The sequence below is a fragment of the Pseudomonas sp. DNDY-54 genome, from assembly GCF_019880365.1.
GTDB classification, from domain to species: domain Bacteria; phylum Pseudomonadota; class Gammaproteobacteria; order Pseudomonadales; family Pseudomonadaceae; genus Stutzerimonas; species Stutzerimonas stutzeri_P.
The window spans coordinates 227,579-452,020 of sequence record NZ_CP082271.1; the positions used below are offsets into that span (position 1 = coordinate 227,579).

Genomic DNA, 224,442 nt, shown 5'->3' on the forward strand with positions numbered 1-224,442 from the left:
GAGGTTTCCTGCTGGCGCGCGAGCTGACGTAATGCCTCTACCGTTTTTTCGCCGATGCCGCGCGCCGGCACGTTGATCACCCTTTCCAGCGCGGCATCGTTGTCCCGCGCCTGGATCAGGCGCAGGTAGGCCATGGCGTTCTTGATCTCGGCCCGCTCGAAGAAGCGTTGGCCGCCGTAGATCCGGTAAGGAATGCGCTCACGCAGCAGGGCTTCTTCAAGCACACGGGACTGAGCGTTGGAGCGATAGAGAATGGCGATTTCGCTGCGGGTCAGCCCGTCCTTCTTGAGGGCGCTTTCGATGCTTTCGACGACATAGCGCGCTTCGTCGTGTTCGTTGAAGGCCGCGTACAGGCTGATCGGTTCGCCATCGCAGCCCTCGGTCCAGAGCTCCTTGCCCAGCCGGCCCTGATTATTGGCAATCAGCGCATTGGCGGCCTTGAGAATGCAGGCGGTGGAGCGATAGTTCTGTTCCAGGCGAATGGTTTCGGCGTCCTGGAAGTCTTCGCTGAACTGGTGCAGGTTTTCCACCCGCGCGCCGCGCCAGCCGTAGATCGACTGATCGTCATCGCCGACCACCATCAGGCTGTCGCCGCCCTTGGCCAGAAAGCGCAACCAGGCGTACTGGACGGCGTTTGTGTCCTGGAATTCGTCGACGAGGATGTGGCGAAAGCGCCGCTGGTAATGATCGAGCAGGCCCGGGTTGTCGCGCCACAGATCCAGGGCACGCAGCAATAGCTCGGAAAAGTCGATGACCCCGGCGCGTGCACAGGCGTCTTCGTAGGCCTGGTAAATGCTCAGCATGGTCGCCAGGAACAGGTCACCGCTCGCCTGAATGTGCTTCGGCCGCAGACCTTCGTCCTTTTGTCCGTTGATCCACCACTGGGCTTGCCGCGCGGGCCAGCGCTGCTCGTCCAGGCCCAGTTCTCGTATGACGCGCTTGACCAGCCGCTGCTGATCATCGGAGTCGAGAATCTGGAAGTTTTCCGCCAGCTTCGCTTCGCGCCAGTGGGCGCGCAACAGCCGATGTGCCAGCCCGTGGAAGGTGCCAACCCACATGCCTTGCGGGTTGACCTTCATCAGCTGCTCGATGCGATGACGCATCTCGGCCGCGGCCTTGTTGGTAAAGGTCACTGACAGGATCGAGTGCAAGGATGCGCGCTCAACCTGGTGCAGCCACGCGATGCGATGCACCAGCACGCGGGTCTTGCCCGAGCCTGCACCCGCCAGAACCAGTTGGCGGCCTAGTGGCGCGGCCACGGCCTGGCGTTGGGCATCGTTAAGGGAATTCAGGAGAAAGGAGATATCGTCATGCATGCCGCCATTCTATCCGCAAACCGATCCGGCTCGCTCGCGCAACGGACGGGCGCGGCTATACGATCGTCTCGGATATGGCCGCTGTGGGTTGCCGTATGGTTGTGACCTCGGAGGTGGCTGATCCGAAGGCCAGTTCGATGTAAGGCACGCTTGTGTCGGCAATGTTTTGCGCAGCGGTTCTCGTTCGTTGGTCGGAGCGGGCTATTGCAACAGCTAGCGACGTGCCATCATCGAGCGATGCCCCCACCATTAGACGCTATCAGGCACCCTCTTCAAGAACGCACGATGATCGATTCCGCTCAAGCCATTCAATCGGAGGGACTGACCCAGGACGAACAGGCCCTGGTCGATTCCGCTGAGCTGGAACAGCGGAGCGAGCGCACGCGGATCCTTTATCAAGGGTCACGCACTTCCCTGTTGCTGCTGATACTCGCCAGCCTGTTGTTTGTCGGACTGCTCTGGGACGAAGCGCCGTTGCTCGAGTTGTCGCTCTGGTCCGGTTGGACGGTATTGCTGGCGCTACTACGCCTGCATCAGGCGAGGCTGTTCGCCAAGGCGGACGCGGTGGACCAACAGCGCCCGTATTGGCGCCATGCGTTTCTTGTCGGTAGCGTCACCACCGCGATCACGCTGTGCTATGCCATCTTGGAATTGGTGCCCGGCGAATCGCTCGTTCAGCAGACTATTCTCTACGGCGTGGCCGGCTCGGTCATCGTCGCGTGCGGCGTAACCAGCGGCGTTTCGCTCGGTGCTTTTTTCTGCTTCGCCTTACCCAGTCTTCTCCCGGCCGCGTTCATGCTATTGAGCAGCGAGCAGGCGCAGCAGCAGGCATGGGGCGTGCTCGCCGTCATCGTTTTGCTGATGCTCAGCATGGTCGCCTGGCAGACCAACCGTTTACTGGCCGCGAGCCTGCAGCAGCGCGCTCAGAATCAGCAATTGATCGCGCGCCTCCAGCGCATGCGCGGCGAGGCGACCGAGCTGAACGGTGAGCTGGCGCGCGAGATCGAGCAGCGCCGGCAGGCAGAAGCCCAGTTGCAAGAAGCGCTTGAGGGGCTCGAACAACGCGTCGCCGAACGCACCGCCGAGCTCGGCGAGAGTGAAGCGCAGCTGAACCTCGCGCTGGAGGCCAGCGAATTGGGGCTGTGGGATTGGGACCTCGAGCATGACGAGCTCCATCATTCACGATTGGAAGTGGTATTTGGTATCGGTCGTACGGCCCGGCTGCGGTTGGCCGACCCGCAACGACCGAAAATTCACCCAGACGACCTGGCGCATGTCCGCCAAACCATCATCACGCATCTCAAAGGGGAAACCGATCGCTACTCGGTTCAGTATCGTGCGCTGATGGCGGACGGTCGTTGCCTGTGGATGGAGGATCGCGGGCGGGTCATCGAGCGGGCCGACAACGGCCGGGCGTTGCGGATGATCGGCACACGTCGGGATGTCAGTGAAGCGCATCGGCAGGCGGAGCAACAACGTCTGGCCGCCACCGTGTTTGAGGCCGCGGGGGAAGGCATGGCGATCCTGGACGCCAATTTCCGCCTGTTGGCGGTCAATGATGCGTGCTGCGCCCTCTCCGGTTATGCGCGCGACGAGCTCGTCGGCCACAGCGTCGCACGCTTGGCCAGTTCCGAGGACAGCCGTCAGCAGTTCCCGTCGATACGCGAATGCCTGGCGCGCGAAGGGCGCTGGCAGGGCGAGTTGATCGAAACCCGCAAAAACGGCGAGGTCTACCCACAGTGGGCACAGCTGCGGGCCGTGCTAGACGGTCAGGGCAACCTCACGAACGTAGTGGTGTTCGTTTCCGACCTCAGCGTACGGCGGCAGGTGGAAGAGCGCCTGCGCTACCTCACGCACTTCGACGAGCTCACCGGGCTGGCCAATCGCAGCCTGTTGAAAGCCCGCCTGCACAGTGCCTGCGAGCGTACCCGCAACAGCACGCGCGGATTGGCCGTGCTGTACATCGACCTTGACCGTTTCAAGGTGCTGAACCAGAGCCTTGGCCATGAGGCGGCCGACCAGCTCCTACGCGAAGCTGGCCGGCGGATGTCGCATACGTTCTCCGATGCCGACACCATCTCGCGGCTGTCGGGCGATGAATTCGTGGTGGTGCTGGAAGGCTACGGTAGCCTGTCTACACTGGCGAATATCGGTAGCCGTCTGCTGTCGCGCATGAGCAAGCCGATGCTGATTGACGGCCAAGAGCTGGTGGTCAGTGCCTCCATCGGTGTCAGCCTGATGCCGGATAATGCGCGCGAAGCCACCGCCCTGCTGCTGCAGGCGAACATGGCCATGCAGCACGCCAAACACCTGGGCGGCAATACGCTGCAGTTCTTCACGGAACGTCTGCAGGCGTCCAGTCTGGAAAATCTGAAGCTCGAAAACCAGCTACGGCGCGCCATTGACGAGCGGCAGCTGGAAGTCTTTTACCAGCCACGACTGAATGTGGCAGAAGACCGGCTGGACGCGGCCGAGGCGCTGGTGCGCTGGCGGCATCCGCAGCAGGGCCTGATTGCTCCAGGCGACTTCATTCCACTGGCCGAAGAGACCGGGCTGATTATCCCGTTGGGTGAATTCGTTTTGCGTGAAGCGTGCCGGCAAGCCCGCCAGTGGCAGCTGGACGGGCGGGCGGAGATCCGCGTCTCGGTCAATCTGTCGGTGAAGCAGCTGCGTCAGGGCAACTTCGTCAGCCTGGTGCGTCACGTGCTGGACGAGACCGGGCTGCCAGCCGACAAGCTCGAGCTTGAGCTGACCGAGAGCCAACTGCTCGACGACATCGACAACGCAGTCAGCATCAGCCATCAGCTGCGCGCACTCGGGGTGCGGCTGGCCATCGACGATTTCGGCACCGGGTACTCGTCACTCAGCTATTTGAAACGGTTCCCGGTGGATTTCGTCAAGATCGACCGCTCGTTCATCTCGGAACTGGAGCAGGTCGGGGGTGATGCCGCCATCGTCCGCGCGATCATCGCCATGGTCCACAGTCTGGAGCTGAAGGTGGTGGCCGAGGGCGTCGAGACCCAGGCCCAGATGGACTTCCTCAAAGCCCACGGCTGCGACGAGATTCAGGGCTATTTGATCAGCCGACCGGTACCGGCTGATGAGTTCGTGAAGCTACTGGTTTAGCGCGCCGAAGACGAGCCGCCGGGTGGCGCCCCACAGTCTCGTAGGGTGGGCTTCAGTCTTGTAGGGTGGGCTTCAGCCCACCAGCAATGGCACGCGTAGCAGCAAGCGGTGGGCTGAAGCGGAGCGCCGCCTGCGCTTTCCTGGCCATGCGCCTGCCTCTTAGCCTCTCGTAGTGCTTCCGTTCAGCTCGCGCATCACCAATGCGTAACGCAGATCCACCGTTTCCGGGACCGGCATGTAGAGCACGTGGCCATCGCCAGGCGCCACCTCGGTGCGTTCGCCGCGCTTGGTCTCCAGCGCTTCCAGGCGGAAATTCAGATTGCCCTGCGGCGTCATCAATTCCAGCCGGTCACCGACCCCGAAGCGGTTTTTGACGATGACTTCGGCCAGCCCGTTGCGTCGCTCGCCGGTCAGCTCGCCGACGAATTGCTGCCGATCTGACAACGAGAAGCCGCGCTCGTAGTTCTGGTATTCATCGTGCACGTGGCGGCGCAGGAAGCCTTCGGTGTAGCCGCGGTGGGCGAGCGACTCCAGCGTGTCCATCAGCGATTTATCGAAGGGACGACCGGCGACGGCATCGTCAATGGCCTTGCGGTAGACCTGGGCGGTGCGCGCCACGTAGTAGTGAGATTTGGTCCGACCTTCGATTTTCAGCGAGTGAACGCCCATCTGCACCAGCCGCTCGACATGCTGCACGGCGCGCAGGTCCTTGGAATTCATGATGTAGGTGCCGTGCTCATCCTCGAAGGCCTCCATCAGCTCGCCAGGGCGACTGCCGTCTTCGAGCAGAAACATATGATCAGTCGGTGCGCCGGCGCCCAGGGTGGGCTCGATCTGCTGCACCGGGATCGGCTGGTACTGCTGCACGATGTTGCCAAGTTCGTCTTCCTTGCCCTCGTGAGCCTTGTATTCCCAGCGGCAGGCATTGGTGCAGGAGCCCTGGTTAGGGTCGCGCTTGTTGATGTAGCCCGAGAGCAGGCAGCGGCCGGAATAGGCCATGCACAGCGCACCGTGGACGAACACTTCGAGTTCCATGCCTGGCACTTTCTCGCGGATCTCGCCGATCTCTTCCAGCGACAGCTCACGGGAAAGGATCGCCCGTGTCAGGCCCTGCTGTCGCCAGAACTCGACGCTGGCCCAGTTCACTGCGTTGGCCTGCACCGACAGGTGAACGGTCATCGCGGGGAAGTGCTGGCGGACCAGCATGATCAGGCCCGGGTCGGACATGATCAGCGCATCGGGACCCATTGCCACGACTGGCTCCAAATCCTTGATGAACGTCCGCAGTTTCGCGTTGTGCGGAGCGATATTGACCACCACGTAGAACTGCTTGCCCTGGGCGTGGGCTTCGTCGATGCCGAGCTTCAGATTGGCATGATCAAACTCGTTGTTGCGCACCCGCAGGCTGTAGCGAGGCTGGCCCGCGTAGACGGCGTCGGCGCCATAGGCGAAGGCGTAACGCATGGATTTCAGGGTGCCGGCAGGTGACAGCAGTTCGGGGCGAAGGAGGGTCATGACGGGGGTGGCTCGGTCTATCAGAAGTGCGCGAATTCTACTGAGTCGACGGCTGCTTTTCCCCGTGTCAGATCAAGACGGCAGCGAACTCCTGGAGCCTCCTCCAGTCACTCATAGGGTGAGCTTGAGTCGAGCGTATCGAGTTCCGATGCAAGCCAACCCGTTATCAGCCGGAGGCCCATCGTGAGCGAATACCCCGTCGATACCCGAGGCAGCCTGACCGCAACGATCTTTCTCGGGATCGGTTTGATGGCCGCCATCGACGAGATCGTCTTCCATCAGATACTGGCGTGGCACCACTTCTTTGACCGGTCCACACAGCCCATCGCGCTGCTCTCGGACGGCCTGTTGCATGCCGCCGAGTTGCTGATGCTGGCCGCCGGCTTTTACCTGTTCGTGCAGCTGAGCGGACGCCGCGCGGTGTCGCGCTTGCATGCCTGGGCTGGACTGTTCCTCGGCGCGGGCGGCTTTCAGCTGTTCGACGGGATCGTCGATCACAAGATCCTCAGGCTGCACCAGGTGCGCTACGTCGATAATCTCCTCGTCTATGACCTGGCGTGGAATGCCTTCGGCGCGCTGTTGCTGACAATAGGGTTCGTCGTCTGGCGCAAAGCCAGGTCGTCGCACGCCTCGTCGTACGGAGGCCGATAGTCAGTGGCGCACGATACCCATCTACTCACTCTGGTCGGGACCTCTCTGTTCGTCTTGCTGACGCTGGCGCTCTGGTTTGCTTATGTCCTGGGCGTGCGCGCACAACGGCGGCGCCGCAAGCCATGGCAATGCTGGCGGATAGTCAGTTTCAGCCTGGGTTGCGGGCTGTTGGTAGTGGCGTTTTCGCCGTTCATGGTCGAGTGGGGGCATGCAGACTTGCGCGGGCATATGGCGCAACACCTGCTGCTCGGCATGTTCGCGCCCATCGCGCTGATGCTCGGTGCGCCAGGCACGTTGCTGTTGCGCAGTGTGCCGGTGGTGACTGCCCGACGTATCACCGAGTTCGCAGATCGCGTGCCGGTGCGCTGCCTCAGCCATCCGGTCACCGCGCTGCTGTTGAATGTCGGTGCGATGTACGTTCTCTACCTCACCCCGCTATATCAGCTGAGTTTCAGCGAACCTCTTCTGCATATCTGGCTGCATCTGCATTTCGTCCTGGCGGGCTATCTGTTCAGTTGGTCGATTGCCGGACCGGACCCTGCGCCGCATCGACCCGGCATGCGAATGCGGCTGGCCGTGCTGTTCGTGGCAATCGCCGCTCACACCGTGCTTGGCAAGCTTATGTATGCCTACGGCTTCCCGCGCGATGCCGGCCATGACTTGGCGGAAATCGAAGCCGCTGCGCAACTCATGTATTACGGCGGCGATTTCGCTGAGCTGTTGCTGGCGGTGGTGTTTTTTGCTGCTTGGTATCGGCGGCGGAAACTGCCCGAGACGGTTAGCGAAAGCGGACAGCACACCGCCGGCCATGGCTAGAGCCAGGGCCGGCGGTAGGGGAGGAGCCGTAAAGCTGGAACTCAGGCTGCGGCGATCACGTCGCCATGGTTCTCCGGCTCGATCAGCGCACGATGCAGCGCCGCCACGGCAGCGTCGTAGTCGTCTTCGTTGACCACGCACTGCATTTCAACCTGGCGGATCGACTGGTGCACAGCCTGGATGCTAATGCCTGCGCCGGCCAGTGCCGCCACGGTCTTGGCAAGAATGCCCTTGACCTTGAGGTCCGAGCCGATCGCCGAGACGATGGAGACGTTGTGCACCGTGACCTCAGCGGCTGGGTACTTTTCTTCGATCAGCCGGGCGGCCCGGTTGATCAGCTTGCGTGAGCCCGAAGCCGCGTAGTAGGTGATGCTATTGGCGTCGGAGTCCTTGTTCACCACGTACAGGCGCAGTTGCTTGAGCAGCTTGCTGATCTCGATGTCGTAGCCGACATCGCCGAGCATGTCCTGATCGAATACCTCGATGCCGAAGACGTCCTTGCGCCCCGCAATGATCTCGACGCAGGGCCGTTCGCTCTTGTAGTCCTGGCTGATGAGCGTGCCGGCGTGCTCGGGCTCGAAGGCATTTTTGATGCGCAGTTCGATGCCGGCGCGGCGCAGCGTTTTGGCCGCACGCGGATGAATCGCTTCCATGCCCAGATTGGATAGCTGGTCCGCGACGTCATAGTTGGTGCGGCCAATGGTGACCACCTTGTCCGCGCCTACCAGGTTCGGGTCGGCACTGGAAAGATGGAATTCCTTGTGAATGATCGCCTCGCGTGCACCGGTCGCTGCCGCAATCTGGGCGAAGGTGATCTCGCTGTAGCCGCGATCGAAGGTGTTCATCAGCCCTTCGCTGCAATGGGTGTAACCCGTCGCCACCACCAGCTCGCGGGAGAGGTCCACCTCTTCGAAGCTGTGGCGGACCATTTCCTCGAAAGGCAGCGGTGCGTCACGGTGCCAACCGGTCAGGTCGACCATCTTCGCGTTGACACCGCGGTGCTTGAGCGCCAGCACTGAGTTGAACGCGCTGTGCGCTTCGCCAAGGGACGCGAGCATTTCACGAACTTTCATCAAATGTTCGTCAAGCTGAAAATGGCCATAGGCGCAGAGGCGCTGCAGGCTGCTCATGCACTCGCGGGCATCGTCGATCCGCGAGTTGACGAACTGGTTGGCGGCGCGTTGCTCGAACGCGCTGGCGAACAGCTCGGCATTCTTGCCCAACATGCGCTCACGCACCGTTTCCAGCGCTTCGAGCCAGGCGCCTTCGCTGCGCGCATCGGCAAACCGCTGGTAGACACCAGGCTCGCCGGTTTTCTTGTGTTCCAGCAGCAGATTGGTCATGCCGCTGTAAGCCGATACGACAAACACGCGCTGATAGAGCGCGTCGCCCTGGCGCTGACCAATGAAGATGTTGTTCAGTACTTCGTCAAAGCGGCTCATGGATGTGCCGCCGATTTTTTCTACGGTATGCATCGATTCAACGTCCCGTCTTGGGGTGAATTTTCATCCCTGGGCCACCTTTCGGCAGGCCAACAAAGATCAGGCCCGGTATGTGTGCGGGCCTGATTAACCTAATTTCAGAGATATCGTTGTGGCTGGATCTGTAGCGGGGTGAAATCTTCGCGCTCGGCGACGAAGGCCGGACGAGGCGAGAGGCCACAGAACGGAGCCTGCGCGGCGTTATCCACGTGGTTATAGACGTAGAACAGGTTGCTGCGCGCGCTAGGCGTAATGTTGCTGTTGGAGCCGTGCATGGTGTTGCAGTCGAAAAACACCACGCTGCCGGCTGGCCCGGTCGCCGTGTCGATTCCGTAACGGTCGGCCAGCTCCGTGAGGCTGCCATGATCCGGCACGCCGAGTTCCTGCTTGCGCAGGGATTTCTCGTAGTGGTTCTCCGGTGTCTCGCCCACGCAGCGGACGTAATGCCGGTGCGACCCGGGGATCAACATCAGCGGACCGTTGTGTGGCTCGTTGTCGGTGAGCAGGATCGAGCAGCTCAGGGTGCGCATGCGCGGAAGACCGTCTTCGACGTGCCAGGTCTCGAAGTCCGAGTGCCAGTAAAACTCCTTGCCAGTGAAGCCGGGCTTGAAGTTCATTCGTGACTGATGGACATAGATGTCACCGCCGAGGATGAAACTGGCGATGGCAGCAGTGCGGGCGTCGCGGGCGACGCGTGCGAACAGCGCGTTATCGCTGTGAATATCGAACACCGAGCGAATCGCGCCGCTGTCGGGTTCCTTGATGGTTTTGCCGGATTCAGCGACGGCTGGATCCTGGCGCATGCGGTCGAGTTCTTCGCGGAATACCGCGACCTCCTCGGCGCTGAACAGATTGGGGATGACCAGATAACCGTCACGCTCGAAGCGTTCGATCAGGTCCGGTGCGATCGGGGCATTGGCCAGATCGCTGCGGTAGACAACCGGATCCAGACGCTCCTGCCAGCTGGGTTCGTCGTGCTGGCGCGAAGGGTACAGGTCGGCTTGCACGGGGTTCACGTTAGGTTCTCCTTGAATCATGGTCATAGGGCGGGTGCGAGCCGCCCTACGGTCTTGCGAGACGGGCGAGCCCGTCTCGCCGTGTCGCCTCAGATGACGGTTTCTGCCTCCAGCGGGTAGACACCGCTTTCGTCATGCACTTCTTTGCCATTGAGCGGCGGGTTGAAGACGCAGGCCATCTTCATGTCCTCGGTGCCGCCGCGCAGCAAGTGCTCGTCATGCTTGTCGAGGATGTACAGCGTGCCGGCCTCGATCTTGTAGATCTTGCCGTCGGCGATGGTCTCGATTTCACCGTTGCCGCTCATGCAGTACACCGACTCCAGATGGTTCTGGTAGTGGATGTGCGTCTCGGTGTTGGCGTAGATGGTGGTGATGTGAAACGAGAAACCCATCTTGTCGTCCTTGAGCAGCATCCGCGTGCTGTCCCAAGTGTCGGTCTTGATTTTGCGGTTGGACTGCTCACATTCAGCGAGGGTACGTACGATCATGTGTTCAATTCCTCAGGAAGCGGCCTTGTTGGTGTCCTGCTCGGACATCACGGCGGCGAAGGCTTTATCCAAAATGCTCATGGCCTTGTCGATCTGCTCTTCGCTGATGATCAGCGGGCAAAGGCACTTGACCACTTCGCTGTGCGCGCCACTGGTTTCGATGACCAGGCCGTTTTCGAAGGCGTGACGGCAGATCGCAGCGGCGGTGTCGCCGTCTGGGCAGCTGATGCCAATCATCATGCCGCGGCCTTTGACGAACAGCGAATCGGGGCCGTAGCGGCGCACGATCTTGTGCATGCCGTCGGCGATGCGTTTGCCTTTGGCCTGCACGCTCTTGGCGAACTCGTCATTGCTCCAGAAATGCTCGATGGCAGCGGCGGCGGTGACGAACGCATGGTTGTTGCCGCGGAAGGTGCCGTTGTGTTCGCCCGGCTTCCACTGGTCCAGCTCCTTGCGCAGCAGCACCATGGCGAACGGCAGGCCGTAGCCCGAGAGTGACTTGGACAGGGTGATCATGTCCGGCTTGATGCCCATTTCTTCGAAGCTGAAGAAGCTGCCGGTACGGCCGCAACCGGCCTGAATGTCGTCGACGATCAGCAGCATGTCGTGCTTGCGGCAGAGCTTTTCCAGCTTGCGAATCCAGTCGGCGGAGGCCGCGTTCAGGCCGCCTTCGCCCTGCACAACCTCGACGATGACTGCCGCGGGCTTGTCGATGCCACTGGACGGATCGGTGAGCAGCTTGTCCATCATGCCGATGGTGTTCACCTTGTCGCCAAAGTAGTTGGCGTAGGGCATGCGGCTCACATCCGTCAGCGGCACGCCAGCTGCGCCACGGTGGTGCTTGTTACCGGTCGCCGCCAAGGCGCCGATGCTGCAGCCGTGGAAGCCGTTGGTGAAGCTGATGATGTTGTTGCGACCTGTCACCTTGCGCGCCAGTTTCAGCGCGGCTTCGACCGCGTTGGTGCCGGTCGGGCCGGTGAACTGCATGACGTAATCCATGTTGCGCGGCTTGAGGATCAACCGGTCGAACGTCGACAGGAATCGCTCTTTGGCGTCTGAGTACATGTCCAGGCCATGGGTAATGCCGTCTTCGCTGATGTAGTCGAGCAGTGCCTGCTTCAGTACCGGGTGATTGTGCCCGTAGTTGAGCGTGCCGGCACCGGCGAGGAAATCGATGTAGTGCTTGCCTTCGCGGGTAATCAGTTCAGCGCCGCGGGCTTGCTTGAAGACAACCGGAAAAGATCGGCAGTAGCTGCGAACACCGGATTCGTGCTTTTCGAACGTTTGCATGGGGTTTCCTTCAATTCTTTGTCGAGAGTCGGTGGCGTCGAACGGACCCGCTCGGTACAGCTCTTCGTCTTCGTGTTGGCCAGCGAAATGCTTGGCGCGGGAGAACAGCGTGCGAGTGCTGTAGTCGGTCTCCAGCTGAGCGAAGGCTTTCTTGAACAATGCCTGGGAGGCGCCGTTGTCTGGCGAGATTGTCGTTTCGAGGTGGCGGACGCCCTGTTCTCTGGCGACCCGAGTGACCAGGGCCATCAGCATGCGCAGAGCCAGACCCTGGCCGCGCATCGAGGCGTCTACCGCGACTTGCCAGACGAACAACGTGTCGGGGCGAGCGGGCGGACGGTAACCGGAAATGAAACCTACCAACTGGCCATTTGCATCTTCGGCCGCGATGGAGGTGTCAGCGAAATCCGAGCACTGCAGAAGGTTGCAATACACCGAATTGATATCCAGAGGCTGGCAACGGGCTACCAGGTCGTGGAGGGCAGAACCGTCGCCGTCGGTTGGGCGACGGAGCGTTACGGTAGGAATACTCAAAACAAGTCCTTTGGGGTTGTTGATTGAAATCCTTTATTAGAATAAACACATCGAAAATTTAATCTCAACCCGCGATGTCCCGCTTCCGCATGGATTGTTCGCCGATATCGCAGAAGTTCGCCGAATATCGGGAGATTTGAACTTTTCCTTGAGCGCGCGAAATTACGCCGAGTTGCGTATCAGTCTGGCGCGCTGATGTTTTCTACATTCAGGCGAATATCTAGCGGCTAGCACCGGGGCGCCTCGCCTGCCATTGCGAGTGCGGCGCTCGCCGCGGCCAGGGTGTGCCGAACCCAGTAAAGACGGGCTTTCTGGCGAGGTTCCGCGTGGTGCCGGACGCAGTGAGTGTGCGGCCGGAAATGGCGTGGATTAAGCAGCGGAAGTTGGGTTTGAATTGAAGCCAATTATGGTCGCGTAACTACCGGGCCCAAGCGGACATATAGGAACCGGAACGCCGGCATATGCGCCGGCGAGATTGACGACTTCGTCCCATTCAATGAAATTTTTGTGGCGAGTCGATATTGGGTGGCCGCGGAAAGTTATCCCGCTAGTTGTCGAGTTGCTGCTGAGTTAGTTGTGGCAAAGAGCGGCGAGCCGCTCTGTTTCGCAGGCTGAGGCGCCTTCAGGGCGCGACGGGCTCGCGCCTCATCGCCACCAGCGACGGCCTTGATGTTCGATCAGCTGGCGGGCCTGTTCCGGGCCATCGGTGCCGGCCGGATAGGGCCGCGGTTTACGGTAATGGCTGTGCCAACCACGCAGAATCGGATCGACCCAGTTCCAAGCGGCCTCGACCTCGTCGCGGCGCATGAACAGCGTCGAGTCGCCTTCGATGACGTCCAGCAGCAAGCGCTCGTAAGCTTCCCAGCGACGGGTGCTGCTGAAGGCGTGCGCGAGGTTCAGATCGAGTTCAACGGGCTCGAGCTGCATACCCTTGCCTGGCGCCTTGGCCATCAGCTGCAGACTGATGCTTTCCTCCGGCTGCAGGCTGATCACGAGGCGGTTCACTTCGCCCTTGGTGAAGAGCATGTGCGGCACTTGCTTGAACGTGATGATGATCTCAGAGCGTTTGCGCGCCATGCGTTTGCCGGTGCGCAGGTAGAAGGGCACGCCGGCCCAGCGCCAGTTGTCGATCTCAGCCTTTACCGCGACGAAGGTTTCGGTGTCGCTGTCGTTGTCGACGTCGTGTTCGAAGTAATAGGCCTGCACGTCCTGGCCGCCGATGTGGCCGGCGACATATTGTCCGCGTACGGTCTTGTCCTGGACGTCATTGCCAGTGATGGGCTTGAGCGCTTCGAGAATTTTGACCTTCTCGCCGCGTATGGATTTGGCATCGAACCGCACCGGCGCTTCCATCGCGACCAGGCAGAGCAGCTGCAGCAGGTGGTTCTGCAGCATGTCGCGCATGGCGCCGGCGTGATCGTAGTAGCTGCCGCGGTTCTCGACGCCGAGGGTTTCGGCCACCGTGATCTGAACGTGATCGATGTGGCCGCTGCGCCAGATAGGCTCGAAGAGCGCATTAGCGAAGCGCAGCGCCATGAGGTTCTGCACGGTTTCTTTGCCCAGATAATGGTCGATCCGGTAGATCCGCGACTCGGGAAACACGGCGCCAATGGCTTCGTTGATCTCGAGCGCCGAGTCCAGCGAATGACCGATGGGCTTTTCCAGCACGATGCGCGCGTTCTCCCCGGCCAGGCCGGCACTTTCGAGGTTGGAGGCGATGGGTTCGAAGAGATTCGGCGCAGTCGCCAGGTAGTGCACGAGCACCCGGCCTTCGATCTGGCCGAGGTGATGGGCAAGACCGACGAACTCGCCACGTTGGGTGGCGTCCATGGCGAAGTAATCGAAGCGCTGAATGAACGTCTTCCAGACATCGGCCTCGAAATCGGCGCGCGCGATTTCGGCACGGCAGTGCCGCTCGGCCAGGGTCAGGTAGGCGTTGCGGTCGATATCCTGTCGGGCGATCGCAAAGATCCGCAGGTCATCGTGCAGCCGTTTTTCCCGGTGCAGGTGATAAAGCGCAGGGATGAGTTTGTGTAGCGCCAGGTCGCCGGTACCGCCAAATACCAGCATGTCGCAAGAAATGGACACAGCGTCACTCCTAAGGTGGGACAGACGTCGATTGACGTGCCGCTTAACCGTCAGCGCTGGCAATACTGCGTTAAAGCGGCGTCAGAATGGTCATTTACAAGCACGTAAACTCCGCTTCTTCGACCGTTTCTGCCTTGTTTTGCCTGCCTCGCTTAGGTTTTAAGCGGTACGTAGGTGGGCGATGCGGCGAGCCTTGTAGTATAACTACAAGCCCACTACAACCAGCCGGCAAGACGGCTGCGAGCGCACCCGCAGCGTTCGACCACGCTTGCCAGGTATTGATCATAGCGAGTCCGACACGTGAACCTGCTGCAACACATCGCTCAATCGAGAAGTTCGCTACGCAAGTCGGAGTTGAAGGTGGCCGACCATGTGCTCCTCGATCCGGCTGCCGTGATGCACAGTTCCATGGCCGATCTGGCCCATGTCGTCGGAGTCAGTGAGCCGACCATCGTGCGCTTCTGTCGCGCTATCGGTTGCCTGGGGTTCCAGGACCTCAAACTGAAACTGGCGCAGAGCCTTGCCGCCGGGGCCAGCTTCGGCCAGTTCGCCATCAGCGAAAACGATTCGGTCACGGACTTCGCGCTGAAGATTTTTGACACCACGCTGCATACGCTGATGGAAGTGCGCGAGCGCCTGGATTCCGATGCGCTTGAGCGTGCGGTCGCAGCCATGGCCAAGGCCGAGCGGGTGGAATTCTACGGTTTTGGTGCATCCGGCGCGGTCGCCACAGACGCCCAACACAAATTCTTCCGGTTGCTGCTCAGTGCAGCGGCGTATTCCGATCCGCACATGCAGGCCATGTCGGCGGTCACGCTCAAACCCACCGACGTTGCCATCTGCATTTCACAATCGGGACGCTCCAAGGACTTGCTGATCACGGCTAACGTGGTGCGGGAATCCGGTGCCACGCTGATCACGCTCTGCCCGAGCCAGACGCCGCTGGCGGAACTGGCCACCATCAATCTGGCCATCGACGTGCAGGAAGACACCGAGATCTACACGCCGCTAACATCGCGCATCGCCCATCTCGTCGTCATCGACGTGCTGGCGATGGGTGTGGCCATGGCGCGCGGGCCGAGCCTGGTCAACCACCTCAAGAGCGTGAAGCGCAGTCTGCGCAGCTTGCGCCTGTCGCCCAAGTCAGTGAAGCCGCACGAAGACTGAACCCGCTCGAAATGGCGCCGTGTCGAGCGTCATCGCACCGTCATCAGCCTGTCCTCATAGCGTCACCCATAGCTTCGATGCTGAGCCTCCCAGTACCTTTCTCTGGAGTTCAGCATGGCCCAGCACCGCGAAACCTACGTCAACCTCGATGCCCGTGCCCGCCGCAAACAGCAGGACGAGCGTCGCATGCATTTCCGACGCGCCATCGAAAGCTACGACGAGCAGCGCCAGTTACACGCGCAGCTGATGGAGTTTCCTGATCTGCTGATGGTCAGCCCACTGCTGGACGGCTTGCCGGCGCGCCATCAAAGCGGGCAGCCAGCGCAATGATCTGTGCGCGCTCTTCACGGATGAAGGCAAAGAACGCCTGCGCGACGGGGCTTAGCCGTTTGCCGCGCGGGTGAACGACGCACCAGCTGCGGTAAAGCGGCAGTTCTTGGACGGGCAGCTCGCGAAGCAGGCCGTGCGCTAACTCAAGGTGCACGGCGTGGCGTGGGATCAGGGCCAGGCCGAGCCCTGCCAGCACGCTTTCACGCAGCGCATCAAGCGATGCGACCTGTACTGTCTGAGCAAAGTGCGCGCGCTTTTGGCGCAGATAGTCCTCGCCTGCCTTTCGCGTGCCTGATCCGGATTCACGGATCAGCAGCGGGTAACGCGTCAGGTCCTGCAGGGTGAGCTCATCCGCTGCGCATAACGGATGATCCACCGGCGCAACCGCGACGATCGGGTTATCGAGGAAGGGCATGAACTCCAGGTCCATATCGGTTGGTACCTGCGACATGATCAGCAGATCGTCACGGCTGATCGACAGGCGCTTGACCGCCTGCGCGTGGTTCACCACCACCAGTTCCAGACTGACCTCCGGGTGCTTGCGTTTGAACGCGGCAAACAGATGCGGCGTGATGTATTTGGCGCTCGACTCGACAGCAAGGTTTAGCTGGCCTTGCAACGAGCCCTGCAGGTCGGACAGCTGCATATCCAGGCTGTCCAGGCGTCCAAAGATGTCCGTGCTGGCGCGCTGCAACGCTTCGGCTGCGGCAGTCAGGTAGAGCTTTTTGCCCAGGTACTCGAACAGTGGTTGGCCGATCAACTCCTCCAGCTGGCGAATCTGCAAACTCACGGCGGGCTGGGTGAGGGCCATTTCTTCGGCTGCTCGGCTGTAGGAGTGGCTTTCACATACCGCGCGGAAGATCTGCAGCTGGCGCAGGGTTATGCGCATCATGCTTTTTCGCATCGTTTCGCCGCCCCTCTGGTTGTTTTACGCGGGCTCAATCGGCCTCTAGAGCTGGCGGGCCGGCTGTTCCAGGATCGGTATAAGTAATTACTTATTCCCAGTCAAACAATTATTCATTTTCAGTAATCATGCGCGCGGGCGTAGGGTTTAAGGGCTTGCACCGGGTGCAGGCAATACACGGCCCCTTACGGCGCCTTCTGCTCATCGACCGAGGGAATGACAGCGTGATCAAGAAGCTGCTGATCGCCAACCGCGGTGAAATTGCCGTCCGCATCGTGCGGGCCTGCGCCGAAATGAATGTGCGTTCGGTGGCGGTGTTCGCCGAGCCCGACCGCCATGCGCTGCACGTCAAACGCGCCGACGAGGCTTACTTCATCGGGGATGACCCACTGGCTGGTTACCTGAACCCGCGCAAGCTGGTGAATCTCGCCGTGGAGACCGGCTGCGATGCGCTGCATCCTGGCTATGGATTCCTTTCTGAAAACGCCGAGCTGGCGGAGATTTGTGCCGAGCGTGGCATCCGTTTCGTTGGTCCTAGCGCCGAGGTGATTCGCCGCATGGGTGACAAGACCGAGGCGCGGCGCAGCATGATCAAGGCCGGCGTGCCGGTCACGCCGGGTACCGAAGGCAATGTGGCGGATGTCGAAGAAGCGCTGGCTGCGGCGGAAGGCATCGGCTATCCGGTGATGCTCAAGGCCACGTCCGGCGGCGGCGGTCGAGGCATCCGTCGCTGCAACTCGCGCGAAGAACTCGCCCAGGCCTATCCGCGGGTGATTTCGGAGGCCACCAAGGCCTTCGGTTCGGCTGATGTATTCCTCGAGAAATGCATCGTCGAGCCCAAGCACATCGAGGCGCAGATCCTCGCCGACTCCTTCGGCAACACCGTGCACCTGTTCGAGCGCGACTGCTCGATCCAGCGCCGTAACCAGAAGCTCATTGAGATCGCGCCCAGCCCGCAGCTCACTCCCGAGCAGCGCGCCTATATCGGCGACCTGGCGGTGCGCGCGGCCAAGGCAGTGGGTTACGAGAACGCCGGCACTGTGGAGTTTCTGCTCGCCGACGGCGAGGTGTACTTCATGGAGATGAACACTCGCGTGCAGGTGGAGCACACCATCACCGAGGAAATCACCGGCATTGACATTGTCCGTGAGCAGATCCGCATCGCCTCCGGCCTGCCGCTCTCGGTCAAGCAGGAAGATATCCAGTACCGCGGCTTCGCCCTGCAGTTCCGCATCAATGCCGAGGAGCCGCGCAACAACTTCCTGCCGTGCTTCGGCAAGATTACCCGCTACTACGCGCCAGGTGGCCCCGGCGTGCGCACCGATACAGCGATCTACACCGGTTACACCATTCCGCCGTACTACGACTCCATGTGCCTGAAGCTGATCGTCTGGGCGCTGACCTGGGAAGAAGCGCTGGCTCGCGGCTCCCGCGCGTTGGACGACATGCGCGTGCAGGGCGTGAAGACCACCGCCACTTACTATCAGCAGATTCTCGCCAATCCGGATTTTCGTAGCGGGCAGTTCAACACCAGCTTCGTCGACAACCATCCGGAACTGCTGAATTACTCGATCAAACGCAAGCCGGGCGAGCTGGCCCTGGCCATCGCTGCCGCCATCGCCGCCCACGCAGGACTGTGAGGAACGAACCATGACTGCTCAGAAGAAAATCACCGTTACCGACACCATCCTGCGTGACGCCCACCAGTCGCTGCTGGCCACCCGCATGCGCACCGAGGACATGCTGCCCATCTGCGACAAGCTCGACCGTGTCGGCTACTGGTCGCTTGAGGTCTGGGGCGGCGCCACCTTCGATGCCTGCGTGCGTTTTCTCAAGGAAGATCCGTGGGAGCGCCTGCGCCAGCTCAAAGCCGCGCTGCCCAACACTCGGCTGCAAATGCTGTTGCGAGGGCAGAACCTGCTGGGTTATCGGCACTACGCCGATGACGTGGTCGAAGCCTTCTGCGCCAAGGCGGCGGACAACGGTATCGATGTGTTCCGCATCTTCGATGCGATGAACGACGTGCGGAACCTGGAAACCGCCATTCGCGCAGTGAAGAAGACCGGCAAGCACGCGCAAGGCACTATCGCCTACACCACCAGCCCGGTGCATACCGTCGAGCTGTTCGTCGAGCAGGGCCGGGTAATGCGCGACATGGGCGTCGATTCCATCGCCATCAAGGACATGGCCGGCCTGCTCACGCCGTTCGCCACCGGTGAGCTGGTCCGTGCACTGAAGGCCGAGATCGAGCTGCCCGTGTTCATCCACTCCCACGACACGGCCGGCGTCGCCAGCATGTGTCAGTTGAAAGCCATCGAAAGCGGTGCCGACCATATCGACACCGCCATTTCCTCCATGGCCTGGGGTACCAGCCACCCTGGCACCGAGTCCATGGTCGCCGCGCTGCGCGGCACGCCCTACGACACCGGCCTCGATCTGGAGCTGCTGCAGGAGATCGGCCTGTACTTCTACGCGGTGCGCAAGAAGTACCACCAGTTCGAGAGCGAGTTCACCGGCGTCGATACCCGTGTGCAGGTTAATCAGGTACCGGGCGGGATGATTTCCAACCTGGCCAACCAGCTCAAGGAGCAGGGCGCGCTCAACCGCATGGATGAGGTGCTGGCCGAGATCCCGCGTGTACGCAAGGACTTGGGCTACCCGCCGCTGGTCACCCCGACCTCGCAAATCGTCGGCACCCAGGCGTTCTTCAACGTGCTCGCCGGCGAACGCTACAAGACCATTACCAATGAAGTGAAGCTTTACCTGCAGGGCGGCTACGGCAAGGCGCCGGGCACCATCGACGCCAAGCTGCAACGCCAGGCAATCGGCGGTGAGGAGATCATCGAGGTGCGCCCGGCCGACCTGATCAAGCCCGAGCTGGACAAGCTGCGGCGGGAGGTCGGTGCGCTGGCTAAGTCCGAAGAAGACGTGCTGACCTACGCCATGTTCCCCGACATCGGCCGCAAATTCCTCGAAGAACGTGAAGCGGGCACGCTGCAGCCGGAGGTACTGCTGCCGATTCCAGATGGCAGTGCCGTAAGTGCCGCCGGTGGCGAGGGCGTGCCGACCGAGTTCGTCATCGATGTGCACGGCGAGACCTACCGCGTCGATATCACCGGTGTCGGCGTAAAGGGCGAAGGCAAGCGGCACTTCTTCCTTTCTATCGATGGCATGCCGGAGGAAGTGGTGTTCGAGCCGTTGAATAACTTCGTCGGCGGCAGTGGCAGTGGCCAGCGCAAACAGGCCAACGGTCCGGGTGACGTGAGCACCAGCATGCCGGGCAATGTGGTCGATGTGCTGGTCAAGGAGGGCGATGTGGTCAAAGCCGGCCAGGCCGTGCTGATCAGCGAAGCGATGAAGATGGAGACCGAGATCCAGGCGCCGATTGCCGGCACAGTCAAGGCGGTTCACGTGGCCAAGGGTGACCGGGTGACTCCCGGTGATCTGCTGATCGAGATCGAGGCCTAACAGATGTCCCTTAGGGAGCCGCGAGGCTCCCCTTTTTTTTCGCGGTCTGCTGATTATCGAGCGATCCGGGAGCAACCGGCCAAGCATCGGATCGCTGATGCTGCTCCGATCAAGCAGCGCGCTTTACAGAAACAACTCAGCGCTTCAGGCGGGTTTGCTTGCGCAGCTCCATTAGATCGCCTTGGGTGCAGGTCAGCGGTTCGGCGCCGGTCAGGTCATAGCAGCGCTGACCGAAGCCCATCGGCCAGTAGATGATGCCGCCGGGTGGCCAGAAGATCGACGCGACGCGGAATCGCGCACGCAGTTTGCCTTGCTGCAGCAGTTCGCCCTGATCATTGTTGAGCTTGTAGGGAATGCCGCCAGCGGCGGTCCAGAAGAACGGACGGGTCTTAACCAGGCCCTGGGAGTATTGCTGCGGTCGCTCATAGGCGGACACCTGGCTGTGTTCCGGCAGCTTGAAATAGGTCGCGGTGGAGCAACCGCTGAGGAAGATAGCGAGTGCCAACAGGCTCGCCGCTCGTTTCAACGTCATATCGATTCGTTCCTTGTGGTGATGCCCAGGGCACAAACCGCGCCCTGTATAGCGGGCGGCACTATACCCCCGCGCATGGATGATGGCGAAACCGTGGCGCTGAACGGCGCAGTCGCAAAACCGAGGTCGAGCGGTTGCCTCAACCACCGCGGGGTCAATGTAGCGCTACTGCTCTGGACCCTCGGCCTTGCTGTGGAGGTGCGTTTGGAGGGGTCAGGCCTGCTGGTCAAAGCGCATGACGGTACTGCAGGAAGCCGGAACGCTCGGCGATGCGCTCGTAAAGTTGCATCCCGGTGTGGTTGCTCTCGTGAGTCAGCCAGTGCACTTTCGAGCTGCCGGCGGCGCGGGCCTCGGCGTAGACGTGTTCGATCAATCGACGTCCGACGCCGGTGCCGCGCAGTTCCGGACTGACGAACAGATCTTGCAGATAACAGCTGTCTTCGACGGTCCAGTTGGAGCGGTGAAAGATCCACTGCACCAGGCCGTGCGCCTTCCCATCCTGCCAAGCCAGTGCGGCGTGGGTGGGTTCGGTGGGGTCGAGGAAGCGTCGCCACGTGTTCGCGCTGATCTCAGCGGGCAGCTCGGTTTGGTAGAAGTTCAGGTAGCCCAGCCACAGCGCCAGCCAGGCGTCGTGGTCATCGGCCGTTACGGGTCGGATTTGAATAGGCGACATGCGGGTTCCGTCTGCTGTTGATTGGGACATTGGAAGGCCTGCGGCAGGGTCTGGGATTGGCTGTGATGATCATCGTTTGCCTGGCGTCTGTAGCCTAGGACGCAAATGGCCGGCGCGGCAATGCACTGGCGTGCTGCGACTTTTCCACCCATGGGACCTGTATGCAGAACCTGTTGAACGAAATCCTGGATGACGTCCGCCCATTACTCGGGCAGGGCAAGGTGGCCGATTACATTCCAGCCCTGGCGGACGTGCCGGCCAATCAGCTGGGCATCGCCGTCTACAGCGCCGACGGCGAGCTCTACCACGCCGGCGATGCGAAAACGCTGTTCTCGATCCAGAGCATTTCCAAGGTGTTCAGCCTGGTCCAAGCGATCCAGCACAGTGGTGAATCGCTCTGGGACCGGCTGGGGCATGAGCCGTCCGGTCAGCCGTTCAACTCGCTGGTGCAGCTGGAGTTTGAGCGCGGCCGGCCACGCAACCCATTTATCAACGCCGGTGCCTTGGTGATTTGCGATATCAACCAGTCGCGCTTCGCGGTGCCGGCTTTGTCGATGCGCGATTTCGTGCGACACCTGTCTGGCAACCCGCTGATTGTCTCCGATTCACGGGTTGCTGAGTCGGAGTACCAGTACCGCGCGCGTAACGCCGCGATGGCTTACCTGATGCAGGCCTTCGGCAATTTTCACAACGATGTCGAGGCGGTGCTGCGCAGCTATTTCCATCACTGTGCCCTGCGCATGAGCTGCGTCGATCTGGCTCGTGCATTTGGTTTTCTCGCCCGCGACGGCGCATGCCTGAATGGTGGCGAGCCGGTGTTAAGCCCGCGGCAGGCCAAGCAGGTCAATGCCATCATGGCCACCAGTGGACTCTACGATGAGGCCGGCAACTTCGCCTATCGCGTTGGCCTGCCGGGCAAGAGCGGGGTGGGTGGCGGCATCGTCGCGGTGGTGCCGGGGCGCTTCACGGTATGCGTCTGGTCGCCCGAGTTGAATCAGGCCGGCAATTCGCTGATCGGTATGGCGGCACTGGAGAAACTGTCTCAGCGCATCGGCTGGTCTATCTTCTGAGCGACATCGGTTCTTGATTCACCCGGCCGGGGACGGGGTTCCCGGTCATTGTCACGGTCTGTCACATCTCTGCGGTGTCCGACCTGAAGCATGCAACGTCGTAGCTAACCAACCAAGAGAGAGATCGCGTTATGAGTCTCGAAGACAAGACGACCGAAACGGCGCAGGAGGCGCTCGACAACCTGATCGCCGGTGTCATGCAGTTTCGTGAGGAGGTTTATCCGCAGCAGCGTGAGCTGTTCAATAAACTGGCCCACGAGCAGACACCACGTGCGATGTTCATCACCTGCGCGGACTCGCGCATCCTGCCTGAGCTGATCACGCAAAGTTCGCCCGGCGACCTGTTCGTCACCCGCAATGTCGGCAATATCGTGCCGCCGTACGGCATCATGAATGGCGGCGTGTCGACTGCTATCGAGTTCGCCGTGATGGCGCTCGGCGTTCACCACATCATCGTGTGCGGCCATTCCGATTGTGGGGCGATGAAGGCGGTGTTGAACCCGGCCAGCCTGGATGGCATGCCAACCGTCAAGACCTGGCTGCGGCATGCCGAGGTGGCTCGTACGGTGGTGGAAGAAAATTGCGGCTGCGCCGACCACAACACCCTGGGCATTCTCACCGAGGAAAACGTGCTGGCCCAACTCGATCACCTGCGCACCCACCCGTCAGTGGCGGCGCGGCTCGCCAGCGGTCAGCTGTTCATTCATGGCTGGGTGTACAACATCGGCACCAGCGAGATCCGCGCGTACGATGCAGCACGCGGTGAGTTCCGCCTGATTGGCGATGGTCCCCTGCCGATGGCGACACCGAAATCGCGCTACGTGTGAGGCGGACCGCCGTCGATGCGGTCACGGCGCCTTGCGGTCGCGGATCAAATAGCAGAGGTCGGGGGTTTTGCTGCAGCCGGCATAGCCCTCGTCGATGACGTCATTGAGTGCATGCTGCAGGCGCTGGACGGCTTCGTCGGGGGTGTCTTTGTGCAGCGCCAGGTACAGATCTTCAGCGCGATATTTGAGTACGGGTTTGAGCTCTTCGGCGCCTTGCGCCTTGGCGTAGTAACGCCAGACCGGATCGGCAGTCGCCCACAGGTCGAGGCGACCACTGAGCAGTTTGCGCAGATTCTCGTCTTCGCTGAGGCTGTCAATCGGGCGTAGGCCTTGGCTCTCGAGGTACTGGCTGACGCCACTGCTTTTTTGCGCGCCGATTTCGAGTCCCTTGGCCTGGCTCAGCGTGTTCACCTCGATTGGCCTGTCCGCGCTGGCAAGCAGGACGCTCTCGTAACGGGCCAGCGGACCCACCCATTTGAATTGCCTTTCGTTGTGTTCAGTGCGCGTCACTGAAAAGAGGCCGTGCCCGGTATCCGTAAGCGTCTGGTTGTAGAGGCGATCCCAGGGCGATCGAAGGGTGAGGCTATAGCCGATACCGGCACGCTTGAAAATTTCCCTTACGGTGTCTGTTGCAATCCCTTGAACCTCGTCGCCGCGGGCGAAGTTCTTATGGTTCGGCCCCATGTTGAACGGTGGGAAATTGTCGGTTTGCAGAATGATTTGATAGTTGGTCGGTAATTCCGCGTGAGCCGCACTGCTTAGGGTGAGCAGCAGGCTGAGCGATAGGATGGCTTTGCAGGAACGGCCCTTGGCATCGGCTCCTTGACGCTGTGTTTTTGTTGTTGGCCATTGAAGGGTAGTTCGCCGGTAGATAGCTCGCCAGCGCTCGGTTGGCTCAGCGTGCCGCGATTCGCGTTTGTTCGCAGGCAGGAATCAGCCGAGATGTTGTCTGTAGCGAGGGGATTGGGCAGTTGACGCAGGCGGGCGAGTGCGCGACCGGGACGGTCAGCGCACTGAGGAATTGTGGGCCGTCTGGCAGTGATTACTTGTGCAGTACGAATTGGCCCGTGAAGCGCACCGCGTCGCGACCGTCGGCTGCCAGAATCCGGCTGTGTAGCGTCAGGCGAGAGCGGCCCCGGCGTCGGTAGATCGCTTCGAACCGGTCCCAGGCACCCTCGTCTGGTGCGGAGCAAATCGCGGTCGCGTCATCCAGCACCGGCAGGGGATAGTCGATCTGTCCCTCCTGAATGACGATGTGTCCGTCTTCGATCCCTGCCTCGCGCAGGCGCAGGTGCAACCAGCCCCATCCCGCCAGCACCGACGCGCAATACAGGCTGCCGCCGAACATGCTGCTCTTGTGGTTGATGTTCGCTTGCAGCGGGACTTTCAGGCGCAGCTCATGGTTTTCCCAATGCTCAACGCGCAGGCCCATGGCCCGAGTGAGTGGGATGTCGTGATGAAGAATGGCTTCCAGATAGCGGCTGTCGCGGCTCATGCCGGGGGGTTCCCAAAACGTTTGCAGATACAGGCAGACGTCAAGCATGACTGCTGAGTCACGAGATTGCCAGTGGTCCACTCGCGCTTTTTTTAAGCAGCCAAAAGGCCAGTCAGCGGCACCGTTAGCGACTCAGCGAGCAGCAGTTTTCTGCTGGTACGCGCAATACCCCGGCCGCGGGCCAACCCGCGGATGGTTGCGGCAGGTATCGGGCCGCTTGGCGTATACCGTGCATAAGCGGGTTTGCCGATCGAGGTACAGGCAGTCGCCGTTGGTCATCCGGGTGAGGGTAAAAAGCCCGTGCTTTTGATTGAAGTGCTCGATGATGCCCGCTTTGCTCAGGCGTTTGGCGATCTGCTTGGCCGGTTCATCACGTTCGAAGGCATCGACGGCCTCCAAGCGAATCAGGTCGTCTATGCGCACTTCGATCGGCAGCGTGCAGCAGGTTGCCCGGCAATCACCGCACAATCCATTGCTATAGCGAGCCCAGGTTTCCAGGCGGTCGGGGTCGGCAGAAGCAATCAGTCGAGTCTTCACGAAGCGGCATCGATAAGGGCGGCGCGCGATCATAACGACCCCGCGTGGAATTTCCAGCGAATCCGACGAGTCGAACGCCGGACAGACGGTCGCGCAGACTCAGCCGAAACCTGCAAACCTGTCTGCATTGCCTTTTTGCCGAGGTGGCCCGGTGCTGCCATGAACCCCTCATTTCCTAATATTCCGCTCACGAGGTCTGTCCATGACGCAAGAATCGAACGCTCCCAACGCCGACGAAGTCGCAGCCTTCCGTAACTCGATCATCAGCAAGCTGACCTACTCGATCGGCAAGGACCCGGAACATGCATCCGATCATGATTGGTTCGAGGCGGTAGCGCTGGCGACCCGTGATCGGATGATCGATCAGTGGATGGACCGGACGCGGGAAGGTTATCGCCAGGGCAAGAAGCGTGTGTATTACCTCTCGCTGGAATTCCTGATTGGCCGTTTGCTGACCGATAGCTTGAGCAACTTGGGCCTGCTCGACGTGGCGCGCGATGCACTTGCGGGCGTCGACGTGGACTTCGAGCGCATCCGCGTGCTGGAGCCCGACGCGGCGTTGGGCAACGGCGGGCTGGGGCGGTTAGCGGCCTGTTTCATGGAGAGTATGGCGACGCTCGGCGTGGCCGCGCATGGTTACGGTATTCGCTACGATCATGGCCTGTTTCGTCAGGCGATCGTCGATGGTTGGCAGCACGAGCAGACCGAAACCTGGCTGAATTTCGGCAATCCCTGGGAATTCGAGCGCCCCGAAGTCAGCTACCTGATCGGCTTTGGCGGCAGCGTGGCGGCGATGCCGGTCGATGGCGGTGGCGGCGATCAGCCCAAGCATTTCTGGCATTGGGCCGAAGGGGTCCGAGCCATCGCCTACGACACGCCAGTCGTCGGCTGGCGGGGCGCCAGCGTCAATACCCTGCGTCTGTGGCGCGCGCGTGCAGAGGCGGACTTCCATCTGGAGCGTTTCAATGCCGGCGACCACATCGGCGCGGTGGCCGAAGAAGCGCGGGCGGAGAGCATTTCGCGGGTGCTGTATCCGGCCGACAGCACCGAAGCGGGGCAGGAGCTGCGCCTGCGACAGGAGTATTTCTTCGTCGCCGCCTCCTTGCAGGACCTGCTGCGCCGGCACATGGAACAGCGCGGCACGCTGATGAACCTGCCCGAGTTCGCCGCGATCCAGCTCAATGACACGCACCCGGCTATTGCGGTGGCGGAGCTGATGCGATTGCTCGTCGACGTGAACGACATTCCGTGGCGCAAGGCTTGGGAGCTGACCGTCGGCACCTTGTCCTACACCAACCATACGCTGCTGCCCGAGGCGCTGGAGACTTGGCCGGTGGGCCTGATGGAGCGGCTGCTGCCGCGCCATATGCAGATCATCTACCTGATCAACGCCCAGCATCTCGATGCGTTGCGCGAACGCGGCATCCACGACCTCGATCTGCTGCGCTCAGTCTCGCTCATCGAGGAAGGGCATGGCCGCCGTGTGCGCATGGGTAACCTGGCGTTCCTGGGCTCGCACTGCGTCAACGGCGTCTCGGCATTGCACACCGGTTTGATGCGCGAGACGGTCTTCACCGATCTGCATTCGCTGTACCCCAAACGCATCAGCAACAAAACCAATGGCATCACCTTCCGGCGCTGGCTGTATCAGTCCAACCCGCAGCTGACCCAACTGCTGGTCGAGCATGTTGGCGAAGAGTTATTGGACTCGCCGGAAACTCTGTTGCGCCAGCTCGAACCGTATGCCGACCAACCCAACTTCCGCGCACGCTTCGCCGCGCAGCGCCTGGGCAACAAGCAATTGCTTGCGCGCATGATTCAGGAGCGTCTGGGCATCAGCGTCGATCCGAATGCGTTGTTCGATGTGCACGTCAAGCGCATCCACGAATACAAGCGTCAGTTGCTGAACCTGCTGCATACCGTCGCGCTGTATCAGGCGATTCGCTCTGATCCGGGCGGCCATTGGGTTCCGCGCGTGAAGATCTTCGCCGGCAAGGCGGCGGCCAGTTATCACACGGCCAAACTGATCATCAAATTGACCAACGACATCGCGCGGACCATTAACGACGACCCGACGGTACGGGGCCTGCTGAAGGTCGTGTTCCTGCCCAACTACAACGTCAGTCTCGCCGAGCGGATCATCCCGGCCGCCGACCTGTCCGAACAGATATCCACCGCAGGGCTCGAGGCGTCGGGAACCAGCAACATGAAGTTCGCCCTCAACGGCGCGCTGACCATTGGCACGCTGGATGGCGCCAACGTCGAAATGTGCGAGCAGATCGGTGCTGAGCACATGTTCATCTTCGGCATGACCGCCCAGGAAGTCGAGGCGCGCAAGCAGGCCAACGAGTACAGCGCCGAGGCCACCATCATTGGGTCTCCGCGGCTTAATGAAGTGCTGATGGCGATCCGCGACGGTGCCTTCTCCGCTGAGGACCCGGCCCGTTACACCGCCTTGATCGATGGGCTGACATGGCACGACACCTTCATGGTCTGTGCCGATTTCGAGGCGTACTGGCAGGCGCAGCTTGAGGTCGAAGCGCGCTGGCGTGATGCTGATAGCTGGTGGCGCTCAGCCGTGTTGAATACGGCCCGCACCGGCTGGTTCTCATCGGATCGCACTATTCGGGAATACGCCGAGGAAATCTGGAAAGTGCTCTGAGTATGGGCGCGCGGCCTGGTTGGCTCCGTTGAGCGGAGCTGGCAGGCCGTTTGAGGATGCTCCCGGTTCGGGGAGGGCGGAGGCACAGCGTTGAAGGCACTTTGCCGCCTCGCTGAACTCCGCGCCCTGTTGGCAGGTCTGAGGGAGGGTTAGATTCCCCCTGGCCTGCTAAACTGCGCGGGTTTTTCCATCCTCCGGAGCCATTCCATGTCACGCGTAACCCTGAGTCGCTACTTGATTGAGCAGACCCGCAGCAACAACACCCCTGCAGATCTGCGCTTCCTTATCGAGGTAGTGGCTCGAGCGTGCAAGGAAATCAGCCACGCGGTATCCAAGGGTGCGCTGGGCGGCGTGCTTGGCAGCGCCCATAGCGAGAACATCCAGGGCGAAGTGCAGAAGAAGCTGGACGTGCTGTCCAACGAGATCCTGCTCGAAGCCAACGAGTGGGGCGGTCACCTGGCCGGCATGGCCTCGGAAGAAATGGACAATGCTTATCAGATCCCCGGCAAGTACCCCAAAGGGGCCTATCTGCTGGTGTTCGATCCGCTGGATGGGTCCAGCAACATTGACGTCAACGTGTCGGTTGGCACTATCTTCTCGGTGCTGCGTTGTCCCGGTGAATGCTTCACACAGAACGACGCGCTGGGTGAAGAGGCGTTCCTTCAGCCAGGCACCAAGCAGGTGGCGGCCGGTTACGCCATCTACGGACCGCAGACCATGCTGATGCTGACGCTGGGCAATGGCGTTATGGGCTTCACGCTGGATCGCGAGCTGGGCAGCTTCGTGCTAACCCACGAGGACATCTGCGTACCGGAAAGCACGGCTGAATTCGCCATCAACATGTCCAATCAGCGCCATTGGGAAGCACCGGTGCAGCGTTACGTTGGCGAGCTGTTGGCTGGCACCGAAGGCCCCTTGAACAAGAATTACAACATGCGCTGGATCGCCTCCATGGTGGCCGATGTGCATCGCATTTTGACCCGTGGCGGCATGTTCATGTACCCACGCGATTCCCGTGAGCCGGGCAAGGCCGGCAAGCTGCGGTTGATGTACGAAGCCAACCCGATGTCATTCATCATCGAGCAGGCCGGCGGCGCCGCCACGACCGGCACTCAGCGTATCCTCGACGTCCAGCCCGAATCGCTGCATCAACGCGTACCGGTCTTCCTGGGCTCCAAGGAAGAAGTCGAGCGCGTCACCGGCTATCACCAGGCCTGACTGATGCAGGCGCCATGGCTGGAACTGCTGAACTGGTGGTTCGGCGAAGGCGCCAGCGCTGCTGAGATCGCCAGGCAAAAGCAAGGGCTTTGGTTTGGCTACCGGGCTGAACAGGACGCTGAGGCGCGTCAGCGCTTCGGTGAACTGACCGACAAGGCGCAGGCAGGCGAGCTGGACGCCTGGGCTCAATCGCCACAGGGTTGGCTGGCCCTGGTACTGCTGCTCGATCAGCTGCCACGAATGATTTATCGAGGCACCGCACAGGCGTTTGCCGGCGATGAGCGAGCACTTCAGCTCGTACGCGACGGCATGGCCCACGGCGGCGATGTGCTCTTGGCGCCGATTCAGCGTGTGTTTATCTATCTGGTGCTCGAGCATGCGGAAAACCTCAGCATGCAAGATCTGGCGGTGCAGCAATTCGAATTGCTGCTCAGCATCGCGAGTGCCGACGAGCAGAAGCTTTTTGGTGAATTTCTGGACTTTGCAGAACGTCATCGGAGCGTGATTGCGCGTTTTGGTCGATTTCCCCACCGCAATAGCGCACTGGGGCGGGACTCTAGCGAGGCCGAGCGGGCTTTTCTCGCCGAACCCGGTTCGCGCTTCTAGTCGCGGCGCGGAACCTCCCAAGCGGCCCGCTTCCTAAGTTATTACTAGCCAGGCGCGGCCAAGCACGGCAGCTGCCGACCTTCAAAGGAACCCATCATGTCGTTGCGCCATTTATTACTGCTCACCACTGTTGTGCTGTTGGCTGCGTGCAGCCCGGTGACGCAGGAGAACTTCGCCAAGCTGCAGGCTGGAATGTCCCGCGCTGAAGTCGAAGAACTGCTCGGGAAACCAGGTGAGTGCGCCGGGGCACTGGGCATGTCGAGTTGCACTTGGGGGCAGAAGAATCGCTTCATCAGCATTCAGTTTGCCGGAGACAAGGTCATGATGTTCTCGGGCCAAGGCCTCAAATAAGGGAGTTCCCATGCGTCTATTCATCGCGTTGTGCTGCACGTTGCTGATCGCTGGATGTGCACGGTCAGGGTCGGATACCGACGCACCGATGACGGTCGGGAATGTCGATCTCGAGCGGTATCAGGGCACCTGGTACGAGCTGGCGCGTTTGCCAATGTTCTTTCAGCGTAACTGCATCCGCTCCGAAGCAAATTACCGCCTGCAGGATGACGGCAACGTCGCGGTGACCAATCGTTGTGAGACCAAGGACGGGGAATGGCAGCAGGCGGAAGGCGAGGCGGTTCCTCAGCAGGCGGGGCAGACCGACAAGCTTTGGGTGCGCTTCGATAACTGGTTCAGCAATCTCTTTCCAGGACTGACCAAGGGCCACTACTGGATTCTCTACCTCGATAATGACTACAGCGTAGCGCTGGTGGGTAGCCCGGATCGGGACTATCTCTGGCTGTTGTCACGCGAACCGGAAGTCAATGCGGCGACGCGTGACAAACTGCTGGATGAAGCGCGTCAGCGCGGTTACGACGTCAGTGGGCTTATCTGGCGCGGTGAATCAGAGCCGAGTTGATCGCCGCCGGCCCGCTCAAGTCTCTCTCTAGTGGGCGGACACGCGTCGGGCACATTGAAAGGTGATGGCTGCGGTTAATCCCAATCCAACCGCGCCAGGAGCCACTCGCCGTCTTCCCGCCACCACTCGAGCTTGACGTGATAATGGCCGACGCGCTGAGGCAGCCAGCGCTCGGCACCTGTTAATGCCACCTGAGCTTCGCTGTAGCCCTTGTCCGGGTACGTGGGGTCAATCCAGCTCTGGGGGTTGAGCGCAATCACCCCAACGTTGCCGTGACGCAGAAACATCAGCGCCGCGGTGCGGCGTACCCACTCCCGATCAAGCTGCTGGTTGGCGCTGAATTCAGGATGAATTCGAGCCATCAGCGCGTCGTTATCCTTCCCTCCGATACTGTCCTGCAGTGACTGCGCGGCGGATTCCAGTGCGGCCTGGGAGTCCTCCCGGCTACAACCGGCCAGCACCAGCGCTGCTATCGCCACCGTTGCGGCTAATTTCCATAGGGGCATGCCGAACCTCTCGAACCTCGTTATGATGCCGGAAACGCCAGGCAAGTCCCCGACCTACCGACCATGGAGTGTGCCATGCAGACCTTGTATCCGGAGATCAAACCCTACGCTCGGCATGAGCTGGCGGTCGAAGCGCCGCACGTGCTTTATGTCGACGAGAGTGGGTCGCCGGAGGGCCTGCCTGTGGTGTTCGTGCATGGCGGGCCTGGCGGAGGTTGCGATGCGCTGAGTCGGCGCTTCTTCGACCCGAACCTTTACCGGATCATCACGTTCGATCAGCGTGGCTGCGGGCGTTCCACGCCCCACGCGAGCCTGGAAAACAACACCACTGCGCACCTGATCGCCGACATGGAGCGAATTCGCGAGTACCTCGGCCTCGATAAGTGGGTCCTGTTCGGCGGGTCCTGGGGCTCTACGTTGTCGCTGGCCTACGCTCAGGCATTTCCCGAGCACGTACATGCATTGATCCTGCGCGGCATCTTTCTCTGTCGACCGAAGGAATTCTCCTGGTTTTACCAAGAAGGTGCCAGCCGACTGTTTCCCGATTACTGGCAGGACTTTCTCTCGCCGATTCCACCGGAGGAGCGCGGCGATCTGATGCAGGCCTACTACAAGCGGCTGACTGGAACCGATCAGATTGCCCAGATGCATGCGGCCAAGGCCTGGTCCTGCTGGGAGGGGCGTACGGCCACGTTGCGGCCGAATACCCAGGTGGTCGATCGCTTCTCCGACACCCATCGCGCACTGGCCATGGCCCGCATCGAGTGCCATTACTTCGTCAATAACGCATTCCTCGAGCCCGATCAGCTGTTGCGTAACATGCACAAGATTGCGCACCTGCCAGGCATCATCGTGCATGGTCGCTATGACGTCATATGCCCGCTGGAGAATGCCTGGGAGCTACACGAGGCATGGACCAACAGTGAATTGCAGATCATCCGCGAAGCAGGACATTCCGCGTCGGAGCCGGGCATTTGTGACGCCCTGGTGCGTGCCGCGGCGGACATCGCGAAGCGTTTGCTCGATCTGCCACCTGAGGAGGCCTGATGAAGGCGCTGATCCAGCGTGTGCGACACGCGCGGGTCGAAGTGGCGGGCGAAGTGGTGGGGAGCATCGACGTTGGGCTGCTGGTGCTCCTCGGGGTGGAGCGTGACGATGACCACGCCCGAGCCGACAAGCTGCTGCACAAGCTTCTGCGTTATCGGGTGTTCAGCGATGAGCAGGGCAAGATGAACCGTTCCGTGAGTGACGTTGGGGGCGGCCTGTTGCTGGTTTCTCAGTTCACCTTGGCGGCTGACACGGGCAGCGGTCTGAGGCCGAGCTTTTCCAGCGCGGCACCGCCGATGCTCGGCGAAGAAATGTACGACTACGTGCTCGCTCAGGCCCACCGACAACACCCCGAGGTTGCCTGTGGTCGTTTCGGAGCCGAGATGCAGGTGCACCTTCAAAACGACGGCCCGGTGACCTTCCTGCTTGAAAGCTGAGGGCGACGCTCGGTTCGATCAGCGCTTCGAGGGCTCAAGCCCGTTTTCATGAAGCCACGTGATGGCGTACTCACGCAGCTGTACGGTCTGGTAATCCAGCCAGGCCTGGCGAACTTCCGGGAAGTCCTCCAGCTTGAAGTCGAACGTTCGCAGCGGCTTGCGGCCCTGCAAAGCGTCACTCAACACTGCATGAGCGTTGGGGTCGTGCTGGGTAAACAGAAACGCCTCACGCATAGCGATTGACTGGGCGAGTTCAAGCGGCTCGATGTGCAGAAAACGGTCTTCCTGAACGTCATACTTGTCGTTCACGCCTGGTGCTGTTTCGCCGGGAAAGAGCGCACGGATTTCACCTGACTCGAGATCGAGGTAATGCTCGCTGGCGTCGCGATTGTCCAGCGCGTACTCCAGGCGGTGTAGATCAATGGTCAACGGTCGCATAGCGGTTACTACTGTTTGGGTTCAGTATGTCTGACCTGCTCGGCGAAGATGCGTGCATTACGTTCATCGGTATCGGTAGCTGGCCGTCTACACGCTGACGCTCAGAACAGGCGCGCCAGCAGCGCGCTGACAGCGGTTTCCACGCGCAGAATACGATCGCCCAGCTGCACCGGCTGCAGGCCGGCTTCAGACAACTTGTCGATTTCGTACGGTATCCATCCGCCTTCCGGTCCGATCGCCAGCGTCACCGGGCCTGTCACGGCGCGTGGGCAGGACGGGTAGTCGCCAGGGTGACCGACCAGGCCTTGGGTGCCGGCAGTCAGTTGGAGCAGGCGATCCTCGACGAAGGGCTTGAAGCGCTTCTCGATGCTTACTTCCGGAAGGACCGTGTCGCGCGCCTGCTCCAGGCCGAGCAGCAGCTGTTCGCGAATGGCGGCAGGCTCCAGAAACGGGGTTTGCCAGAAACTCTTTTCCACGCGGTAGCTGTTGAGCAACACCAGCTGCGGCACGCCCATGCAGGCGACCGTCTGCAACACGCGGCGGAGCATTTTTGGTCTGGGGAGTGCCAGCAGCAGCGTGATCGGCAGTTTGGCCGGGGGAGGCTGCGTCAACGAGATTTCCAGCTCCGCCTCGTGGGCGTCCAGACGCAGAATCCGGCCATGGCCCATGTCGGCGCCGAGGCGGCCGACTCGCAGGCTTTGGCCCGCTTCGGCGCGGTGAACATCCTGGATATGCTGTAGCCGCCGATCACGCACGATTACCCGGTCGGCGGCCACAAAGTCGGCCGCCTCCAGCAGCAGCAGGTTCACGAGCGGGGGGCTGGTGGCTGGTCGCCGGTGTGCGTGTCGCCATCGTCCGCGTCGCCGCGGAACTCTTCCTCGCGCTTCTTGACCATGCTGCCGCAGATCAAGCCTGCTTCGAACAGCAGCCACATGGGGATGGCGAGCAGCGCCTGCGAGAAGACGTCCGGCGGTGTCAGCACCATGCCCACCACAAAGCAGCCAACGACGACGTAAGGGCGGCTTTTGCGTAGCGTGGCGACATCGACGATGCCGACCCAGATCAGCAGAAAGGTCGCCACCGGGATTTCGAAGGCCACACCGAAGGCGAAAAATAGGGTCAGGACAAAATCAAGGTATTGACCAATGTCCGTCATCATCGCCACACCTTCCGGCGTCACGCTGGCGAAAAAACCGAACATGATCGGGAACACGACGAAATAGGCGAAAGCCATGCCGCCGTAGAACAGAAAGATGCTGGAGATAAGCAGCGGCACTGCAACGCGCTTCTCGTGCTTGTACAGACCCGGCGCGATGAAGCTCCATATTTGATGGAGGATGACGGGCATCGACAAGAACAGCGCGACCATCATGGTCAGCTTGAACGGCGTCAGAAAGGGCGAAGCCACACCCGTGGCGATCATGGTCGCCCCTTCCGGTAAGTAAGCCCGGAGCGGTGCGGCAACCAGCGAATAGATCTGCTGGGAAAAATAGAACAACGCGCCGAACAGCAACAGGATTGCGACCACACAACGCAGCAAGCGCTTACGCAGCTCAGTCAGGTGGGCAATGAGCGGCATTTCCTGATCATCAGTGGAGGTATTGCTCATGGTTCGGCAGGTCTGTCCGGACGTGGTGCGGGGGCCGTTTCGGCGGGTTGGGTGGTTTCAGCGGGCGGTGATGCCGTGAGATCAGTCGCGTTCGGCGGTGGGGTGGCAGACTGTGGCGACGGGGTGCTGGATGCGCTTGGTGAGCTGGGCATGATGCTCTGCTTCATCTCACGCTCGAGATCGAGGATGCGTTCGTTGTGCAGCTGCCGGCGTATCTCATCAGCGCCGATCTCGCGCTCGACCTCGGCCTTGATGTTGGCGAAGCTGCGCTTGGCCCGGCCGATCCACAAGCCTGCGGTGCGCACGGCGCCGGGCAAACGCTCGGGGCCGAGTACGAACAGCGCGACCAGGCCGATCAGCAGCAGTTCAGTGAAGCCGATATCGAACATGGCGCCTCAGTTCTTCTTCGTCGGATCTTCGACCTTGCGGGCCTCGGCATCGATGGTGTGATTCTGCTTTTCTTCGACGCTGGGCTTCTCCTCATCGGTACCCATGGACTTGCGGAAGCCCTTGATCGCGTCGCCGAGGTCGGAGCCCAGGCCCTTGAGGCGCTTGGTGCCAAAAAGCATGACCACGATGAGCAGTACGATCAGGAGTTGCCAGACGCTGATTCCACCAAAACCCATGCTGCAGTACTCCGTAGTTGTCTTATCAGGATTGTGGGCGTGCGGCTTTTTCCGCATGCCCTGAGAGACCGAATCGCCGGTCCAGTTCGTCTAGAACCGCCTGTGGATGCTGGTCCAGAGCAGCCAGCATCACCAGGCTGTGAAACCACAAGTCGGCGGTTTCGTAGATTAGGTCACTAGCGTCGCCGCTGGCGGCAGCATCTTTTGCGGCCAGAATGGTTTCCACCGATTCTTCGCCAACCTTCTCGAGAATCTTGTTCAAGCCTTTGTGATACAGGCTGGCCACGTAAGAGCTGTCCGCTGCGGCACCCTTGCGGGACTCCAGCACATCCGCCAGGCGGGCAAAGGTGTCACTCATGTTTGTGCTCCGCGTAAATGGCGTGCGGGTCCTTGAGGACAGGCTCAACGGTTTTCCAGTCACCGTTCTCGTATATCCGGTAGAAGCAGCTCTCGCGACCGGTATGGCACGCGATGCCGCCGATCTGCTCGACCCTCAACACGACGACATCGGCATCACAATCCAGGCGCAGTTCATGGAGCTGCTGTACATGCCCGGACTCTTCCCCCTTGCGCCACAGCTTGCCACGCGAACGTGACCAATAAACGGCACGGTTTTCGGTCGCCGTCAGCGCCAGTGCTTCACGGTTCATCCAGGCCATCATCAAGATGCGGCCGGTCTGATGATCCTGCGCGATAGCCGGCACCAGGCCGTCTTCGTTCCAGTTGATTTGGTCCAGCCAGTCCATCGAATTCTCCGCTCAATGCCCCAAGTGTGCCAGCCTCGCCGACCGCTGGCTATCGGCGTACCACGATGTAAATGCCGGCCGCGAGCATCAGCCCTGATGGCCAACTCGTCACCCATGAATAGCTGTCCATACCTGCAGCCAGCGTTGCACCACCGCCCAGCAACAAGGCACCGACGAGCCGCAGTGGCCAATGATGGCGCTGCTCACGCCAAGGTGGCGGCAGATTGTTCGCGTGGGGGTTGGACATGCGTTCAAGCAGTTCGCGAGTCATGCCGGCGAGGTGCGGCAGTTGCTCGATCTGCGCTTGCGCATTCTTCAGCAACTGCTTCGGGCTCATGCGCTCCCGCATCCACCGCTCTAGGTACGGCTGGCCGGTGGCCCAGAGATCGAGCTCGGGGTAGAGCTCGCGACCCAGGCCTTCGATGTTCAGCAGCGTCTTCTGTAGTAGCACGAGCTGCGGCTGGACTTCCATGTTGAAGCGCCGTGCGACCTGGAACAGTCGAACAAGGAGCTGTCCGAATGAGATGTCCTTCAACGGCTTTTCGAAGATTGGCTCGCAGACGGTACGAATCGCCGCTTCGAACTCGTTGACCTTGGTTTCCGCGGGCACCCAGCCGGAATCGATGTGTAGCTGCGCTACCTTGCGGTAGTCGCGTCTGAAAAACGCCATCAGGTTGCGCGCGAGGTAATCCTGATCTTCAGGCGTGAGGCTGCCCACGATGCCGAAATCTACGGCGATGTACTGCGGGTTCCACGGTTGGTGGGTGCTGACGAAAATATTGCCGGGGTGCATGTCGGCGTGGAAAAAGCTGTCTCGAAACACCTGGGTGAAAAAGATCTCAACACCGCGTTCGGCTAGCTGCTTCATGTCGGTGCGCTGCTCGGCTAAGCGGGTCATGTCGGTGACCGGAACGCCGTAGATGCGCTCCATCACCAACACTTGTGGACGGCAGAGATCCCAGTAGACCTGGGGCACGTACAGCAGCGGCGAACCCTGAAAGTTGCGCTTGAGCTGGCTGGCGTTGGCCGCTTCGCGCAGCAGGTCGAGCTCGTCGTAGATGGTTTTGGCGTAGTCATCGACCACTTCGACGAGGTGCAGGCGGCGGGCTTCGGTCGAAGCGCGTTCGGCGGTTTTGGCGAGCAGGAACAACCACGCAATATCCTGGCTGATGATGGGGCGCAGATTGGGTCGGACGACCTTGACCACCACTTCTTCGCCGCTGCGCAACTTCGCGGCATGAACCTGGGCTACCGAGGCGGAGGCCAGCGGCTTGCTGTCGAAGCGGGCAAACACCTCACCTACCGGTGCGCCCAGCTGCCGTTCGATCAGCGCTTGTGCGACGGCCGAATCGAACGGCGGGACTCGATCCTGCAGCATCGCCAGCTCTTCGGCGATATCCAGCGGCAGCAGATCACGGCGGGTCGAGAGAATCTGACCGAACTTGATGAAGATCGGCCCCAGGCCCTCGAGTGCCAGACGCAAACGCGCCCCCCGCGAGAGCTCGGTCCGCCGGCGAGGCAGCCAGCGCCAAGGCAGCAGACAGCTGGTCGCGCGCAGCCACCAGGGCATTGGCAGGTCGAGGATGATGTCGTCGAGGCGGTAGCGGATCACCACCAGCAGGATGCGAAACAGGCGGCGAGTCGCGGCGAACAGCTTCATTTGGATCGGTCTGGTTTCAGAGATGGGTTGAGCCGCTCGATGCGGGCTTCGAGTCGGTCAAGGTCAAGCTTGAGGCGATCAAGTTCGGCAAAGCGGGTTTCTGCCTCGGCTAGGCCGACCAGGGCTCGGGATTCTTCGTTTAAATAGTCGGCGAGGCTCTGACGCAGGCTTTGGGCACTTTGTCGCGCCCAGGCGGTCTGGCTTCGGATACCGGAGCCAAGCAGTTGCGTAGCGACCGGACCGAGCCAGCGTGAAACCTCATATTCCCAGTCCAGTTCGAGGTCCTGCAGAACCTCAGCGAGGCTCATCAGCACACCACTGTCACCGTCAATCTCGACATCCGGCCCGTGCAGGATTGCCGTCTTGTTGCGGCTGGCGGCCAGCCGCAACAAGCTGGTTGCAGGCGCGCGCAGACGGCAGTCGGGTTCGCTGCCCCACGCTTCGGCGAGGCGCAGACCTTCGCCATCCGCGAGAATGAACAACCGCCAGGTGGGTGCCGTGCAGTCGATCTCGATGATGCGACCGCCGAGCCGAGCCAGCCGCGGCAGGGCCGTCGGATCCAGGCGCAGCGCGCGATTGATCGCTTGCTCGACGCCGGCCAGCAGCGCGGTGCGCAGCATCAGGGTTTGATGCCGCGGTGCAGGGCGACGATGCCGCCCGTCATGTTGTGATAGGTGACGCGCTCAAAACCGGCATCGACCATCATGCCTTTGAGCGTTTCCTGATCCGGGTGCATGCGGATCGACTCGGCCAGGTAGCGGTAGCTCTCCGAATCGTTGGTGATCAGCTTGCCCATCATCGGGAGCAGGCTGAACGAGTAGGCGTCGTACGCCTTGGAAAACAGCTGATTAGTGGGCTTGGAAAATTCCAACACCAGCAGCCGTCCGCCGGGCTTGAGCACGCGCAACATGGAGGCGATAGCGTCTTCCTTGTGCGTCACGTTGCGCAGGCCGAAGGCGATGGTCACCACATCGAAATAGTTGTCGGGGAACGGAAGCTTCTCGGCATCCGCCTGCACGAACTTCACGTTACCGGCCACGCCCTTGTCCAGCAGGCGGTCACGCCCGACCTTTAGCATCGAGGCGTTGATATCGGCTAGCACAACCTCGCCGGTCGGGCCGACGATGCGCGAGAACTGTCTCGCCAGATCGCCCGTACCGCCAGCGATGTCCAGTACGCGATTGCCGTGGCGCACGCCGGACAACTCGATGGTGAAGCGCTTCCAGAGGCGATGCACGCCGCCGGACATCAGGTCGTTCATCAGGTCGTATTTGGCGGCTACAGAATGGAACACCTCGGCCACCTTGTGCGCCTTCTCGCTCTCCGGCACGTTCTTGTAGCCGAAGTGGGTGGTGGGTTCTGCGTCACGCTCTTTGCGGGGATCGGTCATGTCACTGTCACCGGAAGAATGTGCCGGCATTCTAAACCTAAAAGCGTCGTTGAGCGCGACGCCGCGAGCGGCAAGTCAGCGCAGCGAAGGCAACGTCCGCCCGCGTCCGATGGCCGGTTGCAGCTGCTGCACGCTGGTATAGTGCGCCCTTTTTTCGGCCTGCCTTTCAGGAGTCGCCATGGCCCGCATCGTTGTTGAGCGCACCCACACCCTTGGCCGCGAGGTGGCGCGAGAAAAAGCCGAACAAGTGGCTGCGAAACTGTCGCGTGAATACGGTGTGAGTTGTGAATGGCAAGGCGATGTGCTGGCTGTGCGGCGTAGCGGGGCGGAGGGCCGCATCGAGGTGGAAGAGCGCCGCGTTAAAGTCTTGCTGAACCTTGGTTGGCTGCTGTCGGCCATGGGCGGCAATGTCCAGGCGGAGATTGAGCGTGCATTGGACAAGGCGCTGGCTTGAGCCGACTGTCGTTGAGCCCATCGGCCGCCCCGACGAGAGGTCCAGGATGTAGGGTGGATGTCGCTTTTTACATCCACCGTGGCGCTGCTCGGTGAACCTTGGGTCGACCTTGCAGAAGCCTGCCTTCAGAGCATCATCTTCACCGGCGAGATGTCCGGATCACGGGACTTTCCTGCTTTCGCCAGTGTGTCCAGGTAGTCATCCCACAGCTGCTGCTGGTTGCTGGCCAGGTGGTAAAGGTAATCCCAGGTATACAGGCCGCTGTCGTGGCCATCGCTGAACGTGAGTTTCAGTGCGTATTGGCCGGCCGGCTCGATACCCTCCAGTGCGACGTTGATCTTTCCGGTCTGCAGGATCGGATTACCGTGACCTTGCACCTCGGCTGAGGGGGAGTGAACGCGGAGGAATTCGGCGGGTAGCACGTAACGCTGCTCTGGGCCATATTCCAGCTCCAGCGTCTTGGAGAGCTTGTGCAGCTTGATGGCGGTTGGAATGCGCATGCCGGGACTCCGGGCGTGGGCGGCATCAGGAGTGGCGCGCTTGCAACTCCTGACTTGTGGCCTCCCGATTAAAGGATGTAGCGCGACAGGTCTTCGTCTTCGGCCAGCTCACCGAGGTGGCTGTTGACGTAGTCGACGTCGATACGGATCGGTTCGCCATTCTGTTGGCCGGCCAGATCGCCGGCACTGAACGACACCTCCTCCAGCAAGCGCTCCAGCAAGGTGTGAAGACGGCGTGCACCGATGTTCTCGGTCTTCTCGTTCACTTGCCAGGCGATCTGCGCCAGACGCTTGATGCCATCCTCGGCGAATTCGATGCCCAGCCCTTCGGTCTTGAGCAGTTCACGGTACTGCTCAGTGAGCGAGGCGTGCGGTTCGGTGAGGATGCGTTCGAAGTCTTCCGGCGACAGCGCCTTGAGCTCGACCCGGATCGGCAGGCGACCTTGTAGTTCAGGCACCAGATCGCTGGGCTTGGACAGGTGAAACGCGCCCGATGCAATGAACAGGATGTGATCGGTCTTGACCATGCCGAGCTTGGTGTTGACGGTGCTGCCTTCGATCAGCGGCAGCAGGTCGCGCTGCACGCCTTCGCGTGACACATCGGCGCCGCTGGTGTTGCCGCGTTTGGCAACCTTGTCGATCTCATCGATGAAGACGATGCCGTGCTGCTCCACGGCTTCCAGCGCACGGGCTTTCAATTCTTCTTCGTTGACCAACCGGGCCGCTTCCTCGTCGCGGACCAGCTTGAGCGCATCCTTGATCTTCAGCTTGCGGCTCTTCTTCTTGCCCTTGCCCATGTTGGAGAACAGGTTCTGCAGCTGGTTGGTCATCTCCTCCATGCCGGGTGGGGCCATGATTTCCACGCCGCCTGGGTTCTCGGCGACTTCGATATCGATTTCCTTGTCGTCCAGCTGGCCTTCGCGAAGGCGTTTGCGGAACAGTTGGCGGGTGTTTGAATCGGTGCTCTGCACCGGCTCGTCACTGAAACCGGCGGGGCGTGCCTGGGGCAGCAGGGCGTCGAGAATCCGCTCTTCGGCGGCATCCTCGGCACGATGACGCATCTTGTCGACTTCCTGCTCACGCATCATTTTCAGCGCGGCATCGGCCAGGTCGCGGATGATCGACTCCACGTCACGACCGACGTAGCCGACTTCGGTAAATTTCGTCGCTTCGACTTTGATGAAGGGGGCATTGGCCAGCTTGGCTAGGCGGCGGGCGATCTCGGTCTTGCCGACGCCGGTCGGGCCGATCATAAGGATGTTCTTCGGGGTGACTTCCGGGCGCAGCTCGGGGGAGAGCTGCATGCGCCGCCAACGGTTGCGCAGGGCAATGGCGACGGCTCGCTTGGCGTCGTCCTGGCCGATGATGTGGCGGTTGAGTTCGTGGACGATCTCGCGGGGCGTCATGGACATGGTGCGGTACTCCGGGGCTCGAGGACGGTCAGACCGCGCTGTCGAGCTCCTCGATGGTCAAGTTCTGGTTGGTGAAGACGCAGATGGTGCCGGCGATGTTCAGCGCGGTTTCGGTGATGTCCTGCGCGGACATGCTCTCGTCGCCTTTTTGCATCAAGGCCATAGCGGCAGCCTGGGCGAAACCGCCACCCGAGCCCATGGCGATCAGGTCGTTTTCGGGCTGCACGACGTCACCATTGCCGGTAATGATCAGTGACGCGTCTTTATTCGCCACGGCCAACATGGCTTCCAGGCGGCTCAGCGAGCGATCGGTCCGCCAGTCCTTAGCCAGCTCCACGGCGGCACGAACAAGGTGACCCTGATGTTTTTCCAGCTGGCCCTCGAAGCGCTCGAACAGCGTGAAGGCGTCGGCCGTTGCACCGGCAAAGCCGGCCAGTACCTGACCGTGATAAAGACGACGGACTTTCTTCGCGTTGCCTTTCATCACGGTGTTGCCGAGGGACACCTGGCCGTCGCCGCCCATGACGACTTTGCCGTTGCGGCGGACTGAAACGATGGTGGTCAAAGGAATTTCTCCACACTGCGGGGCGATGAATGCCCGAATGCGGTTGATATGGGGGACATCCTCCCGCATTTCAACCGGCGTTCAGGAATCGCTTGGGGAAGCCCGGCGCGACGGCCGGGCGAGATGTGGCTTAGGCCGCGCCGACCCCGGCAGGGGGATCGGGCTCGACCGGGACTTTTTGGTCATCGCTGAAGGCGATGACCTTGCGCAGGCGCACGGGGATCGACTTGGCCGCCGGAACCTTGCTGCGTTTGGCGTGGTGCCAGACCGGGAGGAGCGCATTGCATTCGGGGTAATACCCGGCGCAACAACCTTCCGGAATTCCGTAAGGGGTTACCCGCAGCGGCCCCACCGCACGATGCACACCGTCGTCGGCCACGGTGACGGCTTCGATTTTGTCGCCTTCAGCCAGTCCGAGGCGCGCCATGTCGTTGCAGTTCATCAGGATCACCGCGCGAGTGCCGTGGATACCGCGGAAGCGATCGTTGTAGCCATAGACGGTGGTATTGAACTGATCATTGCTGCGTAGCGTCATCAGTTGCAGGACGTCGCGCTGTTCATGACCGCCTTCCTCCGTGTCCGGATCCTCTGCGAGCATGGGCGGGTTGATGAAATTGGCCTTGCCGGTCTCGGTCGCCCACTCGCGCTTGCTCGCTCCCAACGGCCGATGGAAGCCGCCGGGCTCCATCATCCGTACGTTGAAGTCGTGGAAAATCTCGGGATAGCTCTCGGCAATGGCGTCCCGCACCAAGTCATAGTTGCCGACCCAGGCGTCCCAATCGAGATTCGGATTGTCGACCAGCGTGGCCTTGGCGAGGCGCGCGACGATTGCCGGCTCCGATAACAGATAGTCCCCCGCAGGTTCGGCGACGCCACGCCAGGCGCGGATGCAGCCCGTGCTGTCCTCGGTGGTGTTGCGCTGCTCGCCTGTGGCCTGGCGATCAATCTCAGTGCGACCCAGGCAGGGCAGAACGTAGGACACCTTCCCCGTAATCAGATGATTGCGGTTGAGCTTGGTTGAAATCTGCACGGAGAGCTGCAGGTTGCGCCAGGCCGGCTCCATTTGCAGGGTGTCCGGAATGGCCCGGACGAAGTTGCCGCCCATGGCGATAAAGCCTTTGATCTTGCCGGCGAGAATCCCTTCGCAGGCTTCGATGGTATTTACCCCGTCCTCGGTAGGTGACTCGAAGCCGAACTGACGGCGGAGATTTTCGGCGGGCACCTTTGCCGCTTTCTCGGTAATGCCGACGGTACGCTGGCCCTGCACGTTGGAGTGGCCGCGTACGGGCAGGATGCCGGCGCCTACCTTGCCCATATTGCCGCGTAACAGCAGCAGATTGACCAGCATCTGGATTGCCTCAACGCCGTGGCGGTGTTGGGTCAGGCCCATGCCATAGGCCGCCACAACCCGCTTGCAGCCGGCGTAGGTCACCGCGGCCGCCTCCATTGCGCTGCGGCTTAGCCCCGCGCGGCGCTCCAGCACCGGCCAGCTGTAACCACACATACGCTCCTTGAATGCCTCGAAGCCGTGGGTGTGTTCCTTGATGAATTCGACATCCAGCACGCGGGGACGGCCGGCGGCCGCCGCGGCGTCGTCCATGGCGAACAGCGCCTTGCACATGCCGGCGATGGCCGCTATATCGCCTCCGATCTTCAATTGGTGGTACTGGGTGCTGATGGTGGTTTCGTCCGGCGTCAGCATTTCCCGTGGCGATTGCGGATTGACGAAGCGCTCCAGGCCGCGCTCGCGGATCGGGTTGAAGGTAATGATCGGCGCGCCGCGCTCGCGGGCTTCCTGCAAGTCATGCAGCATGCGCGGGCTGCAGGTGCCGGTGTTCTGGCCGAAGAACAACATGCCGTCCATCTTTTCCAGATCATTCAGCGTGACGGTCGCCACCGGCACGCCGATGCTCTCCGGCAGTGCTACCGACGAGCTCTCATGGCACATGTTGGAGCTGTCCGGCAGGTTGTTGGTGCCATACATGCGCGCCATCAGCGCATACATGTACGCCGTCTCGAGCGAGGCGCGCCCGGACATGTAGAAAACCACGTCGTTGGGGTCTGCCATGGCTTTGAGTTCGCGACCGATCTCCTCGAAGGCCTGCTCCCAGCTGACCTGCTGATACTTGTCACTGGCCGGGTCGTAGCGCAGCGGATGCGTCAGTCGGCCTTGCTGCTCGAGGTCGAAGTCCGTCCAGTTGAGCAACTCGGTAACGGTGTGGCGGTTGAAAAACTCGGGGCCGCAGCGGCGGCTCGTGTTTTCCCACGCGGTGGCCTTGGCGCCGTTCTCGCAGAATGACAACGGTCGTGATGGGTGTGGCTTGGCCCAGGCGCAGCTGACGCAGGCGAATCCGTCGATTGGCTTGTTCTGCTTGAGCAGCAGTGATGCGCCCGAGAGTGGGATTTTTTCACGGATGAGGATGTTGGCGACCGAATAGGCCGAGCCCCAGCCGCCCGAAGGCGCGTCATAGGGCTTGAACGTTGGCTTGCTCACGTCGTACTCCTTTGCGCTGGCCGCGAATGCGCGGCGGCGGGTATCTAGTTACGACGTGGAGCCGGTTTGAACGTTCAACCGTGTGGATGACAGGGGTATCTGCGACTGACGAGCGTTGCCGCCACGCTACTCAAGGGCGAAGTCCAGCTGCCGCCAGGCTTCGTAAACGGCCACGGCGACGGTATTGGAAAGGTTCAGGCTGCGGCTGTCTGGGCGCATCGGCAGGCGTACACGATGTTCGCTGGGCAATGCGTCGCGAATGTCTGGCGGCAGCCCACGACTTTCCGGGCCGAACAGAAACGCATCGCCGCGTCGGTATTGCACCTGGTGGAAGGGCTGCGAGCCTTTGGTGGTGAAAGCGAACAGCCGCGTCGGGCCGATACTCGCCAGGCAGCTCGGCAGGTCCGCGTGGCGTTTGAGAGGGGCATATTCGTGGTAATCCAGACCCGCGCGCCGCAAGCGCTTGTCGTCCAGCTCAAACCCCAGCGGCTCGATCAGATGCAAGCTGCAGCCGGCGTTGGCGCAGAGCCTGATAATGTTGCCGGTATTCGGCGGAATCTCCGGCTGGAAAAGGATCACGTGGAACATGCGCGTCACCGACTCTGAAAACGACCGGCATTCTACTGCGCCAGGCGATCCGCTACGCCGTCATCGTCGGCGCTTTTTTGGCTCGCTGGTGCTGATCGGGTTGCTGGTTGGCGCGATGATCGGGCGCCTCATGGCGCCGGGGCCGGTCGAACTGCTGCGCATCGAGCCGGTGGCTGGCGGCATGCAGCTCTGGTTCGATCGAGAGCCGGAGCTCTACAGTCAAGCGGTGGACGGCGCGGTCGGCATGCTGTTCCAGGCGCAGGGTGGCACCGCCGATGGACGGCTGGACCTGGATGGCACGACGGTCGGGTGGCGCCTGCAAACCACCGAGAGGGGGTTGCTGTTGCACTTCGTGGCGACCCGGCCGCTCACCGCTGAGTGGAGCGGCGATGAGCGGGGTGGCGACTGGCTGCTCAATGTTCGGGTGACGCCGCGCTGATAGATCGCCGACGCGCGCGCGTCGGTCAGCTGTCTTCGCCCTCGTCCTCATCGCCACCATCGCCGCCCATGCCCAGTTCTTTGATCTTGCGCGTCAGCGTATTGCGACCCCAACCCAGCAGCAGGGCCGCATCGCGGCGTCGACCAGCGGTGTGCTTGAGTGCAGTCTCGATCATGATGCGCTCGAAGGCCGGCACGGCTTCGTCCAGCAGGTTCGACTGACCACGCGCCAGCGCCAGATCGGCCCACTGGTGCAGCGCCTGCTCCCAGTTGTTTGCTGGCATGGCGTCGGCGGGTTGGTTGAGCAGTTCCGGTGGCAGGTCGCTGACATGTACCTCGCGCCCGGAGGCCATCACGGTGATCCAGCGGCAGGTGTTTTCCAGCTGGCGTACGTTGCCCGGCCACGGCAGGTTCTGCAGGTATTCCTCGGTCTCGTGCTTGAGCAGCTTGGTCTCGACGGCGAGCTCCTGAGCCGCGCTGGCGAGAAAATGGCGGGCCAATGCAGGGATGTCTGCGCGCCGATCCGACAGGCGAGGGATATGGATGCGGATGACGTTCAGACGGTGAAACAGGTCTTCCCGGAATTTACCGGCCTGCACCAGTGTTTCCAGGTCTTGATGCGTCGCGGCAATGATGCGCACATCGACCTTGACCGGGGTATGCCCACCGACCCGGTAGAACTCGCCATCGGCCAGTACGCGCAGCAGGCGGGTCTGGGTATCGGCCGGCATGTCGCCGATTTCGTCGAGAAACAGCGTGCCGCCATCCGCTTGTTCGAAACGCCCGCGGCGTTGGTTGGCCGCGCCCGTAAACGCCCCTTTTTCGTGACCAAACAGCTCGGATTCCATTAGGTCCTTCGGGATCGCTGCCATGTTCAACGCGATGAACGGTGACGCCGCTCGGGGGCTGTGGCGGTGCAGTGCGTGTGCAACCAGCTCCTTGCCGGTACCGGATTCGCCGTTGATCAGCACCGTGATGTTGGAGTGCGACAGGCGACCAATGGCGCGAAAGACCTCCTGCATGGCCGGCGCTTCGCCAATGATCTCTGGCGTATGGTGCTGGTGGGCCGGCTCCTGCAGGTGTTGCTGTTCCTGCGCGTGCTGGTTGGCGCGCTTGACCAGCGCGACCGCATCGTCGACGTCGAAAGGCTTGGGCAGGTATTCGAACGCGCCGCCCTGATAAGACGCCACCGCGCTGTCCAGGTCCGAGTGCGCGGTCATGATGATCACCGGCAGGCGCGGGTACTGTTCGCGGATCTGTTTCAGCAGGTCCAGGCCGCTGGTGCCCGGCATGCGGATATCGGAAATGATGACATCCGGCTGTTGCCGCGACAGGCGGGAAAGCACACCGTCGGCGCTGTCAAAGCTCTGTGTGGCCATGCCGTCCTGCTGCAGCGCCTTCTCGAGTACCCAGCGGATGGAGCGGTCGTCGTCGACGATCCAGACGTTTTCGCTTTGGCTCATACGGATGGGACTCCTTGTTCCAGCGGCAGGAAGATCGAGAACGCGGTATGGCCAGGATGGCTCTCGCACTCAATCAGTCCTTGGTGCTGACTGATGATGTTCTGGGTAATGGCCAGGCCAAGGCCGGTGCCGTCCGGGCGCCCGCTGACCATTGGATAGAAGAGGGTGTTCTGCAACTCGGCGGGAATGCCCGGTCCGTTGTCGATGATCTCGATACGGGCAACCAGGCGATGCCGGACATGGCCAATGGTGAATTGGCGCAGGGTGCGGGTGCGCAGTGTCAGTCGGCCGAGGCCCAACTCGCACTGGCCGGCCAGCGCCTGCATGGCGTTGCGCATGATGTTGAGCACCGCCTGAATCATTTGCTCGCGATCGAGCAACACCTCGGGAATGCTCGGGTCGTAGTCGCGCACCAAAATGAGGCTGCCCTGGCATTCCGCCTCGATCAGGCTGGCCACATGTTCGAGCACTTCGTGGATGTTGATCATCGACAGCGACGGCAGCTTGTTGGAGCCGAGCATCCGGTCGACCAGGTTTCGCAAGCGATCGGCCTCCTCGATGATCACCTCGGTGTAGTCCTTCAGGTGCTCCTCGGGCAACTCACGCGCCAACAACTGCGCCGCGCCACGGATGCCCCCGAGCGGGTTCTTGATCTCGTGAGCGAGGCCGCGCACCAGCATCTTGGTTGTTTCATGCGCGGACAGTTGCGCCTCTTCCTTAGTGATCCGCAGCAGGCGGTCACGCGGCAGCACCTCGAGCAGCAACATGGTTTCCTGACGGGTCAACATGGGCGTGACGGCGTAATCCACCGTGAGCGTCTGGCCGTTGGTCGACGTCAATGTGGCTTCGCGTTTGGTGAAGGGATGGGCTTGCTCGACGGCCTGCCGTAGGGCCGCGAGGGCTTCGGATGACTCGGTGAACAGCTCGCTGATGAATTGGCCGTGGCTGCGCTGACCGCTCACAGCGAGCAGCATCTCGGCCGCCGGGTTCATGTATTCGAGCCGCAACCGCGAGTCGAGCAGCAGCGTCGCGGTGGTCAGGTTCTCGATCAGCAGGCGCTGTAGGGCTTCGTTGATCATGGCTGTCTGCATCCGATAGGTAAGACGGGAAATGCAAGAAGCAAACCAAGGCGCTCTTTTTCGGCGCGGCGCCGTGTGCACTAGCGCTCCAGAGCAGGGCGCCAGCGGAAACGAGTGAAGCGGATCAGGTCGGTTCGGTGCGTGCACCATTCAGGTGCATAGAATGGTCACAGAAAGGGCACGAAGGGAATATCTTTCTTTTCCTTGGGCTTGTCGGTCAGCGGACACTCGGGGCGAACGCCGTACTCAGCCTTTTGGCAGGGGTTGACCATTCGCCGTTGTGCAAGCGAGGTGCGAAGCAGATGAAACGTGCGAGGCGTACTGCGCTGCAGTGTCCGCCCTTGCTCGTCGATGACCTCAACGATCAGTTGATGAGTGCCGCGATCAATATTGTGCAGCGTGAAAGCAGGTCCGCTGCTGTCGGGCACCCCCGGGCTGCCGTCAAGTTGTAGCCGGTACAGGTGCCCTGGCTGCAATGCGGGCTCGCTGGTGACGGTGACGGACAAGTCACCCGCATTGTTGCGCAGGGTGGCGTCGGCTTCGGGTTGGATGATTTCCACCCGCCGGTAGGTGAAACCGGGCGTGGGTGGTGCTTCTCGTAGAGTGCTCTGCTGCCTGGACGGCGGCGCGGGCATGCTGTTGACCGGCCTCGCATCGACTGGCTCAACCGCCCGGCCGCCGGGGCGATCGGTGAACACCCGATTGCCCTGCGCGTCGGTGTAGGTGTAGATACCGGCGCTCGCGGGCAGTGCGAGCGCGGCCAGGGCAAACAGCGTTAGCGCTTTCATCTGCGCGCCGGACTGGAGGTGTTAACCCGCTGAACGGTGAATTGTTCGGCGCTGCGCTGAACCACCTGTTCGCCGCTGAGCACCTCCACTTCCAGAAGATGCGTGCCGCGGTCCACATTGTTTAGCTGCAGGGACGTGTTGTTGCTGGGGGCCGCCTGCGGGATGCCATCGAGGAGGAAGCGGACCTGATGGCCCTGTTTCAGCGGCGGATCGAGCTGGGCGTTGACAACAAAGGTGCCGTTATTTGCACGCAGCGCCTGTTCATCGGGCACGCCGCCGATGCTCAGGCTCCGGTAAGGCTGTTCGCTGCCTTGACGATCCGTCTCCTGCTCCAGAGGCGGTGGTGGCTCGGGTGTGCGGATGTTGACCGTGTTGGCCGGCGGCAAGTCGACCGTGTCGGCGGCGACGCCTTCGGGAGGCTGATTAGTGAACACCGTATTGCCCTTGTCATCGGTGTACTTATAAATCTCTGCGTGGGCTGACGCCACAACGAGTAGAAGCAGGCTGAACAATGCGATACGCATGAGGACGCTCCGCGGATGGGGTGCTGCAAGCCTTGCACCGCTCAGGCGTGCAGGCAAGTTTCATCAGCGTGAATTGGGAGAGGCAGCAACCTGACTCGACCGATTGGGCGAGCGTCACCGCCATTCCTGCCGAATCCGCCGGTATTCCGTGCCATAAACACAAACCCCGCCGTAAGGGCGGGGTTTGAAGATGCTAACGAGGCCTCCCGAAGGAGGCCCGCGCGAACCGGCTTAGACGCTGTAGTACAGGTCGTATTCCAGCGGATGCACGAAGGTGCGGACCTTGATTTCTTCCTCGCTCTTGAGCTCGAGGTAGGCGTCGATGAAATCGTCGGAGAACACGCCGCCCTTGGTCAGGAACGCGCGGCCCTTGTCGAGTTCTTCCAGGGCTTCCTTCAGGCTGCCGCACACCTGCGGGATCAGCTTGCCTTCTTCCGGCGGCAGGTCGTACAGGTTCTTGTCGGCCGCATCGCCAGGGTGAATCTTGTTCTGGATGCCGTCCAGGCCAGCCATCAGCAGTGCAGCGAAGCACAGGTACGGGTTGGCCGCCGGATCCGGGAAGCGCGCCTCGATACGACGGGCTTTCGGGCTCGAAACGTACGGAATACGGATGGAGGCGGAGCGGTTGCGAGCCGAGTAGGCCAGCATGACCGGTGCTTCGAAGCCGGGAACCAAGCGCTTGTAGGAGTTGGTCGACGGGTTGGTGAAGCCGTTCAACGCCTTGCCGTGCTTGATGATGCCGCCGATGAAGTACAGCGCCGTGTCGGACAGGCCCGCATAGCCTTCGCCCGAGAAGGTGTTTTTGCCATCCTTGGAGATGGACATGTGCACGTGCATACCCGAACCGTTGTCGCCATACAGCGGCTTCGGCATGAAGGTCGCGGTCTTGCCATAGGCATCAGCCACGTTATGCACGCAGTACTTCAGGGTCTGAACTTCGTCGGCCTTGGCGACCAGCGTGTTGAACTTGACGCCGATTTCGTTCTGGCCGGCAGTGGCCACTTCGTGGTGGTGCACTTCGATGACCAGGCCCATTTCTTCCATGGCGTTGCACATGGCAGTACGGATTTCGTGGTCGTGGTCGCACGGCGGAACCGGGAAGTAGCCGCCCTTGACGGCCGGGCGGTGGCCCTTGTTGCCGCCTTCGACGTCCTGGTCGGTCATCCAGGAGCCCTGCTCGGAGTAGATCTTGAACATCGAGCCGGAAATGTCGGACTTGAACTTCACTTCGTCGAAGATGAAGAACTCGGGTTCGGGACCGACGAATACGGTGTCGCCGATGCCGGTCGACTTGAGGAATTCCTCAGCGCGCTTGGCGATCGAGCGGGGGTCGCGGTCGTAGCCCTGCATGGTGCTTGGCTCGACGATGTCGCAGACCAGAATCAGGGTAGGCTCTTCGGTGAACGGGTCCAGCACGGCGGTTTCATCAACCGGCATCAGGATCATGTCGGAGGCTTCGATGCCCTTCCAGCCATGGATGGAGGAACCGTCGAACATCTTCCCATGTTCAAAGAAGTCTTCATCGTGAGCGTCACGAGCCGGGATGGTGACGTGGTGCTGCTTGCCTTTGGTATCAGTGAAGCGCAGATCAATCCACTTCACATCGTAATCTTTGATCAGTTGAAGCGACTTCGACATGGTGTTCTCCAAGTGGTGGAAGCGTGACAGGTTGCTTCCGAATCAGGGTGAAGCCGGGCGGCGATATTCCGCCAAGGCGACCTGCCTCACAAGGGAGCAAATTGCATGCCAGTGCTCTGTATTGGGTCTAGACGCTCAAGCGCGGTGGTCCGCCAGCGGTGCGTTTTGTTTCGCGATACGTTTTGCACATCTACTGCACTTTCTTGGTGCGCACGGCTCGGGCTTTGTTCAATTTGGGTGCAGTCAGGAGGATTTGAGAAAACTGCCTAAAGCTTGATCAATTTCCGATATACTCCGCCCCCCTCTTTTTACGCCTTGCCGGCGCATGCGCTGTTTCCATGAAGCTGATCGTCAAAGTATTCCCTGAAATCACCATTAAAAGCCCGCCGGTGCGCAAAGGCTTTATTCGCCAGCTGGCGAAAAACATTCGCGCCGTGCTGCGCGACCTCGATCCCGACGTACGGGTGGAAGGGGTGTGGGACAACGTCGAGGTGGAAACCGCGCTCAGCGAGCCGAAAGCGCTGCATGAGATGATCGAGCGATTGCGCTGCACGCCGGGCATCGCTCACTGCCTTGAAGTGCATGAATACCCGCTGGCCGACCTGGATGACATCGCCGAGAAGTGCAAAGCACATTTCGCTGACCGGCTCGTCGGCAAGATTTTCGCGGTGCGCTGCAAACGCGCCGGCAAGCATCCATTCAGTTCGATGGACATCGAGCGGCATGTCGGTAGCCGGCTGCGTCAGGAATGCGGTGCCGCTGGCATTTCGCTGAAAGCGCCGGCGATGGAAGTACGGATGGAGATTCGTGACCAGCGACTCTTCATCGTTCACGCCCAGCATGACGGCATCGGTGGTTATCCGCTGGGGGCGTTGGAGCAAACGCTGGTGCTGATGTCCGGCGGTTTCGATTCCACCGTCGCGGCTTATCAGATGATGCGCCGCGGGCTGATGACCCATTTCTGCTTCTTCAACCTGGGCGGCCGAGCGCATGAGTTGGGCGTGATGGAAGTGGCCCACTATTTATGGAAGAAGTACGGCAGCTCCCATCGCGTGCTGTTCATCAGTGTGCCCTTCGAGGAAGTCGTCGGCGAGATTCTTGAAAAGGTCGACAACAGCCAGATGGGTGTCGTGCTCAAGCGTATGATGCTGCGCGCCTCGACCGAGATTGCCGAGCGGCTCCACATCGATGCGCTGGTCACCGGCGAAGCGATTTCTCAGGTGTCGAGCCAAACACTGCCGAACCTGTCGGTGATCGACTCGGCCACCGACATGCTGGTATTGCGTCCGCTGATCGCCAGCCACAAGCAGGACATCATCGACACCGCGTTCGAGATCGGCACCGCCGAGTTCGCCAAGAACATGCCTGAGTACTGCGGCGTGATCTCCAAGAACCCGACCACCAAGGCCAAGCGCTACCGCATCGAGCACGAAGAAAAGCAGTTCGACATGGCGGTGCTCGAACGCGCCATGGCCAATGCCCGCCAGGTTGCGATCGACCGCGTGATTGAAGAGCTCGACCAGGACCTTCACGTCGAAGAAGTTGTCGCGGCCTCTGCCGGCCAGGTAGTTCTCGACATCCGCCATCCTGATGTTGCAGAGGACGAACCCTTGCAGCTCGATGGCATCGAAGTGCAAACGCTGCCGTTCTATGCGATCAACAACCGCTTCAAGGAGCTGGACGTGAATCGCCAGTACCTGCTGTATTGCGATAAAGGTGTCATGAGCCGCCTGCATGCTCATCATTTATTGAGCGAGGGGCATGTCAATGTGCGCGTTTATCGTCCGGCATAAAACGCCCGGGCTGAATGGCGGCAGTATCCGTCACCGCCCTCCCGACCTGCACCGCGGCCTGTAACAGCCGCGACACCTCGCCAATCATCCGCTTTTATCAAACTGAATTTTCGCGTAGGGCCGCTGGACGCATCCGCTCAGTCGCCCGACCCAACTACGAGACCACTACTGTGATCGATAATCTTCGCAACATCGCCATCATTGCTCACGTTGACCATGGCAAAACTACCCTGGTCGACAAGCTCCTGCGTCAGTCCGGCACCCTGGAGCGCGGCGAGCTCAATGACGAGCGCGTGATGGACTCCAACGACCAGGAAAAAGAGCGCGGGATCACCATCCTGGCCAAGAACACCGCCATTCGCTGGAACGAATACCGCATCAACATCGTCGACACTCCCGGTCACGCCGACTTCGGCGGTGAAGTCGAGCGCGTGATGTCGATGGTCGACTCCGTGCTGCTGCTGGTCGACGCCCAAGACGGCCCGATGCCGCAAACCCGCTTCGTGACCAAGAAAGCCTTCGAAGCCGGCCTGCGTCCGATCGTGGTAATCAACAAGGTCGACCGTCCGGGCGCGCGTCCTGACTGGGTCCTGGACCAGATCTTCGACCTGTTCGACAACCTGGGCGCCACCGAAGAGCAGTTGGATTTCCAGGTCGTCTACGCCTCGGCCCTGAACGGCATCGCCGGTCTGGATCACACCGACATGGCCGAAGACATGACCCCGCTATACCAGGCGATCGTCGACCACGTACCGGCCCCGAAAGTCGATATGGACGGTCCGTTCCAGATGCAGATCTCCGCGCTGGACTACAACAGCTTCCTCGGCATCATCGGTGTTGGCCGCATTGCCCGTGGTCGCGTCAAGCCGAACACTCCTGTTACCGCCATCGACATGCATGGCAAGAAGCGTAACGGCCGGATTCTGAAGCTCATGGGTCACCACGGCCTGCACCGTGTCGACGTTGAAGAAGCCACCGCTGGCGACATCGTCTGCATCAGCGGTATGGATGAACTGTTCATCTCCGACACCCTGTGCGACCAGAACCACGTCGAAGCGATGAAGCCGCTGACCGTTGACGAGCCCACCGTTTCCATGACCTTCCAGGTGAACGATTCGCCGTTCTGCGGCAAGGAAGGCAAGTTCGTCACCAGCCGTAACATCAAAGAGCGTCTGGACAAGGAGCTGCTGTACAACGTGGCCCTGCGTGTTGAAGAAGGCGACTCGGCTGACAAGTTCAAGGTCTCCGGCCGCGGCGAGCTGCACCTGTCGGTCCTGATCGAAACCATGCGTCGCGAAGGCTTCGAAATGGCCGTAGGCCGTCCAGAAGTGATCATCCGCGAAGTCAACGGCGCCAAGCATGAGCCGTTCGAAAACGTCACCATCGACATCCCTGAAGAAGCGCAGGGCAAGGTCATGGAAGAGATGGGCCTGCGTAAGGGCGACCTGAGCAACATGGTGCCAGACGGCAAGGGCCGTGTTCGCCTGGAGTACAACATTCCGGCCCGTGGTCTGATCGGTTTCCGTAACCAGTTCCTGACCCTGACCAACGGCGCAGGCATCCTGACCTCGATCTTCGACCGCTACGACGTGATGAAGTCCGGGCACATGTCCGGCCGTCAGAACGGCGTGCTGGTATCGGTCGAGACCGGCAAGGCATTGACCTACTCGCTGGAAACCCTGCAGGCGCGCGGCAAGCTGTTCGTCGAGCACGGCCAGGAAATCTACAACGGTCAGATCGTCGGCCTGAACAGCCGTGACAACGACATGGGCGTGAACCCAACCAAAGGCAAGAAGCTCGACAACATGCGCGCTTCGGGCAAGGACGAAACCATCGCCCTGGTCCCGCCGGTCCGCTTCACCCTGGAGCAGGCACTGGAGTTCATCCAGGACGACGAGCTCTGCGAAGTGACCCCGAAGTCGATCCGTCTTCGCAAGAAGATCCTCGACGAAGGCGAGCGCAACCGCGCTGCGAAGAAAGCCAAGGCTTGATTCCCGCCTAGCTGCAACGAAAAGGCGCCTTCGGGCGCCTTTTTGCTGTCTGTTGTTTCAGCGATACAGGCGTTTCTGGTTCGACCCCGTTCCAGTGAGGGGCAGCGGGAACCGCTTGAATTCGCCACCCCTTTCATGCGCACAAGCGAGGCGACCTGCCCTACCCAGGCCGGACCGTGATGCCATTCTCACGCCGCACCGAGGCGCCGCTTGGCCTCCCGCTACCTTGCTAATCTGCGCCTCTGACCTGAAGGGGCACGGACGCATGACATTTCGCGTAGTACTGACGGGGCGGCCCATCCAAGGCTGTTCTAATGAGCGCATCGAGCAGCGGCTAATGGAGCAGATGAAGCTCTCTGCGGCTCAGGCAAAACAGCTGCTGCCTCCCGCCAAGCGGATGCTGAAGCAGGGGCTGGATCGCGCTGGCGCCGAAGCGCTGCACAAGCGGTTCCAGGCGGCAGGGCTTGAGACGCGCATCGAAGCGAGCGAGCCGATGCCAGCTGCTGATCCACTGCAAGCGCTGCAGACCTTGGCTGGGGCTGGGCTCGAAGCTAAACGGCCGAGCCATCGTTACATGGCGCACGTGCTGCTTGTGACCGCGTGCTGCCTGTTGATCCCCGTACTCTACGCCGGTTTCGTCATCGCCCTTGCCGTGGCGCTGGGCTGGTACCTGAGCCATGTGCATGTGTACCTGGCCGACGGTTTCAGCGTCTGGCTGAAGCTGTGTGCCTATGTGATTCCCGCCGTTAGTGGCGGCATCCTTCTGCTCTTTCTCGCACGGCCGCTGTTTTCGAAGCTTGCACCAGCTGAGCGTGAGCTGGCGCTGGACCTCAGCGCCGAGCCGCGGTTGCAGCAGGTCATCGAGCAGCTCTGCAAAGCGATCGGCGTGCAGGCTCCGGTTGCGGTCCATTTGTCCGCCCAGGTGAATGCCAGTGTGCATTTTGAAGAGGGCTGGCGTGGGCTGCGTTCCGGGCGCAAGGTGCTGACAATCGGTATGCCGCTGGTGGCCGGGTTGACGACTCAACAGTTCGTCGGCGTGCTGGCCCACGAATTTGGACACTTCGCCCAGCGCCTGGGGTTGCGCAGCAGTTTCCTGATCAACCGTGTCAATGCCTGGCTGGAGCTACGCTGCCATGCGAGCGACCCGTGGGATGACCGTCTCGATGAGTGGCTGGAGCGCGACCTGTGGTTTCCCGTACCCCAGGCGCTACAACTCGCGCAATTCGGTATCGACCTGTCGCGTCGGCTGATGGACGTTGGATTCAGGCTGAGCTTTCGCCTGTCGCGCTCGCTGTCGCGGCAGATGGAATTCGATGCCGACCGCTACGAAGCACTGCTTAGCGGCAGTGAGGCGTTCCGCCAGACCGCTCTGCGGCTGCGCACCCTGGCTGAAGCGTGGCAGGCAGTCGATCAGAAGAACGGCAACATCTGGCGTGAGCGGCGGCTGTTGCGCAACATGCCGGAAGCGACTGCATTGATGGTGTCGCGCTTGGACGCGCGCGTGCTGCAAGCGGTGGAACAGGGGCTTGACGCTCAAGTGACCCGCTACTGGGACACGCATCCGGCGGATCTCGACCGCATCGAGCACGCCGAGTCGCTGAAGGCGCCCGGGTTCCTGCGCGATGAGCGTCCGGCGGCTTCGCTATTCGTGCGCTTTGCCGAGCACTGCGAGCGCGTAACGCTTGAGTATTACGCCGACCTTGGCCTGGATGTTCATGGCGCACAGCTGCAAGACAGCCAGACGCTGTTGAACACCAACGCACAGCGCGAAGACGCGCTCGGCCAGCTGCGCGAGTGGAGCGGCCGACAGTGGCGAGCGAAGCCATGGCTAGCACTGCACCTGCCGCTACAGGCCGGTCATGCCGATCTGAGCTGGCAGACGGCGATCGATATGCTGCGTCAGCAGTCTCCTGAAACAACCCGCGCCTGGCAGATGGCCGCCGAGGAAGAGGAGCAGCGCAACGCCCTGGCCTATGGTCTCAGCTGGCACCGCTGGGGCGAAACGACCTGGCTGAACGAGCGTGAGCCGCTCGTTCCCGAGCTGCACGAGCCGTTGTATCGGCAGATCGAGCAGAACGAGACGGCTGCGCGCCAACTACTGGCGCAGACCGCCTCGCTGTATCGGCGCCGGCTTGAATGCACGCTTGCGCGCGGCAATGACACCGCCCGCAAGGCCGGGCGTCTGTTGCTGCAGCTCAGCGCCTTGTACACCGATTATTCGCGTTTGGCCGAGAGCCGTGAATTGGCCAGACGCTTCCAGCTCGACTACCGCCGGCGGGGCGATACTCAGGCCGACCGGCTTCAGCATGATGCGCTGCTGCGTTATCAGGATCTGGCGCTGCGTCTGCTGTCCAAGGCGGACGGTATCGCCCAGCCCTATCTCGATGGTGACACCCTCGGCGGCTATCTGCGCCTGCGTTGTCCGCAACTCAAGGTGACCGCCGGCGAGCCAATGCGCTTTTTCGAGGACAGCGCCGCGCTGCTGGACAGCCTGGCGTATGCGCACGAGCGGGTAGCCGCCGAGGTTGCGCGCGTCTGCCTCGCGATCGAGCGTGGCCAGGGCATTCGCGGGATTCGCCTGCTCTCCGAGACGGCCAGGGCACAAGCCGAGGTGGTTTAAGCAGCGAAGGCAAGCGCCAGCCTGGTCGTCGCGTCTCACAGCTCGGTCGGAAGATTGAACGGATTCTATAAAACCGTCGGGCTTCGTCGCGTTGTTCGGCCGGAGGTTAACGGGTAGTTGTCTGGGGCTCCTGGGCTCGGGATGCCGCCTCCAGGCGCAGCTCCTCCAACAGGGTCCGAGCCGCGAAGTCTGCCGCGTCCGTGAAGGGATTGAGCACTCGGGCAACACCGGCCGCATCCAGTGCTCGGCCGTGCTGGTCATCGCGGACCACGCCTGCAATCTTTCCCTTGAAGCCGGCGTGGCCAAGCGCGTGAAGGAAGGCGCGGTTCGCTTCCCACTGCGGAAAGCTTGTGACCACCCACTCGGCGTGCTCCAAGGGCAGGGATTCGAGGAATGCCGGGTCCTCGCCGTCACCGAAGCGCACCGGCAGACTAGCGCGGCGAAGCGTTCGTATCGCTTCGGGGTCGAAATCGACGCCGAGCACCGGCAGCCTTGCCTCCGACAGTTGCTGTAGCAGTCGCGAGCCGTAACGGCCCAAACCAAAAATAATCACCCGCGGCTGCCCCGGTGGCCGGGCATCCACTTCGACGGCAAGTTCGCGGTAGGGCCGTTTGCGCTCGAACAGGCTCAGCCACGGCGCGAGGCGTTCATACAGCGGCTGGGAGAACAGAATCATGTACGTCGAGAGCATGATGGTCACCAACCCGACCAGCGTTGTCAGCCCCAGCGCCTCCGGCCCGACGTGGCCAAGCGTAATCCCCATGGCGACAAACACAATCGAGAACTCACTGATCTGGGCCACCGTCAACCCGGCGAGGAACCCCGTGCGCTTGCGGTAGCCCATGTAGCCCATGATCGCCATCACGATCAGCGGATTGCCGATGAGGACGAACAGCGCGAGCACGATGGCGGGGACGACTTCGTTACCCAGCGTGGAGAAGTCCAGCTTGCCGCCCAGGTCGATGAAGAAGAACAGCAGCATGAAGTCGCGGATGCCCGTCAGGCGCGCATTCATGGCTTCCCGGTACGCGGTGGAGGCCAGCGAGAAGCCGGCGACAAAAGCCCCCGCTTCCTTGCTGAAGCCGGTGTAGTCGCCGAGCGCGGCGAGCCCGGTGCCCCAGGCGATCGCAAAGATCAGCAACAGCTCCTGCGACCGCGCCATGCGGCTGACCAGTCTCGGCAAGACATGGAGCATGAGCACGTACATCAGTATCGCGGCCCCTGCCAGGCGTAGCGCCAGCGAAACGGTGACCTCTCCCCAACCCGCATCACCAGCGCCGCGCAAGGCGCTCATGGTCATCATCGCTAAAACAACCGCCAGGTCCTGAACGATGAGAAAGCCGACGGCGATACGCCCGTGGAGTGAGTCCAGCTCGTGTTTATCCGAGAGCAGTTTGACGATGATGATGGTGCTGGAAAAGGTCAGCGCTACGGCGATGTAGATCGCTTCCATTGCGGTCTTGCCCATCAGCAAGGTCAGCACGAAGCCAAAGGTAATGGTGAAGGCCAGCTGCCCGAGCCCGGTCGCCAGCGCCACGGGCCCTATATTGCGGATATGCGCCAGATCGAGCTTGAGGCCGACCACGAACAGCAGAACGGCGACACCAATCTCTGCCAGCAGGTGGATCTGGTCCTCAGCGTTCACGGGGCCGAACACCGCAGGGCCGAGCAGAATACCGACCACGATGTAGGAGATCAGCAGCGGCTGACGCAGGCTCACGGCGATCGCCCCGACGACCGCCGAAATCATCAGCAGCAGGGCGAACTCGGCGAAGGGGCCGTGGGCGAGCAACGCTTCCATCTGGTTTCTCCCCGTCGAACGGCGCCGGTGTGAATCGGTGGTGCCGGGTGCAGAGCGTCGGCGCTGCGCCTTGGTTGCGATTGTCTAGCTTAGCCTGTTCGGCAAGGGGGCTCCGCTCAACCCGCGCCTAGTGCGGGCCGTACAATGCAGGCCTTTTGTTAACGCGCCCGTGCGGGCGCGTGGAGCCACAGGCAAGGAGCCGCGCGATGCGTGGGGCGTATTGCCAGCGGCAGCGTGGTTAAGGGCTACCCAAAGTCGGTCACGCCTCGTGGTAACCAGCCTGTCGACGTACGGGCTCGAGGCTGTTCACTCTTCAAGCGCGCCGATGATGTCGCCGAGCAGCCGATGCAATGCATCGCGATGGCCCATCGCGCCGCCGGACGGCTGCTGCGTGCTTGATGTCATTACGACCGTCATTTCGAGCCCAGGCACGACGTAGACCATCTGCCCGCCATAGCCCCAGCCATAGCGCACGTCTTCGCCGGCCAACTGGGTAATGAACCAGCCGTAACCATACCCGTGGCCGGTGTAGCGTGAGCGGGTGCGGGGCGTCCAGGAGGCGTCTATCCAGTCTTGTGACAGCAGCCGCTCGCCTGTGGCAGTAAGCCCACCGCGGCGGTACAACTCGCCGAAAGCCAGCAGCGAGCGCGGTGTCATCGCCATTTCGTTGCCACCGAGATAAATCCCCTGTGGGTCGCGCGTCCAGGCGCTGATGGCGAAGCCGTCGAGGGGTGCCAGCCACTGCCGCGCCAGCTGCAACGTGGATTGGCCGGTGCGCCGGGTGAGGATTGCCGAGAGCAGGTGGCTGGAGCCGGTGGAGTAGATCATCGGCCCGCCCGGTTCGGCCTCGAAGCGCCGCGCCAGTGCGGCGCGCACCCAGTGGCGGCTTGCGACCCAGACGCCGTAGTTGCGGCCGGATGTCGAGCCGAGCCCGGCCTGCATGCTGAGCAGGTGACTGACGGTTACCTGTTGCAGGCGCGGATCGGCTTGGCTGGGCAGATCAGATCTGTTCAGCAACTCGGCGATGGGTTGATCGACGCTCTCGATAAAGCCCTTGTCAATGGCGATACCCACCAGTGCGGAGATCACCGATTTGGACGCGGATTTGATATTGGTCGGCGCGGTCGTGCGGTGGCCGCGGTAACCCCGTTCGGCGATCACCTCGCCCTGCCGGGTGATGATCAGGGTTTGCAGCGGCGCCAGTCGTTCAGCCTGATCGAGCACGGCCGCGAGCTCCGTGTTGGCAGTAGCCAGCGGGCTAACGACAAGCAACAGCGCCACGCGGAATACGTGGCGATAGCTGAGTTTCGGTGCACGCAAAATGTGCTCGGCAGGACTGGGCATGCAGCTTGGACCCTGACCAGGCTCTGCCGTGCAATCCCGTAGCCGGGCGGATGGCTCGCTTATAGGGTCGAACTTACTGGCGAATCCAGGTCTGCGTGCGGCCCAGCGCCTCGATGCCGATGTAGCCGCGCACTTGCAGCGTGTCGCCGCCTTCGAGCAGCGTCGCCTTGGCGCGGTAGGTCTTGCCATTGGCCGGGTCGAGAATGGTGCCGTTGCTCCAGGCCTGCTCGCCGTCGGGCTTGAGATCCCAGAGGATGGTCATGCCGGTGATGGGCTGGTCCTTGCGCTCGCCGTCGCATTCGCTGCAGACCGGGTTCGGCCCGTGGTCCGACTTGAGAATCTCCGCCACCTTGCCGGTTAGCGTGCCATCAGCAGCCTGCTGGATTTCAACGATGGACTTGGGTTTGCCGGTCTCGTCGTCGATGGTCTGCCAGCGGCCGGCAGGCGAGTCGGCGGCGAAGGCCAGAGACGAGAGCGAGAGCGGAAGGGCGAGCAGCAAGGCATTGAACAAGAGGCGCATGGTTTCTCCACGGTTGAAAAGGCAACGCCGACTCTAGCACCGGGGGTTTCGCTGCGGTGGGCCTGGCAGGCTGACCGGTTGGTTCTCGTCGCTTATGTCATTCTCAATTTCCGGTAGCGCTTTCCGGGTTGGGCCGTGGCGACCCCGGCGCATGCAGGCTGAAGGTGCCGCCGCGTGCTTCGTGACGGGCAGGGCTGATGCAAACGTCTCTACGGTCAGTTTCCCCTGTCACGCTTGAACTCGTTGAGTGCCTTGCGGCAACCGACGCCGGCGCCTTCGCCAAGACCTGCCTCCACCCAGGGCAGGATCACCAACGGCGGCGCAACCAATGCGCCGACAACGCTCGCGACCGCGCGGGCGATCAGCTCGTTGGTGACTACTTCCACCTGCGGGTCAGTCAGGGTGCCTTTCAGCTGCACGGGCGAGTTGCCCGAGAGCAGGCTGAAATCCTTGGCGTGGGCTTCAAAGGCCAGGTCCAGTTGCTCGGTAGTCAGGTTGATGGTTCCGCCGCCGGTGACGTTGCTGTCGACGGTGCTGATGAACAGCTGCTCCAGCTTGGCCGTGCCTTGTTCCGAGGCGAAACGCAGGTAGGCGCAGTTCATCTCAACCTGCTCTGAGTCGGACAAGGCCGCGACGGCCGCTTCGCCTGCATCGAGACCGAGAAGCTCCACCGCCAGCATGTCGAGCTTGCCGCCCGACATCGCAAGCTCCAGCTGACCGTTCAGCTCGGCGGCCATTTCACCGAACGACTGGCCGTCGAACCTGATGTCCAGTTGCCCGCCGATCGTACCGGCCGAATCCTGTGCAACCTGTGACAAGTCGGCCTCGCGTAGCACTGGCGAGAGGTCGATGCGCTCGAGAGCGAGCTGCAGCGAGCCGGTGGGCTGCGGTGGCCGCACATCGACTCGCAGCCTGCCATTCGCCTGGCCGCCGCCAATGGCAAGCTGTAGCGGTTCGACCTGTAGAACGCCATTGTCCAGTTCGGCTTTGAAATCGACAGCGTTCAGTGGGATGTCTTTGGCGGTGACCCGTTGTGCCTCGTAGCGAATGATGGCGTCGCGGTTGCGTAGCGCATCGAGGCCGAGTGGCTCATCCGAGAACAGCTGGTCGCCTGCGGGATCGGTGGGGGTGTCCGGTGCTTTCAGATCCTTTGTATTGAGCGTATTCGAGTACAGATTCGCCCAGAGCATGGTTCGGCCGCTGAGGCTTAGACGGACGTCACCGCTCAGGTCGCTTTCGCCCCATCGCGCTCTGATGTCTTGCAGGCGCAGCTGTTCATTTTCCCAACGCAGGCGGCCGCTCAGTTGGTAGGGCGCGAGCGAGGGCAGGTCGAGGCCCAGCAACGGATTCAGGCGCGCCGGGTTGGGGCCTCGAATCGATAGCTGGACGTCCGCGGCGTGCAGCTCAAACGGATTGGTGACCGAGCCTTCAACCTGGAGACGACTCTCGCGCGATGTCAGGGTGCCGTCGACTGGGAAGGGTTGGTCGTCAAACAGCGCGAGCAGCGGACCGCCGCTCAGCTCGACGTGCAGCGGCACGCCATTTCGTTCGGCATCGCCTTGGATGTGCAGACCTGAATCGGTGGATTCGGCTGCGAACTCAACCCAGAGGTCCTGTGCGGGTGCGTTGTAGCGCAGCTGCGTGTCGCTCAAGCGGGCTTCGTGCTCTCCCAGGCGCGCATGCAGTTCGCCATCCAAGATGCCCAGCGTCTCGTAACCCAGCGGGGCGAGTGCCTGGCCGAGGTCCAGCTGATCAACCGTCACGTCGAGGGTCCCGCCCAGCGAAGCCTGTCTCAGGTCGAGGGCGCCGCTGGCCTGTATGGCGCCGTCAGCCTGTGCAACTTGCAACCGCTCGATCGTCAGCTGCTGCTCGGCAAGCCTGGCGTCGAGCACGATATCGTTCAGCGTCACGTCGCCGTAGAAGAGCCGGTCGAGCGTCAGGTCCACGTCGGCATGGTATTCCCGTAGCGGTTCCAGCATCTGCCGGATGCGTCGTGGCAGCGAGGCCTGAGAGTCGTCGGCCACCGCCGACGGTTCGTCTGTCTGCAGCCAGCGCATCACGCCCCAGCGATTGAGGTCGAGCTGGTTACCGTTCAGCTTCACCGTCAGCGCTGGCGTTGCACTGTGTTCGAACACCAGCGAGCCGTTTAGCTGAGTCATCCCGGTCTGCAGGTCGATATCCTGCAGCGCCCAGCGCGGCCCCTCTCGCTCCAGCTGCGCGCTGAAGTTGAATGCCGGTATATCGATCGCAGGCTGCCTGAAGTTTATTAGTTCGGCTGTTTCGGGTGCCGTCAGCTTAAGCTCGCCGCGCAGTGCATCCAGCTGAGGCAACGCCTGCGCCTCGCCGTCGAAACCGGCCCGTATCTCGCCTAGCCGAGCGTCCAGTTTGACGGCGTAAGGCGACTCCGATGACAACGCCGTGGCGGGCCGAGCACCAATCAGCCTTAGCCTCAGCGGTTGGCCTTGAACGCTGCCACGTCCTTCAACCGAGAGCCGGCGCTGGCCGGGCGCCTTTTCGGTGGTGGCGATATCGAGGGTTATATCGGCATCGAGCGCGGCGTCGCGGTAGGTCAGCTGGCCGTCGCTGATGCGAATGCGATCGGGCTGGAGCGGTGATGCGCTGTCGTCGGGGCTGTCCTCGTCGATCAAGGTCGCCCAGTTCGAGCGCCCATCAGCACGTCTGCTGAGATGGACGCGTGGTTGTTCTAACCCGAGCAGTTGCAAGCCAAGGCTGCCGGTTAGCCATGCGCGGGGGTCGAGCTGTACCTGCAGCGCATCGAGTTCCAGCATATGGGCCGTTTCAGCCCATTCAGGGTTGGCGACCTTGACGTCGCTGAGGCGAATACCGAGCGGCCAGGCCCAGTCTACATCGAGGCTGCCGATGTCCACGGCTCGGTCGCCCAGGCGCTGGCTCAGCTGCGCTTCCAGCTGCTGCTGTGCCCACTGGGTCTGAATCATCATCGCCGCGCCTGCCAGCAGCAACAGCATTGCTGCCAGTACGGCCACGGTGATTTTCGCCGCCTTTGCCACCCTCTTCTGCGCCTCCGATTGCGTACACAACGGTCGAATGCGATCGGCTGCACCGAGGCAGCCCTATAAGGGGTCGACCGCGGGCGGGCAGAAAAAGGTCATCACGAGATATCGGGCCTGCGCAGAAAGAGGCCTGAGAACGCGTTCTAGCGGGGGCTGGCGCATCAGAACGTCACGCGGCGGCGGCGGGAGGACGGCATCAGCGGTCCACCCGGCGCGCGGGGTCAGCGCTGAAGATCGGTCAGCATCGCGGTCGCGACCGCTTCTGCGACTTTGATGCCATCGACGCCCGCCGACAGGATGCCGCCGGCATACCCGGCGCCTTCGCCCGCCGGGTACAGGCCTCGGGTATTGATGCTTCGCAGGTTCTCGTTGTCACGCTTGATCCGCACCGGAGACGAGGTACGCGTTTCGATACCGGTGAGGATCGCGTCGGCGCGGTCGAATCCACGAATCTGCTTGCCAAAGGCGGGCAGGGCCTCGCGGATGGCCTCGATCACGTAGTCCGGCAGAGACGGCGCAAGATCGCCCAGACGCACGCCGGGCTTGTAGGAAGGTTCGACCTCGCCGAACGCGCTCGAGGGCTTGCCGCGGATGAAGTCGCCGACCAGTTGGCCGGGTGCACAATAATCGCTGCCGCCCAGTTCAAAGGCACGGGATTCCAGCCGTTCCTGAAGCTCGACGCCGGCCAGCGGGCCGCCGGGGAAGTCCTCGTCCGGGTTAATACCCACCACGATCCCAGCGTTCGCGTTGCGCTCGTTGCGCGAATATTGGCTCATGCCGTTGGTGACCACGCGGTTAGGCTCTGATGTCGCGGCCACCACGGTCCCGCCCGGGCACATGCAGAAGCTGTAGACCGCCCGGCCGTTCTTGGCGTGGTAGACCAGCTTATAGTCCGCCGCGCCCAGCTCCGGATGCCCGGCGTACTTGCCCAGGCGCGCCTGGTCGATCAGCGATTGCGGGTGCTCGATGCGAAAGCCCACGGCGAACGGTTTGGCTTCGATGTAAACGCCGCGCTGGTGCAGCATGCGGAACGTGTCCCGCGAGCTATGGCCGAGGGCCAGGACCACGTAGCGGCTGCGAATTTCCTCGCCATCGGCCATGCGGACACCCTGGATTCGACCGTCTTCGATGATGAAGTCGACCACCCGGCTGTCGAAGCGCACATCACCGCCCAGCGCCTTGATCTCCTCGCGCATGGTCGACACCACGCCGGTCAGACGGAAGGTGCCGATGTGCGGTTTGCTGACAAACATGATCTCTTCCGGCGCCCCGGCGCGGACGAACTCGTGCATCACCTTGCGGCCGTAGAACTTCGGGTCCTTGATCTGGCTGTAGAGCTTGCCGTCGGAGAACAGGCCGGCGCCGCCTTCGCCGAATTGCACGTTGGATTCCGGGCTCAGCACCTTCTTGCGCCACAACGCCCAGGTGTCCTTGGTGCGGCTGCGCACGTCGCGCCCGCGTTCCAGCACGATCGGCCGGAAGCCCATCTGCGCCAGGGTCAGCGCGGCGAACAGGCCGCACGGGCCGAAGCCGATCACCAGCGGCCGCTCGTTTAGCCCCTCGGGCGCCTGGCCAACCGGGTAGTAGCCGGTGTCCGGCGAGACGCGAATATTGCGGTCATCGGCCAGCCGCGCGAGCACCTGCTCTTCGTTCGCCACGCTGGCGTCGATGATGTAGACGAAGGTGATCTCGCTGTTCTTCTTGCGTGCGTCGTAACTGCGCTTGAATACCGTGAGGTCGAGCAGCTCGGGGTCGCTGATCTTCAGGCGCGCGACGACAGCCTGGCGCAGCGCCTCGGCGGGGTGGTCGAGGGGCAGTTGCAGTTCGTTGATGCGAATCATGACAAGTCCTGGCCGGTGGCCCCGGCAGAGGTGATGACAGCCGCTCGATTCGCAGGCCACGAAGGCTGGCGAATCGTGCGGTCTAGAGGAAGGCGCGCAGTGTAGCCGCGCGGCTGACGGCTGTCATTTTGCTCGCTAGCGTCGCGAGCACCGTCAGCCTTGCTGGTCCGAATGTTAACGTCGGTGTCTGCACGTGCAGAGCGCGTCGTCCGTTCGCGGTTACTGGAGTACGACCCGTGAGTTGAGCGGTTGCAATGGGCGGTTGTTCGCGTGACCAACGGCGTCTGTCAGTGCCTTGATCTGTTCGTCCGATGCCACCAACGGTTCCTTCAGTACCAGCCAGCGCACCCCCTCGGTGCAGGGCGGCGTGGTAAGCGAGCCGCTGAATCGATAGTAATCAAGGTTTTCGGGCAGCAGATCCCTGGCGTTCGCCACGGGCGAAATCGGTTGCGTTTGGCCGGTTTTCGGCGGTTTTTCCCATAACTGCGCCAGCACGGGATTGTGATCGCCCGCTTTGAACATCAACGCAATGACCGCAAGATTGCCCTGCTCGTCGGCATGCACGAGGTGACCTTCGAGCGGGTAGGACTGGCCTTCGATGTGGTTTTCGCTGGGCATATGAAAATGAAACTGCAGCAGCGCATAGTCCTTGCCGTCGAGCGTCAGATGGCTGCCCGGCTCGTACACCACCTGAACGGTGTGTCCAAGATTGACGACTTTGCTTGCGCCTGCGGTGTAGCTGAGCGCTAGGGGCTTCAGCTCAGCCTCGACGAAGCCTGTAAGGTCGACTGGCGTCTGGTTTTTGCCGGCACAGGCGCTGAACTCTGGCGTCAGCTTTGCCCAATTTTCCGGCCCCGACTTGCCGGAGTAATCCCAGGGAACCCCTGGCGTAACGGCCCACGCATTCGCGCTCGCAAGCAAAATACCAAGGCCAAATGCAGCTCTTTTCATGACAGCTCTCCAACGTCATCTATGGACATGAGCGAGCCTGGATTAAGCCAGGGCTCGGCTGTCTGACAAGACAAACCTGCCAATTGTTTGGTCGGCGCTCGCTGGATTGACCGCCTGCGTTTTCGGTTGTCTGGCAAAGGCTTCGTTTGACGCTACGCTGTGACAGGGATCACGGTTTGCGTTTTCTGAAGTGGCCGCACGCCCATGGCGGTCAGGAGGCGCCGAGCACAACAACAATAACGGCCGTCCAGCGAGACGACCCTCGACGAAGGCTGGTGCGCTATGAAACTTGCTCCATTTACCCTGAGTGCCTTGCTGATCGGTTTGTCCGGGCTGACGCTGGCGGCGCCGACCAGCGATGAATCGCTTGAGCGCATGCGCTCGATGAAGACCACCGGCCAGTCCCTGGACATGGAAACCGTGCCCCAGGACGGCGAGATTGCCGACGCGATCCGCAAGAATCTGGAGCGCGTGAAGCTGCCGGATGGCTTCAAGATCGAGCTCTATGCGGTGGTGCCCGATGCGCGGCACATGGCCGTTGGTCCTTCCAGCGGCGTGGTGTTCGTCGGGACACGCAAGACCGATTTGTGGGCCGTTACGGACCGCACCAAGAATCGCACCGCCGACGAGGTCAAACGCTTCGCGCCGGCGATCTCATTCACCCAGCCCGGGCCCTGCTTCAGCCCGGACGGCTTTCTTTTCGTCGCCGAGCACAACCGTGTCCTAGTCTTTCCTGCGGCGGAATTCTTCTACGAAGGTCCGGACGTGGCTGCCGACATCGTCGTGCCCACCGGCGAGCTGATCCCGACGGATGAGGAAAGCTACAACCACGGCGCGCGCGTGTGCGCCATCAGCCCGGATAACAAGCTCACCGTATCGCTGGGGCAGCCGCACAACGTGCCGCCAAAAGAAAAGCTCGATCTCTATCGCCAGCACGGGATCGGCGGCATCGTGCGCATGGAGCGAGACGGCAGCAAGCGTGAGGTGTATGCCACCGGCATACGTAATTCAGTCGGCATCACGTACAACCCGACCACCCAGGAACTGTGGTTCACCGACAACCAGGTGGATGGCATGGGCGACGACATCCCACCCGGAGAAATCAATCACGCGCCAAAGGCCGGTATGCAATTCGGCATGCCCTGGTACGGCGGTGGTCAGGTACGCACCAAGGAATACGCCGAGGAAACGCCTCCTGAAGGTCTGACCCTTCCGGTGGTCGAGACCGTGGCGCATGCGGCCGACATGGGCCTGATGTTCTATACCGGCAAGATGTTTCCAGAGACGTACCGCGGTGGTTTGTTCAGCGCGCAACGCGGCAGCTGGAACCGCACCGTACCGGCGGGCGCGCGGGTGATGTTCACACCCTTTGCCGCGGACGGCTCGGCGCCCTCCAGTGACACTGTGCCCTTCGCTGAAGGCTGGCTGGATGAGGAAACCGGCGAATACTTCGGTCGCATCGTTGACGTCGCGCAGTTGAAGGATGGCTCGTTACTGGTGAGCGACGACACCGCCGGTGCGATCTATCGGATCTCCTATGACGGTGCCTCGAACTGACATCGGCTTTTTCTGTGAGGCTGCCTGGGGCCGATACGGGCTTCAGGCAGCGTTGTCCTGGGAGTGTTCGTATGGCTAGACAACGTCGCGGCGGGCTGCTCGTACCCTGGCTGGTGGTGCTCACCTTGTTGTTCGCGACAGAAGTCCGGGCGGCCGATATCAGCGTCGGGAAAACCAAGGCCAAAATGTGCGCGGCGTGCCATGGTCTCGATGGGCTAAGCAAGGTCGCCGACGCACCGAACCTGGCGGGTAATGGGGCGCTGTACCTGAACCGCCAGCTCAAGGCGTTTCGCAGCGGCGAGCGCAAGCACCCGCAGATGTCGCTGATTGCTGCAGGGCTGAGCGATGAAGACATCGCCAATCTGGCTGCCTGGTACTCGGCGATCAAAATCAGCGTCGAACTGCCCCAGTAGCGCGATGGGCGGGCGGTTACACCAAGCACCCGCTTACCCCTTATACTCGCGCGCCATTGAGGCCAGGCGAAGGCCGGCTCTCCCGTTAATGCGACCAGGCGCCGTCGCGGCGTCTGCTCACCCAGAAGGACACTTCATGCTCAATAACGATGTGATGCGCAGCCTGCGCTACATCCTCAACGTCGATGACGCCAAGATCGCCGAGATCACACGGCTGACGGGCTGCGAAATTCCGGATGCTGAGGCAGAGGCCTACCTGAAGAAGGAAGACGAGGAAGGCTACAAGCCCTGCGGGGACCGGATCATGGCGCATTTCCTCGACGGCGTGGTCATCTACAAACGCGGCAAGGACGAGAGCCGTCCAACACCGCCGATTGAGGTCCCCGTCACCAACAACATGGTGCTGAAAAAGCTGCGTGTCGCCTTCGAGCTGAAGGAAGAGGACATGCATGCGATCCTCAAGGCGGCTGATTTCCCGGTATCCAAGCCGGAGCTTAGCGCGCTGTTCCGCAAGGTCGGCCACAGCAACTACCGCGCCTGTGGCGATCAGCTGCTGCGCAACTTTCTCAAGGGATTGGCGCTGCGCGGCAAGTGACCCGGAGCGCCGCGTCCTAACCGTTCGCAGCTCAACGCTGCACTCCCAGGCGGCTCATCGCGATCGCAATTAGATGAATAAAACCCCGCAAACGCGGGGTTATCAGTGGAGTAGGGTGAGCTTCAGCGCACGCAGCATAACGGTGGGCTGAAGCCCACCCTACCGTCACCGTGCGACTCCGCAGGGCCTGTAAACGAAGCCGCCAACACCGCGGGCTTCGTCGTCAATCTGACCCCGTCTGCATTGACCGCATGCTTTCCGTGCGGTATCGAGTGCACGCAATTTGCGAGACGGTGGCTGAAGCCCACCCTACCGGCGTAACGAATGCACGAAACCCCGCCATTGCGGGGTTTCGTCAGCTGAGTCCGCTGTTTTCCAACGGGCTCGTTATCACGGCGAAGGGCTTAGTTCTGCACCATCGCGACGACCTTGTCGCGCAGCTTCGGATCGTTCTGCACGGCTTGGTTGATGGCGTTGTATTCCTCAATGCTGAGATCGTTTTCGACCACCGTGTTCATCATTTTCTCGTTGGCTTGCTGCTGGAGCTGCTGCGCTTCGGACGGATCGCCCGTTTTTTCCAGCTTGGCGGTGAAGTCTTGGCGGATCTCCATGATCTCGCCCAGCGAGTCAGCAAACTTTTCGAGCTTCTTGTCGCTGATTTCCGAGGCCTGCATGGCTGGCGCGGCCCGAGTCGCGGGGGCCTGATTGGCCTGCTGAGCCGACACCTGAGACGCACCGGCGGCCATCAGAAGAGCAGCGAGGCTAGCGGAAACGAGGCGAGCGTTTAGCTGGGTCATGTTCGATATTCCTGCTGTTTGAAAGACGGCAGGAACAGTGCATCACCTGTGCCAGGTTCGGCTGAAAACACTAAGTGACTGATTAATAATGATTTAAACCGTCCGTCCTGTTCGCGTCGACGCTCAGGATGTCGCTCTGTATCGTGCCAGAATGGCACATGTAGCAGTTTGGCAACGAACCTCGACCTTGCGCGGCGCGTTGCTCCTCAAGGTGGTAATACCCCTCGTCGCGATCATGCTCGGCTTCAGTTACCTGATGCTGTGGACGGTCGAGCGCAACAGCGAGCGACGTCTGCAGGAAGAGGTTGAACTGGTGGCACGGGCGGTGCGGTTGCCGCTCAGTGACAGCCTGGAAAAACAGCACGATCGCACGTCGCAGCAGGTGCTGGAGTCGGTGCTGGGGGTTGGCCGCGTCTACGGCGCTTACCTGTACGACGATCAAGGCGAGCTGGTGGCCTTCGCCGGTGCGATCGAGCCCGACCAGGACCAATCCTCGATTCAGCAGCTCACCGCCGACGGCAAGCGTCGCGGCGGCTATCAGCGCATTCGTGGCCGCGAGGTCTATTCGTACTTTCTGCCGCTGGAGCAGAGCGGCGGTCGCATCAACGGCTTGTTGCAGGTGACCCGGCGCTGGAACGACTTCGAACGCGACACCCGTCAACTGCGGATGATCGCCGGCATCTCAGCGGCGGTACTGGCGTTGGCGTCGGTCTGCATCGTGCTGCTTGGGCATTGGTCGGCCATCGGACGCCACCTGCAGGAACTGACGCAAAGCATGGCTCGGGTCGCGGCCGGCGACCGGCAGCATCGAGCCCCGCGCAACGGCCCGCAGGAGATCGCCGTGCTCGGACGTGCCCTGAACCAAATGCTCGACAGCATCGCCGACGCCGAGCAGCGCATGGCCGAACAGAAGGCCCGTGAGGCGGAGTTGGAAGCGCGCCTGCGACGGTCCCAACAGCTCGCGGCGGTCGGCCGGCTTGCCGCAGGCGTTGCCCATGAACTGGGCAGTCCGCTGAGCGTCATCGACGGCAAGGCCCAGCGCGTTCTGCGCAGCGAGACGCTGGAAGACGGCCAGCGCAAGGGCTTGCTGCAGATCCGCAGCCAGGTGCAGCGCCTGAGCGAAATCGTTCGTCAGCTATTAGATTTCGGCCGCGCGGCGGGGCGTCCGGCACGGCGGATGCCGGCGGACGTGCTGGCGCATTCGGCCGCAGCGGCGGTCGCGGATGAACTGGCGTCTTTGGGCGTCGACTTGCGGCTCCAGGCACCACCCGATCCGCTTCATTGCGAGGTCGATCCGCCCCGTTTTGAACAGGCGCTGACCAACCTCCTGCGCAACGCGGGCCAGGCCAGTCCGGGGGGACAGGTGCTGTTGCGCTGGTGGCGCGAACAGGACTGCCTGCTGTTTCAGGTCGAGGACGACGGTCCTGGCGTGGCCGCGGAACACCGGGCGGCGTTGTTCGAGCCCTTTTTCACCACCAAACCGGTGGGCAAGGGCAGCGGCCTTGGCCTAGCCGTGGCGCACGGTGTCGTCGCCGAATGCGGCGGCCGGATCGAACTTGTCGAGAGTGGGCTGGGTGGCGCTGCGTTTCGGATTTCCCTGGCGCTGGCAGACGAGGAGGAAAGTCATGCAAACGGATGACATCAGCGCACAGCGGGTGCTAGTCGTGGAGGATGACGATGGCCTGCGCCAGCTGCTGGTCGAGGAGCTGGAAGATCGAGCGCTCGCGGTGCGATCGGTGGCCAGTGCTGAAGATGCTGTGCCGCTGCTGGACACCTGGGAGCCGGATCTGGTGGTCAGCGACCTGCGTTTGCCGGGCGCTGACGGCATGGTGTTGCTGCGGCGAGTCAAGGCGATGCAGGCAGCGCCCGCGTTTCTCGTGATCACCGCATTCGGCAGCATCCAACAGGCGGTGGCGGCACTGAAGGAGGGTGCGGATGAATTCCTGACCAAGCCGCTGGACCTGGATCATCTTGGCTTGGCCGTGTCACGCGCTCTGGAAACCCGCCACTTGCGTGACGAGGTGCGGCGCTTTCAGCAGCTGCTCAGCGACGATCGCTTCCACGGCATGCTCGGACGCAGCCGGGTCATGCGTGGCCTGTTCGACCAGATCCGTCAGCTCGCCCGGGCCGCCGGGCCGGTATTGGTGATCGGCGAGAGTGGCACCGGCAAGGAGCTGGTAGCGCGGGCCGTGCACGCCGAAAGCGTGCGGGCGCAACGGCCGTTTCTGGCGATCAATTGCGCCGGGCTGCCGGCCGAATTGCTAGAGAGTGAGTTTTTCGGACACGCAGCTGGGGCCTTTACCGGCGCCAGCCGCACCCACAAAGGGCTGTTCCAGCAAGCCGATGGCGGCACGCTGTTTCTCGATGAGATCGGCGAAATGCCGCTGGCCTTGCAGGCCAAGCTGCTGCGCGTGCTGCAGGAAGGCACCATCCGTCCGGTCGGCGGCGAGCGCGAGCTGAGCGTCGATGTACGAATCATTGCCGCGAGCAACCGTCCGTTGGAAACCGCCGCCGGTCGCGAGTCGTTCCGCGAAGACCTGTTCTTCCGCCTGGAGACCTTCATCCTGCAGGTGCCGCCGCTGCGTGATCGCGAGGAAGACCGCGAATTGCTCGCCGCCAACTTCGTCGCGCATTTCGCCGCACGCGATGGCCGGCCGGTGCGCGGGCTGTCACAGGCGGCGCTGGAGCAGCTGCGGCGTTATCCGTTCCCCGGCAACGTGCGCGAACTGCAGAACGCTATGGAACGTGCGGTAACCTTTTGCCATGGCCGCAGCATCGAGCTGGAACACCTGCCGACACGCATCGCCAGCTACCAGGACACTCCCGCTCAAGCCAACGCGAATGACCTGCTCGGGCTGATGATCGACGGCCCGCTGCTGCCGACCCTCGACGAGCTGGAGATGCGTTACATCCATCACGTAATGGAATGCGTCGAAGGCAACAAGCGGCGTGCGGCGGCGCTGCTGGGTATCGGCCGGCGCACGCTCTACCGCCGGCTCGGGGAAAAGGAGCAGGACGTCGACGAGCCTTGAGTCATCCTGAGGAGCAGGAGACGGGCGCTTAACGGAACGATCCATACCGGACGATGGCCCAACGGCCACCCGTTCCTGGAAGACGACATGACATTTTCGATCGTTGCACGATGCCCACGCACCGGCCAGTTCGGAATCGCGGCCGCTACCGCCATGCCTGCGGTCGGCAAGCTGCTGACCCACGCCGCGGCGGGCGTCGGCGCCGTGGCGACTCAGGCGCGGATCAATCCGTATCTCGGCATCGACGGGCTGGCGCTGTTGCGTGAGGGCTGCGAGGCGAATCAGGTCATCGAGCGCCTCAAACTGACTGACCCCTGCATGTCCCAGCGGCAGGTGGCGGTGATCGACAAACAGGGGCGGATCGCGTGCTGGACTGGTGAGCAGTGTCTGCCGTGGTCCGGGTCGCTCAGTGGTGAAGATTTCTGCGTGCAGGGCAACCGGCTGACCGGCCGAGATGTGCTTGAAGCGGTGGCTGGCGCGCTCGATCGCACCCGTACCTTACCGCTGGTGGAGCGCCTGATGGAGGCGCTTGCCGCGGGTGACAGCCTCGGTGGCGACCGCAAAGGCGAGTCGTCGGCCACTGTCTATGTGGTCGACCAGGAGGAATATCCCCTCTGGGACATTCGCGTCGATCACCATAGCGATCCGCTGACCGAGTTGCGCCGGCTGCATGGCGTGTTCGAGCGCGAGGTTCTGCCCGAAATGCTGCGCATGCCGACCCGCGCCAATCCTGCCGGTGCCGCTGAAGAAGACCCCGTCTGACACCGGACGCCATTAGCTCTCGGCAGGGAGCGTGCGACTGGGCATCAGGTCGAGGCGCAGCTCGGAATGGGCGCTATTGCGGACGGCCACCCAGTCCTTCAGCGCGCTGACTGAGCGCGGCGGCGAAATCAGGTAACCCTGGAACAGATCGCAGCCGGCCTGCAGCAACGCCGATTGCTTTTCCAGCGTGTCCACACCCTCGGCATTGACCCGCTTACCCTGTGCCCGGCAGAACGCGACGATTGCCGTCAGGCTCTGTTGCATCTCGGGCCGGGTCAGCCGCTCGACGATGGCCATGTCCAGCTTGATGGTATCGGCCGGGTATTCGAGGAGCTGCTGGATCGAGGTATAGCCGACGCCGAAATCGTCGATGGCCACGCGGAAGCCTGCCATGCGAATGGTGCGTACCACTTCCATGGTTTGGCTGCTCAGCTCTGCCGCATAGGTTTCGGTCAGCTCGATCTCGATGCGGTTGGGGCAGATACCGTAATGCGCGGCGCGTTCGATCAGATAGTTGCACAGGCGGTCGTCGGTCAACTGCGCGGAGGACACGTTGATCGCCAGGATCACACCGGCGCCAAACAGCTCGACCAGTGCTGGATAGCCCGCCAGCGCCTGGTCGATCACCCAGCTGTCGATCTTCGGAAACAACCCGGCGCGCTCGGCGATGGGGATGAACTCACCGGGCGAGACGGTGCCCAGCAACGGCGAATGCCAGCGCAGCAGCACCTCACAGCTGACCACTGCGCCCTCACGGTTGACCGCCGGCATGTACACCAGGCGGAACTGATCATCGCCCTCGAGCGTGCGGAGCTGTTCTTCGATCACGCGGATGCGCTGGTCACGTTGCTCCAGTGCGGCCGAGAACGCGACTGACGCATTCTTGCCCTCGGCTTTCGCCTGGTACATGGCGGTGTCGGCGCGCGTCAAAAGCTGGGTGAAGGAGTCCGCGTCATCGGGGTAGCGCGCGGTGCCAATGCTGACGCTGACCTGATAAAGCCGATCCTCCACGCGGAACCCGCCACGGCACAGGCCAAGCAAGGCATCCGTCAGTTCGCCCAGGCAATCGCTCTCAGGCGCCGCCATCAGCAGAACGGCGAACTCGTCACCAGACAGTCGCGCAAACGCCGTCTCGGTCTCCGGGTGGGCCTCACGGTGCCGATCAAGCGCGCCCTGTGCTCGCAAGGCAAAGATCCGCAGCAACGCGTCGCCTGCGTCATGGCCGTGCTGATCGTTGACCTGCTTGAAGTTGTCCAGGTCGATGAACAACAGCGCCAGCTGCTGGCCGCTCTGCTCGCACGCGTCATGCATCGCCGAGGCGAGCATGCTGAAGTGGGCCCGATTGCTGATGTGGGTCAGGCTGTCGGTCCAGGAAATCTCCTGAATACGTTGCAAGGCTTCGGTGTTGCGCTCGTGGAGCGTCTTCATGTTGAGCGCGAGGCGGCCGATTTCACCGCCATCGGTGGGCGCGTCCAGCGCCTCACGCTTGCACAGCAGCACATCGGTAAGTTGATTGCCCAAATGGCTGATGGGGTCGGTGATGTAGCGGCGGATCAGCAGCATCAGCAGGGCGATGGTCAGCAGGCAGACGAGCGAGCCGCCGATGAGAAAGGCCAGGCTGAGCGTGCGCAGCCGATCGGCAATATATGCGGGAGGCGGGGTCAGCCGGGCGGTCAAGGCGGCGGACAGTTCGACATCAGCGGACAGCTGCAACGGCGCCGGGCTCAGTGTGGGTGCGATCTCCAAGGCCGCGCCGTAATCCGCCTCGAGACGCGTCTTCAACTCGAGGAATTGTTCCGGTCGTACGGCCAGCTGCAAGGTGAAGGCCTCACCGCGCTGACTCGGCAGTGGGCGAGTGGAAGACGCCGGCAGGATGAAATCGGTGTCCACCAGCAGCGGCCCGCCTTCGGCGTTTTCAACGTAGGTCATCTCGCGGGTTTCGTCGATTTGCTTGGCTTCGCGAACGATCCGCTGTTGAGTGGCCGTCATGCTGGCGAACGGCGACAGGCTGCTTTCGAAGTAATACGCCACCTCGTCGTCTGGTTCGACGATGGCGAAGGAAACGAATGAAAGGCGCGTCGTGGACAGCGTGCGGATGCTCTGTTGAATGCGCAAACCGAGGGTGTCGTTGCGGTAAGCGGTGTCCGATTCGCGCAGGAAGAGCGTCAGCGCTTCGCTGTCGAGGATCGAGTAGAGCACGCTCCGATTGAACGCCTCGTAATCCAGATAGGCAGATTTCAACGCTGAAAGACGTTGTTCCAGGCGCGCCTGCTCGAGACCCAGCAGCGAAGCACGTTGGGTCAGATAAGCGGTCGTGGCGGCCAGCAGCTGAACAATCAGGATGACTGGAAAGATCGCCAGCAGTGCACGTTTACCGAGCGTCATGGGCGTTTGTCAGCGCGCTGATGATGCGCCGCCGCGTCTGCGTGGCCTCTAGCGGACGCGGTTGGTAGACCTGACTGTTCTGCAGCACCGCGTCTGGCGGATAGATGGTTGTGTCCTGCCTGATGTCTGCTGGCAGCAGCGCTTGCGCTGCTGCGTTGGTCGTGGCGACGCCCAGATCGGTCGCATTCAAGGCGGCTATTTCCGGATCACTGATGAAATTCAGGAAGCGGTACGCCAGTTCCCGTTGCGCTCCGTTAGCCGGAACGGACAGGCAGTCGACCCAGAGCAACGTGCCCTCTTTGGGCACAACGTAGCGCCACGGCTCGCCGTCCACGCCCTCAACTTCATTGAGCACCTGCTGATCGCCGCTGTATGCCAGGGCCATATCAGCGTTGTCGAGGTAGCGCTGGCTGCGCAGCGAAGTGATGGCATATTCGTAGGTCAACACTGCGGGGGATTGCGCCTTCAGCAATTCGAACGCGGCTTTCAACTCGTCATTGTTAGAGGTATTGATCGAGTGCTGCCGATAGATCAGCGCGCCGGCGAGGATGTCTTCGTGGTCTTCCATCATGATGATGTGCGGCTCGTCGCTGCGGGCCGGTTGCAGCAGGTCGGCCCACGAGGTGGGCGCGGCCGGTAACCGGTCATGCCGGTAGGCGATGCCAAGGGTTCCCCAGAGGTAGGGGACGCCGTGCACACCACAGCTTTCACGCCAGCGCGGCGGAACATGTTCAAGGTTGGGTAGTAATTTCGCGTCTATCGGTTCGAGCAGGCCACGTTCGCCGAAACGGTCCGAGCTGATCAGCTCGGTCAGCGCAACGTCGATCCGATGGTTCGGTTTGGCCAGGATTTCGTCGCGCTTGTCCCCGCTGTCGAAATACACCTGTTGGATTTTCACCCCGGTCTCGGCTTCCCAGCGTTCGATGACGGCTTCGCTGAGGTATTCCTCCCAGTTCAGCAGGTTCAGGGTGTCTGCCGCATGTGTCGCGGTCGAGGGAAACAGCAGGCAGGCCATGGCCAGCAATGCGCCGCTGACACGGCAGGGTGCGAGTGTTTCCTTGTTATTCATCAGGCTATCCATCCACCGCAGCAATGTTCGGTTCGGCCGTGTGCTGAGCGACCGCACATGAGATGCAGCCAGTCGGGCCCCAAGCGAAGCCGAACGCATGACCGATTAGTCAGGTTATCGGCGTCGATTGATGGCACTTTAATGGCGTCAGATGAATGGCGGCAATGATTTTGTGTCGCTCCGGTTGCCGTTCCGATCAGCGGGCGGTCACGGCCTGCTTCGTCGCCTGCAGCCCAGCACGAGGCGGCGTGCGCAACCAGGGCGCAAGCACGCGGGTGGACAGGGGGATGAAGAGGTAGGTCATCAGCGGCGTGAGCGCGAGAGTGCTGATCAGAATGCGCATCACCAGGCTCAGCTCGCTGAGCACGCCACCGAAGATCAGATTGAACAGCAGCGATACCGGAAAGAACGCCAGCCAGATCGCCACGCTCTGCTTCCAGCGCGGAGGAGGTGTGATGTCGTTATGGCCGAACCAGGTGTCGATTCCCCGTGCGCGCTGTTCATGCGGCTGGGCGAACAGATCACTGCCGCGTTGCAGCCAGGCCCGACGCGAGGCCGAATGCTCCCAGGCATCAAGGGTCAGCTCATTGGCGAAGCGGAATACGATCTGAAACTCATCGTCGCCAGGCGGCGGCGCCAGCACGCCGGAGCCGAGGTAGCCGGGAAAGTCCGCAGCCAGCAACTCGCCTTCGTTCAGCCAGGCGAGCAGATCGTGGTAGCGGCCATCGCGTACGCGGCGGGCCACCATCAGGGTGACGGGTTCGGTAGACATCGTGTATCTCCAGCAACAGGCCGGCCTCCCGGGTAGGGCACTCGGCAAACGCAGCGCCGGGGTGGTGGGCTGCGGAAATAGTCAGGCAAGGATCATGCCCTGGTCATCGGACCGCGCCAGACCTCGAGAGGTCGGCGTAGCCAAGACGACGGCGCACTATACGGAGATTTGAAGCAGTTGGAAGGGGCGGCAGTAAGGGGAGGTGGTGTAGGCGGCTGCGGCGCACTGCCGCAGCCGAGACGACTCAGCGATTGGCGAGTCGGTTCTGCTTGTACAGCGGCGAGCGTGGGCCGCTGAGAATGCCATCCGGACGGTTGGCGGTCAGTAAGCGATGGCTGGTGATGCCAGCGACTTCATGGCTGCGGTCGCTCAGGCTGTTGACGATCTGGTTGACGGCCGCGCTGATCAGCATGCCCACCAGGCCGCCGCCGGAGTTGTTCTGATTTTCTGCCGTGCTCGCGAGCGCACGGCCCTCCCAGAGCACATCACCGCTGCGCAGGTCGACCAGTTTGCCGCTCGCTTCAACCGCGACTTCGCTGGTCAGCACCTTGTAGCTGCTGCCGTAGCGGCTGACTTCCATATAAAGCGCAGCGTCGGCACCAAAGATCTCGCGCAGCTTCGCAGGCGGGGCCATGTGCATTTCATCGGCGTTCATCAGGCCGTTCTGCTTGAAGGTTTCATCAACGACGGCCACGGGCAGCACGTAGTAACCGGCTTCGGCCAGTGGGTAGGTGACCTGTGACAGCACGCTGTAGCTGGCCTTGATGTCCGGAGAAGTATTGACCGGCGGCAGCACGACGATCGAGGCCGGGTTGTTTCGCTCGAAGGCGCTGTAGTCATAGGGTGCCTTTTGTGTGGCACAGCCTGTGGTCAACGCGACGGCCGCGAGGACCAGGAATGTTCTGAGGGAAATTAAACGCATCATGACCTCTTACTTCGCTACGTTGCGCATGAGGAAGTCCATATAGGCAGCGGACTCGGGGAACAGGGCTTTTTCGGTTTCGAATTGCTGGCGCACCTGGTCAGCCTTTCCAACGTCGGCGTACAGCATGCCCAGGTGAGCGTGAAAGCCGGGTGGCGGAGAGCGGTCGGCTGCGCGCGCCTTCTGCAGGCTGGCCTCGAGCGCGGCGATCTGCTCCTGCGGGCCGGTTTCATGCTTGAAATGTTCGTACACCTGCGGCTGATAGCCTTCCCAGTGGTACAGCTGAGTCGACTGGTTGTTGGCGCAACCGGTGAGCAGTGCGGCCGACAGTAGCGCGGCAATGGCCGCGCCGCAGTTTGCATTACGTGTCATGGGGCTCTTCCTTGAGTTTATTGGGCGGGACGCCAGGCGCCGCTATCGATGCCTGAAACGAGGTTGTTGACGGCTTCGCGGATGGCCAGGTCAAGCACCTTGCCGTTGAGGGTCGAGTCGTAGCTGGCGGTGCCGCCGAAGCCAATGACTTCGCGGTTCGACAGACTGTATTCACCTGCGCCCTGAGACGAAAACACCACTTCGGATGTGTTCACGTTAACGATGTTCAGGTTGACTTTGGCATAGGCGATCTGGGACTTGCCGCGGCCTAGAATGCCGAATAACTGGTGATCACCCACTTCCTTGCGACCGAACTCGGTCACGTCGCCAGTTACCACGAAGTCTGCGCCACGTAGCTGTGCACGTTTGTTGGAAATGGCGCTTTCCTGCGCAATCTCATTCATGTTGTCGCGATCCAGCACATTGAAGCGGTTGGACTGCTGCAAATGCGTGATCAGGATGGTTTTCGATTGGCCTCCCAACCGATCGACGCCATCGGAAAACAGACCGCGCATGTAGCTGGAGCGGTTATCGAACTTGCCAACGGATATCGGGCTTCGCTGACCTTGATACACACTGGTAGCAGACGTGACTTTGGCCACCTCAAGGGTGCGCGACTGCTCCGTGGCGCAGCCGCCGAACAGCAGGCTGACACCGACCAGACTGGCCATGAGCTTCTTGTTCATCTCGTTTGATTCTCGTGATGGTGTGTTGGGCATTGGCCATGAGGCCTTGTTATCAGGAAGGCTGGGTGTGCATGGGGCGAGCCACGGCGGGACGGGAGGCAAGGCACGGTGTATTGCGAGGGCATAGCATCCATGCGGCTGATCCTTGTCCGGCCGCGTACCCGCTGGGACGCATCGGGTAGCCAGACTACGGCGCGGAGTCTACAAACACGGATGGCACTGTGCCAGTGTCGTGGTTCTCAGTTGGACGCACCATGGTTACCACCGGTCGGGTCCGCGACGGTGCGAAACCGATCGATCAGTTGCGCGACAGACGTTCGCCAAACGCGTCGAGCGCGGCTTCACCGACCACGTCCTCGGCGAGCAGGGGCAGTTGCTGCAGCGGCAGGTCCGGCAGTGCTTGCTGCAGCGTGTCCAGGTGACGTTGTTCCTGGGCATGCCGTTCGGCAAGAAAAGCGCCGGCGTCGGCTGGTGAGCGTTTGTTCACCACCAATCCGGCGACGTCAATGCCGCTGCGTTGCAGCTGTGCCTGCAGTTCGATGGTTTCCAGCACCGGCAGGCGCTCGGCGGCGAGAACGATGACGAAGGCGCAGCGCTGCCGATCCCGGATCAGATCGCGCAGCTGACCGAAGCGTTCGCGGCGTCGGTAGAGCAACTGGCGCACGCGCTGTTGGCGGTCTTCACCGCCCGCCTTTTCCTGGCCGAGCACGCTTTCACCGAGACCGCTGTCGTCCTTGCCGAAATTGCGCAGCACGTCACCGAAGCGCTTGCTCCGTTCCTGGCGCTGCAGCAGGCCTTCGGTCCACGCGGTCATCATTTCGGGCAGGGCCATCAGCCGTGAGGTGTGGCCGGACGGGGCGGTGTCGAAGACCAGCAGGTCGTAGTCGTCCAGACCCTGGATGACGGTGTCCGCGATGCGTTCGAGCAACGCCGCTTCGTGCATCCCGGGTGCGTCGCGCGACAACGCCATGTGCTTGTCGACCTCGCCAGCCAGGTGCGGCGGCATCAGGCGGCGTAGGGCGCTGCCGACCTCGTCGAGGTGTTGGCGAACGGTTTCGTCGGGGTCAAGTTCTAGGCCGTCGAGTCCGGCGGCCAGACGCACGATGTGCGAACCGATCGAGCGATTCCAGAGATGCCCGAGATTGTGTGCTGGATCGGTGGAGATCAGCAGCACACGGCGCCCGGCACGTGCCTGCTGCAATGCCGTGGCGGCGGCGACGGTGGTTTTGCCGACGCCGCCCTTGCCGCCGATGAACAGCACCCGGCGTTGCGCCCCCAGCGTCAGCAACATCCGATGTGATCCAGCGGTGAATGCTCCATGCCCATACGCTGATGCCAGTCGTGGAAGCGCTCGTAGAGGTCCGGCATCAGCTCCAGGGTGTACCAGGCGGCGGGGTTGGGCACGCCCAGTGCTTCGGAGAAGACCAGCAACATGAACAGATCGTCTTCGTCGCGCCGGGCGCGGGCAAAGGTGCGCCGATAGGGCGCGACGTAGAATTCCTTCAGCCCGGCCGAGAGACGTTCGAATAACGGTCGCGGCGTCACGGCAGCGGTTCGTCCGTGGTCAGGTCGGCTGCCGGGTCGCGACCCTTGCGCATGGCAATGATCGCTTCGAGCGTGACCCACAGCGCGGCGATCAGGATGACCACATCCATGCCCAGCAATAGCCAGTTCTCGGCGCGGTAGAACTGGCCCATCTGCACCAGCAGCGCGTAGATCGACATCGCCAGCAGGAACACCAGCGGCACCAGCGTGTACATCGCGGGTCGGCCTTGCTTGATCAGCAATACGGTGATGATCGACAGCGTCAGGCCAGCCAGCAGCTGGTTGGTGGTGCCGAACAGTGGCCAGATGGCCATGCCACCGCTGCCCTCGGAGCCCGCGCCAAAGGCCAGCGCCATGCACACGCCCACGGCGATCAGGGTGCCGACCAGCGTGTTCACTTTCATGCCGGCCAGCTCGCCGGCTTCCTGAATCACGAAGCGCTGCAGGCGCAGGCCGGTGTCCATGGTGGTACCGGCGAAGAGGATGGCCATGACCGCGAGAATGGTCGAGCCCAGATCCGCCGGTAGGCCCAGCCCGTTGGCAAGCAGCGTGCCGCCGCCTTGAACGAAGGCATTCACACCGCCCTGCCCAAAGGCCGTGTAGACCTGTTGCCAGTCGAGCAGAGTGGCGAAACCGGCGGTGCAGCAGATGATCGCCGCCAGCGAAAGCATGCCCTCACCCACGGCACCGAAGTAGCCAACGAAACGGGCGTCGGTTTCCTTGTCGAGCTGTTTGGAGGTAGTGCCGGATGCGACCAGCCCGTGAAAGCCCGAGATGGCGCCGCAGGCGATGGTCACGAACAGCAGCGGCACGATGCTCGGGCTGTCGGCCGGCAGCTCAGCGTTGTACGCCGGGGCAACCAGCTCCGGGGCGCCGAACAGCACCGCCAGATAGAGCAGGCCAAGGCCGACGAACAGTTGCAGGCCGTTGATGTAGTCGCGTGGTTGCAGCAGTACCCAGACCGGCAACAGCGAGGCGATGGCGGCGTAGGCAAAGAGCAGCAGAATCCAGAACGACTTGGCGCTTAGCCCCATTACCGTATCCGGCAGGGCGACCGGGTAGGCATTGCCCAGCAGGATCAAGAGATAGAGCACGATGACGCCGCCCAGCGACGGCCACAGCAGCTTGACGTTGTAGCGGTAGATCAGCTGGCCAATCACCAGCGCCACGGCAATCGCTCCCCACACGGGAATCACCGACGTGGGGGTGGAGACCAGCAGGTTGGAGATAACCGCCGCGAAGGCGCCGTTGACCATCAGCAGCACCAGGAAAATCACGACGAGAAACAGGCTGCGCCCACGCGAGCCGATCAGCCGGCCGCTGAGCATCCCCACCGACTGGCCCTTGTTGCGCGCGCTGGCCCAGAGCGCGCCGAAGTCGTGGATCCCGGCAAAGAAGATGGTCCCCAGCACCACCCACAGAAACGCTGGTACCCAGCCCCAGATCACCGCGATCGCCGGTCCCACGATAGGCGCCGCGCCCGCCACCGAGGTGAAGTGGTGGCCCCAGAGCACGAACTTGTTGGTCGGCACGTAATCGACGCCGTCTCGCATGGTATGGGCGGGGGTGCGGTAGTTGGGGTCGAGGCGGTAGATCTTTTCCGCGATGAACTTCGAGTAGAAGAGATACCCCAGCGACATTGCCGCCAGCCCCACAATCATCAACGCAATCGCACTCATCTGAAAGCTCCTCGCACGCGTGCCCGGTCCAGGCATCACGCAGGCTTGGGCTGTTGCCCGGACTTGACTGATTGAGCTTCGAGCGACTGTGGCGCAAAAGGTTTCGCCGCCCATCAGGGGCGCTGTCAGCGGGCGCGGCGGCCGAGCGCTGGCGTCTGGAACGGCCAGGCTGAGCCGTCCGTTGATAGCGAAACGCGAACCCTGGCCGGCGGTTCAGGTCCGTTGAAAGACGCGCCAGAAATTCTGGAGCTGGTCATGGACCGCCTCACGTCGCTGTCGCCAGTCAGCATCAATGCCGATTTGCAGATGCGCCTCGTCAGTTGCCCGGTCCGCGACACTCTCCTGGCCAATGTCCTATGAACCGGTGACAAGGCGCGCCATTGCAGCATGCCCAACAGCACATTGCTGGGCCGGCCGGTCAATCGGGCGCCGTCCCCGGTGTGGGTATTCATAGCGCTGCGGGTGGCGCGAAGGCGGTCAGTCGATTCGTCGTTCCCACCCCAACCCACTGACCACAACAAGGAGCAGTAATGATGGAACGAAGCGGGTCACGTATTCGCTGGCTCGACGGGCTGGGTTGGGTGCTGATCTACGCGCTGATCTGGGCGCTTTTCGCCGAGGGTGACGGCTGGCCGATCGGCGTACCGAGCATATTGCTCGCCGCAGGGCTATCGCTCTGGTTGGGCTTGAACCCATGGAAGCCCTCATTGCTCGCGTTGCCGGGTTTCGTCTGGTTTTTTCTGGGGCGCATGGCGTTGGGTGCCTGGGACGTAGCGGTGCGTGCGCTCCACCCTCGGCGGCCATTACAGCCGGCATGGCTCGACTATCAATTGCGTAGCGAATCGCCGCGGGTACGGTTGATGCTGTCGGCACTGGTCGGTTTGCTTCCGGGCACCCTGGCGTCACGGGTCGAGGCGGACTGCATGCGCGTGCATGTGCTGGATCAGCGGCAGTCGTGGGAGCCGACCGTCGTCGAGTTGGAAGCACGTCTGGTGCGGCTGATGTGCGCTGAGGGCGGGCGCTGATGGCGCTGTACTCGACGCTCTTGCTGCTGACGATCATCGTCGGCCTGGGCCGCGTGGTGCTCGGGCCGCAGCGTGTGGACCGGCTCTTGGCGATCCAGCTGTTCGGCACGGCCGGCACGGCGCTGCTGCTGGTGCTGGCGCAATGGCAGGAGCAACCGGCGCTGCGCGATGTGGCGTTATTGCTGGGCCTGCTGGCGGCGGTCGCGAGTGCCGCGCTGGTCCAGCTGTTGCGACGGAGCCGCCATGATTGATCAGGTCCTCGCGGTCTTGAGTTGGCTGTTGCTGATCGGCGGGTTGCTGTTTTTCGCCGCCGGCAGCATCGGCCTGCTGCGTTTTCCCGATACGGTCAGTCGTCTACACGCCCTGACCAAGGCTGACACGTTGGGACTTGGGCTGGTGATCGCCGGTCTTTCGATTCGCGCCGAGAGCCTCCTCGAAGTGGGGCAGATGTTGTTGATATGGCTCTTGCTGCTGGCGTCCAGCGCCACCGCCTGCCAACTGCTGGCGCGTCAGGCCGGCGAGGAGGCAGACGATGACTGAGTGGTTGCTCGACGGCGCGCTCGGCCTGTTGGTGCTTGGTCTTGCTTTCGGCGCACTGCACGGGCGGAATCTGTATGCCAGCGTGCTGCTGTTCATTGCCTTTGGGCTGGCGCTGGCGTTGATTTGGGCGCGCCTGGGCGCAACGGATCTGGCGCTGGCCGAGGCGGCCATCGGGGCGGGATTAACCGGGGTGTTGTTGTTCGCGGCACTGGCGCGGCAGCCGGGGCCGGCTGAGCTGCCGGAAATGACCCCGATCCGCCAGCGCCTGGCCGCCGCGGTCGTGGTGCTGCCCTTGTTGATCATGCTGGTGCAGGGGCTTGCTCCGCTGGCTGATCGGGTGTCCACGCTGCCGGCCGAGATCGACCGCGTGCTGCCACAAACCGGCGTCAGCCATCCGGTCACCGCCGTGCTGCTCAATTTGCGCGCGTGGGACACACTGCTTGAACTGGCCGTCCTGCTGCTGGCGCTGCTCGGCGCGCGGCAGCTTGGCCCGCGCCGGCTCGATCTGGCCGAGCCCTGGCCGCTGCTACGTGCCTGGGCGCGAGTATTGGCGCCATTGCTGGTGCTGGCCGCCGGCTACATTCTCTGGCGTGGCGCCAGTGCGCCTGGCGGTGCCTTCCAGGCGGGCGCATTACTGGCGGCGGGGGTGGTGTTGCTGCGCCTGTCCGGGCTGCTGCCGAGGCTGCGCTGGTCCTTCGCGCCGCTGCGGTTGTTGGTGCTGGGTGGTCTCCTGGTGTTTACCGGCGTTGCGGTCTCTACCGCCTGGCTGGGCGAGGGTTGGCTGAACTACCCTGACGGGTCGGCCAAGCTCGTCATCCTGCTGATCGAGGCGGTGGCCACGTTATCCATCGCTGCGAGCCTCAGCCTGTTGGTGATTGGCAAAGGTGAGGAGCCGTCCTCATGAGCAGCGCACTGTTCTGGATGGCCATCGGAGCCGCGCTCTGGCTGCTCGGCCTGCATGGGCTGGTGACCCTTCGCCAGGCGCTGCGGAGGATCATCGCCTTCAACCTGATGGGCAGCGGGGTGTTTTTGGTGCTGATTGCGCTGGCGGCGCGCAGCCAGCCGAGCGATCCCCTGCTGGTCGCCCTGGTGGTCACCGGGCTGGTGGTGGCAGTCAGTGCGACAGCGCTGGCCTTGCGCTTGGCCGGGGTGGTGCAGGGTAATGGGGAGCGGCGCCCATGAACCTGGCCTTGCTGAGTCTCGCGTTGCCACTGCTCGGGGGGCTGCTGCTGGTGCTGCTACAACCGCGGCATAACGGCCTGTGGGTGATCGCCATCAGCCTCGCCAGTCTGCTGGCGGCATCTGCGGCGCTGCACGAGGTGATGCAGCTGGGCCCGCAACTGTTGCATATCGGCGGTTGGGATACTCCGTTGGCCATCCGCTTCCAGCTCACTCCGCTGACCGCGTTGCTGATGGTGTTCACCGCCGGCTTGCATCTGCTGGTAGCGCTTTATGCCGCGCGTAGCCCACATGCCACGGGCAGTGAGGACTACTGGCCGTTGTCCTGCCTGTTGCATGGGGCCCTGGCGGCGTTGTGGCTGTCGGCGGACCTGTTCAACCTCTACGTCACGCTCGAACTGCTCAGCCTGACGGCGGTGGCGCTGGTGGCGCTGGCCGGGCGCAAGGCCTACCGTCCCGCCTTCAACTACCTGATGCTGTCGCTGGCCGGATCGCTCGCCTATCTGTTCGGTGTCGCGCTGTTGTATGGCCGTTACGGTGTGCTCGATGTCCTGCTGCTGGCGGAACTGGCCGAGGCGGACGCCAGCACCCGCCTGGCGCTGCTGTTGATGAGCGTCGGCCTGATGCTCAAGGCCGCATTGTGGCCGCTGCACCTGTGGTTGCCGCCGGCACACTCCGGCGCGCCAACGGCCGTCAGCGCGCTGCTCTCGGCGCTGGTGGTCAAAGGGCCGATCTACATCCTCTGGCTGGTCTGGAGTCAGATCGCCCCGCCCGAACTGGGACGCCAGGCGGGTGTGCTGTTTGCGGCCGCCGGCATTCTCGCGCTGATTTCCGGCGGCTGGTCGGCGCTGCGCGCGCCGCGACTGAAAATGCTCGTGGCGTACTCGACGGTCGCGCAGCTGGGCTATGCGTTGCTGACGTTAGGGCTGCTGCTGCACTGGCAGGAGCCGCGCATGACGGCGGCGCTGTGGCTGTTCATCCTCGCTCACGGTCTGGCCAAGGTGTCGATGTTTCTCGCTGCCGGTGAGCTGCAGCGCGTGCTCGGCACGCGTCGGGTGCGCGCGCTCAAAGGTGCCAGTCAGAACATGCCGGTGGCTATGGCGACCTTTGCCGTGGCCGGCGCCAGCCTGATCGGCTTGCCGCCGAGCGGGGGCTTTCTGGCCAAATGGCTGTTACTTCAGCCGCTGTTCGAGCAGCCGCAGCATTGGCCTTGGGCGTTCGGCGTGCTGCTCGGCACGCTGATGTCCGCTGCCTATGTGTTTCGAGTGGTGGCGCTGGGCTTCGACCGTGCGCGGCCGAACCCGCCCAGTGTCGTGCCCGATCGCCTTGCACAATGGCTGGCCATGCTGCCGGCGCTACTGGTGCTCAGCCTGGCGCTGATCAGCGAGCCCCTGCTGCTCTGGCTTGGCGGGGTCGCACGATGAGCTGGACCAACTGGCTGCCATTGGCAATCGTCCTCAGTTCGTTGGTGCCGGGATTGCTGATATTCACCCTGCGCGAGGATCAGCAGCGGACCCGGGTGGCGCTGAACCTGTGCGGTGTAGGCGTCAAATTGCTCTTGGTGGGCGCGATGATCTACGGCGTCAGCCGTGGCCTCGAGTTTCGCTTCAGCCTGCCGTTCCTCCCCGGCGCGCCGCTGGTGTTGCAAGGCGACGCGCTGTCACTGCTGTTCGTCGCGCTGTCGTCGGTGCTGTGGATGGCGACGACGATCTACGCCATCGGCTATCTGGAGAAGTCGCCGCTGCGTTCGCGCTTCTTCGGCTATTTCAGCCTGTGCGTCAGCGCCACGGTTGGCCTGGCCCTGGCGGGAAATCTGGTCAGTTTCTTGCTGTTCTACGAGATGCTGACCTTGGCGACCTTTCCGCTGGTGGTGCATCGTGGCACGCCTGAAGCGCTGCGCGCCGGGCGGGTCTACCTGGCCTACACCGTGGGCGGCGGTGCGCTGGTGCTGATGGGCGTAGCGCTGCTGCACGGCCTCGCGGGCGGGCAGGATTTCCAGCCCGGTGGCTATCTGCTCGAGGCCGTCGGCGAGCACGATCTGGCACTGCGCGTGGCGTTCGTGCTGCTGGTCGCCGGGCTCGGCGTCAAGGCGGCGTTGATTCCGCTGCACGGCTGGTTGCCGCAGGCAATGGTGGCGCCCGCGCCGGTCAGTGCGCTGCTGCACGCTGTCGCCGTGGTCAAGGCCGGCGCGTTCGGCATCATCCGGGTGGTCTATGACGTGTTCGGCGCCGAGGCGCTAGCCCGGCTGGACATGGCCGGGCCGCTGCTCTGGCTGGCCGCCGCGACAATTCTTTACGGGTCGCTACGGGCGCTGCAGCAACAGGAACTGAAGAAACGCCTGGCCTATTCGACCATCAGTCAGGTGTCCTACGTGACCCTCGGCGTCGCGCTGCTCGGGCCAATTGCAGCGGTGGGCGGTCTGGTGCACCTGGTGCATCAGGGGCTGATGAAGGTGACGCTGTTCTATTGCGCCGGTAATTTCGCCGAAACGCTGGGTATCCATCGCATTCGCGAAATGGATGGGGTGGGCCGACGCATGCCATTGACCATGACCGCCTTCAGCATCGGCGCGCTGGGGATGATCGGCATTCCACCGATCGCCGGCTTCGTCAGCAAATGGGCGCTGGGCATGGGCGCGCTGGAGGTTGGTCAGGACTGGGTATTGCTGGTGCTGATGGGGTCGGCGTTGCTCAACGCGGGCTATTTCCTGCCGCTGTTGTGGCGCGGCTGGTTTGCCGAACCGGCTGATTGGCACGAAGACAACTGGCGCGAGGAGCGCTGGGAGACGCACTGGATGCTGTTGCTGCCGGCGATGTTTACCGCGCTACTGGCGGTGGTGGTGGGCGTGCTCGCCGGCACCGCCCTAAGCCCGCTGGGGTGGGCGCAGCTGATCGTGCGGCGGGAGTTCGAACTATGAGCGCCTGGCTGTGGCTCCTCGTCCCGCTGGCGCCATTACTCGCCGGTTTGGGCTTGCTGACCCTGCGCGATCGCGCGATCGGTTGGCTCTGGCTGGCGTGCGTACCCGCGTTAGCCATGGTCATCTGGCCGATGCCCGCGCTGGACTTGCCTATGTTGTGGGAGGGCGTGCGCTGGGGGGCGGACGATCTATTGAACCGCGCCTGGCTCGGCTTCACGGCGCTGCTCTGGGGCTGCGCGGGAGTCTTTGCCAGCAGCAGTCAACGGGATGACCCGAAACGCATGCGCTTCTGGACGTTCTGGCTGCTGGCGCTCTCAGGCAACCTGTTGCTGATCATCGCCACCGATGCGCTGAGCTTCTATCTCGGCTTCAGTGCCATGAGCCTTTCTGCCTACGGATTGATCGTGCACCAGGGCGGCCCTGGGCCCCGTCGAGCAGGGCGGCTGTACCTGCAACTGGCGATCTGTGGCGAAATGGCGCTGCTGGCGGCGCTGATGCTGCGCAGCCATGCGGCGGACGGTGACTTCTCGTTTGTCGCCTGGCAGACATTGCCGATGGATGGGCTCACCTTGCTGCTGTTGCTGATCGGCCTCGGCTTGAAAGCCGGGTTCTGGCCCTTGCACGTGTGGCTGCCCCTGGCGCACCCGGCCGCGCCGGCACCGGCCAGTGCGGTACTGTCCGGCGCGATGCTCAAGGCGGGTTTTCTCGGTCTCTGGCGTTGCTTGCCTGAACAGGATTCGTTGCTGTCCGGCTGGGCCGACGTGCTGCTCGCCGTCGGCATCTTCGGCGCGATCTACCCAGCGCTGCTGGGGCTATGCGCGGGCAAGGCCAAGGCAGTTCTGGCTTACTCGTCTGTCAGCCAGATGGGCTATCTGTTGATGTTGCTGGCGCTGGCCTGGCACCACCCGCAGCAGCGACAGGCGCTGACCGTCGTGCTGGTGCTCTACGGCGTACATCATGGGTTGGCCAAAGGGGCGCTGTTCCTTGCGGCTGGCCTGATCCACGCCGGGCGTTTGCCGCGCAGCGGTTGGCTGCTGTTGGCGGTGCCTGCGCTGGCGATCATCGGACTGCCGTTGACCAGCGGTGGTGCCGTGAAGACGGCGCTGAAAGACGCCTGGCATGCCGGCGCGTTCGAAGCCTGGCTGCCTTGGTTGACCGTTAGCAGCCTGACCACCGCCTTGTTGCTAACCCGCGCGCTGTGGCTGCTACATCGCGATGCCACGGATGCGCCGAGTAGCCGACCACCCGTGCTGCAGGTATTGCCTTGGGCCTTGCTCAGCAGTTTGTCGCTGCTGTTGCCATGGGCTTGGCCCGCCTTGCGCGCGCCTATGCTGCATGGGCTGTACCCGGGCGGCGTCTGGGCGGCACTCTGGCCGTTGCTGGTAGCGCTCGGCATCGCGGGAGTGGCCATAACGCGGGGGTGGGCAGTGCCCGCGTGGCTCGCCAGCATGCCCGATCCGGTGCTGTGGTCATCACTGAAACTCAAACGGCTGGTGCAGCGGCCGCCGTTGGCCGTGCCGGTGTTCCATCCGGATCGGTCGCGCTGGCGCCGCCGCGAGCGTCGTTGGAATCGCTTCTGGAATAGAGGTGCACTCGCACTAAGTACTGGGCTGCTGGCCGCGTTATTGTGGTTGGGCTGGTTGTGGTAACACTTGTAGTTGCTCGCTCGTGTTAGTTATCAAATCGAGCGCTAGCTAATTAATAGCGTTGCGCGCCAAGACAGATAAACAACGAAAAGAAGTACTAACGAAATAACCAAATGAAAATCGCGGCAATAAAAAGGCGCCAACGGCGCCTTGAGATGAAGCATTAGGCGTCAGGCGGTGCCGAGCCCGGTTCTGTCGCTGCCATCCTCGGCCAACAACTGACCCAACGGCGTGCGGTCGAATCCGTCATCTGCGACGTGATCCGCTTGGGGTGTCAGGTCGAACCCGTCTTCAGCGAGCTGCTCGCCCAACGGCGTAAGATCGAATCCACCTTCGGCAAATTGCTCGCTCAGCGGCGTGCGATCAAAGCCATTTTCCGAAACAGTTCGATCGACTAATACCTCGTTCTGAACGGTCGATGCGCCCTGCGCCTCACCCAGCAGCGGCTGTGGATGGGTTGGCGGCACCGCAAACGCGGTCGAAGTGACGCTGGCCAGAATTAAACTTGCAAGTAGCGTTTTCATGACGGTGTCCTCGGTAGGAGTGGGTACGGAGCCAATGCTACGGGCGAGGACGTATTGCTCAAACGTGAGCGTATCAATAGTGGTAATCGACAATCGTGATGTTAATAACAGCAGTGCTAATTGAGCAGATTATCCAATTGCTTTAATCGATGAGTGCAATAGTTAATTGCCGCGTATTTGATTGGTTATTCCGTTCTGTTTGTTCGTCCAATTGAACGAATGATTGATGGCCCGCATCGAGCGGTCATGCAAACGCACCAGGAGCGTCATCGCCACCAGCGAGCCGAGCAGGGCGCAGAACATATCGGCCTGGGTGTCCCACTGATCGCCCTGCATGCCGAGAAACTCTTCAGCGCCCTGGCCGAGCGCCAGCGCAGCGGCCCACTCGACCAGTTCGTACACCGCGCTGAGCGTCATCGCCATGCACACGCAGACAAACGGCAGCAGATGTTTGCCGTGGACCCGGTCCAGGCGCACCAGTAGTTCACGCGCGGTCAGCGCCGGCACGACGCCTTGAAAGAAGTGCCCGAGGCGGTCATAGGGGTTGCGACTGAGCTCCAGCCAGTCCTGGAGCCAGGACCCCACCGGCACACGCGCGAAGCTGTAGTGCCCTCCGGCGATCAACCCCAGTGCTTGAATGGCTAAAAGCAGATAAAGCAGGGATGAGAGCGGAAACCGTTGATGCGTGCAGACAAGCAGCGGCAACAGAATCGCGGCCGGCAGAATCTCCATCAGCCAGGTGGTGCGGTCATGCGGGTTGAAGGCAGACGCCAGCAGGGCAAGGACAACGAGGCAAACCAGGGTTTTGAGCAACAGCGGTCGGTGCATTCAACGGCCTTTCCTGAATCGGGGTGCATGTGAATGGACCACAAAACCAAGGCGATGACGGCTGTGAACCGACTAAACGCTACGGTTCGAGCGTGCTTGCGATCTTCAGGGCAGCGCTTTATCGGCGTACGTGCGTGTCGCCAGCCCGAGCTGAGAGCGGAAGCTCTCCATGTCGAACATGGTGCAGATTTCGCGAATTTGCCCGTTGAGTGACAGCGTCCAGAATGCCATTGCCGAAATACTCAGCACTTTATCGCTGGGTGGGTAGCCGAGCGCTGCGTTTTCGATCGTGCCGATCAGCGTGCTCCAGGTAACCACCTTGTCGCCTTCAGCGACGCACTCCTCAACCACAACTTCAAGGTCCGGCATAGCGGTGCGGATCTGGGCAACCATCGCCACGAACTCGGCGCTGGCCAAGGGATGGCCAACAAACGAGCTTTTGTAGAGGAAGTCTTTGCTGTGCAGCTGCTCGGCCAAGGCGAGGTGTCCGCGGTTCCAGCTCAGGTCGATGTGGTTACGAACCAGTCGTTTGTTGTCGTCCAGTGACATCTGATGCGTCCATTGCGTGGAGGGAACCGAACTCTAACAGCCGCCACATCCTGTGGGCATCCATCGAGCGAGCCCTTCGTCGGCCCGGTTGCATGACTGTCCAGAGCATTGCTCAGTAGGGCAAACATCGTTCGTGGCGACTGCGATGCGGCGAACTAGTACCTGCTGTGAATGGAGGGACGCGCCTGAGGGCTGGCGCAGCGCCCCGTCTCGCCTGCTAGCGCGCTCGGCGGCCCAATAATGCGAACAGCGCTGCGGCGCCCACCGCCACTGCCGCCGTGGTGGCCACCGGGTGTTGCGAGGCGCGCGTATAGAGGCTGCGTGTCAGTACCATGCCGGGATAGTCGCCGCTGGCCTTGCCGTCACCGGCGCTACCGACATCGCTGGCGTACAGCGCCCCTCGCGGATGACGGTCCGGGCGTCCACTCTTGATCGTGTCGTAGACGAAGGTGCGGTTGATCCAATCGGCCACGCGCGGGGCGTTCTGCGCAAGGCGCGACAGCAACTTGGCATTGCCAATGTAGACGTCGCGCTGCGGATGTTCGGCCGCGTCGAGAATCGCCCGGGCGACAACCTCCGGTGCATAGACAGGCGGCGGGAATACCGGCGCACTGGGCAGGCAGTTCTTGGAGTGGTCCATGAACATCGTGTCCGTGGACGATGGCCGAACCAGCGTCACCGACACGGGTGTACGCGACTTTTGCAGCTCGACACGTAGCACGTCGGTCATGGCCTTGATGGCATGTTTGCTGGCGCTGTAGCTGCTGTGGAAGGGCAGCGCATTAGCCGACTCGACGCTGCCGATGTTGATCAGCGCACCGCCCTTGTCGCGCAGGTGGTTCACGGCGATAGCGGACCCGTAATGGGTGCCCCAGAAATTGGTCTGCATGACCTGCTTGTGGTCCTCGTCACTGACCTCGTCGAAGCGCCCCCAGACCGAGCTGCCGGCATTGTTGATCCAGGTATCGAAGCCGCCAAAACGCGCAATCGTTTCGCTGGCGACTCGCTCAAGTTGAGCACGCTCACCGACGTCCGCCATCACGTGCATCACCCGGTCACCGGCGTTCAGATCGCGCTCGATATCGGCCAGCGCCACATCGTTGCGCGCCACCAGCACGACACGGGCGCCTTTCTCGACAGCGAGTCGGGCGGTTGCCAAGCCGATCCCACTCGAAGCGCCAGTGATGACGATGACTTGTTCATGCAGGGGTTTGAGAGAAATGCGCATCGGATTCTCCTTCGGTTCGCGACAAGTGCAGTGGCTCGGTAGAAGCCACAGGCCCGCTTGCGGTTCCGGAGAGGCGATGGATGGCAGAGATGGCTACAGCGCAGTGCCTGGCGGGCGTTCCTGGCCCATGCGCGCCATCAGCTCGGCATCGTCTTGTGGCAGCTCGAGCGATGGCGTTGCCGGTTCGGCGGGTGCCGTGCCGGCCGGTTTTGCGGGTGGGTAGTGCTGCTGCAGAGGTGGCTGCGGCTGGCCATCAATGCTCCATTCAAGCGTCGCTTCCACGCGCGTGTCAGCGGCGTAGCCAAGACGGTTGCTGACCGGGCACTGCAGGGCGGGGCCGCTGGTCAATTCACCTGACTGACGGCTGCGACTGGTGCCGGCTTGGCCAATGGTGCGCACCTCCATTCGATAACTGAGGTGGTGCGTCTCCGGGCTGCTGAAGCAAAGCCGCAATGCCAGGCGGTCGGAACCTTCGGGCGCCAACTCGAGGCGAGCCGCGACTGGCAGGGCGCCGGATGCGGCCAACCAGCTGGCTAAGGTTACGGCGCTCAGCATGTCCATGCACTCTGCCCCGTTGGCGCAGCGACGCCTGCGCTAGGTGATTATTGCTGGCTGACAGTGGCCAGGTTGCCGCTGCCGGATTGTTGAATGATGGCGGTCATGTTGGCAGCCGCCTGGGTGATGTAGGCCGCGTTGGCATCGCCCGTCTGGGTAATGCGTGCCTCGTTGTACTCGGCCAGTTGACGAATGTCAGCCAGGTTGCTGTCGCCCGTCTGCACCACGCTTGCTTGATTGCCGTCGAACCATTGCACGACGTCAACGCTGTTGTCGTTGCCGGTTGAAGAGCCGCGGAAGCTGTTATTCCGCCCGCTCTGCTCGATCGCCAGCACGTTGTTGTCTCCCGCCTGATTGAACACCGCCTCGCCGAACAGGCTGACCTGATCAATCCGCGCCGAGTTGGCGTTGCCATTCTGCGCCAACTGAATGGTGCTGCCGTCGCCCTGATTGACACTGGCCAGGTTCTCGTCACCGACTTGGTAAACGGCCAGCTGCGTGCCGTGGTAGACGCCATCCTGAGTGAGCGTTACCGAATTGTCGTTGCCGATCTGGTACGCCTCGGCTTGGGCGAATCCCTGCTGAGTGGCGGCGATCGCGTTGCCGTCACCCACGCTGCTGATCGTCAGGTCATTCGCGTACCCGTTCTGCTCGACCTCGGCGCGGTTGCCGGCACCTTGTTGGTAGACGCTTACAGAGCCGAAATGGCTTTCAGACCCTTGATAGACAGACGCCTCGTTGCCGCTGCCGACTTGCACGACGGTGGCCAGGTTCGACTCGACCAATTGGAAAACCGAGGCTGTGTTATCGGTGCCGTTCTGCCTGATCACCGCCTCATTGAGCACGCCGGTTTGCTCGGCGCTAGCAGAGTTGTCCGTTCCGGTCTGGTCGATTTCCACACGGTTGTCGGCATGAAGATCGCTGGCGACGGCCAGCAGAAGCGCAAGGGCGATGAGTGTCGGAGTGCTGCGCATGGCAAATCCTTTTTTATTGAGTTCTATCAGTGTTGAACGATCTGAATGCGCTGGCCGTTTCCGTATTGAATGACGCTGCTGCTCAAACCGCTGCCCAGCTGCTCGATGCTGGCGTTGTTGTTCGCACCGATCTGGGCAATGGCCGCCTGGTTATCGCTACCGATCTGGCTGATGTCAGCACTGTTGCCCTGACCGATCTGGAGGATGCTGGCGAGCTGGTTGTCGCCTTGCTGCAGGATGAAGGCCTGCTGATCGCTGCCCTGCTGAACGATGCTGGCCAGGTGGTTGTCACCGGCCTGGCTAAGGTCGGCCAGGTTGTCATTGCCCTGTTGCAACACCTGTGCGGTCTGCCCGGCAGGCAATTGCAGGGCAACCACCGCGGGGCTGCCAAGGTTGAGCGCGCCGTCGGCCAGGTCCGCGTTGTCCAGCAGATCGGCCGCGTGTAGCGAGGCGGCTGAAACGAGCAGAAGGGCGGCGCACAAGCCGCGACGAAATAGCGCTAGACGTTCCATGCAGGCACCTCGGATTAGTGCTCGGATTCTTGACTGGGGGCGAAGCGGTGAACATCCATCGAACGATGCAAAACAACCGCTGCGTGATGAGTGGGGCGGATTAAGCCTGCCAGGCGCGGGTTACAACTCATCGCGGTCCATGTCGAAGGTGTCCTGAAGCAGGTTCTGCAATTTGCTGCGGTTGACTTCTTCCAGAATAAGCTGCGCCGCCTGGGTCGCAATGGCCTCGATCTCCGCTACGTTGGGCTGCAGAAAGCGCCGATAGACGGTGCGCTGTCCGTACTCCACCCAGACCAGGCTACCCCAGCGCGCCGAAGGCCGTTCCCGTACCACCAGGTCACCTTCGAGTTCGCTGGCGTCCTGCAATTGAAAACTGAGGTAACGGTGAAAGTCATGGCCGAACCGGGTGATGGTGTTGTCGATGATCAGCCCGCTCAATTCCGCCTCGCGTTCGGCCTGCTCCTGCGGCTCCTGCGGCTCCTGCGCCTGCAGCGGGCTGAGCAGCGCGAGCAGGAGCAGGAGCAGGCCGAGCGTCAGGCGTGACACGACTCGGACCAATCCAGCCGGCCACGCAGCAGGAAGGCTGCCTCGGCACGGTTAGAGGCGCCGATCTTGCGCAGCAGATTGTGAATGTGGCTTTTGATGGTGTGCGGGCTCAGGCACAGCTGTTCGGCGATCTCTGCATTGGACAGGCCCTTGCCGGCCAGGCTGAGAATTTCCCGTTCGCGCAGCGTCAGCGACGGTTTGCTGCCGGCCAGCTGGCGCATGCGTCGCCATTGGCTGAGCAGGCGCTCGGTAAGGACTCGGGGCAGCCAGTCGCCGCCATCAAGCAGCACCTGAATGCCATCGAGCAGGTGTTCACGGGTCGCGTGGCTGTAAAACACGCCCCGTATCCCGGGATGCTTGTCGACCAGCTGTTCGGCCTGTTCCGGGGCAATGTTCACCAACGCCACGGGTGTCTGTTCATCGAGCCGATCGAGAAGCGTTGAAAGTTGCTCGGTCTGGCTATTACCGGCGTCCACCAGATACAGATCGGTGGTCTCTCTGTCGGCTTCCTCGAGTCGAGCCAGCGCAACATCGAGCCGGGCCTGTTCGCCCAGAAAGTGTTTGAAAAACAATCCCAGGAGTTCATTGCCGGTAAGCAGGGTGACGGTGGGCTGGTTACGGTCCTGGAGAGTGAAATCCGCTTCGTCCATGTTCAATCCTTGGTCTTGGGTGCCGTTATGCTGCGTAGAAAAGTTACTAAACGACCGGCGCAAAATGATGAAGTTCAGCATCCACGTTGCGATTGAGCGGGCATCTGCGTTGGATTCCAGAGAACCCGACGGGCGGTCAAGTAAACGTCTTTTGGGTTGAATGGACTAAGGTGAGTCAATCACCCATACGATGGAGTCGGCATGACCGGACCTCCGCGCGAACTCACGCTCCGTGCGTTACTTACCGGCTTGCTGCTCGGCGCGCTCTTGACCCCTTCGAATATCTACTCCGGCCTGAAGATCGGTTGGTCGTTCAACATGTCGATCATTGCGTTACTGATCGGTTTTGCCGCGTGGCAGACCTTGGCGCGGTGCTTTCGTTGGCCGGACTGGTCGCTCCACGAAAGTAATATCAACCAGACCACCGCTTCGTCTGCCGCGTCGATCATTTCCAGCGGTCTGGTGGCGCCCATACCCGCCTACACATTGATCACCGGAGAGCAACTCGGGTCGTTGCCGCTGACCGCCTGGGTGTTTTCGGTGAGCTTTCTCGGCATCTGGGTGGCGTGGTACCTGCGGCCATCGCTGATCATCGAGGCCCAATTGCGATTTCCTGAAGGCATGGCGACGCTGGCGACTATGCAGCAGATCTACAGCCATGGCGCCGAAGCGGCTCGGCGTCTGCTGGTATTGGGCTTGGCCGCGCTGCTGGCGGCCACCAGCAAATTGGTGGATAGCCTGCTGTGGGCCCTGCCGCGGTGGACGCCTACCGCGCAGCTGGAGCGGCTGACGTTCAGCCTCGAGCCGTCGCTGTTGCTGGTGGGGTTTGGCGGCATTATTGGTTTGCGGGTGGGCCTGTCGCTGCTCCTGGGCGCCGTGTTGGCGTGGGGGCTGCTGGCACCTTGGCTGGTGGCGGAGGGGCTAGTGAGCATGCCCATCGATGCCAGCGGCCCGCAGTTCGCACTGCTAATCGAGTGGTTGCTCTGGCCCGGCGTGAGCCTGATGGTATGCGCCACGCTGACATCCTTTGGGCTGCGCCTGCTCCGCGGTCGTCGGGAGGACTCGCAGCGACGCCTCACGCTGCAGCGGCCCGCTGCGTTACCCATGCTTGGGCTGGCCTCGTCGGCCGTGTTGGTGGTGCTCATGCAGGTCTCGTTATTCGGTATCCATCCGGTGATGGCCGCCTTGTCGATTCCCCTGGCGTTGCTGCTGGCGATGGTCGCGGCGCGGGTGGTCGGTGCCACCGGTATCCCGCCGATTGGTGCCATCGGCCAGCTGTCGCAACTGAGCTTTGGCGTTATCGCACCCGGTCAGGTGGCGATCAATCTGATGAGCGCTAACACCGCTGGCGGTGCGGCGGGGCAGTGCACTGATCTGCTCAATGACTTCAAAGTCGGCCACGCCATCGGGGCTACGCCGTCACGCCAGGTCGTGGCGCAATGCGCAGGCATTCTGATCGGCAGCGTAGTGGGTGTATTTGTCTACCAGCTGCTGATTCCCGACCCGCAAGCGATGCTGATCACCGCCGAGTGGCCGGCACCGGCTGTGGCGACATGGAAGGCGGTGGCCGAGGCGTTGACGGCAGGGCTGGGCTCGATCAGCCACGACATTCGCTGGGCTATCGGTGTGGGTGCGCTGGCCGGCGTCCTGATGGGCGTGCTCGAAGGCGTGTTACCGGTGTGGCGGTTGCGCTGGCTGCCGAGCTCCGCGGCGTTGGGATTGGCCTTCATTATCCCGGCGTCGATTTCACTGATGATGACCTTTGGCGCGCTACTGGCCTGGCTGTTCGCAGCCCGCTGGGGCGGCTTTGCCGAGCGCTTCGTTATCGTCGCGGCCGCCGGGCTGGTGGCCGGCGAAAGCATGGCTGGGGTGGGTATTTCACTGGCGCAGCTGCTGCGCTAGGGCGGTCGCGCCTGAATTTCCCCGGCCACCTCCTGTCCCAGCTTCAAGTCATGAGCAGGGGGCGGCATGAGCGACGCAGACAGCCAGAACGAGAGCGCCAAAGGGGTCGCCAGCCGAAGCCTGGTCAAAGTGAGCGTCCTGGTGGTGGTCGCTGTACTGGTGATCGTGGCGTGGCTCGCTTTCGATTTCCTTCTCCTGCTGTTTGCCGCCATCCTCTTCGGTGTGCTCATCAACGGCATCAGCGGCTGGATCAGTGAAAAAACGCCGCTGTCACGCAACCTCTCGATGGGCCTGTTCTTCGCCTTGTTCCTGACCATGGTCGGTTTGTTCGGCTGGCTGGTTGCGCCGAGCATTTCAGACCAGATCGATGCACTTTCCGAATCGCTTCCGAAGGCCGTCGAGCGTCTGCGTGAGCGCGCTGACGACTCCGAGTGGGTCAGCCGGCTCATGGCCTATCAGGACAGCCTGAAGGAGGCCGTTTCGCCGGGTGATGGCTTCAGTCTGGTGACATCCGTGCTGTCTTCGATCGGTGGGGCGCTCACCAGCTTCGTCGTGGCGTTTGCCATTGGGGTGTGTCTCGCGCTCAATCCACGCGTTTATGTCGATGGTTTCGTCAAGCTGATCCCGCTTGGCTATCGCGCCCGCGTTCACGATGTGCTGAGCGAGAGCGGTTCGACGCTGCAATCCTGGTTGATCGCCAAACTCATCGAGATGCTGCTGATCGGTGTGCTGACAACGCTGGGGTTGTGGTTGTTGGGCATCGAACTGGCGTTGGTGCTCGGCTTGATCGCCGGCCTGCTGTCCTTCATTCCCAACATCGGCCCGGTCATCGCGGTGATCCCGGCGTTGTTACTGGGCTCGCTTGAGGGAACCCGGACGATGCTCTACGTCGCCGGTCTCTATGCCGTCGTCCAGGCGCTGGAGAGCTACCTGTTCACACCCTGGATGCAGAACCGCATCGTTTCCGTGCCGCCGGCGCTCACGATTTCCATGCAACTGCTGTTCGGACTGCTCGCCGGAACCCTGGGTTTGCTCCTGGCAACACCGCTGGGTGCGGTCGCCATGGTGATGGTGCGCATGTTGTACGTGGAAGACGTGCTGGGTGACCGGCCGGAAGCCGATCAACGGCCTGCCGACGCTGATAGCGATGAGCGGTAGCAGGGCGCAGCCCGCATGCTGTCGGCCCTCGTTGCCGACGTACAAATTTTGTAATGCGATGCATGAAACCCCTTCGACTGGCGGCTGCCCGATTATAGGAACCCTTTGTGATTCGGAGAACGACCATGAAAACGACAAAATTGGCAGCCCTGACCCTGGCCGGTTTGATGTCCACCGGCGTTTTTGCAGCCGGCTCGGCTGACAGCGATCACATGAAAGATAAAGAAGATCACGGTTCGATGAGCGGTACTCACAGCGGTACATCGATGGACGGCACCACAACTGACGATACCAATCGCAATGGCATGACGACCGGCACCGGTACGACTACCGGAACAGGCCAGGAGGCTGGCCCGGGTACCGGCACGGGTACGAGCGTTGGTAACACCACCGGCACCGGCAACAGTGCAACGGGTGCTGGCACCGGTAGTGGTGGTGCAGGCGGCGCTGGCGGCGCGGGTAACTAAGCCGGCCATAGCCAACAAGCCCCGGCCTCTGGCTGGGGCTTTTCAGTTATAGGCATCGCTCCGTCCGGTGTAGGTTGTCGCACTGTTGCGCAGGGCTGCAGCGCTGCCTTTCATGAGTGGGGCCATGAGCATGCGCCTACCGCTTTTAATAGCCAGTCTGGCATTGATGTCTTCGGCATTTGCGACCGGCACGGGACCGACGATGCCGGAAAAGACCCGCGAACATCCGCTCGACAATCGTGAGCCAAGGCAAGAGATCATCGACCGTCAGGGTGATAGCCAACGTCAGCCGCGCCCGCCAACGCTCGAATCACCTCCCGAAATATCACCGATCGAACCGGTCGAGCGCCGCCCTGAGTCAGATCGTCCAGAGGGCCGTGACAGTGGTACGGGAGGTAGCTGATCACGAGTGGGTGGTGGCGATACGTTTGGCGTTATCGGGCGGGTCGGGCAATAAAGGATGGCGATTGCGTGAAGCAACCTCGATAACAAAAACCCCGCCACTGGGCGGGGTCTGCTCGTCATTCCAAGACAGGCTGGGCCTGCCTTGTGCCGCCGTTCTGCTTAGAACAACACGCGGCTGCGGATGGTGCCGTTGACGTGCTGCAATTTCTCCAGAGCCAGATCGGAATATTCCTTGTCGACGTCGATCACGACGTAGCCGACCTTCTCGTTGGTCTGCAGGAACTGACCGCAGATGTTGATGCCGTTGTCGGCGAACACCTTGTTGATCTCGCTCATCACACCGGGAATGTTCTGGTGGATGTGCAGCAGACGGTGCTTGCCCGGGTGCGATGGCAGCGCGACTTCCGGGAAGTTGACCGAGGATACCGAGGTGCCGTTGTCGCTGTACTTGACCAGCTTTTCTGCCACTTCCAGACCGATGTTGGCCTGGGCTTCGGCAGTGGAACCGCCGATGTGCGGGGTCAGGATCACGCGGTCCAGGCCGCGCAGCGGGCTTTCGAACTCTTCGTCGTTGGATTTGGGCTCGACCGGGAACACGTCGATGGCGGCGCCGATCAGGTGCTCGTCCTTGATCGCAGCGGCCAGGTGATCCAGCTCGACCACGGTGCCGCGGGCGGCGTTGATCAGAATGGCGCCCTTCTTCATGGCACGGATTTCCTTTTCACCGATCATCCACTGAGTGGATGGCAGCTCTGGAACGTGCAAGGAGACGATGTCGCACATGCCCAGCAGCTCATACAACGAGCCGATTTGCGTGGCGTTGCCCAGCGGCAGCTTGGCCACTACGTCGTAGAAGTAGACCTGCATGCCCAGGCCCTCGGCGAGTACCGACAGCTGGGTGCCGATAGATCCGTAGCCGATGATGCCCAGCTTCTTGCCGCGGATCTCGAAGGAGTTGGCCGCCGACTTGATCCAGCCGCCGCGATGGCAGGAGGCGTTCTTTTCCGGAATGCCGCGCAGCAGCAGGATGGCTTCGGCCAGCACCAGTTCGGCTACCGAACGGGTGTTGGAGTAGGGGGCGTTGAAGACCGCAATCCCGCGCTCGCGGGCGGCGTTAAGGTCGACCTGGTTGGTGCCGATGCAGAAGCAGCCGACCGCGATCAGTTTCTTCGCCGCTTCGAACACGTCCTCGGTGAGCTGGGTGCGCGAACGAATCCCGATGAAATGAACATCGGCGATCTTCTCTTTCAGCTCCGACTCGGTCAGCGCCGTCTTGAGGTACTCGATGTTGGAGTAACCGGCGGCCTTGAGGGTGTCGACAGCGTTCTGGTGAACGCCTTCGAGAAGAAGAAACTTGATCTTGCTCTTGTCGAGTGAGGTCTGGCTCATCTGCAATAAAACCTTAAGGCCGAAGGGTAGGACGAAGTGTCCAGCGAAGGCTGGCCGACCCGGTATCAGCGGTGTCGGGAGTCTGCCGAGGCACGTTTCAAAGGGGTGCGTATGCTAGCATACGGGCCCCTCGAAACACCCCATCCCTGAGCTGAAGCGTACTCAGGGTGACCATGAATTGAATGAGAGTTCGCATGATGACCGATCCTGCCCTGATCGATGAGCTGAAGACCCTGGTCGAGCCTGGAAAGGTGCTGACCGATGCCGATTCGCTGAACACCTACGGTAAGGATTGGACGAAGCACTACGCGCCGGCACCCACGGCCATCGTCTTTCCGAAGAGCGTTGAGCAAGTGCAGGCCATCGTGCGTTGGGCCAACGAGCGCAAGGTTGCGCTGGTGCCTTCCGGCGGGCGGACCGGGCTCTCGGCGGCTGCGGTGGCGGCCAATGGCGAGGTGGTGGTGTCGTTCGATTACATGAACCAGATCCTGACGTTCGACGAGATGGATCGCACCGTGGTCTGCCAGCCAGGCGTAATCACCGCGCAGCTGCAGCAGTTCGCTGAAGACAAGGGCCTTTACTATCCGGTGGATTTCGCCTCGGCAGGCTCCAGTCAGATCGGCGGCAACATCGGCACCAACGCCGGTGGGATTAAGGTGATTCGCTACGGCATGACCCGCAACTGGGTCGCGGGGCTGAAGGTTGTGACCGGCAAGGGCGACCTGCTCGAGCTGAACAAGGATTTGATCAAGAACGCCACCGGCTATGACCTGCGCCAGTTGTTTATCGGTGCCGAAGGCACGCTGGGCTTCGTGGTCGAGGCCACCATGCGCCTGGAGCGCCAGCCGACCAACCTCACCGCGATGGTGCTGGGCACACCGGACTTCGATTCGATCATGCCGGTGCTGCACGCCTTCCAGGACAAGCTGGACCTGACCGCTTTCGAGTTTTTCTCTGACAAGTGCCTGGACAAGATTCTGGGTCGCGGAGATATCCCCGCTCCGTTCGAGACCCGCACGCCGTTTTATGCGCTGCTCGAATTCGAGGCGACCACCGAAGAACGCGCCGAGCAAGCGCTGGCGACCTTCGAGCATTGCGTCAATGAAGGATGGGTCATCGATGGCGTGATGAGCCAAAGCGACCAGCAGCTGCAGAATCTGTGGAAGTTGCGCGAGTACATCTCCGAGACCATCAGCCATTGGACGCCGTACAAGAACGATATCTCGGTCACCGTCTCCAAGGTGCCTGCGTTTTTGGCCGACATCGACGCCATCGTCACCAGCAACTACCCCGATTTCGAAGTGCTCTGGTACGGCCACATCGGTGACGGCAACCTGCACCTGAACATCCTCAAGCCCGAGGCGTTGTCGAAGGACGAGTTCTTCGACAAGTGCGCCGCGGTCAACAAATGGGTGTTCGAGACGGTCGAAAAATACAACGGTTCGATTTCGGCCGAGCATGGTGTCGGCATGACCAAGCGCGACTACCTGACCTACAGTCGCTCTGAAGCCGAGATCGCCTACATGAAGGCGATCAAGGCGGCATTCGACCCGAATGGCATCATGAATCCGGGCAAGATATTCGCGGTGTGAGTGTAGGGCGGGTGAGAACCCGCCAACGGCAACGGCGGGGTGAACCCGCTCTACAGACGAGACCTTCGATGAATTACAAACACCAATACACCGATGGCACGCCAATTCATTACCCGCTGGGCAAGGTGGTCTGCATTGGCCGCAACTATGCCGAGCATGCCAAGGAACTGAACAACCCGGTGCCCACCGAGCCGCTGCTGTTCATCAAGGCCGGTAGCTGCACGGTGCCGCTGGAAGGCGGCTTCAGCATCCCCAGCGACCGGGGTGCGGTTCACTACGAGGCGGAGATCGCCGTGTTGATTGGCAAGCCGCTGTCGCGCACGCCGAACGAAGAGGAAGTCCGCGATGCCATTTCCGGTTTCGCCCCGGCGCTCGACCTGACGCTGCGCGATGTGCAGGCCAAGCTGAAGGAAAAAGGCCATCCCTGGGAGATCGCCAAGAGCTTCGACGGCGCCTGCGTGCTGGCTCCGTTCGTGCCTGGCGACGCGGTGCAGGATCCGAATGACATCGGCATTCGTCTCACCATCAACGGCGAGGTCCGTCAGAACGGCAACAGCAGCCAGATGCTCAACGCCATCTTGCCGTTGCTGCAGCACATCGCCGGCCATTTCAACCTGCAGCCGGGCGACGTGGTGCTGACAGGAACACCGGCCGGCGTCGGGCCGCTGAATCAGGGCGATGAGCTGGCGCTTGAGCTGGTCGGGCTGTCTCGCTTCGAAAGCCGCGTACTCTGATCCGCCCGGGCCGGGTACGTTTTGGCGTATCCGGCCTGATCGCTGCATATCCACATCATCAAGGTCATGCTGTAATTGCGGCCCCTCCCTGGGTGTGACCTTCATGCCAGACACCGCTGTCCGACCCTCTCGCTTGCGCCTGTTTCTCTACATTCTGCTGTGCCTCACCGTGGCCGCTGCGATGCTGACAGCTTGGCTACTGCATTGGGACGATCAGTTGACGCTGTATTGGCAGGAGCAAACGGTTGACGCCGAACAGCGTGCGGCCAGCATCTGGTTGCCGGACTACGAGCTGGCAATGGAAACCACCCTGGCGGGGCTTGAGGATGATGAAACCTCTGGCCTGACCTGGAATGCCGCTACCGGGACGCTGTTCACCGTCACAGGACAAAATCCGCAGCTTGTGGAGTTTTCGCCCGGCGGCGTTGTGCTGCGGCGCATTACCCTGACGGGTTTCTCCGATCCCGAGGCGGTCGAGGCACTGGATGACGGCCGCTTGGGAATCGTCGACGAGCGCCGCCGGTTGGTCGCGGTGTTCACGCTTGCGCCGGGCGTTGAAACGCTTGATGCCGACGACCTCGCCACCTACGACCTGGGTTTCGATGGGGCGGGCAACAAGGGGTTCGAGGGGCTGGCCTGGAATCCGCGCACCAGCCGCATGCTACTCGCCAAGGAGCGCGATCCGCAGGGCTTGTTCGAACTGCCCTTTCCTGGCGAAGACGGTGCGGCCGGCGTGCTCGAGCCGCTGCCCGCTCAGCCATTGCTGGTCCGCGACATCTCTTCAGTGGCGATCGACCCGCGTACCGGCCACACACTGATGCTGTCTGACGAGTCGCGGCTACTGGTCGAGCTGGACCTGCTGGGTCGACCGCGCAGTTTCATCAGCCTGCTCGGCGGTCTCAACGGTCTGGTGGAGGGCATCGACCAGGCCGAAGGGGTGGCCATGGACGGCGGCGGCAATATTTATGTCGTCGCCGAGCCTAATCGGTTCTACGTATTCAAACGCAAAGGCAGCGACAAGCTGCAAGCCCCAACGGTCAAGTAGACGCGGGAACAGCTTGCCCGTCGTTAAGCTTGCTCCCGTGAACTTGCGTGCGGCTTGCAGCGTCAGCGCTTGAGTGTCTGTACGCCGTCTTTGGTGCCCAGCAGCAGAATGTCGGCCGGGCGTGCGGCGAACAGGCCGTTGGTGACGACGCCGACGATGTTGTTGATCTGCGCTTCGACATCCGGCGCAAAGCCGATCAGGAGGTTGTGCACGTCGAGGATGACGTTGCCGTTGTCGGTCACGACGCCGTCACGGTAGACCGGATCACCGCCCAGCTTGACCAGTTCGCGCGCGACGTGACTGCGCGCCATGGGAATCACTTCGACCGGCAAGGGAAAGGTGCCGAGGCGCTCGACGAGCTTGCTGCCGTCGGCAATGCAGATAAATGTGCGAGCAACTGCCGCGACGATTTTCTCGCGCGTCAGGGCCGCGCCGCCGCCCTTGATCAGCTCCAGGTGGCTGTTGGCTTCATCAGCACCGTCGACGTAGAACTCCAGATCGGACACCGAGTTGAGATCGTAGACCGGGATGCCGTGGCCTTTCAGGCGCTCGGCGGTCGCGTCGGAGCTGGCCACTGCACCGTCAAAGAAGCCTTTGTGCTGAGCCAGCAGGTCGATGAAAAAATTAGCCGTGGAACCGGTGCCGACGCCGACGATGCTGCGGTCGGTGAGCTGCGGCACGATGAGGTCGACAGCGGCTTGGGCGACGGCCTGCTTGAGTTGATCCTGAGTCATGGCGTGAAGGTCCGGACGGTGATGAATAGAGGTGCGGGAGTATAGCGGGGGCTCACCGGTGGGTCTCGCCTGCCGGCGGCGAAACCGCTGCTTCGTGCGCCGATTGCCGGTGGTCGGCGAGTTTTTCGCAGAGTAGACTCGTGGGCCCCGTAATGCCCGCCAAGATAAGCCCACGATGCTCGAACAGTACGTCAAGAAGATCCTCACCTCGCGCGTTTATGACGTCGCGGTTGAAACCCCGTTGCAGCCCGCACGCCAGCTTTCCGAGCGTCTCGGCAACCAGATTCTGCTCAAGCGCGAGGATCTGCAGCCGGTGTTCTCCTTCAAGATTCGTGGCGCCTACAACAAGCTGGCGCAGCTGTCAGCCGAGGAGCTGGCACGTGGCGTGGTGACCGCCTCGGCTGGCAACCATGCACAAGGTCTGGCGCTGGCGGCGCGTGAGCTGGGAATCAAGGCGACGATCGTCATGCCGCGCACCACGCCGGAATTGAAAGTGCAGGGCGTGCGTGCTCGTGGTGGCAAGGTCGTTCTGCATGGCGACGCATTCCCCGAGGCGCTGGCCTACTCGCTGAAGCTCGTCGAGGAAAAGGGTTACGTCTATATCCACCCGTACGACGACCCGCATGTGATTGCCGGGCAGGGCACCGTCGCGATGGAGATTCTCCGGCAGCACCAGGGCCAGCTCGATGCGGTCTTCGTTCCGGTGGGTGGCGGCGGTCTGATCGCCGGCGTGGCGGCGTACATCAAGTACCTGCGGCCGGAAACCAAGGTCATCGGCGTAGAGCCGGACGACTCGAACTGCCTGCAACAGGCGATGGCAGCCGGCGAGCGCGTGGTGCTTTCACAGGTGGGGTTGTTCGCCGATGGTGTGGCGGTGGCGCAGATTGGCCAGCACACCTTCGATATCTGCAAAGACCATGTCGATGAAGTGATCACCGTCAGCACCGATGAAATCTGTGCGGCGATCAAGGACATCTACGACGATACCCGTTCGATCACCGAGCCAGCCGGTGCCTTGGCCGTGGCGGGAATCAAGCGCTACGTCGAGCGTGAGGGTGTGGCCAATCAGGTACTGGTCGGGATCGATTCAGGCGCCAACGTGAATTTTGACCGCTTACGCCATGTGGCCGAGCGCGCCGAACTGGGCGAGAAGCGCGAGGCGATCATCGCCGTGACCATCCCGGAGCAGCCGGGCAGTTTCAAGGCGTTCTGCGAGGCCATCGGCAAGCGCCAGATCACCGAATTCAACTACCGCTACCACCAGGATCGAGTCGCGCACATCTTCGTCGGTGTGCAGACTCATCCGGAAAACGACCCGCGCCTGGCCCTGGTCGAAAGCCTGCGTGCCAAGGGCTTTCCTGTGCTGGATCTGACCGATAACGAACTGGCCAAGCTCCACACCCGGCACATGGTGGGCGGGCACGCCACCGGCGTAAGCGATGAAGTGGTGTTCCGCTTTGAATTCCCTGAGCGTCCCGGCGCGCTGTTCAATTTCCTCAATAACCTGGGCGGGCGCTGGAATATCTCGATGTTCCACTACCGCAATCATGGGGCGGCTGATGGACGCGTGGTGGCCGGCCTGCAAGTGCCCGCCGAGGACCGCCATCTGGTGCCGGCCGCGCTGGACAAGATCGGTTATCGCTACTGGGACGAGACGGACAACCCTGCCTACAAACTGTTTCTCGGCTAACCAGCCGTACCGCGAGGATTGATGGAACATTACCAACTGCTGAATATCGTCCACTCCGTGCTGGCAATTCTGCTCACGCTCGGTCTGATCGCCCACATCGTCATGCTTTGGAAGGCCTGGCGCCGTGCCGATCCGACCGTGCTGCAGCAAAAGCTGCAGCGTACTCGGCTGTTTTCCCTTCCGCTGTTGGCCGTGCTCGCGTTGCTGTTGCCGCTGACGGGTTGGTGGCTGGCCCACCTGGCTGGGTTTCCGCTGGGCCAGCTGTGGCTGCTGGCCAGCTCGGTGCTGTTTCTGGTGCTGGTGCCGCTCGGCCTGCTGCTCGGCGGTCGCCTGCGCGCCTGGCAGGGGCTGGGTGACATGCCGGCACCGGCCAAGCTGCCGCGTTTCGCGCTGGTCTACGCCGGCCTGATCCTGTTGATACTCATCGCGATCATGGGGTTGATGGGAGCCAAGCCCGTCTGATGCACATCCTGCTGGTCGGTGCAGGCGGCTTCATCGGCCGGCATCTGCTGCGGGCACTACAGGGCGCGGGCCATCGGCTGGTCGCCACCTCTCGGTCAGGACATGGCGCCGAGCTCCCCGGCGTATGCTGGCGGCCACTGGATCTGGCCAACCTGACCAGCCATCCCGAACATTTCGACTGGCCGAATGGAGTCGAGCTGGTGATCAACGCCACCGGCGTACTGAGCACCGATCCGCGTCACCTCGCCAATGTGCAGAACCTAGGCGCCCGCGCGCTGTTTGACCTGGCCGCACACAACGGCGCCGGTGTTATTCAGCTGTCCGCCCTCGGTGCGGGCGACCAACAGGATGTGCCGTTTCTCGCTAGCAAGGCGGCAGCCGATGAATACCTCCTTTCGCTGGGAATCCCCGCCGTTGTGTTGCGGCCTTCGTTGGTGGTTGGCGAAGGCGGGGCAAGCAGCGCATGGTTGACCCGTCTGTCTCCCTGGCCGCTGATACCCCTCCTCGATATCCAGGCCCGGGCCCAGCCGCTTCATGTGGATGACCTGGTCGCGGCGGTACTTGGACTGTTGCGCCATTGGCCTACCACGCCATGCATTGTGCCGCTGGTGGGCACCGAAGCCCTGACCCTGCCACAACTACTCGATCGGCTGCGTGCGGCTCAGGGCTGGGCGCCCGCACGCTATGTCCGCATTCCTCATGCGCTCTCGGGGCTGGGCGCGAGGCTGGGCGATCGGCTCGGTTGGCAGGCGCTGAATACGCAAACGTGGGTGCTGGCGCAGCGCGACAACCTGGCGTCACCCGAGGCGATGCACGCGACCTGTGGCTATCGGGCGCCGCCGCTGGCGAGCCGACTGGTCGGCTGGCCACGGCGAGAGCAGAGCGTGTCGTTGGCGTTGCGCCCGTTGCTGCTCGCCGTACTGGTGTTGATCTGGCTAGGCACGGCTGTGGTCTGTCTGGGGCCGGGTTACGACTGGGGCCTGCGAATCATGGCCGAGCTGGGCGTGGGTGGGTGGCGTGCCGATGCCGCGATCATTGCTGGCGCGCTCACGGATGCGCTGCTGGGGGTCGGACTGCTGTCGCAACGCTGGCGCCGCCATGCCTTGCGGGCACAGTTGGTGCTGATGCTTGGCTACATGCTGATCATTACTCTGTGGCTGCCGCATTACTGGTACGACCCCTTCGCCGCGGTTGGCAAGAACCTGGTGCTGATGGTGGCTACGCTGTGGCTGTTGTGGACCGAACCCATGCCGGAGTGTCGACGATGAGCCTGTATTTGTTGATCAAAACGCTGCACATCCTGTCGTCGACGGTGCTCTTCGGGACGGGATTAGGGTCGGCCTATTACAGCTGGCGTGCATGGCGCAGCGGCAAGATCGAAGTCATTGCGGTGACGTTTCGGCATCTGGTCTTCGCCGACTGGGCCTTCACCGCAACCACCGCCATCATTCAGCCGCTTAGCGGGTTGGCGCTGGTTCACCTCGCCGGCTTCGATCTCAGCCAGCCGTGGCTGCTGTGGAGCATCGGGCTCTATGTCGTGGCGGGCGCCTGCTGGTTGCCAGTCGTGTGGCTGCAAATCCGCGTGCACAAGCTGGCCGAGCAGGCACTGCGTGACGGCACGCCTCTGCCTGCAGCGACCGCTCGCTACATGCGTTGGTGGTTTGCGCTGGGCTGGCCAGCCTTTCTCTCGTTTATGGCGATCTTTTACTTGATGGTCAGCAAGGGCGCTTAGGCGTCGGCGCGTACGAATCGGCAACAAGCCTGCGTTAGCGCAGGCTGATGATGCCCCAGCCGCGCTGCTGGGCGATCTCGCGGAGCGTCGGATCAGGATCGACCGCGACGGGGTGGCTCACCCGTTCCAGCAGCGGCAGGTCATTGCGCGAGTCGCTATAGAAGTAGCTGTCGTCCAGGCTCTGGTCGTTTTCCTGTAGCCAACGCTCGATGCGGGTGACCTTGCCTTCCTGGAAGCAGGGCACGTCGGTGAGTCGGCCGGTGTAACGCCCGTCCAGCATCTCGCATTCGGTGGCCAGCAGTGTGTCGACGCCGAGGCGTTTGGCGATTGGCCCGGTAATGAAGCGGTTGGTGGCGGTGATAATCACCACCCGATCGCCGGCTGCATGATGCTGGCGCACCAGCGCTTCGCCCTTGGCCAGTACGATGGGCTCTATGTGGTCGCGCATGAATTCGGCGTGCCATTGCGCTAGCTGCGCCATCTCGCTGCGCCCCAGCAGTTCCTGGCAGAAATTCTGGTAGTCCAGTACGTCCAGCTCGCCGGCGAGATAATCCTGATAGAAGGCGTCATTGCGGGCACGGTAGGCATCGGCGTCGACCAGCCCGCGCTGGCAAAGAAATTCACCCCAGGCATGGTCGCTGTCACCGGCCAGCAGGGTGTTGTCGAGATCGAATAGAGCCAGGCGCACGCGGCATTCCTCACGCGATGAAGGGAGGCGAAGCATAGCGGGATTGTCCCTCGTGTTGCAGCTGCGGCAGTGCGCAGACGCGCCTTGAGCAGGTGGCGTAATGGCTTCTCGGCGCGCTTTCTGCTTTTCGCGTTTTTGTGGAACAATGCCGCGACATGCGTTTGCGAGGTTGTATGCCGTGATCGACTCCGATGGTTTTCGCCCCAATGTCGGCATCATCCTGACCAATGATGTCGGACAGGTGCTTTGGGCCCGGCGAATTAATCAGGACGCCTGGCAATTCCCGCAGGGCGGAATCAATCCGCGCGAGACGCCGGAAGAAGCCCTCTACCGTGAACTCAACGAAGAAGTCGGCTTGGAACAGCAGGATGTGAAAATTCTCGCCTGCACCCGTGGCTGGTTGCGTTATCGTCTGCCGCAGCGTCTGGTCCGTACTCATAGCCAGCCGCTGTGCATCGGCCAGAAACAGAAGTGGTTCCTGCTACGCCTGACGGGGGCAGAGGACCGGGTACGAATGGATCTCACCGGCAAGCCCGAGTTCGATGGTTGGCGCTGGGTCAGTTATTGGTATCCGCTGGGTCAGGTGGTCACCTTCAAGCGCGAGGTCTACCGTCGCGCCTTAAAAGAACTCGCCCCGCGCCTGCTGGCGCGGGATTGACGGGAGAAAGCCCCTGAGCATGCTCGGCACGCTTCGCAAGATTGTCCAGGAAGTCAACTCCGCCAAGGACCTCAAGGCGGCGTTGGGCATCATTGTGCTGAGGGTTCGGGAGGCCATGGCCAGCCAGGTCTGCTCGGTTTACCTGCTCGATCCGGAATCCGGACGCTTTGTGCTGATGGCCACCGAAGGCCTGAACAAGAAGGCTATTGGCAAGGTCAGCATGGCCCCCAACGAGGGCCTGGTCGGTCTGGTGGGTACTCGCGAGGAACCGCTCAACCTCGAACATGCCTCCGAGCACCCCCGTTACCGCTACTTTGCCGAGACCGGAGAAGAACGTTATGCCTCGTTTCTAGGGGCGCCGATCATTCACCATCGGCGGGTAATGGGCGTACTGGTCATCCAGCAGAAAGAGCAGCGTTTGTTCGACGAAGGCGAAGAGGCGTTCCTCGTCACCATGAGCGCGCAGCTCGCTGGGGTCATCGCCCACGCGGAGGCTACCGGTTCGATCCGGGGGCTCGGTCGGCAAGGCAAAGGTATTCAGGAAACCCGTTTCATCGGTATCCCCGGTGCGCCCGGTGCGGCCGTGGGTACGGCTGTCGTCGTGCTGCCACCTGCGGATCTTGACGTGGTGCCGGACAAAACAATCAGCAACATTCCAGCCGAGCTCGAACTGTTCGAGACGGCGCTTGAGGCCGTGCGGGCCGATATGCGCGCACTGTCCGAAAAACTCGCCACGCAGATGCGCAAGGAAGAGCGCGCGCTGTTCGACGTATACCTGATGATGCTCGACGACTCCGCCCTCGGCGGCGAGGTGTCCAAGGTCATCCGCACCGGCCAGTGGGCCCAGGGTGCATTACGGCAGGTAGTGAGTGATCACGTCGGCCGTTTCGAGATGATGGACGACGCCTATCTCCGCGAGCGCGCCTCGGACGTCAAGGACATCGGCCGCCGGCTGCTCGGCTATCTGCAGCAGGCTCGCCAGCAAACGCTGACCTATCCGGACAACACTATTCTGGTCAGCGAGGAGCTGTCCCCGGCCATGCTCGGTGAGGTGCCGGAAGGCAAGCTGATGGGCATGGTCTCCGTGCTCGGTTCGAGCAACTCGCACGTGGCGATCCTGGCGCGAGCGATGGGCATCCCGACGGTGATGGGCGCTGTGGACCTGCCGTATTCCAAGGTTGATGGCATCGAGCTGATCATCGACGGCACGCGTGGCGAGATCATCACCAATCCTGCCAAGGTGCTGCGTGAGCAATACCTGGTCCTGGCCGAGCAGGAGCGTCAGCTTTCCGAAGGGCTAGACATCCTGCGCGAGCTGCCTTGCGAAACCACCGACGGCGTGCGCATTCCGCTTTGGGTCAATACCGGCCTGCTGGCCGATGTGGTGCGGGCGCAGGAGCGTGGCGCCGAGGGTGTCGGCCTGTATCGCACCGAAGTGCCCTTCATGATCAAGGAGCGCTTCCCCAGCGAGAAGGAGCAGATGGCGATTTATCGCGAGCAGCTGCAAGCCTTCCATCCGCTGCCGGTGACCATGCGCAGCCTCGATATTGGCGGCGACAAAAGCCTGCCGTACTTCCCGATCAAGGAAGAAAACCCCTTCCTGGGCTGGCGCGGGATTCGCGTCACCCTCGATCACCCTGAGATCTTCCTTCTACAGACCCGCGCCATGCTGAAGGCCAGTGCCGGTCTTAACAACCTGCGTATCCTGCTGCCGATGATTTCCGGCACGCGGGAACTGGAAGAAGCGCTGCATCTGATTCACCGTGCCTGGGGCGAGGTGCGCGACGAAGGCACCGACGTCGAGATGCCGCCGGTGGGCGTAATGATTGAGGTGCCGGCCGCGGTTTACCTGACTCGCGAGCTGGCGCGTCAGGTGGATTTCATCTCGGTAGGCTCGAACGATCTGACGCAATACCTGTTGGCTGTCGACCGCAATAACCCGCGTGTGGCCGATCTCTATGACTATCTGCATCCGGCGGTGCTTGAGGCACTGCAACGTGTCGTGCGGGAAGCCCATGACGAAGGCAAACCGGTCAGCATCTGCGGCGAGATGGCCGGCGACCCCAGCGCCGCCATTCTCCTCCTGGCGATGGGCTTCGACAGCCTCTCGATGAACGCTACCAACCTGCCAAAGGTAAAGTGGATGCTGCGCCAGATCAGCTCGACCATGGCTCGCGAGCTGCTGACCAAGGTCATGATGATGGACAGCCCACAGGTGATTCATGCCACTGTGCAGCTGACCCTGCGTAACCTGGGATTGGATCGCATGGTCAATCCGTCGGCGGCACTCTAGGCCTTCTGTGACTCCGTTGCCTGACTGAACGCCGGCAGCCTGATATGAATAGTCTCTCCCCCGCCAGTCGGACCGAAGGTGCGCTCAGTGATCTCTGTTGAGCCATCTGCGCGGCGCATCACGACGGTACTGGCCCGGGTCCCGTAATCCTCACTGGCGATAAACACGCTCGATAGCCTTTTTTCCCACTCGCATGGCACGCCGGTACTCGGCAGATCAGCATCAGCGGCCAGCTGGGTGTCGCTCAGCAAATGCAGCAGCGCACTCTGATCCGGCCCTTCCAGACAGTCTTGTAATGCTGCGCGCGCGCGGACCAGTTTCGGCCAGGGCGAATCAAGCGCCGCGTTGGATAAGCCGTAGACCCCCGGTGGCAGCTGTTCTGGCGTGGCAGCACGCGAGTTCAAGTACCACAACTGATGCGCATCGCCGACCAGCAGATTGAAGCCGGCGTAGTGCTCGAGATGCCCGCCCAGCTCGTTCAGATAGGCGTCAGGGGATAACTGGCCGCGCAGGTATCGCTCGGGCAGTTCCCCTCGGGAGCGAGCACCGGTTGGTGTTCCTGGCGCGCGGATATTCGTCAGCGCGGCGAATCGACCGTCTGCTCCAACGCCCATCCAGGTGCCGCCGGCTTGTAGATCGCGACCGGCAACGACCTGTGGGGCATCCGGCCAGTGCCCGAGCGGTAGGCTAGGGCGGTCATAAAATTCGTCACGGTTGGCCGCAACGATCAACGGCAACGCGTGGGACGGACGCCAGGCAAAGACGATCAAACACATGCGAGCGGAACCATGAATAGCGGAACTGCGAGGCTAGACGATAACCCGTCATGGATGCCAGACCGTCTATCTCAGCGATACCGGGCGCCGCGGTTCGAGCGAGCCGCCCACTCCGCCTTTTTCCGCTAACATGCCGCTTTGTTTTGCAGGGTGGTCCGATGGAGTTCGCGCTTTATCTGCTGCTGGGTGGCTTCGCGGGGGTGCTGGCGGGGCTGTTTGGTGTTGGCGGTGGCCTGATTATCGTCCCGGTGCTGGTGTTCAGCTTCACCGCGCAGGGCTTCGATCCGTTGATCCTGACCCATCTTGCCGTCGGCACGTCGCTGGCCACCATCGTATTTACCTCGGTTAACTCCATCCTGACTCATCACCGCAAAGGGGCCGTGCGCTGGCCCGTAGTGCGCTGGATGACGCTCGGTATCCTGATTGGCGCGGCGCTCGGGAGCGTGACAGCTGCCGCCATTCAAGGGCCCATGCTGCAAAAGATCATCGGCGTGTTCGCCATTGCCATGGCCGTCCAGATGGGCTTTTCCCTGCAACCGAAAGCGAGCGCCGACGTGCCAGGCAAGCCGGTTCTGACTGTGGCAGGCGTCGTGATCGGCTGGGCGTCGGCGATTTTCGGAATCGGTGGGGGTTCGCTTACCGTGCCCTTTCTCACCTGGCGCAGCGTTCCCATTCAGCAGGCGGTGGCGACCTCCGCTGCGTGCGGCCTGCCGATTGCGCTCGCGGGCGCGTTGAGTTTTGCGGTGGTCGGCTGGCAGGATGCTCACCTGCCCGGCTGGAGCTTAGGATTCGTGTACGTGCCTGCGCTGGCCGGCATCGCTATTACCAGCATGTTTTTTGCCCGTACTGGCGCGCAGCTCGCGCATCGCCTATCGCCTCTGATGCTGCGGCGCTTGTTCGCGCTGCTATTGCTGGGCGTCGGCATCAACTTTTTGATCTGAGGAAACCTGGATGCTGCCTTATCCGCAGATAGACCCCGTGGCCGTTTCGTTAGGCCCGCTGCAAATCCACTGGTACGGCCTGATGTACCTGATCGGCATCGGCGGCGCTTGGTTTCTGGCCTCGCGCCGGTTGCACCGTTTCGATCCGAGCTGGGACAAGGACAAACTCTCCGATCTGGTGTTCTGGGTCGCCATGGGCGTCATCGTCGGCGGGCGGCTGGGGTACGTGCTGTTCTATGACCTGGCGTCGTATATCAACGACCCGACGCTGATTTTTCAGGTCTGGAAAGGCGGCATGTCTTTTCATGGCGGCCTGATTGGAGTGTTGCTGTGCACTTGGATCTTTGCCCGCCGCAACGGCAAGAAATTTTTCGAGCTGATGGATTTTATCGCCCCCTTCGTGCCGATTGGCCTGGGTGCCGGGCGGATTGGCAACTTCATCAATGCCGAGCTGTGGGGCAAGGCGACAGACGTGCCCTGGGCGATGGTGTTCCCAACCGATCCCCAACAGCTGGCGCGTCACCCTTCACAGCTCTATCAGTTCGCGCTCGAAGGCGTGGCGCTGTTCGTGATTCTCTGGATCTACTCCAGCAAACCGCGGCCGACCATGGCAGTGTCCGGGCTGTTCGCCGTGTGCTACGGCATCTTCCGCTTTATCGTCGAATTCGTCCGTGTGCCGGACGCACAGCTGGGTTACCTGGCGTTCGGCTGGCTGACCATGGGGCAAGTGCTCTGCGTGCCGATGGTGCTGATCGGCGCCGGGATGATCGCCTGGGGTTACCGCCAGGAGCCGGCCAAGGCGCCGGCCTGATCGGACGCCCGGCTGGTCGCCAAGCGCAAGACAAGTCGGGCGTCGGCTCTTACTATTCGCAACATCTTTTTCACTGCGCTTCGGCGCCCGTTTCGAGCCCATCGATGAAACAGTATCTCGACCTGATGCGCCATGTGCGCGAGCACGGCACCTTCAAAAGCGATCGCACAGGCACCGGCACCTACAGCGTGTTCGGCCATCAGATGCGCTTCGATTTGGCTGAAGGCTTTCCGCTGGTGACCACCAAGAAATGTCATCTGAAATCCATCATTCATGAGCTGCTTTGGTTTCTTCAGGGCGACACAAACATCAAGTACCTGAAAGAAAACGGCGTGCGCATCTGGGACGAGTGGGCGGATGAGAACGGGGAGTTGGGCCCGGTCTACGGTTACCAATGGCGCAGCTGGCCGGCACCCAATGGTGAGTCCGTCGATCAGATTGCCAACCTGCTGGCGATGATCAAGAAGAACCCGGACTCACGTCGCTTGATTGTCTCGGCCTGGAATCCGGCGCTGGTCGATCAGATGGCGCTGCCCCCATGCCACGCCTTGTTCCAGTTCTACGTCGCCGACGGCAAGCTCAGCTGCCAGTTGTACCAGCGCTCGGCAGATATCTTCCTTGGCGTGCCGTTCAATATTGCGAGCTACGCATTGCTGACGCTGATGATGGCGCAGGTCTGTGATTTACAGCCCGGTGAGTTCATCTGGAGCGGTGGCGATTGCCACCTCTATGCCAACCATCTCGAACAGGCCGATCTGCAGCTGACCCGCGAACCGCTGCCTTTGCCGACGATGAAGCTCAACCCGAATGTGAAGGACCTGTTTGCGTTTCGCATAGACGATTTCGAGTTGGTCGGCTACGAAGCCCATCCGCACATCAAGGCACCTGTGGCGGTCTGATTGGACATTGGTCTGGTTTGCCGCAACGGTTAGTCTGTCCGTCACATTTGCCGTATAGACTCGACCGCTCAGGGATTTTGAGGGTCGTGTCATGCGCAGGGTGGTGTTCAATCAGAAGGGTGGGGTCGGCAAAACCAGCATTGCCTGCAATCTCGCCGCGGTCAGTGCCGCTCAGGGCTACCGCACGCTGTTGGTCGACCTTGATGCTCAGGCCAACGCTAGCCAATACCTCACCGGTTTCTGCGGTGAAGACTTGCCTACCGGCATGGCTGACTATTTCAAGCAAGTCCTGAGCGGTGGTCCGGCTGGCAAAAAAGCGCGACCGCCCATCACGGAAACGCCGTTCGAGAACCTGCACCTGATCGGCGCGACTGCAGAGCTGGCCGACTTGCAGCCCAAGCTGGAAGCCAAGCACAAGATCACCAAGCTGCGAAAGCTGCTGATCACCCTGTCCGAAGAGTACGAGCGGATCTACATCGATCCCCCGCCGGCGCTGAATTTTTTCACCCTGTCGGCGTTGATCGCGGCAGACCGTTGCCTGATCCCTTTCGATTGCGACAGTTTTTCCCGTCAGGCGCTGTATGGCCTGTTCGATGAAATCGAGGAGCTGAAAGAAGACCATAACGACGCGCTCGTGGTGGAAGGCATCATCGTGAATCAGTTCCAGCCACGCGCCGCTTTGCCGCAACAGATGATCGATGAGCTGCGGGCCGAGGGCCTGCCGGTGCTGCCGGTGCATCTGATGAGCTCGGTGCGCATGCGCGAATCACATCAGGCGTGCATGCCGCTGATTCACTTCGATCCGCGACATAAGCTCAGCCAGCAATACGTCGAGCTACACAGCTGCCTTGAGGACGGCTGATCAGTCTTTGCGTGACCGTTGGATGCGATGACCGAGGCGCGACGCGTAGAGCTCGCCAATGATGCCGCGACGGAAAATCAGCACGCACACCATGAAGATGATGCCGGTAACGAGCGTGACAGGCAGCTCGGATGTCGCGAAGTAGTTGCCAAGGCTGGTCACCAGCGCCGCGCCGAACACAGGCCCCACCAGCGTGCCGATACCGCCGAGCAGCGTCATCAGCACCACCTCGCCGGACATCTGCCAGCTGACATCGGTCAGCGTGGCAAACTGGAACACCAGCGCTTTCATGCCCCCAGCCAACCCGGCCAGCGCGGCCGACATGACGAAGGCGCCCAGCTTGTAGCGCGACACCGTATAGCCGAGTGAGATGGCGCGGTTTTCGTTTTCGCGGATCGACTTGAGGATCATGCCGAACGGGGAATTGATGATTCGCCAGATGGCCAGCATCCCGAGCAGAAACACCGCCAGCACGAAGAAGTACATGTTCAGAGGCTCCTTCAGGTCGATCAGGCCGAACAGGTGGCCACGAGGGATGCCCTGGATGCCGTCTTCGCCGTGCGTGAATGGCGCTTGCAGGCAAAAGAAGAAGAACATCTGCGACAGCGCCAGGGTGATCATCGTCGAGTAGATGCCCTGCCGTCGGATCGCCAGAAAGCCAATCACCAGCCCAAGCAGGGCGGCGCCAATCACGCCAACCAGAACGCCCAGTTCGGGTGTCAGGCCCCATTCCTTCACCGCGTGGGCGGTGAAATACGCGGCGCCGCCGAAGAACGCCGCATGGCCAAAGGAAAGAATGCCGGTGTAGCCCAGCAACAGGTTGAAGGCGCAGGCGAAGAGCGCAAAGCACATCACCTTCATCAGGAACACCGGATAGAAGTACAGCGGCGCCAGAACGAGCGCTGCTATGCCGATGAAGATCAGGATGGTCTCGGTATTCCAACCCTTTCGCGTTGCAGAAGCTGCGGTCGTTTGCTGCATCTCAGGCATCCCTTCCCATCAGGCCCGCTGGACGCACGAGCAGCACGATTGCCATGACCACGAAGATCACGATGTTAGAGGCTTCGGGGTAGAACACCTTGGTAAGCCCTTCAAGAATGCCGAGCATGTAGCCGGTGATGATCGCGCCGAGGATCGAGCCCATGCCGCCGACTACCACCACGGCAAACACTACGATGATCAGATTCGAGCCCATCAAAGGGCTGACCTGATAGATCGGCGCGGCAAGAATGCCGGCGAATCCCGCCAGTCCGGCGCCGAGCCCGTAGGTGAAGGTCAAAAGCAGCGGCACGTTGATGCCGAAAGTGCGCACCAGCGTGGGGTTTTCCGTTGCGGCGCGTAGGTAGGAGCCGAGCTTGGTCTTCTCGATCAAAAGCCAGGTGCCCAGGCAGATCAGCAGGGACGCCAGTACGACCCAGGCGCGGTATTTGGGCAAAAACATGAACCCGAGGTTGTAGCCACCCGAAAGCAGGCTCGGCACCGCATAGGGCTGGCCTGAGGAGCCGTAGTAGTAGCGGAACGCACCTTCCAGCGCGAGCGCCAGACCAAAGGTGAAGAGCAGTCCGTAGAGGTGATCCAGGTTATACAGCCGCGACAGCGCCAGCCGCTCAACGGCTGCGCCGGCCAGACCAACAATTAGGGGTGCAAGGATCAGCGCCGGCCAGTAGCCGATGCCCAAGACGGCCAGCAGCAGATAGCCGGCAAAGGCGCCCATCATGTACTGCGCGCCGTGGGCGAAATTGATGACCTTCAGCAGGCCAAAGATGATCGCCAGGCCGAGGCTGAGCATGGCGTAGAACGAGCCGTTGATCAGACCTATCAGCAGCTGGCCGAGAAAGGCCTGAATGGGTACGCCGAAGATCTCCGTCATCAGACCCCCAGGGTTTCGTTGAGTAAGGACATGCGGCTTGGCAACTCGTCCACGTGGAAGCTTTCGACGATCTTGCCGTGATCGACGAGATAGAAACGGTCGGCCACTTTGCTGGCGAAACGGAAGTTCTGCTCGACCAGCAGGATGGTCATGCCGCGCTGCTTGAGCGTGAGCAAGACATCGCCAATCCGTTGGACGATGACCGGTGCCAGGCCTTCCGTGGGTTCGTCCAGCAACAGCAATTTCGCCCCGGTTCGCAGGATGCGCGCGATGGCGAGCATCTGTTGCTCGCCCCCGGAGAGCTTGGTGCCGGCGCTGTTGCGCCGTTCCTTGAGGTTGGGAAATAGCGCGTAGATGTCGGCGGTGGACATGCCACCTTTGGCGATCACGGGGGGCAGGTTAAGGTTCTCGTCAACGGTCAGGGTGGCGAAGATCCCCCGTTCCTCCGGCACGAAACCGATTCCGGTGTGGGCGGCGCGATGCAGGGGGACGCGCATCATGTCGTGCCCGTCGAAATGAATGGTTCCGGTGCGCTTGCGAATGATGCCCATGATCGAGCGCAGTGCAGTGGTCTTGCCGACGCCGTTGCGGCCTAGCAGCGTTACGGTTTCGCCCTGATGTACATCCAGATCGATGCCGTGCAGCGCATGGCTTTCGCCGTACCAGGCGTTCAGCTCACGCACGCTCAGCAGGGGGGTCACATCATTCATCGTCAGTCCCCATGTACGCTTCTCGCACCCGTGGATCCTGGCTGACGCTGCTGTAATCGCCGGAGGTGAGGATCTCGCCGCGCTGCAGTACGGTTACCTGATGACAGAGGTCAGCAACGACCTTCAGGTTGTGCTCGACCATCAGCACCGCCCGGCTGCGAGCCACCTCGCGAATCAGGTCGGAGACAATGTGCACATCCTCGTGGCCCATCCCGGCCATGGGCTCATCGAGCAATAGCACTTTCGGCTCGAGCGCCAGTGTGGTGGCTATTTCCAGTACCCGTTTGCGGCCGTAGGAAAGATCCGCAGCCGGACTGTTACAGGCATCTTGCAGCCCAACCGACTCGATCAGCGCCATGGCCCGGTCATTCAATCGGTTCAGCGAGCGTAGCGGCAGCCAGAACTGTGTCGCCAACCCGCCCGGCCGTTGTAACGCCACGCGAACGTTTTCCAGCACGCTGAGATGCGGAAACACCGCGGAAATCTGAAACGACCGCACCAGCCCCATGCGCGCGACCTTAGCGGGATCGGTACGGGTGATGTCCTGATCGAGCAGCCGAATGCTGCCACTGGTGGGTTGCAGAAACTTCGTCAGCAGGTTGAACACCGTTGTTTTGCCTGCGCCGTTGGGGCCGATCAGCGCATGGACCTGAGCGTGGTGTACGTCCAGGTCCACGTTGTTGACCGCAACGAACCCACCGAACTCACGGCGCAACCCGCGCGCCGAGAGCACGACGCGCGGTTGGGCACCGGCGGCCGGGGAGGCTGTGGCTTCTCCGGCTGTGCGACTACGCGTGGTCGCCATGCTTATTGCGTGGCCAGATCGCAGCCGCTCTCGGCGGGCTTGATGTAAGCCTCATCGCCCGGCACGGTCGCGAGCACCTTGTAGTAGTCCCAGGGTTTTTCGCTCTCGTCCGGCTTTTTCACCTCCATCAGGTACACGTCACTGATCAGCCGACCATTGGCGCCAACGGTGGCATTGCGTGCGAACAGGTCGTTGACGGGCATTTCATGCATGGCTTTGGCGACTGCTTCGGTTGCGTCTGTTCCGGTCTTGTCGATGGCCTTCAGGTACTGCATCACACCGGAGTAGGTGCCGGCGTGGACCATGTTGGGCATGCGCCCGGTGCGCTCGAAGAAGCGCTGCGCGAACTCGCGGGACTGGTCATCGCGGTCCCAGTAGAAACTTTCGGTCAGGGTCAGGCCCTGCGCCGCTTCCAGACCCAGGCCGTGCACTTCCGACAGGGTGAAAAGCAACGCTGCCAGTCGTTGGCCGCTGGCGACAATGCCGAACTCCGCGGCCTGCTTGATGGCGTTGGCGGTGTCCAGCCCGGCATTGGCCAGGCCGATGACTTCAGCGCCGGAGGATTGCGCCTGCAACAGAAAAGAGGAGTAGTCATTGGTTGCCAGTGGATGGCGCACCGAGCCCTTGACCTCGCCACCGTTGGCTTCGACGAAGGTGCTGGTCTGCTCCTCCAATGAATAGCCGAAGGCATAATCGGCGGTCAGGAAATACCAGCTTTTGCCGCCTTGAGAGACCAGCGCGCCGCCCGTGCCGACCGCCAATGCATGGGTGTCATACGCCCAATGAAAGCCATACGGCGAGCACTGCTTGCCCGTCAGCTCTGTCGTCGCGGCGCCGGTCACCAGGTTGATCTTCTTCTTTTCCTTGGAAATGCCCTGCACTGCCAGGGCAACCGAGGACGTGGTCAGCTCCATGATCGAGTCGACCTGCTCACGGTCGTACCACTGGCGAGAGATATTCGAGGCGATGTCGGGCTTGTTCTGGTGGTCGGCCGTGACAATCTCGATCGGTGCGCCTTGAACCTTGCCGCCGAAATCCTCAGCAGCCATTTTCGCCGCCTCGTAGGACCACTTTCCGCCGAAGTCGGCGTAGACCCCTGACTGATCATTGAGAATGCCGATCTTCACCTTGCCGTCGGAAATCTCCGCCGCTGCGGCGGGCAGCGCAGCCGCCGCGCTCAAGGTTGCCGTTGCTAATGCCAGAAGCTTCATCATCGCCTATCTCCTTGGGGAATGAGCGCGTGCAGAGCGGCGTTTGCCGGCTGCCACGCATTGAGCCGTTCGGTAGTGGGTGGGGCGTGGGTTAGGGCGGGCAGCACGCATCGAACGCGACACGCTTGGTGCGCGATGAGGCGGTACTGCGAGGAATCGGGAGAGAGCGGTCGAGCCGACAATGCAATCGGGCGGCGCTAAATGGGTGGTTGCTTTGAAAAGACTGGGGCCGCCGCGCTGAACGGGCACGGACAGTCGATGGGCGTCCGACGCTACGAATGGTGCTCGACCTGACATGGGTTTCTTCTAATTATTGTTTTGTAGAACTAAACGTAGCAGGGGATCAGGCAGACGCAACTGCGCCGCTGCGATGAGCATGTTGTGCACCGGCAGGCCATCGTTGCCGGGCCGCTTGAACGGCCCGCGCTAGCCGCAACGGGAGACGAGCGGCGCTAAATCCAAAGGCGCCGTTCTACCGGGCGACGAGGATGTCGCAGGGTGGCTGGTCGAGGTATTGCCGGGTCAGGCTGCCCAGCAGTGCGTTGCTGATTTCCCCACGGCTGTGGCTGCCGAGTGCGAGGAGTTGCGGCTCGACCGCCGCGATTGCCGACTCGAGACAGTTGCTGCGCTCACCGAACCGAAAGCTCGAGTGGAGCCGATTGCCCGTCTCGTCCAAGTCAGCGTGCAGGTCGGCGACCAGTTGATCGAACAGCTCCCGCTGCAGTGCCAGCTCGGGCTCGTCGGGCTGCTGGAGTTCAGAGACCTCGTGGATAGTCAGTGCGGTCAGCTTGCCCTGTGCAGGCAGTAGCTGCCAGGCGGCTTTCAGCGCACGGCTGGCGCACCCTGAATAATCCAGCGCGGCCAGCACGTGTGCATACGGTGCTATCGGAGCGACCGCAAGCAGCAGCGGCGCAGGGCAGCGCTGCAGCACTTGTTCGAGCGTGGTGCCGGCGAATCCTTGAGACGATTGCCGGTGATGCCGACCCATGATCACCAGGTCGGCTTCCAGGCCGGCCGCTTGTGTGAGGATTTCCTCTGCAGCGCGGCCCTGTCGAAACCAGGGTTGCATCTGGTGGAGCTGATAGCGGTCCAGTGCCGTCTGCAGCCAGGAGCGGGCGTGCCGTTCGTCGGCATCCTTCGAGCGTTCGTCCAACACGTGCATAAGGCTCAGACGTGCGCCGGTCTGCGCCGCCAACTGTGCTGCACGACCCAATGCCAGATCGGCTTCAGGGCTGAGATCATGGGCGATGAGTATGTGCTGGACCATGAAAGCCTCCCGGTTACTTGAGCGATAGGCGGCCAGTATGCCGCGCATCGCCAGATACTGTCCTGATCGCCATCAGTCCCGTGGCGCTCGACTGTAACCGGCGTAATGCGCGCGCGTTGACCCGGAGTGCTTTTTTCGCTGGGCCGCTAACGCTATGCTGGCGGCCATTCAAGCAGGAGCGAGTGATGAGCAAGGTCAGTGTGCTGGTAGTCGATGACGCGCCCTTCATTCGGGATTTGATCAAGAAAGGTTTGCGCAGCCACTTCCCGGGGATTCGCATCGAGGACGCGGTGAACGGGCGCAAGGCTCAGCAGATGCTCGATCGGGACACCTTCGACCTCATCCTCTGCGACTGGGAAATGCCCGAAATGTCCGGGCTTGAACTGCTCACCTGGTGCCGCGCGCAAGACAAGCTCAAAACCACGCCGTTCATCATGGTTACCAGCCGTGGCGACAAGGAAAACGTGGTGCAGGCGATCCAGTCCGGGGTGTCTGACTTCATCGGCAAACCCTTCTCCAATGAACAGTTGACGACCAAGGTACGCAAGGCGCTGGGGCGTGCCGGGAAGCTCGATGCGCTGGCCGCCAGTGCGCCTGCGCGTCCTACCAACACAGGGATGGCCAACGATTCGCTGGCTGCACTGACGGGCGGGAAAGCAGAGGTCGCTAAACCGAGTGCTAGCGCACCGCCTGTTGCAGCGTCGCCATTGATCAGGCCCCCAGCGGGCAAACCAGCGGCGGCGAATTCCGGGCGCGGGCAGGGCCAGCTGCGCCTGGCATCGGGCACCCTTGCGTGTGTGATCAAGGCCCTGAGCCTCAAAGAGGGATTGCTGGTGGTCAAGCGCGGCGAGACGCTACCGCAGATTCTGGAAAGCGCTGTGCTCGATCTGGAGCAGGGCGAAGGCGGCGAGGTGGCGCGGCTCAACGGCTATCTGCATGCGGTCGCTGCGGTAGAACCGACGCCCGACAGTGAGTGGCTGCAGCTGACCTTCCGCTTCGTCGATCGCGATCCGCAAAAACTAGATTACCTCTCCCGGCTGATTGCCCGGGGTACCGCGCAACGGCACTTCGTTCCGGGCGCGTGACGGTTTCGAAGCGCTGATCAGGTCGATTCCGGTCCGCTCATCTGAAAACCACCGTAGCGCCGGAACAATTTCACAGCCCGACGGTCCGCGGCTCGCGGATCCTCCGTTGCGCTGCTAGTCTGCGGACCTCTTACTACATAACCACATGAAGTCTGCCGTTATGTTGGGGCGCATCATTTTTCTTCTCGGGTCGTTCTGGCTGGCCTCGTCCGCCTCGGCCCTGACTATCTACAAATACACCGACGCCAACGGCGTGGTCACCTACAGTGACCAGGCTGCACCTGGCGCACGCGTGTTTACCTTCAGCGATCGGATGGTCGAAACGCTCGACAATCAGGTCAAGCTGGAAACCCGTAAGCACGCTGCCGGCGAGACGCTGCTGGTACGCAACGACCTTTTCGCCCCGGTCGATATCGAACTCAAACTGACCGGCGTGCAGAATGCGGTCGGTGTGCCAGACAAGCCAATCCGTTGGGTTTTGCCCCCACGAAGTCAGATTCGACTGGCCACGCTTGCACCGCTCGACCCGTCCAAACCGCTCCGCTACACGCCGAAACTGCGCCACGCGCTGGGCGACCCTCGCTTGCTTCCCAAACCCTATCGCTACCCGCTGCCCTGGCGCGGCGGCCCGTTCCGTCTGACCCAGGGTGCCAACGGCAAATACAGCCATTTCACACCGAAAGGCCGTTATGCGGCTGACATCGCCATGCCAGAAGGCACGCCCATCGTGGCGGCGCGTGGCGGGATGGTGGTGAAGATTGAGAATTCACAGAGCGGACGGGGCAACAACCCGGCCGGCAATTTCGTCCGCGTCCTGCATGATGACGGCACCATGGGTGTCTACCTGCACCTGATGAAGGGATCGGTGAGTGTCCGCGAAGGTCAGCGCGTCGCAACCGGCAGCGTGTTGGCGCGGTCGGGTAACACCGGCAACAGCACGGGTCCGCACCTGCACTTCGTGGTCCAGCGCAACGTCGGTCTGGCGGTCGAATCGATTCCTTTCGATTTCGCCCAGCCGGTCAATAGCCTTCCGAATTTCGCTGTCGGCGGGGACTGAGTCGGGGCGACTGCAAGGCAGTCACCACCGCCAGTAATCGTTACTGCTTGAGCACCTTGGCCAGAACGATTTTGGGTCCGCGCATCTTCTTGATGACGATCTGCAGCTCCTCGATGAACAGCACCTCATTCTCTTCCGGAACCCGCTTCAGGGTTTCGTAGATCAGTCCGGCCAGGGTGTCGGCTTCAATGTGGTCGAGGTCAACGTGCAGCAGTCGCTCGACCTTGTACAAAGGCGTATCGCCACGCACCAGCAGCTTGCCGGGCTGATAGGCGAGGATGCCGCGCTCAGTCTTGCGGTGCTCGTCCTGAATGTCGCCCACCAGCACTTCGAGCACGTCTTCCATCGTCAGGAAGCCCACCACCTTGTGATCGCCTTCCTCGACCAGCACGAAATGCGCGCCGCCCTGGCGGAACTGCTCCAGCAGCGCGTTCAGCGGCAGATGGCGGGACACGCGTTCCAACGGTCGCAGGAGTGCCGTGAGGTCGAAGTGCTGCGCCAGCTGCTCGTCGCCCGCCAGCGCCAGTAGCAAGTCCTTGATGTGCAGCAGGCCGACGTATTCACCCTGCTCGGAATCGAACACGGGATAGCGGCTGTATTTATGTCGGCGGATCAGTTCCAGGATGTCGCTCAGCGAGGCGTCGTGCTCCAGCTGTAAGAGGTCTTCGCGTGAATTGGCCCAGTCGGCGACTTCCAGCTCGCTCATCTCGACGGCGGAGGCCAGCACCTTGATGTCCTGGTTAGCCGGGTCCAGCGCGCGATTGGAGTGCAGGATGAGTTTCAGCTCGTCACGGCTGTAGTGATGTTCATGAAGCCCGCCAGGCTCGCCTTGGCCGGCCACGCGGAGGATCGCGTTGGCGCTGGCATTCAGCAGGTAGATCGCCGGGTACATTGCCCAATAGAACAGGTACAGCGGCGCGGCCGTCCACAGCGAGAGGAGTTCTGGCTTGCGAATCGCCCACGACTTGGGCGCCAGCTCACCGATGACGATGTGCAGGTAGGAAATGATGAAGAATGCCGTGAAGAAGGCGATGCCATGCACGACGGCTTGTGATTGAACGCCCGCAGCGGCCAGAACGGGCTCGAGCAGGTGAGCGAAGGCGGGCTCGCCGACCCAGCCGAGCCCGAGTGAGGCGAGCGTGATGCCGAGTTGGCAAGCTGACAGGTAGGCATCCAGCTGGGTATGGACTTTGCGCAGGATATGCCCGCGCCAGCCATGCTCTTTGGCGATGGCTTCGACTTTGGTGGAGCGTAGTTTGACCATCGCAAATTCGGCTGCAACGAAGAAACCGTTGAGCAGAACCAGGAACAATGCAAAGAGGATCATGCCGAAATCGGCGAAGTAGGATGAGGCGGCGTAGCTGGGGGAAGGGTCCATTATGGTGTCGGGTAGTCGATGACGGCCCAAGGATGGGGTCGACTCGGGGTAATTTCAAGGCGGCCAGCGGGGCTGCGACTCTCCGGTGGCGATGCGCTCACTCCACCGAGGCCTGGGACAGCGGAAAGTGGCAGGTAAAAATCGAGCCTTTGCCCGGCGTGCTGTTTACATCCAGACGCCCCTGATGGCGCAGCAGGACGTGCTTGACGATGGCCAGCCCGAGCCCTGTTCCGCCGGTGTTGCTGGCGCGGCTGGAATCGACCCGGTAGAAGCGTTCCGTCAGGCGCGGTAGGTGCTTGGATTCGATTCCGATACCTGAATCCTGTACCGCCAGGTGAGCGCCCTGTTCATTGCACCACCAGCGAATGTGCACCTCACCGTTGTCGGGGGTGTACTTCACTGCGTTGAACACCAGGTTGGAAAACGCACTTCGTAACTCGCTTTCGCTGCCCTTGAGCAGCAGGCTCGCATCGGCTTCTAGCGTAATTTGATGGTTGCGGTCGCCAGACAGCGCCTGAGCATCGCTCTTGATCGTTTGCAGCAGCTTGGCGATGGCCACGGGCTGGGTATTGGTGGGCGGGCTGGTGGCCTCCAGCTTGGCCAGTAATAGCAGGTCGTTTAGCAAATGCTGCATGCGTCCGGCCTGTTGATTCATCTGATTCAGCGCCCGCGGCCAGCGCGGAGGCATTTCATCGGTGTGCTCGAGCATCGTTTCCAGATACCCCGCAATCACCGTCAGTGGCGTCCGCAGTTCGTGGGACACGTTGGCGACGAAATCCTTGCGCATCTGCTCCAGCTGATGGAGCCGGGTAATGTCGCGCACCACCATCAAGTGCTCGCTGTTGCCGTAGCGGGTAATGGTGACTTGCAACCAGAGCCGGTCATTGATCGGTGACGACAGTTCCAGCGGTTCTTCATGACGGCCCCTGTCGAAGTACTCCTTGAAGCTGGGATGGCGTACCAGGTTGGTTACCGGATGGCCGGTGTCCTGCGGCTTCTTCAGGCCCAGCAGCCGTTCGGCGGCGGGGTTCCACCACTCCAGATTGCCGTCTCTGTCGAGCATGATCACGGCGTCTTTGAGCGCTGTCGTCGAGCCTTGCGCTCGGTCGATCACTGACTGCAGCTGCCCGCGCAGGCGGAGGTCCCGGCGTTGCATCTGATAAAGGTTGTCGAAAATGTCGCCCCACAGGCCCTGACCGTCGGGCGGCGGCTCGTCCGGCTGGCTACGCTTGAGCCACTGCTGCAAACGACGCATCTGCTGCAGCATCCAACCGAGATAGCCGACCAGCCCCGCGACCAGGGCCCACGCATACTCACCCGTGATCAATCCGATCAGCAGGCATCCGGCCAACAGCAGAAGCAGCTGGCGCACCAGCGCGCCTTGCCAGTCTTGGTTCACCGCTAACGCTCCTTGAGGCAGCTTGGGGCCGGTCGGAAATCATGATGTACAACGCCCACTGACGCGCGGCGGTTGCGGCGTGTTCAGCTCTTGGTGGAAAAGCGATAGCCGGTGCCGCGCACGGTCTGCACCAGGTTCTCATAGGTCTCGCCGAGCGCTTTGCGCAGGCGCCGGATGTGGACGTCTACAGTGCGCTCTTCAACGTACACATTGCCGCCCCAGACCTGATCGAGCAATTGCCCGCGGGTATAGGCGCGCTCCTGATGCGTCATGAAGAACTGAAGGAGACGGTACTCGGTCGGGCCCATGTCCGCCGGCGAACCATCAATGGTGACGCGATGGCTGATCGGATCGAGCAGCAGGCCGCCAATTTCAATCGGCGTCTCGTTGTCGCTAGGCGTGGCGCGGCGCAGAACAGCTTTCAGCCGTGCCACCAGCTCGCGAGGTGAGAAGGGTTTGGTGATGTAATCATCCGCACCGACTTCGAGACCCTGGATCTTGTTGTCCTCGGCGTCCTTGGCGGTGAGCATGATGATGGGGGTGTTCGCTGTCATTTCATCGCGTTTGAGGCGCCGCGCCAGCTCGATGCCGGAGGTGCCGGGGAGCATCCAGTCGAGCAGGATCAGGTCCGGTTGGCGATCGATGATCAGCGCATGTGCCTGCTGGGTATTGTCCGCTTCGAGACACTCGTAGCCAGCCATCTCCAGCGCCACCACGATCATCTCGCGAATCGGCGCTTCGTCATCGACGATCAGTATGCATTTGCCGTTCATGTCCGCTCTCGGTCCGGTTCTTGTCGTTCGGCATTAGATAACGGAAATGTTGCAGCCATGTGACAGAAAAGTGCTGCGCCTGTCTCGTGTTGAGCGCTCTAGCTCGCCCTCGTGGCGTAGTCGAGGACGATCCCTGCAAGAATGGCCAGCCCCGCCCAGTGGTTATGCAGGAAGGCCTTGAAGCAGACGTGCGCCTTTCGTGACCGGGTCTTCCAGAACTCCCATGCGAAGCAGGCAGCGGCGATAGTCAAACCGAGGTGGAACCACTGTCCAAGCTCGAAACGTACGCCCGCGAGGATCAGGCAGAACAGCGCCAAGATCTGGAGGCTGAGAATGATGATTCGGTCTGCCTCGCCAAACAGGATTGCCGTGGACTTGATCCCAATCTTCAAGTCGTCCTCGCGGTCGGCCATGGCGTAATAGGTGTCGTAGCCGACGGTCCAGACCACGTTGGCGATAAACAGGAGCCAGGCTTCGGGTGGCAGCTCACCCCGCTCGGCGGTGAACGCCATCAGCATGCCCCAGGAGAAGGCGGCCCCAAGGACAACCTGCGGGTAATAGGTGTAGCGCTTCATGAACGGGTAGAGCGCGGCGACGCCAAGTGCGCCGAAGGACAACCAGATGGTGGCGGCATTGGTCAACAGCACCAGGCCGAAGCTCAGCGCGACGAGGATGGCAAACAGCATCCACGCTTCCTTGGATGTGATCTTGCCAGTGGCGAGCGGGCGGCCCTTGGTGCGGCTGACGTGGCCATCGAGGTTGCGGTCGGCAAAGTCGTTGATCACGCAGCCGGCGGCTCGCATCAACACCACACCGAGGATGAAGATCACCAGATTCTTGATACTGGGCGAGCCTTCACCGGCAATCCACAGCGCCCAGAGCGTCGGCCACAGCAACAGATAGGTGCCGATCGGGCGATCCAGTCGCATCAGCTGGATGAAGTCCCAGGCCCGTGGGTGAAGGCGGTTGCTCGACTGCAGAAGCTTCTGGTACATCAGCGGGTCTCCGGTCGGTGAAGGCGGTTGCGGGGCAGTTTGTGCCGGCGTCAGGGGGTTATCCGTGCGGCCCGCCACAGGGCCGGCAGAAACACTTCAGCGACCAGTACTTGCAGGTCTCCCTGGCTGAAGCAGGAACGGCGCGCCCAGAGTTGGGGCTCGCGCCTGTCCTGCGGTAGCCACGCCTCGGGGTAGCGACGGGCTTGCAGCGGCCCGCGCGCGAACGCCGGATCGCTGAAAAGCAGTTCCCCCAGCGAGCGGCTGCCCAAGTGCGGCAGATCCAGGCCGGACTGTTCCAGGGCGCTGCGGGCGGCGACGCTGCGGGCGAAAACCCAGGGGTCCTGTTGGCCGCGTAGATAGACCTCGCGAACCCAACCCAGGCTTCCTTTTGCGACGCCCAGCGCCGCGCATTCATCGTCACGCAAGGGCTGCCAACCCTCCGTCAGCGGCGTCACGCTGAACGCGCCTTCCGCCAATTCGGTGAGGCGGCGCGTGAGTGAGCCTTTATCGACATACAACCAATCATGCACGTCGGGGGCGAGCGGGGCGGACAGTTGGTCAGCGGAAAACCAGTCTTGAGAGTCAGGCACGAGCGATAGCGGGCTAGCAAAAAGAGGCGGCGAGTCTAGCACGCGGCTAAAACGTCGCTCCAAGCGGTGGCCTGTTACGGCCGGCCTGTCAGGCCCAGCCTTCCAGCCGCATGGTCGCGCGCACCAGGCGTTGCTCTTCCTGTTCGATTTCCTTGAGGTTGTCACGAATGCTGTGAATGTGGTCCCGCGCCGCGCGCTGGGCTTGATCTGGCAGGCGCTCGGTCACGGCGTGGAACAGCCTCGAGTGCTGACGGTCGATCTGTCGTTTCTGCATGGGGCGGTGATAGAGGTTGTTCACCGAGGCGAACACGGTGGACAGCATCAGATCAGTCAGCGATTGCAGCGTATGCACCAGTACCGGGTTATGCGACGCCTCGCTGACAGCCAGATGAAAGGCATGGTCGAGGCGCGCGTGCTCACGTGGATCGGCGGCTTCTTCGGTGTGGGCGGCGAGCATTTCTTCGTAGCGACGGCGCAGCAGGATGAAATCAGCGTCCGTGCCGCGCAGTGCCGCCAGACGGGCCGACTCGCCCTCCAGCAGGGCGCGAACTTCGAGCAGGTCGAAAAGCGTACGCGGCTGCGAGTTGAACAGGTGCATCAGCGGGCTCGCATCCTGTTCGCCGGAGAGCTTTGCCACATGGGAACCGCGGCCCTGCGCCGTCTCGATGATGCCGCGACCGCGCAGCACCCGCAGGCCCTCGCGTAGCGCCGAGCGCGAGATGCCGAGTTTTTCGCACAGACGGCGTTCCGACGGCAGCGTCTGGCCGACCTTGAGCACGCCGTCGACGATCAGGCGCTCAATGCGCTCGGCTACGACGTCTGCCAGCTGACGGCGTTCTTGGCTATTTTCGATCTGCATAATGGCTCCGGACTGGTAGGACCAGTTTGGCAGAAGTCTATAACAACTTAGGCGGGGACGGCGAAGCGCCCTGATATTCGGCCGCTGGCGGCCGTTTCAGAAAGCGCCTCACGAAAGAAACTGGTAGGACCAGTGGTTTTCCAAGTGGACGGCAGGTTGTGTCAGGTCGATGATGCGTCAAACCACCGCAGCTGGCCGTGCTGACGGTGAACGAAAGAAGAGCACGACAGCCATGAACATTCTCTACGACGAACGCGTCGATGGTGAGCTGCCCAAGGTCGACAAGGCAGCGCTGCTGGCCGACCTCCAGGCGCAACTGCCCGACATGGACATTCTCCATCGCGGCGAAGACCTCAAGCCCTACGAGTGTGACGGCCTGTCCGCCTATCGCACCACGCCCATGCTCGTGGTGCTGCCTGAGCGTATCGAACAGGTCGAAACCCTGTTGAAAATCGCCCACACGCGTGGCGTGCCGGTCGTCGCTCGCGGCGCCGGAACCGGGCTATCGGGCGGTGCGCTGCCGCTGGAGCAGGGCATCCTGCTGGTGATGGCGCGCTTCAACAAGATCCTTGAAGTCGACCCGGCCGGTCGCTTCGCCCGCGTGCAACCGGGTGTGCGCAACCTCGCCATCTCCCAGGCGGCGGCGCCCTATGACCTGTATTACGCGCCCGATCCCTCGTCGCAGATCGCCTGCTCCATCGGCGGCAACGTGGCTGAGAACGCCGGCGGCGTGCATTGCCTGAAATACGGCCTGACCGTGCACAACCTGCTCAAAGTCGAGATCCTCACCGTCGAGGGCGAGCGCATGGTGCTCGGATCGGACGCGCTGGATTCGCCGGGCTTCGACCTGCTGGCGCTGTTCACTGGCTCCGAAGGCATGCTTGGCATCGTCACTGAGGTAACCGTCAAGTTGCTGCCCAAGCCGCAGGTGGCGAAGGTGCTACTGGCGGCATTCGATTCGGTGGAAAAAGCCGGTCGTGCGGTAGGCGACATCATCGCCGCGGGCATCATCCCCGGTGGCCTGGAAATGATGGACAACCTGTCGATTCGTGCCGCCGAAGACTTCATCCACGCCGGTTACCCGGTGGACGCCGAGGCGATCCTGCTCTGCGAACTGGATGGCGTTGAGGCCGATGTTCACGATGACTGCGCGCGGGTGGGCGAGGTGCTCAAGCTGGCCGGCGCCACCGAGGTGCGGCTGGCCAAGGACGAGGCCGAGCGGGTCAAATTCTGGGCCGGGCGCAAGAATGCCTTCCCGGCGGTCGGGCGAATCTCGCCGGACTACTACTGCATGGACGGCACCATCCCGCGCCGCGAGCTGCCGGGCGTGCTCAAAGGCATTTCCGATCTGTCCGAGGAATACGGCTTGCGTGTGGCCAACGTGTTCCATGCCGGCGACGGCAACATGCACCCGCTGATCCTCTTCGATGCCAACACAGAAGGCGAGCTGGAACGCGCCGAGGCGCTGGGCGGCAAGATTCTCGAACTGTGCGTGAAGGTCGGCGGCTCGATCACCGGTGAACACGGTGTCGGTCGCGAGAAGATCAACCAGATGTGCGCCCAGTTCAACGCCGACGAGCTGACGTTGTTCCACGCCGTGAAAGCGGCATTCGACCCCAGCGGGTTGCTCAATCCGGGCAAAAACATCCCGACGCTGCACCGCTGCGCCGAATTCGGCGGCATGCATGTCCATGGCGGGCAACTGCCCTTCCCTGAACTGGAGCGCTTCTGATGACGGTTTCCTTCGACGACAGCCAGCAGCTGCTCGATCAGGTCAACCAGGCGTTGGCCAGCAATACCCCGCTGCGCATCCAGGGCGGCGGCAGCAAGGCGTTCCTCGGCCACGAGGTGCAGGGCACGCTGCTCGACACCCGTGCCCATCGCGGCATCGTCACCTATGACCCGACCGAGCTGGTAATCAGCGTTCGCGCTGGCACGCCATTGGCGGAGCTGGAAGCGGCGCTCGACGAGGCCAATCAGATGCTGCCCTGCGAGCCCCCCCATCTGGGCGAAGGCGCTACGGTCGGCGGCATGATCGCGGCGGGCTTGTCCGGGCCGCGTCGGCCCTGGTCTGGCTCGGTGCGCGACTTTGTACTGGGTACTCGGGTCATCACCGGCCATGGCAAGCACTTGCGCTTTGGCGGTGAGGTGATGAAAAACGTCGCCGGCTACGACCTGTCACGCCTGATGGCCGGAAGCTTTGGTTGCCTTGGCGTGCTCACGGAGGTCTCGCTCAAGGTGCTGCCCAAGCCGCGCCTGTGCCGCAGCCTGCGGGTCGAGATGCCGGTCGATCGCGCACTGCTCAAACTCGCCGAGTGGGGGCAGCAACCGGTGCCGATCACGGCGGCGAGTCATGACGGTCAGGCGCTGCATTTGCGTCTGGAAGGCGGCGAAGGTTCGGTGAACGCCGCGTGCGACCGTATCGGTGGTCAGACGCTGGACGTGGGTTACTGGAACGAACTGCGCGAACAGCGCCTGGGCTTTTTCAGTGACGCGCGCCCGCTGTGGCGCCTGTCGCTGCCGACCGACACCCCGGTGTTGGCCTTGCCCGGCGACCAGCTGATCGACTGGGCCGGCGCCCAGCGCTGGCTGAAATCCGATGCCGACGCGCATGTAATTCGCGCCATCGTCAGCGAAGTGGGCGGTCATGCCACCTGTTTCACCGCTGGCGCCGCGGCTAGCCCGTTCCAGCCGCTGGCCGAGCCGCTGCTGCGCTATCACCGCCAGCTGAAAGCGGCGCTCGACCCGCAGGGGATATTCAACCCCGGCCGCATGTATTCCGAGGTCTGATATGCAAACGAATCTGAGTGAAGCCGCGAAGAAGCTGCCGCGCGCCGAGGAAGCCGAAAGCATCCTCCGTTCCTGCGTGCACTGCGGTTTCTGCAACGCGACCTGCCCGACCTATCAATTGCTCGGCGACGAGCTGGACGGCCCGCGTGGGCGCATCTATTTGATGAAGCAGATGTTCGAGGGCGGTGAGGTCACGGAAAGCACCCAGACCCACCTGGACCGCTGCCTGACCTGCCGGAACTGCGAAACCACCTGCCCGTCGGGCGTGCAGTATCACAACCTGCTGGATATCGGCCGGGACTTCATGGAGCAGCAGGTGCAGCGCTCGGCGGGTGAACGCCTGCTGCGCACCGGCTTGCGTACCGTCATCCCGCGTCCAGGGCTGTTCAAGGCGTTGCTGGGTACCGGCAATGCGCTGCGCCCGTTGATGCCGGCGACGCTCAAGGCGCACATGCCACGCCAAGTCACCCCGGCCAAGCCGCGACCGCAGGTGATGCATGCGCGTCGGGTGCTGATGCTTGAAGGCTGTGTGCAACCGAGCCTGTCGCCCAACACGAATGCGGCGACGGCACGGGTACTGGATCGCCTCGGCATCAGCGTATCGACGGCCCGTGAAGCGGGCTGCTGCGGCGCAGTGGACTATCACCTGAACGCCCAGGAAGCCGGCCTCGACCGTGCGCGCCGCAACATCGATGCCTGGTGGCCCGCCATCGAAGGCGGCGCCGAAGCCATTGTGCAGACCGCCAGCGGTTGCGGTGCCTTCATCAAGGACTATGGTCATCTGTTACGGGATGATCCGGCCTATGCGACCAAGGCGGCGCGGGTCAGCGAATTGGCCAAGGATCTGGTGGAGGTGATGCGCAGCGCTGAGCTCGAGCGGCTCAACGTCAAGGCTGACAAGCGCATGGCCTTTCATTGCCCTTGCACCCTGCAACACGCACAGAAGCTCGGCGGCGCGGTCGAAGACGTGCTCACGCGGCTCGGCTTCCAGCTCACCGCCGTGCCGGATGCGCATTTGTGCTGTGGTTCGGCGGGCAGCTATTCAATCACCCAGCCGGTGCTATCCAAGCAATTGCGCGACAACAAGCTGACAGCGCTGGAAAGCGGCAAGCCGGAGGTCATCGTCACCGCCAATATTGGCTGCCAGACGCACCTCGACGGTGCCGGGCGGACGCCGGTTCGGCACTGGATAGAGATCGTAGAGGAGGCGATGGGCTGAAGCCGTAGGGTGGGCTTCAGCCCACCAGCATTTCAGACAGCGCTCCGTGTATCGGTGGGCTAAAGCGGAACCCCGCCCGGCCCACCCTTACCGGTCAATCTGGCAGCTCTGGCAACGGCCCGAGCGAACAACCGAAATTCGAAGACAGGAGAGACCATGAAAACCAAAGCCGTACTGACCCAGACTGAAGTGACCGCCATCCTCGCCGCCGCGCGCACCGAAGCGCAGAACAACGGCTGGGCCGTGACCATCGTGGTCGCCGACGACGGCGGTCATCCGCTGGCGCTGGAGCGTCTGGACGGCTGCGCGCCAATCGCCTCCTACATCGCCACCGAGAAGGCCCGTAGCGCCGCAGTCGGCCGTCGCGAAACCAAAGGTTACGAGGACATGGTCAACGGCGGCCGCAACGCGTTCCTGTCCGCACCCGTGGTCTGCTCGCTGGAGGGTGGCGTACCGGTGATTGTCGACGGTAGCGTCATTGGCTCGGTTGGCGTGTCTGGCGTAACCGCCACGCAAGACGCGCAAGTGGCCAAGGCCGGCGCAGCAGCCGTGGGCAATTGACTCAGACGAACTCAGGAGAAACGGACATGACCGAGCGTGTAACTCTGGGCCGCCTGCAAGTCGCGGCCAACCTGCAACGTTTCATTGAAGACGAAGTGCTGCCCGGCAGCGGTGTCGAAGCAGCGGCTTTCTGGAAAGGCTTCGACAAGCTGGTCCATGACCTGGCGCCGAAGAACCGCGAGCTGCTCGCCGAGCGCGATCGCCTGCAGGTCGAACTGGACAACTGGCACCGCAGCAATCCCGGCCCGATCGGCGACATGCCGGCCTACCGCGCCTTCCTCGAATCCATCGGCTACCTGCAGCCCGAGCCGGGCGAGGTGAAGATAAGTACCAGCAATGTCGACAGCGAGATTTCCAGCCAGGCCGGCCCGCAGCTGGTGGTGCCGATCGGTAACGCGCGCTATGCGTTGAACGCCGCCAATGCCCGCTGGGGCTCGCTGTATGACGCCCTCTACGGCACCGATGCCATCAGCGAAGAGAACGGCGCGCAGAAGGGCCCGGGTTACAACGAGGTACGCGGTGCCAAGGTCATCGCCTTTGCGCGCAACTTCCTCGATCAGGCCGCACCGCTGGCTGAAGGCAGCCACGCCGATTCGGTCAGCTACCGCGTGCAGGACGGTCAGCTCAAGGTCACGCTGGAAAATGGCAACGTGAGCGGCCTGAAGCAGCCGGAAAAATTCGTCGGCCATCAGGGCGAAGCGGTCGAGCCGACGGCGATTCTGCTGAAAAACAACGGTCTCCATGTCGAGATCCAGATCGATCCGAACAGCCCGATCGGCCAGACCGATGCCGCCGGCGTGAAGGATCTGCTGATGGAAGCGGCCGTCACCACCATCATGGACTGCGAAGACTCCACCGCAGCCGTGGACGCTGACGACAAGGTGCTGGTCTACCGCAACTGGCTGGGCCTGATGAAGGGCGACCTCGTCGAAGACCTGGAGAAGGGCGGTAAGCGCATCACCCGTCGTCTCAACGCCGACCGCGAATACACCGCGGCCGACGGCTCGAACCTGACGCTGCACGGCCGCTCGCTGCTGTTCATCCGCAACGTCGGTCACCTGATGACCAACCCGGCGATCATCGACGGCGAAGGCCACGAGATTCCCGAAGGCATCATGGACGGTGTGGTCACCAGCCTGATCGCCAAGCATGACCAGCAGCGCAAGGGCAACTCGCGCACCGGCTCGATGTATATCGTCAAGCCGAAGATGCACGGGCCGGCCGAAGTAGCGTTCACCGACGAGCTGTTCGGTCGCGTCGAGGACCTGATCGGTCTGCCGCGCCATACCCTCAAGGTCGGGATCATGGACGAGGAGCGTCGCACCAGCGTCAACCTCAAGGCGTGCATCGGTGCTGCGAAGAACCGCGTAGCCTTCATCAACACCGGCTTCCTCGACCGCACCGGTGATGAGATGCACACCATCATGGAAGCCGGCGCCGTGCTGCGTAAGGGCGACATGAAGAGCACCGCCTGGATCCAGGCCTACGAGCGCAACAACGTGCTGGTCGGTCTGAATTGCGGCCTGCGTGGCAAGGCGCAGATCGGCAAGGGCATGTGGGCCATGCCGGACCTGATGGCCGCCATGCTCGAGCAGAAGATTGGTCATCCGAAGGCTGGTGCCAACACCGCCTGGGTGCCGTCGCCGACCGGCGCCACGCTGCACGCGCTGCATTACCACCAGGTCGACGTGCAGGCCGTTCAGGCCGAGCTGGAGAAGATTGATCTGGCGGGTGAGCGCGACAAGCTGACCAACGATCTGCTGACCATTCCGGTCGCGCCGGAGCGCAACTGGTCGGCTGCGGAAATCCAGCAGGAACTGGACAACAACTGCCAGGGCATTCTCGGTTACGTGGTGCGTTGGGTCGAGCAGGGCGTTGGTTGCTCCAAGGTGCCGGACATTCATGATGTCGGCCTGATGGAAGACCGCGCCACGCTGCGTATCTCCAGCCAGCATCTGGCCAACTGGCTGCACCACGGCGTGGTTGATGAAGCACAGGTTCGCGAGACCCTGGAGCGCATGGCCAAGGTGGTCGATCAGCAGAACGCCGGCGATCCGGCCTATCGCCCGATGGCCACCGACTATGCTGGGTCTGCTGCTTTCCAGGCGGCGTGCGACCTGGTGTTCAAGGGGCGCGAGCAGCCGAGCGGGTACACCGAACCGCTGCTGCATGCCTGGCGCCAACGCTTCAAGCAGCAGGTCGGTTGAGCAGTATCGACAGCAAGACCGGTGGCCGGCAAGAGCTGGCCAGCGGTGCTAATGGACGAGCCCCGGGCGCTTCGAGCGCTCGGGGCTTTCGAGCAAGAGGGGCCGGCCAACGTGACCCGTTGGTCGGTCGCTCAGGCTGATGTGGCGCTCATATCGGCCATGCGTGGGACCGGGCTTTCCCGGATAGAAGCGGTTCACAACAAAAAACAAGGAACCCAACAATGAGTCAGACACTGCTGTCCATACTGGCCTTCGTGCCGCTGGTGCTGGCGGGGGTACTGCTGATCGGCTTTCGCTGGCCGGCCAAGTACGCAATGCCGCTGGTTTTCGTGCTCACTGCGTTGATCGGCCTTCTGGCTTGGGACATGACCTTCAACCGGGTCCTGGCTTCCACGCTGCAAGGGCTGATTCTGACTGCCGCGATCCTCTGGATCATCTTCGGCGCCATCCTTCTTCTCAATACGCTCAAGCACTCCGGGGGCATCGCGTCGATTCGTCGGGGCTTCGCCAACGTGAGCCCGGACAAGCGCGTCCAGGTGCTGATTGTGGCCTGGCTGTTCGGTTGCTTCATCGAAGGCGCCTCGGGCTTCGGTACGCCGGCTGCGGTCGCTGCGCCGCTGCTGGTCGCGCTGGGCTTCCCCGCGCTGACGGCGGTTGTGCTGGGCATGATGGTGCAATCCACGCCGGTATCCTTCGGTGCGGTGGGTACGCCAATTCTGGTGGGTGTCGCCGGTGGTCTCGACCAGGCCACGCTGGGTGGTCAGCTGGCAACGGTGGGTAGCAGCTGGGACGTGTTCTTCCATCTGATCTTCTCCCGCGTCGCGATCATTCACGCGCTGTGCGGCATCCTCATGCCGTTGATCATGATCTGCATCATGACCCGCTTCTTTGGGCGCAACCGCTCCTGGGGCGAAGGCCTGAGCATGGCGCCGTTCGCCATCTTTACCGGCCTGGCGTTCGTGATTCCCTACGCGGCCGCGGGCGTGTTCCTCGGCCCGGAATTCCCTTCAATGATCGGCGCGCTCGTGGGCCTGGCCATTGTCGTTCCGGCGGCCAAGGCAGGGTTCCTGCTGCCAAAGGACAGCTGGGACTTCGCGCCAGCCAGTGAATGGCCGGTGGAGTGGATGGGCAAGATCGAGATGAAGATCGACGACGTCGCGGGTCGCACGCCGATCTCTGTACCGATGGCGTGGGCACCCTATCTGCTTTTGGCGATCTTCCTGGTGATGTCACGGGTGTTCCCCGACCTCAAGGCGGCGCTGATGTCGGTGAGCTTTGGCTGGAAGGACATCCTCGGCGAGACCGGCGTATCCGGCACCCTGGAGCCGCTGTACCTGCCCGGCGGGATCCTCTGCATGGTGGTGTTGGTGACCTTCTTCCTGCACCGCATGAAGCCGGCTCAGCTGGGCGCAGCCATCTCCGAATCGAGCAAAACGCTGCTCGGCGCGGGCTTTGTGCTGATCTTCACCATCCCGATGGTGCGGATCCTGATCAACTCCGGCGTCAACGGTTCGGATCTGGTGTCGATGCCGGTGGCCATGGCGCAACTGGTAGCCAACAGCGTGGGCGGTGTCTATCCGTTCTTCTCGCCTGCGGTCGGTGCGCTGGGCGCGTTCATCGCCGGTTCCAACACCGTGTCCAACCTGATGCTGTCCCAGTTCCAGTACAACACGGCCGGGCTGCTGGGGATTTCCGGGGCGCTGATGGTTGCGCTGCAATCGGTGGGCGCCGCGGCGGGCAACATGATCGCCATTCACAACGTGGTGGCGGCGTCGGCTACGGTCGGTCTGCTCGGGCGCGAAGGCATCACCTTGCGCAAGACCATGCTGCCGACGCTGTACTACCTAGTGCTGGCCGGCACCATTGGCCTGATCGGCTTCTACGTGATGGGTATCAGCGATCCGCTGGTGGGTATTGCGACCGCCAGCTAACCAGGCGAACGTGAACCCGGACGGGCGGCTTAGGCCGCCCGTTTTGCTTTGCCCTGAATCTCCCTCGCGGGGCTAGGGTCTATCACGCGAGCGCTGGAGTTTGGCGGTCCGCAGCGTTCTGGTATAGCGTGCAGCGCAACGGAAACTGATCGAGGTGAACATGAAAAAGTGGCAATGCGTGGTGTGCGGGTTCATCTATGACGAAGCCGAGGGCTGGCCGGACGAGGGCATCGCGCCCGGCACCGCCTGGGAAGACGTGCCGGAAGACTGGCTCTGCCCCGACTGCGGCGTCGGCAAGATGGATTTCGAAATGATCGCGATCGGCTGATATGAACGACACGAACAGTAAACACGCACCGCTGGTGATCATCGGCACCGGGCTGGCCGGCTACAACCTAGCCCGGGAGTTTCGCAAGCTGGACAGCGAGACGCCCCTGCTGCTGATCACGGCGGACGATGGGCGCTCTTACTCCAAACCCATGCTCTCGACCGGCTTTGCCATGAACAAGGACGCCGATGCCTTGGGCATGACCGTGGCCGGGCCGATGGCCATTCAGCTCAACGCCGAAATCCGCACCCATACCCGGGTGACCCGTTTGGAGCCGGAGAAACGTCGCGTCTGGATTGGCAGCGAGCCCGTACCTTATCGAGACCTGGTGATCGCCTGGGGCGCACAGACCATCGAGGTACCTGTGGCAGGCGATGCGCAGGACGCGGTCTTTCCAATCAACGACCTGCTCGACTACGGCCGTTTTCGCGAGGCCGCACAGGGCAAGCGACGCGTCCTGATCCTGGGGGCCGGTCTGATTGGCTGCGAGTTTGCCAATGACCTGTTGCAGGGCGGCTATGAAGTCGCGTTAGTGGCGCCGTGCGAGCAGGTGATGCCGTCCTTGCTGCCCGTCGAGCCTGCCGCTGCCGTACAGCGCGGCCTGGAGTCGCTGGGTGCACGTTTTTACCTGGGGCCGGTGCTGGAGCGATTGGAACGGCATGGCGCTTCGCTGGTAGCGACATTGTCGGATGGCCAGCGGCTGGATTGTGATCTCGTCGTGAGTGCGGTCGGCTTACGTCCCCGCGTCGAGCTCGCAGCGGCTGCCGGTCTGTCCGTCAACCGTGGAATCAGCGTTGATCGCCACCTACGGACGTCTGCCCAGCATGTCTATGCGCTGGGTGATTGTGCCGAGGTGGATGGCCTTAACCTGCTCTATGTTATGCCGTTAATGAGCGGCGTCCGGGCACTGGCGAGAACGCTCACCGGTCAGCTGACGCCGGTCACCTACGGGCCGATGCCGATTACCGTCAAAACGCCGGTTTGCCCCTTGGTAGTTTCGCCACCGGCAACCGGCAGCATCGGTAATTGGCAGGTTGAAGGCGAGGGCAATGATCTCAAGGCGCTGTTCCATGGCCGCGATGGTCGTTTGTTGGGTTACGCGCTGACCGGGTCAGCCGTGAAAGAGCGCCTCGCGCTGAATAAACAGCTGCCTCCAGTGTTGGCGGAACTGCCACAAGTTCTGTCGCTAAAGTCCCGGGATTGATTCTGGAATGCGCGGGCAGGGGCTGGCGCGAGTGCTAGCAGCGTGCCATGCTCCTCCTTGGCGCTGCGCAGCGTAGAGCTGTTGCAGCGCGTCGGGACGCTGTTCGGAGAGCAGCGAACAACAACAATAAAGTCTTAGAGGCTACCTATGCGCAAACCGGAACTCGCAGCCGCCATCGCCGACAAGGCCGATCTCACCAAGGATCAGGCCAATCGTGTACTCAATGCCGTACTTGATGAAATCACCAACGCGCTCAACCGCAAGGACAGCGTGACACTGGTTGGTTTCGGCACCTTCCTTCAGCGTCACCGTGGCGCTCGTACCGGCAAGAACCCGCAAACGGGCGAGCCCGTTACGATCAAAGCCAGCAACACCGTGGCGTTCAAGCCGGGAAAGATGCTGAAAGACGCGATCAACTGAGCGCGCGCCTGCCCGGAGCCGCCCAGGCTCCGGTCAGCCTGACTGGGCAGTCCATTCCGGACCCCTCTGTTTTCCTGCTTCCGCCGCTCAGACCAGCCGCTACAATGCCGCTTTTCCCGCCAACGGTCGGCCATCATGAAATTTCGCTTTCTCCTCTGGATGCTTGGTCGCTTGATGGCCAAGGCCAGCCGCACCAATCCTGATTTCCAGAAACAGCTCGGCGATAAAGACCTGACCTTCCAGCTGCATACGCTCGACGGCAAAGTCGCGCGGCATTACGTGGTCAAGGATCAGCGCGTGACGAGTCACGGCGGCACCGCAACCGATCCAGCGTTCGCCATTGGATTCAAGGACAGCGCCTACGGCTTCGCCACCATGAATGCCAAGAACAAGCAATTGGCCTTTATGCAGGGCATCCAGAACAAGGACATCCAGATCCAGGGCAACCCAGCGCTGGTGATGTGGTTCCAGGGCCTGACCAAGTATCTGAAGCCGCGGAAGAAGAAGCCTGAGGCGGCGTGAGCTGAGACGCCGCTGACCTCACCAGCTGCCGTAGGAAAAAATTGTACTTTTCAACGTAGCGTTTGAACGCAGCCCGGCTGCGGGTAGTAGTCCCGCCAGGCTGGCTGAGTGGCGGCCCCGGGGCTTGATCTCGGCTTGGCCGCGGGCGACCTCTGCTGAATATTAGCGCGCAGTCGGTTCAATGATTCCGGGATCGCGGTGGCAATCAGCGCGCTGCGATCGAACCCTGCTGCGCCATCCAGGCGCGGGCTTCGTCGAGCAGCCAGTCTCGAAAGGCGTTCATCGCCGCTGATTCCACGCGGCGCTCGGGGATCATCAAGTGGTAGGCCTGCCCTTCGCGGCGATAGGCGTGCGGATGCGCAATCATCAAGCGTCCCTCGGCGAGCTCACGCTGGATCAGGAAGGGCGGAATCAGCGCGACGCCCATTTGATGTTCAGCGGCCTGAGCCAGCATCGAGAACAATTCCAGGCGCGGCCCGGTCATGTCGCGTGCGACTTTCATTCCCAGCGAATCGAACCACTGCCGCCAGGCGTAGGGGCGTGTGGTCTGCTGCAACAACGGCATTTCAGCGATGGTCAGTGGCGCCAGCCCATTTGCACCGTTCAGCAGGGCCGGGCTGCACACCGGCACCGACTGTTCCGGCATCAGCGGATGCGCGACGGTGCCGGACCAGTCGCCATCGCCAAAGTAGATCGCCGCGTCGAACTCGGTGTCCGCGAACAGGAAGGGGCGGGTGCGGTTGGTCAGGTTGACGGTGATTTCCGGGTGCAACGCCTGAAACTGCCGCAGCCGTGGCAGCAGCCATTGCGTGCCAAAGGTCGGCACCAGCGCCAGTTCGATGGTTTGCGCACCCTGTTGGCCCATCACTGACAGCGTGTCGCGCTCCACCGCATCGAGCTGGGTGGCGACTCGCCTTGCATAGGATTGGCCGGCCTCGGTCAGTTTCACGCCGCGGCGGGAACGGCGGAACAGCTCCAGCCCGAGGAATTCTTCCAGCCCGCCGATCTGTCGGCAGATCGCGCTTTGGGTCAGCGCCAACTCTTCGGCCGCACGGGTAAAGCTTTGGTGGCGTGCGGCCGCTTCGAAGGCGACAAGCGCGGCTGTACTGGGGATCTTGCGACGCATTATGCGACTGCCTCACTAATTAGCGGGTGTTCAGGGTGTTGAGCTTAGCCTGGAGTGAGTAAATCGCACAGGTTGTTGCGAATTACTCGTTTGCTGGGTGCGCCGGCAGCTTCTAGTATCAATCCATCCAATGCTGCATCGGGCCCTGCGCCCGGTTCATCGTCTACGACAAGAGGACCACCCATGGCCGGCAAAGCAAGCTTCAACTGGATCGACCCGCTGCTGCTCGATCAGCAGCTCACCGATGAAGAGCGCATGGTGCGTGACAGCGCTCAGCAGTTCGCCGATGACAAGCTGGCGCCTCGCGTTCTGGAAGCCTTCCGCCACGAGCGCACCGATGCGGCGATTTTCCGTGAAATGGGTGACACCGGCTTGCTTGGCGCGACCATTCCCGAAGCCTATGGTGGCAGCGGCCTGAACTACGTCTGCTACGGCCTGATCGCGCGTGAAGTGGAGCGCATCGACTCTGGCTATCGCTCGATGATGAGCGTGCAATCCTCGCTGGTAATGGTGCCAATCAACGAGTTCGGTAACGAAGAAACCAAGCAGAAGTACCTGCCCAAACTGGCCAGCGGCGAGTTCATTGGCTGCTTCGGCCTGACCGAACCGAACCATGGCTCCGATCCGGGCTCGATGGTCACCCGCGCCAAGAAGGTCGACGGCGGCTATCGCCTGTCCGGCGCCAAGATGTGGATCACCAACAGCCCTATCGCTGACGTCTTCGTGGTCTGGGCGAAGGACGACGAGGGCGCCATTCGCGGCTTCGTGCTGGAAAAGGGCTGGGAAGGGCTGTCCGCACCGGCGATTCACGGCAAGGTCGGCCTGCGTGCGTCGATCACCGGTGAAATCGTCATGGACAACGTGTTCTGCCCAGAAGAGAACGCCTTCCCTGACGTGCGTGGCCTGCGCGGTCCGTTTACCTGCCTGGATTCCGCCCGGTACGGCATCAGCTGGGGTGCCCTGGGTGCCGCCGAGTTCTGCTGGCATACCGCACGTCAGTACACCCTGGACCGCCAGCAGTTCGGTCGCCCGCTGGCTGCCAATCAGCTGATCCAGAAGAAGCTGGCCGACATGCAGACCGAGATCACGTTGGCCCTGCAAGGCTGCCTGCGTCTGGGCCGAATGAAAGATGAAGGCACCGCGGCTGTGGAGATCACCTCGATCATGAAGCGCAACAGCTGCGGCAAGGCACTGGACGTAGCCCGTCTGGCGCGCGACATGCTTGGCGGCAACGGCATCAGCGACGAGTTCGGCGTGGCGCGGCATCTGGTCAACCTCGAAGTGGTCAACACCTACGAAGGTACCCACGACGTGCATGCGCTGATCCTGGGCCGCGCGCAAACCGGCATCCAGGCGTTCTTCTAAGCGGCACGCTGACCGACCTACGTAAAACACCGACATCGCTGTAGGGTGGATGACGCTCTTTTCATCCACCTTCACCCTGCACGGTAGATGGATAAAGCGTCATCCACCCTACGTTTCCTCGCCCTGCTGCAGGCTGCATTTCTCCTGGCGCGGCGATCACATCCTGAGGTTTTTAGCTCATGCCTGGCGCCCTTTCCCATATCCGCGTCCTTGATCTGTCGCGCGTGCTGGCTGGCCCCTGGGCCGGGCAGATCCTCGGTGACCTGGGCGCCGAGGTGATCAAAGTCGAGCGCCCGCGCACCGGCGATGACACCCGTCATTGGGGCCCGCCCTACCTGAAAGACCAGGAGGGCGAGAACACCTCGGAAGCGGCGTATTACCTCTCCGCCAACCGCAACAAGCAGTCCCTGACCCTGGACTTCACCCAGCCCGAGGGCCAGCGGATCATTCGTGAGCTGGTGTCGCGGTGCGATGTGCTGCTTGAGAACTTCAAGGTCGGCGGGTTGGCGGCCTACGGGCTGGATTACGAAAGCCTCAAGGCGATCAATCCAAAGCTGATCTATTGCTCAATCACCGGCTTCGGCAGTGATGGGCCGTACGCGAATCGCGCCGGTTACGATTTCATGATTCAGGGCCTTGGCGGGCTGATGAGTCTGACCGGGCGCGCCGAGGACGAAGAAGGCGCCGGTCCGGTCAAGGTCGGTGTGGCGCTGACCGACATCCTCACCGGCCTGTACGCCACGGTTGGTGTGCTCGCCGCGCTCAACCATCGCGAGCAGAGCGGAATCGGTCAGCATGTCGAACTGGCGCTGCTCGACGTGCAGGTCGCCTGCCTGGCGAACCAGGCGATGAACTACCTGACCACGGGCGTCGCGCCCAAGCGCATGGGCAACGCGCATCCGAATATCGTGCCGTATCAGGATTTCCCCACAGCAGACGGCGACATCATTCTTACGATTGGCAACGATGGCCAGTTCCGCAAGTTTGCCGAGGTAGCTGGCCATCCCGAGTGGGCTGATGATCCGCGCTTCGCCAGCAACAAGGCACGGGTTGCTCATCGCAAGGAGCTGGTGCCGATGATCCGTCAGGTCACGGTGTTCCGCACCACGGCTGAGTGGGTGGCGCTGCTGGAGCAGGCCGGTGTGCCTTGTGGCCCGATCAACGACCTGGCGCAGGTCTTCGCTGATCCGCAGGTCAAGTCGCGAGGTCTTCAGCTGGAGATGTCGCATCCGCTTGCCGGCAGCGTGCCTCAGGTTGCCAGCCCCATCCGGCTTTCCGAGACGCCCGTTGAATACCGCAAGGCGCCGCCGCTGCTGGGTGAACACAGCGAAGCGGTGCTGCAGCAATTGGTCGGTTTGAGTTTCGAGAAGATTCTTTCCTTGCGGCAGTCTGGGGTGATTTGACGCTCGGCGGTGGCCTGAACTCTCGGGCCGCTTGGCTATCCTTATTCCTGTACCCTGGATTTTTGGATGGACGAGCACATCATGCAGACGCAGCGCTTACGTATCACCTGGCAGCTTTCAGTTGTCTTGTTCATGTCCTGGCTGTTGGCCGGTTGCGGCATCAACAACATTCCTCAATACGATGAGCAGGTGAAATCGGCTTGGTCGCAGGTGGAAAACCAGTACCAGCGCCGCGCCGATCTCATTCCCAATCTGGTCGAGACCGTTAAAGGCTTTGCCCGTCAGGAGCAGGAAACCCTGACCGCGGTCATCGAGGCTCGCTCGCGGGCCACCTCGATTCAGCTCAGCGCGGACGATCTCGATGACCCGCAGAAGCTGCAGCAATTCCAGCAGGCGCAAAACCAGCTGACCGGCGCCTTGAGCCGGTTGATGGCGGTGTCCGAGCGCTACCCGGACCTGAAGTCCAACCAGAACTTTCTCGCCCTGCAATCGCAGCTCGAAGGCACGGAAAACCGCATTGCTGTGGCGCGCCGGGACTTTATCGCTGCGGTTGAGCGTTACAACACCGAAATCCGAACCTTCCCCGGTCGTATCTGGCACAGCCTGATGTACAGCGACATGCCGATCCGCGAGAACTTCGAGGCGACGGCGGAGAACGCCGAGCAGGCGCCGCAAGTGCAGTTTCAATGACGCGTCCGCTTTCGCTGATTCTGGCGCTGCTGTTCTGGGCGAGCGGTGTAGTCGCTCAGGAAGTCGAGCTGCCGGCACTGAGTGGCAGGGTTGTTGATCAGGCCGAACTGCTCGATACCCAGGCCGAGGCGCGGCTGAGCAGCATGCTCGCTGCCCATGAGCAGGCCAGCGGCGAGCAAGTGGTCGTCGTCACCGTGCCGGACCTCCAGGGGCGGAGTATTGAAGAGTACGGTGTCGCCTTGGGCCGTGAGTGGGGCATCGGGCAGAAGGATGAAGACACCGGCGCGCTGCTGATTGTCGCCCGTGACGACCGCCGGGTTCGTATTGAAGTTGGCTACGGTCTGGAAGGGCGGCTCACTGATGCGCAGTCGTCCGTCATCATCAACCGCATCATCACCCCGGCTTTCCGCGAAGGCGACTTTACCCGCGGGATTACCGAGGGCGCGGCCGCGATAGTGCAGGTGCTGGGAGGTGATCCGCTGCAGACGGCTGCGATGCGTCCGGCCATGCCCATGGGGGCGCAGGAGCCCGGCGGGCTTGGCATTCTGGGCTTCTTCCTGATGCTGGTGGCGATCTTTGTGATTGGTGGCGGACGAGGCGGTCGTGGCGGCGGTCGCGGCGCGGGACGCGCGCTGCTCCTCGGTGCGCTGCTCGGCGGCATGGGTCGCGGTGGCGGAGGCGGCTTTGGCGGCGGCGGTGGCTTCGGGGGCGGTGGCGGCGGCTTTGGTGGCGGTGGCGCCTCCGGTGGGTGGTGACGTCGGTGAATCCGGCCTCACCCCGCGTATCCACCCAGCGCGCATCACACTGAACGACGCGGCAGCATTCACTCAGCCGCGTGGGCCGATGCGTGACCCAACCAATAAGACAAGAGCCTCTCAATGATGGATACGCAATGACACTTTTGACCGAAAGCGAGCTGCGGCAGGTAGCCGAGGCAATCGACCGTATCGAGCGTGACACGGATGCCGAACTGGTGACGGTGCTGGCAGGCCAGGCGGATGACTACCGCTATATCCCGTTGCTCTGGGCGAGTCTTATCTCGCTGTTACTGCCGGGGGCGTTGCTGTTTTTCAGCGGTTGGTTGTCCGCCTGGCAGCTTCTGCTGGTGCAATGGCTCACGTTTATCGTGCTGGCGGTGATTTTCCGTATTCCTAGCCTGACCAGCCGGCTTATCCCACGTTCGGTTCGCCATTGGCGCGCCTGCAACCTGGCGAGGCGGCAATTCATCGAACTCAATCTGCACCACACCGAAGGCGGAACGGGGATGCTGATTTTTGTCTCCGAAGCCGAGCGTTACGTCGAAATCCTGGTCGACCGGGGCATCTCCAGTCGCATCGATAACGGCGCGTGGGAGTCGATTGTCGCGGACTTTACCGGCAAGGTGCGTGACGGGCAGGTGCTTGAAGGTTTCCTCGGCTGTATCGAGGCCTGCGGCTCGCTGCTGAAACAACAGGTTCCCGCCACGCACGAACGCAATGAGCTGCCGAATCATCTGGTGGTGCTGCCTTAGCCTTAAAAGGGATGTCAGCGGCGCCGGCATCCCTCTCGCTTCAGACCACGCTGCGCTGTCGAGCAAGCAACTCGCGTTCACGCTGCAGGCCGCGAACCAGGTTGTTCTGATCGCTGCGACGAGCCGCGGCAATCAGTGTCTGGTCGATCAGGTCACGTTGCGCGTGGCTACCGCCAAACACGTGGGCCTGGCTGCGAACCCGCCGCAACAGATCGACGCAACGGCCATAGCGACCCTCGACGAATGCCACCGCCGCTTCCACCGTTGGCCTGCCGATCAGCTGGGTGAAGCGCGCATTGTCATCGTCGCGCTGGCCGGCACGCTGTTGTGCTTCACGCAGCTGGCCGAGCAGTTCTTCGCGGCCGCTGCAGGCAAACGCCATCGCCGCATGGAAATCGTTGAAGGCATAACGGCCATCCTCGGCCATCGCCGCCCAGCGTTCGGCCACGCCCGCCCAACGGTTACCCACATCGACCCCGCGTAGCTGCAGGCGCCACAGCATCGAGCTGGCATCGATCAGCTCCAGTGCAAGGGTGCCTTGATGGCCGTCGATCGGCCCATCGAAGAGCGCCAGCACTGTGTCAAAGTCGTCCTGCTCCAGGTAATGCAGCGCCAGGTGCCACCAGTTGTGCACGGCGAGCATGCTGTCCTGTTGCCAGGCCGGATTGCCACGCATCCAGGCGATGCCTTCCTCGCGACGACCCTGCATTTCCAGCACGTGGGCGACGGCATGCTGCGCCCAGGCGTCGTCGGGCTGCAGCGACACGGCTTCGCGGCCAATCCGCTCGCCGTGACGATAGTCGCCTGTTTCCTCCAGCCCGAACGCGTACATGCCGAGCACGGCGTGATAGCCGGGAACAGCCGCTGACCAGTCCGGCAAGGCGCGGGCGATACGGTCACGCAGCATGCGGGCATCGCCAGTGAAGAAGTCCAGTTGATGGCCTGCCTGCAATGACAGCAGGTCATGAGGGTAATCGAGGCTGAGGTCTTCAAGCGTGCGTCCCGATGCGTGCCAGCGCCCAGCGATCAGCAGTTGCAGGGCCTGTATATGGCGCGCCTCACGGTCGTTCTGCGGCAGTGCCTGGGCCTGCTCCAGCGACGCTTGCGCAACCGGTATCGCGGCCGCTTCGGTGCCCAGCAGATAGAGCCAGGCATGCAGGATGTGGCCCATCACCAGTTCAGGGGAAGCCTCGAGAGCGGCTTCGGTGCTCGCCAGCGAATCGGTGCGCAGGCAGCGAAACTGCGCGAGGGCCTGGTCGAGCAGGACCTGCGCCTGGCCATTGCAGCCGGTCAGTTGGTAGCCATGTGCGTCTTTCATTGTTCTATGCTCCATGAGTCCAGTTCGTTGGCAGGTGCCAACGGAGCCTATAGTCGAGGCGGCAGGGGAGTCGGACTAAAGTCATCCTGGAAACAAAACGGCCATTTCCGCCATGACACGCTCGGATCATGCTGAAAGCCTGTCACCCTTGACCGTCGCCCTCCTGGCGACGCCGGACAGCACGGCCTCGACCTTGTTCGGCCTCTACGATTTATTGTTAGGCACCCGCCGCGATTGGCAGCAGCTGATCAACCAGACCGACGTCGAATCACCCTTTTATCCGCTGATTGTCAGCCGCGACGGGCAACCGTTGCGGGCATACAACGATGTCCCGATTCAGCCTCACGCCAGCCTTGGCAACGCGCCGTCGGTCGATGTGGTGATCGTCAGCAACCTGGCGATCAGTCCGTTCGAACCGCTGGATGACCGCTACGACCAGGAAGCGCAATGGATGCGTGAGCGTTACGAGGCAGGCGCGACGCTGGCGTCGGCCTGTTCGGGCGCGATATTGCTGGCCCGTACCGGCTTGCTGAAAGGCTGCGAAGGCACCTCGCACTGGGGCTATTGCGACTGCCTGCGCCGCGAATACCCCGAGGTCCACTGGCAGCCGGACAAGGCATTGGTAACCGCGGGGATCGGCCAGCGGCTGGTCATGTCAGGCAGCGGCAGCAGCTGGCACGCGTTGGGGCTGTTTCTTATTGCCCGCTTCATTGGCGCCAGAGAGGCCATGGAAGTTGCCAGGATGAACCTGTTCGACTGGGATGCGACCAGCCCGCTTGCCTACGCCGCGATGATGCGCACCGGCCAGCTTGCCGATCCGGTCATTGCGCGTTGTCAGGAATGGGCGGCGCAGCATTACGACGGCGAAGCGCCCGTGGCGGCGATGGTGCGGATCAGCGGCTTGCAGGAGCGAACCTTTCAGCGCCGCTTTGCCCAGGCCACCGGGCTGTCGCCTCTGGATTACGTGCACACCCTGCGGCTGGAGGAAGCCAAACAATTGCTGGAAAGCGGAGATCTTCCCGTGGAAGCCATCGCCTGGGAGGTGGGCTATCAAGACGCCGGATTCTTCGGCCGACTGTTCCGGCGCAAGGTCGGCCTGACGCCGGCCCAATACCGCGGGCGCTTCGGTGTATTGGCGCGGCGCCTGGCCAGCGTGGCGACGCCAGCCGCCGTCGTCGGTGCGCATTGAACGGGTTGACGGACGACGTCAGCTGCCGGCTGTCGCCCTTGACGACGCGCCACCCAGGACGGTGGCGCTGGTTTCAATAATCGCTGCAGCCCGAGGGCGGGCGCTGGGCTCAGAGCATGCCCGGACCGTCGTCCTCGGGTTGCTCCGCCGGCGCCAGATCGAGAAACTCCGTGCTCTCCATGGCGCTGGCGGCCACCCGGTCAATGCTGCTCATGGCATGGCCAATGATCGAGCTGACGCTGGCCTCATGATGATGCTCGGGCAGGCGCTCGATGGCCGCGAGCACTTCTTCACCCGGAACGGTTTCCTCGGCTAGCAGCTTGTCAGCGATCTCATCCAGTGCTGGCTTGAGCCGCTGCAGCAGGGCCATGCATTCTCGATCGAGCTGCTTGAGCAGGGTGTCGGCCGCCCGGATGGATTCACCGGAATCGAATTCGATATGCGCATCGCGCACGGCCTGCAGGCTCAGCAGCGAGCCGCTCGGGCCCATGCCCAGCGCGCCGACCATCGACAAAGCGATCTTCGAGGCTTCCTGCAGGTCCTGTCCGGCGCCGGATGACACCTCGTGGAAGTACAACTGCTCGGCGCCACGACCGGCCAGCAGCATCTGGATGCGGTTGCGCAGCTCGGATTCCATGTGCAGGCGCTTGTCTTCCACCGGCGTCACCAGTGTCACGCCCAGCGCCTGGCCGCGCGGCAGGATGGTGACCTTTTCCACCCGGCCCACTTTCAGCGCGGCGGCGACCAGCGCGTGGCCGGCCTCATGCACGGCGATGCGCTTGCGATCGGTGGGCGACATGGGCGTGACGCCCGAGGGCTGCTCACCGATGCGGCAGGTTTCCACGGCATCGACGAAGTGGTTCATGTCCACGGTCGTTGCGCTGGCACGCGCCGCGAGCAGCGCCGCATGGTTGGCGATATAGGCGATGGCGGCGGGCGTCAGGCCGACGGTGTTGCGCGCCAGTTGGGCGAAGTCGAGGTCCTGCGCGGCGCGGATCTTGCCGGCATAGAGACGGAACAGCGCTTCGCGGTCGCCGAGTCCCGGCAGGCCGACGGCGATGGAACGGTCGAAGCGTCCTTCACGCACCAAGGCCGGGTCCAACGAATTGGGGAAGTTGGTGGCGCCCAGCACCAGCACGCCGCTGGCGCCGTCGAAGCCGTCCATCTCGGTGAGGAACTGGTTGATGATGCGGTTGCTCTCGGCGTCGCTGGAGCGCTGCTGTTCAGCGCGCTTGCCGATGCCGTCGATCTCGTCGATGAAGATGATGCACGGCGCCTGCTTGCGCGCGGTGCGGAACAGCGCCTTGACCTTCTGGATGCCGACACCGAAGTACATCGAGGAAAAGTCGCTGCCGGTGACCTGGATGAAGCTGGCATTGGACTCGGTCGCCAGCGCCTTGGCCAGCTGAGTCTTGCCGGTGCCGGGCTCGCCGGTGAGCAGCACGCCCTTCGGCGGGCGGGCGCCCAGCGCGGCATAGGCAGAGGGGTCGCGAAGATAGTCGGTGACGTCGGTAAGGGCCTGCTTGGCTTCGCTGGCACCGATGACGTCGGCAAACGAAATGCCGCTGCCCTTTCGCTGCACCCGGAATGCCTGGCTCTTGATCGCCAGATAGGTCAGCGCACCGACGAGTAACAGGATGAAGGGCGCATACGGAACCAGTGCCTTGTACCACGGCGCTTCGCCATCTGTTTCGAACAGCGTCAGCGGGAACAGTTGGCCTTCGCTGCTGGCGTAATGATCAAGCAGCAACTGGGCCACGCGGCCGGATTGATCCGGTATCCAGTAGCGCAGGCCATCAGTCAGGCTGACATAGACCGCATCCTTGCCCAGTGCGGCGCTGGAGATTGTGGCGTTCCGCAGGTCGCTCATCAGCACCGACAGGTCCTGACGGTTCGTCTCCCATGGTTCGGTGGACTCTCGCAGCGCTTCGAGCATGCTGGCGGCAGCACCCGTGGCGGGCACCGTCGGAACGGCGGGCTTGAGCTGCCAGTAACCCAGGCAAGCGGCGATGATCAATACGAGCAGAACGGACAGTACAGGGCCGCGGCGACCTTGTAGCAGACGTGGTGTTTTCATTTCACATCCAATCGGGAATCCCGATGTTCGACAAACAACCGCCGTGAGGCGGACCACAGTTTTACGGGGAGGTCCCGCAGGCGCCAATCGGGTGGCGCTGGGCAGTACGGGCTCGTTGGATGCGATTTATATGCCGGACTGCTGATCGGGTTATCGAACTCCGATAGCCGGCGAGAATACGGCATGTGCCATCATCCAAGTGGCCATGCGACGAATGGCGGGTAGGTTTGCGACGAATGACCGCTCAGGCGCGGAACCGAAACGGCCGGAAGCGTTCCGCTGAACGTAGCGGCACCTGCGCAATGGATTCAATCAGCGGTTTACCCATCGAACCTCTGACGGCTGTGGCTCCGGCCAGGGTCCGATGGGATGGCTTGGTTTGCGCGGCGGTCAGTGACCTTGCTGACGCCGTTCGGCAATGATCTCGGGGGTGAGCGTGGCGGGGGCCGAACCGAAATGGCCGAGCATGAAATTGCTCAGCGCGGTCACCTCGCGGTCATTGAAATGACGTCCGAAGGCCGGCATCAGGTGATGGCCGTTGGGGCCGTGTAGCGCATCGCCATTGATGATCACCTGAATCAAGTTCAACGCCTGGGGATCGTTCAGCGTGCGCAGCCCCCGCAGCGAGGCGTAATCGCTTTGGCGACCGCTCCCGTCCCATTGGTGACAGCTGGCGCAGGTATCGGCAAACAGCTTCTGCCCCAGAGGGTGTTCGGTCTGTTTCGGGGGCAGGTTGGCTAGCGCTTTCTCGTCCGGTCGTTTGACCTCGGCTGGCTGTGCAGGCACTGACTTGAGATACACCACCATTGCTTGGATGTCCTCTGGCGTCAGATGCCGGAGGCTGTGGTTGACCACCTCGGCCATCGGACCGCCTGCGACGCCGTACCCCGGTGCGACGCCGGTCGCGAGGTAGCTGGCCAGCGCTTCGTCTGGCCAGCCACCGATCCCGCTCTGCTCGTCACCGGTAATATTCCAGGCCGCCCAGCCTTGAATGGTGGCGCCCCCCAGTGCTTTCGACCCGCTTTTAGCTTGCAGCAGGTTGCGCGGCGTGTGGCATTCGCCGCAGTGGCCCGGGCCTTCGACCAGGTAGGCGCCATGGTTCCATTGCGCCGACTGCTCGGGGTCGGGCTGGTAGCGTTCGTCATCGAGGAACAGCAGGTTCCATAATGCAATGCCCCAGCGCTGATTGAACGGGAAGGCGATGTCGTTCTCCCGGTTGGGCTGGTTCACCGGCTCCAGGCTGAACAGATACGCCTTGATGGCGAGGATATCGTCGCGCGGCATCAGGCTGTAGGACGTATAGGGGAAGGCCGGGTAGTAGTGCTTTCCATCCGGACCGACACCTCTCTGCATGGCGTCGACGAATTGGTCGTCGCTCCAGTCGCCGATGCCGGTTTCCTTGTCAGGGGTGATGTTGGTCGTGTACAGCGTGCCGAACGGCATCTTTACAGGCAGGCCACCGGCATAGGGCTTGCCACGTTCCGTGACATGGCAGGCCAGGCAATCGGCAGCTTGGGTGAGGTATTTGCCACGCTCGATGGCGGCCGGGTCGGATTGTTGAGCCAGGGCAGCGCCGTTGCACAACGCAAGCACCGCGCCCAGCAAAAGGCGCCGGACATGTTGAATACTCATGCTGCGCTCCCTCAAATTACGTAGTAGCCGGCGCGCGCCAGCGGCAGACGACGGATACGGGTGCCATTGGCGGATGCCAGTGCGTTGACCAGCGCGGGCGCAATCATCGCCGTGCCGGATTCACCCACGCCACCGGGCGCCTCGCGGCTCTCGATGATGTACGTCTCAACGGGTGGTGCTTCGCTGATGCGCAGTTGGCGGTAATCGTGGAAGTTGCTTTGCTCGACGCGGCCCTCGCTCACGGTGACCTCGTTGAACAGCGCCGCGGACAGCCCAAACAGCGTTCCGCCTTCGATCTGGGATTTGACCGATACCGGATTCATGACCTGGCCGCAGTCGATGGCTACCACCAGGCGCTTGAGCTTGATCGCCTTGTTTTCGTCGACGTGCAACTCGACGACGGTCGCCAGGAAGCTGCCGAACACTTCCTGGACGGCTACGCCCCGCCCGTGGCCTGCTTCCAGAGGTTTGCCCCAGCCGGACTTTTCGGCGGCCAGGCGGAGCGCTGCCTGAGCGCGTGGATGGTTGCCGAGCAGTGCCATGCGGTACTCCACCGGATCACGATCTACGCTGCGTGCCACCTCGTCGATGAAGCTTTCCAGCATGTAGGTACTGCGCAACGCCCCGACGCCCCGCCACCAGGATGGACGCAGCGCTCCGGGCGGGACGGGCACGTAGTTCACTCGCAGGTTTGGCATCGCATAGATCGGATGCTGAGCCACTTCGACCGCATCGCCATCCAAGCCGTTTTCCGGCACGGCTGCGGGAGCGAAGCGTGCCAGCACCGAGGCCCCCGCGATGGTGTGGCGCCAGCCTTGCAGGCGGCCCTCGGCGTCCAGCGCGGCAGAAAACCGGTCGATGTAGTGCGGCCGGTACATGTCGTGCGTGGTGTCTTCCTCCCGCGTCCAGGTCAGCTTGATGGGGTAATCGACCTTTGCCGCGATGGCCACCGCCTGGTGAACGAAGTCCACCTCCAGCCGCCGGCCAAAGGCGCCGCCGATGAGCTGGTTATTGACGATGATCTGTTCCGCTGGCCGGCCGGAGGCCTCGGCCGCAGCCGTCTGCGCGCGTACCGGCACCTGGGTCCCCACCCAGAGCTCCACCGCATCGGCGCGAACCTGGGCAACACACGTCATCGGCTCCAGCGCCGCGTGGGCGAGAAACGGCATTTGGTACTCGGCTTCGAACGTCTTTGCCGCGTCTTTGAGGGCTTTGTCGATGTCGCCCTGCTCGTTGGCAATGGCGCCGGTCTTGTCCAGCGACTCCTTGATCTCCCGCTCCATTTGCGCCGAGTCGATGCTGGCGTTTTTTCCGTAATCCCACTCGATTTCCAGCGCGCGAAGACCGGCAAATGCAGCCCAGGTGTGCTCACCGATGACGGCGACGGCGTCCTCCAGGCGGATCACGTCAATCACGCCCGGGACCGATCTTGCGGCACGATCGTCCACATTGCGCACGGTGCCGCCCAGCACCGGGCAGGCGCGGGCTGAGGCGTATTTCATGCCTGGCACCACCAGGTCGATGGTGAATCGCGCGCTGCCATTGACCTTGGCTGGCGTATCGAGTCGCCGGGTCGGCTTGCCGATCAGCCTGTAGTGTTCAGGAGACTTGAGCGGAATGTTTTCCGGGACCGGCAGTTTCGACGCATCTTCAACCAGTTCACCATAGCCGGCACTCTGGCCGTCAGGACCAAGCACCCGCCCATTCTCGGCACGTAGCCGGTCGGCGCCGACCTGCCAGCGCTGTGCGGCCACCTGGATAAGCAGCAGCCGCGCCGCAGCGCCGGCCTGGCGCAAGGGTTCCCAATTGCTACGGATTGAGGTGGAGCCGCCGGTTGCCTGAAAGTTGAGCAGCTTGTCGTTGTAGATCGCCTCGTTCGGTGGGGCTTCCTTCAGGATGATCTGGTCCAGACCGATTTCCAGCTCCTCGGCCACCATGACTGCCAGGCCGCTCTGCGCACCCTGGCCCATCTCGATCTTCGGCACGGTAAAGGTCACTTGGCCGTCGCGGTCGATACTGATGAAGGCATCCAGCGCTGTGGCGTTGGACATTGGTTGGTCTTCAGGCCCTTCATTGAGGATCTGCTCGGCGAAGCTGCGGCCACTGAAGGGCAGCGAAAAACCGATCACCAGCCCGCCGAAGGCCAGGCTGCCAACCTTGAGCAGGTGGCGTCGCAAAGAGGATTGCAGCGTTGGTTCGGGCTTGTTCATCTGCGCCTCCTCAGACCTGGGCGACGCGCTTGATGGCGCTGCGAATGCGGGTGTAGGTACAGCAGCGACAGAGGTTGCCGGCCATGCCCTGATCGATGGTCTGATCATCGGGTTGCGGAGTCTTTTCCAGGAGTGCGACAGCCGACATGATCTGGCCGCACTGGCAGTACCCGCACTGCACCACTTCGTCCTCCAGCCAGGCCTGTTGCACCTGTTTGCCGAGGTCGGTGTTGCCAATGCTTTCGATGGTCACCACCTTACGATCCTTGACCTCGCCGACGGGCAGCACGCATGAGCGCGCCGCCTGGCCATCAAGGTGCACCGTACAGGCGCCACATTGAGCGATACCGCAGCCGTACTTCGTGCCCGTCAGCCCCAGCACGTCGCGCAGGACCCAGAGCAGGGGCATGTCTTCGGGAACGTCGATCTCAAGGTCGGCGCCGTTGATGGAAAGTGTCAGCATGAACAAGGACCTCACGTCAGGCTCAAAGCGGCGCGCTTATGGTTGGTTTGTGCGCGCTCTAGAACGAGACAACGTCCGGGGCAAAAGTTGCCGAGGCTAGACAAAACTTATTGCCTGCATGACGCGGTCGATTAGGGGCGCCTCGATGTCCCAAAAGGGCAAGCTGGCACGCGTGAAGTCGTGGCTCAGTGGCCGATTACCTGTCGCGCAATGGATAAACAGGTAGTCAAAACCAGATTTCCGATGATTGGTTTACCGGGCGTCGGGCGCACCGCGAAATCAATCAGGATTCGTAGTAAACAGCCTGCCTTTCGCAGTCAGAGCAGTACCCGCACCATGTCCACCCTCACCGAACTTGCGCAGCAGATCGCGGCGCTGTATCCGTTGCAAGACAAGTCCGCCGGCAAGCGCTACCGCATTGTCAGCCAACTCGCCGGTATGACTGAGCTGGAAGCTATCAATGGCGCGCCGCGCTATGTCGATACCCTTCAGCTCGCCGATCAGAACCTGTGGGATGGCGGCGCGATGAGATCACCCGAGCAGCTCGTTTCCGCGTAGTCGAACCACCGGATATCGGCGCCGCGCGGTAGGCAACGCCTGTGCGCAGGGTTGCCGTTGCGCTTGTATTTGCCAAACATCATCCGGCATCCTGCGGCGTTGGCCTGATAGGCATGTTAGGCATTGGATTGGGGTTCGCGGCGGGCCCCGAGCAGTGGCCTGACTCGGCGACGTGTACGGAGGCTGGAATGATGATTTGGAATAGCTGCTTCGCCATGCTTAAGACTGCTCGACCGTTGCTGATCGTCGGCTTGCTGGTTCTGCCTTCTGTGGGGCAGGCGCAAGCGTTGGCCGAGCCCATCGGCTACATCATGAAGGTCGACGGTGAGGCGACTGTTACCAGCCGTGGCCAGACCATCGATGCTGCCGTGGGTCAGGCGGTGATTCTCGGTGCCGTGCTGCGCACCGGTGCGCAGGGCTCGATGGGCGTGACGCTCAGTGACAACACGGTCATGTCGTTCGGCCCCAACAGCGAGTTCACGCTCGATGAATACGAATTCGAGCCGGCTCAGGAACAATTGCGACTCAGTGCACGCATCAGCCGTGGGACGTTGAATTTCATTTCCGGCGTCATCGCCAAGCTAAAGCCGGAGGCGGTAGAGCTGAAAACGCCCACTGGGACCATCGGTGTGCGTGGCACGCATTTTCTGGTGAAGGTTGGTCAGTGACGAAGATAGCCAGACGTGGGTTCGCACTGCTGTGCTTCCTGTTGATGACAGGATGCGTAACAGGCGATTACGTGGTGTTGCTGGAAAGCCCAGACGGTACAACGGGTGCAGTGCTGGTGGAGGATGCCAAGGGCCAGACCCGACTGGACCGCACCCATCAAGGCGTATCGATCGGCGCGCTCAGGCTTGGTTCCGGCCCGTTCAATGTCGGTGAGCTACGCATTTCGCGCGACTTTTCCAAGGCGCTGGCGGCCCAGCCGCCATTGCCGCAGCGCTTCCAGTTGTACTTCAAAATCGGCAGCGCCGAGCTGACAGAGGATTCTCAGCGCGAGATCGAGCAGGTTTTCGAGGCGATTCGCCTGCGCGGGCCTTCCGCTGTCTCGGTCATCGGGCATACCGATACGCTCAGTGGTCCTGGCTGGAATGAGCAACTGGGGCTGATCCGTGCACAGGCAGTTGCGGACATGCTTCGCAGTCGAGATATCGAAGTGATTGACCTCACGGTGTCCTCGCACGGAGAGCGTAACCTGCTCGTCGATACGCCCGACGGCGTCTCGGAGCCGCGTAACCGCCGGGTCGAAATCAGCGTTCGCTAAGTCGCATTACTTACTTTTCGGTCATCAAGATACGTTCGCCGCGCTGGCCGGCCCGTAGTCGCTGCAGCTGGTAATGCACCAACGCATCCTCTGGCCGCTCGGCGTGCAATCGCTCGAAGGCATCGGTGGCACCGGCGTCTTCGCTCGCGAGCAGCGCATAGGCGTTGTCGTAGCGGCTGTCGCCGGTTTCCTCGCAAGGCTCGTAGAGCCGAATCGGTTGGGTTTTCCCTTTGAGCAGCACATCGCCAATCGCACGCATCGGTACACTCGGGTTGGCCCCGCGGATACGTTCCGAGACGCACAGATCGGTGCCCAGGTAGCGGTTGAGCCCTTCCAGGCGAGCGGCGACGTTGACCGCGTCGCCCAATGCGCGGTAGTCGAAGAGGGTCTCGCCGCCGAAGTTACCGACGACAACGTCGCCGCTGTGCGCACTGATGCGGGTGCGGCCCAGCGGGATTCCAGCGACATGCTGGGCAGCGGTAAAGGCCCGGGTGAAACGGCGGATTTCCAACGCACAGGCCAAGGCTCGCGCCGGGTGGTCGGGCTGGATCAGGGGAGCCGAAAAGAGGATCGCCATGCCATCGCCCACGATGCGCTCAAGCGTGCCCTCGTGGCGGAAGGCGATCTGAATGATTCCTTCGAGGTATTCGTTGAGCATGCCAACCACCTGTTCCGGTGACTGTTGCTCCATCAGGGTGGTGAAGTCCGTGATGTCAGTAAACACGAAGCTGCAGCAACGGCGTTCGCCGCCCAGCTGGAGCTGCTCCGGGTGACGCACCAGATGGCCGACTAGGTTCGGCGAAATGTAGTGAGAAAAGGCGTCGCGCACCCAGCGCTGTTGTTCTTCACTGGCACGATGCCGGGCGAGGCTGGCGCCGAGGTAGATCAGCAGCAGGCCGATCGAAAGCGTTAGCGAATCGAGCAGCAGGCCTTGACGCGAGTAGGCCCACCAGGCAATCGCATTGAGTACCGCCACCAGCACGGCGGCGACCCAGGCCGCCGTGAATGCTCCGCTACCCAACGTCAGGAGACAAAGCAGAAGACCCGCAAGCAACAACGTCAGCGCCTCCACCGCGCTGGCCCAGAATGGGCGTTGCAGCGATGAACCGGCCAACGCCTGTTCAATCGCCTGAGCGTGCACCTGAACGCCCGGAACGATCCCGCCGAGCGGGCTGAACCGCAGATCCTGCAGCCCCTGCGCTGAGCTGCCGATCAGCGCGATACTTCCTTCGAACAGTTCCGCAGACGGCGCGTCCAGCACACGCCAGGCGGGCACGCTTTGGGCATCGAGATCCCGGCGGTAGTGCAGCCAGAGTTCGCCCTGCCGGTTGGTCGGAAGCGTGAGCTCGCCAATCCTGACCCGCTCGACCGCGCCACTCGCAGCAGTCTCGATGCGGTAAAGCTTGCGGCCCAGATAGACTCGCAGTGCTTCAGCAGTCAGCGAGGGAAATAGGTGTTCGCCGACGCGAATCATTACGGGTACCCGGCGCACCACGCCATCGGAATCGGGCTTGAAGGTCATGGCGCCGCTGCCGGCCGCGGCGTTTTCGAGCAATGGCAGCGCCGTGCTGGTTCCCATGTAGGCCGAGAAGTCAGCCTGCGCAGCATCTGCATCAAACTGGACACCGAAGCGGCTTTGAGGCGTGGACGGAGAAGGCGCGCGTGTCGTGGCGAAGCCAAGCACGCTGGGTTGTCGCTCGAGCGCGGCGGCGAACAATCGATCATGGTCGGGTAAAGGGCCTAGCTCGTCTAGCACGCCGGGCGGCAGATTAAGCGCGTTCAGAACACGCCGAGGCGAGCTGCGGTCGGGCTCGGCAAACAGCACGTCAAACACCACCACGGCCGCGCCGGCCTGGTACAAGCGCCTCAGCAGCTGTGCTAGCAGATCACGTGGCCAAGGCCATTGACCCAGGCGAGCGAGGCTCGCTTCGTCAATGTCCACCACGCGAACCGCCGTCTGCGCCGGCGCTGGCCGGGGTTGCCAGCGCTGGTACTGGTCGAACAGGCTGTTGCGCAGGCTTTGCAACATCAGCGGCTCCGCCAGATACAGGCCGCAGGCGACAAGCAACCCGGCCAAGGCGAGGAGCAGGCGCGGCGCCAGAATACGGGGCGGTGCCATCAGGCGCGCTCCCGCAGCCGTTCGGTTGGCCAGGCTGCCACGCTGGCTTAGTCGAGGACCAGAATGGCGTCCATCTCCACCTGCGCGGCTTTCGGCAGCGCGGCGATGCCAATCGCGGCCCGGGCTGGGTAAGGCTGCTGGAAATAGCGGCTCATGACGTCATTGACCGTGGCGAAGTTGCCGAGGTCGGTCAGGAAAATATTCAGCTTGACGATGTCTTTCAGCGAGCCGCCGGCGGCCTCTGCTACCGCCTTGAGGTTCTCGAATACCTGCGCGGTCTGCGCTTCGAAGCCTTCCACCAGCTCCATGGTCTTCGGGTCCAGAGGGATCTGTCCCGACATATAGACGGTATTGCCGGCCTTGATCGCCTGGGAGTAAGGGCCAATGGCGGCTGGCGCGCTATCGCTGTGGATCACGGTCTTGCTCATGGAATGCTCCGGATAGAAGGTTGGGGCACCAGAGCATACGGGCTGAGGCGGGGATGCAAAAGCCCTGCGCCCGGTAATGGGAGGGGCGCTGGCGCGTCGAACTAGGCTTTCATCCGGGTGATGCGCATCACCCCTTTGATTGCGCGCAGCTTCTTGATCACACGCGCCAGGTGGACACGGTCATGCACGCTCACGACCAACTGAACGACGCTGATGCGGCCGTCACGCTCGTCCATGCCAATCTTTTCAATATTGCCGTCGGCGGCATTGACGCTACCGGCCAGCAGCGCGATCAGGCCGCGCTGATGTTCCAGTTCGACGCGAAGTTCGACATTGAACTCGCCCGTGACATCCTTCGACCAGGACAGCTGGATGCATTTGTCGGGATTGTGTCGGACATCGGCGATGTTCCGGCAGGTATCCAAATGCACCACCATTCCCTTGCCGGCGGACAGGTGCCCGACGATCGGGTCGCCTGGAATAGGCGTGCAACATTTGGCGTAGTTCAGCACCAGGCCCTCGGTGCCGCGGATGGCCAGTGGCCCCTCTGCGCTCGGCGCCTGCTCGCCTTCGCTGGCCAGCAGTCGACGGGCAATCACATAGGCCATGCGATTACCCAGACCGATGTCCTCGAGCAGGTCTTCGATGACCTCCATGTGGTACTCGTTGAGCACGGCTTGGATCCGCTCGGCGGAGATGGTGTCCAGGCTGGTTTCGAACCCTGTAAGCACCTTGTTCAGCAGGCGCTCACCGAGGTTGATCGACTCCGAGCGGCGTTGCAGCTTGAGCGCATGGCGAATGTGAGTGCGTGCTTTGCCCGTGACCACAAAGTTCAGCCAGGCCGGATTCGGACGAGCGCCAGGGGCCGTAACGATCTCAACCGTACAACCGCTCTCCAGCGCCTGCGACAGCGGTGCCAGGCGGCGATTGACGCGGCAGGCGATACAGGTGTTGCCGACGTCGGTGTGCACCGCGTAAGCGAAGTCCACCGCGGTTGAGCCTTTGGGCAACTCCATGATGCTGCCCTTGGGGGTGAAGACGTAGACCTCGTCCGGAAACAGGTCGATCTTCACGCTTTCGATGAATTCCAGGGAGTTGCCGGCGCGCTCCTGTAGTTCGAGCACGCCTTTGACCCATTGACGCGCGCGCGCATGGGTGCCCTTGGGTGCTTCGTCATCGTTGGATTTGTACAGCCAGTGTGCGGCGATCCCGTTGTTGGCCATCTCTTCCATTTCGCGGGTGCGAATCTGGATTTCGATGGGCACTCCGTGCATGCCGAACAGGGTGGTATGCAACGACTGATAGCCGTTGGCCTTGGGGATCGCGATGTAGTCCTTGAACCGCCCGGGCAGTGGCTTGTAGAGGCTATGCACAGCGCCGAGTACGCGATAGCAGGTGTCGACCTTGTCGACCACGATTCGGAAGGCATAGACGTCCATGATCTCGTTGAACGCCTTGCGTTTGCCGCGCATCTTTTTGTAGATGCTGAACAGGTGCTTCTCGCGGCCGACAACCTCGCCTTCGAGGCCTTCGCGCTCGAGGCAATGCGTCAGCGACTGCTCGATCTTGTCGACAATCTCGTTGCGGTTGCCCCGGGCGCGGCGTACCGCGGCGCGGATGCGCTCCGAACGCATCGGGTGCATGGCCTTGAAACCGAGATCCTCGAACTCGACGCGCATGGCGTGCATGCCCAGCCGGTTGGCAATGGGCGCATAGATTTCCAGGGTTTCCTTGGCGATGCGCCGACGCTTTTCGCCGGCCAGCACTTCCAGGGTGCGCATGTTGTGCAGGCGGTCGGCGAGCTTGACCAGAATGACGCGTATGTCACGCGCCATGGCCATGGCCATCTTCTGGAAGTTCTCGGCCTGGGCTTCGGCCTTGGTTTCGAACTTCATCTGGGTCAGCTTGCTGACGCCATCCACCAGCTCGGCAACGGTTTCGCCGAACTGTGCGGTCAATGCTTCCTTGGCGATGCCGGTGTCCTCGATGACGTCATGCAGCATCGCGGCCATCAGGCTCTGATGGTCCATGTGCATGTCAGCGAGGATGTTGGCTACCGCGAGAGGGTGGGTGACGTAGGCTTCACCGCTGCGCCGACGCTGGCCGTCGTGGGCCTGCTCGGCGTAGAAATAGGCACGGCGGACCAGGTTGACCTGGTCTTCGCCGAGGTAGGTCGATAAGCGATCGGCAAGAACGTCTATGGCTGGCAAGGGAATACTCCCTGCCGGTTGGGCGCTGTGTTTGCGGTTCGACTTCGACCAGGCATTTAGTTACAGAGTCTCGTTGGACTCTTCCTCGTACTGAACGAACAGTGGCTCGTCGTCGACGATGTCATCTTGTGCGATGACGTCATAGTCCACCAGGCCGGAGGCGATTTCACGCAGGGCGACCACGGTTGGCTTGTCGTTTTCCCAGGCCACTTTAGGCTCCTTGCCGCCGGTAGCCAGCTGACGCGAGCGCTTGGTGGCGAGCATGACCAGCTCGAAGCGGTTATCTACGTTGTCCAGGCAATCTTCAACGGTAACGCGGGCCATGGTGTTCCTCATCAATAGCGGTAAAGCGTGCCCGAATGGGCGAGCGGACGGGATAGTCTAAAAAATCACCAGCCAATAGGGAAGCGGTAATACGTTTTCATCCCTCGGCGGCTGCGACAGCGATAGCAAGTGAGGCTTTCGGCCGTACTGCCGTCGCGGTTCGTCTACCTTGTCCGATCAGGCCAGCAATTGCTCAAGCAGTCCACGGAACCGCTCCTGTTGTGAGGTTTGCAACAGCTGGTTGGCGCGGAAGATTGCCTGCAGATCAATCAGGGCATGAGCAAAGTCATCATTGATGACGAGGTAATCGTATTCGACGTAATGGGTCATTTCACTGACCGCCTCGCGCATGCGCCTCTCGATAACGTCATCGCTGTCCTGGCCCCGGTTGGTCAGGCGTTGGCGCAGCGCTTCCTGTGTGGGCGGCAGGATGAAAATAGACTTTGCCTGCGGCATCAGCCGGCGGACCTGTTGAGCGCCCTGCCAGTCGATTTCCAGAATCAGGTCAAAGCCTTCGCTCAAGGTCTGCTCAAGCCAGCGCTGTGAGGTTCCGTAGAGGTTGCCAAACACTTCGGCGTGCTCAAGAAACTCATCATGCTCGAGGCGCTGAATAAACTCTTCGCGGCTGACGAAGTGGTAGTTGACCCCATCCACCTCGCCCGGACGCATCGGCCGCGTGGTGTGTGAGACCGAGACCCGGACCTGCGGTTGGGCATCAAGCAGGGCCTTGACCAGGCTGGTCTTGCCGGCCCCAGAAGGCGCGGAAACGATATAAAGCGTACCGGTGGAGGCTGACATGCTGATTCTCTGTACGGTTGCAGTTGTGCGCCAGACGGGCGGCAGTTCGCCAGTCAGGTCCAGCGTAGTTGCTATTCGATGTTTTGGACTTGTTCGCGCATCTGCTCGATGAGCACCTTCAGGTTCACGGCGGCCTGGGTGCCGCGAGTGTCGAACGCCTTGGAGCCGAGCGTATTCGCCTCTCGATTGAGTTCCTGCATGAGGAAGTCCAGGCGCCGACCCGCGGCCCCGCCCGCCGTCAAGACGCGCCGTACCTCGCTGACGTGGGTGGCGAGGCGATCAAGCTCCTCAGCGACGTCGCTTTTTTGCGCAAGCATCGCGATCTCTTGTTCGAGTCGTTGCGGGTCCAGCTCAATGCGCATCTCAGCGCAACGGTCGAGCAGCTTCTGCCGCTGGGCAGCAAGCATTTGCGGGACCTGGCTACGCAACGTAACCGTTTCCTCGGTAATTGCATCGAGACGCTCGTTGATCAGGCGAGCCAGTTCTTCGCCCTCGCGTTGGCGTCCATTCTTAAGCTCGGCCAGGGTCCGGTGAAACAGTTGCAGCGCTGCGCTGTTTAGCGCCTGGGGATCCGCTGCGTCGCCCACCAATACGCCGGGCCAGGACAATATCTCCAGCGGGTTGAGTGGCGCGGGTTGTTTGATCAATGCGGCGACGCTCTCGGCTGCGGCGATCAGCTGACTGGCCCGCTCAGTGTCCACCTGCATTGAGCGGCCAGAGGCTTCTTCGGCAAATCGCAGCGTACATTCGACCTTGCCACGCGACAGGCCTTTGCGCAGAGCCTCACGGACTGAGCCTTCCAGGTCCCGGAACGCTTCTGGCAGGCGTAGGTGCGGCTCCAGATAACGATGGTTTACCGAGCGGATCTCCCAGCTGAGGGTGCCGTGGTCGCCGGCCTGCTCGGCGCGTGCGAAGGCGGTCATGCTGTGGATCATGAGATATCCCCTCGGTGCAGTACGAAAGGCGAAGGATTGTAAAGGAAAAACCGGCCATTGGCGTCTGTGCGTCGTAGGCGTGCTGCACTCGCGGCCCACAACGTCACCGGTGGGCTGCGCTGGCGTGCCGATGGCCTGGCAGTGGCCCTGATACCGGTCGAGGCCTCTATAATGGGGCTACTCATCCCAGAAGCAGGACAAGCCTCATGAAACGACCCAGTGGCCGCGCCGCCGACCAGCTGCGTTCGATCCGCATTACCCGTAATTACACCAAGCATGCAGAGGGCTCGGTGCTGGTGGAGTTCGGTGATACCAAAGTGATCTGCACCGCCAGCATCGAAAATGGCGTCCCTCGTTTCCTCAAAGGCCAGGGGCAAGGGTGGTTGACTGCCGAGTACGGCATGCTGCCTCGTGCGACCGGTGAGCGGAACCAGCGTGAAGCCAGCCGCGGTAAGCAGGGCGGTCGCACCCTGGAGATCCAACGGTTGATTGGCCGCTCGCTGCGGGCGTCATTGGACATGAGCAAGCTGGGCGAGAACACCATCTACATCGATTGCGATGTCATTCAGGCGGATGGTGGCACGCGTACGGCCTCGATCACCGGTGCGATGGTGGCCTTGGTTGATGCGTTGAAGCTGCTGAAGAAGCGTGGTGGGCTAAAGGGCGGCGATCCGCTTAAGCAAATGGTGGCCGCGGTATCGGTAGGAATCTATCAGGGTCAGCCGGTCCTCGACCTGGATTATCTGGAAGATTCATCCGCCGAAACTGACCTGAACGTAGTCATGACCAATGCCGGTGGTTTTATCGAGGTGCAGGGAACTGCAGAGGGTGCGCCGTTCCAGCCCGAGGAGCTCAATGCCATGCTCGCGCTGGCACAAGCAGGCATGAAAGAGCTGTTCGCGCTGCAGCTGGCCGCGCTGGCTGATTAAACACGAGGAGAACGCCGTGACTGACCAGCAATTGATGCCACAACCCTCGCCGCAAGCGCGGCAATGGGCGATGTTCTGTCATTACTCGGCGTTCTGCTGGTTTTTGGTTCCGATGATCGGCAACGTGCTAGGGCCGTTGATCGTCTGGCAATTGAAAAAGGACATGGATCCTTTTGTCGACGAGCAGGGAAAGGAAGCGCTTAATTTCCAGATCACCTTCAGCATTTTGCTGATGATCTGCGGCGTGCTGGCGTGGATTCTGATCGGGTTTCCGCTGATGGCACTGATTAGCGTCGTGGCGTTGGTGTTGGTAGTCATCGCTGGCATCCGCGCCAACGAAGGTAAACCGTACCGCTATCCGTTCTGCTGGCGGATCGTCAAGTAATCGCTAGCAAGATATTCAGGCTACTGCCTGGATGCTCATCCTGTTTAGAGGCTTAGCGTCCAGTCGTAATCGACAACGAGCGGGGCATGCTGGGAGAAGCGGGGCTGACGGGGTAGGCGCGCGCTGCGCACAAACCGACGCATACCCGAGGTCAGAATCTGATAGTCGAACCGCCAGCCCAGATTAAGCATCTGCGCTTGTTCGGTATCCGGCCACCAGCTGTATAGGTCTCCCTCGCGACTAACCTCACGCAGAGCGTCGACATAGCCCATGTTGCCGAATATCTCGTCAAGCCAAGCGCGCTCAGGGGCTAAGAATCCGGTGGCCTGTTGGCAGTCGCGCCAGTTTTTCACGTCCAGTTTCTGATGGGCTACGTATAGCGAGCCGCAGTAGATGTATTCGCGGCGCTTGCGACGCTGCTTGTCCAGATAATGGGCGAAATCATCCATGAACTTGAATTTTTGATTCAGATCTTCGTCGCCACCGCGCCCCGTGGGTAGCAGCAAGCTCGCAATGCTGACCTTGTCGAAGTCGGCCTGCAGATATCGGCCGTAGCGGTCGGCTGTTTCGAAACCGAGTCCCATGATGACAGCCTTCGGCTGCAGTCGAGAGTACAGTGCAACGCCACCCTGTTCGGGAATTTCCGCGTCGACGGTATAAAGGAAATAGCCATCGAGCTGGTAGGCGGGATCGTCGAGTTCTACTACAGAGGCGCGGGTATCCTGCAGGCAGATGACATCGGCATTCTGCGCCTGCAGCCAGCTAAGAAGACCCCGCTGTGCCGCCGCTTGAATGCCATTCACATTGACGCTGATGATCCGCATAAATGGCCCCTAAAAACACGTGCGTGTATGATAACCCAAGCTCTTTGCAATTAGCTAAACCAGTGTCTTCCGGGAATTTTCTTCATGCAGGCGTACCAGCGCGAGTTCATTCGCTTCGCCATCGAGCGCGGAGTTCTGCGTTTCGGTGAGTTCACCCTGAAATCGGGGCGCACCAGTCCCTATTTCTTCAACGCCGGCCTGTTCAACACCGGCACGGCGCTGGCGCAGCTAGGACGCTTCTACGCAGCGGCTGTCGTAGAGAGTGGCATCGATTTCGACGTGATCTTTGGTCCGGCCTATAAGGGCATACCTCTGGCCGCAGCAACGGCCATCTCGCTTGCTGAACACCATCAACGTGATCTGCCGTGGTGCTTCAACCGTAAGGAGGCCAAGGATCATGGGGAAGGCGGCACGCTAGTCGGCGCTCCGCTCGACGGGCGTGTGCTGATTGTCGATGACGTCATTACCGCCGGCACGGCAATTCGTGAGGTCATGCAGATTATCCGCACACAGAATGCGCAAGCGGCGGGTGTGTTGATTGCGCTGAACCGGCAGGAACGCGGTCAGGGCGAGCTGTCTGCGATTCAAGAAGTCGAGCGGGACTACCAGATGCCTGTCGTCAGCATCGTTTCATTGGCTCAGGTCTTGGAGTTTCTGGCGCAGGACGCACAGCTCCAGCAGCACTTGCCCGCGGTCGAGGCATACCGAGATCGATACGGGATCTAAGCTACGACTGGGCCACTCTGTTACTTGCTGAACTGATTTGTCGCGTGCGGCGATGTTGTGCTTTGTCACCTACTGACAATTTAGGCCCGAAGCTGGATCACGGCAGTAACGCTGCTCTGGCTGCCCATTGGCTCGCAAGACTTGTAATTAGCCGAAGATCCTCCACGCGCTGTCTTTTCTGCTTGCTTTGCCGTTGGCTTCGAGCACGTAGGCCAAGACTGGAACTGTCAGTTGGTGTGCTTATTGCTGCGCACACGCTTGGGGTTTGTATAAGCTCAGCGCTTCAATATAAAAAATCAGGCGTTCCGGCGCGCCTTGCCAAGGTGCGCTGGATGCAAAGGGGCAAGAAAATGCAATTAGGGAGCGCGGTGCTGTTGCTGTTGGGGGCGTTGCTAGCAACGGGTGCGCAGGCTGAGCTGTACCGCTATGTCGATGACAAGGGCGTGGTGGTACTTAATCGCCAGGGTGTCCCGCCCCAGCATATTGGCAAAGGCTACGAGGTGCTCAACGATCAAGGGCGGGTGACCCGAGTAGTGCCACCGGCGCCGACGCCTGAAGAGCGTCAGCGATTGCTCGAGGCCAAGGCGCAAGCCAACTCGGACGCTCAACTGCTGCGTCTGTATGCCAGCGTCCAGGATGTCGAGCGCGCCAAGGCTCGAAAGCTCTCGGAACTCGACAGCGTCATCGGAATCACCCGAAGCAACCTTCAATCGCTGCGTTCACAGCAAGCCAACCTGCAGAGCCAGGCGGCGGGACACGAGCGTGCCGGTCGCGCCGTGCCCGAACAGTTGCTAACGCAGATCGAAAACCTCGCCAAAGAGCAGGCCAGCCTGAGGCGCGACGTCGAGCGCTATAAGCAGGTCCGCAAGCAGGCTGAAGTCACCTTTGCTCGCGAGCAGCAGCGAGTCGGGGAGCTGCTAGGTCAATCCGATTAGGCCGGGACCGACCCGATAAAAAAACCCAGCGCTTTTGTCGAAGTGCTGGGTTCTGTTTAAGCGGTCAGTGGGTTACTTGCGGTTGGTGATCAATGTGCCGACCCCTATGTCGGTGAATATCTCAAGCAGCACCGCGTTGGGTACGCGCCCGTCGATGATGTGGGCGCTGTGCACGCCGCCCTGAACAGCCTCCAGCGCGCAGCGGATTTTTGGCAGCATCCCGCCGTAAATGGTCCCATCGGCAATCAATTCATCGACTTGAGCAGTGGTAAGGCCGGTGAGTACCTGGCCCTGTTTGTCCATCAGGCCAGCAATATTGGTCAGCAGCATCAGCTTTTCGGATCTCAGCGCTTCGGCCACCTTGCCTGCCACCAGATCAGCATTGATGTTGTACGACTCGCCATCTGGCCCAACGCCAATGGGCGCGATGACCGGAATGAAGTTGCCACGAACGAGCATCTCCAGTAGCTCGGTATTCACGCCGGTGACCTCACCAACCTGACCGATATCGATGATTTCGGGTGAGGTCATCTCTGGCGTTTGCCGTGTCGCCTTGAGCTTTTTGGCGCGGATCAGATTGGCGTCCTTGCCGGTCAGGCCGATTGCTGCTCCGCCGTGCTGGTTGATCAGGCTGACGATGCTCTTGTTGACCTGGCCGCCGAGAACCATTTCAACCACGTCCATCGTTTGACTGTCGGTCACCCGCATGCCGTCGATGAAGTGGCTTTCAATGTTCAGGCGCTTGAGCAGATCGCCGATCTGCGGCCCGCCGCCATGAACCACCACGGGGTTGATGCCCACTGCCTTCATCAGCACGATGTCGCGTGCGAAGCCGGTCTTCAGCTCTTCGCTTTCCATCGCGTTGCCGCCGTACTTGATGACCAGCGTTTTGCCGACGAAGCGACGGATATAGGGCAGCGCTTCAGACAGAACCTGAGCGAATTGTGTGGCAGCTTCACGGCTGAGGGTCATGCAGGGCTCCGCAAGTTAGAACGGCAGGGTGAGATCGGGCGCGACAGTATAAAGCTGCGCGCGGAAGACTTCCTGTATGCGCTTGAGCTCTTCCTCGGTCTCCGCTTCGAACCGCAGTACCAGAACCGGGGTGGTGTTCGGTGCACGCACCAGGCCCCAGCCCTTCGGGTAATCGACACGCACGCCGTCGAGGGTGGTGATGTTGGCTTCACCCCAATGGGCGTCGCGATGGAGCGCCTCGATGATGGTGAACTTGCTCTCCTCGGTGACCTGGATATTGATTTCCGGGGTCGAGATGTCGTTGGGGAACGCGGCAAACACCTGCTCGGCATTGCGCTTGTCCTGACTGAGAATCTCCAGCAAGCGAACGGCGCTATAGATGCCGTCATCGAAGCCGTACCAGCGCTCTTTGAAGAAGATATGACCACTCATTTCGCCCGCGAGCAGGGCGCCGGTTTCCTTCATTTTCTTCTTGATCAGCGAATGGCCGGTCTTCCACATTACCGGGCGGCCGCCGTAGCCACTGATCAAAGGCGTGAGGCGGCGGGTGCATTTGACGTCGAAAATAATGTCGGCGCCGGGGTTGCGCGAGACTACGTCTTTAGCGAACAGCATGAGCAGACGGTCTGGATAGACCACGGTTCCCGCATTGGTCACCACGCCGACACGGTCGCCGTCGCCATCGAACGCAAGGCCGAGATCGGCGTTCTCAGCCTTGACCTTGGCAATCAGGTCTTCGAGATTTTCCAGCTTGCCCGGGTCCGGATGATGGTTGGGGAAGTTGCCGTCAACATCGCAGAACAGCGGGATCACCTTGCAGCCCAGCGCTTCGATCAGCTGCGGGGCGATCACCCCGGCCACACCGTTACCGCAGTCAACCACCACCTTCAGTGGCTTGGCCAGGGCGATGTCTTCACGGATGCGCTTGAAGTAGCTCTCCAGCACATCTACCGGTTCAGCCTGGCCAACGCCTTCGGAAAGATCGCCGGTCTCGATGCGCTGGCGCAGTTTCTGTATTTGCTCGTTGGCGAGGGTGTCGCCGGCGATCACGATCTTGAAGCCGTTGTAGTCCGGTGGATTGTGGCTGCCGGTGAGCATTACGCCGGATTTTCCGGCCAGCACGTTCGCCGCGTAGTAGAGCACTGGGGTGGGGACCATGCCGACGTCGCTCACGGTGCAGCCACTGTCTACCAGGCCCTGGATCAGATGCTGAACCAACTCAGGACCCGACAAGCGCCCATCACGGCCAACCGATACATTCGGCTCGCCCTGGGCGAGGCTCTGGGAACCGACCGCGCGGCCTACCCAGTAAGCGGTATCGTTGGTCAGGGTGTCGCCGACAACGCCACGGATGTCGTAGGCGCGAAAGATGCTCGCGGGCAATTGCGGGGCTTTGGGGGCGCTCATTGCGGTTTCTCGCTCCTTGGTGTCGAGGCCAAGCCAGTCTTGGTCCTCGTCGAGAATGTCGATGTCGAGAATATCGGTGTCCTGGAAAAGAGGATCGACGTACTCGGTGGATTGGGCTTGCCGAACCGCTGTCTGCGGCGTGGCTGGCGCTTTGGCCGTCACCGCTCCGGCCGCGCGTAGCGGCAGACGAGCCAGGCTCTTGGCGAGCGCATCAAGCGCCGGCAGGCTCAAAGTCGGTGTTTGGATGGTCTTGCCGTTAGAGAGTTCCTGGACCATCCGACCCAAGTGCATCACATCGTCGCGAAGGCGCCGCTGCTGAGCGCTCAATACCATCTGCAACCCCAGCAGAAGTCCGCAGAGCGCCGCCAATGCGGCGGCGAGCAGCAGGAGCGGGGATGGCGTTGCCGTGCTAAGCGCAGCGCCTGGTAAAAAGGTGAGTGTCCAGTTCGGGTTGGCGGAAGGCAACGTTATCGAATCGCTTTCCAGGCCCGCACCGCCCTGCTGAACAAGCAATTGAGCCGGCCCGTTATTGAATTGCTGAACCAGGCGCAACTGACCCGCTTCGGCAGGTAATTTCGGCAGGGTGGCCAGGAAGCGATCCAGGTTCGTCACCATCAGCAATGTCCCTTCGACCGCCGCTTGGGGATTCGGGCGTAGGGCCACCGCGCTGTAGAGCAGCCAGCGATTACCGACTCTGAATGCCTCGGCAGAAGGCGGCGTGCCGTTTTCAGCCCGCTGCAGCAGATCGAGCGCCGCAAAGTTCAGCGGGCCGGGACGGTCGGGATTCTGTCGGGCCCGGCCGCGCAAGCTGATGTGCGCGTCGATTACGCCGTCGCGGTAGCCCAGCTCGCGTTCAGCGGCGCGTATCCGTTCGGGCTGCCCGCTGTGCAGGGCGTCGAGCAGTTCTGGATCACGCGCAGCGGCCTGCGTGTCCTCGGCAAGCTGGCGGAGCGCCTGCTCGACTGCTGAGGCCTGGCTTTGGCCCCAGGCTTGGGCCAGCTCGGATGCATGTTGTTGTTGGCTGGACTGAAAGGCGAGCCAGAGCAATGCGCCAGCCGCGACAAGCCCCAGCAGCCCCGGCAACAGCCCGGGCGCCAGCGTATTGAGGCCAGCGCTGCGGCGGCGTGTCGATGCGGTGGTATCGGCGGGGTTGAGTACGCCGGTATCCTTGGCGGTGCGCGTGAAGAGTTTCATGGAGCTCCTCGGGTCGTCCTGAAAAAGCGGGTCTGGTCTAGTGGCTGCCAGAGTGGCCGAAACCGCCGGTGCCGCGGTCACTGCTGTCGAATTCACTGACCAGCTCGAACTGCGCCTGAATGACCGGCACCAGCATCAGCTGCGCAATGCGCTCGCCCACCGCGATGTTGAAGCTGGACTGACCGCGGTTCCAGCAGGACACCATCAGCTCGCCCTGATAGTCCGAATCGATCAGACCGACCAGGTTGCCCAGCACGATCCCGTGCTTGTGGCCCAGCCCCGAGCGCGGCAGCACGAGTGCTGCCAGATTCGGGTCGGCGATATGGATCGAGAGCCCCGTGGGGATCAGTAGTGTCTGGCCTGGCTCGAGCATTGTGTCGGCCTGCAGCATGGCGCGCAGATCCAGTCCAGCTGATCCGCTGGTCGCGTATGTCGGTAGAGGGAAATCCTGGCCGAGGCGTGGGTCGAGAATTTTCGCTTGGAGTGTGTGCATGGTCAGGCCTGATGATAGCGGTCGGCGATGAAGGCAATCAGCTGGCGGGCGATGTGCCCCTTGCTGGCCTGGCTAAAGCGGGTCTCGTGCTGCTGTCGGTCTATGACCGTGACGGCATTTTCCTCGCTGTTGAAACCGATGCTGGGGTTGGCTACGTCATTGGCCACGATCAGGTCGAGGTTTTTGTCCCGCAGCTTTCGTGTGGCGTACGCCAGCAGGTTCTCGGTTTCAGCGGCAAAGCCCACGCTGAACGGGCGGTCGTTCCGTCCGGCGAGAGTGGCAAGAATATCGGGGTTGCGAACCATCTGGAGGAGCAAGCCGTCGCCTTTGGTGGGGTCTTTTTTCAACTTGTGCGGCGCGACCACTTCCGGGCGGTAGTCGGCCACTGCGGCTGCCGCAATGAACAGATCGCAGGGCATCGCCGATTCGCAGGCGGCGAGCATATCCCGAGCGCTGACGACGTCGATGCGTTGAACACGGTCGGGCGTCGGCAGGAATACCGGGCCGGCGACCAATGTCACCCGAGCGCCCGCTTCGGCGGCGGCTTCGGCCAGGGCGAACCCCATCTTGCCGGAGCTGTGATTGGTGATGTAGCGCACCGGGTCGATGTTTTCTTGAGTCGGCCCCGCGGTAATCAACAGATGCAAGCCGGTCAGAAGGCTGCGTTCGAAGCAATCGGCGGCGGCTTGGGCGAGGTCGTCAGCTTCGAGCATCCGGCCCATGCCGACATCGCCGCACGCCTGGCTGCCGGACGCCGGCCCGAACAGGCGAATGCCACGTTGTAGCAGTAGGGCTCGGTTGGCCTGGGTCGCCGGGTCGGCCCACATTGCCTGATTCATGGCTGGGGCGAGCGCTACGGGTGCATTGGTCGCTAGCACCAGTGTCGTCAGCAGATCGTTAGCGACGCCTTGGGCCAGGCGCGCCATGAGATCTGCCGTAGCGGGCGCCACCAGTACCAAATCAGCCCAGCGAGCCAATTCGATATGGCCCATGGCAGCTTCGGCAGCGGGGTCGAGCAGATCCAAATGAACCGGGTGACCGGATAATGCCTGCAGAGTAAGGGGGGTGATGAATTCGCGCCCGCCGCTGGTCATCACGACGCGTACTTCAGCGCCCTGGTCGCGGAGCCGGCGTACCAGCTCGGCACTCTTGTAAGCGGCGATGCCGCCACCGACGCCCAGGACGATGCGTTTACGATAAAGCCGCTGCATAGGCCTGCCTTGTTACGGGTGAGAACTGGTTCCGGCGGAGGCCGGTTGCCGTGAATAAAAGGCCGCTAAGATAGCACAGCGACCCTACTGGAACAGGGCGCTCGCTCGACATGGAGGTGGTATGAGCATTCGTGATTGGCCCGCGGCGGAACGCCCGCGGGAGAAGCTTCTTGAGCAAGGCCCGGCCGCCCTGTCTGACGCGGAGTTGTTGGCGATCTTTCTGCGGACCGGCGTAGCCGGTAAGAGCGCGGTGGACCTGGCCCGCTACCTGCTGAGCGAGTTCGGCAGCCTGCGCGCGCTGCTGGAAAGCGATCTCGAGGAGTTCGGCCGGCATCTGGGGCTGGGGCCCGCGAAGTTTGCACAGTTGCAGGCAGTGCTCGAAATGGCCCGACGGCATCTGGCTGAGCGGATTCGTCGAGATTCGGCGCTGGAAAGCCCACAGGCGGTGCGTGATTACCTCAAGGCACGGTTGCGACATGAGCCGCATGAACTCTTTGCGTGCCTGTTTCTCGATTCGAAACACCGGGTGTTGGCGTTCGAGGTGCTGTTTCACGGCACTATCGACGGTGCCAGCGTATACCCGCGTCAAGTGGTCAAACGGGCCCTGGCGCAGAATGCCGCCGCGGTGATTCTCACCCATAACCACCCATCCGGCGTGGCAGAGCCGAGCCAAGCCGATCGGCAATTGACTCGGAAACTCACCGATGCATTGGCGCTGATCGATGTCCGGGTGCTCGATCATTTCATCGTTGGCGATGGCGAGCCGTTGTCCATGGCTGAAAACGGCTGGATGTAGGCCGCGACTTCTCATGCCAGCAGTGGAACCAGCAACAGCGGGAGCAGCACGCTCAAGACGAAGCGGCCATTCCAGCCAACGGCGATGCGCCAGGGAGAGAGCTGGGCATGGCGGGCCAGCAGTAACGCAGAAGGCCCGTATGGCGATAGCAGCATGGCCAGCGAGAAGCCGAAGAGCAGGGCCACTGCTGGCTGCATCACGTCCAGACCCTGGCTCGCCAGTTGGGCCAGCAGCGCCGCGCATAGGTTCAGGGAAATAAGCGGGGCGACGCCGAGCAACGCGAGCGCCATGATGGCCAGTGCGCCAAAGGTGCCGAGCGCGAACAGTGCCAGAGACGTATTGCCAAGCTGCCCTGCCAGGTGATGCACCGGCAGCACGGACGCGACCAGGCCGGCAAGCAGGGCTGCGCTGGCAAAGATGAATGTCTCGTTACGCATGCCGATGAGGGTTTCGCCGATCTCGCTGGACACCTGCCGCGGTGCGTTCCGTTGCCATAGCAGGATCACGATTACCGACGTGGGGACCAGCAGCATCGCGGCCTGCGTCGCGGACAGCCAGGTCAGTGCCGCAAGCAACGCGATCAGGGCGATGCCGATCAAGCTGCCAATGAGCAAGCCTCGCAGGTTGCTGTTGGGGGGCAGTGCGTTAGGCGCGGCCTCGGGTTCAGGCGGATGGTCGATGAGCTGCACTAGGCGACGGTTTTCGGTAGGCCAGCCGAACAACAACAAGAGCAGGCCTCCGAGTAGTCCGAATGGCAGCAGCATGCTCCAGCTGAGACCGGGGAGTTCGCGCGTCAGGATCGCGACCGCGACGCTGGTGGGTGCCAGCAGCGGCACCAGTGCGAATCCGCGCAGGGCCGTGACCATGACGCCACGCCGGCCTTCGTGGCGCTGTGTGTCGCTATAACGACGACGCTCGAGGTGGCTTTCCAGCGATCCGCAAATGAGGTTGAGCATGCCGAAGCTGAGCACCGAACTGATCGCGAAGGTACTCATGAGGTACCCGGGATAAAGCCAGGCGCGCGGGCCGGCCAATAGCAGGCGATGCAGCTCGCTGAGCTGTTTCAGCCGCTTGACCAGGCAGTGCATTAGTCCGAGTGCGCCGATAAAGGCGGCGTAATAGGCTGCCGATGACAACATGCGCGCGCCGTGTTGCCAGCTCGCTTCCCCTGACAACAGCCAATACGCAAGCAGAGCCAGAGTGACCATTCCGAGCCGTCTGGGATAGGGCATCAGCGAGCGCCAATGCCAAGCGAAGAAGATCACCAGGAGAGCACCGCTGATGACGCTCAGCAGCTGCACGTGGGAGACCAGCGCCAGTAGCTCGAACAACAATGCCAGCGGCAGCAACGCGGTCATTTAAGCAGGCAACTCACGGCGCCGAGCGCCACGCTTGAAGACACCTTCCCCGAACGCGATGAGCCGGTCGTTGTCATCCAGCAAGTCGCAGCTGGCCATGAACACCTTGTGGCCCCCAGAGCGGCACCGAGCCACCGCCCTGATACGGCTGCCGACGGTGGCCGGTGCACTGAAATTGATATTCATCGACAGCGTCAGCGCCACGCGGCGCTCCGCCGGGTCCTGCTCCCAAGTACCGCACAGTCCCATCGCGACATCCATCAGGGTTGCCATGACACCGCCGTGCATGTTGCTAGCATTATTTAGGTGCCGTGGCAGCAGCTCCAAGCCAAGGGTCGCCTGGTCGGGGCCATAGGCCAACAGCTCGCCGCCGATGTCCTGGAAGAAACCGGTGACGGAGGCGTGTACCTGCTGCAGCTGGGCGGAGGAGTAGTCGGAGCGGGACATGAGGTTCGATCGCGGATGGGTTGCTATGGAGACTGGCAGTCTTTAGGCTCCTGGTCAATAAAGGTGGAATCCCATTTCGCTCTGCGAAATAGATAGATCTCAGACGATCGCAACGCCATCCATCAGGAGGTTCGCATGTTTTCTCGTATCGGCATCATCGGCGCTGGCGCCATGGGGCGCGGCATCGCGCAATTGTTCGCCACCGCAGGTCAGGACGTCTGGCTTTACGACACCCGCACAGACACCATCGACCAGGCGCTGACGTTCAACCGGGAATTGCTCGAGCGTAGCGTGGCGAAGGGCCGTTTGAGCGCCGATGAGCTGTCATCGATCATGGCGCGCATGCAGCCAGCTCATCAGTTGGCCGAGCTGTCAGGTTGTGATCTGCTGATCGAAGCCATCGTCGAGAACCTCGAGGCCAAGCAGAGCCTGTTCGTCGAGCTGGAAGGCCTGATCGCTTTCGACGCGGTGCTCGCCACCAATACGTCCTCGCTGTCCGTGACCCGCATAGCCAGTGCCTGTGCACGGCCTGAGCGCGTCGCCGGCTACCATTTCTTCAACCCTGTGACGCTGATGAAGTTAGTCGAAGTGGTCCGGGGCGAGCGCACTGATCCGACGGTGATCGAGCGACTGGTGCAACTGGCCGAGCATGCCGGACACTTCCCCGCCATCACGCCCGACACCCCCGGCTTTCTCGTCAACCACGCCGGCCGAGCCTATGGCACCGAGGCGCAGCGCATCCTCAGCGAGGGTATCGCCACGCCGGAACAGATCGACCGCATCCTGCGGGATGGTCCCGGCTTTCGTATGGGGCCGTTCGAGCTGTTTGATCTGACCGGTCTTGATATCTCCCATGCCGTGATGGAATCGGTCCACGACCAGTTCTACTACGACCCCCGCTATACGCCGTCCTACCTGGCAGCGCAGCGCGTTGCCGGTGGGTTGCTGGGACGCAAGACAGGTCAGGGCTATTACCGATACGAAAATGGGCAGCAGATACGCTCCCCCGAGCCCCGCTTCGAGCCGGTCACCCTTGACCGGCCGTTCTGGCTCGACAGCATAGAGCCCGAGTTGCGCAGTCACATTGGTTCGGTCCTGAAACAGGCTGGTGCCGTGCTTGAAGACAGTGCCGAACCTTCGAGCCTGGCAATTTGCCTGATCACGCCGCTGGGCGAGGATGCCAGTGCCTACATCGAGCGGTTGGCGCTGCCAGCGGTGCGCACCATCGCCCTGGATGCGTTCAGCGACCTGGACAAGCGCCGCGTGCTGATGCGCCAGCCCGGGCTCGATCCGGCCCTGGAAGCGCAAGCGCGTCAGGCCTTGGGCGCGGACGGCGTCCCGGTGGAGGTGATTAATGATTCACCGGGCTTCGTCAGCCAGCGAATCGTCGCCAGCATCGTCAACCTCGGGTGTGAGATCGCTCAGAAGGGCATCGCTTCACCGGACACGCTTGATCGCGCCGTGACCGTTGCGCTTGGTTATCCCAAGGGGCCGCTGGCCTTTGCCGAACATTACAACCCCGCGCGAATCCTCACCATTCTGGAAGGCATGCAGCGCTGTTACGGGAACGAGCCGCGCTATCGACCCAGCCCCTGGCTACGGCGTCGCGTTCAGCTCGGTTTGCCGCTGAGCGCGCCCGATAGCCAGCGATAGGGAGGTCGCCGAGAGGGTTTAACGGGCTCACGCATGGCGCTTAAGGTTGGCGGCAGGCTGCCGCTAACCCGGTAAACCCGGCATGTCAGGGTGGAAACGTGCAGTAGTCGTGTTTCTATCGTCGGGTACAGGCCGTTTGCCACTAATGTCCCGTGTTCATCGGCGGCAGAGGTGATACAAACACCGTATTACCGGATGAAAATAAGAGGCCACCGATGCGCCCTACCTTCCGCCTTCACCCCAAGGCATGTCTTCTACACGCAGCAGCGCTACTGGGGCTGCTGCTGTTCCATGAATGGATGGCTCTGCCGTTCTATCTGACGGTGATTTCGATTCTTTTGCTCGGCCTCTGGCCATGGTTCGGCCCTTGGCGCACAGGGGAACACGATCCGGCTGCAGTCGATGTTGACGTGCTGAGCTCAGCGGCGTTGAGCAAAAGCCTGTCCCGCCATACCTGCCACAACGCCCTGTCAGCCGCGCAGGTGTCGTTCAGCGCTGAACAACTGGCTTCACGTCTGCAATCGCAGCTCGCGGCAGTCAGCGAGATCGCCAAAGGCGCCGAGGCGATGACTGCGACCGAACAGGACAGCGCCGCCCGCGCGCACCAAACGCTAGAAGCCGCGCAAGCGGTGCGGTGCAGCAGCGATGCCGGACGAAGCGAGCTGCAGCACGCGATCGAGCGTATGCAGACCCTCAGCGCCCAGACCCAAGCCAGCCGCGAGCTGCTTGACGGCCTTGCGGCGCGCACCGAAGAAATTCGTCAGATCACCGATGTGATCCAGTCCATCGCCAGCCAGACCAACCTGCTCGCGCTGAATGCCGCGATCGAGGCCGCGCGCGCCGGGGAGGCCGGGCGCGGCTTTGCGGTGGTAGCCGACGAGGTGCGCAACCTGGCCGGTCGCACCAGTACCGCCACTGAGGAAGTCGGCCGAATGGTCAACGATATTCGGGAGCAGAGCGGAGCGGTGGTCAGTCATATCCAAAAGCAGGCGAGCGAGCTCGACGAAGCGGCGGCCCAAATCTCCGGCACTGGGGCCCAGCTCAGCGGCATCGCCGAGTTGGCCGGCAATGTCGAAACCCAGGTGGCAGAAATCGCGTCTGGCACCGCCAGCAATCATGAGCGGCTTGCGCAGCTGTTCGTGGCAGTCGAGCAATTGCGTGGGGACGCGCTGGAAAGCGAGGCCCAGACCCGCCAGTTGGAGCAGGCTGCTGAAAAACTGGTCGGGCAGGCGGAAACGGTCAGCGAGCAGCTCGCCGAAGTGCAGCTGGACGACTATCACCAGCGAGTCTTCGATCTGGCTCGGGAGGCCGCGGCCACCATCAGCGCACGCTTCGAGACGGATGTGCAAGCCGGGCGACTGACGCTGGACGATCTTTTCGATCGCAACTACAAAGCGCAGCCGGGGACAAATCCCGTCCGATACAGCACCCGTTTCGACCGCTACGCCGACGAGGTTCTTCCCTCGATCCAAGAGCCGTTGCTCGACCGCAACGATGCGCTGGTCTATGCCATCGCCACCACACCGGACGGCTATGTACCGACTCACAACCGAGCCTTCAGCCAGCCGCCAGTGGGTGATCCGGAAATCGACAGGGTCAAAAGTCGCAGCAAACGGCTGTTCAACGACCGCACCGGCGGGCGCTGTGGCAGCCACCAGCGCAAAGTCTTGTTGCAGACCTATAGCCGCGACACCGGCGAGCTGATGCATGACCTTTCGGTACCGATCATCGTAAGCGGCCGTCATTGGGGCGGGCTGCGATTGGGCTATCGCCCTGAGCCGTAGTGGACAGACGGCGCGTTGGCACAAGCGCCGTGTACTTTGGCACTCGTCTACCCTTCGTTCCTCTCTTGCGTGTCGACAAGCTGGCTAAGCTTGCCGCATTGGCTATCCGGAGCTTCGCCCATGAAAACCTTGACTGATCATTTGGCGCAGTACGCCGCCTATCACCGCGACTCGCGCAATCTGTTGAGTCATTTCATCGGTATTCCGATGATCGTCCTCGCCGTCGCGGTGCTGTTATCGCGTCCCGGGGTGGAGGTGGTCGGGCTATGGTTCAGCCCGGTCGTACTGGTTGCGCTGGCGGCGACGCTGTTTTATCTGCGACTTGACCTTCGCTTCGGTGTGCTCATGGGCGCAGTGCTGCTGCTGTGCGTCTGGGTTGGCGCGCTGTTGGCGCAGCAAGCGACCGCCGTCTGGCTGAGTGCGGGCGTCGGGCTCTTTGTGGTGGGCTGGATCATCCAGTTTGTGGGGCATTACTACGAGGGACGCAAGCCGGCGTTCGTTGACGATCTAACCGGACTGATTATCGGGCCGCTGTTCGTCGCGGCCGAATTGGGTTTCATCCTCGGTTGGCGTGAGCCTTTGCGCCAGGCCATCGAGTCGCGGGTCGGGCCGGTACGGCTGCATAACCGCCCGGTCGATGCCTGACCGACAGACGATCACTGGGTGGCCAGTGCCATCCATTGATCGCTCAGGCTGCGGGCATGGCGGTCGACCATGATCGGCGCGAAGGCTCGCCCTGAGGCGGTGTTGAAACTGTTGTTGCCGCTGTTCATGTCTTCGAGCGCCACCTTAAGGAAGTCCCAGCGCGTCTTCAGCTTGGCGATGGCGGGGTTGGATCCACCATCGAGGGCGGCGAGCTGCTCGTCGATGGACGGCACGAGGTGGCGTTCATCCTGGCCGAGGTAGGTGTCTGGCTGCTCTCGTGAGGTTTCAAAGGAACCGACGTACGCGCGACTCAGATATTGAACAGTCAGGTATTCGACCTTGGCCGGGAGTTCGGCGCGGAAATCGGCGCCTTGCTGACTGCGCACCGCGGTAAGGAAATCGCGGAGTGCCTTGCTCATCTGCAACGGCCAGCCCCAGGGCATGTCGTCCTCCTGGTAGCCGAAGGCGGAGCCTTCACGCAGCGTGGCTTGCAGCGTCTGGTGCAATTCACGCAGCTCGGTGGTAGCGCCCGGGAAACTGGCCAGTGCATCGGCCAACGACATCAGGTCGGTTTCCATACGCCTGAGGTGCGCTTTCTGAAAGCCCTCGCCACGGTAGAGCAGAAGGCTGCTTGTCGCCCGGTTGGCATGTATCTGCATGCTTTCCAGCGCGGTGAACGTTTGGGCCTGGGCGGAATTGAGCAACGCTGGAAAACAGCCCGCCAGCACAATCACCATCCATATCCATTTGCGGTGATGCATGTCGCGCTCCTTTTTATTTTTATAGAAGCTAAGTGCCGTGTTCGGCATTGGTGCGGTGGCTTAAGCCAATCGCTGGCATCTTGGTATCACACGGCGGGATGAAATCAAGCGGGGCGGCAGTATGGTGGTCAATCTTGGCCGGATCGCCATGCAACCTCGAGAAGCAGTCAGTGTCGCCTAGAGCATGCTTTCCAGCCCGATGAATTGGCTGAACCATGCGTTCAGCCGCCGCCAAATACCACCGGGCTCGCGCAGCAGTACCTGCCGATTCCCGTTGTCTTCGGCGAGCCAGACCAGGCGCTTGCGACCCTCTAGCTCGACCAACCGCACCTCGTAGCTCACCGCAGGCGACGTGCCCTCCAGCGTGAGTCGCTGCACCTCGCTGGCCAGCTCAGGGCTCTCGATGAGCACCCCGACTTCGGTGTTCCAGAGAATGGAACGGGGATCGAAATTGAGCGAGCCGAGGAAAACTTCCTGCCGATCGAACACAGCCGCCTTGCTGTGCAGACTCGATTCCGACTCGCCGCTCAGGCTGTATGTCGCCTGCTGATCAGGCTGTCGACGCAGCTCGAATAGCCGCACGCCGGCCTCCAGCAGTGCTGGACGGTAGGGCGCGTAGCCGCCATGCACGAGGGGGACGTCGGTGGCCTCGAGCGCGTTGGTCAGCACGCGGATGGCCACGCCGTTTTCGGCGTGGTCGCTGAGGTACTTCACGCCATCCTCGGTAGGCACGAAATAGGCTGAAATCAGCGTCATCTCGCGGGTAACCGCGTCCATGCTCGGTTGCAGTCGGGTGGTTAGCAGCAGATGTTCGTCCGGGATGCCGGAGGCGTTGATCTTGTCCGGATCATCCCAGAGCGCTTCACCCGGGGCCCAGGTCAGTTCCTGTAACCACTGTTTGGAGAGGGGGCGGCCCAGTTCGGCCATCAGCGCCTGGTAACGCTGCGGGTTGGTTTGCTGCTCAGTTTGCAGATACAGGCCGATCTGCTGGCGCGCGACCTTGAGTTGGTCACGCTCAGGCGCGCTGCGCAGAAAGTGTTGCACGGGGATGCTGAGCGGATGATTCCAATATTGGTCGAAACTGGTCGCCAACTGCCGAGCGACGGGGCCGGCAGCGAGCAGATCGAGATCGGTAAAGTTAAGGCTCTGATCGGCGTCGAAGTATTCATCGCCCAGGTTGCGACCTCCCACAATGGCCAGGCTGCTGTCCGCCAGCATCAGCTTGTTGTGCATGCGGCGGTGCTGCTGCGAGAGATGCAGCAGGCGGCCGAGGCTCCGAGTGATGATGTTGCTGCGACCCACGTGCAGCGGATTGAAGATGCGGATGAGGATGTTCGGGTGGGCCGCCAGGGTAGCGATCTCATAGTCGCTACCACTGGTGCCGATGTCATCGAGCAACATCCTCACCCTGACGCCACGGTCAGCGGCCTTGAGCATTTCCTCGACCAGCGCCCGCGTGCTGAGACCGTCGTGGACGATGTAGTACTGAACGTCGAGGCTGGTCTCGGCTGCCCGAATCATTCGGACACGTGCCGCGAACGCGTCCGCGCTGGCCGGCAGCAAGCGAAAACCCGATTCCCCCGCTGGCTGCCGGTCGGCCAGCGCGTCGATCTGTCGAGCCAGTTCTGAATCGTGGGTGGGCAGCGCGTGGGACGGTGGGGTGGGAACCACGTGTCCGGCGCAGCCAGTCAGCAACAGTAGCGCCACGAGCACCAGACGTATGCGCAAGGTCCGCTCCTTTAGGTTGTTATCGGTCCCTGCGGATTGGACGCCAGCGCAACGGCGAAATTCAGATTAGGTCCTTGAGCCGATACCAGAGCATCCCCAGCGCGAGAAGTGGCGAGCGCAATCGCGGACCGCCGGGGAAGGTTGGATGAGGGACACGATCGAACAGGTCGAAGCGGCCCTGAACCTGACCACTGATCGCCTCGGCGATCAGCCGGCCGGCGAGGTGGGTGGCGTTCAGTCCATGGCCGGCGTAAGCCTGGGCGTAGTACACGTTGGGCTGGTCGGGGAGTCGCCCGATCTGAGGGAGACGGTTCACGCCGATGCCGATCATGCCGCCCCACTGATAGTCGATGTTGATGCCTTGCAACTGCGCAAACACCTTGAGCATCTTCGGTTGCATATACGCGGCAATGTCGCGCGGATCGCGCCCGGAGTAATGGCAGGCGCCACCGAACAGCAATCGACGATCCACCGAGAGACGGAAATAATCCAGGCCCACCGCCTGATCGCAGACTGCCATGTTTTGCGGAAGCAGTTCATGGGCCAGGGATTCGGACAAGGGCTCGGTCGCGATGATGTAGCTGCCGGCGGGCAATACCTTACCGGAAAGGGTCGGTTGCAATCCTTGCAGATAAGCGTTGCACGCGAGCACCAGCTGTCCCGCTCGGACGCTACCGTGTGCGGTGTGCACCGTTACCTGCGAACCGTAGTCGATGCGCTGGACCGCCGAGCCTTCGAACAGGCGCACGCCCAGCGAAACGGCGGCGGCGGCTTCGCCCAGTGCGAGGTTGAGCGGATGCAGATGGCCTGATCCCATGTCAACAAGCCCGCCGAGGTATCGCTCGGAGCCGATCACCTCGCGCATACCGTCAAGCGGCACCAGGCGAAGCGGATGAGGGTAGCCGAGGCGCTTGAGGTCGGCCTGTTCCTCCTCGAAGCTGGCAAGATGCCGAGGCTTGTTCGCCAGGTCGCAGTATCCCCAGGTCAGGTGGCAGTCGATGGCGTATCGCTCGATTCGCTGGCGGACAATGTCAACCGCTTCAAAACCCATGCGTTTGAGCGCATCGACGCCTTCGACGCCAAGCACCGGCTGGAACTGCTCGACATCATGGCCGACACCGCGAATCAGCTGGCCCCCATTGCGGCCGCTGGCCCCCCAACCGATCTGATGTGCTTCCAGCAAGACTACGGACAGGCCGCGTTCAGCCAGCTCGATCGCGGTGTTTAGCCCGCTGAAGCCGCCTCCGACGATGCAGACGTCTGCCTCCTGCGCGCCCTGCAGATGGGTGAGCTCAAGGGACCGGTTGGCCGTTGCGGCGTAATAGGAAGGCGCATGATTCAGTACGCGAGCGACGGGTTGCGGGATAGTCATAAATCAGCCTTTGACGATTTGCCTGGCCGAAGGGTAGACCGGACACGGCCCGCTCAGCAAAAGCGCAGCCGAATCCATCAGTCCGGTACCGGCAACTCCAATGACTCCTTTACTTCCTCCATGACGATGTAGCTCTTCGATTCGCGCACATGAGGCAGCTTGAGCAGGATGTCGCCCAGCAGCTTGCGGTAAGAGGCCATTTCCGAGATGCGCGCCTTGATCAGGTAATCGAAGTCTCCCGACACCAAGTGGCATTCCAGCACGTGCGGCAACTTGAGCACCGCGCGGCGAAACTCCTCGAAGATATCGCCGGATTTGTACGCCAGGCTGATCTCGACGAACACCAGCAGCCCACCTTTGAGGTGCTGCGGGTTGAGCCGCGCGGTATAGCCCATGATGATGCCTTCGCGCTCCAATCGGCGGACCCGCTCGGTGCAGGGGGTCGTGGACAGACCGATCCGCTCGCCTAATTCAGTGAACGGCATGCGCCCCTCGGCCTGCAGCAGGCGGAGGATCTGACGATCAATCTTGTCCAGTTCACGGCGGGTTTGATGCTTCGTTCGCATAGGCGGATCGCCTCTATTAACGGGGTTTGTGGCGTGAATAATTCGCAAAGATAGCCATATATATAGAGAAAAACACTACAGGACGCTTTCTATACTCCGCACTAACAGTGACTCGGAAAAGCCCGGCAGCGAACGGGTAGGAGGCGGCGATGCGTGTTCTGGTGATGGGTAGCGGTGTAATCGGCACGACCAGTGCCTATTATCTGGCTCGCGCCGGCTTCGACGTCGTCGTGGTCGACCGTCAGCCAGCCGTAGCGATGGAGACCAGCTTCGCCAATGCGGGGCAGGTGTCACCCGGCTATGCCTCGCCCTGGGCCGCGCCTGGGGTCCCGCTTAAAGCGATGAAGTGGTTGATGCAGCGTCACGCGCCGCTCGCCATCAAACTCACCGGCGACTGGCAGCAATACCTTTGGATGGCTCAAATGCTGCGCAACTGCACCGCGGCACGCTATGCGGTGAACAAGGAGCGCATGGTGCGGCTGTCCGAATACAGCCGCGACTGCCTGGATGAGCTGCGTACAGAAACAGGCATCGACTACGAAGGCCGGCAGTGCGGCACGACCCAACTCTTCCGCACGCAGGCGCAGCTGGATAACGCCGCCAAGGACATCGCCGTACTGAAAGCGTCCGGTGTGCCTTACGAACTGCTTGATCGCGCCGGTATCGCGCGCGTCGAGCCGGCACTGGCGCGCGTGGCGGACAAACTCAGCGGTGCGCTACGTCTGCCCAACGATCAGACCGGTGACTGCCAGATGTTCACGACCAAGCTTGCCGACGTGGCTCGGGAGTTGGGGGTTGAGTTCCGTTTCAATCAGGACATCCAGCGATTGGAATATGCAGGCGACCGGCTCGACGGCGTTTGGATCGGTGGCCAACTGGAGAAGGCCGATCGCTACGTGCTGGCGCTGGGCAGTTACAGTCCGCAGATGCTCAAGCCGCTCGGTATCCACGCACCGGTCTATCCGCTTAAAGGCTACTCGCTGACGGTGCCGATCAGTGATCCGGCGATGGCGCCCGTGTCGACGGTGCTGGATGAAACCTACAAAGTCGCCATCACCCGCTTTGATCAACGTATACGGGTCGGCGGAATGGCCGAAATCGCAGGGCACGACTTGTCGTTGAACCCACGCCGCCGTGAAACACTGGAAATGGTGGTCGGAGATCTGTTCCCGTTAGGCGGTGATCCCCGCAGCGCCGAACTGTGGACGGGGTTGCGCCCCGCGACGCCGGACGGCACGCCAATCATCGGCGCGACCGCTTATCGCAATCTGTTTTTGAACACCGGCCACGGTACCCTTGGTTGGACCATGGCCTGCGGTTCTGGCCGACTTCTGGCGGATCTGCTGGCCAAGAAACGCACTCAGATCAGCACGGATGGCCTGGATATCTCCCGATACGGCAACACCAAGGAATCGCACAAACATGCCCATACAGCGCCTGCACACCAATGAACGCATGAGCCAGATCGTCATTCACCGCGGCACGGTGTACCTCGCCGGCCAGGTGGGTGACGGCATGAGCGCCGGGATAGAGCAACAGACCCGCGAAACTCTTGAGAATATCGAGCGTCTGCTCGGCGAAGCCGGCACGGACAAGCAGCACATTCTTTCGGTCACCATCTACCTGAGGGATATCGACGCGCACTTCGCCGGCATGAACGCCGTGTGGGACAGTTGGTTACCGATCGGCGTCGCGCCGGCACGTGCCACGGTCGAAGCCAAACTCTGCGAGCCGGAGATCCTCGTGGAGCTCTCCGTGGTAGCCGCGCTGCCGGGTTAGAGCGGGTCCAATCCCTGCGCCGAGTCATTTCGTTCCGGTGTGTTGAAAATACTGAACGCCCTCGCCATCATAGCCCCCTGTGTTTTTCGCGCTTGATTGGGGGCTCCCGTATTGGACGTCGGTGTTCGACTGCAAACCATCCGTAAACTCAAGGGCCTGTCCCAGCGCGAACTGGCCAAACGTGCAGGCGTCACCAACAGCACGATTTCCATGATCGAGAAGAACAGCGTCAGCCCGTCGATCAGCTCTCTAAAAAAGGTGTTGAGCGGCATCCCGATGTCGCTTGTGGAGTTTTTCTCGCCAGATTTCGAGCAGGACAGCGATACGCAGGTGGTCTACAAGGCCGGCGAGCTGATCGATATTTCCGACGGTGCGGTGAGCATGAAACTGGTCGGAAAGGCCCATCCTGGCCGCGCCATCGCTTTCTTGGCGGAAACCTATCCGCCGGGGTCTGATACCGGCACGGACATGCTGGCGCATCAGGGCGAAGAGGCGGGCATGCTGGTCGAGGGGCGTCTGGAGTTGACCGTCAGTGGCCAGACCTATGTGCTCGAAACCGGCGACAGCTATTACTTCGAGAGCAGCAAGCCGCATCGTTTCCGTAATCCATTCGACGCGCCGGCCAGGCTCATCAGCGCGACCACGCCAGCAAACTTCTAGCGTGGCGGTGTGTTTCATACTTAGTCGTCTGGCGCTGCGACAAAGCGTCGCTGCAGATAGCAGGGCCATTCGTATTGTTTCGGCGGGCATGGCTTGCCGCTATACTGACCGCCGCTCGCGATACCGTGGCCGCGGGCGTGTCTAGCCACATGAGGGTATAAGGTGAACCTGATTAAGAAGATCCTGGTAGCACAGACTGCCGTAGTGGCCCTGTGGGCAGTGAGCGCTCAGGCTGCGACCAACGAAGAGATCGCCGAGCGGCTCAAGCCGGTGGGTGAAGTATGTATCCAAGGTGAAGAGTGCGCAGCGGCTGGTGCTGCTACTGCTGCCGCTGGCGGCGCAGCCCGCAGCGGAGAAGACGTGGTAGGCAAGTTCTGCACTGCGTGCCATGGCACCGGACTGCTGAACTCGCCGAAGGTTGGCGATACGGCAGCGTGGCAAGCCCGTGCTGACAAACAAGGCGGCCTTGATGGCTTGCTGGCTACCGCAATCAGCGGCATCAACGCCATGCCACCGAAAGGCACCTGTGGCGATTGCTCGGATGACGAGCTGATGGCCGCCATCAAGCACATGTCCGGCCTGTAAGCGTTCGCTGGGTAGACAACGCCGCCTTCGGGCGGCTTTGTCGTTTCTGGGGATAAAAGCTGGGTCGTGTCGGGTCGAAACTTCAAATCCGATCCCAAGGCCCGCTGTGGTCCTGGCATAGCGATGAGGTGTTCATGCCCAGTTCAGCCCCGCAACCCGAACAGCTGCATTTTTCCAGCGACGGTCGCACTCCGAACAGTTCCCATCCGGTGCTCGTGTACCGTCAGTTGCCGTTGGCTGATGACGATTACGCCAGCGCGTTCGAAAACCTGTTCAACAGTCACCTGTGGCCCGCGCAATGGCGCGCCGGTGTCTATGACTATCACCACTACCACTCCACGGCCCATGAAGTTCTCGGCGTTTCTCGAGGCTCGGCACGGCTGATGCTCGGCGGCGAGCAGGGGCAGGAAGTGGAGGTGAAGGCTGGCGATGCGCTGGTGCTGCCGGCCGGTACTGGCCATTGCCAGCTCAGTGCCAGCGACGACTTCGAAGTGGTCGGTGGCTATCCGGTGGACCAGCAGTACGATCTGCTGCGACCGGACGAAGGCAGCCACGATGAAGCGCGAGCCCGCGCCCAGCGGGTAGGCGTGCCGGTGAGCGATCCGGTCGCCGGCACCCAAGGCGCGCTGGTCAGTCTCTGGCGTGAGGCGTGAGGCGTGAGGCAGCACGAGGCGCTTATTCGACGAACACCACCTGGCCGTCGCTGAGGGCGGCCACGCGAGCCAGCGATTCGACGCGGAAGCCCGCTTCTTCCAGTTCCTGGCGACCGGCCTGAAAGGATTTCTCGATCACGATACCGAGCCCGGCGATGCTGGCACCGGCCTGCTGGATAATCGAGATCAGGCCCTTGGCGGCTTTGCCGTTGGCCAGGAAGTCGTCGATGATCAGCACGCGGTCGGCATCCGACAGGTGATTGGTGGAGATCGCGATGGTGCTTTCGACCTGCTTGGTGAAGGAATACACCGAAGCGGTCAGCAGGTGGTCAGTCAGCGTCAGAGACTGATGCTTGCGCGCGAAGATCACCGGCACGCCCAGTTCCAGCCCCGCCATGATTGCTGGCGCAATGCCGGACGCCTCGATCGTGACGATCTTGGTGATGCCTTCGTCGCGGAACAATCGGGCGAATTCCTGGCCGATCTGCTGCATCAGCACGGGGTCGATCTGGTGGTTCAGAAAGGCATCGACCTTGAGCACGCGGTCGGAGAGTACGATGCCTTCATTTCGGATCTTCTGTTTCAGCTGTTCCACGAACGCGCTACCTCAAGCGTGAGCGGCCGGGATTGCCTGACGAATCAGGGTGCCAGAAAACCAATTGGGCGCTTCGCCATGGTGGCGAGCGCCCAGCTCGTTTCGTTTCAGCATCCGTTCGTCACTGCGTTCCGCAGCCTGGAAAGCCGCGCATTCTCGCTCAATTCCGGGCCTGGGTCCAAGCGGACCTTTCAGTCTGATGTGTCGATCGACAAGCGGCGAAAGCGTGCCGCTTCGCCATGATGTTGCAACACGATGTGCCCGCGATGGGCCTGAGCAAATCTGGGATAGCCGCTGAATTTGCTACGGGCGATGCGCTCACGCAGGGCCGGATCATCCAGCCGATAGCGCAGCACCTGGCGGCCGCCGAGCCAGTGCTCGACCTCGTCATCGTGAACCGTTAGCGCGGCTTCAACGAACTGTTCGGGCTCAATCTGTATTTCCACCTCCGGTCTCAGCAATCCGTATAGCGCGCCGTTGCGCGTCGTGGGCTCTCGGCCATCGGGGTGTCCTCGGTCATCGAGCAGTTGCATTTCGGGGCCGCTGTGCCAGCTCAGTTCGGCGCTTTCCTCGACGCGGCAGAACACGCCGGAGTTGCCACCCGTGGGCAGCGCGAATTCGAATCGCAGCGTGAAATTGCGGTAAGGCTCATGCGAAATCAGGTCGATTCGCCGGCTACCGGCGAGGGCGTGGAGCTCGTCGCCGTCCACGCGCCAGCAATCTTCAGGAAACCCATCGCCGTGCCAGGCACGCCATTGAGAGGCATCGAGCTTTCGAATCATCAGCCTGTCACCCGAACAATTGCTGTTTGCGCCGCAGCCAGCGGTAACCGTATGGCCCGAGCTTAAGCGCCAACGGCGAACCCTCCGGCTGACCGTAATCGCAGTCGGCAAGCACATCGACCATGTCCTGCAGGTCGTCGGCCTGAATCGTCACGGTCGTCTCCTTGTCAGCAAGGTTGACCAGCATCAGCACGGTAGAGCCGTTGTCGTGACGAATGGCAAACACAGCCGGGTCGTCCACCTCGACAGTCGTGCGCTTGCCAATGCCGATCTCACGCAGGCCGATCCGCGTGCGGATCATGTTGCCGGTCCGCGCCATCAGGGAATCGCTGCGCAGGGTCTGGGCGAATACATTGATCTTCTCGTACCCGAACGGGCCCTCATCGATCAGCGGTGCCGCCAGTTCACCGGCGGTGCAGGAAAAACCGGCGTTGGGCTCGTTGGACCACTGCATTGGCGTGCGCACCGCCTGGCGCTCGGGACGTTCCATGTCATCGCCCATGCCAATCTCTTCGCCGTAGCGGATGATTGGGGTGCCCGGAAGCGAAAACAGCAGTGCGTGCGTAGCGGCAATCCGACGTTCATCGCCATCGAGCATGGGCGCGAGACGCCGGCGAATGCCGCGGTTGTATGCACGCATCTTCGGGTCGGGTGCAAAGGTATCCATCACCTCGTCGCGTTCGCTTTCTTCCAGACGATCCAGACTCAGCTCGTCATGGTTGCGAATCCACAGCGCGTACTGTGAATGACTGGGCGGCAGCGGCTGGCTGTTCAACGCGCGACACAGGGGCTCGGCCTGCTGCCGCGCCAGTGCCAGGAAAAAGTGGTTGTTGGTCCAGAAATCCAGCAGCAGGGTGACGCGGTCGGCTTCGTCCCCGAAGTATTCGACGTACTTCTCCGGGTCGGTGTCGATTTCGCCGAGTAGCACGGTCTCGGGGCGGCGCATGGTGACGAAGTCGCGCATGTGTTCGAGCAGCCAGTAGCCTTTTTTGAGATCCCCTCCGCCAGCCTGACGGACCATATGCACCGCGGCGTCGATACGGAACCCTGATACGCCCAGGCGCAACCAGAACGACATGATCCGCTCGATTTCGTGAATCACCCGCGGGTTGGTCAGGTCCAGGTCCGGCTCGTGCTTGTAGAAAAGGTGGCGGTAGTACTGACCGGCTTCCTCATCCCAGGTCCAGATGCTGTCCTCGACAGTCGGAAAGATCGGCTCCATCGAGTCGTCGGGTTCATCGGCCCAGATGTAGTAGTCGCGGTAAGGCGAGTTTCGGTCGCGGCGCGCTTCCTGGAACCACTTGTGTTGGATGGAGGTGTGCTGCACCAGCAATTCCACAATCACGTGTAGCCCCAGCTCCTCGGCTTTTTCCAGCAGGGCAACCATGTCGGCCAGGTCACCGAAGCGCGGCGCGACCTGCAGGTGGTCGGTGACGTCGTAGCCGGCGTCGCAGAAGGGCGATTCGTAGAACGGCATGATCCACACCGCGGTGGCGCCCAGCCCGCGAATGTAATCGAGTCGCTCGGTGATGCCGCGCAAATCGCCGCAGCCATCGCCATTGCTGTCACGGAACAACGCGGGATCGACTTGATAGATCACCGCGTTGCGATACCAGAGTGGACGCATGCTCAGCCCTCCGCCGGGCGCAGGATCAATGCCTGCCCGGCCGTTAGATTGCCGTTGAAGGGTTGCCCCTCACCGTCGCCATCGCTGGCGATTTCGACCTGCCACTGACCGCTTTGCGGGAAGGCGTGCGAGTGATTGGCGAAGTTGATGCAGACCAGCCGGCAGTCGTCGCCGGACCGTCTGCGATAGGCCAGTACCTCCGGATGCGACGGCAATTCCTCGAAGTCCCCGTGATGCAGCGCCGGGCTGACCTTGCGCGCGGCGAGCAGGCGCTGGTAAAGCGCGAACATCGAGTTTGCTGCGCCGGTCTGGCGCTCGGCCGCCAGTTCGTCGGCCTCGGGTGGGAAGGGCAGCCAGGGTGCAGCGCCGTCCCAGCCATGCGGCGGCTCAGCTTGCCAGGGAATCGGCGCCCGGCAACCGTCACGGCCGCCCGGATCGACACGGGTCTCGGCAGTGATCACCGCGTCTTCCAGCCCCAGCTCCTCGCCCTGATAGATGAAGGGTGTGCCGCGCAGGGTCAGCAGCAACACTGCGGCGGCACGGGAGGCCCGTTCGGAGCCCTGATAGCGGCTGCGCTGGCGCACATTGTCGTGGTTGGACAGTACCCAGGTGGGCCAGGCGCCGGCCGGTTGCAGCCAGTGCTCGACCTCGCGGATGCAGGTGCGAAACAGCACCGGGTCCCAGGGCGCGTCGAGCGGGTTGAAGTTGAAGGCCAGATGCAGCTCGTTGCCCGCGCCGTAGTACTGCAGCACACGCTCGGTGGAGCGGATGTTCACCTCGCCCACCAGCATGCGGTCGCCGGGATAGCTGTCCACCAGTTTGCGCAGGCCGCGCAGCACTTCGTGGCTGTAGGGCTGGTCATTGAAGTCGGAGAGCGGCTGACCAGCCTGGCAGCGGGGATCGTCGGCGAAGCTCGGGTCCTTGCCGGTGCAGTGGATGACGTCGATGCGAAAGCCGTCGACGCCGCGATCGAGCCAGAAGCGCAGCACGTCGTGCATCGCCTCGACCACCTCGGGGTTGCGCCAGTTGAGGTCCGGCTGCTTGGCGAGGAACAGGTGCAAGTAATACTGCTGGGTGTGCTCGTCCCAGGTCCAGGCGCTGCCAGCACCCAGCGCGGCGCGCCAGTTGTTCGGCTGGTCACGCCAGATGTACCAATCGCGCTTGGGGTTGTCTCGCGAGCGGCGCGACTCGACGAACCAGGGGTGTTCGTCCGAGGTGTGATTGGGCACGAAATCCAGCAGCACGCGAATGCCGCGAGCATGCGCCTCGGCGATCAGCCGGTCGATGTCGGCCAGCGAGCCGAACAGCGGATCGATGTCGCAGTAGTCGCTGATGTCGTAACCGGCGTCGGCCATCGGCGAGCGGAAGATCGGTGACAGCCACAGCGCGTCGACGCCGAGCTGCTGCAAATGATCGAGGTGGCGCAGCACGCCGTTAAGGTCACCGATGCCGTCGCCATTGCTGTCGGCGAAAGATCGCGGGTAAATCTGATAAATCGTGGCGCCTTTCCACCAGGGTGCCTGGGTTGACTCGCTCATGCTCGTGCCCCTTTTATCCGGTGTGCGGCAGGCCCAGCGCAACGGGCCTGTGAGGTGTACGACTGACGAGCGGTGCCTGGGTTTCCCGGGTTCATTGATCTCCGTCGGACGGTACTGAACGCGACAGCGGATACTCCGACTAACTTTGGACCAGCCTCAACGACCCAGGAGAGCGCCATGTTGCGAGTTGCTATCAATGGTTATGGCCGTATTGGCCGAGCGGTACTGCGAGCCCTGTTCGAGCGAAACCTGGAAAACCAGATTCATATTGAAGCGATCAACGACCTCAGCGAGCGCTCGGCCATGGCGCATCTGACGCGCTTCGATACCACCTTCGGCCGTTTCCACGGCCAGGTGGATCTGCACGATGACGTGATGCAGATCCGCGGCCAGTCGATCCGCCTGCTGCAGGAACGCGACCCGACGCAGCTGCCCTGGAAACAGCTAGGTGTCGACGTGGTGCTGGAGTGCTCGGGGAAATTCAAGAAGCGCGACCTGATCGATCAGCACCTGCAGGCCGGTGCCCAGCGGGTGTTCGCCTCGCACCCACTGGACGGCGCTGATCTGACGGTCGTCTACGGCGTCAACCATGAGCTGCTCGACAGTAGCCACCGTGTAATCTCCAATGCCTCCTGCACGACCAACTGCCTGGCGCCGCTGGCCAAGGTGCTGCATGAGGCGGTGGGCATCCGTCAGGGCCTGCTCAACACGGTGCATTCCTATACCAATGATCAGAGCCTGCTGGACAAGGCGCACAAGGATCTTTATCGCGCCCGTGCGGCAGCGGAATCGATGATTCCGTCGACCACCGGTGCGGCCAAGGCCATCGGTCTGGTGATGCCCGAGCTGGCCGGGCGACTGGACGGTTTGGCGGTGCGGGTGCCGACACCGAACGTGTCGCTGGTCGACCTCACCTTCACCGCCGAGCGGGCACCGGGTAGCGTCGAGGCGATCAACCAGATCCTCCGCGATGGCGCGCAGAAGATGCCGCTTGGGGTGATGGAGTGCAACGACTTGCCACTGGTTTCCCGCGACTTCTTTGGCCATCCAACATCATGCGTGGCCGACCTCAGCCATACGCGCGTGCAAGGTGATCTGGTCAAGGTGCTGGCCTGGTACGACAACGAATGGGCCTTCTCCAACCGTATGCTCGATGTGCTGCTGCACTGGGGCGACGGCACCGCGCAAGCGAGCTGAGCGGAGCAGCTCGATGAGCGATAGCGCGAGCGTCTGGACGCAACGGCTGGCAGAGTTCAGGGCGGCTACAGCTGCTCGCCAGTCGACGCCCGGTTGTGGCGCGGCGGCCGCTGTCACGGCGGATATCGGCCTCGCGCTGGTGCTCAAGGGGCTGCGCATCAGCGAGGCCCACGGTTCAGATCCGGTTCGCCACGAATTGCTGCAAGCCGCCGAGGCGTTGCTGGGTCGGCCAGGCGCTTTTGCCGATGACGACATGCAGGCGTTCGACGATTACCTGAGTGCAGCCCGCCATGGTGAAGTCGAGGATAAGCAGGCGGCAGCGCGTCAGGCCTGTGCGGTGCCGCTGGCCCTGGCGCATTGCTGTCTGGAGGCGCTCGAACTCGCGGTGGATGCCCGGCCACGTACCGACCCGATCGTGCAAAGCGATGTCCAGGCCGGCGCTGTGCTCATCCATGCGGGGCTCAGCGCGGCGCTGATCAATGTCGATGCGGATATGGCGAGTCTGGATGATGCCGCCGCCCAGGATCAGGTCGGGCGAACACGCCGACGCCTGCAAAGCGAAGGCGACGCGTTGCTGCGGCGGCTGGTCGATTCAGGCAAGTAGCGGTTCGGTAAGCGATCAAACTCAGCTGGTTGTGCTTGCCCGTCACGCCATATGTTGGGCCTGCGCCGAGATTCGCGAGCAAGCTCGCTCCTACGAGACCGATGATCGACTCGGCTAGCGGGCGGCCGCTACGACTCGCTTTGTAGAAGTCAGCTTGCTGGCGAACCGATCCCGCTCGCGAATCAAGGACGGCCTTGGCGATAGCATCAGCATATCCGTTCGTCTATAACGAGAAAAAACGTCTCGTTATAGTTTGACGGCTGCGTGGATTGTTTCTAGTCTCAAGGCCAGCTGAGGCACTTTCAAATAACAATCGAGACTCGATAGTCTCCTCACGCAAGCCGTTCGCGCATGTGCTTGTTTGGCAGCCAGCTGCCGGGCTTTAACGATGTCGCGACCGCCACCGGAGAACACCATGAGCCATCGCATCGTCTTGCCGCGCCTGATGGAAGTCGGCGCCGGCGCCAGCCAGCAGATCGTCTCTGTTTTACACAACCTGGGCTGCAAACGGCCGCTGATCGTCACCGACCGGATGATGGTCGAGCTCGGCTATGTAGCGCGCATCAGCGAGACGCTGGCCAAGGCCGACATCCCCAGCGACTGCTTTGCCGACACGCTGCCGGAGCCGACTGCGGCATCGATTCGTGCTGGCGTCGAGATGGTCCGTCAGGGCAGCTATGACTCGATCATCGCCCTGGGCGGCGGCAGCCCGATCGACTCGGCCAAGGCCATCGGTATCCTCGGCAAGTTCGGCGGTGAGATGCGCGACTATCGCTTCCCGCGCGATGTCAGCGAAGCCGGCCTGCCGCTGATCGCGATTCCCACCACGGCGGGGACCGGCTCGGAAGCGACGCGCTTTACCATCATCACCGATGAAACCAGCGACGAGAAAATGCTCTGCGCCGGCCTCGGCTTCATGCCGGTGGCTGCGCTGATCGACTACGAACTGACCCTCTCGCTGCCGCCGCGGGTGACCGCCGACACCGGCATCGATGCGCTGACTCACGCCATCGAGGCCTACGTCAGCCGCAAGGCCAGCCTCTACAGCGACTCACAGGCGCTAGAAGCCATGCGCTTGCTGGCGCCCAACCTGCGCGCGGCCTACCACGAGCCCGGCAATCGCGACGCCCGCGAGGCGATGATGCTGGGTGCGACGCTCGCCGGTATCGCCTTCTCCAATGCCTCGGTGGCGCTGGTGCACGGCATGAGCCGGCCGATCGGCGCCTTCTTCCATGTGCCGCACGGCCTGTCTAATGCCATGTTGCTGCCGGCGATCACCGCGTTTTCGATTCCCGCCGCGCCGGAGCGTTATGCCGACTGTGCGCGGGCGATGGGCGTCGCGGGTGAGGGTGACAGCGTCGAGGTGGCCAACGACAAGCTGCTGACCGAGCTTCGTGCCATCAATAAAGAGCTGCAGGTGCCAAGCCCCGAGCAGTTCGGCATCACCCGCAATCGCTTCTTCGAACTGCGCGAAACCATGGCCAAGCAGGCGCTGGCCTCGGGTTCGCCCGGCAACAACCCGCGCGTGCCTACGGAAGCGGAAATCATCGACCTTTACGAAACCGTCTGGAACCAGGAGTGACCCCATGCAGACCCTCGGCAACCTGATTAACAACGAGGCCGTCGCTGGCCGCTCCGAACGCCACGCGACCGTCTACAACCCGGCAACTGGCGAGCCATGCGTCTACGTTTCGCTGTCTTCGGCGGATGAAACCCGTGAGGCCATTGCAGCCGCCCAGGCAGCCTTCGAAGGCTGGTCCAAGACACCGCCGCTGGTTCGGGCGCGCGTTATGTTCCGCTTCAAGGCCTTGCTCGAAGCGCGTCGCGACGACGTCGCCCGGCTGATCTCGCTGGAGCACGGCAAAGTATTTTCCGATGCCCAGGGCGAAGTGACCCGCGGGCTTGAAGTCGTGGAGTTTGCCTGCGGCATCCCGCACCTGCTCAAGGGCGAGTTCTCGCCGAATGTCGGGCGCGATATCGATTCCAACTCGCTGATGCAGCCACTGGGTGTCTGCGTCGGTATCACGCCGTTCAACTTTCCGGCCATGGTGCCGCTGTGGATGCTGCCGGTGGCCATTGCTTGTGGAAACACCTTCGTCCTCAAGCCGTCGGAGAAGGACCCGAGCGCGACCATGCTGCTCGGTGAATTGCTGGCCGAAGCCGGGCTGCCAGCGGGCGTGTTGAATATCGTCAACGGTGACAAGGAAGCGGTGGACGTGCTGCTCACCGACGAGCGCGTGCAGTCGGTGAGCTTCGTCGGCTCAACGCCTATCGCCGAGTACATCTACAGCACCGCGTCGGCCCACGGTAAGCGCTGCCAGGCCTTGGGCGGCGCCAAGAATCACATGGTGATCATGCCCGACGCAGATCCGCAGCAAGTGGTCGGCTCGCTGATGGGCGCCGCCTATGGCTCTGCCGGTGAGCGTTGCATGGCGATCTCGGTGGCCGTGTGCGTGGGTGATGAGGTGGCCGACAACCTGGTCGAGATGCTCAAGGGCGAGATCGGCCAGATGCGCACTGGCCCTGGCACGGGTGTCGAACCCGAACCGCATATGGGTCCGCTGGTTACCCGCGAGCATCAGCAGAAAGTCGTCAGCTACATCGATCTGGGTGTGAAAGAGGGCGCGACCCTGGTCTGCGATGGCCGTGGATTAAAAGTTGATGGCTACGAGAATGGCTTCTACGTCGGCCCGACGCTGTTCGATCGGGTGACGCCCGAGATGCGCATCTACAAAGAGGAAATCTTTGGTCCGGTCTTGGCAGTCGTACGCGTCCAATCCTTCGACGACGCATTGAAGCTGGTCAATGACCATGAGTTCGGCAACGGCACGTCGATCTTCACCCGTGACGGCGATACCGCTCGGCAGTACGAGGAAGAGGTCAAGGTCGGCATGGTTGGCGTCAACGTGCCGATTCCGGTGCCGATGGCTTTCCACTGCTTCGGCGGCTGGAAGCGCTCGATCTTCGGCCCGCTGAACATGCACGGCCCGGACGGCGTGCGGTTCTTCACCCGGATGAAGACCGTGACCCGGCGCTGGCCGACCGGCATCCGTGCCGGGGCGGATTTCTCGATGCCGACCATGAAATAGCATTCGCAGGGGGCTGTGCTCGTCTTGGTGGGCTGAAGCCCACCCTACAGAACTGGGCATGCACGGGCGCCGGTAATGCGCCTCTTGACGCGATGAAGATCGACACTGGTGCGGGCAGACGTAATCGGTGCTGGTGCGAACTTCTCGATGAGGATTATGAATAGACGCGCGTAGGGTGGGCTTCAGCCCACCGATGGACCGCGACGATGCGCAACTGTTCTGATTGGCTTGCTGATTCGAATGGTTCGTCCATTTGGTGGGCTAAAGCCCACCCTACAGAACTACAGAACCGGGTATGCACGGGCGCCGGAAGTGCGCCTCTTGACGCGATGAAGATCGACACTGGCGCGGGCAGACGTAATCCGCACTCGGTACGAATTTCTCGATGCGGATCGTGAATAGACGCGCGTAGGGTGGGCTTCAGCCCACCAGCGTGTTCAGCCACATCCGTCGATACACTCATTCCGCGCTATGGCGCTCAAGTTTTTAATAACAGGGCAGGCGATGCGCAGTACCCCCCGTGAAAAAGGCTCCTCCATTACCCGCGTGCTGGAAATCATCGAAGCCGTAGCGGGCGCCACGGAGCCGCTAACGCCCAGTGCACTAGCGGACAAGCTGGACATTCCCAAGCCCAGCGCCCACCGCCTGGTGCAAACGCTGGAGAAGGAAGGGTTTCTACAGTTCGGTCTGAAGGGCGGCCTGCTGCCGGGCGATCGGCTGCACGCGACGGCGGTGAATATCCTTGGCAGTGGTCGGCACAAGGCGTTGCGTCAGGCGATCCTGCGTCAGCTGTCAGACGAGATCGGCGAAACCTGCGGTTTGTCGGTGCCAGATGGCCTGGACATGCTCTATTTCGATCGCGTGCAGACCAATTGGCCCTTGCAGATCAATCTACCGATCGGTAGCCATACGCCGCTCTGGTGCACGGCCAGCGGCAAGCTCTATCTTGCGTCGCTTCCAGATGATCAGCTTGAGCGTATCCTGCCGCGCCTGCCGGTCCGGCAGATGGCGCGCAACACCGTTACCGATCTCAGTGCCCTGCGTGATGATCTGGCCCGCATCCGTGAAGAAGACCTGGCCACCGATTCAGAGGAGTTCATCGACGGCATGGTGGCCTGCGCCGTGCCAGTGCGCGACGGCCGTGGCGAGCTGAGCGCCTGCCTGTTCACTCATGCGCCGGTGATTCGTTGCACCATGGCGCAACTCCTCAGCTTCGTGCCGCGCCTGCGTGCGGCGGCGAAGGAGTTGGAGGCGATCGTCAGTGGTTGAGTAGTAGGGTGGATGACGCTCTTTTCATCCACCGTGATCCTGCTTGGTGGAGCGCCACCCACGGATTGGTCAAGCGTCACCCGGTGGATCGCCAAGGTGGGTCGGTGAGGCGTGATCCACCGTACGTCTGCTTTAGCCGCGGACGCGCCGCTACTTCTTCAATATTGCCCGCATGGCGGCCAATGCATCGTTACCGCGGGCAGCTTTGCGTCTTCCCTGGCCTTCCCACTCCAATAGGTAGGGTGGATGACGCTCTTTTCATCCACCGTGATTTCGCTCGGTGAATCGCCATCCACGATTCGATTTGCGCCGCTCGCTGGAGCGCCACCCGGTGGATCGGTGAAGCGTGATCCACCCTACGTCAGCTTGAGCCGCTAAGGCTTTTCTACTTCTTCAACATCGCCCGCATCGCGGCCAGCGCATCGTTGCCGCGCGCGGCTTTGACTTCCACCGGCGCGTCTTCCTGGCCTTCCCATTCCAGGTCTTCCTGCGGCAGTTCGTCGAGGAAGCGGCTGGGCATGCATTCGATGATCTCGCCGTATTGCTTGCGCTTGGCGGCAAAGGTCATCGCCAGGTTCTGCCGTGCCCGGGTGATGCCGACATAGGCCAGGCGGCGTTCTTCCTCGATGGTATCGGCCTCGATGCTGGAGCGGTGCGGGAGGATTTCCTCCTCCATGCCGAGGATGAACACGTAAGGAAACTCAAGTCCTTTGGACGCATGCAGCGTCATCATCTGCACGCCGTCTGCGCCTTCTTCCTCTTCCTGCTGACGTTCGAGCATGTCGCGCAGCACCAGTTTGGCGATGGCTTCCTCAATGGTCATCTCGCCTTCTTCGTCTTTCTCCAGCGTGTTTTTCAGCGCGTCGATGAGAAACCAGACGTTGCCCATGCGGAAGTCCGCCGCCTTGTCGCTGGAGGTCTGCTGGCGCACCCAGGTCTCATAGTCGATATCCATGACCATGCTGCGCAGGGCGGCGATCGGATCGTTCTGCGCGCATTGCTGGCGCAGGTTGTCCATGTAGCGTTTGAAGCGCGACAGGCGATCGGTGAAGCGGCTGTCGAGATGCTCGCCCAGGCCCATTTCGTCGCAGGCCGTGTACATGGAAATCTTTCGCGAGGTGGCGTAGTTGCCGAGTTTTTCCAGGGTGGTCGAACCGATTTCCCGGCGTGGCACGTTGATCACCCGCAGGAAGGCGTTGTCGTCGTCCGGATTGACCAGCAAGCGGAAGTAGCTCATCAGATCCTTCACTTCCTGGCGGGCGAAGAAGCTGGTGCCACCGGACAGGCGATAGGGGATCTGGTGATGCTGCAGTTTCAGCTCGATCAGCTTGGCCTGGTAGTTGCCACGGTAAAGGATCGCGAAGTCGCTGTAGGGCCGCTGGGTCTTCAGGTGCAGCGTGAGGATTTCCATGGCCACGCGCTCGGCCTCGGCTTCCTCGTTGCGGCAGCGGATGACCCGTATCGCGTCGCCATGTCCCATTTCGGACCACAACTGCTTCTCGAACGCGTGCGGGTTATTGGCGATCAGCACGTTCGCGCATTTAAGGATGCGACTGGTGGAGCGGTAGTTCTGCTCGAGCATCACCACCTTCAGCGAGGGAAAGTCATCCTTCAGCTGCATCAGGTTTTCCGGCCGCGCGCCACGCCAGGCGTAAATCGACTGGTCGTCGTCGCCCACCACGGTGAAGTGCGCGCGCTCCTGCACCAGCAACTTCACCAGCAGGTACTGGCTGGCGTTGGTGTCCTGATACTCGTCCACCAGCATGTAGCGGACTTTGTTGCGCCACTTCTCCAGCACCTCGGGGTGGTTCTGGAACAGCTTGACCGGCTGCATGATGAGGTCGTCGAAGTCCACCGCGTTGTAGGCTTTGAGCGTGCGCTGATAGTGGGTGTAGACGATGGCGGCGGTCTGTTCCTTCGGGTTGCGGGCGTTTGCCAGCGCTTCTTCGGGAATGATCAGGTCGTTCTTCCAGCTGCCAATGTAGCCCTTGATCTCGTCCACGCCGTCATCGCCGGCGTATTCCTTTTGCATGATGTCGGTCAGCAGCGCCTTGATGTCGCCCTCATCAAAGATTGAAAAGCCGGGCTTGTAACCCAACTTGGCGTATTCCTTGCGAATGATGTTCAGCCCAAGGTTGTGGAAGGTCGAGACGGTCAGGCCGCGGCCTTCACCGCCACGCAGCAGGCTGCTGACGCGCTCCTTCATCTCGCGGGCGGCCTTGTTGGTGAAGGTCACGGCCACGATGTACTGGGCGCGGATGCCGCACTGCTGGATGAGGTAGGCGATCTTGCGGGTGATTACGCTGGTCTTACCGGAACCGGCGCCGGCGAGCACCAGCATGGGGCCGCCGACGTAGTTCACGGCTTCCTGCTGCCGGGGATTGAGTCGGGACATCGTCGTGTGGTCTGTCGAAATGGGGGCGAGAGTTTAGCAGGGCTGGCCCCGGCACTTGAGGTTGTTGACCGGCTGCAACTACCGGTCGTCGCCCGCAGGGCTGGGTTATGGGTCGCAATGCTCTAGGCTATGCGCCGCGGCGCCCGCTTTAGGCTGCTCAGCTTGCCGCCCCGCTTCACACAAGGAGGTGTAACCGTCGAGGTGGCAATACCGCCTTCTGCTCCGTACGAACCGGGGAAACACCGTGACATCTTCCATACAACCCATGCGTTTGGTCCTTCTGGCCGATGAGCCCGAGTGGCGAGAACGCCTGCAGGCCGCGCTGGCCTCGCTACGCAGCCAGCACGTGCTGCTGTTGGCGAAGGACTGGCCGACCGCTACCGCCTACCTGGCCGAAGCGGGCCACACCTTGCTGCTCGCTACACCTCGCCATCGTCCTGCGTCAGGTCGTTTCCCTTGGCCGACGATTCTCCTGCTCGACACCGAACCCGACGAGGCGCCTGAAGGCGTAGTCGACTGGCTGAACGGCGCGCATTTCAGCCCCGAGGTGTTGCGCCGATGCCTGCGCTACGCACGGGAACGGTGCGCCTTGCATGCCACGCTGCAGCGGTTGGCGCAGCAAGACCCGCTGACCGGCATTGCCAATCGACAAGGGTTCCAGACGCTGCTTGAGGCAGAGCTGGCGGAGCATGATGGCGAAGGCCTGGCGCTGGGACTTCTGGACCTGGACAACTTTCGCCGCGTCAACGACACGCTTGGTCACCAGGCCGGGGACCGGTTGATCCTGCAGGTGGTGGCGCGGTTGAAGGCGCAGCTTGAAGTGGGTGATCGAGTCGCCCGGCTGGGGGGCGATGAGTTCGCCTTGTTGATCGATACCGCGCAGCGCGCTGGTCGCGCCGAAAAGGTTGCCGATCGGGTGGTTGAGGCACTGGCCGAGCCGTACTGGCTCGACGGTGAGAGCCTGATGCTGGGTTGTAGCCTGGGGCTCGCTCATGCCAAGGCGGATACCGATCCCGACCAGCTGTTGTGGCTGGCGCAGGTCGCGATGCGGCAGGCCAAGGCGCGGCAAGGCTGTACCTGGTATCTCTATAACGAGCGGGTCAACCGCAGCGCCAGCAGCCTGGCGGATTTGGAAGGCGAGCTGCGCCGCGCGCTGCGCCGCGATGATCTGGAGCTGCATTACCAACCGCGGCTGTGCATGGAGACCGGCCGCATCGTTGGGCTGGAAGCCCTGGTGCGCTGGCGCCATGCCTCGCGCGGCCTGCTGGCGCCGAACGAGTTCATTCCCATGGCAGAGGAGAGCGGGCTGATCGTGCCGCTGGGTTATTGGGTGATTTCACGCGCGCTGCGTGACATGCAGAGCTTGCGCGAGAAGGGGGCTGGCGAGCTGCACATGGCGGTCAACTTGTCGTTTCGGCAGTTTCAGGACAGTCAGCTGCTGGCCACGTTGCAGCGGCTTATCGAAGAGCGCGGGGTGGACCCGCACTGGCTGGAGTTCGAACTCACCGAAACCGCCGTGATGCGCCGCAGCGATCAGGTGAGCGGCACCATGAGCGCGCTGGCGAAGCTCGGCGTGCGCTTCTCGCTGGATGATTTCGGTACCGGGTTCTCGTCGTTTGTGCATCTGAGCCGCCTGCCCATCAGCCTGCTTAAGATCGACAAGAGCTTTGTCGACGGGGTGACGGCCGGAGGGGACAACGGATTGGTGCAAGCCATGATCAGCCTGGCCCATGAGCTGGGGCTGGAGGTGGTGGCGGAGGGTGTGGAGCAGGCGGCTCAACTGAAGCTGCTGGAAGGATTCGGTGCCAATCAGGTGCAGGGCTATCTGATCAGCAAGCCGCTGCCGTTGGCAGAGTTGGAGAAATACCTGAGTCAGCAGGACAAGGCGGAAAGCGTCGTCGGCGCCTAGGGCCGGTTGATGTTTCGCCGTGTTGGCAGCGAAACATCAACCGTCGGCCCACGCCTTCGGTTAAGCGGCTATCGGACCATGTGCAGGAAGTGCATGTGCTTTTCGTACTGGTCGAGAATGTCGCCTATCACGCCGTCACGGCTCCAGCCCATGACGTCGTAGTTCTGCCCGCCTTCCTTGAGGTGCACCTCGGCGCGGAAGTAAGTGGGCTCATCGCCATCGGTTTCGGTGGCGACAAAACTCGGCATTGGATAACCGCGTGGCCGAATCTGATAGATGAAGTCAGGTGCGCCCTCGTGCGTGATCTGCAGCCCGGTGCGGTTGTCCTCACCGCCCGTCAGTTCGACGCCGTAACCCTGCTGCCGCAACTCGTCAGCTACAGCGGCACAGGCGGGGGCGGCGACTTCGCTGATGAAACGCTCTACATCGTGCTGGCGCGGATACTTCGTCAAATTCTGCACCCGACGGCGCCAGCCGCCCTCGGATAGGGTCGCCGTCGGCGCGGTGCTGAGCGATTGATAGCGTAGCCCTTGCTTGGTGGCATCGACGCGTAATGCCTTGAGCAAACCCCACATGGCGCAGAGCAGCACGAGGGTGAACGGCAGGGCGCTCGCAATGGTCGCCGTCTGCAGGGCGGTCAGCCCGTCGGCAAGCAGCAGCGCGATCGCCACAGCGCCCATGGAGCTCGCCCAGAACACACGCTGCCAGACGGGCGTTTGACCATGACCACCGGAGGCGAGCATATCCACGACCAGCGCCCCGGAGTCCGCCGAGGTCACGAAGAACACCACCACCATGATGATGGCGATCAGCGAGAGCAGTGAGGCAAAGGGGAAGTATTCGAGAAAGGCGAACAGCGCCAGTGAGCTGTCGCGCTCGATGGCTTCGCCCAAGCTGGTGACGTGATCCCAGAGAATCATGTGAATGGCCGTGTCGCCGAACACCGTCATCCACAGCAATGTGAAGGCCGTCGGGACCAGCAGCACGCCGGTGACGAACTCACGGATGGTGCGCCCGCGCGAAATGCGCGCGATGAACAGACCGACAAAGGGAGACCAGGCCAGCCACCATCCCCAGTAGAACAGCGTCCAGCCGCCGATCCAGTCGTTCGGCTCATACGCATAGAGGTTGAACGTCGCGGTGACGATCTGCGAGAAGTAGTTACCGGTGTTCTGCACAAAGGTCTGCAGGATGAACACAGTAGGCCCGGCGACCAGCACGAACAGCAGCAGCAGGACGGCCAGTGTCAGGTTCAGCTCGGATAGGCGACGCACGCCCTTGTCGAGGCCGGTGATGACCGAAATGGTTGCCAGCACTGTGGTACCGGCGATCAAGGCGATCTGTACTGGCACCGATATCGGCAGCCCATACAGATGGTTCAAGCCGGTGTTGATCTGCGTAACGCCCAGTCCCAGTGAGGTCGCCACACCCAGCACGGTGCCGATGATGGCGAAGATATCCACCGCATGCCCGATCGGACCGTGGATGCGTTCACCGATCAGCGGGTACAGGGCCGAGCGCAACGTGAGTGGCAGGCCTTGGCGGAAACTGAAATACGCCAGGATCATCGCGACGATCGCGTAGATCGCCCAGGCATGCAGACCCCAGTGGAAGAAGGTGATCTTCATCGCTTCGCGCGCGGCTGCGACGGTGCCACCTTCGCCAACCGGTGGCGAAAGGAAATGCATCACCGGCTCGGCGACGCCGAAAAACATCAGGCCGATGCCCATGCCGGCCGAGAACAGCATCGAAAACCAGGTCAGGTAGCTGTAGTCCGGCTCGCTGTGGTCCGGGCCCAGCTTGATCTCGCCGTAACGGCTCAGGGCCAGCAACACCACCATGAGCAGGATGATCGCAACGGCAAGAATGTAGAGCCAGCTGACGTTGGCGATGATCCAGGCCTGCACCTCGCTGAATACGCTTTGCGCGTGTTCGGGTGTGGCGACGCTGTAGATCACCAGCAACAGAATGGCAACGGCAGAGCCGTAGAAAACAGGGGGGTTGAAAGTGGGAGAGGAAGACTTGTTGGCCTCCATGCTGCGCTCCTTTAGTTACCGATTAGGGAGTGGCCGCCTGTGGCGAAGAGGGCGCAATCTAACATAGTGGTCAGCTTCTGACCGGATGCGTTCCGCGGGTGAAGGGGCTGCCTACTCAAGGTAGACCACTGAAACCTGCAGGTTGCGGCATGGTTGCCCGATCATTGTTCAGCAGCCTGCTCGATGCGTTTTCGACCGAGCGCGGTTCAACCGGCCGGGTTGCTGGGGCGGTACTGCAGTGCCTCGGCGAGGTGCACGCGCTCGATGGAGTCGGCCCGCTGAAGATCCGCCAGTGTGCGCGCCACTTTGAGAATTCGGTGGGCGGCACGCAGCGAGAGCCCGAGCCGCTCGCAGGCGCGCTCCAGCCATTGCTGGTCCTCGGGTTGCAACTGGCAGTGGCTGCGCAGGCCGGTCAGGTCGAGAAAGGCATTGGCGCAGCCCTGGCGTCGCAACTGTATGCGTCGCGCCTCGGCCACCTGCTCGGCGACGAGACTCGTGGTTTCTTTACTGGCCAGCGGAGCGTTCAGTGCTGTGGCTTCGCGCGCAACCGTTAGGTGCAGGTCTATCCGATCCAGCAACGGCCCGGAGAGCTTGCTGCGGTAGCGCTGAATTTGGTCCGGCGAACAGCGGCAGCGCCCGCTCGGGTCGCCCAGGTAGCCGCAGGGGCATGGATTCATCGCAGCGACCAATTGGAATCGTGCCGGGAAACGCACCTTGTCTCTTGCCCGTGCAATAACAATGCATCCCGATTCAAGCGGTTCGCGAAGCACCTCCAGCACCTTTCGATCGAACTCCGGTAGCTCATCGAGGAAGAGCACGCCCTGGTGCGCCAAGGTGATTTCGCCCGGCCTGGGTCGGCTTCCTCCGCCAACCAGCGCGGGCCCCGATGCACTGTGATGGGGCTGCCGGAACGGCCGTTGCGGCCAGTGCTCCAGCGGCGACTGGCTGGCGACCGACTGAATCGCGGCGACCTCCAGGGCCTCCTGCTCTTCCAGCGGCGGAAGCAATCCTGGCAGGCGACTCGCCAATAGCGTCTTGCCCGTACCTGGAGGCCCTGAAAACAAAAGATTGTGTGCACCTGCTGCCGCCACCAGCAGCCCGCGCTTGGCGGCGGCCTGGCCCTGGACGTCAGCGAGGTCGGGGTAGGGCAACACCTGTCGCAACAGCCCCTTGGCTTGAAACGGCTCAATTGGGGTTACGCCATTGAAGTGCGCGGCCACCTCCAGCAAATGGTCGGCTGCGTAGACCACCAACCCTGATGCCAGGCTGGCCTCCTCGGCATTGGCAGTCGGCACCAGCAGTGCACGTCCGGCCTGTCGTGCGGCGAGCGCCGCGGGTAAGACACCCTGAACGGGGCGTAGCGCACCGGAAAGCGCCAGCTCACCCAGGCATTCAAGCGTATCGAGGCGATCCGAAGGGATCTGCCCACTGGCCGCGAGAATGCCCAGGGCGATCGCTAAGTCGAACCGGCCGCCATCTTTGGGTAGATCAGCGGGGGCAAGGTTGAGCGTTATGCGACGGGCGGGGAAATCAAATTCGGAGGTCAGGATCGCGCTGCGCACGCGGTCTTTGCTCTCCTTGACCGCCGTTTCCGGCAGCCCGACCAGTGCCAGCGAAGGCAGGCCATTGGCGAGGTGCGCTTCTACCGTGACGGTAGGGGCTTCCACGCCCACCTGGGCACGGCTGTGGACGATTGCGAGGGACATCCGATCACTCCTTGATCGTGCCGCCTCCCGGTCTATTCGGACGCGGGTGGCGCGAGTTTTTCTTCCAGTTCGGCGACCTTCGCCTCAAGTGCTTCGAGTCTCGCCCGGGTACGTGCGAGCACGACCATCTGGCTATCGAATTCGTCGCGGCTGACGACATCGAGCTTGCTCAGTGCGCCCTGCACGATTCCTTTGAGCTGGGCTTCGATTTCAGGACGGGGTAGCGGCGTTTCGCCACTGAACAGGCGCGAAGCCTGCGAGCCGATGGCGTCGAGAAAAGCTTTGGGTGGGAACATGAGCATCACCTGTTTCTGTGCGGCCGGCAGTGTAGCACGGCGCGTTTGGGGCGATTTCTTGCGGTCATGCACGGTTATGGACGGGCGGCCCTGTTGCTGCGCCCTGTATTGGTGCGCGGTTGCGCTGAATCGCCTATAGCGCGGCCGCACGGCGCCGCACGCACCGCACTACGCCGCACTTTGATGAACCTGGCACCGATTCTGCTTGGCTGCCCATGGCGATGCACCAGAGCGTTGCGGTGCCAAGGAGATTCGGGACGTTTCGCCGAACTGGTTGAGGGTGTCCGGAGTCGCCCGGCCATGCCGGCGCGTTACAAGAGCCAGACACTGCGCTTAGACTTGAGCCGGGTTCGTACTTCTGGGGCAAGTCCACCTAAACGGGAGAAGTTTTTCATGAAACTAGTCACTGCCATTATCAAGCCGTTCAAGCTGGACGACGTACGCGAGTCGCTGTCCGAGATCGGCGTTCAGGGCATCACGGTTACCGAGGTCAAAGGCTTTGGTCGTCAGAAAGGGCACACCGAGTTATATCGCGGTGCTGAATACGTGGTCGATTTTCTGCCGAAGGTGAAGATCGATGTGGCCATCGCCGACGATCAGCTGGATCGCGTCATCGAGGCCATCACCAAGGCGGCCAACACGGGCAAGATCGGCGACGGCAAGATCTTCGTCGTGAATCTGGAACAGGCTATCCGTATCCGCACAGGCGAAACCGATACCGACGCAATCTGACGGCCCGACGCGTAGCGCGCGTTTGAGCGGGCGGCAACGCCCGACACGTCGCCACGCACCGTCCGAGCATTTGCGATTGCCTGCCTAGCAGGCCTACGAACCCCCACGCCCCAGGAGTAAAACCATGACTCTGCGAACATTCGCAGGGCTAGGAGCCCTTTTGTCTCTGATAAGCCCCGGCATTGCCATGGCGCAGGAGGCAACGCTGGATTCAGGCGATACGGCCTGGATGCTTACAGCCACCGCGCTGGTGCTGTTCATGACGATTCCGGGCCTGGCGTTGTTCTACGCCGGCATGGTCCGTTCCAAGAACATTCTTTCGGTCATGATGCAGTGCTTCGCCATTACCGGCCTGATGAGCATCCTCTGGATGGCCTACGGCTACAGCCTGGCCTTCGATACGACCGGTATGGAAGCGGGCGTCACCAATCTCAACTCGTTCGTCGGCGGTCTGGGGCGCGTGTTCCTCAGTGGTCTGACGCCTGACAGCCTTACCGGGACGGTCCCGGAAGCAGTCTTCATCACCTTCCAGATGACCTTCGCCATCATCACTCCGGCGCTGATCGTCGGTGCCTTCGCCGAGCGCATGAAGTTCTCCGCGATGCTGGTGTTCATGGGTGTCTGGTTCACCCTCGTGTACGCGCCGATTGCTCATATGGTCTGGGGCGGCGACGGCGGCTTGATGTGGGACTGGGGCGTGCTTGATTTTGCGGGCGGCACCGTGGTGCACATCAATGCCGGTATCGCTGGCCTCGTGGCGTGCATCGTGCTGGGTAAGCGCAAAGGCTTCCCGACCACGCCAATGGCTCCGCACAACCTCGGCCTTACCCTGGTCGGCGCCGCGATGCTCTGGATCGGCTGGTTCGGTTTCAACGCCGGCTCCTCGCTGGCTGCCAACGGCACAGCCGGTATGGCGATGTTAGTGACCCAGATTGCAACCGCTGCGGCTGCGCTGAGCTGGATGTTCGCTGAGTGGTTCACGCACGGCAAACCCAGCGCTCTTGGCATCGCTTCGGGTGTCGTGGCCGGTCTGGTCGCCATCACACCAGCCGCCGGTACGGTCGGCCCGATGGGCGCGCTGATCATCGGTCTGGCCTCCGGCGTCATCTGCTTCTTCTGTGCAACCAGCCTGAAACGCAAGCTCGGTTACGACGACTCGCTGGACGCTTTTGGCGTGCACGGCGTCGGCGGCATCGTGGGTGCGTTGCTGACTGGCGTGTTCGCTGCCCCGGCACTGGGCGGCTTTGGTGAGGTGGAAAACATCGCACTGCAGCTGTGGATCCAGTTCAAGGGCGTGCTCTTCACCGTCGTCTACACCGCCATCGTCACCTTCGTGATCCTCAAGGTGATCGATGTGGTGATGGGGCTGCGGGTCACCGAAGAAGAAGAAACCATAGGCCTGGATCTCAGCCTGCACAACGAGCGCGGCTACAACCTGTAAGCACACGGAGTGCGTCCGGAGCCAACCCGGACGCCTTACCCGAACAGCGCTGCGAGGCGCTCGGCAAAAGGTGATAAAAAATGGATAGCACTGCACTGATACCCGTCCAGTACGGACTCGACACCTTCTACTTCCTCATCTGCGGCGCGCTGGTGATGTGGATGGCGGCCGGTTTCTCCATGCTCGAAGCCGGCCTGGTTCGAGCCAAGAACACAGCCGAGATCCTGACCAAGAACATCGTGCTCTACGCCGTTGCGTCGATCATGTATCTGCTGATCGGTTACTACATCATGTATTCCAGCCCGGACGGCGGCATCCTGCCCAGTCTGGGCTTCCTGATCGGTGACGAGAACGCCGTGGACGTGGTCGCCGCTGGTGGCGAAGACGCGCCGTACTACTCGACCCGTGCCGACTTCTTCTTCCAGGTCGTGTTCGCCGCGACCTGCATGTCGGTGGTCTCCGGCGCGGTGGCCGAGCGGATGAAGCTCTGGGCCTTCATCGCCTTCGCGGTAGTGATGACGGGCGTCATCTACCCGGTACAGGGTTTCTGGAAATGGGGCGGCGGCTTCCTTGACGCCGCTGGCTTCCTCGACTTTGCAGGTTCTGGCCTGGTGCACATGGCCGGCGCTTCGGCGGCTTTGGCGGGTGTCATCCTGCTGGGTCCGCGTAAGGGCAAGTACGGCCCGAACGGCCAGATCAACGCCATCCCCGGCGCCAACCTTCCATTGGCCACCCTGGGTGCGTTCATCCTGTGGATGGGCTGGTTCGGCTTCAACGGCGGTTCGCAGCTGAAGATGAGCACCATTGAAGACGCCAACGCGGTCGCTCAGGTGTTCACCAATACCAACATGGCGGCCGCTGGTGGTCTGGTCGCGGCATTGATCACCGCCCGTCTGCTGTTCGGCAAGTCGGACCTGACCATGGTCCTCAACGGCGCGCTGGCGGGTCTGGTTGCGATCACGGCAGAACCGCTGACACCGAGTGCACTGCAGGCGGTGCTGATCGGTGGCGTGGGTGGTGTGCTGGTGGTGTTCAGCATCCTCGGGCTGGACAAACTCAAGCTCGATGACCCGGTCGGTGCCATCTCGGTGCATGGTGTGGTCGGTATGTGGGGCCTGTTGGCCGTGCCGTTGACCAATGCGGATGCGTCCTTCGGTGCGCAGTTGCTGGGCCTGGTGTCGATCTTCGCCTGGGTGTTCATCGCCAGCCTGATTGTCTGGGGCATCATCAAGGCGGTGATGGGGTTGCGCGTCAGCGAAGAAGAGGAGTACGAGGGCGTCGACGTGACCGAGTGCGGTCTGGAGGCCTATCCGGAGTTCACCAGCAAACGTTGATTTTCAACGCAATGACGAGGGCGCCCGCGGGCGCCCTTTGTTTTTTCTGGCGCCGCGCTAGAATGCGCCCGGTCAGACGTCGAGGGGGCTACCGAGCATGTGGCAACAGACTATGATCACGCTGCGACCGAGGCCTAGAGGTTTCCATCTGATAACCGATGAGCTGCTCGCACAACTGCCGGAACTGCATGAATGTCCGGTCGGTCTGTTACACCTGTGGCTACGTCATACATCGGCTTCGCTGACTGTTAATGAAAACGCCGACGGTGCGGTGCGCCGCGATTTTGAGCGGTTTTTCAACCGCCTGGTGCCGCAGGGACAGGGTGGTTACGAGCACGATTATGAAGGGCCTGACGATCTGCCAGCGCACTTCAAGGCAAGCCTGCTCGGGTGCCAGGTGAGTGTGCCAGTCAGCGAGGGGCGATTGGCATTGGGTACTTGGCAAGGCATTTATCTGGGCGAACACCGAGACCAGGGTGGCGCTAGGCAGATCCTTGCAACGCTGCATGGAATGGCAAGTTGAATTTTTTTTGGCGGTGGCGAACAAAGCACATCGCTGGGCTATAACTTCCGCTTTGGCAAGGTATGAGGTTGAACATGAGTGACGAAGAATTAGAACAAGACGATCTGGACGTTAACGACGAGGAGGACGGCGAGGAGCTGGCCGCTGCGGACGATAGTGAGGTTGACGATAGCGCTGAAGACGGCACCGACAGCGAGCGTGTGGCCCCCACCAGCAAGAAGGCGAAAGCCAAAGCGGTCGTCGTTGAAGAACTGCCGAGCCTGGAAGCCAAACAGCGTGAGCGAGACGAGCTGGCGCGCGCGATGGAAGAGTTTTTGGCACGCGGAGGGCGCGTGCAGGAAGTCGAGCCCAACGTCGTCGCTGACCCGCCGAAAAAGCCGGACAGTAAATACGGCAGTCGACCTATCTGAGTCGACGGCGTCGTAACAATCGGGTCGTAGCCGGCAGGCATTGTCTCAATGCGTAGCCGCGGAAAAGCCCAACACCGTCGTGTTGGGCTTTGTCGTCTCTGCAGAGCGGTTAGTTGATTAGGCCCAGCGCGCCAGCAAACCTGGAAGCTCGGCCAGACTCTGTACTTCAGCGTCTGGTTGGCCTTCGTACTGCCAGCGGTTGCCGCCGGGATTGAACCAGACCGCGCGAACACCGGCGCGCTGTGCGCCCCCGATGTCGTCGTCGGGGTGATCACCAATGTGCACGGCATGCTCAGCTTTTACGCCGGCGCGCTCAAGTGCTTCCCAAAACGGGCGCGGGTCCGGCTTGCCGATGCCCAGTTCTTCTGCGCACAAGGTGAACTGGAAGTAGTCGGCCAGCCCTAGCCGCCGCACGTCAGCATTGCCATTCGTCAGCACGCCAAGGGTGTAGTGATTGGCCAGATGCTCCAGGGTGGGATGCACATCAGGGAAGAGGTCAATGGCATGCCGGGCTTCCAGAAACACTTCGAATGCCTGATCGGCCATGGCGCGTGCGTCGCCATCCGTGTAGCCCGCGTCGTGCAGCGCGTGGAAGAGTATGCGTCGACGCAGTTCGCTGATGCGGTGCTTCAAGCCCGGCTCAGACTCGACCAGCATGCGGCGGATCGCGGCCAGCGACTCGACCGGTAAACCTCCCAAACGCGGCGCGTGCTGGTCGAGCCAGTCCCGCAGACGAAGCTCCGCACTATGAATGACGGGGCCTACATCCCAGAGCGTGTCGTCGAGGTCGAAGGTGATCAGCTGAATGCTCATTGGTCGCTGTCCTGTTTACGTCGGGCGCGCGGGTGCGCCTGGTCATAGACCTTGGCCAGATGCTGAAAGTCCAGGTGGGTATAGATCTGGGTCGTGCCAATATCGGCGTGCCCGAGCAGCTCCTGTACCGAGCGCAAATCCTGTGAGGATTCGAGCATGTGACTGGCGAAGCTATGCCGGAGCATGTGCGGGTGCAGATGCTGGCTGAGCTCACGCACGCCGGCCTGGCGTACCCGCAGCTGCACCGCGCGAGCGCCCAGGCGTCGGCCTTGCTGGCTGACGAAGACGGCGCCGTCGCTGGGGTTGCTCAGCGCTCGCAGCGGTAGCCAGGCCTGCAGCGCGTCTCGTGCCATGCGTCCAACCGGCAACACTCGTTCCTTGTTGCCTTTGCCATGAACATGAACCAGGCCGGCCGGTAGATCGAGCTGATCAAGGTTCAGACCGACCAACTCCGCCAGGCGCAAGCCGGATGAGTAGAACAGCTCAAGCATCGCCTGGTCGCGATGGCCGATGAAATCGTCTTCAATACCGCCGTCAAGCAGTTGCATGGCCCGGTCGGTATCGAGCAGGCGCGGTAGGCGCTTTTCACCTTTGGGCGCGGAGATTCCCGCCGCCGGATCATGCGCGCAGCGACCTTCTTGGTTGAGATAACGGTAGAGGCCGCGTAGCGATGAGAGCAGCCGCGCCAGGCTACGGCCGGATTGGCCCTGACGGTGCTGTTCAGCGATCAATTGGCGAACATGTGAGGTGTTCAGCGCAGCCCATGTCTCTAGATGGTGTTTCAGGCAGAAGCCGGTGACTTTAATCAGGTCGCGCCGATAGCCATCAAGCGTATGGGGTGACACTTGGCGCTCGCTGCGCAGGTGTTCGAAGTAGGCGTCGAGATCGGCTTGCATCGGAAAGCTCCCTTCGGGCTAAGAAGCAGCTGCAAGCCTAGGATGCCAGGACTCACGCAAGACGCTGCCTATTCGGCACCTGCTAAACGGCTGAACAGCTGCGCCTCGCGTGGCTGGCTCAGCGCACCGAGCGCAGCGGTGCGGAGTAATGAGGCAAGACGCGCGTCAATACCTCGGCGATATAGCCAAGAAACAGTGTGCCCAGCGAGCTTTTGTAATGTTGCGGGTCTTGGCTGCCGATCGCCAGAATGCCTTGCTGCTGGTTGAGCGCGACGACAGCAGCCGAGCCGATGCCACTGCTCTCTTCTTCGCCAAACAAAAACGTCAGCTCATGAGGACGTAGCACGCCGCAGACCGTCTTGCCCGTACCGAGCAGGCCACCGATGGCCTGTTGCGCCTCGGCGGCGGTCACGCTGCGGCCGACCGGAAGCGGCGATTCGCTGAACAGGATCAAGCTGACGTAAGGCACCTGAAATTCGTGCCGCAGGCTTTCGTCCACCGCACCGATGACCTCTTCCAAACTGTTTGCATCGAGCAGGTCGAGAACCAGCCGACGCGTCTTGTCGAACAGCCGATCATTGTCCCGCGCGACGTCCATCAGCTGTGACAGGCGATGACGCATTTCGATATTGCGTTCACGCAGCAGCTTGACTTGCCGTTCGACCAGCGAGACGGCGCCGCCGGGCAGATGGGGAATGCGCAGCTCGGGAATCAACTCGTCGTGATCGACAAAGAATTCCGGATGGGCGCTCAGGTACGCCGCGACGGATTCCGCATCCGGCAGCTGCGGCTTGTCCTGATTTTGCTCGGTCATAGGCGAACCTGTCCTTCGAAAACGCGAACGGCGGGGCCGGTCATCATAACGGGCTGTTCCGGGCCTGCCCATTCGATGGACAGACGGCCACCCGGTAGATCAATCTGCACGGGCGAATCCATCCAGCCCTGGCGAATTGCAGCGACAGCCGCGGCGCAGGCACCGGTGCCACATGCCTGGGTTTCCCCAGCGCCACGCTCCCAAACCCTTAATTTTGCGTGGCGACGGTCCACCACTTGCAGGAATCCAGCGTTGACGCGCTGGGGGAAGCGCGGGTGGTGCTCGATCTTCGGGCCCAACTCATGCACAGGCGCGGCGAGGACATCGTCTACGCGCAGCACGGCATGCGGATTGCCCATGGATAGTGCGGCGATCTCAAAGCGCTGCCCGTCGACGTCCAGCGGATAATTCAGGGCTTCGCTGTCCGCCTGGAAGGGGATCTCTGATGGGGTCAGGCGGGGCGGCCCCATGTCAACGCCGATCTGCCCGTCGGAACGAACGTCCAGCTCGATAATGCCGCCCTTGGTCTCGACGCGAATTTGCCGCTTCATGGTGAGGCGCTTGTCCAGCACGAAACGCGCAAAACAGCGCGCACCATTCCCGCACTGCTCCACTTCCGAACCATCGGAGTTGAAGATGCGATAGCGGAAATCGACGTCCGGGTTGTGCGGTGGCTCGACCAGCAACAACTGATCGAAGCCCACGCCGGTATGCCGATCACCCCATTGCTTGGCGTGCTTGGGCTGGATGTGCGCGTGCTGGCTGATCAGGTCGATGACCATGAAGTCGTTGCCCAAGCCGTGCATCTTGGTAAAACGCAAAAGCATCGTCGTGGCCTCAGGCGGGCAGCAGGCTTTCGCCAGCATAGAGTTCCTGCACGCTCTCGCGACGGCGCACTTCGTAGGCTTGGTCACCGTCCACCAGCACCTCGGCGGCCCGGCCCCGGGTGTTGTAGTTCGAGCTCATGACGAAACCATAGGCACCGGCCGATCGAACAGCGAGCAGATCGCCTTCCGCCAGGCTCAGTGAGCGCTCTTTGGCCAGGAAGTCACCCGTTTCGCAGATCGGCCCGACGATATCGTAATGACGTGCCTCACCTTCGCGAGGTTGGACCGGTACGACATCCATCCAAGCTTGGTACAGCGCCGGGCGGATCAGGTCGTTCATCGCCGCATCGACGATGGCGAAATCCTTGTGCTCGGTGTGCTTGAGGTATTCCACACGGGTCAGCAACAGACCGGCATTGGCGACGATCGAACGGCCCGGCTCGAAGACCAGCGCGAGGTCGCGCCCGTCGATGCGCTTGCGCACGGCCTTGATGTAATCACCGGCCAACGGCGGCTGCTCTTCGCGATAACGCACGCCGAGCCCGCCACCCAAGTCCAGATGACGAATCCGAATCCCGCGCACGGCCAGGCGATCAATGAGCGCCAGCAGGCGGTCAAGGGCATCGAGGAAAGGCGGCAAGCTGGTCAGCTGCGAACCGATATGACAATCGACGCCAATCACTTCCAGGTTGCTCAGCGCATGCGCGCGCGCGTAGACATCCTCGGCGTCGGCTATCGCGATGCCGAACTTGTTTTCCTTGAGACCGGTGGAAATGTACGGATGAGTGCCGGCATCGACATCCGGGTTGACGCGCAGCGACACCGGGGCCACAACGCCCAGTTCGGCTGCCACGTGCTGCAGACGCTCGAGTTCTTCGGTGGACTCGACGTTAAAGCAGTGCACACCGACTTCCAGCGCACGACGCATGTCGTCACGGGTCTTGCCAACTCCGGAGAATACGATGCGCTCCGGCGAGCCACCGGCGGCCAGCACGCGCTCCAGCTCACCGCGCGAAACGATGTCGAAGCCAGCACCGAGGCGAGCCAGTACATTCAGTACGCCCAGGTTGGAGTTGGCCTTGACCGCGAAGCAGACCAGATGAGGCATGCCTTGCAGGGCGTCGGCATAGGCGCGGTACTGGGCCTCGATGTGAGCGCGTGAGTAGACGTAGGTTGGGGTGCCGAAGCGTTGCGCGAGAGCAGGCAGCGCCACGCCCTCCGCGAAGAGTTGACCGTCGCGGTACGAGAAGGCCTCCATGGAATGCCTCCTTTACAGTTCGAATCGGTCTTTGGAACGTTCTTTGGCGGTTGCTTCGTCGTCCGGGAGATAAAGCGGGCCTTTCTGGCCGCAGCCGCCGAGCGCGGCAGCGAGAACCGCGAGTGCAATGAGTGGAAGCAGCAGACGCTTCATTGGGGTGCAATCCTAGAAAAATCGATGGGCCGGAGTATACCCAGCACCCATCCGATTGCCTATGCGGCCACGCTCACCGGCGCGGATACAGGCGTCCGGTCGGACAGCCGCTCGCTAGACGCGGCGGTGGCCTGCTAAGCTCGCCCGCATCGTCGGCGAGCCTGGCGCCGCCGTACCCACCGTACCGAGGAAAACGATACATGAGCCTGAGCGAAGCCCGCTTTCACGATCTTGTCGACGCCGCCCAAGAAGAGATTGAGGATGTGTTCGATCACAGTGGCATGGATGTCGATCTGGAGAACGCCGGCGGCGTTCTCACGGTGCGCTTTGAGAACGGCACGCAGCTGATCTTCAGCCGTCAGCCGCCGCTCCGTCAGTTGTGGGTGGCAGCGCGCTCGGGTGGCTTCCACTTCGACTATGACGAAGCGTCCGCATTGTGGATCTGCGACGCCAATGACGAGCGCCTGGGCGAATTGTTGGCCCGCGTTATGCAGGAGCAGGGTGGCGAAGCCCTCGATTTCGAGGAACTATGAGATAGGTGCTTGGCGAGTGGCGTTACGATCGGTCGTGACCCATCAGGCTTGCTAATTTATCGGGCTGTGATAGGGTCGCCTTCAGGTTAAAAAACCCCGCCTTCGGGCGGGGTTTTGTTTTTTTGTCAGTTTAATTTTCCTTACAGGAGCTCATCCGGACCCATGGCCAGTGCACCGCCTATCATCATCACCCAACCCGATCTGCAGCGACTTGAGCGATTGCTCGACGGCTTGGCGGACTACGGTCCGGCCGCCGAGGCGCTCGAGGAAGAGCTGTCCCGCGCCCAGGTGGTTGAGCGTAGCGAGCTGCCTGCCGGCGTGGTATCGATGAACTCCCGCGTTCATTGCCGCGAAGAAAGTCTTGGTAAGGATTACCATCTGACACTGGTCTTCCCGAAAGACGCAGGAAAAGAAGGTACGGTTTCGGTGCTGGCGCCCGTCGGTACCGCCTTGCTGGGCATGACGGTCGGCCAGCATATCGACTGGCCAACGCCCGGCGGTAAAGTCCTCAAGCTCACACTGCTGGCGGTCGAATATCAGCCGGAAGCGGCGGGCGACGTCAACCTGTAAAACGATGCCGTGCCAGCGCCATGCCACATGGGTTATCAGAGCGCGCTGAGCGCCTGATTAAGGGCATCTTCGAGATCCGCTTTGTAACGCAGGTGCTGCACGGTCTGCGCACGACCCGTCCCGTGCAGACCTGACAGATCGAGGTCCGTGAGGTAGCACGGATAGCGCTCGCCGCCCCGGCGCTGCGCAAGGATGTAATGAGCCACGGCCGCGAACAGCTCTGCGCCATATTCCAGGCTCGAAAATTCCTGATGGTTGCAATACAGCGTAACCAGCGAACGGCCTCTTTCGCTGGGTTCGACAATGGCTTGGATATCGTAGAACGGGTCGCTGGCGTCTTCCTGGGGCGCTGGCCTGCGCTCGAGTTCCAACACACCGCCCGCAGGCGCTGAGAGTCTATAAAACAGGATATCCATTGCCGCCAGACGGCTTTCTTCGAATGGCAGCTGCGTGGTGCGTCGGTAGCTCACCGACTGCAGAAAACGCAGCAGAGGCGTCAGCAAGCTTTGTTCGTCCCGGAAGGGCTGCTGTTGGCGCCATAACGCATTGAATTCATCCAGCACCGTAACCTCTGCCAGGCTTCCGTGGATGCGGTAGAACACCTGCAGGCAGTGCGCTCTGGCGTTGCCGAGAATCAGCGGAAGGTCTGTCCCTTCGAGCGCGTATCGCTCCACCCGGATAGGGCGAATGTCATGGTGTGCTTCGCCGAGATGCTCCAGGAGCGCGGGCATGTCGCTCAAGGCTGTATGGCGAATATTACCGGCCGCCAGGTCGAGCACGTGGTAGTGCTGACGCACTTGAAGCAGATAACGGCTCTCGCCCGGTTCGTCGAGTAATCGCTGCGCATCGGTGAAAACCGTTTCTATACGGCGGGCCAATGCCATGCCGGCGTTACGGCTGAAACAGCGGATTTGGAGTTCCGGCCGTTTGCTGGGCGTCGGCAGCTCCTGCAGGAAATCGCGTAGGCAGTCCGGGAGCGGAGAGGTGCCCTCGTACCGTGTTGCGATTAACTCGCTCCAGCTATTCAGGGTGAGCTGGTCGATACTCATCACCAGATTGTCCCGCGTCACGCCGTGTCGCAGCGATTCGTTCAGCTCATCGAACGACAGCGGCTGTTGCGGATTCAGTGGATCGAGCCCGACGTTGATCAGCAGGAGGACTTTGACTGGTGAGGCGGCGACCAGCAGGGCTTCATCGCCGATCACCTCGGGCGGCATTGGGAATGCCTGTCGAATGTCAGTCAACAGTGCGAACAGCTCGGCTTCTGTCAGTCCGCTGTCGCCGGGGTGCAAGGCGACATGCGTGGCCGTATCGATCACACCGTTACGGTGGCACCACGCTATAAGCGGAACCAATTCCCGCGAGCGTTTCAGCGGCGAAAAGTCACTGATCTGCCGCGTGTTCAAGTTGCCTTCGTAAAGTGCCCATGACACATCGTCCGCGGCGTCGTAACCCTGCACCAGGGTCAAGCTGTGTTCGGCCAGATCGGGAGCGATTCCCAGATTGATGGTCTCGATCTTGCCGGCCTTGCGTTCGATGGCCGCGTGCAGGCGTCGGCCGAGTACGCCGAAATCCCGCCCGTTAATGCTGCTGATGATCTGCAGTCGCCGAGCAAACTCGCTGAGGAATCGGTAGCCGTAGGTCAGTTCATTGACCAGCGCCCGCCGCTCCTCGACGACACGGCGCGCCTTCCACTGGTTGCGCGTATCGAGCTGCGCGAAATGCCGCTGGTCCCAGTTCCAGTCCGCCGCCAGACGCTCGAGCAGGCGTCGTTTCCAGCTTTTGTTGCGGTTGCGAGGCGGCTGGCTGAGCGGCTTGTTGACCTTCAGGTAGAGACAGCGACGCAGCAGCGCCAGACGCTCCTGGTCACCGCGGATTTCAAGGTATTGCTCGATCCGGCGGTAGGCAACGATGTAAGGATCGAGCTCGTCGATCTCCAGACGGTTGGCATACACCGCCTGTTTGAAATCGAGACTGAGGCAACGCACCTTTGGGTGCTCGCTCGCGTACGCCTCGACCAGCAACAGTTTGAACAGGGATTTGTAGGGCGATTCGATCGCCTTGTACAACTGCCATAAACCAGCACCGAGGTATTCGCCCGGTGGGATGTTGGCCAGGCTGCCGAAGTCCAGCACTTCATCACTGCGGACAAAGCGCTTGTCTAGAAGGGTTCGCACGTACTCGGTGTAGCGGTGCTCCTCATAGTCTGGGACCAACCACCACAGTGGCGTGCGGCCGCCCAGCCAGATTGCGGTTCGATAGAACTCGTCGAGCAGCAGGTAGTGCTGGGTGGTACCGCAATCATCGGACGTCAGTTTCGCCTCGCGCTCGCCCTGAGCGAAGCGCACCGGGTCGATCAGGAAAAAATGCGCCTCGCTGCCTTGCGCCGCTGCCCACGCCTGCAACAACTCGCATTTGCGTTGCAGCTCGCTGAGCTGTTGTGCGGAGAGATCCGGGTCGTGGCAGACCCAGACATCAAGATCACTCTGGTCGTCTTGCGCGACGGTCCCCAAGCTCCCCATGAGATACAGCCCGAGGATCGGTTGTGCTGGGTTGCTGCGCAGAGGCTTGTACGAAAACGAGCGACTCAGCCGCTGAGCTTCTGCCAGGGTGTTGGCATCGGGCTCGAAACCGGCCAGACCGGCGGGTGTGTTGCTGGTTACGTACCCCGGAAGAATGGGGTGGTTGACGTGAAACAGCAGCGGCAACAGCGTGAGAACAGACTGTTGGCGGGGCGACATGACCAGGCGCGTACGTTCCAGGCGCGCAGCATTCAATGCAAGAAACCGAGCGCGAAGGGCGGCGAGCACTTTGCGATCAATCCCCTCCTCAAGAATGGGGCGGATTTCCTGGTGGCGGGTCATGGGGCGGCTCGTTCAGGCAAACGACGTTGTCCGACGTGTGGATGGGTAAAGCCGAACGTTAACACGGCTCCCAGGTGCGAGGAAAAGCCGCTGCGGTCGCGGGCAGGCCGTGCTGACCGAGCGGCTGTTCGTGACCAATCTAGGGCGCCTTATGTCATCGGCAAAGAGATGGTCGCGCCGTTTCTCAGGCCGGGGTGGTCTCCTGCAGGATGGTCAGTAGCCCCTGCGCGTGCTCGGCCGCGTCGCGGCCTAGGCTGGTGAGGTAACCGCCATCGGGTTGGGTTGTCAGACCTTTACGATGCAGGCGTTTCGCAGCAGCGATGGCAGCATCGCCGGCGTCGTGGTGGACTTTCAGGCCTTCGAGCGCGTTGTCCAGATTGAACAGTCGAAGAATTTCCAGCTCGGCTACCACTTCTGGGGTGTAAGACATGTTTGCTCCTCTACGGGTGGGCTCGGCCCTGTTCTCGAAGTGTAGATGCTGCGTGACGGCGTGCGGTGGTCTTAGACTATTCGGCTAAATCGGGGAGATTTCGCAGTTGCGCCTCGTAACTGTCGTTGTCGAATCCGCGGTCCTGCTCGAGCATCAGGCGAATCTCCCGAGCCAAGACAAGGGCCATCAGTTTCAGGATTTCGTCACGCTCGTAGCCAACCAGGGTCAGCTTGTTCAGCGTAGCCTGCGCGGCGGCCGGCTCACCGGATTCCAGCTGATTTTCGATGGCCTGGATCAGGGTTTCCTCTGCGAAGGTTTCGTCGTCGTCGGATGTAGCGTCGTTCATGTCGCAACTCTCAGTCAGGATGGTAGCAAGCGTGTTTCGGTAAAGCCGCGGCAAATACCTGCTGAACGCTTCGCTTGGGTCGGTTTCTATTTTCACTATGGACTATCGGGAACGCGACTACAGCAATGATCACTTTTTACTGTCTTGAAAACGGCGCGTTGGTACGCCGCGCTGCCGAAAACACGCAGGTCCTCCCCGACAACGTCCTGTGGGTCGACCTGCTGTCGCCCGGCCCCGAGGAAGAGCGCTTCATCGAATCGGCGCTGGCCCTGGACATCCC

At 62.1% G+C, this 224,442-nt stretch carries 214 protein-coding genes and 2 pseudogenes (2 of these 216 only partly in view); 100 read left to right on the forward strand and 116 right to left on the reverse strand.

The window, feature by feature from the left end; all coding sequences use genetic code 11:
• A protein-coding gene (gene uvrD / locus K4O48_RS01080) for a DNA helicase II (RefSeq protein WP_222910366.1) crosses the window boundary here: on the reverse strand, positions 1-1,316 show its 5' portion. Its footprint begins 877 nt before the window's first position; only the first 1,316 of its 2,193 coding nucleotides appear in the window; its start codon is at positions 1,314-1,316; its stop codon lies beyond the left edge, outside the window.
• 285 nt (positions 1,317-1,601) lie between these two features.
• Between uvrD and K4O48_RS01085 the strand changes: the two genes are divergently transcribed.
• Positions 1,602-4,442, forward strand: coding sequence for an EAL domain-containing protein (locus tag K4O48_RS01085; RefSeq protein ID WP_222910367.1), 2,841 nt, complete (start codon positions 1,602-1,604; stop codon positions 4,440-4,442).
• Between the two features lie 159 nt (positions 4,443-4,601).
• Here K4O48_RS01085 and yegQ read toward each other — a convergent pair whose 3' ends face one another.
• The gene (gene yegQ, locus K4O48_RS01090; protein WP_222910368.1) at positions 4,602-5,957 is read right to left on the reverse strand and encodes a tRNA 5-hydroxyuridine modification protein YegQ; all 1,356 of its coding nucleotides are present in this window, start codon (positions 5,955-5,957) and stop codon (positions 4,602-4,604) included.
• A 183-nt stretch (positions 5,958-6,140) separates the two neighbouring features.
• Between yegQ and K4O48_RS01095 the strand changes: the two genes are divergently transcribed.
• The gene (locus K4O48_RS01095; protein WP_222910369.1) at positions 6,141-6,608 is read left to right on the forward strand and encodes a DUF2243 domain-containing protein; all 468 of its coding nucleotides are present in this window, start codon (positions 6,141-6,143) and stop codon (positions 6,606-6,608) included.
• 3 nt (positions 6,609-6,611) lie between these two features.
• A complete protein-coding gene (locus tag K4O48_RS01100) occupies positions 6,612-7,424 on the forward strand; it encodes a cytochrome c oxidase assembly protein (protein WP_222910370.1) in 813 nt (270 codons plus the stop codon).
• A gap of 41 nt (positions 7,425-7,465) precedes the next feature.
• Here K4O48_RS01100 and K4O48_RS01105 read toward each other — a convergent pair whose 3' ends face one another.
• The 6 genes and pseudogenes from K4O48_RS01105 to zwf all read right to left on the reverse strand — a co-directional run bounded on the left by K4O48_RS01105 (position 7,466) and on the right by zwf (position 14,300).
• Complete coding sequence (locus K4O48_RS01105; RefSeq protein ID WP_222910371.1) at positions 7,466-8,899, reverse strand: aspartate kinase; 1,434 nt, start codon at positions 8,897-8,899, stop codon at positions 7,466-7,468.
• A gap of 104 nt (positions 8,900-9,003) precedes the next feature.
• Positions 9,004-9,912 carry an ectoine hydroxylase gene (gene thpD / locus K4O48_RS01110; protein WP_260523755.1) on the reverse strand — a complete coding sequence of 303 codons (909 nt, stop codon included), beginning with the start codon at positions 9,910-9,912 and terminating at the stop codon, positions 9,004-9,006.
• A 98-nt stretch (positions 9,913-10,010) separates the two neighbouring features.
• Positions 10,011-10,409, reverse strand: coding sequence for an ectoine synthase (locus K4O48_RS01115; protein ID WP_222910372.1), 399 nt, complete (start codon positions 10,407-10,409; stop codon positions 10,011-10,013).
• A gap of 12 nt (positions 10,410-10,421) precedes the next feature.
• Positions 10,422-11,699: a diaminobutyrate--2-oxoglutarate transaminase gene (gene ectB / locus K4O48_RS01120; RefSeq protein ID WP_222911921.1), complete on the reverse strand. Its 1,278-nt coding sequence runs from the start codon at positions 11,697-11,699 to the stop codon at positions 10,422-10,424.
• A 99-nt stretch (positions 11,700-11,798) separates the two neighbouring features.
• Positions 11,799-12,230 (reverse strand): annotated as a pseudogene (ectA, locus tag K4O48_RS01125) (diaminobutyrate acetyltransferase); the annotation flags it as partial.
• Positions 12,231-12,875: 645 nt separating this feature from the next.
• Entirely contained in the window at positions 12,876-14,300 is a 1,425-nt protein-coding gene (gene zwf, locus K4O48_RS01130; RefSeq protein ID WP_409518956.1) for a glucose-6-phosphate dehydrogenase, read from the reverse strand.
• Between the two features lie 318 nt (positions 14,301-14,618).
• On the opposite strand from zwf, the gene hexR reads away from it, so the two are divergent.
• Together hexR and K4O48_RS01140 are read left to right on the forward strand one after the other, a co-directional pair.
• Positions 14,619-15,485, forward strand: coding sequence for a transcriptional regulator HexR (gene hexR / locus K4O48_RS01135; RefSeq protein ID WP_222910374.1), 867 nt, complete (start codon positions 14,619-14,621; stop codon positions 15,483-15,485).
• A 114-nt stretch (positions 15,486-15,599) separates the two neighbouring features.
• Positions 15,600-15,815, forward strand: coding sequence for a PA3496 family putative envelope integrity protein (locus K4O48_RS01140; protein WP_222910375.1), 216 nt, complete (start codon positions 15,600-15,602; stop codon positions 15,813-15,815).
• Here the strand turns inward: K4O48_RS01140 and K4O48_RS01145 are convergent.
• Positions 15,757-16,719, reverse strand: a complete 963-nt coding sequence (locus tag K4O48_RS01145) for a LysR family transcriptional regulator (protein ID WP_312846492.1) — start codon at positions 16,717-16,719, stop codon at positions 15,757-15,759. The genes K4O48_RS01140 and K4O48_RS01145 overlap by 59 nt on opposite strands.
• Before the next feature lie 224 nt (positions 16,720-16,943).
• Between K4O48_RS01145 and K4O48_RS01150 the strand changes: the two genes are divergently transcribed.
• Both K4O48_RS01150 and oadA read left to right on the forward strand, forming a co-directional pair.
• Positions 16,944-18,359 (forward strand): acetyl-CoA carboxylase biotin carboxylase subunit, encoded by a 1,416-nt coding sequence (locus K4O48_RS01150; protein WP_222910376.1) that lies wholly within the window; start codon positions 16,944-16,946, stop codon positions 18,357-18,359.
• 10 nt (positions 18,360-18,369) lie between these two features.
• A complete protein-coding gene (oadA, locus tag K4O48_RS01155) occupies positions 18,370-20,187 on the forward strand; it encodes a sodium-extruding oxaloacetate decarboxylase subunit alpha (protein WP_222910377.1) in 1,818 nt (605 codons plus the stop codon).
• Positions 20,188-20,323: 136 nt separating this feature from the next.
• Here oadA and K4O48_RS01160 read toward each other — a convergent pair whose 3' ends face one another.
• Complete coding sequence (locus K4O48_RS01160; protein WP_222910378.1) at positions 20,324-20,719, reverse strand: hypothetical protein; 396 nt, start codon at positions 20,717-20,719, stop codon at positions 20,324-20,326.
• A gap of 226 nt (positions 20,720-20,945) precedes the next feature.
• Positions 20,946-21,392, reverse strand: a complete 447-nt coding sequence (locus K4O48_RS01165) for a GNAT family N-acetyltransferase (RefSeq protein ID WP_222910379.1) — start codon at positions 21,390-21,392, stop codon at positions 20,946-20,948.
• A gap of 161 nt (positions 21,393-21,553) precedes the next feature.
• On the opposite strand from K4O48_RS01165, the gene glsB reads away from it, so the two are divergent.
• Together glsB and K4O48_RS01175 are read left to right on the forward strand one after the other, a co-directional pair.
• A complete protein-coding gene (glsB, locus tag K4O48_RS01170) occupies positions 21,554-22,462 on the forward strand; it encodes a glutaminase B (protein ID WP_222910380.1) in 909 nt (302 codons plus the stop codon).
• A gap of 131 nt (positions 22,463-22,593) precedes the next feature.
• Complete coding sequence (locus K4O48_RS01175; protein WP_222910381.1) at positions 22,594-23,289, forward strand: carbonic anhydrase; 696 nt, start codon at positions 22,594-22,596, stop codon at positions 23,287-23,289.
• Between the two features lie 21 nt (positions 23,290-23,310).
• Here the strand turns inward: K4O48_RS01175 and K4O48_RS01180 are convergent, their stop codons facing one another.
• The 3 genes from K4O48_RS01180 to K4O48_RS01190 all read right to left on the reverse strand — a co-directional run bounded on the left by K4O48_RS01180 (position 23,311) and on the right by K4O48_RS01190 (position 25,321).
• Positions 23,311-23,973 (reverse strand): ABC transporter substrate-binding protein, encoded by a 663-nt coding sequence (locus K4O48_RS01180; protein ID WP_260523684.1) that lies wholly within the window; start codon positions 23,971-23,973, stop codon positions 23,311-23,313.
• 358 nt (positions 23,974-24,331) lie between these two features.
• Entirely contained in the window at positions 24,332-24,784 is a 453-nt protein-coding gene (locus tag K4O48_RS01185) for a thioesterase domain-containing protein (RefSeq protein ID WP_222910382.1), read from the reverse strand.
• A gap of 132 nt (positions 24,785-24,916) precedes the next feature.
• On the reverse strand, positions 24,917-25,321 hold the full coding sequence (locus tag K4O48_RS01190; protein ID WP_260523685.1) for a YkgJ family cysteine cluster protein: 405 nt from the start codon (positions 25,319-25,321) through the stop codon (positions 24,917-24,919).
• A gap of 202 nt (positions 25,322-25,523) precedes the next feature.
• On the opposite strand from K4O48_RS01190, the gene K4O48_RS01195 reads away from it, so the two are divergent.
• The 5 genes from K4O48_RS01195 to K4O48_RS01215 all read left to right on the forward strand — a co-directional run bounded on the left by K4O48_RS01195 (position 25,524) and on the right by K4O48_RS01215 (position 30,720).
• Positions 25,524-27,983, forward strand: coding sequence for a glycogen/starch/alpha-glucan phosphorylase (locus K4O48_RS01195; RefSeq protein ID WP_222910384.1), 2,460 nt, complete (start codon positions 25,524-25,526; stop codon positions 27,981-27,983).
• A gap of 207 nt (positions 27,984-28,190) precedes the next feature.
• Positions 28,191-29,201: a class 1 fructose-bisphosphatase gene (locus K4O48_RS01200; RefSeq protein ID WP_222910385.1), complete on the forward strand. Its 1,011-nt coding sequence runs from the start codon at positions 28,191-28,193 to the stop codon at positions 29,199-29,201.
• Between the two features lie 3 nt (positions 29,202-29,204).
• On the forward strand, positions 29,205-29,807 hold the full coding sequence (locus K4O48_RS01205; RefSeq protein ID WP_222910386.1) for a DUF924 family protein: 603 nt from the start codon (positions 29,205-29,207) through the stop codon (positions 29,805-29,807).
• 96 nt (positions 29,808-29,903) lie between these two features.
• Positions 29,904-30,158 carry an outer membrane protein assembly factor BamE gene (bamE, locus tag K4O48_RS01210; RefSeq protein WP_222910387.1) on the forward strand — a complete coding sequence of 85 codons (255 nt, stop codon included), beginning with the start codon at positions 29,904-29,906 and terminating at the stop codon, positions 30,156-30,158.
• Positions 30,159-30,168: 10 nt separating this feature from the next.
• Positions 30,169-30,720 (forward strand): lipocalin family protein, encoded by a 552-nt coding sequence (locus K4O48_RS01215; protein ID WP_222910388.1) that lies wholly within the window; start codon positions 30,169-30,171, stop codon positions 30,718-30,720.
• Positions 30,721-30,794: 74 nt separating this feature from the next.
• Here K4O48_RS01215 and K4O48_RS01220 read toward each other — a convergent pair whose 3' ends face one another.
• Complete coding sequence (locus K4O48_RS01220; protein ID WP_222910389.1) at positions 30,795-31,226, reverse strand: hypothetical protein; 432 nt, start codon at positions 31,224-31,226, stop codon at positions 30,795-30,797.
• Positions 31,227-31,301: 75 nt separating this feature from the next.
• On the opposite strand from K4O48_RS01220, the gene pip reads away from it, so the two are divergent.
• Both pip and dtd read left to right on the forward strand, forming a co-directional pair.
• Positions 31,302-32,273, forward strand: a complete 972-nt coding sequence (gene pip / locus K4O48_RS01225; protein WP_222910390.1) for a prolyl aminopeptidase — start codon at positions 31,302-31,304, stop codon at positions 32,271-32,273.
• A complete protein-coding gene (dtd, locus tag K4O48_RS01230; protein WP_222910391.1) occupies positions 32,273-32,710 on the forward strand; it encodes a D-aminoacyl-tRNA deacylase in 438 nt (145 codons plus the stop codon). The genes pip and dtd overlap by 1 nt, the downstream gene beginning before the upstream one ends.
• An 18-nt stretch (positions 32,711-32,728) precedes the next feature.
• On the opposite strand, the gene K4O48_RS01235 is transcribed toward dtd, so the two are convergent.
• The 10 genes from K4O48_RS01235 to ubiE all read right to left on the reverse strand — a co-directional run bounded on the left by K4O48_RS01235 (position 32,729) and on the right by ubiE (position 39,179).
• On the reverse strand, positions 32,729-33,148 hold the full coding sequence (locus K4O48_RS01235; protein WP_222910392.1) for a UPF0158 family protein: 420 nt from the start codon (positions 33,146-33,148) through the stop codon (positions 32,729-32,731).
• A gap of 101 nt (positions 33,149-33,249) precedes the next feature.
• Positions 33,250-33,957, reverse strand: coding sequence for a 16S rRNA (uracil(1498)-N(3))-methyltransferase (locus tag K4O48_RS01240; protein ID WP_222910393.1), 708 nt, complete (start codon positions 33,955-33,957; stop codon positions 33,250-33,252).
• Complete coding sequence (gene tatC, locus K4O48_RS01245; protein WP_222910394.1) at positions 33,954-34,757, reverse strand: twin-arginine translocase subunit TatC; 804 nt, start codon at positions 34,755-34,757, stop codon at positions 33,954-33,956. The genes K4O48_RS01240 and tatC overlap by 4 nt, the downstream gene beginning before the upstream one ends.
• Positions 34,754-35,146, reverse strand: coding sequence for a Sec-independent protein translocase protein TatB (tatB, locus tag K4O48_RS01250; RefSeq protein ID WP_222910395.1), 393 nt, complete (start codon positions 35,144-35,146; stop codon positions 34,754-34,756). Before tatB ends, tatC begins: the two co-directional genes overlap by 4 nt.
• A 6-nt stretch (positions 35,147-35,152) precedes the next feature.
• Positions 35,153-35,383 (reverse strand): twin-arginine translocase TatA/TatE family subunit, encoded by a 231-nt coding sequence (tatA, locus tag K4O48_RS01255; protein ID WP_222910396.1) that lies wholly within the window; start codon positions 35,381-35,383, stop codon positions 35,153-35,155.
• Positions 35,384-35,408: 25 nt separating this feature from the next.
• A complete protein-coding gene (locus tag K4O48_RS01260; RefSeq protein WP_222910397.1) occupies positions 35,409-35,741 on the reverse strand; it encodes a phosphoribosyl-ATP diphosphatase in 333 nt (110 codons plus the stop codon).
• Positions 35,734-36,129 (reverse strand): phosphoribosyl-AMP cyclohydrolase, encoded by a 396-nt coding sequence (gene hisI, locus K4O48_RS01265; protein ID WP_222910398.1) that lies wholly within the window; start codon positions 36,127-36,129, stop codon positions 35,734-35,736. The genes K4O48_RS01260 and hisI overlap by 8 nt, the downstream gene beginning before the upstream one ends.
• A gap of 49 nt (positions 36,130-36,178) precedes the next feature.
• Positions 36,179-37,789 (reverse strand): ubiquinone biosynthesis regulatory protein kinase UbiB, encoded by a 1,611-nt coding sequence (gene ubiB, locus K4O48_RS01270; protein WP_222910399.1) that lies wholly within the window; start codon positions 37,787-37,789, stop codon positions 36,179-36,181.
• Positions 37,786-38,409, reverse strand: a complete 624-nt coding sequence (locus K4O48_RS01275) for an SCP2 domain-containing protein (RefSeq protein ID WP_222910400.1) — start codon at positions 38,407-38,409, stop codon at positions 37,786-37,788. Before K4O48_RS01275 ends, ubiB begins: the two co-directional genes overlap by 4 nt.
• Positions 38,409-39,179, reverse strand: a complete 771-nt coding sequence (ubiE, locus tag K4O48_RS01280) for a bifunctional demethylmenaquinone methyltransferase/2-methoxy-6-polyprenyl-1,4-benzoquinol methylase UbiE (protein ID WP_222910401.1) — start codon at positions 39,177-39,179, stop codon at positions 38,409-38,411. The genes K4O48_RS01275 and ubiE overlap by 1 nt, the downstream gene beginning before the upstream one ends.
• Before the next feature lie 178 nt (positions 39,180-39,357).
• Here ubiE and K4O48_RS01285 point away from each other — a divergent pair, with 178 nt between their 5' ends.
• The gene (locus K4O48_RS01285; protein ID WP_222910402.1) at positions 39,358-39,633 is read left to right on the forward strand and encodes a polyhydroxyalkanoic acid system family protein; all 276 of its coding nucleotides are present in this window, start codon (positions 39,358-39,360) and stop codon (positions 39,631-39,633) included.
• 125 nt (positions 39,634-39,758) lie between these two features.
• Here the strand turns inward: K4O48_RS01285 and K4O48_RS01290 are convergent, their stop codons facing one another.
• The 5 genes from K4O48_RS01290 to trmL form a co-directional block, all read right to left on the reverse strand.
• Positions 39,759-40,133, reverse strand: a complete 375-nt coding sequence (locus tag K4O48_RS01290) for a gamma-butyrobetaine hydroxylase-like domain-containing protein (RefSeq protein ID WP_222910403.1) — start codon at positions 40,131-40,133, stop codon at positions 39,759-39,761.
• Positions 40,134-40,201: 68 nt separating this feature from the next.
• The gene (gene hslU, locus K4O48_RS01295) at positions 40,202-41,545 is read right to left on the reverse strand and encodes an ATP-dependent protease ATPase subunit HslU (RefSeq protein WP_222910404.1); all 1,344 of its coding nucleotides are present in this window, start codon (positions 41,543-41,545) and stop codon (positions 40,202-40,204) included.
• Between the two features lie 28 nt (positions 41,546-41,573).
• Positions 41,574-42,110 (reverse strand): ATP-dependent protease subunit HslV, encoded by a 537-nt coding sequence (gene hslV / locus K4O48_RS01300; protein ID WP_073303503.1) that lies wholly within the window; start codon positions 42,108-42,110, stop codon positions 41,574-41,576.
• Between the two features lie 130 nt (positions 42,111-42,240).
• Complete coding sequence (locus K4O48_RS01305) at positions 42,241-44,604, reverse strand: FdhF/YdeP family oxidoreductase (RefSeq protein WP_222910405.1); 2,364 nt, start codon at positions 44,602-44,604, stop codon at positions 42,241-42,243.
• A 126-nt stretch (positions 44,605-44,730) separates the two neighbouring features.
• Positions 44,731-45,192, reverse strand: coding sequence for a tRNA (uridine(34)/cytosine(34)/5-carboxymethylaminomethyluridine(34)-2'-O)-methyltransferase TrmL (trmL, locus tag K4O48_RS01310; protein ID WP_222910406.1), 462 nt, complete (start codon positions 45,190-45,192; stop codon positions 44,731-44,733).
• Between trmL and K4O48_RS01315 the strand changes: the two genes are divergently transcribed.
• Positions 45,191-45,631 carry a hypothetical protein gene (locus tag K4O48_RS01315; RefSeq protein ID WP_222910407.1) on the forward strand — a complete coding sequence of 147 codons (441 nt, stop codon included), beginning with the start codon at positions 45,191-45,193 and terminating at the stop codon, positions 45,629-45,631. The genes trmL and K4O48_RS01315 overlap by 2 nt on opposite strands.
• A 25-nt stretch (positions 45,632-45,656) precedes the next feature.
• Here K4O48_RS01315 and ntrC read toward each other — a convergent pair whose 3' ends face one another.
• From ntrC to glnA, 5 genes are all read right to left on the reverse strand, one after another.
• Positions 45,657-47,093 carry a nitrogen regulation protein NR(I) gene (gene ntrC / locus K4O48_RS01320; RefSeq protein WP_222910408.1) on the reverse strand — a complete coding sequence of 479 codons (1,437 nt, stop codon included), beginning with the start codon at positions 47,091-47,093 and terminating at the stop codon, positions 45,657-45,659.
• Positions 47,090-48,172 carry a nitrogen regulation protein NR(II) gene (gene glnL, locus K4O48_RS01325; protein WP_222910409.1) on the reverse strand — a complete coding sequence of 361 codons (1,083 nt, stop codon included), beginning with the start codon at positions 48,170-48,172 and terminating at the stop codon, positions 47,090-47,092. Before glnL ends, ntrC begins: the two co-directional genes overlap by 4 nt.
• A gap of 167 nt (positions 48,173-48,339) precedes the next feature.
• Entirely contained in the window at positions 48,340-48,960 is a 621-nt protein-coding gene (locus tag K4O48_RS01330) for a DUF4124 domain-containing protein (protein WP_222910410.1), read from the reverse strand.
• Positions 48,957-49,484 (reverse strand): DUF4124 domain-containing protein, encoded by a 528-nt coding sequence (locus K4O48_RS01335; RefSeq protein WP_222910411.1) that lies wholly within the window; start codon positions 49,482-49,484, stop codon positions 48,957-48,959. The genes K4O48_RS01330 and K4O48_RS01335 overlap by 4 nt, the downstream gene beginning before the upstream one ends.
• A gap of 231 nt (positions 49,485-49,715) precedes the next feature.
• The gene (glnA, locus tag K4O48_RS01340) at positions 49,716-51,122 is read right to left on the reverse strand and encodes a glutamate--ammonia ligase (RefSeq protein WP_019340485.1); all 1,407 of its coding nucleotides are present in this window, start codon (positions 51,120-51,122) and stop codon (positions 49,716-49,718) included.
• Positions 51,123-51,460: 338 nt separating this feature from the next.
• On the opposite strand from glnA, the gene thiI reads away from it, so the two are divergent.
• The 3 genes from thiI (at position 51,461) to K4O48_RS01355 (ending at position 57,526) form a co-directional block, all read left to right on the forward strand.
• Positions 51,461-52,915, forward strand: coding sequence for a tRNA uracil 4-sulfurtransferase ThiI (gene thiI / locus K4O48_RS01345; protein ID WP_222910412.1), 1,455 nt, complete (start codon positions 51,461-51,463; stop codon positions 52,913-52,915).
• A gap of 170 nt (positions 52,916-53,085) precedes the next feature.
• Entirely contained in the window at positions 53,086-54,906 is a 1,821-nt protein-coding gene (gene typA, locus K4O48_RS01350) for a translational GTPase TypA (RefSeq protein WP_222910413.1), read from the forward strand.
• 265 nt (positions 54,907-55,171) lie between these two features.
• Complete coding sequence (locus tag K4O48_RS01355) at positions 55,172-57,526, forward strand: M48 family metallopeptidase (protein WP_222910414.1); 2,355 nt, start codon at positions 55,172-55,174, stop codon at positions 57,524-57,526.
• Between the two features lie 106 nt (positions 57,527-57,632).
• On the opposite strand, the gene K4O48_RS01360 is transcribed toward K4O48_RS01355, so the two are convergent.
• The 6 genes from K4O48_RS01360 to K4O48_RS01385 form a co-directional block, all read right to left on the reverse strand.
• Positions 57,633-59,327, reverse strand: coding sequence for a cation:proton antiporter (locus tag K4O48_RS01360; protein ID WP_222910415.1), 1,695 nt, complete (start codon positions 59,325-59,327; stop codon positions 57,633-57,635).
• A 306-nt stretch (positions 59,328-59,633) separates the two neighbouring features.
• Positions 59,634-60,671, reverse strand: coding sequence for a serine hydrolase (locus tag K4O48_RS01365; RefSeq protein ID WP_260523686.1), 1,038 nt, complete (start codon positions 60,669-60,671; stop codon positions 59,634-59,636).
• 73 nt (positions 60,672-60,744) lie between these two features.
• Positions 60,745-61,191, reverse strand: coding sequence for a DUF2147 domain-containing protein (locus K4O48_RS01370; RefSeq protein WP_222910416.1), 447 nt, complete (start codon positions 61,189-61,191; stop codon positions 60,745-60,747).
• Between the two features lie 215 nt (positions 61,192-61,406).
• Positions 61,407-64,196, reverse strand: a complete 2,790-nt coding sequence (locus tag K4O48_RS01375; RefSeq protein ID WP_222910417.1) for an AsmA family protein — start codon at positions 64,194-64,196, stop codon at positions 61,407-61,409.
• Positions 64,197-64,444: 248 nt separating this feature from the next.
• Positions 64,445-66,064 carry an NAD(P)/FAD-dependent oxidoreductase gene (locus tag K4O48_RS01380; protein WP_222910418.1) on the reverse strand — a complete coding sequence of 540 codons (1,620 nt, stop codon included), beginning with the start codon at positions 66,062-66,064 and terminating at the stop codon, positions 64,445-64,447.
• Positions 66,065-66,283: 219 nt separating this feature from the next.
• Positions 66,284-67,015, reverse strand: coding sequence for a carbonic anhydrase (locus K4O48_RS01385; RefSeq protein ID WP_222910419.1), 732 nt, complete (start codon positions 67,013-67,015; stop codon positions 66,284-66,286).
• Positions 67,016-67,297: 282 nt separating this feature from the next.
• Between K4O48_RS01385 and K4O48_RS01390 the strand changes: the two genes are divergently transcribed.
• The 3 genes from K4O48_RS01390 to K4O48_RS01400 all read left to right on the forward strand — a co-directional run bounded on the left by K4O48_RS01390 (position 67,298) and on the right by K4O48_RS01400 (position 69,580).
• Positions 67,298-68,572 carry a PQQ-dependent sugar dehydrogenase gene (locus tag K4O48_RS01390; protein ID WP_222910420.1) on the forward strand — a complete coding sequence of 425 codons (1,275 nt, stop codon included), beginning with the start codon at positions 67,298-67,300 and terminating at the stop codon, positions 68,570-68,572.
• A 71-nt stretch (positions 68,573-68,643) separates the two neighbouring features.
• A complete protein-coding gene (locus K4O48_RS01395) occupies positions 68,644-68,985 on the forward strand; it encodes a c-type cytochrome (RefSeq protein ID WP_222910421.1) in 342 nt (113 codons plus the stop codon).
• A 136-nt stretch (positions 68,986-69,121) separates the two neighbouring features.
• Positions 69,122-69,580: a DUF1456 family protein gene (locus K4O48_RS01400; protein ID WP_222910422.1), complete on the forward strand. Its 459-nt coding sequence runs from the start codon at positions 69,122-69,124 to the stop codon at positions 69,578-69,580.
• A 404-nt stretch (positions 69,581-69,984) separates the two neighbouring features.
• Here K4O48_RS01400 and K4O48_RS01405 read toward each other — a convergent pair whose 3' ends face one another.
• Positions 69,985-70,377 carry a DUF4168 domain-containing protein gene (locus K4O48_RS01405; RefSeq protein WP_222910423.1) on the reverse strand — a complete coding sequence of 131 codons (393 nt, stop codon included), beginning with the start codon at positions 70,375-70,377 and terminating at the stop codon, positions 69,985-69,987.
• 151 nt (positions 70,378-70,528) lie between these two features.
• On the opposite strand from K4O48_RS01405, the gene K4O48_RS01410 reads away from it, so the two are divergent.
• The 3 genes from K4O48_RS01410 (at position 70,529) to K4O48_RS01420 (ending at position 74,171) form a co-directional block, all read left to right on the forward strand.
• Complete coding sequence (locus tag K4O48_RS01410; protein ID WP_222910424.1) at positions 70,529-72,016, forward strand: sensor histidine kinase; 1,488 nt, start codon at positions 70,529-70,531, stop codon at positions 72,014-72,016.
• A complete protein-coding gene (locus K4O48_RS01415) occupies positions 72,003-73,409 on the forward strand; it encodes a sigma-54 dependent transcriptional regulator (protein WP_222910425.1) in 1,407 nt (468 codons plus the stop codon). Before K4O48_RS01410 ends, K4O48_RS01415 begins: the two co-directional genes overlap by 14 nt.
• Positions 73,410-73,496: 87 nt before the next feature.
• Positions 73,497-74,171 (forward strand): DUF1028 domain-containing protein, encoded by a 675-nt coding sequence (locus K4O48_RS01420; protein ID WP_222910426.1) that lies wholly within the window; start codon positions 73,497-73,499, stop codon positions 74,169-74,171.
• Positions 74,172-74,183: 12 nt separating this feature from the next.
• Here the strand turns inward: K4O48_RS01420 and K4O48_RS01425 are convergent, their stop codons facing one another.
• From K4O48_RS01425 to K4O48_RS01465, 9 genes are all read right to left on the reverse strand, one after another.
• Complete coding sequence (locus tag K4O48_RS01425; protein ID WP_222910427.1) at positions 74,184-76,556, reverse strand: bifunctional diguanylate cyclase/phosphodiesterase; 2,373 nt, start codon at positions 76,554-76,556, stop codon at positions 74,184-74,186.
• On the reverse strand, positions 76,543-77,625 hold the full coding sequence (locus K4O48_RS01430; RefSeq protein WP_222910428.1) for a spermidine/putrescine ABC transporter substrate-binding protein: 1,083 nt from the start codon (positions 77,623-77,625) through the stop codon (positions 76,543-76,545). Before K4O48_RS01430 ends, K4O48_RS01425 begins: the two co-directional genes overlap by 14 nt.
• Positions 77,626-77,821: 196 nt before the next feature.
• A complete protein-coding gene (locus K4O48_RS01435) occupies positions 77,822-78,397 on the reverse strand; it encodes an antibiotic biosynthesis monooxygenase (protein WP_222910429.1) in 576 nt (191 codons plus the stop codon).
• A 244-nt stretch (positions 78,398-78,641) separates the two neighbouring features.
• Complete coding sequence (locus tag K4O48_RS01440) at positions 78,642-79,319, reverse strand: DUF799 domain-containing protein (RefSeq protein WP_222911928.1); 678 nt, start codon at positions 79,317-79,319, stop codon at positions 78,642-78,644.
• A 9-nt stretch (positions 79,320-79,328) separates the two neighbouring features.
• The gene (locus K4O48_RS01445) at positions 79,329-79,691 is read right to left on the reverse strand and encodes a DUF4810 domain-containing protein (RefSeq protein ID WP_222910430.1); all 363 of its coding nucleotides are present in this window, start codon (positions 79,689-79,691) and stop codon (positions 79,329-79,331) included.
• A 17-nt stretch (positions 79,692-79,708) separates the two neighbouring features.
• Complete coding sequence (locus tag K4O48_RS01450; protein ID WP_222910431.1) at positions 79,709-80,377, reverse strand: CsgG/HfaB family protein; 669 nt, start codon at positions 80,375-80,377, stop codon at positions 79,709-79,711.
• A 298-nt stretch (positions 80,378-80,675) separates the two neighbouring features.
• On the reverse strand, positions 80,676-81,668 hold the full coding sequence (locus K4O48_RS01455) for an ArsA family ATPase (protein ID WP_222910432.1): 993 nt from the start codon (positions 81,666-81,668) through the stop codon (positions 80,676-80,678).
• Positions 81,659-81,922: a cory-CC-star protein gene (locus K4O48_RS01460; protein WP_222910433.1), complete on the reverse strand. Its 264-nt coding sequence runs from the start codon at positions 81,920-81,922 to the stop codon at positions 81,659-81,661. Before K4O48_RS01460 ends, K4O48_RS01455 begins: the two co-directional genes overlap by 10 nt.
• Positions 81,919-83,601 (reverse strand): carbon starvation protein A, encoded by a 1,683-nt coding sequence (locus K4O48_RS01465; protein WP_222910434.1) that lies wholly within the window; start codon positions 83,599-83,601, stop codon positions 81,919-81,921. The genes K4O48_RS01460 and K4O48_RS01465 overlap by 4 nt, the downstream gene beginning before the upstream one ends.
• 533 nt (positions 83,602-84,134) lie before the next feature.
• Here K4O48_RS01465 and K4O48_RS01470 point away from each other — a divergent pair.
• Genes K4O48_RS01470 through K4O48_RS01505 form a run of 8 tightly spaced genes read left to right on the forward strand, consistent with a single transcriptional unit; the run spans position 84,135 to position 90,911 of the window.
• A complete protein-coding gene (locus K4O48_RS01470; RefSeq protein ID WP_222911930.1) occupies positions 84,135-84,626 on the forward strand; it encodes a Na+/H+ antiporter subunit E in 492 nt (163 codons plus the stop codon).
• Entirely contained in the window at positions 84,626-84,877 is a 252-nt protein-coding gene (locus tag K4O48_RS01475; RefSeq protein WP_222910435.1) for a monovalent cation/H+ antiporter complex subunit F, read from the forward strand. Before K4O48_RS01470 ends, K4O48_RS01475 begins: the two co-directional genes overlap by 1 nt.
• On the forward strand, positions 84,870-85,166 hold the full coding sequence (locus K4O48_RS01480; RefSeq protein WP_409518914.1) for a cation:proton antiporter: 297 nt from the start codon (positions 84,870-84,872) through the stop codon (positions 85,164-85,166). The genes K4O48_RS01475 and K4O48_RS01480 overlap by 8 nt, the downstream gene beginning before the upstream one ends.
• Entirely contained in the window at positions 85,159-86,070 is a 912-nt protein-coding gene (locus tag K4O48_RS01485; protein ID WP_222910436.1) for a hydrogenase subunit MbhD domain-containing protein, read from the forward strand. Before K4O48_RS01480 ends, K4O48_RS01485 begins: the two co-directional genes overlap by 8 nt.
• Positions 86,067-86,348 (forward strand): NADH-quinone oxidoreductase subunit K, encoded by a 282-nt coding sequence (locus K4O48_RS01490; RefSeq protein ID WP_222910437.1) that lies wholly within the window; start codon positions 86,067-86,069, stop codon positions 86,346-86,348. Before K4O48_RS01485 ends, K4O48_RS01490 begins: the two co-directional genes overlap by 4 nt.
• Positions 86,345-87,769, forward strand: coding sequence for a complex I subunit 5 family protein (locus K4O48_RS01495; protein ID WP_222910438.1), 1,425 nt, complete (start codon positions 86,345-86,347; stop codon positions 87,767-87,769). Before K4O48_RS01490 ends, K4O48_RS01495 begins: the two co-directional genes overlap by 4 nt.
• Positions 87,766-89,262 carry a complex I subunit 5 family protein gene (locus tag K4O48_RS01500; protein WP_222910439.1) on the forward strand — a complete coding sequence of 499 codons (1,497 nt, stop codon included), beginning with the start codon at positions 87,766-87,768 and terminating at the stop codon, positions 89,260-89,262. The genes K4O48_RS01495 and K4O48_RS01500 overlap by 4 nt, the downstream gene beginning before the upstream one ends.
• Complete coding sequence (locus K4O48_RS01505) at positions 89,259-90,911, forward strand: proton-conducting transporter membrane subunit (RefSeq protein ID WP_222910440.1); 1,653 nt, start codon at positions 89,259-89,261, stop codon at positions 90,909-90,911. Before K4O48_RS01500 ends, K4O48_RS01505 begins: the two co-directional genes overlap by 4 nt.
• 167 nt (positions 90,912-91,078) lie before the next feature.
• Here the strand turns inward: K4O48_RS01505 and K4O48_RS01510 are convergent, their stop codons facing one another.
• The 9 genes from K4O48_RS01510 to K4O48_RS01550 form a co-directional block, all read right to left on the reverse strand.
• Positions 91,079-91,432 (reverse strand): hypothetical protein, encoded by a 354-nt coding sequence (locus K4O48_RS01510; RefSeq protein WP_222910441.1) that lies wholly within the window; start codon positions 91,430-91,432, stop codon positions 91,079-91,081.
• Between the two features lie 162 nt (positions 91,433-91,594).
• Entirely contained in the window at positions 91,595-92,260 is a 666-nt protein-coding gene (locus K4O48_RS01515) for a DUF2238 domain-containing protein (RefSeq protein WP_222910442.1), read from the reverse strand.
• A 105-nt stretch (positions 92,261-92,365) separates the two neighbouring features.
• A complete protein-coding gene (locus tag K4O48_RS01520; protein WP_222910443.1) occupies positions 92,366-92,809 on the reverse strand; it encodes a ketosteroid isomerase-related protein in 444 nt (147 codons plus the stop codon).
• A 217-nt stretch (positions 92,810-93,026) separates the two neighbouring features.
• Complete coding sequence (locus tag K4O48_RS01525; protein ID WP_222910444.1) at positions 93,027-94,037, reverse strand: SDR family oxidoreductase; 1,011 nt, start codon at positions 94,035-94,037, stop codon at positions 93,027-93,029.
• Positions 94,038-94,130: 93 nt separating this feature from the next.
• Positions 94,131-94,592, reverse strand: a complete 462-nt coding sequence (locus K4O48_RS01530; protein WP_260523687.1) for a hypothetical protein — start codon at positions 94,590-94,592, stop codon at positions 94,131-94,133.
• Between the two features lie 47 nt (positions 94,593-94,639).
• Entirely contained in the window at positions 94,640-95,566 is a 927-nt protein-coding gene (locus tag K4O48_RS01535; protein WP_222910445.1) for a hypothetical protein, read from the reverse strand.
• A gap of 26 nt (positions 95,567-95,592) precedes the next feature.
• Positions 95,593-96,078 carry a curli production assembly protein CsgB gene (locus K4O48_RS01540; protein WP_222910446.1) on the reverse strand — a complete coding sequence of 162 codons (486 nt, stop codon included), beginning with the start codon at positions 96,076-96,078 and terminating at the stop codon, positions 95,593-95,595.
• A 120-nt stretch (positions 96,079-96,198) separates the two neighbouring features.
• Entirely contained in the window at positions 96,199-96,624 is a 426-nt protein-coding gene (locus tag K4O48_RS01545) for a CsgE family curli-type amyloid fiber assembly protein (protein ID WP_222910447.1), read from the reverse strand.
• On the reverse strand, positions 96,612-97,196 hold the full coding sequence (locus tag K4O48_RS01550; RefSeq protein ID WP_222911933.1) for a helix-turn-helix transcriptional regulator: 585 nt from the start codon (positions 97,194-97,196) through the stop codon (positions 96,612-96,614). Before K4O48_RS01550 ends, K4O48_RS01545 begins: the two co-directional genes overlap by 13 nt.
• Before the next feature lie 279 nt (positions 97,197-97,475).
• On the opposite strand from K4O48_RS01550, the gene K4O48_RS01555 reads away from it, so the two are divergent.
• From K4O48_RS01555 to K4O48_RS01570, 4 genes are all read left to right on the forward strand, one after another.
• Positions 97,476-99,176, forward strand: a complete 1,701-nt coding sequence (locus tag K4O48_RS01555; RefSeq protein ID WP_222910448.1) for an OPT family oligopeptide transporter — start codon at positions 97,476-97,478, stop codon at positions 99,174-99,176.
• A 66-nt stretch (positions 99,177-99,242) separates the two neighbouring features.
• Positions 99,243-100,334, forward strand: coding sequence for an AI-2E family transporter (locus K4O48_RS01560; protein ID WP_222910449.1), 1,092 nt, complete (start codon positions 99,243-99,245; stop codon positions 100,332-100,334).
• Between the two features lie 125 nt (positions 100,335-100,459).
• Entirely contained in the window at positions 100,460-100,801 is a 342-nt protein-coding gene (locus K4O48_RS01565) for a hypothetical protein (RefSeq protein WP_222910450.1), read from the forward strand.
• A gap of 124 nt (positions 100,802-100,925) precedes the next feature.
• On the forward strand, positions 100,926-101,204 hold the full coding sequence (locus K4O48_RS01570; RefSeq protein WP_222910451.1) for a hypothetical protein: 279 nt from the start codon (positions 100,926-100,928) through the stop codon (positions 101,202-101,204).
• A gap of 161 nt (positions 101,205-101,365) precedes the next feature.
• Here the strand turns inward: K4O48_RS01570 and serA are convergent, their stop codons facing one another.
• The gene (serA, locus tag K4O48_RS01575; RefSeq protein ID WP_222910452.1) at positions 101,366-102,595 is read right to left on the reverse strand and encodes a phosphoglycerate dehydrogenase; all 1,230 of its coding nucleotides are present in this window, start codon (positions 102,593-102,595) and stop codon (positions 101,366-101,368) included.
• A gap of 197 nt (positions 102,596-102,792) precedes the next feature.
• Between serA and K4O48_RS01580 the strand changes: the two genes are divergently transcribed.
• The 3 genes from K4O48_RS01580 (at position 102,793) to K4O48_RS01590 (ending at position 105,966) form a co-directional block, all read left to right on the forward strand.
• The gene (locus K4O48_RS01580; RefSeq protein ID WP_222911935.1) at positions 102,793-104,187 is read left to right on the forward strand and encodes an FAD-binding oxidoreductase; all 1,395 of its coding nucleotides are present in this window, start codon (positions 102,793-102,795) and stop codon (positions 104,185-104,187) included.
• A 68-nt stretch (positions 104,188-104,255) separates the two neighbouring features.
• Positions 104,256-104,921, forward strand: coding sequence for a fumarylacetoacetate hydrolase family protein (locus K4O48_RS01585; RefSeq protein WP_222910453.1), 666 nt, complete (start codon positions 104,256-104,258; stop codon positions 104,919-104,921).
• Between the two features lie 103 nt (positions 104,922-105,024).
• Positions 105,025-105,966 (forward strand): SdiA-regulated domain-containing protein, encoded by a 942-nt coding sequence (locus K4O48_RS01590; protein ID WP_222910454.1) that lies wholly within the window; start codon positions 105,025-105,027, stop codon positions 105,964-105,966.
• A gap of 62 nt (positions 105,967-106,028) precedes the next feature.
• Here the strand turns inward: K4O48_RS01590 and rpiA are convergent, their stop codons facing one another.
• Positions 106,029-106,700: a ribose-5-phosphate isomerase RpiA gene (gene rpiA / locus K4O48_RS01595; protein ID WP_222910455.1), complete on the reverse strand. Its 672-nt coding sequence runs from the start codon at positions 106,698-106,700 to the stop codon at positions 106,029-106,031.
• A 175-nt stretch (positions 106,701-106,875) separates the two neighbouring features.
• On the opposite strand from rpiA, the gene ilvA reads away from it, so the two are divergent.
• From ilvA to K4O48_RS01615, 4 genes are read left to right on the forward strand one after another with little or no spacing between them, the layout of a single operon-like run.
• Positions 106,876-108,390, forward strand: a complete 1,515-nt coding sequence (gene ilvA / locus K4O48_RS01600) for a threonine ammonia-lyase, biosynthetic (protein WP_222910456.1) — start codon at positions 106,876-106,878, stop codon at positions 108,388-108,390.
• Between the two features lie 21 nt (positions 108,391-108,411).
• Complete coding sequence (locus K4O48_RS01605) at positions 108,412-108,852, forward strand: DUF2269 family protein (RefSeq protein WP_222910457.1); 441 nt, start codon at positions 108,412-108,414, stop codon at positions 108,850-108,852.
• Complete coding sequence (locus tag K4O48_RS01610; RefSeq protein ID WP_222910458.1) at positions 108,852-110,120, forward strand: SDR family oxidoreductase; 1,269 nt, start codon at positions 108,852-108,854, stop codon at positions 110,118-110,120. Before K4O48_RS01605 ends, K4O48_RS01610 begins: the two co-directional genes overlap by 1 nt.
• A complete protein-coding gene (locus K4O48_RS01615) occupies positions 110,117-110,584 on the forward strand; it encodes a DUF2269 family protein (protein ID WP_222910459.1) in 468 nt (155 codons plus the stop codon). Before K4O48_RS01610 ends, K4O48_RS01615 begins: the two co-directional genes overlap by 4 nt.
• 34 nt (positions 110,585-110,618) lie before the next feature.
• Here K4O48_RS01615 and K4O48_RS01620 read toward each other — a convergent pair whose 3' ends face one another.
• On the reverse strand, positions 110,619-111,272 hold the full coding sequence (locus tag K4O48_RS01620; protein WP_222910460.1) for an HAD family hydrolase: 654 nt from the start codon (positions 111,270-111,272) through the stop codon (positions 110,619-110,621).
• Between the two features lie 178 nt (positions 111,273-111,450).
• On the opposite strand from K4O48_RS01620, the gene K4O48_RS01625 reads away from it, so the two are divergent.
• Both K4O48_RS01625 and ptsP read left to right on the forward strand, forming a co-directional pair.
• Positions 111,451-111,930, forward strand: a complete 480-nt coding sequence (locus K4O48_RS01625) for an RNA pyrophosphohydrolase (RefSeq protein WP_045432287.1) — start codon at positions 111,451-111,453, stop codon at positions 111,928-111,930.
• Between the two features lie 19 nt (positions 111,931-111,949).
• Positions 111,950-114,223: a phosphoenolpyruvate--protein phosphotransferase gene (gene ptsP, locus K4O48_RS01630; protein WP_222910461.1), complete on the forward strand. Its 2,274-nt coding sequence runs from the start codon at positions 111,950-111,952 to the stop codon at positions 114,221-114,223.
• Here ptsP and K4O48_RS01635 read toward each other — a convergent pair.
• Positions 114,220-114,999, reverse strand: coding sequence for an NRDE family protein (locus K4O48_RS01635; RefSeq protein WP_222910462.1), 780 nt, complete (start codon positions 114,997-114,999; stop codon positions 114,220-114,222). The genes ptsP and K4O48_RS01635 overlap by 4 nt on opposite strands.
• Positions 115,000-115,157: 158 nt before the next feature.
• Here K4O48_RS01635 and K4O48_RS01640 point away from each other — a divergent pair, with 158 nt between their 5' ends.
• The 4 genes from K4O48_RS01640 to K4O48_RS01655 all read left to right on the forward strand — a co-directional run bounded on the left by K4O48_RS01640 (position 115,158) and on the right by K4O48_RS01655 (position 118,512).
• Positions 115,158-115,940 carry a sulfite exporter TauE/SafE family protein gene (locus K4O48_RS01640; protein ID WP_222910463.1) on the forward strand — a complete coding sequence of 261 codons (783 nt, stop codon included), beginning with the start codon at positions 115,158-115,160 and terminating at the stop codon, positions 115,938-115,940.
• 10 nt (positions 115,941-115,950) lie between these two features.
• Entirely contained in the window at positions 115,951-116,751 is an 801-nt protein-coding gene (lgt, locus tag K4O48_RS01645) for a prolipoprotein diacylglyceryl transferase (RefSeq protein ID WP_222910464.1), read from the forward strand.
• 104 nt (positions 116,752-116,855) lie between these two features.
• Positions 116,856-117,650, forward strand: coding sequence for a thymidylate synthase (locus K4O48_RS01650; protein ID WP_222910465.1), 795 nt, complete (start codon positions 116,856-116,858; stop codon positions 117,648-117,650).
• Between the two features lie 91 nt (positions 117,651-117,741).
• Entirely contained in the window at positions 117,742-118,512 is a 771-nt protein-coding gene (locus K4O48_RS01655; RefSeq protein WP_222910466.1) for a ParA family protein, read from the forward strand.
• Here K4O48_RS01655 and K4O48_RS01660 read toward each other — a convergent pair whose 3' ends face one another.
• From K4O48_RS01660 to K4O48_RS01685, 6 genes are all read right to left on the reverse strand, one after another.
• Positions 118,513-119,493, reverse strand: coding sequence for a branched-chain amino acid ABC transporter permease (locus K4O48_RS01660; protein ID WP_222910467.1), 981 nt, complete (start codon positions 119,491-119,493; stop codon positions 118,513-118,515).
• A gap of 1 nt (position 119,494) precedes the next feature.
• Entirely contained in the window at positions 119,495-120,382 is an 888-nt protein-coding gene (locus K4O48_RS01665; RefSeq protein ID WP_222910468.1) for a branched-chain amino acid ABC transporter permease, read from the reverse strand.
• Positions 120,382-121,092, reverse strand: a complete 711-nt coding sequence (locus K4O48_RS01670) for an ABC transporter ATP-binding protein (protein WP_222910469.1) — start codon at positions 121,090-121,092, stop codon at positions 120,382-120,384. Before K4O48_RS01670 ends, K4O48_RS01665 begins: the two co-directional genes overlap by 1 nt.
• Positions 121,085-121,897, reverse strand: coding sequence for an ABC transporter ATP-binding protein (locus K4O48_RS01675; RefSeq protein ID WP_409518915.1), 813 nt, complete (start codon positions 121,895-121,897; stop codon positions 121,085-121,087). The genes K4O48_RS01670 and K4O48_RS01675 overlap by 8 nt, the downstream gene beginning before the upstream one ends.
• 2 nt (positions 121,898-121,899) lie before the next feature.
• On the reverse strand, positions 121,900-123,108 hold the full coding sequence (locus K4O48_RS01680; protein WP_222911939.1) for an ABC transporter substrate-binding protein: 1,209 nt from the start codon (positions 123,106-123,108) through the stop codon (positions 121,900-121,902).
• A gap of 472 nt (positions 123,109-123,580) precedes the next feature.
• Positions 123,581-124,375: a universal stress protein gene (locus K4O48_RS01685; RefSeq protein WP_222910470.1), complete on the reverse strand. Its 795-nt coding sequence runs from the start codon at positions 124,373-124,375 to the stop codon at positions 123,581-123,583.
• 185 nt (positions 124,376-124,560) lie between these two features.
• Between K4O48_RS01685 and K4O48_RS01690 the strand changes: the two genes are divergently transcribed.
• Positions 124,561-125,460: a response regulator gene (locus K4O48_RS01690; protein ID WP_222910471.1), complete on the forward strand. Its 900-nt coding sequence runs from the start codon at positions 124,561-124,563 to the stop codon at positions 125,458-125,460.
• 160 nt (positions 125,461-125,620) lie between these two features.
• Positions 125,621-126,517 carry a peptidoglycan DD-metalloendopeptidase family protein gene (locus K4O48_RS01695; RefSeq protein ID WP_222911940.1) on the forward strand — a complete coding sequence of 299 codons (897 nt, stop codon included), beginning with the start codon at positions 125,621-125,623 and terminating at the stop codon, positions 126,515-126,517.
• Positions 126,518-126,557: 40 nt separating this feature from the next.
• Here K4O48_RS01695 and K4O48_RS01700 read toward each other — a convergent pair whose 3' ends face one another.
• The 6 genes from K4O48_RS01700 to glcC all read right to left on the reverse strand — a co-directional run bounded on the left by K4O48_RS01700 (position 126,558) and on the right by glcC (position 132,511).
• Positions 126,558-127,895 carry a hemolysin family protein gene (locus K4O48_RS01700; protein ID WP_222910472.1) on the reverse strand — a complete coding sequence of 446 codons (1,338 nt, stop codon included), beginning with the start codon at positions 127,893-127,895 and terminating at the stop codon, positions 126,558-126,560.
• 97 nt (positions 127,896-127,992) lie between these two features.
• Positions 127,993-129,294 (reverse strand): phosphate regulon sensor histidine kinase PhoR, encoded by a 1,302-nt coding sequence (phoR, locus tag K4O48_RS01705; protein ID WP_222910473.1) that lies wholly within the window; start codon positions 129,292-129,294, stop codon positions 127,993-127,995.
• Positions 129,295-129,377: 83 nt separating this feature from the next.
• Positions 129,378-130,067 (reverse strand): phosphate regulon transcriptional regulator PhoB, encoded by a 690-nt coding sequence (gene phoB / locus K4O48_RS01710; RefSeq protein WP_222910474.1) that lies wholly within the window; start codon positions 130,065-130,067, stop codon positions 129,378-129,380.
• Between the two features lie 98 nt (positions 130,068-130,165).
• On the reverse strand, positions 130,166-131,062 hold the full coding sequence (gene ubiA / locus K4O48_RS01715; RefSeq protein ID WP_222910475.1) for a 4-hydroxybenzoate octaprenyltransferase: 897 nt from the start codon (positions 131,060-131,062) through the stop codon (positions 130,166-130,168).
• 50 nt (positions 131,063-131,112) lie between these two features.
• Entirely contained in the window at positions 131,113-131,652 is a 540-nt protein-coding gene (locus K4O48_RS01720) for a chorismate--pyruvate lyase family protein (RefSeq protein ID WP_222910476.1), read from the reverse strand.
• Positions 131,653-131,740: 88 nt separating this feature from the next.
• Entirely contained in the window at positions 131,741-132,511 is a 771-nt protein-coding gene (gene glcC, locus K4O48_RS01725; RefSeq protein WP_222910477.1) for a transcriptional regulator GlcC, read from the reverse strand.
• Positions 132,512-132,743: 232 nt separating this feature from the next.
• On the opposite strand from glcC, the gene glcD reads away from it, so the two are divergent.
• The 10 genes from glcD to K4O48_RS01775 all read left to right on the forward strand — a co-directional run bounded on the left by glcD (position 132,744) and on the right by K4O48_RS01775 (position 143,693).
• Positions 132,744-134,243 carry a glycolate oxidase subunit GlcD gene (gene glcD / locus K4O48_RS01730; RefSeq protein WP_222910478.1) on the forward strand — a complete coding sequence of 500 codons (1,500 nt, stop codon included), beginning with the start codon at positions 132,744-132,746 and terminating at the stop codon, positions 134,241-134,243.
• Positions 134,243-135,301: a glycolate oxidase subunit GlcE gene (gene glcE, locus K4O48_RS01735; RefSeq protein ID WP_222910479.1), complete on the forward strand. Its 1,059-nt coding sequence runs from the start codon at positions 134,243-134,245 to the stop codon at positions 135,299-135,301. Before glcD ends, glcE begins: the two co-directional genes overlap by 1 nt.
• 1 nt (position 135,302) lies before the next feature.
• On the forward strand, positions 135,303-136,520 hold the full coding sequence (gene glcF, locus K4O48_RS01740) for a glycolate oxidase subunit GlcF (protein ID WP_222910480.1): 1,218 nt from the start codon (positions 135,303-135,305) through the stop codon (positions 136,518-136,520).
• A gap of 156 nt (positions 136,521-136,676) precedes the next feature.
• Positions 136,677-137,081, forward strand: coding sequence for a heme-binding protein (locus K4O48_RS01745; protein ID WP_222910481.1), 405 nt, complete (start codon positions 136,677-136,679; stop codon positions 137,079-137,081).
• 26 nt (positions 137,082-137,107) lie between these two features.
• Positions 137,108-139,288, forward strand: coding sequence for a malate synthase G (locus K4O48_RS01750; RefSeq protein ID WP_222910482.1), 2,181 nt, complete (start codon positions 137,108-137,110; stop codon positions 139,286-139,288).
• A gap of 221 nt (positions 139,289-139,509) precedes the next feature.
• Positions 139,510-141,219, forward strand: a complete 1,710-nt coding sequence (locus K4O48_RS01755) for an L-lactate permease (protein WP_222910483.1) — start codon at positions 139,510-139,512, stop codon at positions 141,217-141,219.
• Between the two features lie 160 nt (positions 141,220-141,379).
• The gene (locus K4O48_RS01760; RefSeq protein ID WP_122167216.1) at positions 141,380-141,547 is read left to right on the forward strand and encodes a rubredoxin; all 168 of its coding nucleotides are present in this window, start codon (positions 141,380-141,382) and stop codon (positions 141,545-141,547) included.
• A 1-nt stretch (position 141,548) separates the two neighbouring features.
• A complete protein-coding gene (locus K4O48_RS01765; protein ID WP_222910484.1) occupies positions 141,549-142,751 on the forward strand; it encodes an NAD(P)/FAD-dependent oxidoreductase in 1,203 nt (400 codons plus the stop codon).
• Positions 142,752-142,898: 147 nt separating this feature from the next.
• The gene (locus tag K4O48_RS01770) at positions 142,899-143,171 is read left to right on the forward strand and encodes an HU family DNA-binding protein (RefSeq protein WP_158187095.1); all 273 of its coding nucleotides are present in this window, start codon (positions 142,899-142,901) and stop codon (positions 143,169-143,171) included.
• Between the two features lie 135 nt (positions 143,172-143,306).
• Positions 143,307-143,693 carry a helicase gene (locus K4O48_RS01775; RefSeq protein WP_222910485.1) on the forward strand — a complete coding sequence of 129 codons (387 nt, stop codon included), beginning with the start codon at positions 143,307-143,309 and terminating at the stop codon, positions 143,691-143,693.
• Between the two features lie 205 nt (positions 143,694-143,898).
• On the opposite strand, the gene K4O48_RS01780 is transcribed toward K4O48_RS01775, so the two are convergent.
• On the reverse strand, positions 143,899-144,819 hold the full coding sequence (locus K4O48_RS01780; RefSeq protein WP_222910486.1) for a LysR substrate-binding domain-containing protein: 921 nt from the start codon (positions 144,817-144,819) through the stop codon (positions 143,899-143,901).
• 183 nt (positions 144,820-145,002) lie between these two features.
• On the opposite strand from K4O48_RS01780, the gene K4O48_RS01785 reads away from it, so the two are divergent.
• From K4O48_RS01785 to K4O48_RS01805, 5 genes are all read left to right on the forward strand, one after another.
• On the forward strand, positions 145,003-146,184 hold the full coding sequence (locus tag K4O48_RS01785) for an acyl-CoA dehydrogenase (protein WP_073302831.1): 1,182 nt from the start codon (positions 145,003-145,005) through the stop codon (positions 146,182-146,184).
• A 179-nt stretch (positions 146,185-146,363) separates the two neighbouring features.
• Entirely contained in the window at positions 146,364-147,587 is a 1,224-nt protein-coding gene (locus K4O48_RS01790) for a CaiB/BaiF CoA-transferase family protein (RefSeq protein WP_222910487.1), read from the forward strand.
• A gap of 66 nt (positions 147,588-147,653) precedes the next feature.
• Positions 147,654-148,277 carry a LemA family protein gene (locus tag K4O48_RS01795; RefSeq protein ID WP_172830711.1) on the forward strand — a complete coding sequence of 208 codons (624 nt, stop codon included), beginning with the start codon at positions 147,654-147,656 and terminating at the stop codon, positions 148,275-148,277.
• The gene (locus tag K4O48_RS01800; protein ID WP_222910488.1) at positions 148,274-149,032 is read left to right on the forward strand and encodes a TPM domain-containing protein; all 759 of its coding nucleotides are present in this window, start codon (positions 148,274-148,276) and stop codon (positions 149,030-149,032) included. Before K4O48_RS01795 ends, K4O48_RS01800 begins: the two co-directional genes overlap by 4 nt.
• Before the next feature lie 137 nt (positions 149,033-149,169).
• Complete coding sequence (locus K4O48_RS01805; RefSeq protein ID WP_222910489.1) at positions 149,170-149,787, forward strand: TPM domain-containing protein; 618 nt, start codon at positions 149,170-149,172, stop codon at positions 149,785-149,787.
• A 40-nt stretch (positions 149,788-149,827) separates the two neighbouring features.
• Here K4O48_RS01805 and K4O48_RS01810 read toward each other — a convergent pair whose 3' ends face one another.
• Positions 149,828-151,105, reverse strand: a complete 1,278-nt coding sequence (locus K4O48_RS01810; protein ID WP_222910490.1) for a tetratricopeptide repeat protein — start codon at positions 151,103-151,105, stop codon at positions 149,828-149,830.
• Positions 151,106-151,217: 112 nt separating this feature from the next.
• On the opposite strand from K4O48_RS01810, the gene K4O48_RS01815 reads away from it, so the two are divergent.
• On the forward strand, positions 151,218-152,294 hold the full coding sequence (locus K4O48_RS01815) for a GlxA family transcriptional regulator (protein ID WP_222910491.1): 1,077 nt from the start codon (positions 151,218-151,220) through the stop codon (positions 152,292-152,294).
• A 109-nt stretch (positions 152,295-152,403) separates the two neighbouring features.
• Here K4O48_RS01815 and K4O48_RS01820 read toward each other — a convergent pair whose 3' ends face one another.
• The 4 genes from K4O48_RS01820 to K4O48_RS01835 form a co-directional block, all read right to left on the reverse strand.
• On the reverse strand, positions 152,404-154,371 hold the full coding sequence (locus K4O48_RS01820) for an AAA family ATPase (protein WP_222910492.1): 1,968 nt from the start codon (positions 154,369-154,371) through the stop codon (positions 152,404-152,406).
• Positions 154,372-154,761: 390 nt separating this feature from the next.
• Positions 154,762-156,003: a c-type cytochrome gene (locus K4O48_RS01825; RefSeq protein ID WP_222910493.1), complete on the reverse strand. Its 1,242-nt coding sequence runs from the start codon at positions 156,001-156,003 to the stop codon at positions 154,762-154,764.
• Positions 156,004-156,014: 11 nt separating this feature from the next.
• Entirely contained in the window at positions 156,015-158,213 is a 2,199-nt protein-coding gene (locus K4O48_RS01830) for a xanthine dehydrogenase family protein molybdopterin-binding subunit (protein ID WP_222910494.1), read from the reverse strand.
• A gap of 10 nt (positions 158,214-158,223) precedes the next feature.
• Complete coding sequence (locus K4O48_RS01835; RefSeq protein ID WP_222910495.1) at positions 158,224-158,676, reverse strand: (2Fe-2S)-binding protein; 453 nt, start codon at positions 158,674-158,676, stop codon at positions 158,224-158,226.
• 336 nt (positions 158,677-159,012) lie between these two features.
• On the opposite strand from K4O48_RS01835, the gene K4O48_RS01840 reads away from it, so the two are divergent.
• The 3 genes from K4O48_RS01840 (at position 159,013) to K4O48_RS01850 (ending at position 160,498) form a co-directional block, all read left to right on the forward strand.
• On the forward strand, positions 159,013-159,234 hold the full coding sequence (locus K4O48_RS01840; RefSeq protein ID WP_222911942.1) for a hypothetical protein: 222 nt from the start codon (positions 159,013-159,015) through the stop codon (positions 159,232-159,234).
• Positions 159,235-159,422: 188 nt separating this feature from the next.
• Positions 159,423-159,902 carry a FecR family protein gene (locus K4O48_RS01845; RefSeq protein ID WP_260523688.1) on the forward strand — a complete coding sequence of 160 codons (480 nt, stop codon included), beginning with the start codon at positions 159,423-159,425 and terminating at the stop codon, positions 159,900-159,902.
• Positions 159,899-160,498, forward strand: coding sequence for an OmpA family protein (locus tag K4O48_RS01850; protein WP_260523689.1), 600 nt, complete (start codon positions 159,899-159,901; stop codon positions 160,496-160,498). The genes K4O48_RS01845 and K4O48_RS01850 overlap by 4 nt, the downstream gene beginning before the upstream one ends.
• Before the next feature lie 10 nt (positions 160,499-160,508).
• On the opposite strand, the gene K4O48_RS01855 is transcribed toward K4O48_RS01850, so the two are convergent.
• From K4O48_RS01855 to K4O48_RS01880, 6 genes are all read right to left on the reverse strand, one after another.
• Entirely contained in the window at positions 160,509-162,617 is a 2,109-nt protein-coding gene (locus K4O48_RS01855; protein ID WP_222910496.1) for a CHASE2 domain-containing protein, read from the reverse strand.
• 47 nt (positions 162,618-162,664) lie between these two features.
• Entirely contained in the window at positions 162,665-163,045 is a 381-nt protein-coding gene (locus K4O48_RS01860) for a RidA family protein (RefSeq protein WP_222910497.1), read from the reverse strand.
• A 101-nt stretch (positions 163,046-163,146) separates the two neighbouring features.
• Positions 163,147-165,255, reverse strand: coding sequence for a bifunctional GTP diphosphokinase/guanosine-3',5'-bis pyrophosphate 3'-pyrophosphohydrolase (gene spoT, locus K4O48_RS01865; protein WP_222910498.1), 2,109 nt, complete (start codon positions 165,253-165,255; stop codon positions 163,147-163,149).
• Between the two features lie 60 nt (positions 165,256-165,315).
• Positions 165,316-165,579, reverse strand: a complete 264-nt coding sequence (rpoZ, locus tag K4O48_RS01870; RefSeq protein WP_222910499.1) for a DNA-directed RNA polymerase subunit omega — start codon at positions 165,577-165,579, stop codon at positions 165,316-165,318.
• A 177-nt stretch (positions 165,580-165,756) separates the two neighbouring features.
• Positions 165,757-166,377, reverse strand: coding sequence for a guanylate kinase (gmk, locus tag K4O48_RS01875; protein WP_222910500.1), 621 nt, complete (start codon positions 166,375-166,377; stop codon positions 165,757-165,759).
• Between the two features lie 71 nt (positions 166,378-166,448).
• Positions 166,449-167,312: a YicC/YloC family endoribonuclease gene (locus tag K4O48_RS01880; RefSeq protein ID WP_222910501.1), complete on the reverse strand. Its 864-nt coding sequence runs from the start codon at positions 167,310-167,312 to the stop codon at positions 166,449-166,451.
• Between the two features lie 206 nt (positions 167,313-167,518).
• Between K4O48_RS01880 and rph the strand changes: the two genes are divergently transcribed.
• A complete protein-coding gene (rph, locus tag K4O48_RS01885) occupies positions 167,519-168,241 on the forward strand; it encodes a ribonuclease PH (RefSeq protein WP_222910502.1) in 723 nt (240 codons plus the stop codon).
• Between the two features lie 16 nt (positions 168,242-168,257).
• A complete protein-coding gene (locus K4O48_RS01890) occupies positions 168,258-168,626 on the forward strand; it encodes a DUF4870 domain-containing protein (protein WP_222910503.1) in 369 nt (122 codons plus the stop codon).
• Positions 168,627-168,670: 44 nt separating this feature from the next.
• Here the strand turns inward: K4O48_RS01890 and K4O48_RS01895 are convergent, their stop codons facing one another.
• Entirely contained in the window at positions 168,671-169,450 is a 780-nt protein-coding gene (locus K4O48_RS01895) for an exodeoxyribonuclease III (protein WP_222910504.1), read from the reverse strand.
• Between the two features lie 84 nt (positions 169,451-169,534).
• Between K4O48_RS01895 and pyrE the strand changes: the two genes are divergently transcribed.
• Positions 169,535-170,176, forward strand: a complete 642-nt coding sequence (gene pyrE, locus K4O48_RS01900) for an orotate phosphoribosyltransferase (protein ID WP_222910505.1) — start codon at positions 169,535-169,537, stop codon at positions 170,174-170,176.
• A gap of 350 nt (positions 170,177-170,526) precedes the next feature.
• The gene (locus K4O48_RS01905) at positions 170,527-171,111 is read left to right on the forward strand and encodes a DUF4124 domain-containing protein (RefSeq protein ID WP_222910506.1); all 585 of its coding nucleotides are present in this window, start codon (positions 170,527-170,529) and stop codon (positions 171,109-171,111) included.
• 72 nt (positions 171,112-171,183) lie between these two features.
• Here K4O48_RS01905 and argB read toward each other — a convergent pair whose 3' ends face one another.
• From argB to coaBC, 4 genes are all read right to left on the reverse strand, one after another.
• The gene (gene argB, locus K4O48_RS01910) at positions 171,184-172,083 is read right to left on the reverse strand and encodes an acetylglutamate kinase (RefSeq protein WP_222910507.1); all 900 of its coding nucleotides are present in this window, start codon (positions 172,081-172,083) and stop codon (positions 171,184-171,186) included.
• A gap of 15 nt (positions 172,084-172,098) precedes the next feature.
• Positions 172,099-173,490, reverse strand: coding sequence for a phosphomannomutase/phosphoglucomutase (gene algC, locus K4O48_RS01915; RefSeq protein WP_222911946.1), 1,392 nt, complete (start codon positions 173,488-173,490; stop codon positions 172,099-172,101).
• Between the two features lie 1,231 nt (positions 173,491-174,721).
• Positions 174,722-175,177, reverse strand: a complete 456-nt coding sequence (gene dut, locus K4O48_RS01920) for a dUTP diphosphatase (RefSeq protein ID WP_222910508.1) — start codon at positions 175,175-175,177, stop codon at positions 174,722-174,724.
• Positions 175,178-175,179: 2 nt separating this feature from the next.
• Positions 175,180-176,388: a bifunctional phosphopantothenoylcysteine decarboxylase/phosphopantothenate--cysteine ligase CoaBC gene (coaBC, locus tag K4O48_RS01925; RefSeq protein WP_222910509.1), complete on the reverse strand. Its 1,209-nt coding sequence runs from the start codon at positions 176,386-176,388 to the stop codon at positions 175,180-175,182.
• Positions 176,389-176,509: 121 nt separating this feature from the next.
• Here coaBC and radC point away from each other — a divergent pair, with 121 nt between their 5' ends.
• Positions 176,510-177,184 (forward strand): RadC family protein, encoded by a 675-nt coding sequence (gene radC / locus K4O48_RS01930; protein ID WP_222910510.1) that lies wholly within the window; start codon positions 176,510-176,512, stop codon positions 177,182-177,184.
• Positions 177,185-177,195: 11 nt separating this feature from the next.
• Here the strand turns inward: radC and K4O48_RS01935 are convergent, their stop codons facing one another.
• Together K4O48_RS01935 and K4O48_RS01940 are read right to left on the reverse strand one after the other, a co-directional pair.
• Complete coding sequence (locus K4O48_RS01935) at positions 177,196-178,542, reverse strand: hypothetical protein (protein ID WP_222910511.1); 1,347 nt, start codon at positions 178,540-178,542, stop codon at positions 177,196-177,198.
• Positions 178,543-178,989, reverse strand: coding sequence for a PaaI family thioesterase (locus K4O48_RS01940; RefSeq protein ID WP_222910512.1), 447 nt, complete (start codon positions 178,987-178,989; stop codon positions 178,543-178,545). It abuts the gene before it with no gap.
• Between the two features lie 135 nt (positions 178,990-179,124).
• Between K4O48_RS01940 and K4O48_RS01945 the strand changes: the two genes are divergently transcribed.
• The 3 genes from K4O48_RS01945 (at position 179,125) to K4O48_RS01955 (ending at position 183,071) form a co-directional block, all read left to right on the forward strand.
• Positions 179,125-180,642, forward strand: coding sequence for a 3-hydroxyacyl-CoA dehydrogenase (locus K4O48_RS01945; protein ID WP_222910513.1), 1,518 nt, complete (start codon positions 179,125-179,127; stop codon positions 180,640-180,642).
• A 566-nt stretch (positions 180,643-181,208) separates the two neighbouring features.
• Complete coding sequence (locus K4O48_RS01950) at positions 181,209-182,426, forward strand: methyl-accepting chemotaxis protein (RefSeq protein WP_409518957.1); 1,218 nt, start codon at positions 181,209-181,211, stop codon at positions 182,424-182,426.
• A 120-nt stretch (positions 182,427-182,546) separates the two neighbouring features.
• Positions 182,547-183,071: a DUF962 domain-containing protein gene (locus K4O48_RS01955; RefSeq protein ID WP_222910515.1), complete on the forward strand. Its 525-nt coding sequence runs from the start codon at positions 182,547-182,549 to the stop codon at positions 183,069-183,071.
• Between the two features lie 11 nt (positions 183,072-183,082).
• Here the strand turns inward: K4O48_RS01955 and K4O48_RS01960 are convergent, their stop codons facing one another.
• The 4 genes from K4O48_RS01960 to K4O48_RS01975 form a co-directional block, all read right to left on the reverse strand.
• Positions 183,083-183,832, reverse strand: coding sequence for a hypothetical protein (locus tag K4O48_RS01960; protein ID WP_222910516.1), 750 nt, complete (start codon positions 183,830-183,832; stop codon positions 183,083-183,085).
• 177 nt (positions 183,833-184,009) lie between these two features.
• On the reverse strand, positions 184,010-185,560 hold the full coding sequence (locus tag K4O48_RS01965; RefSeq protein WP_222910517.1) for a phospholipase D family protein: 1,551 nt from the start codon (positions 185,558-185,560) through the stop codon (positions 184,010-184,012).
• Positions 185,561-185,621: 61 nt separating this feature from the next.
• Entirely contained in the window at positions 185,622-186,932 is a 1,311-nt protein-coding gene (locus tag K4O48_RS01970) for an NAD(P)/FAD-dependent oxidoreductase (protein WP_222910518.1), read from the reverse strand.
• Positions 186,933-187,009: 77 nt separating this feature from the next.
• A complete protein-coding gene (locus tag K4O48_RS01975) occupies positions 187,010-187,498 on the reverse strand; it encodes an Lrp/AsnC ligand binding domain-containing protein (RefSeq protein ID WP_021207170.1) in 489 nt (162 codons plus the stop codon).
• Positions 187,499-187,647: 149 nt separating this feature from the next.
• On the opposite strand from K4O48_RS01975, the gene dadA reads away from it, so the two are divergent.
• From dadA to K4O48_RS02000, 5 genes are all read left to right on the forward strand, one after another.
• Positions 187,648-188,949, forward strand: coding sequence for a D-amino acid dehydrogenase (gene dadA, locus K4O48_RS01980; RefSeq protein ID WP_222910519.1), 1,302 nt, complete (start codon positions 187,648-187,650; stop codon positions 188,947-188,949).
• Positions 188,921-189,277, forward strand: a complete 357-nt coding sequence (locus K4O48_RS01985) for a RidA family protein (protein WP_222910520.1) — start codon at positions 188,921-188,923, stop codon at positions 189,275-189,277. The genes dadA and K4O48_RS01985 overlap by 29 nt, the downstream gene beginning before the upstream one ends.
• A gap of 111 nt (positions 189,278-189,388) precedes the next feature.
• Positions 189,389-189,937 (forward strand): cupin domain-containing protein, encoded by a 549-nt coding sequence (locus K4O48_RS01990; protein ID WP_222910521.1) that lies wholly within the window; start codon positions 189,389-189,391, stop codon positions 189,935-189,937.
• Between the two features lie 162 nt (positions 189,938-190,099).
• The gene (locus K4O48_RS01995) at positions 190,100-190,522 is read left to right on the forward strand and encodes a c-type cytochrome (RefSeq protein ID WP_312846493.1); all 423 of its coding nucleotides are present in this window, start codon (positions 190,100-190,102) and stop codon (positions 190,520-190,522) included.
• Positions 190,523-190,656: 134 nt separating this feature from the next.
• Positions 190,657-191,175, forward strand: coding sequence for a cupin domain-containing protein (locus K4O48_RS02000; protein ID WP_222910522.1), 519 nt, complete (start codon positions 190,657-190,659; stop codon positions 191,173-191,175).
• Positions 191,176-191,197: 22 nt separating this feature from the next.
• Here K4O48_RS02000 and xpt read toward each other — a convergent pair whose 3' ends face one another.
• From xpt to K4O48_RS02020, 4 genes are all read right to left on the reverse strand, one after another.
• On the reverse strand, positions 191,198-191,770 hold the full coding sequence (gene xpt / locus K4O48_RS02005; RefSeq protein WP_073302934.1) for a xanthine phosphoribosyltransferase: 573 nt from the start codon (positions 191,768-191,770) through the stop codon (positions 191,198-191,200).
• Between the two features lie 191 nt (positions 191,771-191,961).
• Complete coding sequence (locus K4O48_RS02010) at positions 191,962-192,552, reverse strand: DUF1080 domain-containing protein (RefSeq protein WP_222910523.1); 591 nt, start codon at positions 192,550-192,552, stop codon at positions 191,962-191,964.
• Positions 192,553-192,559: 7 nt separating this feature from the next.
• Positions 192,560-194,179 (reverse strand): alpha-amylase family protein, encoded by a 1,620-nt coding sequence (locus K4O48_RS02015; protein WP_222910524.1) that lies wholly within the window; start codon positions 194,177-194,179, stop codon positions 192,560-192,562.
• Positions 194,180-194,181: 2 nt separating this feature from the next.
• Positions 194,182-195,717, reverse strand: a complete 1,536-nt coding sequence (locus K4O48_RS02020) for an alpha-amylase family glycosyl hydrolase (RefSeq protein WP_222910525.1) — start codon at positions 195,715-195,717, stop codon at positions 194,182-194,184.
• Between the two features lie 177 nt (positions 195,718-195,894).
• Between K4O48_RS02020 and gap the strand changes: the two genes are divergently transcribed.
• The 5 genes from gap to K4O48_RS02045 all read left to right on the forward strand — a co-directional run bounded on the left by gap (position 195,895) and on the right by K4O48_RS02045 (position 201,876).
• Complete coding sequence (gap, locus tag K4O48_RS02025) at positions 195,895-196,914, forward strand: type I glyceraldehyde-3-phosphate dehydrogenase (protein ID WP_222910526.1); 1,020 nt, start codon at positions 195,895-195,897, stop codon at positions 196,912-196,914.
• A 13-nt stretch (positions 196,915-196,927) separates the two neighbouring features.
• Positions 196,928-197,518, forward strand: a complete 591-nt coding sequence (locus K4O48_RS02030) for a cyclodeaminase/cyclohydrolase family protein (RefSeq protein WP_222910527.1) — start codon at positions 196,928-196,930, stop codon at positions 197,516-197,518.
• A 415-nt stretch (positions 197,519-197,933) separates the two neighbouring features.
• Complete coding sequence (locus tag K4O48_RS02035; protein ID WP_222910528.1) at positions 197,934-199,100, forward strand: iron-containing alcohol dehydrogenase; 1,167 nt, start codon at positions 197,934-197,936, stop codon at positions 199,098-199,100.
• Positions 199,101-199,104: 4 nt separating this feature from the next.
• Positions 199,105-200,607 carry a CoA-acylating methylmalonate-semialdehyde dehydrogenase gene (locus K4O48_RS02040; protein WP_222910529.1) on the forward strand — a complete coding sequence of 501 codons (1,503 nt, stop codon included), beginning with the start codon at positions 199,105-199,107 and terminating at the stop codon, positions 200,605-200,607.
• 504 nt (positions 200,608-201,111) lie between these two features.
• The gene (locus K4O48_RS02045; RefSeq protein ID WP_222910530.1) at positions 201,112-201,876 is read left to right on the forward strand and encodes an IclR family transcriptional regulator; all 765 of its coding nucleotides are present in this window, start codon (positions 201,112-201,114) and stop codon (positions 201,874-201,876) included.
• Between the two features lie 385 nt (positions 201,877-202,261).
• Here the strand turns inward: K4O48_RS02045 and rep are convergent, their stop codons facing one another.
• Positions 202,262-204,271 (reverse strand): DNA helicase Rep, encoded by a 2,010-nt coding sequence (gene rep, locus K4O48_RS02050; RefSeq protein WP_222910531.1) that lies wholly within the window; start codon positions 204,269-204,271, stop codon positions 202,262-202,264.
• 265 nt (positions 204,272-204,536) lie between these two features.
• On the opposite strand from rep, the gene K4O48_RS02055 reads away from it, so the two are divergent.
• Positions 204,537-206,180: a putative bifunctional diguanylate cyclase/phosphodiesterase gene (locus tag K4O48_RS02055; RefSeq protein ID WP_222911950.1), complete on the forward strand. Its 1,644-nt coding sequence runs from the start codon at positions 204,537-204,539 to the stop codon at positions 206,178-206,180.
• A 68-nt stretch (positions 206,181-206,248) separates the two neighbouring features.
• On the opposite strand, the gene K4O48_RS02060 is transcribed toward K4O48_RS02055, so the two are convergent.
• The 3 genes from K4O48_RS02060 to K4O48_RS02070 all read right to left on the reverse strand — a co-directional run bounded on the left by K4O48_RS02060 (position 206,249) and on the right by K4O48_RS02070 (position 210,218).
• Positions 206,249-208,216 (reverse strand): BCCT family transporter, encoded by a 1,968-nt coding sequence (locus K4O48_RS02060; RefSeq protein WP_222910532.1) that lies wholly within the window; start codon positions 208,214-208,216, stop codon positions 206,249-206,251.
• A gap of 206 nt (positions 208,217-208,422) precedes the next feature.
• A complete protein-coding gene (locus K4O48_RS02065; protein ID WP_222910533.1) occupies positions 208,423-209,922 on the reverse strand; it encodes a YifB family Mg chelatase-like AAA ATPase in 1,500 nt (499 codons plus the stop codon).
• Between the two features lie 32 nt (positions 209,923-209,954).
• On the reverse strand, positions 209,955-210,218 hold the full coding sequence (locus K4O48_RS02070; RefSeq protein WP_222910534.1) for an accessory factor UbiK family protein: 264 nt from the start codon (positions 210,216-210,218) through the stop codon (positions 209,955-209,957).
• Positions 210,219-210,611: 393 nt separating this feature from the next.
• On the opposite strand from K4O48_RS02070, the gene glnK reads away from it, so the two are divergent.
• The 5 genes from glnK to sutA all read left to right on the forward strand — a co-directional run bounded on the left by glnK (position 210,612) and on the right by sutA (position 214,658).
• Positions 210,612-210,950 carry a P-II family nitrogen regulator gene (gene glnK / locus K4O48_RS02075; RefSeq protein WP_003096476.1) on the forward strand — a complete coding sequence of 113 codons (339 nt, stop codon included), beginning with the start codon at positions 210,612-210,614 and terminating at the stop codon, positions 210,948-210,950.
• Between the two features lie 124 nt (positions 210,951-211,074).
• On the forward strand, positions 211,075-212,391 hold the full coding sequence (locus K4O48_RS02080; protein ID WP_222910535.1) for an ammonium transporter: 1,317 nt from the start codon (positions 211,075-211,077) through the stop codon (positions 212,389-212,391).
• An 80-nt stretch (positions 212,392-212,471) separates the two neighbouring features.
• Entirely contained in the window at positions 212,472-213,725 is a 1,254-nt protein-coding gene (locus tag K4O48_RS02085) for an ammonium transporter (protein WP_222910536.1), read from the forward strand.
• Between the two features lie 97 nt (positions 213,726-213,822).
• Entirely contained in the window at positions 213,823-214,248 is a 426-nt protein-coding gene (locus tag K4O48_RS02090; RefSeq protein ID WP_222910537.1) for a secondary thiamine-phosphate synthase enzyme YjbQ, read from the forward strand.
• A 74-nt stretch (positions 214,249-214,322) separates the two neighbouring features.
• Complete coding sequence (gene sutA, locus K4O48_RS02095) at positions 214,323-214,658, forward strand: transcriptional regulator SutA (RefSeq protein ID WP_222910538.1); 336 nt, start codon at positions 214,323-214,325, stop codon at positions 214,656-214,658.
• Positions 214,659-214,775: 117 nt separating this feature from the next.
• Here sutA and K4O48_RS02100 read toward each other — a convergent pair whose 3' ends face one another.
• From K4O48_RS02100 to lptM, 6 genes are all read right to left on the reverse strand, one after another.
• Positions 214,776-215,471, reverse strand: a complete 696-nt coding sequence (locus K4O48_RS02100; RefSeq protein ID WP_222910539.1) for an HAD family hydrolase — start codon at positions 215,469-215,471, stop codon at positions 214,776-214,778.
• Positions 215,468-216,367 carry a tyrosine recombinase XerC gene (xerC, locus tag K4O48_RS02105; RefSeq protein WP_222910540.1) on the reverse strand — a complete coding sequence of 300 codons (900 nt, stop codon included), beginning with the start codon at positions 216,365-216,367 and terminating at the stop codon, positions 215,468-215,470. The genes K4O48_RS02100 and xerC overlap by 4 nt, the downstream gene beginning before the upstream one ends.
• Before the next feature lie 118 nt (positions 216,368-216,485).
• Positions 216,486-217,181, reverse strand: coding sequence for a DUF484 family protein (locus K4O48_RS02110; protein ID WP_222910541.1), 696 nt, complete (start codon positions 217,179-217,181; stop codon positions 216,486-216,488).
• Positions 217,178-218,008 carry a diaminopimelate epimerase gene (gene dapF / locus K4O48_RS02115; protein WP_222910542.1) on the reverse strand — a complete coding sequence of 277 codons (831 nt, stop codon included), beginning with the start codon at positions 218,006-218,008 and terminating at the stop codon, positions 217,178-217,180. The genes K4O48_RS02110 and dapF overlap by 4 nt, the downstream gene beginning before the upstream one ends.
• Positions 218,009-218,018: 10 nt before the next feature.
• Positions 218,019-219,266, reverse strand: coding sequence for a diaminopimelate decarboxylase (gene lysA, locus K4O48_RS02120; protein ID WP_222910543.1), 1,248 nt, complete (start codon positions 219,264-219,266; stop codon positions 218,019-218,021).
• 12 nt (positions 219,267-219,278) lie between these two features.
• The gene (lptM, locus tag K4O48_RS02125; protein WP_222910544.1) at positions 219,279-219,419 is read right to left on the reverse strand and encodes an LPS translocon maturation chaperone LptM; all 141 of its coding nucleotides are present in this window, start codon (positions 219,417-219,419) and stop codon (positions 219,279-219,281) included.
• A gap of 200 nt (positions 219,420-219,619) precedes the next feature.
• Here lptM and cyaY point away from each other — a divergent pair, with 200 nt between their 5' ends.
• Together cyaY and rnk are read left to right on the forward strand one after the other, a co-directional pair.
• On the forward strand, positions 219,620-219,952 hold the full coding sequence (cyaY, locus tag K4O48_RS02130) for an iron donor protein CyaY (RefSeq protein ID WP_222910545.1): 333 nt from the start codon (positions 219,620-219,622) through the stop codon (positions 219,950-219,952).
• A 162-nt stretch (positions 219,953-220,114) separates the two neighbouring features.
• Positions 220,115-220,522, forward strand: coding sequence for a nucleoside diphosphate kinase regulator (rnk, locus tag K4O48_RS02135; protein WP_222910546.1), 408 nt, complete (start codon positions 220,115-220,117; stop codon positions 220,520-220,522).
• A gap of 35 nt (positions 220,523-220,557) precedes the next feature.
• On the opposite strand, the gene K4O48_RS02140 is transcribed toward rnk, so the two are convergent.
• The 3 genes and pseudogenes from K4O48_RS02140 to K4O48_RS02150 form a co-directional block, all read right to left on the reverse strand.
• Positions 220,558-223,386: a class I adenylate cyclase gene (locus K4O48_RS02140; protein WP_222910547.1), complete on the reverse strand. Its 2,829-nt coding sequence runs from the start codon at positions 223,384-223,386 to the stop codon at positions 220,558-220,560.
• Positions 223,387-223,570: 184 nt separating this feature from the next.
• On the reverse strand, positions 223,571-223,816 hold the full coding sequence (locus K4O48_RS02145; RefSeq protein ID WP_222910548.1) for a TIGR02647 family protein: 246 nt from the start codon (positions 223,814-223,816) through the stop codon (positions 223,571-223,573).
• Between the two features lie 76 nt (positions 223,817-223,892).
• Positions 223,893-224,150 (reverse strand): annotated as a pseudogene (locus K4O48_RS02150) (hypothetical protein); the annotation flags it as partial.
• 137 nt (positions 224,151-224,287) lie between these two features.
• On the opposite strand from K4O48_RS02150, the gene K4O48_RS02155 reads away from it, so the two are divergent.
• Positions 224,288-224,442, forward strand: partial view of a magnesium transporter CorA family protein gene (locus K4O48_RS02155; protein ID WP_222910550.1) — the beginning only. It continues 811 nt past the right edge of the window; 155 of the gene's 966 nt are visible here — the first part of the coding sequence; it begins with the start codon at positions 224,288-224,290; the stop codon falls past the right edge of the window.

Excerpts from the sequence above, each read along its gene's own strand:
- K4O48_RS01085 (WP_222910367.1), top strand. The coding sequence starts at position 1,602 with ATGATCGATTCCGCTCAAGCCATTCAATCGGAGGGACTGACCCAGGAC.
- yegQ (WP_222910368.1), bottom strand. The coding sequence starts at position 5,957 with ATGACCCTCCTTCGCCCCGAACTGCTGTCACCTGCCGGCACCCTGAAA.
- K4O48_RS01105 (WP_222910371.1), bottom strand. The coding sequence starts at position 8,899 with ATGCATACCGTAGAAAAAATCGGCGGCACATCCATGAGCCGCTTTGAC.
- K4O48_RS01115 (WP_222910372.1), bottom strand. The coding sequence starts at position 10,409 with ATGATCGTACGTACCCTCGCTGAATGTGAGCAGTCCAACCGCAAAATC.
- ectB (WP_222911921.1), bottom strand. The coding sequence starts at position 11,699 with ATGCAAACGTTCGAAAAGCACGAATCCGGTGTTCGCAGCTACTGCCGA.
- zwf (WP_409518956.1), bottom strand. The coding sequence starts at position 14,300 with ATGCTGGTATTTGGCGGTACCGGCGACCTGGCGCTACACAAACTCATC.
- K4O48_RS01140 (WP_222910375.1), top strand. The coding sequence starts at position 15,600 with ATGGCCCAGCACCGCGAAACCTACGTCAACCTCGATGCCCGTGCCCGC.
- K4O48_RS01145 (WP_312846492.1), bottom strand. The coding sequence starts at position 16,719 with ATGCGAAAAAGCATGATGCGCATAACCCTGCGCCAGCTGCAGATCTTC.
- oadA (WP_222910377.1), top strand. The coding sequence starts at position 18,370 with ATGACTGCTCAGAAGAAAATCACCGTTACCGACACCATCCTGCGTGAC.
- K4O48_RS01160 (WP_222910378.1), bottom strand. The coding sequence starts at position 20,719 with ATGACGTTGAAACGAGCGGCGAGCCTGTTGGCACTCGCTATCTTCCTC.
- K4O48_RS01165 (WP_222910379.1), bottom strand. The coding sequence starts at position 21,392 with ATGTCGCCTATTCAAATCCGACCCGTAACGGCCGATGACCACGACGCC.
- glsB (WP_222910380.1), top strand. The coding sequence starts at position 21,554 with ATGCAGAACCTGTTGAACGAAATCCTGGATGACGTCCGCCCATTACTC.
- K4O48_RS01175 (WP_222910381.1), top strand. The coding sequence starts at position 22,594 with ATGAGTCTCGAAGACAAGACGACCGAAACGGCGCAGGAGGCGCTCGAC.
- K4O48_RS01180 (WP_260523684.1), bottom strand. The coding sequence starts at position 23,973 with ATGGGGCCGAACCATAAGAACTTCGCCCGCGGCGACGAGGTTCAAGGG.
- K4O48_RS01185 (WP_222910382.1), bottom strand. The coding sequence starts at position 24,784 with ATGAGCCGCGACAGCCGCTATCTGGAAGCCATTCTTCATCACGACATC.
- K4O48_RS01195 (WP_222910384.1), top strand. The coding sequence starts at position 25,524 with ATGACGCAAGAATCGAACGCTCCCAACGCCGACGAAGTCGCAGCCTTC.
- K4O48_RS01200 (WP_222910385.1), top strand. The coding sequence starts at position 28,191 with ATGTCACGCGTAACCCTGAGTCGCTACTTGATTGAGCAGACCCGCAGC.
- K4O48_RS01205 (WP_222910386.1), top strand. The coding sequence starts at position 29,205 with ATGCAGGCGCCATGGCTGGAACTGCTGAACTGGTGGTTCGGCGAAGGC.
- bamE (WP_222910387.1), top strand. The coding sequence starts at position 29,904 with ATGTCGTTGCGCCATTTATTACTGCTCACCACTGTTGTGCTGTTGGCT.
- K4O48_RS01215 (WP_222910388.1), top strand. The coding sequence starts at position 30,169 with ATGCGTCTATTCATCGCGTTGTGCTGCACGTTGCTGATCGCTGGATGT.
- K4O48_RS01220 (WP_222910389.1), bottom strand. The coding sequence starts at position 31,226 with ATGCCCCTATGGAAATTAGCCGCAACGGTGGCGATAGCAGCGCTGGTG.
- pip (WP_222910390.1), top strand. The coding sequence starts at position 31,302 with ATGCAGACCTTGTATCCGGAGATCAAACCCTACGCTCGGCATGAGCTG.
- dtd (WP_222910391.1), top strand. The coding sequence starts at position 32,273 with ATGAAGGCGCTGATCCAGCGTGTGCGACACGCGCGGGTCGAAGTGGCG.
- K4O48_RS01235 (WP_222910392.1), bottom strand. The coding sequence starts at position 33,148 with ATGCGACCGTTGACCATTGATCTACACCGCCTGGAGTACGCGCTGGAC.
- tatC (WP_222910394.1), bottom strand. The coding sequence starts at position 34,757 with ATGAGCAATACCTCCACTGATGATCAGGAAATGCCGCTCATTGCCCAC.
- tatB (WP_222910395.1), bottom strand. The coding sequence starts at position 35,146 with ATGTTCGATATCGGCTTCACTGAACTGCTGCTGATCGGCCTGGTCGCG.
- tatA (WP_222910396.1), bottom strand. The coding sequence starts at position 35,383 with ATGGGTTTTGGTGGAATCAGCGTCTGGCAACTCCTGATCGTACTGCTC.
- K4O48_RS01260 (WP_222910397.1), bottom strand. The coding sequence starts at position 35,741 with ATGAGTGACACCTTTGCCCGCCTGGCGGATGTGCTGGAGTCCCGCAAG.
- hisI (WP_222910398.1), bottom strand. The coding sequence starts at position 36,129 with ATGGACTGGCTGGACCAAATCAACTGGAACGAAGACGGCCTGGTGCCG.
- ubiB (WP_222910399.1), bottom strand. The coding sequence starts at position 37,789 with ATGAAGCTGTTCGCCGCGACTCGCCGCCTGTTTCGCATCCTGCTGGTG.
- K4O48_RS01275 (WP_222910400.1), bottom strand. The coding sequence starts at position 38,409 with ATGCTGCGCACCGCGCTGCTGGCCGGCGTCGAGCAAGCGATCAATCGC.
- ubiE (WP_222910401.1), bottom strand. The coding sequence starts at position 39,179 with ATGACCGATCCCCGCAAAGAGCGTGACGCAGAACCCACCACCCACTTC.
- K4O48_RS01285 (WP_222910402.1), top strand. The coding sequence starts at position 39,358 with ATGGCCCGCATCGTTGTTGAGCGCACCCACACCCTTGGCCGCGAGGTG.
- K4O48_RS01290 (WP_222910403.1), bottom strand. The coding sequence starts at position 40,133 with ATGCGCATTCCAACCGCCATCAAGCTGCACAAGCTCTCCAAGACGCTG.
- hslU (WP_222910404.1), bottom strand. The coding sequence starts at position 41,545 with ATGTCCATGACGCCCCGCGAGATCGTCCACGAACTCAACCGCCACATC.
- K4O48_RS01315 (WP_222910407.1), top strand. The coding sequence starts at position 45,191 with ATGCGCGTCACCGACTCTGAAAACGACCGGCATTCTACTGCGCCAGGC.
- trmL (WP_222910406.1), bottom strand. The coding sequence starts at position 45,192 with ATGTTCCACGTGATCCTTTTCCAGCCGGAGATTCCGCCGAATACCGGC.
- ntrC (WP_222910408.1), bottom strand. The coding sequence starts at position 47,093 with ATGAGCCAAAGCGAAAACGTCTGGATCGTCGACGACGACCGCTCCATC.
- glnL (WP_222910409.1), bottom strand. The coding sequence starts at position 48,172 with ATGATCAACGAAGCCCTACAGCGCCTGCTGATCGAGAACCTGACCACC.
- K4O48_RS01330 (WP_222910410.1), bottom strand. The coding sequence starts at position 48,960 with ATGAAAGCGCTAACGCTGTTTGCCCTGGCCGCGCTCGCACTGCCCGCG.
- K4O48_RS01335 (WP_222910411.1), bottom strand. The coding sequence starts at position 49,484 with ATGCGTATCGCATTGTTCAGCCTGCTTCTACTCGTTGTGGCGTCAGCC.
- glnA (WP_019340485.1), bottom strand. The coding sequence starts at position 51,122 with ATGTCGAAGTCGCTTCAACTGATCAAAGATTACGATGTGAAGTGGATT.
- thiI (WP_222910412.1), top strand. The coding sequence starts at position 51,461 with ATGAAGCTGATCGTCAAAGTATTCCCTGAAATCACCATTAAAAGCCCG.
- K4O48_RS01355 (WP_222910414.1), top strand. The coding sequence starts at position 55,172 with ATGACATTTCGCGTAGTACTGACGGGGCGGCCCATCCAAGGCTGTTCT.
- K4O48_RS01360 (WP_222910415.1), bottom strand. The coding sequence starts at position 59,327 with ATGGAAGCGTTGCTCGCCCACGGCCCCTTCGCCGAGTTCGCCCTGCTG.
- K4O48_RS01365 (WP_260523686.1), bottom strand. The coding sequence starts at position 60,671 with ATGCCCAGTCCTGCCGAGCACATTTTGCGTGCACCGAAACTCAGCTAT.
- K4O48_RS01370 (WP_222910416.1), bottom strand. The coding sequence starts at position 61,191 with ATGCGCCTCTTGTTCAATGCCTTGCTGCTCGCCCTTCCGCTCTCGCTC.
- K4O48_RS01380 (WP_222910418.1), bottom strand. The coding sequence starts at position 66,064 with ATGATTCGCATCAACGAACTGCAACTGCCCCTCGACCACCCCGCCGAG.
- K4O48_RS01385 (WP_222910419.1), bottom strand. The coding sequence starts at position 67,015 with ATGAAAAGAGCTGCATTTGGCCTTGGTATTTTGCTTGCGAGCGCGAAT.
- K4O48_RS01390 (WP_222910420.1), top strand. The coding sequence starts at position 67,298 with ATGAAACTTGCTCCATTTACCCTGAGTGCCTTGCTGATCGGTTTGTCC.
- K4O48_RS01395 (WP_222910421.1), top strand. The coding sequence starts at position 68,644 with ATGGCTAGACAACGTCGCGGCGGGCTGCTCGTACCCTGGCTGGTGGTG.
- K4O48_RS01400 (WP_222910422.1), top strand. The coding sequence starts at position 69,122 with ATGCTCAATAACGATGTGATGCGCAGCCTGCGCTACATCCTCAACGTC.
- K4O48_RS01405 (WP_222910423.1), bottom strand. The coding sequence starts at position 70,377 with ATGACCCAGCTAAACGCTCGCCTCGTTTCCGCTAGCCTCGCTGCTCTT.
- K4O48_RS01410 (WP_222910424.1), top strand. The coding sequence starts at position 70,529 with ATGGCACATGTAGCAGTTTGGCAACGAACCTCGACCTTGCGCGGCGCG.
- K4O48_RS01415 (WP_222910425.1), top strand. The coding sequence starts at position 72,003 with ATGCAAACGGATGACATCAGCGCACAGCGGGTGCTAGTCGTGGAGGAT.
- K4O48_RS01420 (WP_222910426.1), top strand. The coding sequence starts at position 73,497 with ATGACATTTTCGATCGTTGCACGATGCCCACGCACCGGCCAGTTCGGA.
- K4O48_RS01425 (WP_222910427.1), bottom strand. The coding sequence starts at position 76,556 with ATGACGCTCGGTAAACGTGCACTGCTGGCGATCTTTCCAGTCATCCTG.
- K4O48_RS01430 (WP_222910428.1), bottom strand. The coding sequence starts at position 77,625 with ATGAATAACAAGGAAACACTCGCACCCTGCCGTGTCAGCGGCGCATTG.
- K4O48_RS01435 (WP_222910429.1), bottom strand. The coding sequence starts at position 78,397 with ATGTCTACCGAACCCGTCACCCTGATGGTGGCCCGCCGCGTACGCGAT.
- K4O48_RS01440 (WP_222911928.1), bottom strand. The coding sequence starts at position 79,319 with ATGCGTTTAATTTCCCTCAGAACATTCCTGGTCCTCGCGGCCGTCGCG.
- K4O48_RS01445 (WP_222910430.1), bottom strand. The coding sequence starts at position 79,691 with ATGACACGTAATGCAAACTGCGGCGCGGCCATTGCCGCGCTACTGTCG.
- K4O48_RS01450 (WP_222910431.1), bottom strand. The coding sequence starts at position 80,377 with ATGAACAAGAAGCTCATGGCCAGTCTGGTCGGTGTCAGCCTGCTGTTC.
- K4O48_RS01455 (WP_222910432.1), bottom strand. The coding sequence starts at position 81,668 with ATGTTGCTGACGCTGGGGGCGCAACGCCGGGTGCTGTTCATCGGCGGC.
- K4O48_RS01465 (WP_222910434.1), bottom strand. The coding sequence starts at position 83,601 with ATGAGTGCGATTGCGTTGATGATTGTGGGGCTGGCGGCAATGTCGCTG.
- K4O48_RS01470 (WP_222911930.1), top strand. The coding sequence starts at position 84,135 with ATGGAACGAAGCGGGTCACGTATTCGCTGGCTCGACGGGCTGGGTTGG.
- K4O48_RS01475 (WP_222910435.1), top strand. The coding sequence starts at position 84,626 with ATGGCGCTGTACTCGACGCTCTTGCTGCTGACGATCATCGTCGGCCTG.
- K4O48_RS01480 (WP_409518914.1), top strand. The coding sequence starts at position 84,870 with ATGATTGATCAGGTCCTCGCGGTCTTGAGTTGGCTGTTGCTGATCGGC.
- K4O48_RS01485 (WP_222910436.1), top strand. The coding sequence starts at position 85,159 with ATGACTGAGTGGTTGCTCGACGGCGCGCTCGGCCTGTTGGTGCTTGGT.
- K4O48_RS01490 (WP_222910437.1), top strand. The coding sequence starts at position 86,067 with ATGAGCAGCGCACTGTTCTGGATGGCCATCGGAGCCGCGCTCTGGCTG.
- K4O48_RS01495 (WP_222910438.1), top strand. The coding sequence starts at position 86,345 with ATGAACCTGGCCTTGCTGAGTCTCGCGTTGCCACTGCTCGGGGGGCTG.
- K4O48_RS01500 (WP_222910439.1), top strand. The coding sequence starts at position 87,766 with ATGAGCTGGACCAACTGGCTGCCATTGGCAATCGTCCTCAGTTCGTTG.
- K4O48_RS01505 (WP_222910440.1), top strand. The coding sequence starts at position 89,259 with ATGAGCGCCTGGCTGTGGCTCCTCGTCCCGCTGGCGCCATTACTCGCC.
- K4O48_RS01510 (WP_222910441.1), bottom strand. The coding sequence starts at position 91,432 with ATGAAAACGCTACTTGCAAGTTTAATTCTGGCCAGCGTCACTTCGACC.
- K4O48_RS01515 (WP_222910442.1), bottom strand. The coding sequence starts at position 92,260 with ATGCACCGACCGCTGTTGCTCAAAACCCTGGTTTGCCTCGTTGTCCTT.
- K4O48_RS01520 (WP_222910443.1), bottom strand. The coding sequence starts at position 92,809 with ATGTCACTGGACGACAACAAACGACTGGTTCGTAACCACATCGACCTG.
- K4O48_RS01525 (WP_222910444.1), bottom strand. The coding sequence starts at position 94,037 with ATGCGCATTTCTCTCAAACCCCTGCATGAACAAGTCATCGTCATCACT.
- K4O48_RS01530 (WP_260523687.1), bottom strand. The coding sequence starts at position 94,592 with ATGCTGAGCGCCGTAACCTTAGCCAGCTGGTTGGCCGCATCCGGCGCC.
- K4O48_RS01535 (WP_222910445.1), bottom strand. The coding sequence starts at position 95,566 with ATGCGCAGCACTCCGACACTCATCGCCCTTGCGCTTCTGCTGGCCGTC.
- K4O48_RS01540 (WP_222910446.1), bottom strand. The coding sequence starts at position 96,078 with ATGGAACGTCTAGCGCTATTTCGTCGCGGCTTGTGCGCCGCCCTTCTG.
- K4O48_RS01555 (WP_222910448.1), top strand. The coding sequence starts at position 97,476 with ATGACCGGACCTCCGCGCGAACTCACGCTCCGTGCGTTACTTACCGGC.
- K4O48_RS01560 (WP_222910449.1), top strand. The coding sequence starts at position 99,243 with ATGAGCGACGCAGACAGCCAGAACGAGAGCGCCAAAGGGGTCGCCAGC.
- K4O48_RS01565 (WP_222910450.1), top strand. The coding sequence starts at position 100,460 with ATGAAAACGACAAAATTGGCAGCCCTGACCCTGGCCGGTTTGATGTCC.
- K4O48_RS01570 (WP_222910451.1), top strand. The coding sequence starts at position 100,926 with ATGAGCATGCGCCTACCGCTTTTAATAGCCAGTCTGGCATTGATGTCT.
- serA (WP_222910452.1), bottom strand. The coding sequence starts at position 102,595 with ATGAGCCAGACCTCACTCGACAAGAGCAAGATCAAGTTTCTTCTTCTC.
- K4O48_RS01580 (WP_222911935.1), top strand. The coding sequence starts at position 102,793 with ATGACCGATCCTGCCCTGATCGATGAGCTGAAGACCCTGGTCGAGCCT.
- K4O48_RS01585 (WP_222910453.1), top strand. The coding sequence starts at position 104,256 with ATGAATTACAAACACCAATACACCGATGGCACGCCAATTCATTACCCG.
- K4O48_RS01590 (WP_222910454.1), top strand. The coding sequence starts at position 105,025 with ATGCCAGACACCGCTGTCCGACCCTCTCGCTTGCGCCTGTTTCTCTAC.
- rpiA (WP_222910455.1), bottom strand. The coding sequence starts at position 106,700 with ATGACTCAGGATCAACTCAAGCAGGCCGTCGCCCAAGCCGCTGTCGAC.
- ilvA (WP_222910456.1), top strand. The coding sequence starts at position 106,876 with ATGCTCGAACAGTACGTCAAGAAGATCCTCACCTCGCGCGTTTATGAC.
- K4O48_RS01605 (WP_222910457.1), top strand. The coding sequence starts at position 108,412 with ATGGAACATTACCAACTGCTGAATATCGTCCACTCCGTGCTGGCAATT.
- K4O48_RS01610 (WP_222910458.1), top strand. The coding sequence starts at position 108,852 with ATGCACATCCTGCTGGTCGGTGCAGGCGGCTTCATCGGCCGGCATCTG.
- K4O48_RS01615 (WP_222910459.1), top strand. The coding sequence starts at position 110,117 with ATGAGCCTGTATTTGTTGATCAAAACGCTGCACATCCTGTCGTCGACG.
- ptsP (WP_222910461.1), top strand. The coding sequence starts at position 111,950 with ATGCTCGGCACGCTTCGCAAGATTGTCCAGGAAGTCAACTCCGCCAAG.
- K4O48_RS01635 (WP_222910462.1), bottom strand. The coding sequence starts at position 114,999 with ATGTGTTTGATCGTCTTTGCCTGGCGTCCGTCCCACGCGTTGCCGTTG.
- K4O48_RS01640 (WP_222910463.1), top strand. The coding sequence starts at position 115,158 with ATGGAGTTCGCGCTTTATCTGCTGCTGGGTGGCTTCGCGGGGGTGCTG.
- lgt (WP_222910464.1), top strand. The coding sequence starts at position 115,951 with ATGCTGCCTTATCCGCAGATAGACCCCGTGGCCGTTTCGTTAGGCCCG.
- K4O48_RS01650 (WP_222910465.1), top strand. The coding sequence starts at position 116,856 with ATGAAACAGTATCTCGACCTGATGCGCCATGTGCGCGAGCACGGCACC.
- K4O48_RS01655 (WP_222910466.1), top strand. The coding sequence starts at position 117,742 with ATGCGCAGGGTGGTGTTCAATCAGAAGGGTGGGGTCGGCAAAACCAGC.
- K4O48_RS01660 (WP_222910467.1), bottom strand. The coding sequence starts at position 119,493 with ATGCAGCAAACGACCGCAGCTTCTGCAACGCGAAAGGGTTGGAATACC.
- K4O48_RS01665 (WP_222910468.1), bottom strand. The coding sequence starts at position 120,382 with ATGACGGAGATCTTCGGCGTACCCATTCAGGCCTTTCTCGGCCAGCTG.
- K4O48_RS01670 (WP_222910469.1), bottom strand. The coding sequence starts at position 121,092 with ATGAATGATGTGACCCCCCTGCTGAGCGTGCGTGAGCTGAACGCCTGG.
- K4O48_RS01675 (WP_409518915.1), bottom strand. The coding sequence starts at position 121,897 with ATGGCGACCACGCGTAGTCGCACAGCCGGAGAAGCCACAGCCTCCCCG.
- K4O48_RS01680 (WP_222911939.1), bottom strand. The coding sequence starts at position 123,108 with ATGAAGCTTCTGGCATTAGCAACGGCAACCTTGAGCGCGGCGGCTGCG.
- K4O48_RS01685 (WP_222910470.1), bottom strand. The coding sequence starts at position 124,375 with ATGGTCCAGCACATACTCATCGCCCATGATCTCAGCCCTGAAGCCGAT.
- K4O48_RS01690 (WP_222910471.1), top strand. The coding sequence starts at position 124,561 with ATGAGCAAGGTCAGTGTGCTGGTAGTCGATGACGCGCCCTTCATTCGG.
- K4O48_RS01695 (WP_222911940.1), top strand. The coding sequence starts at position 125,621 with ATGTTGGGGCGCATCATTTTTCTTCTCGGGTCGTTCTGGCTGGCCTCG.
- K4O48_RS01700 (WP_222910472.1), bottom strand. The coding sequence starts at position 127,895 with ATGGACCCTTCCCCCAGCTACGCCGCCTCATCCTACTTCGCCGATTTC.
- phoB (WP_222910474.1), bottom strand. The coding sequence starts at position 130,067 with ATGAACGGCAAATGCATACTGATCGTCGATGACGAAGCGCCGATTCGC.
- ubiA (WP_222910475.1), bottom strand. The coding sequence starts at position 131,062 with ATGTACCAGAAGCTTCTGCAGTCGAGCAACCGCCTTCACCCACGGGCC.
- glcC (WP_222910477.1), bottom strand. The coding sequence starts at position 132,511 with ATGCAGATCGAAAATAGCCAAGAACGCCGTCAGCTGGCAGACGTCGTA.
- glcD (WP_222910478.1), top strand. The coding sequence starts at position 132,744 with ATGAACATTCTCTACGACGAACGCGTCGATGGTGAGCTGCCCAAGGTC.
- glcE (WP_222910479.1), top strand. The coding sequence starts at position 134,243 with ATGACGGTTTCCTTCGACGACAGCCAGCAGCTGCTCGATCAGGTCAAC.
- glcF (WP_222910480.1), top strand. The coding sequence starts at position 135,303 with ATGCAAACGAATCTGAGTGAAGCCGCGAAGAAGCTGCCGCGCGCCGAG.
- K4O48_RS01745 (WP_222910481.1), top strand. The coding sequence starts at position 136,677 with ATGAAAACCAAAGCCGTACTGACCCAGACTGAAGTGACCGCCATCCTC.
- K4O48_RS01750 (WP_222910482.1), top strand. The coding sequence starts at position 137,108 with ATGACCGAGCGTGTAACTCTGGGCCGCCTGCAAGTCGCGGCCAACCTG.
- K4O48_RS01755 (WP_222910483.1), top strand. The coding sequence starts at position 139,510 with ATGAGTCAGACACTGCTGTCCATACTGGCCTTCGTGCCGCTGGTGCTG.
- K4O48_RS01760 (WP_122167216.1), top strand. The coding sequence starts at position 141,380 with ATGAAAAAGTGGCAATGCGTGGTGTGCGGGTTCATCTATGACGAAGCC.
- K4O48_RS01765 (WP_222910484.1), top strand. The coding sequence starts at position 141,549 with ATGAACGACACGAACAGTAAACACGCACCGCTGGTGATCATCGGCACC.
- K4O48_RS01770 (WP_158187095.1), top strand. The coding sequence starts at position 142,899 with ATGCGCAAACCGGAACTCGCAGCCGCCATCGCCGACAAGGCCGATCTC.
- K4O48_RS01775 (WP_222910485.1), top strand. The coding sequence starts at position 143,307 with ATGAAATTTCGCTTTCTCCTCTGGATGCTTGGTCGCTTGATGGCCAAG.
- K4O48_RS01780 (WP_222910486.1), bottom strand. The coding sequence starts at position 144,819 with ATGCGTCGCAAGATCCCCAGTACAGCCGCGCTTGTCGCCTTCGAAGCG.
- K4O48_RS01785 (WP_073302831.1), top strand. The coding sequence starts at position 145,003 with ATGGCCGGCAAAGCAAGCTTCAACTGGATCGACCCGCTGCTGCTCGAT.
- K4O48_RS01790 (WP_222910487.1), top strand. The coding sequence starts at position 146,364 with ATGCCTGGCGCCCTTTCCCATATCCGCGTCCTTGATCTGTCGCGCGTG.
- K4O48_RS01795 (WP_172830711.1), top strand. The coding sequence starts at position 147,654 with ATGGACGAGCACATCATGCAGACGCAGCGCTTACGTATCACCTGGCAG.
- K4O48_RS01800 (WP_222910488.1), top strand. The coding sequence starts at position 148,274 with ATGACGCGTCCGCTTTCGCTGATTCTGGCGCTGCTGTTCTGGGCGAGC.
- K4O48_RS01805 (WP_222910489.1), top strand. The coding sequence starts at position 149,170 with ATGACACTTTTGACCGAAAGCGAGCTGCGGCAGGTAGCCGAGGCAATC.
- K4O48_RS01810 (WP_222910490.1), bottom strand. The coding sequence starts at position 151,105 with ATGAAAGACGCACATGGCTACCAACTGACCGGCTGCAATGGCCAGGCG.
- K4O48_RS01815 (WP_222910491.1), top strand. The coding sequence starts at position 151,218 with ATGACACGCTCGGATCATGCTGAAAGCCTGTCACCCTTGACCGTCGCC.
- K4O48_RS01820 (WP_222910492.1), bottom strand. The coding sequence starts at position 154,371 with ATGAAAACACCACGTCTGCTACAAGGTCGCCGCGGCCCTGTACTGTCC.
- K4O48_RS01825 (WP_222910493.1), bottom strand. The coding sequence starts at position 156,003 with ATGAGTATTCAACATGTCCGGCGCCTTTTGCTGGGCGCGGTGCTTGCG.
- K4O48_RS01830 (WP_222910494.1), bottom strand. The coding sequence starts at position 158,213 with ATGAACAAGCCCGAACCAACGCTGCAATCCTCTTTGCGACGCCACCTG.
- K4O48_RS01835 (WP_222910495.1), bottom strand. The coding sequence starts at position 158,676 with ATGCTGACACTTTCCATCAACGGCGCCGACCTTGAGATCGACGTTCCC.
- K4O48_RS01840 (WP_222911942.1), top strand. The coding sequence starts at position 159,013 with ATGTCCACCCTCACCGAACTTGCGCAGCAGATCGCGGCGCTGTATCCG.
- K4O48_RS01845 (WP_260523688.1), top strand. The coding sequence starts at position 159,423 with ATGATGATTTGGAATAGCTGCTTCGCCATGCTTAAGACTGCTCGACCG.
- K4O48_RS01855 (WP_222910496.1), bottom strand. The coding sequence starts at position 162,617 with ATGGCACCGCCCCGTATTCTGGCGCCGCGCCTGCTCCTCGCCTTGGCC.
- K4O48_RS01860 (WP_222910497.1), bottom strand. The coding sequence starts at position 163,045 with ATGAGCAAGACCGTGATCCACAGCGATAGCGCGCCAGCCGCCATTGGC.
- rpoZ (WP_222910499.1), bottom strand. The coding sequence starts at position 165,579 with ATGGCCCGCGTTACCGTTGAAGATTGCCTGGACAACGTAGATAACCGC.
- gmk (WP_222910500.1), bottom strand. The coding sequence starts at position 166,377 with ATGTCAGCCTCCACCGGTACGCTTTATATCGTTTCCGCGCCTTCTGGG.
- K4O48_RS01880 (WP_222910501.1), bottom strand. The coding sequence starts at position 167,312 with ATGATCCACAGCATGACCGCCTTCGCACGCGCCGAGCAGGCCGGCGAC.
- rph (WP_222910502.1), top strand. The coding sequence starts at position 167,519 with ATGAAACGACCCAGTGGCCGCGCCGCCGACCAGCTGCGTTCGATCCGC.
- K4O48_RS01895 (WP_222910504.1), bottom strand. The coding sequence starts at position 169,450 with ATGCGGATCATCAGCGTCAATGTGAATGGCATTCAAGCGGCGGCACAG.
- pyrE (WP_222910505.1), top strand. The coding sequence starts at position 169,535 with ATGCAGGCGTACCAGCGCGAGTTCATTCGCTTCGCCATCGAGCGCGGA.
- K4O48_RS01905 (WP_222910506.1), top strand. The coding sequence starts at position 170,527 with ATGCAATTAGGGAGCGCGGTGCTGTTGCTGTTGGGGGCGTTGCTAGCA.
- argB (WP_222910507.1), bottom strand. The coding sequence starts at position 172,083 with ATGACCCTCAGCCGTGAAGCTGCCACACAATTCGCTCAGGTTCTGTCT.
- algC (WP_222911946.1), bottom strand. The coding sequence starts at position 173,490 with ATGAGCGCCCCCAAAGCCCCGCAATTGCCCGCGAGCATCTTTCGCGCC.
- dut (WP_222910508.1), bottom strand. The coding sequence starts at position 175,177 with ATGCACACACTCCAAGCGAAAATTCTCGACCCACGCCTCGGCCAGGAT.
- coaBC (WP_222910509.1), bottom strand. The coding sequence starts at position 176,388 with ATGCAGCGGCTTTATCGTAAACGCATCGTCCTGGGCGTCGGTGGCGGC.
- radC (WP_222910510.1), top strand. The coding sequence starts at position 176,510 with ATGAGCATTCGTGATTGGCCCGCGGCGGAACGCCCGCGGGAGAAGCTT.
- K4O48_RS01935 (WP_222910511.1), bottom strand. The coding sequence starts at position 178,542 with ATGACCGCGTTGCTGCCGCTGGCATTGTTGTTCGAGCTACTGGCGCTG.
- K4O48_RS01940 (WP_222910512.1), bottom strand. The coding sequence starts at position 178,989 with ATGTCCCGCTCCGACTACTCCTCCGCCCAGCTGCAGCAGGTACACGCC.
- K4O48_RS01945 (WP_222910513.1), top strand. The coding sequence starts at position 179,125 with ATGTTTTCTCGTATCGGCATCATCGGCGCTGGCGCCATGGGGCGCGGC.
- K4O48_RS01950 (WP_409518957.1), top strand. The coding sequence starts at position 181,209 with ATGACTGCGACCGAACAGGACAGCGCCGCCCGCGCGCACCAAACGCTA.
- K4O48_RS01955 (WP_222910515.1), top strand. The coding sequence starts at position 182,547 with ATGAAAACCTTGACTGATCATTTGGCGCAGTACGCCGCCTATCACCGC.
- K4O48_RS01960 (WP_222910516.1), bottom strand. The coding sequence starts at position 183,832 with ATGCATCACCGCAAATGGATATGGATGGTGATTGTGCTGGCGGGCTGT.
- K4O48_RS01970 (WP_222910518.1), bottom strand. The coding sequence starts at position 186,932 with ATGACTATCCCGCAACCCGTCGCTCGCGTACTGAATCATGCGCCTTCC.
- K4O48_RS01975 (WP_021207170.1), bottom strand. The coding sequence starts at position 187,498 with ATGCGAACGAAGCATCAAACCCGCCGTGAACTGGACAAGATTGATCGT.
- dadA (WP_222910519.1), top strand. The coding sequence starts at position 187,648 with ATGCGTGTTCTGGTGATGGGTAGCGGTGTAATCGGCACGACCAGTGCC.
- K4O48_RS01985 (WP_222910520.1), top strand. The coding sequence starts at position 188,921 with ATGCCCATACAGCGCCTGCACACCAATGAACGCATGAGCCAGATCGTC.
- K4O48_RS02000 (WP_222910522.1), top strand. The coding sequence starts at position 190,657 with ATGCCCAGTTCAGCCCCGCAACCCGAACAGCTGCATTTTTCCAGCGAC.
- K4O48_RS02010 (WP_222910523.1), bottom strand. The coding sequence starts at position 192,552 with ATGATTCGAAAGCTCGATGCCTCTCAATGGCGTGCCTGGCACGGCGAT.
- K4O48_RS02015 (WP_222910524.1), bottom strand. The coding sequence starts at position 194,179 with ATGCGTCCACTCTGGTATCGCAACGCGGTGATCTATCAAGTCGATCCC.
- K4O48_RS02020 (WP_222910525.1), bottom strand. The coding sequence starts at position 195,717 with ATGAGCGAGTCAACCCAGGCACCCTGGTGGAAAGGCGCCACGATTTAT.
- gap (WP_222910526.1), top strand. The coding sequence starts at position 195,895 with ATGTTGCGAGTTGCTATCAATGGTTATGGCCGTATTGGCCGAGCGGTA.
- K4O48_RS02030 (WP_222910527.1), top strand. The coding sequence starts at position 196,928 with ATGAGCGATAGCGCGAGCGTCTGGACGCAACGGCTGGCAGAGTTCAGG.
- K4O48_RS02035 (WP_222910528.1), top strand. The coding sequence starts at position 197,934 with ATGAGCCATCGCATCGTCTTGCCGCGCCTGATGGAAGTCGGCGCCGGC.
- K4O48_RS02040 (WP_222910529.1), top strand. The coding sequence starts at position 199,105 with ATGCAGACCCTCGGCAACCTGATTAACAACGAGGCCGTCGCTGGCCGC.
- K4O48_RS02045 (WP_222910530.1), top strand. The coding sequence starts at position 201,112 with ATGCGCAGTACCCCCCGTGAAAAAGGCTCCTCCATTACCCGCGTGCTG.
- rep (WP_222910531.1), bottom strand. The coding sequence starts at position 204,271 with ATGTCCCGACTCAATCCCCGGCAGCAGGAAGCCGTGAACTACGTCGGC.
- K4O48_RS02055 (WP_222911950.1), top strand. The coding sequence starts at position 204,537 with ATGCGTTTGGTCCTTCTGGCCGATGAGCCCGAGTGGCGAGAACGCCTG.
- K4O48_RS02060 (WP_222910532.1), bottom strand. The coding sequence starts at position 208,216 with ATGGAGGCCAACAAGTCTTCCTCTCCCACTTTCAACCCCCCTGTTTTC.
- K4O48_RS02065 (WP_222910533.1), bottom strand. The coding sequence starts at position 209,922 with ATGTCCCTCGCAATCGTCCACAGCCGTGCCCAGGTGGGCGTGGAAGCC.
- K4O48_RS02070 (WP_222910534.1), bottom strand. The coding sequence starts at position 210,218 with ATGTTCCCACCCAAAGCTTTTCTCGACGCCATCGGCTCGCAGGCTTCG.
- glnK (WP_003096476.1), top strand. The coding sequence starts at position 210,612 with ATGAAACTAGTCACTGCCATTATCAAGCCGTTCAAGCTGGACGACGTA.
- K4O48_RS02080 (WP_222910535.1), top strand. The coding sequence starts at position 211,075 with ATGACTCTGCGAACATTCGCAGGGCTAGGAGCCCTTTTGTCTCTGATA.
- K4O48_RS02085 (WP_222910536.1), top strand. The coding sequence starts at position 212,472 with ATGGATAGCACTGCACTGATACCCGTCCAGTACGGACTCGACACCTTC.
- K4O48_RS02090 (WP_222910537.1), top strand. The coding sequence starts at position 213,823 with ATGTGGCAACAGACTATGATCACGCTGCGACCGAGGCCTAGAGGTTTC.
- sutA (WP_222910538.1), top strand. The coding sequence starts at position 214,323 with ATGAGTGACGAAGAATTAGAACAAGACGATCTGGACGTTAACGACGAG.
- K4O48_RS02100 (WP_222910539.1), bottom strand. The coding sequence starts at position 215,471 with ATGAGCATTCAGCTGATCACCTTCGACCTCGACGACACGCTCTGGGAT.
- xerC (WP_222910540.1), bottom strand. The coding sequence starts at position 216,367 with ATGCAAGCCGATCTCGACGCCTACTTCGAACACCTGCGCAGCGAGCGC.
- K4O48_RS02110 (WP_222910541.1), bottom strand. The coding sequence starts at position 217,181 with ATGACCGAGCAAAATCAGGACAAGCCGCAGCTGCCGGATGCGGAATCC.
- dapF (WP_222910542.1), bottom strand. The coding sequence starts at position 218,008 with ATGCTTTTGCGTTTTACCAAGATGCACGGCTTGGGCAACGACTTCATG.
- lysA (WP_222910543.1), bottom strand. The coding sequence starts at position 219,266 with ATGGAGGCCTTCTCGTACCGCGACGGTCAACTCTTCGCGGAGGGCGTG.
- lptM (WP_222910544.1), bottom strand. The coding sequence starts at position 219,419 with ATGAAGCGTCTGCTGCTTCCACTCATTGCACTCGCGGTTCTCGCTGCC.
- cyaY (WP_222910545.1), top strand. The coding sequence starts at position 219,620 with ATGAGCCTGAGCGAAGCCCGCTTTCACGATCTTGTCGACGCCGCCCAA.
- rnk (WP_222910546.1), top strand. The coding sequence starts at position 220,115 with ATGGCCAGTGCACCGCCTATCATCATCACCCAACCCGATCTGCAGCGA.
- K4O48_RS02140 (WP_222910547.1), bottom strand. The coding sequence starts at position 223,386 with ATGACCCGCCACCAGGAAATCCGCCCCATTCTTGAGGAGGGGATTGAT.
- K4O48_RS02145 (WP_222910548.1), bottom strand. The coding sequence starts at position 223,816 with ATGTCTTACACCCCAGAAGTGGTAGCCGAGCTGGAAATTCTTCGACTG.